This window comes from Clostridium mobile (assembly GCF_018918285.1).
Taxonomy (GTDB): domain Bacteria; phylum Bacillota; class Clostridia; order Clostridiales; family Clostridiaceae; genus Clostridium_AW; species Clostridium_AW mobile.
In genome coordinates this window covers 461370-692055 of the sequence record NZ_JAHLQF010000001.1, presented here as the reverse complement: position 1 = coordinate 692055, position 230686 = coordinate 461370, and the positions used below count along the sequence as shown (strand labels likewise).

The 230686-nt window shown below is 30.5% G+C and carries 218 protein-coding genes, 1 pseudogene and 2 riboswitches (2 of these 221 only partly in view); of the genes and pseudogenes, 179 read left to right on the top strand and 40 right to left on the bottom strand.

What is annotated here, in order from left to right:
* Nucleotides 1–487, bottom strand: the 5' portion of a protein-coding gene (locus KQI86_RS03440) for a CDP-alcohol phosphatidyltransferase family protein (RefSeq protein ID WP_216437751.1). It extends 44 nt beyond the left edge of the window; only the first 487 of its 531 coding nucleotides appear in the window; its start codon is at nt 485–487; its stop codon lies off the left edge, out of view.
* A 440-nt stretch (nt 488–927) separates the two neighbouring features.
* On the opposite strand from KQI86_RS03440, the gene KQI86_RS03435 reads away from it, so the two are divergent.
* The 4 genes from KQI86_RS03435 to KQI86_RS03420 all read left to right on the top strand — a co-directional run bounded on the left by KQI86_RS03435 (nt 928) and on the right by KQI86_RS03420 (nt 4409).
* Nucleotides 928–1371 carry a DUF3888 domain-containing protein gene (locus tag KQI86_RS03435; protein WP_216437750.1) on the top strand — a complete coding sequence of 148 codons (444 nt, stop codon included), beginning with the start codon at nt 928–930 and terminating at the stop codon, nt 1369–1371.
* Between the two features lie 126 nt (nt 1372–1497).
* Nucleotides 1498–2259 (top strand): PliI family lysozyme inhibitor of I-type lysozyme, encoded by a 762-nt coding sequence (locus tag KQI86_RS03430; protein WP_216437749.1) that lies wholly within the window; start codon nt 1498–1500, stop codon nt 2257–2259.
* Between the two features lie 246 nt (nt 2260–2505).
* Complete coding sequence (locus tag KQI86_RS03425) at nt 2506–3393, top strand: DUF4351 domain-containing protein (RefSeq protein ID WP_216437748.1); 888 nt, start codon at nt 2506–2508, stop codon at nt 3391–3393.
* A 299-nt stretch (nt 3394–3692) separates the two neighbouring features.
* Nucleotides 3693–4409 carry a DUF169 domain-containing protein gene (locus KQI86_RS03420; RefSeq protein WP_216437747.1) on the top strand — a complete coding sequence of 239 codons (717 nt, stop codon included), beginning with the start codon at nt 3693–3695 and terminating at the stop codon, nt 4407–4409.
* 268 nt (nt 4410–4677) lie between these two features.
* Here KQI86_RS03420 and KQI86_RS03415 read toward each other — a convergent pair whose 3' ends face one another.
* The 3 genes from KQI86_RS03415 to KQI86_RS03405 form a co-directional block, all read right to left on the bottom strand.
* Entirely contained in the window at nt 4678–5094 is a 417-nt protein-coding gene (locus KQI86_RS03415) for a YjdF family protein (protein WP_216437746.1), read from the bottom strand.
* A gap of 727 nt (nt 5095–5821) precedes the next feature.
* Entirely contained in the window at nt 5822–6403 is a 582-nt protein-coding gene (locus KQI86_RS03410) for a flavodoxin family protein (RefSeq protein ID WP_216437745.1), read from the bottom strand.
* Nucleotides 6404–6532: 129 nt separating this feature from the next.
* Entirely contained in the window at nt 6533–7036 is a 504-nt protein-coding gene (locus KQI86_RS03405; RefSeq protein ID WP_216437744.1) for a nitroreductase family protein, read from the bottom strand.
* A gap of 163 nt (nt 7037–7199) precedes the next feature.
* Between KQI86_RS03405 and KQI86_RS03400 the strand changes: the two genes are divergently transcribed.
* The 3 genes from KQI86_RS03400 (at nt 7200) to KQI86_RS03390 (ending at nt 9921) form a co-directional block, all read left to right on the top strand.
* Complete coding sequence (locus KQI86_RS03400) at nt 7200–8084, top strand: LysR family transcriptional regulator (RefSeq protein ID WP_216437743.1); 885 nt, start codon at nt 7200–7202, stop codon at nt 8082–8084.
* Nucleotides 8085–8989: 905 nt separating this feature from the next.
* Nucleotides 8990–9568, top strand: a complete 579-nt coding sequence (locus KQI86_RS03395) for a YdcF family protein (RefSeq protein ID WP_216437742.1) — start codon at nt 8990–8992, stop codon at nt 9566–9568.
* Nucleotides 9569–9675: 107 nt separating this feature from the next.
* Nucleotides 9676–9921 carry a hypothetical protein gene (locus tag KQI86_RS03390; RefSeq protein WP_216437741.1) on the top strand — a complete coding sequence of 82 codons (246 nt, stop codon included), beginning with the start codon at nt 9676–9678 and terminating at the stop codon, nt 9919–9921.
* 60 nt (nt 9922–9981) lie between these two features.
* On the opposite strand, the gene KQI86_RS03385 is transcribed toward KQI86_RS03390, so the two are convergent.
* A complete protein-coding gene (locus tag KQI86_RS03385; RefSeq protein ID WP_216437740.1) occupies nt 9982–10641 on the bottom strand; it encodes a hypothetical protein in 660 nt (219 codons plus the stop codon).
* 165 nt (nt 10642–10806) lie between these two features.
* On the opposite strand from KQI86_RS03385, the gene hisS reads away from it, so the two are divergent.
* On the top strand, nt 10807–12120 hold the full coding sequence (gene hisS, locus KQI86_RS03380; RefSeq protein ID WP_216437739.1) for a histidine--tRNA ligase: 1314 nt from the start codon (nt 10807–10809) through the stop codon (nt 12118–12120).
* Between the two features lie 81 nt (nt 12121–12201).
* Here the strand turns inward: hisS and pepF are convergent, their stop codons facing one another.
* Nucleotides 12202–14004, bottom strand: coding sequence for an oligoendopeptidase F (gene pepF / locus KQI86_RS03375; protein ID WP_216437738.1), 1803 nt, complete (start codon nt 14002–14004; stop codon nt 12202–12204).
* A gap of 153 nt (nt 14005–14157) precedes the next feature.
* On the opposite strand from pepF, the gene KQI86_RS03370 reads away from it, so the two are divergent.
* From KQI86_RS03370 to helD, 5 genes are all read left to right on the top strand, one after another.
* Nucleotides 14158–16569: a heavy metal translocating P-type ATPase gene (locus tag KQI86_RS03370; protein ID WP_216437737.1), complete on the top strand. Its 2412-nt coding sequence runs from the start codon at nt 14158–14160 to the stop codon at nt 16567–16569.
* A 263-nt stretch (nt 16570–16832) separates the two neighbouring features.
* Nucleotides 16833–17519 (top strand): response regulator transcription factor, encoded by a 687-nt coding sequence (locus KQI86_RS03365; protein WP_216437736.1) that lies wholly within the window; start codon nt 16833–16835, stop codon nt 17517–17519.
* Nucleotides 17504–18919: a sensor histidine kinase gene (locus KQI86_RS03360; protein WP_216437735.1), complete on the top strand. Its 1416-nt coding sequence runs from the start codon at nt 17504–17506 to the stop codon at nt 18917–18919. Before KQI86_RS03365 ends, KQI86_RS03360 begins: the two co-directional genes overlap by 16 nt.
* A gap of 12 nt (nt 18920–18931) precedes the next feature.
* Nucleotides 18932–20485 (top strand): hypothetical protein, encoded by a 1554-nt coding sequence (locus tag KQI86_RS03355; protein WP_216437734.1) that lies wholly within the window; start codon nt 18932–18934, stop codon nt 20483–20485.
* A 95-nt stretch (nt 20486–20580) separates the two neighbouring features.
* On the top strand, nt 20581–22875 hold the full coding sequence (helD, locus tag KQI86_RS03350) for an RNA polymerase recycling motor HelD (RefSeq protein ID WP_216437733.1): 2295 nt from the start codon (nt 20581–20583) through the stop codon (nt 22873–22875).
* Between the two features lie 77 nt (nt 22876–22952).
* On the opposite strand, the gene KQI86_RS03345 is transcribed toward helD, so the two are convergent.
* Nucleotides 22953–24140 carry a coenzyme F420-0:L-glutamate ligase gene (locus KQI86_RS03345; RefSeq protein ID WP_216437732.1) on the bottom strand — a complete coding sequence of 396 codons (1188 nt, stop codon included), beginning with the start codon at nt 24138–24140 and terminating at the stop codon, nt 22953–22955.
* Nucleotides 24141–24299: 159 nt separating this feature from the next.
* Between KQI86_RS03345 and KQI86_RS03340 the strand changes: the two genes are divergently transcribed.
* The gene (locus tag KQI86_RS03340) at nt 24300–24569 is read left to right on the top strand and encodes a hypothetical protein (RefSeq protein ID WP_216437731.1); all 270 of its coding nucleotides are present in this window, start codon (nt 24300–24302) and stop codon (nt 24567–24569) included.
* A 66-nt stretch (nt 24570–24635) separates the two neighbouring features.
* Here KQI86_RS03340 and KQI86_RS03335 read toward each other — a convergent pair whose 3' ends face one another.
* Nucleotides 24636–25532 (bottom strand): MBL fold metallo-hydrolase, encoded by an 897-nt coding sequence (locus KQI86_RS03335; protein ID WP_216437730.1) that lies wholly within the window; start codon nt 25530–25532, stop codon nt 24636–24638.
* Between the two features lie 163 nt (nt 25533–25695).
* Between KQI86_RS03335 and KQI86_RS03330 the strand changes: the two genes are divergently transcribed.
* The 3 genes from KQI86_RS03330 (at nt 25696) to KQI86_RS03320 (ending at nt 28340) form a co-directional block, all read left to right on the top strand.
* On the top strand, nt 25696–25965 hold the full coding sequence (locus KQI86_RS03330; protein ID WP_216437729.1) for an ATP cone domain-containing protein: 270 nt from the start codon (nt 25696–25698) through the stop codon (nt 25963–25965).
* A gap of 56 nt (nt 25966–26021) precedes the next feature.
* The gene (gene pepV / locus KQI86_RS03325) at nt 26022–27413 is read left to right on the top strand and encodes a dipeptidase PepV (protein WP_216437728.1); all 1392 of its coding nucleotides are present in this window, start codon (nt 26022–26024) and stop codon (nt 27411–27413) included.
* A gap of 147 nt (nt 27414–27560) precedes the next feature.
* The gene (locus KQI86_RS03320) at nt 27561–28340 is read left to right on the top strand and encodes a sulfite exporter TauE/SafE family protein (RefSeq protein ID WP_343216131.1); all 780 of its coding nucleotides are present in this window, start codon (nt 27561–27563) and stop codon (nt 28338–28340) included.
* A gap of 124 nt (nt 28341–28464) precedes the next feature.
* Here the strand turns inward: KQI86_RS03320 and KQI86_RS03315 are convergent, their stop codons facing one another.
* Nucleotides 28465–30282, bottom strand: coding sequence for an LTA synthase family protein (locus tag KQI86_RS03315; protein WP_216437727.1), 1818 nt, complete (start codon nt 30280–30282; stop codon nt 28465–28467).
* Between the two features lie 209 nt (nt 30283–30491).
* Here KQI86_RS03315 and KQI86_RS03310 point away from each other — a divergent pair, with 209 nt between their 5' ends.
* The 14 genes from KQI86_RS03310 (at nt 30492) to KQI86_RS03245 (ending at nt 46079) form a co-directional block, all read left to right on the top strand.
* On the top strand, nt 30492–30878 hold the full coding sequence (locus KQI86_RS03310) for a hypothetical protein (protein WP_216437726.1): 387 nt from the start codon (nt 30492–30494) through the stop codon (nt 30876–30878).
* Between the two features lie 27 nt (nt 30879–30905).
* Nucleotides 30906–32258, top strand: coding sequence for a 23S rRNA (uracil(1939)-C(5))-methyltransferase RlmD (rlmD, locus tag KQI86_RS03305; protein ID WP_216437725.1), 1353 nt, complete (start codon nt 30906–30908; stop codon nt 32256–32258).
* A 355-nt stretch (nt 32259–32613) separates the two neighbouring features.
* Nucleotides 32614–32868, top strand: a complete 255-nt coding sequence (locus KQI86_RS03300) for a DUF1413 domain-containing protein (protein WP_216437724.1) — start codon at nt 32614–32616, stop codon at nt 32866–32868.
* A complete protein-coding gene (locus KQI86_RS03295) occupies nt 32868–33959 on the top strand; it encodes an ABC-three component system protein (RefSeq protein ID WP_216437723.1) in 1092 nt (363 codons plus the stop codon). The genes KQI86_RS03300 and KQI86_RS03295 overlap by 1 nt, the downstream gene beginning before the upstream one ends.
* A complete protein-coding gene (locus KQI86_RS03290; protein WP_216437722.1) occupies nt 33952–34431 on the top strand; it encodes an ABC-three component system middle component 2 in 480 nt (159 codons plus the stop codon). The genes KQI86_RS03295 and KQI86_RS03290 overlap by 8 nt, the downstream gene beginning before the upstream one ends.
* 2 nt (nt 34432–34433) lie before the next feature.
* The gene (locus tag KQI86_RS03285) at nt 34434–36290 is read left to right on the top strand and encodes an exonuclease (protein WP_216437721.1); all 1857 of its coding nucleotides are present in this window, start codon (nt 34434–34436) and stop codon (nt 36288–36290) included.
* A gap of 818 nt (nt 36291–37108) precedes the next feature.
* Nucleotides 37109–39034 (top strand): AAA family ATPase, encoded by a 1926-nt coding sequence (locus KQI86_RS03280; protein ID WP_343216145.1) that lies wholly within the window; start codon nt 37109–37111, stop codon nt 39032–39034.
* 29 nt (nt 39035–39063) lie between these two features.
* Complete coding sequence (locus KQI86_RS03275; RefSeq protein WP_216437720.1) at nt 39064–39315, top strand: hypothetical protein; 252 nt, start codon at nt 39064–39066, stop codon at nt 39313–39315.
* A gap of 106 nt (nt 39316–39421) precedes the next feature.
* On the top strand, nt 39422–39862 hold the full coding sequence (locus KQI86_RS03270; RefSeq protein ID WP_216437719.1) for a hypothetical protein: 441 nt from the start codon (nt 39422–39424) through the stop codon (nt 39860–39862).
* A gap of 223 nt (nt 39863–40085) precedes the next feature.
* A complete protein-coding gene (locus KQI86_RS03265) occupies nt 40086–41090 on the top strand; it encodes a DUF4365 domain-containing protein (protein WP_216437718.1) in 1005 nt (334 codons plus the stop codon).
* A 251-nt stretch (nt 41091–41341) separates the two neighbouring features.
* Nucleotides 41342–41485, top strand: coding sequence for a hypothetical protein (locus KQI86_RS03260; protein WP_216437717.1), 144 nt, complete (start codon nt 41342–41344; stop codon nt 41483–41485).
* Between the two features lie 690 nt (nt 41486–42175).
* Nucleotides 42176–42331, top strand: coding sequence for a hypothetical protein (locus KQI86_RS03255; protein ID WP_216437716.1), 156 nt, complete (start codon nt 42176–42178; stop codon nt 42329–42331).
* A 1072-nt stretch (nt 42332–43403) separates the two neighbouring features.
* Entirely contained in the window at nt 43404–44882 is a 1479-nt protein-coding gene (locus KQI86_RS03250) for an Lsa family ABC-F type ribosomal protection protein (protein ID WP_216437715.1), read from the top strand.
* A gap of 162 nt (nt 44883–45044) precedes the next feature.
* Nucleotides 45045–46079, top strand: a complete 1035-nt coding sequence (locus KQI86_RS03245; RefSeq protein WP_216437714.1) for a Cfr family 23S rRNA (adenine(2503)-C(8))-methyltransferase — start codon at nt 45045–45047, stop codon at nt 46077–46079.
* A gap of 243 nt (nt 46080–46322) precedes the next feature.
* Here KQI86_RS03245 and KQI86_RS03240 read toward each other — a convergent pair whose 3' ends face one another.
* The 4 genes from KQI86_RS03240 to KQI86_RS20330 form a co-directional block, all read right to left on the bottom strand.
* Nucleotides 46323–46826, bottom strand: coding sequence for a zf-HC2 domain-containing protein (locus KQI86_RS03240; protein ID WP_216437713.1), 504 nt, complete (start codon nt 46824–46826; stop codon nt 46323–46325).
* Nucleotides 46827–46843: 17 nt separating this feature from the next.
* Nucleotides 46844–47368, bottom strand: a complete 525-nt coding sequence (locus tag KQI86_RS03235; protein WP_216437712.1) for a zf-HC2 domain-containing protein — start codon at nt 47366–47368, stop codon at nt 46844–46846.
* Entirely contained in the window at nt 47361–47846 is a 486-nt protein-coding gene (locus KQI86_RS03230) for an RNA polymerase sigma factor (protein ID WP_216437711.1), read from the bottom strand. Before KQI86_RS03230 ends, KQI86_RS03235 begins: the two co-directional genes overlap by 8 nt.
* A gap of 61 nt (nt 47847–47907) precedes the next feature.
* A complete protein-coding gene (locus KQI86_RS20330; RefSeq protein ID WP_281417162.1) occupies nt 47908–48042 on the bottom strand; it encodes a hypothetical protein in 135 nt (44 codons plus the stop codon).
* Between the two features lie 449 nt (nt 48043–48491).
* Here KQI86_RS20330 and KQI86_RS03225 point away from each other — a divergent pair, with 449 nt between their 5' ends.
* The 31 genes from KQI86_RS03225 to eutM all read left to right on the top strand — a co-directional run bounded on the left by KQI86_RS03225 (nt 48492) and on the right by eutM (nt 75804).
* The gene (locus KQI86_RS03225; protein ID WP_216437710.1) at nt 48492–49682 is read left to right on the top strand and encodes an SAM-dependent methyltransferase; all 1191 of its coding nucleotides are present in this window, start codon (nt 48492–48494) and stop codon (nt 49680–49682) included.
* Between the two features lie 465 nt (nt 49683–50147).
* Nucleotides 50148–51143 (top strand): hypothetical protein, encoded by a 996-nt coding sequence (locus KQI86_RS03220; protein ID WP_216437709.1) that lies wholly within the window; start codon nt 50148–50150, stop codon nt 51141–51143.
* Nucleotides 51140–51961, top strand: a complete 822-nt coding sequence (locus KQI86_RS03215) for a protein-glutamine gamma-glutamyltransferase (RefSeq protein WP_216437708.1) — start codon at nt 51140–51142, stop codon at nt 51959–51961. The genes KQI86_RS03220 and KQI86_RS03215 overlap by 4 nt, the downstream gene beginning before the upstream one ends.
* Before the next feature lie 501 nt (nt 51962–52462).
* Entirely contained in the window at nt 52463–52987 is a 525-nt protein-coding gene (locus tag KQI86_RS03210) for a GNAT family N-acetyltransferase (protein ID WP_216437707.1), read from the top strand.
* A 398-nt stretch (nt 52988–53385) separates the two neighbouring features.
* Nucleotides 53386–53466, top strand: coding sequence for a phage holin family protein (locus tag KQI86_RS20620; RefSeq protein ID WP_246582684.1), 81 nt, complete (start codon nt 53386–53388; stop codon nt 53464–53466).
* Nucleotides 53467–53492: 26 nt separating this feature from the next.
* Nucleotides 53493–54269, top strand: a complete 777-nt coding sequence (locus KQI86_RS20100) for an N-acetylmuramoyl-L-alanine amidase (RefSeq protein ID WP_246582635.1) — start codon at nt 53493–53495, stop codon at nt 54267–54269.
* A gap of 174 nt (nt 54270–54443) precedes the next feature.
* Nucleotides 54444–55319, top strand: a complete 876-nt coding sequence (locus KQI86_RS03195) for a MerR family transcriptional regulator (RefSeq protein ID WP_216437706.1) — start codon at nt 54444–54446, stop codon at nt 55317–55319.
* Nucleotides 55320–55497: 178 nt separating this feature from the next.
* On the top strand, nt 55498–56373 hold the full coding sequence (locus tag KQI86_RS03190; protein WP_216437705.1) for an AraC family transcriptional regulator: 876 nt from the start codon (nt 55498–55500) through the stop codon (nt 56371–56373).
* A complete protein-coding gene (locus KQI86_RS03185; protein WP_246582634.1) occupies nt 56364–56828 on the top strand; it encodes a GyrI-like domain-containing protein in 465 nt (154 codons plus the stop codon). Before KQI86_RS03190 ends, KQI86_RS03185 begins: the two co-directional genes overlap by 10 nt.
* Nucleotide 56829: 1 nt before the next feature.
* Nucleotides 56830–57789 (top strand): ABC transporter ATP-binding protein, encoded by a 960-nt coding sequence (locus tag KQI86_RS03180; RefSeq protein WP_216437704.1) that lies wholly within the window; start codon nt 56830–56832, stop codon nt 57787–57789.
* Nucleotides 57776–58531 carry an ABC transporter permease gene (locus KQI86_RS03175; RefSeq protein ID WP_343216130.1) on the top strand — a complete coding sequence of 252 codons (756 nt, stop codon included), beginning with the start codon at nt 57776–57778 and terminating at the stop codon, nt 58529–58531. The genes KQI86_RS03180 and KQI86_RS03175 overlap by 14 nt, the downstream gene beginning before the upstream one ends.
* 243 nt (nt 58532–58774) lie before the next feature.
* Nucleotides 58775–59923, top strand: coding sequence for a 1-propanol dehydrogenase PduQ (locus tag KQI86_RS03170; RefSeq protein WP_216437703.1), 1149 nt, complete (start codon nt 58775–58777; stop codon nt 59921–59923).
* 308 nt (nt 59924–60231) lie between these two features.
* Nucleotides 60232–61068, top strand: coding sequence for a MerR family transcriptional regulator (locus KQI86_RS03165; RefSeq protein WP_216437702.1), 837 nt, complete (start codon nt 60232–60234; stop codon nt 61066–61068).
* A 461-nt stretch (nt 61069–61529) separates the two neighbouring features.
* Nucleotides 61530–62639, top strand: coding sequence for a hypothetical protein (locus tag KQI86_RS03160; RefSeq protein ID WP_216437701.1), 1110 nt, complete (start codon nt 61530–61532; stop codon nt 62637–62639).
* On the top strand, nt 62626–62892 hold the full coding sequence (locus KQI86_RS03155; RefSeq protein WP_216437700.1) for a hypothetical protein: 267 nt from the start codon (nt 62626–62628) through the stop codon (nt 62890–62892). The genes KQI86_RS03160 and KQI86_RS03155 overlap by 14 nt, the downstream gene beginning before the upstream one ends.
* Before the next feature lie 43 nt (nt 62893–62935).
* Nucleotides 62936–63232, top strand: coding sequence for a BMC domain-containing protein (locus KQI86_RS03150; protein WP_216437699.1), 297 nt, complete (start codon nt 62936–62938; stop codon nt 63230–63232).
* 24 nt (nt 63233–63256) lie between these two features.
* Nucleotides 63257–63562: a BMC domain-containing protein gene (locus tag KQI86_RS03145; protein WP_216437698.1), complete on the top strand. Its 306-nt coding sequence runs from the start codon at nt 63257–63259 to the stop codon at nt 63560–63562.
* 48 nt (nt 63563–63610) lie between these two features.
* Entirely contained in the window at nt 63611–65101 is a 1491-nt protein-coding gene (locus tag KQI86_RS03140) for an aldehyde dehydrogenase family protein (protein WP_216437697.1), read from the top strand.
* A 50-nt stretch (nt 65102–65151) separates the two neighbouring features.
* Entirely contained in the window at nt 65152–67692 is a 2541-nt protein-coding gene (gene cutC / locus KQI86_RS03135; RefSeq protein ID WP_216437696.1) for a choline trimethylamine-lyase, read from the top strand.
* Nucleotides 67693–67751: 59 nt separating this feature from the next.
* Nucleotides 67752–68705, top strand: a complete 954-nt coding sequence (gene cutD, locus KQI86_RS03130) for a choline TMA-lyase-activating enzyme (protein WP_216437695.1) — start codon at nt 67752–67754, stop codon at nt 68703–68705.
* A gap of 38 nt (nt 68706–68743) precedes the next feature.
* On the top strand, nt 68744–69097 hold the full coding sequence (locus tag KQI86_RS03125; RefSeq protein WP_216437694.1) for a BMC domain-containing protein: 354 nt from the start codon (nt 68744–68746) through the stop codon (nt 69095–69097).
* Nucleotides 69094–69534, top strand: a complete 441-nt coding sequence (locus KQI86_RS03120) for a EutP/PduV family microcompartment system protein (protein WP_216437693.1) — start codon at nt 69094–69096, stop codon at nt 69532–69534. Before KQI86_RS03125 ends, KQI86_RS03120 begins: the two co-directional genes overlap by 4 nt.
* Before the next feature lie 13 nt (nt 69535–69547).
* A complete protein-coding gene (locus KQI86_RS03115) occupies nt 69548–70222 on the top strand; it encodes a cobalamin adenosyltransferase (protein WP_216438306.1) in 675 nt (224 codons plus the stop codon).
* Nucleotides 70204–71049, top strand: coding sequence for an ethanolamine utilization protein EutJ (gene eutJ, locus KQI86_RS03110; RefSeq protein WP_216437692.1), 846 nt, complete (start codon nt 70204–70206; stop codon nt 71047–71049). Before KQI86_RS03115 ends, eutJ begins: the two co-directional genes overlap by 19 nt.
* 15 nt (nt 71050–71064) lie before the next feature.
* Entirely contained in the window at nt 71065–71367 is a 303-nt protein-coding gene (locus KQI86_RS03105; RefSeq protein WP_216437691.1) for a BMC domain-containing protein, read from the top strand.
* Nucleotides 71364–71627, top strand: coding sequence for a EutN/CcmL family microcompartment protein (locus KQI86_RS03100; protein WP_216437690.1), 264 nt, complete (start codon nt 71364–71366; stop codon nt 71625–71627). The genes KQI86_RS03105 and KQI86_RS03100 overlap by 4 nt, the downstream gene beginning before the upstream one ends.
* Before the next feature lie 56 nt (nt 71628–71683).
* On the top strand, nt 71684–72343 hold the full coding sequence (locus KQI86_RS03095; protein ID WP_216437689.1) for a cupin domain-containing protein: 660 nt from the start codon (nt 71684–71686) through the stop codon (nt 72341–72343).
* A 22-nt stretch (nt 72344–72365) separates the two neighbouring features.
* Nucleotides 72366–73166, top strand: a complete 801-nt coding sequence (locus tag KQI86_RS03090) for a BMC domain-containing protein (protein WP_216437688.1) — start codon at nt 72366–72368, stop codon at nt 73164–73166.
* A gap of 39 nt (nt 73167–73205) precedes the next feature.
* A complete protein-coding gene (locus KQI86_RS03085; RefSeq protein WP_216437687.1) occupies nt 73206–74786 on the top strand; it encodes an acetaldehyde dehydrogenase (acetylating) in 1581 nt (526 codons plus the stop codon).
* A complete protein-coding gene (locus tag KQI86_RS03080; protein ID WP_216437686.1) occupies nt 74787–75437 on the top strand; it encodes a phosphate propanoyltransferase in 651 nt (216 codons plus the stop codon).
* Nucleotides 75438–75513: 76 nt separating this feature from the next.
* Entirely contained in the window at nt 75514–75804 is a 291-nt protein-coding gene (gene eutM / locus KQI86_RS03075; RefSeq protein ID WP_216437685.1) for an ethanolamine utilization microcompartment protein EutM, read from the top strand.
* Between the two features lie 173 nt (nt 75805–75977).
* Here eutM and KQI86_RS03070 read toward each other — a convergent pair whose 3' ends face one another.
* Entirely contained in the window at nt 75978–76625 is a 648-nt protein-coding gene (locus tag KQI86_RS03070; RefSeq protein WP_216438304.1) for a cupin domain-containing protein, read from the bottom strand.
* Between the two features lie 328 nt (nt 76626–76953).
* On the opposite strand from KQI86_RS03070, the gene KQI86_RS03065 reads away from it, so the two are divergent.
* Genes KQI86_RS03065 through KQI86_RS03055 form a run of 3 tightly spaced genes read left to right on the top strand, consistent with a single transcriptional unit; the run spans nt 76954 to nt 78772 of the window.
* Entirely contained in the window at nt 76954–77445 is a 492-nt protein-coding gene (locus KQI86_RS03065; RefSeq protein WP_216437684.1) for a DUF2975 domain-containing protein, read from the top strand.
* A 17-nt stretch (nt 77446–77462) separates the two neighbouring features.
* Entirely contained in the window at nt 77463–77687 is a 225-nt protein-coding gene (locus KQI86_RS03060; RefSeq protein ID WP_216437683.1) for a helix-turn-helix domain-containing protein, read from the top strand.
* A gap of 14 nt (nt 77688–77701) precedes the next feature.
* Nucleotides 77702–78772, top strand: coding sequence for an FAD-binding protein (locus KQI86_RS03055; protein ID WP_216438302.1), 1071 nt, complete (start codon nt 77702–77704; stop codon nt 78770–78772).
* A gap of 67 nt (nt 78773–78839) precedes the next feature.
* On the opposite strand, the gene KQI86_RS03050 is transcribed toward KQI86_RS03055, so the two are convergent.
* The gene (locus tag KQI86_RS03050) at nt 78840–79334 is read right to left on the bottom strand and encodes a hypothetical protein (RefSeq protein WP_216437682.1); all 495 of its coding nucleotides are present in this window, start codon (nt 79332–79334) and stop codon (nt 78840–78842) included.
* Between the two features lie 366 nt (nt 79335–79700).
* Here KQI86_RS03050 and KQI86_RS03045 point away from each other — a divergent pair, with 366 nt between their 5' ends.
* The 6 genes from KQI86_RS03045 to KQI86_RS03020 all read left to right on the top strand — a co-directional run bounded on the left by KQI86_RS03045 (nt 79701) and on the right by KQI86_RS03020 (nt 86408).
* Nucleotides 79701–81116: an MBOAT family O-acyltransferase gene (locus KQI86_RS03045; RefSeq protein ID WP_216437681.1), complete on the top strand. Its 1416-nt coding sequence runs from the start codon at nt 79701–79703 to the stop codon at nt 81114–81116.
* A 15-nt stretch (nt 81117–81131) separates the two neighbouring features.
* Nucleotides 81132–82529 (top strand): alginate O-acetyltransferase AlgX-related protein, encoded by a 1398-nt coding sequence (locus tag KQI86_RS03040; protein WP_216437680.1) that lies wholly within the window; start codon nt 81132–81134, stop codon nt 82527–82529.
* A 580-nt stretch (nt 82530–83109) separates the two neighbouring features.
* Nucleotides 83110–83994, top strand: a complete 885-nt coding sequence (locus KQI86_RS03035) for a methyltransferase domain-containing protein (RefSeq protein ID WP_216437679.1) — start codon at nt 83110–83112, stop codon at nt 83992–83994.
* A 317-nt stretch (nt 83995–84311) separates the two neighbouring features.
* Nucleotides 84312–85274, top strand: coding sequence for an ABC transporter ATP-binding protein (locus KQI86_RS03030; protein ID WP_216437678.1), 963 nt, complete (start codon nt 84312–84314; stop codon nt 85272–85274).
* Nucleotides 85267–86088, top strand: a complete 822-nt coding sequence (locus KQI86_RS03025; RefSeq protein WP_216437677.1) for an ABC transporter permease — start codon at nt 85267–85269, stop codon at nt 86086–86088. Before KQI86_RS03030 ends, KQI86_RS03025 begins: the two co-directional genes overlap by 8 nt.
* 53 nt (nt 86089–86141) lie before the next feature.
* Nucleotides 86142–86408, top strand: coding sequence for a metal-sensing transcriptional repressor (locus KQI86_RS03020; protein WP_216437676.1), 267 nt, complete (start codon nt 86142–86144; stop codon nt 86406–86408).
* A gap of 117 nt (nt 86409–86525) precedes the next feature.
* Here KQI86_RS03020 and KQI86_RS03015 read toward each other — a convergent pair whose 3' ends face one another.
* A complete protein-coding gene (locus KQI86_RS03015) occupies nt 86526–87944 on the bottom strand; it encodes a spore germination protein (protein WP_216437675.1) in 1419 nt (472 codons plus the stop codon).
* 438 nt (nt 87945–88382) lie between these two features.
* On the opposite strand from KQI86_RS03015, the gene KQI86_RS03010 reads away from it, so the two are divergent.
* From KQI86_RS03010 to KQI86_RS02945, 14 genes are all read left to right on the top strand, one after another.
* The gene (locus KQI86_RS03010; protein WP_216437674.1) at nt 88383–89402 is read left to right on the top strand and encodes a LacI family DNA-binding transcriptional regulator; all 1020 of its coding nucleotides are present in this window, start codon (nt 88383–88385) and stop codon (nt 89400–89402) included.
* A gap of 10 nt (nt 89403–89412) precedes the next feature.
* Complete coding sequence (locus KQI86_RS03005; protein ID WP_216437673.1) at nt 89413–90510, top strand: ABC transporter ATP-binding protein; 1098 nt, start codon at nt 89413–89415, stop codon at nt 90508–90510.
* 23 nt (nt 90511–90533) lie between these two features.
* The gene (locus KQI86_RS03000; RefSeq protein WP_216437672.1) at nt 90534–91892 is read left to right on the top strand and encodes an ABC transporter substrate-binding protein; all 1359 of its coding nucleotides are present in this window, start codon (nt 90534–90536) and stop codon (nt 91890–91892) included.
* Nucleotides 91893–91957: 65 nt separating this feature from the next.
* The gene (locus KQI86_RS02995) at nt 91958–92824 is read left to right on the top strand and encodes a carbohydrate ABC transporter permease (protein WP_216437671.1); all 867 of its coding nucleotides are present in this window, start codon (nt 91958–91960) and stop codon (nt 92822–92824) included.
* Nucleotides 92824–93651 carry a carbohydrate ABC transporter permease gene (locus KQI86_RS02990; RefSeq protein ID WP_216437670.1) on the top strand — a complete coding sequence of 276 codons (828 nt, stop codon included), beginning with the start codon at nt 92824–92826 and terminating at the stop codon, nt 93649–93651. The genes KQI86_RS02995 and KQI86_RS02990 overlap by 1 nt, the downstream gene beginning before the upstream one ends.
* An 85-nt stretch (nt 93652–93736) precedes the next feature.
* On the top strand, nt 93737–95887 hold the full coding sequence (locus KQI86_RS02985) for a TIM-barrel domain-containing protein (protein WP_216437669.1): 2151 nt from the start codon (nt 93737–93739) through the stop codon (nt 95885–95887).
* An 18-nt stretch (nt 95888–95905) separates the two neighbouring features.
* Entirely contained in the window at nt 95906–97384 is a 1479-nt protein-coding gene (gene malQ, locus KQI86_RS02980; protein ID WP_216437668.1) for a 4-alpha-glucanotransferase, read from the top strand.
* A 7-nt stretch (nt 97385–97391) separates the two neighbouring features.
* Nucleotides 97392–99767: a glycogen/starch/alpha-glucan phosphorylase gene (locus KQI86_RS02975; protein ID WP_246582633.1), complete on the top strand. Its 2376-nt coding sequence runs from the start codon at nt 97392–97394 to the stop codon at nt 99765–99767.
* 380 nt (nt 99768–100147) lie between these two features.
* On the top strand, nt 100148–100843 hold the full coding sequence (locus KQI86_RS02970) for a response regulator transcription factor (protein ID WP_216437667.1): 696 nt from the start codon (nt 100148–100150) through the stop codon (nt 100841–100843).
* Nucleotides 100836–102134: a sensor histidine kinase gene (locus tag KQI86_RS02965; RefSeq protein ID WP_216437666.1), complete on the top strand. Its 1299-nt coding sequence runs from the start codon at nt 100836–100838 to the stop codon at nt 102132–102134. The genes KQI86_RS02970 and KQI86_RS02965 overlap by 8 nt, the downstream gene beginning before the upstream one ends.
* A 180-nt stretch (nt 102135–102314) precedes the next feature.
* Nucleotides 102315–103739, top strand: coding sequence for an ABC transporter permease (locus KQI86_RS02960; RefSeq protein ID WP_343216129.1), 1425 nt, complete (start codon nt 102315–102317; stop codon nt 103737–103739).
* 9 nt (nt 103740–103748) lie between these two features.
* The gene (locus KQI86_RS02955) at nt 103749–104438 is read left to right on the top strand and encodes an ABC transporter ATP-binding protein (RefSeq protein ID WP_216438299.1); all 690 of its coding nucleotides are present in this window, start codon (nt 103749–103751) and stop codon (nt 104436–104438) included.
* Nucleotides 104439–104440: 2 nt separating this feature from the next.
* The gene (locus KQI86_RS02950) at nt 104441–104812 is read left to right on the top strand and encodes a hypothetical protein (protein WP_216437664.1); all 372 of its coding nucleotides are present in this window, start codon (nt 104441–104443) and stop codon (nt 104810–104812) included.
* 227 nt (nt 104813–105039) lie between these two features.
* A complete protein-coding gene (locus tag KQI86_RS02945; protein ID WP_216437663.1) occupies nt 105040–105924 on the top strand; it encodes a DegV family protein in 885 nt (294 codons plus the stop codon).
* Between the two features lie 150 nt (nt 105925–106074).
* On the opposite strand, the gene KQI86_RS02940 is transcribed toward KQI86_RS02945, so the two are convergent.
* The 3 genes from KQI86_RS02940 to KQI86_RS02930 all read right to left on the bottom strand — a co-directional run bounded on the left by KQI86_RS02940 (nt 106075) and on the right by KQI86_RS02930 (nt 110501).
* Nucleotides 106075–107046, bottom strand: coding sequence for a carbonic anhydrase/acetyltransferase (locus KQI86_RS02940; protein ID WP_216437662.1), 972 nt, complete (start codon nt 107044–107046; stop codon nt 106075–106077).
* 212 nt (nt 107047–107258) lie between these two features.
* Nucleotides 107259–109334 carry a methyl-accepting chemotaxis protein gene (locus KQI86_RS02935; RefSeq protein WP_216437661.1) on the bottom strand — a complete coding sequence of 692 codons (2076 nt, stop codon included), beginning with the start codon at nt 109332–109334 and terminating at the stop codon, nt 107259–107261.
* A gap of 258 nt (nt 109335–109592) precedes the next feature.
* A complete protein-coding gene (locus KQI86_RS02930; protein ID WP_216438297.1) occupies nt 109593–110501 on the bottom strand; it encodes a DMT family transporter in 909 nt (302 codons plus the stop codon).
* Between the two features lie 158 nt (nt 110502–110659).
* Here KQI86_RS02930 and KQI86_RS02925 point away from each other — a divergent pair, with 158 nt between their 5' ends.
* From KQI86_RS02925 to KQI86_RS02870, 12 genes are all read left to right on the top strand, one after another.
* On the top strand, nt 110660–112009 hold the full coding sequence (locus KQI86_RS02925) for an aminotransferase-like domain-containing protein (RefSeq protein WP_216437660.1): 1350 nt from the start codon (nt 110660–110662) through the stop codon (nt 112007–112009).
* Nucleotides 112010–112022: 13 nt separating this feature from the next.
* Nucleotides 112023–112874, top strand: coding sequence for a cell division protein (locus tag KQI86_RS02920; protein WP_216437659.1), 852 nt, complete (start codon nt 112023–112025; stop codon nt 112872–112874).
* A 123-nt stretch (nt 112875–112997) separates the two neighbouring features.
* Entirely contained in the window at nt 112998–114230 is a 1233-nt protein-coding gene (locus KQI86_RS02915; protein WP_216437658.1) for a type III PLP-dependent enzyme domain-containing protein, read from the top strand.
* 196 nt (nt 114231–114426) lie between these two features.
* The gene (locus KQI86_RS02910) at nt 114427–115377 is read left to right on the top strand and encodes an N-acetylglucosamine kinase (RefSeq protein ID WP_216437657.1); all 951 of its coding nucleotides are present in this window, start codon (nt 114427–114429) and stop codon (nt 115375–115377) included.
* A 15-nt stretch (nt 115378–115392) separates the two neighbouring features.
* Complete coding sequence (locus tag KQI86_RS02905) at nt 115393–116244, top strand: MurR/RpiR family transcriptional regulator (RefSeq protein ID WP_216437656.1); 852 nt, start codon at nt 115393–115395, stop codon at nt 116242–116244.
* Nucleotides 116245–116259: 15 nt separating this feature from the next.
* The gene (gene murQ / locus KQI86_RS02900) at nt 116260–117183 is read left to right on the top strand and encodes an N-acetylmuramic acid 6-phosphate etherase (RefSeq protein ID WP_216437655.1); all 924 of its coding nucleotides are present in this window, start codon (nt 116260–116262) and stop codon (nt 117181–117183) included.
* Nucleotides 117176–117487 carry a PTS sugar transporter subunit IIB gene (locus KQI86_RS02895; protein WP_246582632.1) on the top strand — a complete coding sequence of 104 codons (312 nt, stop codon included), beginning with the start codon at nt 117176–117178 and terminating at the stop codon, nt 117485–117487. Before murQ ends, KQI86_RS02895 begins: the two co-directional genes overlap by 8 nt.
* 14 nt (nt 117488–117501) lie before the next feature.
* Nucleotides 117502–118785 (top strand): PTS sugar transporter subunit IIC, encoded by a 1284-nt coding sequence (locus tag KQI86_RS02890; RefSeq protein WP_216437654.1) that lies wholly within the window; start codon nt 117502–117504, stop codon nt 118783–118785.
* A 68-nt stretch (nt 118786–118853) separates the two neighbouring features.
* Entirely contained in the window at nt 118854–119174 is a 321-nt protein-coding gene (locus tag KQI86_RS02885) for a PTS lactose/cellobiose transporter subunit IIA (RefSeq protein WP_281417148.1), read from the top strand.
* Between the two features lie 11 nt (nt 119175–119185).
* Nucleotides 119186–120517, top strand: a complete 1332-nt coding sequence (locus KQI86_RS02880; protein ID WP_216437652.1) for a 6-phospho-beta-glucosidase — start codon at nt 119186–119188, stop codon at nt 120515–120517.
* A gap of 18 nt (nt 120518–120535) precedes the next feature.
* Nucleotides 120536–121291 (top strand): chitin disaccharide deacetylase, encoded by a 756-nt coding sequence (gene chbG, locus KQI86_RS02875; protein WP_216437651.1) that lies wholly within the window; start codon nt 120536–120538, stop codon nt 121289–121291.
* Nucleotides 121292–122455, top strand: coding sequence for an anhydro-N-acetylmuramic acid kinase (locus tag KQI86_RS02870; RefSeq protein WP_216437650.1), 1164 nt, complete (start codon nt 121292–121294; stop codon nt 122453–122455).
* A 118-nt stretch (nt 122456–122573) separates the two neighbouring features.
* Here the strand turns inward: KQI86_RS02870 and KQI86_RS02865 are convergent, their stop codons facing one another.
* Entirely contained in the window at nt 122574–122945 is a 372-nt protein-coding gene (locus KQI86_RS02865) for a VOC family protein (protein ID WP_216437649.1), read from the bottom strand.
* A gap of 353 nt (nt 122946–123298) precedes the next feature.
* Here KQI86_RS02865 and KQI86_RS02860 point away from each other — a divergent pair, with 353 nt between their 5' ends.
* The 10 genes and pseudogenes from KQI86_RS02860 (at nt 123299) to KQI86_RS02820 (ending at nt 131856) form a co-directional block, all read left to right on the top strand.
* A complete protein-coding gene (locus KQI86_RS02860; RefSeq protein WP_216437648.1) occupies nt 123299–123529 on the top strand; it encodes a glutaredoxin domain-containing protein in 231 nt (76 codons plus the stop codon).
* Between the two features lie 64 nt (nt 123530–123593).
* Nucleotides 123594–124529, top strand: a complete 936-nt coding sequence (gene trxB, locus KQI86_RS02855; RefSeq protein ID WP_216437647.1) for a thioredoxin-disulfide reductase — start codon at nt 123594–123596, stop codon at nt 124527–124529.
* A 113-nt stretch (nt 124530–124642) separates the two neighbouring features.
* Nucleotides 124643–125071, top strand: a complete 429-nt coding sequence (locus KQI86_RS02850; RefSeq protein WP_216437646.1) for a hypothetical protein — start codon at nt 124643–124645, stop codon at nt 125069–125071.
* Nucleotides 125072–125112: 41 nt separating this feature from the next.
* Nucleotides 125113–125191, top strand: a riboswitch (cobalamin riboswitch).
* Between the two features lie 18 nt (nt 125192–125209).
* Nucleotides 125210–125421 (top strand): annotated as a pseudogene (locus KQI86_RS20095) (thioredoxin-disulfide reductase); the annotation flags it as partial.
* Between the two features lie 142 nt (nt 125422–125563).
* Nucleotides 125564–126376, top strand: a complete 813-nt coding sequence (locus KQI86_RS02845) for an alpha/beta fold hydrolase (RefSeq protein ID WP_216437645.1) — start codon at nt 125564–125566, stop codon at nt 126374–126376.
* A 256-nt stretch (nt 126377–126632) separates the two neighbouring features.
* A complete protein-coding gene (locus tag KQI86_RS02840; RefSeq protein ID WP_216437644.1) occupies nt 126633–127256 on the top strand; it encodes a hypothetical protein in 624 nt (207 codons plus the stop codon).
* A 16-nt stretch (nt 127257–127272) separates the two neighbouring features.
* Nucleotides 127273–127941, top strand: coding sequence for a response regulator transcription factor (locus KQI86_RS02835; RefSeq protein ID WP_216437643.1), 669 nt, complete (start codon nt 127273–127275; stop codon nt 127939–127941).
* Nucleotides 127938–128957, top strand: a complete 1020-nt coding sequence (locus tag KQI86_RS02830) for a sensor histidine kinase (RefSeq protein WP_216437642.1) — start codon at nt 127938–127940, stop codon at nt 128955–128957. The genes KQI86_RS02835 and KQI86_RS02830 overlap by 4 nt, the downstream gene beginning before the upstream one ends.
* Nucleotides 128958–129074: 117 nt before the next feature.
* Nucleotides 129075–129842 carry an ABC transporter ATP-binding protein gene (locus KQI86_RS02825; protein ID WP_216437641.1) on the top strand — a complete coding sequence of 256 codons (768 nt, stop codon included), beginning with the start codon at nt 129075–129077 and terminating at the stop codon, nt 129840–129842.
* Complete coding sequence (locus KQI86_RS02820; RefSeq protein WP_216437640.1) at nt 129832–131856, top strand: FtsX-like permease family protein; 2025 nt, start codon at nt 129832–129834, stop codon at nt 131854–131856. Before KQI86_RS02825 ends, KQI86_RS02820 begins: the two co-directional genes overlap by 11 nt.
* A gap of 56 nt (nt 131857–131912) precedes the next feature.
* Here KQI86_RS02820 and KQI86_RS02815 read toward each other — a convergent pair whose 3' ends face one another.
* From KQI86_RS02815 to KQI86_RS02790, 6 genes are all read right to left on the bottom strand, one after another.
* On the bottom strand, nt 131913–132605 hold the full coding sequence (locus KQI86_RS02815) for a hypothetical protein (RefSeq protein ID WP_216437639.1): 693 nt from the start codon (nt 132603–132605) through the stop codon (nt 131913–131915).
* 11 nt (nt 132606–132616) lie between these two features.
* Nucleotides 132617–133486: an ABC transporter ATP-binding protein gene (locus tag KQI86_RS02810; protein WP_216437638.1), complete on the bottom strand. Its 870-nt coding sequence runs from the start codon at nt 133484–133486 to the stop codon at nt 132617–132619.
* 17 nt (nt 133487–133503) lie between these two features.
* Complete coding sequence (locus KQI86_RS02805) at nt 133504–134121, bottom strand: hypothetical protein (protein WP_216437637.1); 618 nt, start codon at nt 134119–134121, stop codon at nt 133504–133506.
* Nucleotides 134114–134491, bottom strand: a complete 378-nt coding sequence (locus tag KQI86_RS02800; RefSeq protein ID WP_216437636.1) for a GntR family transcriptional regulator — start codon at nt 134489–134491, stop codon at nt 134114–134116. Before KQI86_RS02800 ends, KQI86_RS02805 begins: the two co-directional genes overlap by 8 nt.
* A gap of 238 nt (nt 134492–134729) precedes the next feature.
* On the bottom strand, nt 134730–135437 hold the full coding sequence (locus KQI86_RS02795) for a hypothetical protein (protein WP_216437635.1): 708 nt from the start codon (nt 135435–135437) through the stop codon (nt 134730–134732).
* 54 nt (nt 135438–135491) lie between these two features.
* Nucleotides 135492–136319, bottom strand: a complete 828-nt coding sequence (locus KQI86_RS02790) for a TraX family protein (RefSeq protein WP_216437634.1) — start codon at nt 136317–136319, stop codon at nt 135492–135494.
* Between the two features lie 337 nt (nt 136320–136656).
* Between KQI86_RS02790 and KQI86_RS02785 the strand changes: the two genes are divergently transcribed.
* The 3 genes from KQI86_RS02785 to hsp18 all read left to right on the top strand — a co-directional run bounded on the left by KQI86_RS02785 (nt 136657) and on the right by hsp18 (nt 140516).
* Nucleotides 136657–137718, top strand: a complete 1062-nt coding sequence (locus tag KQI86_RS02785; RefSeq protein WP_425514348.1) for an endonuclease/exonuclease/phosphatase family protein — start codon at nt 136657–136659, stop codon at nt 137716–137718.
* A gap of 307 nt (nt 137719–138025) precedes the next feature.
* Nucleotides 138026–139906 carry a molecular chaperone HtpG gene (gene htpG / locus KQI86_RS02780; protein WP_216437633.1) on the top strand — a complete coding sequence of 627 codons (1881 nt, stop codon included), beginning with the start codon at nt 138026–138028 and terminating at the stop codon, nt 139904–139906.
* Nucleotides 139907–140075: 169 nt separating this feature from the next.
* Nucleotides 140076–140516 (top strand): heat shock protein Hsp18, encoded by a 441-nt coding sequence (gene hsp18 / locus KQI86_RS02775; RefSeq protein WP_216437632.1) that lies wholly within the window; start codon nt 140076–140078, stop codon nt 140514–140516.
* Between the two features lie 251 nt (nt 140517–140767).
* On the opposite strand, the gene KQI86_RS02770 is transcribed toward hsp18, so the two are convergent.
* Nucleotides 140768–141400 (bottom strand): class D sortase, encoded by a 633-nt coding sequence (locus KQI86_RS02770; RefSeq protein ID WP_216437631.1) that lies wholly within the window; start codon nt 141398–141400, stop codon nt 140768–140770.
* Nucleotides 141401–141726: 326 nt separating this feature from the next.
* Here KQI86_RS02770 and KQI86_RS02765 point away from each other — a divergent pair, with 326 nt between their 5' ends.
* From KQI86_RS02765 to KQI86_RS02630, 28 genes are all read left to right on the top strand, one after another.
* Entirely contained in the window at nt 141727–144777 is a 3051-nt protein-coding gene (locus tag KQI86_RS02765) for an ATP-binding protein (protein WP_216437630.1), read from the top strand.
* 30 nt (nt 144778–144807) lie between these two features.
* Complete coding sequence (locus KQI86_RS02760) at nt 144808–145929, top strand: response regulator (protein ID WP_216437629.1); 1122 nt, start codon at nt 144808–144810, stop codon at nt 145927–145929.
* A gap of 227 nt (nt 145930–146156) precedes the next feature.
* A complete protein-coding gene (locus tag KQI86_RS02755; RefSeq protein WP_216437628.1) occupies nt 146157–150953 on the top strand; it encodes a SpaA isopeptide-forming pilin-related protein in 4797 nt (1598 codons plus the stop codon).
* A gap of 189 nt (nt 150954–151142) precedes the next feature.
* On the top strand, nt 151143–151595 hold the full coding sequence (locus KQI86_RS02750) for a GNAT family N-acetyltransferase (protein ID WP_216437627.1): 453 nt from the start codon (nt 151143–151145) through the stop codon (nt 151593–151595).
* 263 nt (nt 151596–151858) lie between these two features.
* A complete protein-coding gene (locus KQI86_RS02745) occupies nt 151859–152785 on the top strand; it encodes a carbon-nitrogen hydrolase family protein (RefSeq protein WP_216437626.1) in 927 nt (308 codons plus the stop codon).
* 223 nt (nt 152786–153008) lie between these two features.
* Nucleotides 153009–154259, top strand: coding sequence for a hypothetical protein (locus KQI86_RS02740; RefSeq protein ID WP_216437625.1), 1251 nt, complete (start codon nt 153009–153011; stop codon nt 154257–154259).
* A 32-nt stretch (nt 154260–154291) separates the two neighbouring features.
* Nucleotides 154292–155392 carry a hypothetical protein gene (locus tag KQI86_RS02735; RefSeq protein ID WP_216437624.1) on the top strand — a complete coding sequence of 367 codons (1101 nt, stop codon included), beginning with the start codon at nt 154292–154294 and terminating at the stop codon, nt 155390–155392.
* A gap of 203 nt (nt 155393–155595) precedes the next feature.
* On the top strand, nt 155596–156186 hold the full coding sequence (locus KQI86_RS02730) for a bifunctional transcriptional activator/DNA repair enzyme AdaA (protein WP_216437623.1): 591 nt from the start codon (nt 155596–155598) through the stop codon (nt 156184–156186).
* 49 nt (nt 156187–156235) lie between these two features.
* Nucleotides 156236–156889, top strand: a complete 654-nt coding sequence (locus tag KQI86_RS02725) for a (Fe-S)-binding protein (RefSeq protein WP_216437622.1) — start codon at nt 156236–156238, stop codon at nt 156887–156889.
* 111 nt (nt 156890–157000) lie between these two features.
* Nucleotides 157001–157474 carry a methylated-DNA--[protein]-cysteine S-methyltransferase gene (locus KQI86_RS02720; protein WP_216437621.1) on the top strand — a complete coding sequence of 158 codons (474 nt, stop codon included), beginning with the start codon at nt 157001–157003 and terminating at the stop codon, nt 157472–157474.
* A 105-nt stretch (nt 157475–157579) separates the two neighbouring features.
* Nucleotides 157580–158200 carry a TetR/AcrR family transcriptional regulator gene (locus KQI86_RS02715; RefSeq protein WP_216437620.1) on the top strand — a complete coding sequence of 207 codons (621 nt, stop codon included), beginning with the start codon at nt 157580–157582 and terminating at the stop codon, nt 158198–158200.
* A 17-nt stretch (nt 158201–158217) separates the two neighbouring features.
* On the top strand, nt 158218–159105 hold the full coding sequence (locus tag KQI86_RS02710) for an ABC transporter ATP-binding protein (RefSeq protein ID WP_216437619.1): 888 nt from the start codon (nt 158218–158220) through the stop codon (nt 159103–159105).
* Between the two features lie 5 nt (nt 159106–159110).
* Nucleotides 159111–159908: an ABC transporter permease subunit gene (locus KQI86_RS02705; RefSeq protein ID WP_216437618.1), complete on the top strand. Its 798-nt coding sequence runs from the start codon at nt 159111–159113 to the stop codon at nt 159906–159908.
* Nucleotides 159909–159951: 43 nt separating this feature from the next.
* On the top strand, nt 159952–160749 hold the full coding sequence (locus KQI86_RS02700) for an ABC transporter permease subunit (RefSeq protein WP_216437617.1): 798 nt from the start codon (nt 159952–159954) through the stop codon (nt 160747–160749).
* 356 nt (nt 160750–161105) lie between these two features.
* Nucleotides 161106–161315 (top strand): hypothetical protein, encoded by a 210-nt coding sequence (locus tag KQI86_RS02695; RefSeq protein ID WP_216437616.1) that lies wholly within the window; start codon nt 161106–161108, stop codon nt 161313–161315.
* A 256-nt stretch (nt 161316–161571) separates the two neighbouring features.
* Nucleotides 161572–162732, top strand: a complete 1161-nt coding sequence (locus KQI86_RS02690) for a DUF819 family protein (protein WP_216437615.1) — start codon at nt 161572–161574, stop codon at nt 162730–162732.
* Between the two features lie 30 nt (nt 162733–162762).
* Complete coding sequence (locus KQI86_RS02685) at nt 162763–164172, top strand: SH3 domain-containing protein (protein WP_216437614.1); 1410 nt, start codon at nt 162763–162765, stop codon at nt 164170–164172.
* A gap of 37 nt (nt 164173–164209) precedes the next feature.
* On the top strand, nt 164210–164536 hold the full coding sequence (locus KQI86_RS02680; protein ID WP_216437613.1) for a DUF3870 domain-containing protein: 327 nt from the start codon (nt 164210–164212) through the stop codon (nt 164534–164536).
* 148 nt (nt 164537–164684) lie between these two features.
* The gene (locus KQI86_RS02675) at nt 164685–165776 is read left to right on the top strand and encodes a dipeptide epimerase (RefSeq protein WP_216437612.1); all 1092 of its coding nucleotides are present in this window, start codon (nt 164685–164687) and stop codon (nt 165774–165776) included.
* Between the two features lie 97 nt (nt 165777–165873).
* On the top strand, nt 165874–167169 hold the full coding sequence (locus tag KQI86_RS02670) for a GntT/GntP/DsdX family permease (RefSeq protein WP_216437611.1): 1296 nt from the start codon (nt 165874–165876) through the stop codon (nt 167167–167169).
* Between the two features lie 15 nt (nt 167170–167184).
* The gene (locus KQI86_RS02665; RefSeq protein ID WP_216437610.1) at nt 167185–167976 is read left to right on the top strand and encodes a serine hydrolase; all 792 of its coding nucleotides are present in this window, start codon (nt 167185–167187) and stop codon (nt 167974–167976) included.
* A gap of 561 nt (nt 167977–168537) precedes the next feature.
* Nucleotides 168538–168915 carry a YbaN family protein gene (locus tag KQI86_RS02660; protein WP_216437609.1) on the top strand — a complete coding sequence of 126 codons (378 nt, stop codon included), beginning with the start codon at nt 168538–168540 and terminating at the stop codon, nt 168913–168915.
* 24 nt (nt 168916–168939) lie between these two features.
* Complete coding sequence (locus tag KQI86_RS02655; protein WP_216437608.1) at nt 168940–169233, top strand: nitrous oxide-stimulated promoter family protein; 294 nt, start codon at nt 168940–168942, stop codon at nt 169231–169233.
* Nucleotides 169234–169301: 68 nt separating this feature from the next.
* A complete protein-coding gene (locus KQI86_RS02650) occupies nt 169302–170309 on the top strand; it encodes a helix-turn-helix domain-containing protein (RefSeq protein WP_216437607.1) in 1008 nt (335 codons plus the stop codon).
* A 36-nt stretch (nt 170310–170345) separates the two neighbouring features.
* On the top strand, nt 170346–170573 hold the full coding sequence (locus KQI86_RS02645; RefSeq protein ID WP_216437606.1) for a hypothetical protein: 228 nt from the start codon (nt 170346–170348) through the stop codon (nt 170571–170573).
* Nucleotides 170574–170601: 28 nt separating this feature from the next.
* Complete coding sequence (locus KQI86_RS02640) at nt 170602–171081, top strand: Fur family transcriptional regulator (RefSeq protein ID WP_216437605.1); 480 nt, start codon at nt 170602–170604, stop codon at nt 171079–171081.
* Nucleotides 171071–172891: an ABC transporter ATP-binding protein gene (locus tag KQI86_RS02635; protein ID WP_216438291.1), complete on the top strand. Its 1821-nt coding sequence runs from the start codon at nt 171071–171073 to the stop codon at nt 172889–172891. The genes KQI86_RS02640 and KQI86_RS02635 overlap by 11 nt, the downstream gene beginning before the upstream one ends.
* Entirely contained in the window at nt 172875–174605 is a 1731-nt protein-coding gene (locus tag KQI86_RS02630) for an ABC transporter ATP-binding protein (RefSeq protein WP_216437604.1), read from the top strand. Before KQI86_RS02635 ends, KQI86_RS02630 begins: the two co-directional genes overlap by 17 nt.
* 124 nt (nt 174606–174729) lie before the next feature.
* Here the strand turns inward: KQI86_RS02630 and KQI86_RS02625 are convergent, their stop codons facing one another.
* The gene (locus KQI86_RS02625) at nt 174730–176403 is read right to left on the bottom strand and encodes an FAD-dependent oxidoreductase (RefSeq protein WP_216437603.1); all 1674 of its coding nucleotides are present in this window, start codon (nt 176401–176403) and stop codon (nt 174730–174732) included.
* A 162-nt stretch (nt 176404–176565) separates the two neighbouring features.
* Entirely contained in the window at nt 176566–177147 is a 582-nt protein-coding gene (ahpC, locus tag KQI86_RS02620; protein ID WP_216437602.1) for an alkyl hydroperoxide reductase subunit C, read from the bottom strand.
* A gap of 359 nt (nt 177148–177506) precedes the next feature.
* Between ahpC and KQI86_RS02615 the strand changes: the two genes are divergently transcribed.
* Nucleotides 177507–177935, top strand: coding sequence for a Fur family transcriptional regulator (locus KQI86_RS02615; RefSeq protein WP_216437601.1), 429 nt, complete (start codon nt 177507–177509; stop codon nt 177933–177935).
* A 225-nt stretch (nt 177936–178160) separates the two neighbouring features.
* The gene (locus tag KQI86_RS02610) at nt 178161–178706 is read left to right on the top strand and encodes an NADH peroxidase (RefSeq protein WP_216437600.1); all 546 of its coding nucleotides are present in this window, start codon (nt 178161–178163) and stop codon (nt 178704–178706) included.
* Between the two features lie 56 nt (nt 178707–178762).
* Here KQI86_RS02610 and KQI86_RS02605 read toward each other — a convergent pair whose 3' ends face one another.
* The gene (locus tag KQI86_RS02605; protein ID WP_216437599.1) at nt 178763–179089 is read right to left on the bottom strand and encodes a DUF1540 domain-containing protein; all 327 of its coding nucleotides are present in this window, start codon (nt 179087–179089) and stop codon (nt 178763–178765) included.
* Nucleotides 179090–179205: 116 nt separating this feature from the next.
* Nucleotides 179206–181167, bottom strand: coding sequence for a YgiQ family radical SAM protein (locus KQI86_RS02600; RefSeq protein ID WP_216437598.1), 1962 nt, complete (start codon nt 181165–181167; stop codon nt 179206–179208).
* A 596-nt stretch (nt 181168–181763) separates the two neighbouring features.
* Between KQI86_RS02600 and KQI86_RS02595 the strand changes: the two genes are divergently transcribed.
* The 10 genes from KQI86_RS02595 to KQI86_RS02550 all read left to right on the top strand — a co-directional run bounded on the left by KQI86_RS02595 (nt 181764) and on the right by KQI86_RS02550 (nt 193064).
* Nucleotides 181764–182870 carry a hypothetical protein gene (locus tag KQI86_RS02595; RefSeq protein ID WP_216437597.1) on the top strand — a complete coding sequence of 369 codons (1107 nt, stop codon included), beginning with the start codon at nt 181764–181766 and terminating at the stop codon, nt 182868–182870.
* A 199-nt stretch (nt 182871–183069) separates the two neighbouring features.
* Nucleotides 183070–184164, top strand: coding sequence for an FAD:protein FMN transferase (locus KQI86_RS02590; protein ID WP_216437596.1), 1095 nt, complete (start codon nt 183070–183072; stop codon nt 184162–184164).
* Between the two features lie 263 nt (nt 184165–184427).
* A complete protein-coding gene (locus tag KQI86_RS02585; protein WP_216437595.1) occupies nt 184428–184613 on the top strand; it encodes a hypothetical protein in 186 nt (61 codons plus the stop codon).
* A gap of 35 nt (nt 184614–184648) precedes the next feature.
* Nucleotides 184649–185071, top strand: coding sequence for a DUF3785 family protein (locus KQI86_RS02580; RefSeq protein ID WP_216437594.1), 423 nt, complete (start codon nt 184649–184651; stop codon nt 185069–185071).
* 330 nt (nt 185072–185401) lie between these two features.
* Nucleotides 185402–186049, top strand: a complete 648-nt coding sequence (locus KQI86_RS02575) for a lactate utilization protein (RefSeq protein WP_216437593.1) — start codon at nt 185402–185404, stop codon at nt 186047–186049.
* Between the two features lie 191 nt (nt 186050–186240).
* The gene (locus tag KQI86_RS02570; protein ID WP_216437592.1) at nt 186241–186936 is read left to right on the top strand and encodes a cyclic nucleotide-binding domain-containing protein; all 696 of its coding nucleotides are present in this window, start codon (nt 186241–186243) and stop codon (nt 186934–186936) included.
* A 697-nt stretch (nt 186937–187633) separates the two neighbouring features.
* Nucleotides 187634–187846, top strand: a complete 213-nt coding sequence (locus KQI86_RS02565; protein WP_216437591.1) for a helix-turn-helix domain-containing protein — start codon at nt 187634–187636, stop codon at nt 187844–187846.
* Nucleotides 187847–187983: 137 nt separating this feature from the next.
* The gene (locus KQI86_RS02560) at nt 187984–189690 is read left to right on the top strand and encodes a ribonuclease J (RefSeq protein WP_216437590.1); all 1707 of its coding nucleotides are present in this window, start codon (nt 187984–187986) and stop codon (nt 189688–189690) included.
* Nucleotides 189691–189988: 298 nt separating this feature from the next.
* On the top strand, nt 189989–191530 hold the full coding sequence (locus tag KQI86_RS02555; RefSeq protein ID WP_216437589.1) for a GTP pyrophosphokinase: 1542 nt from the start codon (nt 189989–189991) through the stop codon (nt 191528–191530).
* Nucleotides 191531–191693: 163 nt separating this feature from the next.
* The gene (locus KQI86_RS02550) at nt 191694–193064 is read left to right on the top strand and encodes an MATE family efflux transporter (RefSeq protein ID WP_216437588.1); all 1371 of its coding nucleotides are present in this window, start codon (nt 191694–191696) and stop codon (nt 193062–193064) included.
* 154 nt (nt 193065–193218) lie between these two features.
* Here the strand turns inward: KQI86_RS02550 and KQI86_RS02545 are convergent, their stop codons facing one another.
* On the bottom strand, nt 193219–194496 hold the full coding sequence (locus KQI86_RS02545) for a dicarboxylate/amino acid:cation symporter (RefSeq protein ID WP_246582631.1): 1278 nt from the start codon (nt 194494–194496) through the stop codon (nt 193219–193221).
* 353 nt (nt 194497–194849) lie between these two features.
* Between KQI86_RS02545 and KQI86_RS02540 the strand changes: the two genes are divergently transcribed.
* On the top strand, nt 194850–196574 hold the full coding sequence (locus tag KQI86_RS02540) for a methyl-accepting chemotaxis protein (protein ID WP_216437586.1): 1725 nt from the start codon (nt 194850–194852) through the stop codon (nt 196572–196574).
* 61 nt (nt 196575–196635) lie between these two features.
* Here KQI86_RS02540 and KQI86_RS02535 read toward each other — a convergent pair whose 3' ends face one another.
* The 7 genes from KQI86_RS02535 to KQI86_RS02505 form a co-directional block, all read right to left on the bottom strand.
* Entirely contained in the window at nt 196636–197229 is a 594-nt protein-coding gene (locus KQI86_RS02535; protein ID WP_216437585.1) for a HutD/Ves family protein, read from the bottom strand.
* Nucleotides 197230–197342: 113 nt separating this feature from the next.
* The gene (locus tag KQI86_RS02530) at nt 197343–198365 is read right to left on the bottom strand and encodes an electron transfer flavoprotein subunit alpha/FixB family protein (protein ID WP_216437584.1); all 1023 of its coding nucleotides are present in this window, start codon (nt 198363–198365) and stop codon (nt 197343–197345) included.
* Between the two features lie 13 nt (nt 198366–198378).
* Nucleotides 198379–199176 carry an electron transfer flavoprotein subunit beta/FixA family protein gene (locus KQI86_RS02525; protein ID WP_216437583.1) on the bottom strand — a complete coding sequence of 266 codons (798 nt, stop codon included), beginning with the start codon at nt 199174–199176 and terminating at the stop codon, nt 198379–198381.
* Between the two features lie 24 nt (nt 199177–199200).
* Nucleotides 199201–200337, bottom strand: coding sequence for an acyl-CoA dehydrogenase (locus KQI86_RS02520; protein ID WP_216437582.1), 1137 nt, complete (start codon nt 200335–200337; stop codon nt 199201–199203).
* Nucleotides 200338–200381: 44 nt separating this feature from the next.
* Nucleotides 200382–201935, bottom strand: coding sequence for an acyl CoA:acetate/3-ketoacid CoA transferase (locus tag KQI86_RS02515; RefSeq protein WP_216437581.1), 1554 nt, complete (start codon nt 201933–201935; stop codon nt 200382–200384).
* A 34-nt stretch (nt 201936–201969) separates the two neighbouring features.
* Nucleotides 201970–203265 carry a GntP family permease gene (locus KQI86_RS02510; protein ID WP_216437580.1) on the bottom strand — a complete coding sequence of 432 codons (1296 nt, stop codon included), beginning with the start codon at nt 203263–203265 and terminating at the stop codon, nt 201970–201972.
* A gap of 366 nt (nt 203266–203631) precedes the next feature.
* The gene (locus KQI86_RS02505; RefSeq protein WP_216437579.1) at nt 203632–204414 is read right to left on the bottom strand and encodes an enoyl-CoA hydratase-related protein; all 783 of its coding nucleotides are present in this window, start codon (nt 204412–204414) and stop codon (nt 203632–203634) included.
* Nucleotides 204415–204533: 119 nt separating this feature from the next.
* On the opposite strand from KQI86_RS02505, the gene KQI86_RS02500 reads away from it, so the two are divergent.
* From KQI86_RS02500 to KQI86_RS02490, 3 genes are read left to right on the top strand one after another with little or no spacing between them, the layout of a single operon-like run.
* Nucleotides 204534–205958, top strand: coding sequence for a sigma-54 interaction domain-containing protein (locus KQI86_RS02500; protein ID WP_216437578.1), 1425 nt, complete (start codon nt 204534–204536; stop codon nt 205956–205958).
* Between the two features lie 48 nt (nt 205959–206006).
* Nucleotides 206007–206846 (top strand): metallophosphoesterase, encoded by an 840-nt coding sequence (locus KQI86_RS02495; RefSeq protein ID WP_216437577.1) that lies wholly within the window; start codon nt 206007–206009, stop codon nt 206844–206846.
* Nucleotides 206847–206897: 51 nt separating this feature from the next.
* Complete coding sequence (locus KQI86_RS02490; protein WP_216437576.1) at nt 206898–207449, top strand: DUF2284 domain-containing protein; 552 nt, start codon at nt 206898–206900, stop codon at nt 207447–207449.
* A 531-nt stretch (nt 207450–207980) separates the two neighbouring features.
* Here the strand turns inward: KQI86_RS02490 and KQI86_RS02485 are convergent.
* The gene (locus KQI86_RS02485) at nt 207981–209198 is read right to left on the bottom strand and encodes a hypothetical protein (protein ID WP_216437575.1); all 1218 of its coding nucleotides are present in this window, start codon (nt 209196–209198) and stop codon (nt 207981–207983) included.
* A gap of 130 nt (nt 209199–209328) precedes the next feature.
* Between KQI86_RS02485 and KQI86_RS02480 the strand changes: the two genes are divergently transcribed.
* The 25 genes from KQI86_RS02480 to KQI86_RS02360 form a co-directional block, all read left to right on the top strand.
* Complete coding sequence (locus tag KQI86_RS02480; protein WP_216437574.1) at nt 209329–209631, top strand: hypothetical protein; 303 nt, start codon at nt 209329–209331, stop codon at nt 209629–209631.
* A 450-nt stretch (nt 209632–210081) separates the two neighbouring features.
* A complete protein-coding gene (locus KQI86_RS02475) occupies nt 210082–211215 on the top strand; it encodes a 1-propanol dehydrogenase PduQ (protein ID WP_216437573.1) in 1134 nt (377 codons plus the stop codon).
* A 145-nt stretch (nt 211216–211360) separates the two neighbouring features.
* A complete protein-coding gene (locus KQI86_RS02470) occupies nt 211361–211708 on the top strand; it encodes a BMC domain-containing protein (protein WP_216437572.1) in 348 nt (115 codons plus the stop codon).
* Between the two features lie 13 nt (nt 211709–211721).
* A complete protein-coding gene (locus tag KQI86_RS02465) occupies nt 211722–212150 on the top strand; it encodes a EutP/PduV family microcompartment system protein (RefSeq protein WP_216437571.1) in 429 nt (142 codons plus the stop codon).
* A gap of 25 nt (nt 212151–212175) precedes the next feature.
* A complete protein-coding gene (locus KQI86_RS02460; RefSeq protein WP_216437570.1) occupies nt 212176–212748 on the top strand; it encodes an ANTAR domain-containing response regulator in 573 nt (190 codons plus the stop codon).
* Nucleotides 212741–214180, top strand: coding sequence for a sensor histidine kinase (locus KQI86_RS02455; protein ID WP_216437569.1), 1440 nt, complete (start codon nt 212741–212743; stop codon nt 214178–214180). Before KQI86_RS02460 ends, KQI86_RS02455 begins: the two co-directional genes overlap by 8 nt.
* Before the next feature lie 109 nt (nt 214181–214289).
* Nucleotides 214290–215723 (top strand): ethanolamine ammonia-lyase reactivating factor EutA, encoded by a 1434-nt coding sequence (eutA, locus tag KQI86_RS02450; RefSeq protein WP_216438290.1) that lies wholly within the window; start codon nt 214290–214292, stop codon nt 215721–215723.
* Between the two features lie 17 nt (nt 215724–215740).
* Nucleotides 215741–217105 (top strand): ethanolamine ammonia-lyase subunit EutB, encoded by a 1365-nt coding sequence (locus KQI86_RS02445; RefSeq protein ID WP_216437568.1) that lies wholly within the window; start codon nt 215741–215743, stop codon nt 217103–217105.
* 40 nt (nt 217106–217145) lie between these two features.
* On the top strand, nt 217146–218006 hold the full coding sequence (gene eutC, locus KQI86_RS02440; protein ID WP_216438288.1) for an ethanolamine ammonia-lyase subunit EutC: 861 nt from the start codon (nt 217146–217148) through the stop codon (nt 218004–218006).
* A gap of 17 nt (nt 218007–218023) precedes the next feature.
* Nucleotides 218024–218677 carry an ethanolamine utilization microcompartment protein EutL gene (eutL, locus tag KQI86_RS02435; protein ID WP_216437567.1) on the top strand — a complete coding sequence of 218 codons (654 nt, stop codon included), beginning with the start codon at nt 218024–218026 and terminating at the stop codon, nt 218675–218677.
* Between the two features lie 15 nt (nt 218678–218692).
* The gene (locus KQI86_RS20325; protein ID WP_216437566.1) at nt 218693–219334 is read left to right on the top strand and encodes a BMC domain-containing protein; all 642 of its coding nucleotides are present in this window, start codon (nt 218693–218695) and stop codon (nt 219332–219334) included.
* A complete protein-coding gene (locus tag KQI86_RS02425; protein WP_216437565.1) occupies nt 219334–220809 on the top strand; it encodes an acetaldehyde dehydrogenase (acetylating) in 1476 nt (491 codons plus the stop codon). Before KQI86_RS20325 ends, KQI86_RS02425 begins: the two co-directional genes overlap by 1 nt.
* Nucleotides 220810–220837: 28 nt before the next feature.
* On the top strand, nt 220838–221122 hold the full coding sequence (locus KQI86_RS02420; RefSeq protein WP_216437564.1) for a BMC domain-containing protein: 285 nt from the start codon (nt 220838–220840) through the stop codon (nt 221120–221122).
* Between the two features lie 65 nt (nt 221123–221187).
* Nucleotides 221188–221946, top strand: a complete 759-nt coding sequence (locus KQI86_RS02415; protein ID WP_216437563.1) for a cobalamin adenosyltransferase — start codon at nt 221188–221190, stop codon at nt 221944–221946.
* 15 nt (nt 221947–221961) lie between these two features.
* Nucleotides 221962–222588, top strand: coding sequence for an ethanolamine utilization phosphate acetyltransferase EutD (eutD, locus tag KQI86_RS02410; RefSeq protein WP_216437562.1), 627 nt, complete (start codon nt 221962–221964; stop codon nt 222586–222588).
* A gap of 19 nt (nt 222589–222607) precedes the next feature.
* A complete protein-coding gene (locus KQI86_RS02405) occupies nt 222608–223285 on the top strand; it encodes a TIGR02536 family ethanolamine utilization protein (RefSeq protein WP_216437561.1) in 678 nt (225 codons plus the stop codon).
* Between the two features lie 11 nt (nt 223286–223296).
* A complete protein-coding gene (locus KQI86_RS02400; protein WP_216437560.1) occupies nt 223297–223569 on the top strand; it encodes a EutN/CcmL family microcompartment protein in 273 nt (90 codons plus the stop codon).
* Nucleotides 223562–224107, top strand: coding sequence for a BMC domain-containing protein (locus tag KQI86_RS02395; protein ID WP_216437559.1), 546 nt, complete (start codon nt 223562–223564; stop codon nt 224105–224107). The genes KQI86_RS02400 and KQI86_RS02395 overlap by 8 nt, the downstream gene beginning before the upstream one ends.
* An 18-nt stretch (nt 224108–224125) precedes the next feature.
* Nucleotides 224126–225253 carry an ethanolamine utilization protein EutH gene (gene eutH, locus KQI86_RS02390; RefSeq protein ID WP_216437558.1) on the top strand — a complete coding sequence of 376 codons (1128 nt, stop codon included), beginning with the start codon at nt 224126–224128 and terminating at the stop codon, nt 225251–225253.
* Nucleotides 225225–225689 carry a cupin domain-containing protein gene (locus KQI86_RS02385; RefSeq protein ID WP_216437557.1) on the top strand — a complete coding sequence of 155 codons (465 nt, stop codon included), beginning with the start codon at nt 225225–225227 and terminating at the stop codon, nt 225687–225689. Before eutH ends, KQI86_RS02385 begins: the two co-directional genes overlap by 29 nt.
* 217 nt (nt 225690–225906) lie before the next feature.
* The gene (locus KQI86_RS02380) at nt 225907–228096 is read left to right on the top strand and encodes a bifunctional diguanylate cyclase/phosphodiesterase (RefSeq protein WP_216437556.1); all 2190 of its coding nucleotides are present in this window, start codon (nt 225907–225909) and stop codon (nt 228094–228096) included.
* Between the two features lie 57 nt (nt 228097–228153).
* Nucleotides 228154–228255: riboswitch (SAM riboswitch) on the top strand.
* A gap of 145 nt (nt 228256–228400) precedes the next feature.
* On the top strand, nt 228401–229276 hold the full coding sequence (metF, locus tag KQI86_RS02375) for a methylenetetrahydrofolate reductase [NAD(P)H] (RefSeq protein ID WP_216437555.1): 876 nt from the start codon (nt 228401–228403) through the stop codon (nt 229274–229276).
* Between the two features lie 23 nt (nt 229277–229299).
* A complete protein-coding gene (locus tag KQI86_RS02370) occupies nt 229300–229758 on the top strand; it encodes an S-ribosylhomocysteine lyase (protein ID WP_216437554.1) in 459 nt (152 codons plus the stop codon).
* Nucleotides 229758–230438, top strand: a complete 681-nt coding sequence (locus KQI86_RS02365) for a vitamin B12 dependent-methionine synthase activation domain-containing protein (RefSeq protein WP_216437553.1) — start codon at nt 229758–229760, stop codon at nt 230436–230438. Before KQI86_RS02370 ends, KQI86_RS02365 begins: the two co-directional genes overlap by 1 nt.
* Nucleotides 230428–230686, top strand: partial view of a homocysteine S-methyltransferase family protein gene (locus KQI86_RS02360; RefSeq protein ID WP_216437552.1) — the beginning only. It continues 2108 nt past the right edge of the window; the window shows 259 of its 2367 coding nt (coding positions 1–259); its start codon is at nt 230428–230430; its stop codon lies beyond the right edge, outside the window. Before KQI86_RS02365 ends, KQI86_RS02360 begins: the two co-directional genes overlap by 11 nt.

Here is a 230686-nt window from a genome sequence, read left to right as displayed (position 1 = left end):
ATGTGAGTTGAATAATCAGTTCTTCAATTGCCGATATACTTGCCACAATACAAGTTATATACATTAATATAGTTGTATTAACATAGGGAATCAGTATAGGGAACAGGAACAAAATTATACCAGCAATTTTATTTCCGTAAGTATGAATACTTGCAAAAGTTTTATATTTTTTCATGGCTACAAACATGGATGATAATCTAATCATACCAATTAAAACAATCCAAATAACAACTTTAGTTGTAGGATTTAAAATTGGGTAAATCAAAAGCAACAATACACCTGCCATTATCATGTCAGCTATGGAATCAAGCTTTGCACCAAGAGTGCTTGTTGTGCCTGTCTTCCTGGCAATAAATCCATCTATAATGTCACTAAATCCACAAATAATATATATTACATAAAAGGCTGAGCTCGATGGCTTAGTATAAATTAAAATCAAAGAAAAAATTATTCTACTAAAGGATATAAAATTTGGTAGTGATTTCATCTCATCACCTCGTTTAAAATAAATCTTTATTACACACAAACTTACTATAATATATTAACTGTTTTTTTATTATATAATGAATATCTTTGTTATAATTATTCTATTTATAAAACTCCCTAATGCTGACAAACTCCCTTCGGTCAGACATGTACAGCATATTAATGGTATTTTTCTAAAATAAATTAAGAATTTCTAAATCTTGCTCAAATACATATGGCGCATTACATAGCATTTTTAAGTTTTACACAATAGAATTTAAGAGATAAATATTTGAGAGAAAAATTGGTTGCATCTTATGTTAAGGTTCAACTATATATTGCTATGCAATATAAGAAGATTACTTCTCAACATACAATACAAACTTATATTTTATACCATTATCACATTTACCTTCCACTAATTAATAACTTGTATTAGTATAAACTAATATAGGAATAATTATGGAGGTGATTAGCTTGAAAAAGTTTATATTTGTTATAGTTATTTCAATAATGATAGTTATGAATATATTTTCTTTTAATACTGTATATGCGTCGGATAATAAAAAAATATTGTTTATGGTCAATCCTTACAGACCACCTGAAGGTTCAAGAGAAGAATTGTATCAAGATATCTTTTTTACGCTTCTTGAGCCATATATCAGTAAGGCAATAACGGATTACTATGGTAAATCATATAGTTTTGATAATTGGAGCACTGATATTTTAAGTGTTGAACGACCTAATGGTAACCGTACAGAACTTTTCATCATCAAACTGCAAGTAAATCCATACATTGGTGCGCATAACACTGTAGGTACTGACAATATTACTTTCATAGTAAGTGCAGGAGGTAATGTTAAAATTGAAAAATTTGAACATATTAAAAGTTACATTCCTCAATAGTTGAGATAGTATGAATACTAGCTCAAATTTTTTAGTCCGTCATTTATTACTTTGCCGATATAGCATAAGAAAAGGATGAATTATTAATAAATCATCAAATGTACATACTATGTAGAGGTGATTATCATGTTTTTTAAAATATGTTTCATACTACCGATATTAATAGCAAGTTTTATAAATAGTGTACCTATATCATCAACAAACAAAGCGTTAGACAAAGCTCTTTGGAATGTAAAAGATGGCAAACTAATATCTTCATGGACAGAAGAGAATATTTATTTATATGCTATGGACTGGAAGAGGGCAGAAGAACACGATGGCGTATATAGAGAAATAGTGCTTTCTGTAAGAGATCATGAAAAGTACTTTTCTTGTTGGCAAATAGATACAAACCCAGTGCGGAAACCTACATTTAATCTAAGTGACATAAATAATGATGGAAAAAAAGAGTTAATTGTAATATCAACATCAGGTTATGGTACAGGAATATTACTACAAGATGTCCATGTCTTTAGGTTTGATAAAGAGGGCTTTTTTTATGACATTTATGTAATGGACCCACGTGAAGGCATATACCAAAATATCAAAGGAAAATTGACAAAGAAAGATGGTATTGTAACTGTTACTATAAATATTAAAGGTAATGATCATACTATGACGGCTAAGGAGTCAAGTCTTGCGTATTGGGGTAATGAAGTTGGTTTTGGATCTGTACAGGAATATAAAGTGATTGATAACAAATTGATAGCTGAAATGAATATAGTTGTCGGTAATGATGTAAGTATAGCTGTCATTGTCATGGAGTACGTATTTGAAAATGGAAGGCTCAGAGTTAATAATGTAACGTTAAAAAAACATGATTCAAACTGGCAAAAGTGGAATAACTAATAGTTTTAAGGATGTGATTAATATATCACATCCTTAACGTAGTAACTGTTATTTTATTATATAATGAACATCTTTACTATAATCATTTTGTAGAAATTTATAAATTAGAAAATAATTTTAGTTAGATATTTAGATGTCTAATTTTCTAAAATAAATTTACGAACGTATATTCGTATAAAACTTTTTTTGTTGGAAATAATATGGAATATACCAATGTATAATTACCAGTAGAAAGAGAGGATGAATATGGATTATAATAAGGTAGAGGATGCAGTTTTGAAAAAGGCTATGGAATTCTTTAAAGACAATGCTGTAAAATTTTTTGGAATAGACACTAAAATAATAGCTCCAGCAGAAACTGAAATAAAGAACATAGATATTAAAACTAACTATACTGACTATCTTTTTTACACGGAAGATGGAAGTTATCTACATTTTGAATTTCAGACTACGAATAAAAAGGAAGACATTAAGAGATTTCTATATTATGATGCATCGCTTTTTTATAAGAAAAAGAGAAAAATAAGGACCATAGTAATTTATTCAGCAGACATAGAAGATGTTGAAACTTCTATAGATGCAGGGACTATAAAATATGAAGTAGAAGCTTTTTACATGAAGAATTTAGACGGCGATGAAAAATTAAAGCGTTTAGAGGATAAAATAGAAAGAGGAGACACTTTAAGCGGTAAGGATATAGTAACACTAAGTTTTATACCTTTGATGAATGGTAAGGAAAGTAGAAGCAAAAGAACTTTAGACAGTATAGAGTTAGCGGGTAAAATGCCAGAAGGTAATGAGAAATTGCAATGTTTAAGTTTACTATATGCTTTGTTTGATAAATTTGGAGATGAATTATCGAAAATAAAATTTAAGGAGTTGATATCTATGACCGAAATAGGAAAGATGTTGAGAGAGGATGGCGTAAAAGAAGGACTAAAGGAAGGTATAAAGAAGGGAAAAGAGGAAGGTAAATCAGAAATTCTTATAAAACAGCTTATAAAAAAATTTAAAACTTTTCCTGAGGAATATAAAGAAAAGATAAAATCTTTGGATGAAGAAACTATTGACGTTATAGCTACAGATATATTTGATATTGATAGTTTAGAGCAGTTAAAAAAGTATTTTAAATAAAAACTAATGAATATATACTGTTGAGAAAATATAAAAACTAATTTATTATGATTTGAAAATAAAATGTAGTTATAAAATACAAGAGAGCTAAGTATGTATTGAAAAAGCGACTTTTCATTGGACCGGCTTCAATATGTACTTAGCTCTATGATTTGGAAATTTAATTATATTTGTAGAAATTTATAAATGTGAAACAATTTTGGTTAGATATAAATATTGATAGAGTAATATAATTAAAGGAGGGAATTTAATTTATTTTAATATGCAAATTAATAAATAATTTGGAAGGAAGTGCTAAGATGAATAGCAAGATTGGGCAGGCTATAAAACTTAAAAATCAACCAGTTGCAGTATTTCGAACAGATGTTAAGCATGAGGGCGCTCTACAGTTTCAGGAAGGAAAGTGGGGATGTGTAATCTCAATGTTAAATGCTTCTTCCAAAGGTCGTGTCGCTATGTTTGATGTTAATACAACTACCTGTGTGGGTGGTAAAGCTGGACTGGGTTTCAAACGGTTTGAGTTAAGTTATATTGAATATTTTCTATCAACTGGAGGGGTAGGAAATAAAGAGGGAGAATTTTATAAAAAGAACCCTAAGCTAGCTACAGAATTTGTTACTAAATTACCCGAAGTTAATACGAAAAACTATATGGTTTTTAAGCCCTTAGCAGAATTGACAGAGGAAGAAACACCAGAGATAATTGTCTTCCTAGTTAATGCTGACCAACTTTCCGCTCTAGTTCAGTTTGCTAATTACGATAAGCCGACTCAGAATAATGTCAAGGTTGACTTTGCTTCTGGCTGTGTGCAATCAATACTCTATTCTATGGAACAAACGGAATCGGAGAATCCAAAGTGCATTATCGGGTTAACAGACCCATCAGCTCGTAAATTCATCGATAAAGATATACTTTCCTTTAGTATACCATATAAACGTTTTCTAGAGTTAGAGGAACAAGTTGAAGAAAGCTTTTTGACTAAGAAAACGTGGCTACAAATTGCAGAAAGGATTTAGTCAAAGAAATTAGCACCTATTTTGGAAAATATAAAATAAGGTAGAGTCATTTTGTGGACCTACCTTATTTTCTAAGATTGAGATGTATAATTCTACTATTTCGACTTAACTAATGGTAATTATGTTACATTTATGTTGTAATATATTTAAAAGACCGTATAAAAACACCGCAAAATTTATTTTTGAATAGTGCGATGTTTTATTTTTTCTATATTCACTATTTCTTTATTTGTTTTACAATGTTGTGTGCTCTATACGCATATTATGACTAATGTCCTCTGTGTTTTTCCTTCTTTTTGTGTTGTCGTAATGCATACTGTCTTTCTTTTTCTTGTTCCTTTTCTTCTCTTGAAATTTTTCTTTTTTCAGTTTTGTTTACTTCATACTGTTGTTTCATAGCAAGTTGTGCTTTTGTTCCAACTCCAGTGTTTTTAATTTCTCTTTTAATTTTCCTTTGGAGTCTTTTAGGATTTATTTTGTCTTTTTCAATTTTATCAGTAGATATAGGGCTGCTAAATTTGAGATTTCTATATTCTTTTAATAGAAATTCATAAATCTCATAATCCTTTGGTTCTTCACCAAAAACTACTCTACAAACACATATAGAATCATAGTCGCATTTTTCAAGTACACCCACCCAAAATGGTTCTTCAAAAAATACAGTCAATTTTACACTTGCATACATAATAAAATTACCTCCTGTTTAAAATCTAATAACGGAGAATGGACAACCCCAGGAGGGCAGGTTACTGCTATATATTTAAATTATAGGTTCGGACTACCAACCGAAACTGTGTTTTTATCTCCATAAAATTATTATACTAAATAGTAGACAGTTACACAATTTAAGAAGATTACGTCATATTTTACTGCTAAAGATATGTTATCTATATACCCCAGAATTCAATACTGATATCTTGGTATTCATCTATACTAATAACAAATCCGTATTTTGCATTTTTTTCTTCTTTTAATCGTTCAAGTCTTTGTTTGGTTTCTGAACCCATATCTCTTTCTCCTTGATTTCGCATTTCTTTACCATAACGTATTAACTATTCTTTTATTATATAATTAATATCTTTAAGTCACTAACATAATTTACATATATTTATCAAGCAAAGAGACAAGTTGCCTTTTCCTATACTGTTCTTATTTTTACATAAATAGGCTCGATAATACTATCTAAAAGTAATCTTACATTTCCAATAACATCTTTATCTGGTTTAGTTATTTCCAACCATTTAGATCAATAGAGCTAAGTATGTAGTGAAAAAGCGACTTTTCATGGAGCGGCTTCACTATATGCTTAGCTCTCTGTTTGTGAAACTAAATTATCTTTGTAGAAATCTATATTTGTACAAGAAAACAATCTGTGGTGTTAGTATAATATTATATACACATAAAGCCGAACACTAAAATTTCTCTGCCAGAGCTTTAGCCTGCTCGATGCCCTCGGTTTTTTGAATATCGTTAACGTCCCACACGTTCGGGATTAACACTTCACCAACAGACGTCCCTTTAAGCATTGTAACAGTGCGTTCATAAGAAAAACGAACGCCGTCCATAACGGACATATCATTTTCTTCATAGCAGGATATCAATCCGTACTTCTTACCCCCAATACCTTTTCTTGCGAACCCATGCTTCTTATTCGCAATATCTTTTTCTACGGTCATAAAGGCATACAATTTGTCCATGACAGCCTTGATTTGTGCGCTGAAAGTGTACCAATACACCGGAGAAGTGAATACAATCGCGTCCGCCGCCTCAATTTCCGGGGCTATTGTGTTGAAATCATCATCGAAGCTACATGCTCTACCTGTTTGGAAGCAGGTATCACACGCACGGCATCCGCCTACATTCATAAACGCCGCATCAAAACGTGTTACGGTGTGGCCTTTTGCTTCTGCGGCATTGACAAAAGCGTCCGTCATGGCGAAGCTGTTTCCTTTTTTTCGGGGACTTCCAGTGATAACAAGAATTTTCTTACCCATCGAATATCATCCTTTCTAAATTGAATTTTTGTTGCTGCTCTTTCCCAAATCTTTTGCTTCCACTAAGCTTGAATATCCTCTAATTTCTCCTTTTCAATTTTTCATGCTATTCGCATTTTGGCCCTTCACTTACCATTTCTCATAGTGGATTTTTTCAGCATTATATCGATCTATAAATTGATTTTTCTGATTATCCGGATAACCAACGGCAATCAATGCAAAGGGCTTAATATGAGAAGGCAGTTTATACATCTCCTTCACATAACTTATGGCGGAATCCACAGATGAAATACTTATCCACACAGCTCCAAGCTCCAAATGAACCGCTTCCAATAAGATATTTTGCGCTGCCGCACTCATATCCGACTGCCAATCCGGTTCAAATCTGAACTTGCTGCTGTTTGCTGCAAGAATCAATGTTAGCCCTGAATTCTCAACCGGTTTTGCATCAGGTATAGACTTAGATAGTTTTTGTAAGGACGCTTTATCCTCAACAACAATAAATTCCCATGGCTGTTGATTGAGTGCCGAGGGAGCTTGCATAGCTGCCCGCAGCAATCTATCTGTTTTTTCTTTCTCCACAGGTATATTCTTAAATTTCCGAATACTTCTGCGGTTAAAAATTTCCTTCATACAGATACCTCCAGTTCTTTAATCCCGCAAATATACAACGCCAAAAACAAAGCGTTGTCTTTTGCTTTTGATATGTGGTATTATGATAACATAATTTTTTAAATCGGTGAAATTGATTGTTTCTATTGGATAAATCGAAAAAACAGATGAAAGGATAAAATCTATGGATATCAGATTAATTAACGCATTTATAACTGTAGCTACTTTGCATAATTTTACGCAGGCGGCTGATCAGCTTGGATATGCTCAATCCTCTGTAACGTCACAAATTCAAATGCTGGAAAAGGAGCTGGGGGTACGTTTATTTGACAGATTAGGTAAAAAAGTATGCCTTACACCCGAAGGCGAAGAATTTCTTATATATGCAAGAGAACTTCTTTGTTCATGGGAAAAGGCAAAGGGTTTACTCTCTTCATCAAAATTCCCGCGTGGAATTCTTACAATCGGAGCAGACGAATCCATTTGTGCGGCTAAATTGCCTAAATTGCTGGAAGAATATCATAAGCAGTATCCAGAGGTGGAATTCAGCATAAAGATTGGCTCAACAGACGAATTGGAAATATGGTTGAAAGAAAATCAAATTGATATCGCGGTATTATTAGACAGGGCATGGCATGCCCCCGAATTAAAGGTTGAAATACAAAGAGAAGAATCTTTGGCTCTCTTAGTTTCACCTGACCACCCTTTAGCTTACAAAGAAAGTGTTTTTCCCCATGATGTGTCAAACTATCCTATGCTTTTGGTATCCCACGGCTGCTGCTGTCAAAATTTATTTCAGGCAGTTATGGAGGATGCCCGTGAAACATTCCGGACAATGCTGGAAACAGGAAGCGTACAAACACTTAAACAATTTGCTATGCTGGGTTTTGGAATCACAGTGCTGCCCTTATATGAGGCCCATGATGAAATAGCTGCACATAGGCTTGCCAAACTTAACTGGGCAGGGAAAGACTTAAAATTGTTCATTCAGGTTGTACATCATAGAGATAAATGGATTTCTCCTTCGATAGAGGCGTTTTTAAAAATATGCGAGGATATTGAATGGTGATGCTAAAGGCAAGCCGGGCTTATAAATGCTCCTGCATAATTATTTTAGATCACAATAAAACCCCATAAAATCATAGGATTTTTAAATAATCTAAGAAATCTCCTAAAATAGATTTCCACAACATCTATTATCTAAAGATCTATCATCATTATCTTTATAGAAACTTATAATTGTGAAAACAATTTAGAAGTAAAACAAATAAAAAATGCTATGTAATGCTTATTATGCTGATTTGCTTCAATAAGAACTTCTAAAATTTATTTTATAAAAATCCCTAATGTTGACAAACTCCCTTCGGTCAGACATGTGCAGCATTTTAACGGCATCCTTCTAAATAAATTAAGAATTTCTAAATTTTGCTCAAATGCATAGGCCACATTACATAGCATTTTTAAGTTTTGCACATGAAATCTTAAAAATAAATGCTTGAGAAAACAATCTGTTATAATATAAATTTGAAAATATGTCTGTAAAACATAAAGGAATTGAGGTATATAGCGGGAGGAGCGCCTTTTTGTGACGCGACGTCATTATGTACCTCAGTTCCTATTTCTGATATATATATACTTGTAGAAATTTATAATTGCAAACTAATCTTATATAATTTAATTAGAAAGTATCTCTATAAAACCTAAGAGAGCTAAGCATGTAGTGAAAAAGCGACTTTTTCAGAGCGGCTTCACTACATGCTTAGCTCTCTGTTTGTGAAACTGAATTGTAATTTCCTATTCAATGGAATTTTTCTATATAATTCAATTTACTTGTACAAATAATGATATACTATTATCATATAGTAAATTTTAACTGAACTAATCAAAGAAATTAGATACATTATTGTCCCACTTAAATAGGTGTGGGTATTAGTTACGGTTAGCTATGAGATAACGTACAGAGGAGAGAATGAAATGACTAAAGTTAAAAAGGTGTTTATATGGATAATTGTACTTGGCATATCACTATGTTTAGTTTTAGCTTTAAAAATTTATAATTTTGGGTGGAATTCAAAAGCTGAAAAAAGCCAGAGTATTATCATTCTTGGATGTAGTGTTTATGGGGAGACTCCTAGCCCATTTTTAAAGGCAAGAATAGAAGAAGGTTATAGGCTATATAAAGAAGGATATGCGGATTATATAATCGCTTCAGGGGGACAAGGTCCAGGGGAAAATATAAGCGAAGCGGAAGCTATGAAAAGATATTTAGTTAATAAAGGTGTACCAGAAGATGCAATAATTAAAGAAGATTTATCCACTAGTACCATGGAAAATTTAGAACAGAGTAAGAGAATCATGGAGGAGAGAGGGTTTGATAAAGCTATCGTAGTATCTAACAAATTTCACTTAAAAAGAGCTTCTTTAATGGCTAAAAAAACTGGAATAGATGCTTCTTTCTCAGGGGCTTTTGTTACAGAGCATAAGGAAAAAGAATATTATTATTTTTTAAGAGAGATACTTGCACTATTTAAGTTCTATATAGTGAAGAGATAAAAATACTTAGTAAATATTGAGAAGATAAATATTTACTAAACCAGGAGGAAAAATTCAGAAAATATAGAATATATAAACATGGACAAAAATAATTGGAGGGATAAATCATGGGAAAATTATTTTATTGTACAGAATGCAAAAGAGTTATTAACGGCAGCGAAAAATGTAATTATTGTAATGGGGAAAATATAAAAGACTTAAGCTATGGCACACCAGTTAATATAATAGGAACTAAAACTAAAGGAAGAGTATTAAAAATTAAGGATAATATAGTTAGATTATTAGTAAGAGATGAATATAATAATAAGTTCATAAAAGAGTATGACGCAGAACAATTGAGAAAAGTATTATAAAATATTTATAACTAAAGACTTTTGGATAACTTACCCAAAAGTCTTTTTAAACTTTAAAGTTTAATCATTTTTATCAGGAGCAAAATGTTTAAGCATTCCATATGCTTCTAAATTAAAATATAATTCATTAATTTCATCATTTTCGCTATATTTTAAAACTGTTCTAGCAATATCATCACTTTGATAGACATCTATTATGCTATCTAGTTTTATTTTAAAGGCACCTAAATAAACGAAGAGCTTATCTAAGAAATAAACATATTCATCATCTGCCCAAGTATATAATTCCCTATACTCAGGTAATTTACCTTTGTTATGCTTTTTGTTATAATGCTCTGCTGATTTTTGAAAGGTTTTTAAGTAATTATTAATAAATACCTTGCCTTTATTTTCTAAGAATTCTAATACAGAAGAAACATCTTCTAAATCTTGACTTTGCTTAATGTTGTTTAAAGAATAAAAAAAAGACTTTCTAACTTTAGGTTGCTCATCTAAGCATTTGGCTAAAGCTATTTCTTTATAGTCAAAAAGCTTATGTAAATCAAAATTAATTAATTCATTTTCACATAAAGAATCTAAAGTTTCGTGACCGCCTAAATACCAAAGAAATTTTGTGCCTTGAGGTAAATAGCAATCTTCAAATTCCTCATTGTATTTGTTTATTATTTCGCCTATTTCATTAATAGTACTTGGGTTTACCTTTTTGTTAAAGAATAACATAAAATCAACTCCTGTAAATGCAATAATTGTTTTACAATTTAGACTATTAATCATTTTATCATAAAGGATATGAATAGTGAATAATAAAATTTAAAAATTGGTTAAACTATGTTATAATATGAAACTAAAGGAAAGCAATCATATATGTAAAATGGAGGGATAAAATTGTCAAATGATATAGTTAAGCCATCTATATTACCTGGTTTTATGGAACTATTGCCTGCGGATCAAATAGTTTTTAATAAAGTGATGGATACGATAAGACATAATTATGAAAAGTTTGGATTTATACCACTTGATACACCTGTAATGGAAAAGTCAGAGGTACTTTTAGCAAAAGGTGGAGGAGAAACGGAAAAACAAATATATAGATTCATGAAAGGGGATACGGACATATCCATGAGGTTTGATTTAACAGTACCTTTGGCAAGATATGTATCCCAGCATTTTAATGATCTAAATTTCCCTTTTAGAAGATATCATATTTCAAAGGTGTACAGAGGAGAAAGAAATCAAAAAGGACGTTTTAGAGAATTTTATCAAGCTGATATAGATATTATTGGTAACGGAAAATTAAGTATAATTAACGATGCGGAAATACCTAGCGTAATATATTCTACTTTTAAAGAATTGGGCTTTGAAGATTTCACCATAAGAATCAATAATAGAAAGATATTGAATGGATTTTTTGAGTATTTAAATATAACTAATAAAGGCGATGTTTTAAGGACAATTGATAAGATAGAAAAGATTGGCGAAGAAGCTGTAATTAAAGAGTTAATGGATTTAGGCGTTGAAGAAGGCGCAGTTAAAAAAGTAATGGAGTTTATTAAAATAAAGGGAGAAAACGACCAAGTTTTAAAAGCTTTAGGTGAATTAGGAGTTAATAGTGAAGTATTTAAAGAAGGATATGATGAACTTAGTAAAGTAGTACATTATATAAGATGCTTCAATGTGCCAGAAAAGAACTTTAGAATAGACCTTACTATTGCAAGAGGACTTGATTACTATACTGGTACAGTGTATGAAACTATACTAGATAATTACCCAAGTATTGGAAGTGTTTGTTCAGGTGGAAGGTATGATAATTTAGCAGAATATTATACAAATCAAAAGCTTCCTGGAGTTGGAATTTCCATAGGTCTTACAAGATTATTTTATCAATTAAGAGAAGCTAATATATGGGGAGAGAATGCTTCATCAACTTTATCCCAGGCTTTAGTTATTCCAATGGATGATTGCATAGAAGAATCTATAAAGGTTGCTAATGGATTAAGAAACAAAGGGGTAGTTGCTGAACTTTATCTAGAAGATGGAAAGATAGGTAAGAAATTTGCATATGCAGATAAGCTAAAAATACCTTATGTTATATTAATAGGACCAGATGAAGTTAAAGAAAATAAACTAACAATTAAAAACATGACTTCAGGGGAACAAAATATGATTTCTTTAGAAGAAGCGGTTAATTTAATTAGATAGTTATTTTCATTAAGAATTAGAAATTCAGAATTAATAAAGGGATTTTGCAATGCAAAATCCCTAAAATTTTAAGCTTTTTCATTAAGAAATTGTTTCTTCTAACATATCTAATAATTCATTGAATCTATTTATAGTATCTTCCATAGGTTTTGAAGTAGTCATGTCTACTCCAGCTTTCTTCAATAGATTTATAGGGTAGTCACTGCCACCACTTTTTAAGAAGGATATATAGTTTTCTAAAGCACCTTCTTCTCCTTTTAGTATTCTTTCACTAAAGGAATTTGCTGCAGCAAAGCCTGTTGCATATTGGTATACATAAAAATTGTAGTAGAAGTGAGGTATTCTAGCCCATTCCATGTCTATTTCTTTATCTACTATCATCTCAGGTCCAAAGTATTTTACATTTAAATCATGCCATATGTTGCAAAGTTCTTCGCTAGTCAATGGAGTACCTTTTTCAAGTTCTCCTTGAGTGATCATTTCAAATTCTGCAAACATAACTTGCCTAAATACAGTAGTTCTAATCTGTTCTAATTCGTTGTTAATATAGTATAGTTTTTTCAGTTTATCCTGTTCATTTTTTATTAAGTAGTCAATTAAAATGCATTCATTAGTGATTGAAGCAACTTCCGCACAGAATAGAGTATAGTTTGAGTAAATATAAGGTTGTGTTTTATTAGAGTAATATGAGTGTATAGAGTGACCCATCTCATGAGCTAAAGTTGATACATCATTAATTTTATTGTGGTAATTTAAAAGTATGTAAGGCATTGTATCATAGGAACCTGTAGAATAAGCCCCTCCTCTTTTGCATTTATTTTCATATACATCAACCCAACCTTCTTTTATGCCACCTTTGAATATTTTTAAATAATCTTCTCCTAGAGGATTCAATCCTTTTTCTATTAATTTAACCCCATCTTCATAAGATACTTCTATATCAGGGGTATTTATAATTGGAACGTATAAATCATACATATGAATTTCCTCTAGCCCTAATAACTGTTTCTTAATCTTAACGTATCTATGAAGGGCAGATAGGTTATTGTTTATGGTTTCTATAGTTTTGTAATACACTTCTAGAGGAATGTTATTTGGTTTTAATGAGCTTTCTAAAGAAGAAGAGTATTTCCTCATTTGGGAATTAAAAATGAAAGCTTTCATGGAAGATGTTAATGAAGTAGCAAAGGTATTTTTAAATTTTTCGTAGGTTGAAAATAAAGTTTTAAAGGCATCTTCTCTAACTCTTCTATCTTTTGAAGTTATATAAATTGAATAATTTTTATCAGAAAGCTCAACTTCAATACCTGACTCATCTTTTATTTTAGGAAAAGTCATGTCTGCATTTGAAAGTATATTAAAAATATTAGCGGGAGCTTCTAAAGAATCGCTTACAGCAGCTAAAATTCTCTCCTCTCCTTTACTTAAAGTGTGCGGCTTTAGATTCAATATATCATTAATAGCAAAGGAATATATCTTAAGTTCAGGAATATTTTCAATTTCTTTTAGTAGATGCTTTTCATCCATAGCTAGTATTTCAGGAAGAAAAAAAGATTTTTCAGCATTGATTTGAGGAATAAAGCTCACAATTTTATTCCATAGTGCTTGATATTTAGTATTAGCTGTATCTTCATCAGCTCTACAATGAGCATATATGTGTAATTTTTCTGCTAATCTACTAATTTCTTCATCAAGCTTTAAGAAATTAAACAGTTCCTTTCCATCACTAAGTTTTCCTTCATAGTGAGATAACTTGGGAGTAAGTTCTTTTAACTTTGAAAAATCTTCTTCCCACAAAGATTCATTAGAATAGATTTTATCTATTGCCCATTTGTATTTGGGCTCTATTTCATCTCTAGTTTTAATTTTTTTTGTGTTTTCCATAATAATACCTCCTTAAGAATAAATTACAATTATAATACATAATAAAAAAGAAAAAGTAAATACACATAAATATATATTGACATATATTAATAATAGTACTAGAATGAACATATGAACAGTTATTCATATGTTTTGAGTGGGGGGTAATAATTCATGAAAGGAAATAAATTAGAATTAGTATTAGATGGATTAGATTGCGCTAATTGTTCAGCAAAAATAGAGAGAGCTGTAAATAATTTTGAAGAAGTAGAAAGCGCTTATATGAACTTTGTTACTAAAGTATTAACTATAATGTTAAAAGAAGAAAAAAATAGAGATAATGTATTAGGCAAAACTAAAGAAACAGTGAATAAATATGAACCACATGTGAAAGTAAGGGAAAGAAAGTCCATAGCTGAAATAAAAAAAATACAGAAACATGAAAATAAGATCAGTAAAGTAGAATTAATCTTAGAAGGATTAGATTGTGCTAATTGTTCAGCAAAAATTGAAAGAGCAGTTGGAGAACTATCAGAAGTTAAAGATGCTTCTATGAATTTTGTATCTAAGGTACTGACTATAAATTTAAAAGAAGAAAAAAATAAAGAGAGTATAATAAATAAAACTAAAGAGATAGTTAATAAATACGAACCAGATGTAAAAGTATCTGAAAAAAATGCACCTATGGTAAGAAAGGTAGAGGAAGCAAAAGAAGTAGCGAAAGAAATAGAAGAAGAAAGAGAAGAGAAATTTGAAGGAAAAAGAAAAATATATCAAATTGCAATAGGGGCAGTAATTGCAATAATTGCAGCTCTTTTAAAAGATAAAGGTATGATAGGATTAGTCCTATTTATTATAAGTTACTTGTTAATAGGTGGAGAAATAGTATTAAAGGCCTTTAGAAATATTTCAAGAGGACAGGTTTTTGATGAGAATTTTCTAATGACTGTTGCTACATTAGGGGCTTTTGCTATAAATGATTATGCTGAAGCTGTAGCTGTTATGTTGTTCTATCAAGTAGGTGAAATATTCCAAGACTATGCTGTAGATCGTTCAAGAAAATCTATCTCTGCTCTATTAGACATTAGGCCTGATTATGCAAATTTATTAGTAGATAGTAATATAAGCAAGGTTTCACCTGAAGAAGTGGAAGTTGGAGATGTAGTTATAGTAAAACCGGGAGAAAGAGTTCCTCTTGATGGAGTTGTACTAGAAGGAGAATCTTTTATCGATACTTCAGCTCTAACAGGAGAATCTGTTCAAAGAAGAGTAAAAGAAGGAAGTGAAATACTTTCTGGATTTATTAATAAAACAGCTTTATTAAAGGTTAAAGTAAGTAAAAATTATGGACAATCAACAGTAGCTAAAATATTAGATTTGGTAGAAAATGCAGGAGCTAAAAAAGCGCCAACAGAAAAGTTTATTACTAAATTTGCAAGATATTATACTCCAGCAGTTGTATTTACAGCAGTTGCTTTAGCTATATTGCCACCTTTATTTATTGAAGGTGCAACTTTCTCAGAATGGATATATAGAGCATTAACATTCTTAGTAATATCTTGTCCATGTGCATTGGTAGTTTCAATTCCTTTAACTTTCTTTGGTGGAATTGGTGCTTCATCTAAGAAAGGTATATTAGTAAAGGGTGGAAATTATCTTGAAGCATTAAATAATGTAGATACTGTTGTATTTGATAAAACTGGAACTTTAACAAAGGGAGAGTTTAAAGTAAATAACTTATATTTAGAAGAAGGAATAAATAAAGAGGATTTTGCTTATAAAGCAGCTCTTATTGAAAGTTTCTCAAATCACCCTATAGCTATATCTATAAGAGATTACTATGGAAAAGAAGTAGACAAGAATGTAATTAAAGATTATGAAGAGATATGGGGAATGGGCGTTAAGGCATTAATAGATGGAAAAAAAGTATTGCTTGGAAATGACAAATTAATGAGCAAGGAAAATATAAAGAGTAAAGAGGTTGAAGATTACGGAACAATAACTCACTTAGCTGTAGATGGAGTATATTGGGGATATATGGTTATATCAGATCAAATAAAAGAAGATTCCAAGGATGCTATTAAAAAATTAAAGGAAAAAGGCATAAATAACATTGTTATGCTTACAGGGGATAGCAAAAAGGTAGGAGAGAAAGTAGGAGAAATATTAAATATAGATAAAGTTTACTCAGAATTATTACCAGGAGATAAGGTTGATATTGTAGAAAAACTTTATTCAAATAAAAAAGGAAATTTAATATTCGTTGGAGATGGAATAAACGATGCTCCAGTATTAAGAAGGGCTGATATAGGAGTGGCAATGGGAGCTCTTGGTTCAGATGCTGCTATTGAAGCTTCAGATGTTGTAATAATGACAGATGAACCATCAAAGCTTATTACTGCTATACAAGTAGCTAAAAAAACAAGAAGAATTGTTATGCAAAATATAGTTTTTGCTCTTGGAGTAAAGATTTTTGTACTGATATTAGCAGCACTAGGACTTACAAATATGTGGGCAGCGGTTTTTGCAGACGTTGGAGTGGCTCTAATTGCAGTATTAAATGCTATGAGAATAGTTAGAGTTTAATTAAGAACTTAGTTAAAATTTATAATTGAGAATTGGAAGTTAAGAGTTAAGGCTTTCAATTCTCAATTTTTAATTTTTACCTTTAAATTTCGTGACAATTTTACTAAAGTGATGTTATTATATTTTTAGTCGTTTTAGCATAAATAATACTTATGTTAAAAAATTATAATTGAGAAAATAAATTGAAACAAATTTGTAACCCTTTATTTTATATATGGTTTATTATAAAATTGATATATTAAGTATGTATAAGGGTGATGATTATGGTTAAAATTTTAGTTGTCGAAGATGAGATGAGTATAAGAAGTTTTCTTAAAATAAATTTACAAAGAAATAATTTTAATGTGATAGAGGCAGAAACGGGAGAAGAGGGTATAAGACTAGCAAAGTTAGAGGACCCAGAGATAGCTATTTTGGATGTTATGCTTCCAGGTATTGATGGATTTAAGGTTTGCGAAATATTGAGAAATGAATATCAAAATATTGGTATAATAATGCTTACAGCCAGAACTCAAGATATAGACAAGATAATGGGTTTAGAATTTGGAGCAGATGATTATATGGTAAAACCTTTTAACCCATCTGAGCTAGTTCTAAGGATAAAAGCTATATTAAGAAGAATGGAAAACCATATTGAAGAAGAAAAACAGATATTGACCAGCGGGTCTTTTAAATTAGATGTATACTCTCAAAAGGTATATAAAAACAATGAAGAATTGGATGTAACGCCAAAAGAGTATATGCTGATGAAAATATTTGTTGAAAATGAGGATAAAGCATTTAGTAGAGATGAACTATTAGATTTAGTTTGGGGTTATGATTTTGTTGGAGATTCAAAGATTGTAGATGTAAATATAAGAAGATTAAGAGCAAAAGTAGAGGATAATCCCTCTAATCCAGTATATATTGAAACCGTATGGGGAAGAGGATATAGATGGAAAAAGATTTAAAAAGAAGTATTAAAAAAAGGCTGTTTAGAAGTTTTATGATTATTATAGTCATAACTGTTATGGCTATAGAAACCGTATTAATGAATTTTGTAAAAATGTATTATTATAGTAATGTAGAAGAAGTATTATCAAACCAAATTAAAATTTCTTCGGATTTCTATTCTAGATATTTTTCAAATAGTTCCCTAGAAGAAAATATAATGGAAAATGTGGATGTGTTTTGGAAACAGACCAATGCACAAGTGCAAATAATAAATTTAAAAGGAAATGTACTAATGGATTCAATAGGAACTAGTCCTAAAGAATTAATCGATAGTCCTGATGTAAAAAAGGCTCTAAAAGGAGAACTTGGCAAATGGATTGGAATGGTGGAATATGATAATGCTAAAGTAATGGCAATATCCTATCCTTTAAAATCTCAAGGTAAAATAGTTGGCGTGTTGAGGTATATTAGTACTTTAAGAGATGTGGATAAAGCTATTATGTCAATATCCACTTTATTTTTGTTGATAGGTTTTATTGTTATAATTTTAGTAGGAATAATTAGTATTTTTTTATCCAATAGCATTGTAGATCCTCTAAAAAAACTTACTAAAACTGCTGAAAAAATGGCTAATGGTGACTTGGAAATAAGAAATGAAAAAGAAATGGACGATGAAATAGGGAAATTATCAGATACTTTAAACTACATGGCAGAGGAGTTATTAAAAAAGGAGAAGCTGAAAAATGACTTTATTTCTTCGGTATCTCACGAACTTAGAACCCCTCTAACAGCTATAAAAGGGTGGGCAATTACATTAAATACTGAAGAATTTCCTCCAGAGGATTTAATTAGAGATGGACTTACTATTATTGAAAAAGAAAGTGACAGATTATCATTAATGGTAGAGGAATTATTAGATTTTTCAAAGCTGATTTCGGGTAAAGTAAGCATAAAAAAAGAGAAAACAAATATTGGTGAAATTATTGAGTATATAGAAAAATATATAGGACCGAGAAGCAAAAGAGAGAAGATAGATTTTACTATAAATTATGAAGATGAATTGCCTGTACTTTTTATGGATAAAAATAGAATAAAACAAGTTTTAATAAATTTATTAGATAATGCATTTAAGTTTATGAAAGATGACGTAAATAATAAAAAGATAAGCTTAAGTATTTATAAAGAAAAAGAGTATGCTATCATAAAGGTAGAGGATAATGGGTGTGGTATAGAGAAAGAAGAACTCCCTAAAGTAAAGGAAAAGTTTTATAAAGGTAAAAGCAGTAAATCACAAAATGGTATTGGATTATCAATTTGTGATGAAATAGTTAAAATGCATGGAGGAGAACTAATTATAGAAAGTGAAATTAATGTTGGAACTAGCATTTATGTGAAATTACCTTTATTTGACCATTAAAAGGAGAGTAAAATGAAAAAAAATAACGTTTATATAATAGGTTCAATATTATTATTTATATATTTAAGTTCTTCAATTTTCGCAGGATGTTCTTTAAAGAATATAAATGCAACTGATAAAATATCTTCTCCTAGCAATAGTTTGTCTCCAATCAATGGTGTATGGGAGATAAAAAAATATAAGGTGTTCAACTTTGGAAACAAGACGTATCAACAAAGTAAAATAAAACCTGCAAACTTACTAGGAAGCAAAGCGGCTTTTAATAAAGAATATGCATTTTTAATAGATGAAATATGTAAAGATCCTCAATATAAATTAAAGGAAGTGGATGCTAACAATTATTTTTTTTATACATATAAAGTAAGTAAAGAAGATTTTGATATTAAAGAAGATAAAATAGAAGTAATCTCAGTAATTTATGGTGAAAACCTATTTCATGAGTTTATAAAAATAAATGAAAAAGAATTAATAGTGTATTTAGATGATGCGTTTTATTATCTAGAAAAAATTGATGATGATACTAGTAAAGCTTTAAGTAAGGAAAATATAGAAAAACTACAAAAAAGCAAGGAGGAAAATCCTTTAGGAAAAGATGAATTACGAAGGTCAGGGGTTTTAATAGGTTTAAGATCTAATACTCCTATTGATTATGAAGATACTTTAGGATCAGAGTATAAAAATCAATCCATTTTTTATAGAACACTATGGATAGGAGCTGAAAATGGTAAGCTTCGCCCTATACTAGAAACTCCTAATTTATTTGTACCTAGAATGAGTGGTTTTTGGTGGGTAGGTGTTGATGCATATGAGCTAAATTCAGATCATCCTAGAGATAGATTGTTTTCTTATCCTGTTGGCAAGGAGAGAAAAGATATTAATCTTATAGAAACACAAGAAGAGCAATCTTTGAAACGAATCTTGTTTGTAGGAAATGATTATGTGGCTATAGAAGATAAGAGTACTTCAAATATTAATAATGATGAAGGAAGGAGTAGTCTTCAAATAAGATTGATAGATAATATTGTAGATAATAAAGGAATAAAGATCTCTGATATTAGTGGAGAAGATGGGAAAACTGCAATGCATAATTCAGCCTCTGCATTTTTGGCACTACAGGATAAAGAGACCTCAAAGAGGTTAGAGAAAGAACCAAGGGAAGAAAGTTTTGCATTATACAGAAGAAATGGTCATTGGATAGTAAAGGGACGTTTAAACAGTGTTCACCCTGGGGATTCTTTCTATAAAGACTATGATATTAACATAGTACCCCCAAATAAAATGCTAAACTACGATGAATTCCATATCTCATGGAACGAAGTAAAAGAAAAAGTTCCAGAAGCTGTGGATGCATATACTTCTCCTAATAAGGATTTAGCAATAATTATTTCACACAATAGTTTATATGTTTATAGAATATTAAATGGAGCTTTAGAAAATATGTATTTAAAAAAGATAGCTCTACAGCAAGGAGAAAGCGTAGTAATGGCTGAATGGGCTACCGGTGATTATATGGAAAGATGGGAAAAAACTTTAAAAGGAAACGCTGATATATTGGTTCATGAGTAAATATTAGGCATCTTTAAAAATAATTTGTCGTATCTTTGACTAGTTGTTTTATTTTAGATGCCCTAGTATTTTTAATGCTGTTTTGGAGGGATTTTATGGCTATAAATAAAGAACAATTTGAGATGGAAAAAGAAAGCTTAGACAATACTATGTCTTGGCTAGAAAAAGAAATAGTTTATTTAGAGGATAGCGAAGAAAATATAGATAAAAAGGTTCTTCAATTAAAAAAAGAATCTAAAGGAAAATACAATATTGAGTTACAATCTTTTTTAAAGATACAAGGCAATTTAAAGGATAAAGTAATTAATTATAAAGAATCAAAGGATAAACCATATTTCGCTAAAATAGACTTTAAGGAAAAGTTGAGGGATGAAGAAAGCTTTTATATTGGAAAGATTGGACTTACGGATGAGAGGGAAAAGGAAGAAAGAGTAATTGACTGGAGAGCGCCTATAGCAGATCTCTATTATAGTGGAACAGAGGGAGAAGCTAGTTACCAAGGTCCCTATGGAGAAATATCAGGAGAGCTTTTATTAAAAAGAAAGTTTTTAATAAAGGAAAGCGAATTAATAGATGTTTTTGATGAAGGAAAGGATCAAATAATTTTAAGGAGCTTAAATAGTGGTGAAGAAGGGGAAGAATTAGAGGATGAATTTTTAAGAATTGCACTTGAGGAGAGCAGTAATACTAAGCTAAAAGATATTGTTGCTACCATTCAAAAAGAGCAAAATGACATAATAAGAAGTGAAAAAAATAAAGTTATAATTGTGCAAGGCTCAGCGGGTTCAGGAAAAACTACCATAGCCCTTCATAGATTGGCATATTTGCTTTATAAATATAAAAATAAAATAGAGCCAGAAGAAGTTCTAGTACTTGCACCAAATAAGCTGTTTTTAAATTATATATCAGAGGTGCTTCCAAACTTAGGTGGGGGAGATGTGCCGCAAAGGACTTTTGAAGATTGGGCAATGGAAATTTTGAAAATAAAAATGAAACTTTATAATAAGGATCAAAAACTGAGCTACATAATTGAGAATAGTCAAGAGGATGATATAAAGCATATTGTAAATGGAAGTAAGCTAAAGGGAAGTATTTTATTTAAAACAATTTTAGATAGATACATTAAATATGTAGAGTTTTCAGGTATCAGCTATGAAAATATTAGCGTAGGAGATTATGTAATATTCTCAAGAAAAGAGATTAAAGAATTAATAGTAAAAAATTTAAAATATTTACCGTTGCAAAAAAGAGTAGAAGAACTAAAAAGATATTTTAATGCTCAATTAAAAAATAGGTTAGATAAAATAATTAATGGAATAGAAAAGGAATATGATTATCTTCTGAAAAGTATTAGGAATTCTGATGAAGAAGAGCTAATAAAAAGAGAAAAATTAGTATCACTTTATGATGAGAAAGATGAGAAAATAGATAACATAAAAAAGGACAGTAAAAAAGCATTAAAAAACTTCTTTAGTAACTTAGGAAAGATTGATGTATTAGGACTTTATTATAATTTATTTGAAGATGAAGATTTATATCTTATGATGACTGATGAGTTAATTCCAAAAGCTTTATGGGATTATTTAAGGGATGAGTTAAAAAACAATATTGATAATAAAATTTTAGATAGAGATGATTTAGCATCACTTTTATATTTAAAATTGAAACTACAAGGAAATGATTATCCTCTATATAAATACATGGTAGTAGATGAGGGACAGGATTATAGTAAATTTGAAGTGTTTGTATTAAATTCTTCAGTGGTAAACGATGCATTTACCATAGTTGGAGATGTGGGCCAAAGTATATATTACTATAGAGGAATTAATAGATGGGATGGTTTAATTAAGGATGTTTATAAAGGTGAAGGTGAATATATACCCCTATCACAAAGCTATCGTTCCACTATTGAAATTGTAAACTTTGCTAATAGAGTACTTACGAAACAAGAAAATTTTTTAAAGCCAGCAAAACCAGTTTTAAGACATGGCATGGAGCCAGCTATGATAAAATACAATGAGGATTTAGAATTAGTAAAAATCTTAAATGAAATAAGTAAAGAAGTTAAAGATAATAACAAGAAAACCATAGCATTGATAGGCAAGGATATGAAAGAATGTAAAGAGATACAGGAAAAACTGGTTAAAAATAAAATAAAAGGTTGGAAGTTAATAAAAGAAGATAAAGGACAAATGGAAGAAGAAAAGATAATAATACCTTCCTATATGACGAAAGGATTAGAATTCGATTGTGCAATAGTATATAATTGCAATAAAAATAACTATTCAGATAATGAACTAGATAAGAAATTATTGTATGTAGTTTTAACTAGAGCGCTTCATATGGAATATGTTTTATATAAGGATGAGATTTCAGAGCTATTACTTTAATTAATATTTAAAAAGCAAAAGGCGGCATTCCTGCCGCCTTTTGATAAAATTTATTTTAATAATTATTGATTATTCGATTATTCAGTAGCATAATCATCAAAATAACCTTGTATTAAAACTATAGGAGTTCCTTTGTCACCACTTCCACTAACTAGGTCACATAAGCTTCCTAAAAGATCTGTTAGCTGTCTTGGAGTAGTACCTTGTGTTTCCATGCTTCCAACTAAGTGGTTTGACTTAGTTTTAATTTTTTCTCTTATGGCACTAGCAGCATCTTCTCCTTTTAAATTAGCTAAATCATTGTCTGCAAGATATTTAAGTTTAATTTCATTAGGAGTGCCACTTAAACCAGAAGTATACGCAGGAGATACAATTGGGTCAGCAAGTTCCCATATTTTACAAACAGGATCTTTAAATGCTCCATCACCGTAAACCATAACTTCTATTTTTTTGCCTGTAAGTTCTAGTAGTGATTTTTGAATTTCATCTACTATTGGTTGGCAATCTCTAGGAAATAACTTCAACTTTTCATCTGTTGATTTATTTGATCCAAGAAGACCATATGTAGGATTATAGCCATTGCCTTTTATTGGAGCGGTGCATATGTCATCTAAACCATAAACTATTTCTGCACCAGCTTTTAAAAGTAAGTTTTTAGTTCTTTTTCTTGTATGAATGTCTGCAACTAAAACTTCTTTTGTATGGTTTAATATATATCGAGGATCATTTCCAAGGTAAATACATATATTTTCTTCACCAACTATTTCTTTATAAGCTTTAATATAGTCTATACCAGTAAATTTATGTTTAACTTCTTCGCCAAAAAGTTCTCTATATTTATCTTCTGTTAAAACATCGTTATAAGGGTCTATGCCTAACTCATCCATTTTATCCATGTCCATTAATTGATTGCCAACTTCATCAGAAGGGTAACTTAATAAAAGGTGAATTTTCTTACCGCTTCTTGCAATTCCTTTTAATATTGTGGAGAATCTATTTCTGCTAAGTATAGGGAAAACTATACCGATTTCTCCTTTGAATTTTGAATTTATATCTTCAGAAATTTCATCAACAGTTACATAGTTTCCTTGGGCTCTTGCTACTAAAGATTCTGTTATTCCAATTACATCTCTATCTCTTAGGGAATAATTATCTTCTTTAGCGGAATTTATTACTGTATCTACTACAATTTTAACTAAATCGTCTCCTTCTTTTATGATTGGAGCTCTAAGGCCTTTAGCATTTGTACCTATTGTTCTTGTCATTTATATTCCTCCTAAAAAGAAATTTACGTACTATATCATTCTACAACATTTATACGAACTTTTCATTAGAAATTCAATAAAATTTTCTGTTTTTATTGGTAGACTTAATATATAATAGAGTTAATATTATATATTTTTAAAGGTATGGAGGACTTACATATGAAAAAATTTTGGCTTTTAACTTTAGGGGCAGTAGGAATAGCAGCAATCTGGGGCTATTTTTTAGATTTAAGACAGGGAAATGTAGCGGGATTCATAGCAAAGATATTCCTTGTTTTTGCCTTCATGGTTGGTTTTCAGTTTTCCATGAGAAGAAATCAAAAGAAAATTAATGATAACGTAAGCAATGAAACTAATAATATTAATAAAACTAATAATGTCAATAAATCCAACAAATCTTCTAAGGGGAAAAAGAAAAATAAAAAATAAAAAGTGATATATTAAATATGAAGAAAACCCAATAAATGGTACTTTGCATTTATTGGGTTTTGTCATTTATGTTGTTTTATTATAAAAATACATTTTTCCATCTTCTATGGAGCAATCTATTTTACCTTGGTTATATAGATTGTTAACAAGGGCAGATACAGAGGAATAATTCAAATGATATTGAGTAAATCCCATAGACAAATCATTTAATATGGCCAAATTTTGTAATATATCTTCTTTAGTCATTGGTCCATCTAAAAGATCTAATATTTGTTCTATAAAATAATTTATATTATTTAAATTATGCTGTACTAAATCTTTAATCTGGTCTTTAAGAATCATTTCATTACTATGGGCAAGTATGAAGTAATCGCAATCTATATCATTAATAATGTTTAAAGTATTTATACTTTCTTCAATGTCGTAAAGGTATGGCAATGAGTATTTATCTATGATTTCATCACTAAATAGAGCATCTCCTAAGAAGCATACTTTCTCAGGAGTAATAAATCCTATATGTTCTTGAGAGTGTCCTTTTAAAGCCAATACTTCAAATTTTTCATCATTTATTTTATTTACTCCATAATCTAATATAAAATCTACATCAAATTTTTTAGTAATTCTTTTTAATCCTTTTATAGGTATAGAGTTTGATAAAATGCAAGGGTATAGTTCGGGGTTTTCCATAAATATTTTTTCTTTAGCTGAAGTAAAAATCAAAGAACCTGGATAATTTTCCTTAAAGTAAGAATTTCCACCACAATGATCCACATGGCTGTGAGTATTAATTATATATTTTGGATGAAGGTTATTTTGTATTAATACTTCATCAATTTTTCGTGCTTGAGAGTTATTAATTCCTGTATCTACTAGCAAACAATTTTTATTTTTAAAAATATAAACTCCAATATTTGTGGGGGCATTTATGTAATAAGTATTTCCTTTAATTTTAATTAAGTCCATTCTGTCACATCCTAAAAAATAATTTATTTAATAAGTATAGCATCTTTTTACGTGATTAATAAAGATATTTAAGCATACAATATATAAGAAACTTTTATAAAATATTTATAGTATTTGTGATATAATATTATAAATAACATTCCATTTAAACGGGGGTATGATTATGAAAGTAATAAAAAGAGATAGAAGAACTCAAGATTTTGATGTTGATAAAATAAAAATAACTTTAATAAGAGCTTCAGAAGAAGCTAAAGCACCATTTAATGAATCAGACATTGAATTAATATTAAAAGTAATAAAAAAGACAATTTTAAATGATTTCAATGGTGTAGTAAGATCTAGAGAAATTAGATGCATAGTATTAGAAGAATTAAGAAAATTAGGTTTTGACAATGTAGCTGAACTTTACAACAACTATATTAAACATCATTAAAACACATTATGTTTTAATAGTCAATTCTCCTAAAATAAATTGCTGGAGGTATAGAGATGAAACTAAGCATAAAAATAAATGACTTGCGAGATAATATAATAAAATCTACTCAAGAAATATTAAGAATTAAAAGTATAGAAGATGAGAGTAAAGAAGGGATGCCTTTTGGGGAAGGCGTTTCAAAGGCTTTAGAGTATGCCTTAAACCTATCTAAAGAAATGGGATTTAAAACCAAAAATTTAGATGGATACATAGGGTATGCAGAATATGGAGAAGGTGAAGATTATATTGCTGTTTTAGGTCATTTAGATGTGGTTCCAGAAGGTGACGGTTGGAAATATCCACCTTATGGTGCGGAAATACATGAAGGCAAGATATATGCAAGAGGAGCATTAGATGATAAAGGACCTATTATAGCAGCACTATATGGATTGAAGGCAATTAAGGATATTGGCTTACCTTTATCTAAAAGAGTTAGAATAATATTTGGAACAAACGAAGAAACTGGTTCCGGTGAGATGGCGTATTACTTAAAGCATGAAAAACCTCCAGTAGCAGGCTTTACACCAGATGCTATGTATCCATTGATATTTGCAGAAAAAGGTATACTATCCTTTAATTTATCAAAAGAAGTTAAGGTGTTAGAAACTGAAGATTTTTCTATAAAATATATCAAAGGTGGACAAAGAGTAAATATGGTTCCAGATTACTGTGAAGTTGGAATATGGTCAAGAGAAAAGGATGTAATTATAAAAGCATTGGATAAGTTCAAACAATTTCATGATTATAATTTAACTGCTCATATAAAGAGTGATATGTTAGTCATAAAATGTATTGGGGTATCTGCTCATGGTAGCACCCCTGAACTAGGACTTAATGCTATAATGCAAATGTTTAAGTTCTTAGAGACGCTTCCTATTTCTAAGACAGATATATTTGATTTTATAAAATTTATGAATGATAAAATTGGATATGAAACCAATGGGAAATCTTTAGGAATCGATCTAAAAGACGAGGATTCTGGAGAGTTAAGCTTTAATGTAGGAACTGTAGAATTAAAAGATGAAAAAATAGTGGTGGGGATTAATATAAGATATCCCGTATCATTTAAAATGGAAGATGTTGTAGCACCTATGGAAAAGATCTTAAAAGATAGAGAAATAACAATGGAAGACATAAGTCATCAAAAACCTCTCTATTTCCCAAAAGATCATCCACTTATAAAAACATTACTAAGTGTCTACAGTGAACAAACAGGGGATAATAGAGAACCTATAGCAATAGGAGGAGGAACTTATGCTAAGGAAATGCCAAATATAGTAGCTTTTGGACCTATATTTCCCGGGAAACCTGATTTAGATCATCAAGCCAATGAATATATTGAGATTGAAGATTTAATTATTAATACAAAAATCTACGCTCATGCCATATATGAATTAGCTAAATAAGGACATTATTAAAAAGAATGGGATATTTTTCCTATTCTTTTTAATTTAAATTAAAATTTAATAAAAAAATTCCTTTCTGTATATGAATTAGTTAATTATGGTGATATAATTGAATTGTCAGACAACATATTCAGAGGAGGGGTTCTGGTGCTGGCAGATGTTCATATAGTCTATAAAATAATTTTTTTATGTGCAGCAGGATTTTTGTCTGCTTTTGTTGACTCAATAGCAGGCGGCGGCGGTCTTATAAGTGTACCTGCCTATTTTATGGTTGGTTTCCCAACACATTATACACTAGGAACAAATAAGTTTTCAGCTACTTGCGGTTCTTTAGTAAGTACAGCAAAATTTGCCCAATCTGGTAAAGTGGACAAAGGTATATTAAAAGTATTGCTTCCATTTACTTTACTTGGAGCAGCTACTGGAGTTTATACAGTACTTTTACTTGATTCAAATGTGCTAAAACCTATTGTATTAACTTTGCTTTTGGGTGTAGGGATTTATAGTTTCTTCTCTAAAACTGTAGGTATGGAAGATAACTTTAAAGGAGCTACTAAAAAAACTTTAATAATTGGCAGTATTTTTGCTTTTGCCATGGGATTTTATGATGGATTTTTTGGTCCAGGCGTAGGATCATTTTTAATTTTTGGACTTATAAAAATATATGGTTTTGATTTTGTTAGGGCAAGCGGAAATGCAAAAGCTATGAATTTGATGAGTAATTTTACATCACTAGTGTTATTTGCAGTAAAGGGAAAGATATTTTACCTTATGGGAATACCAATGGCAATATTTATGACTATTGGCGCTCGTGTGGGAACAAAGCTAGCACTAAAAGAGGGAGCAAAATTTATAAAGCCTATTTTCGTAACTATGTCCTTAGGAGTAGCGGGAAAAATGATTTATGAAATGCTGATATTAAAATAATTTTTAAAGAGTTAATATTTAAAAATTAAGAGTTAAAAGTTAAGAGGGTTAAGAATGAAAAAATGAAGAGTTAAGGAAGAAATTTTATATTTATAAAGTCTCTCCATTTACTCTTCATTTCTCACTATTTAAGAAGATTATATCTCAAAATCAAATCAGAATACTCCAGTTCATTTATAACACTTTCTTTAAACGCAGTTAGTTTTTCATTTTCAGGAATTTTATTTCCGGTATTCATATCATAGAAGGAGTTATCTTGAGATAAATAGAAAACTTCGCCATTTGTAAAGGAACCATTCCTAAAAATAACTTTTCCTTCTTTTGAGTTAAATAAGTCTTTTCCCATCATATTTTCAGCTGGTAGATTGAAAATATTAGCTAAAGTAGGATAAAGATCCACTTGTCCGCTATATATTTCATAGACTCCTTTATGCTGATCCTGTGGAAAATGTATCATTAATGGAACTTTGTTTAGCTCCATCCATTGCAGTTCTGTAAAATCATTAACGCCTAAAAATTTAGCCAGTTCAGCTTTGTTTTCTTTTGGTATGGCATAATGATCTCCGTAAAGTACTAAGATTGAGTTATCTAATGTTTCATTCTTTTCTAATTCATCTATAAACATTCCAAGTTGCTTGTCTGTATAATGAATAGATTTTAAATAGTTTCCAAGAAGAGTTCCTTCAAATTCTCCAACTGGAAAATCTCCGTATTTTTCTGTGTCTTCATAAGGAAAATGACTAGTCAATGTAACTAAAAAGGAATAATAAGGCTCCTTTAAGTTATCCATTTTTTTAAGACTCTGTTTAAAGAAGGATTCATCACTTAACCCTAGGCCCATTGTTTCATCAATATTATAGTCTTTTTCTCCATGAAACTCTTGAAAACCGTACTTAGGAAACATTATATTTCTATTCCAGAAATTATCTCTAAAGCCATGAAAAGCACTTGTATTATAACCTTTTTTTGCTAAGGCTTCAGGTAATGCATTAAACTCGTTATTAGTATATAAATAGGTAACAGAACCTGATGGAGTAGGATATAGAGAATTATTTGATATAAACTCTGCATCTGAAGTTCCACCAGAAGCGGTTTGATAGAAGTAATTATTAAAATAAGCACTTCGTTTCATAAGTTTATTTAAGTTAGGGGTTATTTCCTTTCCTAGTATGGTCTTATCTATAGCAAAGCCTTGCAGTGCTTCAACTTGAATCATAATAAGATTTTTGCCATCGCCTATTCCCTTTAAGTTTTCTGAAGACTTTTTAGAGTTGTTAATTAAAAAACTACTCATTGCTTCTTTAGTTTCTTTAGAAATAGGAATTTTTTTACTGATAGAGTTAACTGCTACATTATAACTATCTAAAAGATGATAGTTTACCCCTCCAAGCTTAGTGGCAACATAAACCTTGTTATACATACTGCTTAAAAGTCTAGGTTGTTCTTTAGATAAATCATATATTTTAATTGCATTTCCTGTAACTCCAACTAGCAGTAAAGCAATAGAAATTATCGCTCTAGTTTTAAAATTTATAGCGGGTAATTTATGACCTTTATATAATTTATGAATTATTAAGAATATGAAAATATCTATAAAGTAAAGAAAGTCTGTAGCCTTAAGTAAATTTCCTACACTATTCTTTACAGCACCTAGCTGAAATCCATTTAATATAATAGGTAAAGATATAAGATCTTTGAAATATCTAAAATAATTTAAATCAGCTACTATAAACAGAGTAATAATTATATTAAATATGGTATAAATTTTAAATCTTTTATCTTTATTAAATAAAAATCCAATAGCAGCAAATAATAAAACAGAGGATAGTACTGGAATAAAAATAGATTTATATGTGAAGTAGCCTTTTTCTATTTCCTTACCAAAAAATAATAGCTTTATGGTTACGGTAAATATGAATGAGATTAAATCCAATCCTGGCATCACAAACCTCCTCAAAATAAATTGCACTAAATAATATTATATTTTATAAATGTTACTTATAAGAAAACAAAGTGTAAAATTTTTTATGTGAATAACATTTTATAATTTATTCATAAATTAGTCAACGGTTCAGTATTTACTTTACAATCATACTATTGCATAATAGTATTTGTATCAAAATTACAGAAAAAGAGATTGGAGGATTATATATGACAGAAGAAAATAAGAACTTAGAAAAAGAATTGGAAGAAACAGAAGAAACAACCGTTGTAGATGAAAATAAAGAAAATGCTATAGAGACAGAGGATAAAATAGAGATAGAAGATAAAGTTGAAGAAGTATCAGCGGAGTTAGAAACAACAGAAAGCACAGAAAACACAGAAGTAAAAAATGAAAATAGCATCTTTATGGATAATTTAAAAAACGTTGGAATAATGCTTTCTATTTCTTTAGCAGCATATTTAATTTTAGACATGGTTATTTTAAGAATACTAGGATATAAATTTGCAAAAACCTATATAGGCACAGGAATTTTATTTGTATATTTATTAGTAACAATCGTTTATCCAGTATTTAAAAAAGATAAAAAACACTAAAACTTTAAAGGTGAGGATGAAGCTAAGATGAAGAAAGGTAAGGAGTACGAAATAAATATAACATCTACAGAATTCCCATCCACAGGAATTGGAGAATATGAAGGGTTAAAAGTATATGTAAAGAATGCATTACCAGGTCAGAAAGTGTCAGCTAGAATATCTAAAAAAAGAAAAAATTATGCTGAGGGTAAAATAACAAATATTATAGAAGATGTGCCATATAAAATTAATTCAAAGTGTTCTATCTTTGGAGAATGTGGTGGTTGTGCTCATCAAGATGTTCCCTATGATAAGCAATTGCAACTTAAAGAAGAGCAGGTTTTAAAGCTTTTTGAAGAAGGGGAAATAAAGGGCTTTGATTACTTAGGAATAGAAGGAAGTCCAGAAGAATTTGAGTATAGAAATAAAATGGAATTCTCCTTTGGTGATATGGAAAAAGGCGGGGAGCTAACCCTTGGTATGCATGCAAAGGGAAAAAGCTTTGGAATAATAACTGCAAATGACTGCCGAATTGTAGACGAAGATTTTAGAAATGCTTTAAATACTACTCTAGATTATTTTAGAGAAAAAGCATTACCATACTATAGAATAATGAGTAGGGAAGGTTATTTAAGAAACTTAGTAGTAAGAAAAGCTGCAAATACAGGAGAAGTTTTAATTAATTTAGTAACTACCTCTCAAATGGATTTTAATTTAGAAGAATGGGTAAGCTTAATTAAGGAAATTAACTATAAAGGAAAATTAGTAGGTATAATACATACAATAAATAATTCTTTTTCTGATGTAGTTCAAGGAGATAAAGTAGAAATACTCTATGGTAGAGATTATATAATAGAAGAGCTATTAGGTTTAAAGTTTAAAATAACGCCATTTTCCTTTTTTCAAACTAACTCAAAGGGAGCAGAAAAACTTTATACTATAGTAAGGGAATTCTTAGGAGAATCAAAAGATAAAGTAGTATTTGACTTATATTGTGGAACGGGTACCATAGGTCAAATAGTGGCTCCAGAAGCAAAAAAAGTTATTGGAGTTGAACTTATCGAGGAAGCAGTAGAATCAGCAAATGAAAATGCAAAGCTTAACGGACTTCATAACTGTGAATTTATAGCAGGAGATGTGGCAAAGGTTATTGGAAATGTAACTGAAAAGCCAGATTTAATAATACTAGACCCACCAAGGCCAGGGGTGCATCCAGTAGCATTAGATTATGTAATTAAGTTCGATGCTCCACAAATAGTATATGTATCCTGCAACCCTAAGACTTTAGTAAACGATCTTAAAGTTTTAACTGAAGCAGGATATAAGGTGGAGAAGGTTAAGATTAAGGATATGTTCCCGCATACGCCGCACATTGAAACTGTGGTGAGGCTAAGTAAGTAAAATCAATGGTTTCAAGAATTGAATACCCCTAGAAAGGGTGATTTTCTACAATATTGCCATCGAAAGTTTATTTCGATGGCAATATTATTTTTTGTAAGTTTTTGGGTGGGGCCTGACCCCATAGTGAGGTAAAGCTGAACTTGCTATATTCCTGCCAGAGATAAAAGAACTATTAAGAACAAAATTCTCAGTATTTTCAGGGTTTTATTGTTAGTAGCTTTAGTAAGTATAAGTTGCAGAATATTTGTAAATATTTGGCGAGCAGCATAATTCCATGTTGAGAAATATTGGAAAATATTATAAAATTATAATAACAATGTTATGTATATAGCGATTTTCTTTTGGAGGTATGTATATGTCAAATGTTAAGGAGTTATTGAAAATTGAAAAAGCTAAAATAGATAAGCTGAACCCGGATGAAATCTTCTTAGTAAGAGATTTATTAAAGGGGTATGATTGGAATCGAATTTTGATAAGAGGTAGGATTCTACATAGAAGATTATTTGTGAATTTTATTAGAAATGTAGATAATGGAGTAGCAATAATTGAAAAAACTTCTTCAGTGCAACAAAAATATATGATAAGCAATGCAGAAAAGGAGGATTTTTGATGATAACTACGACTTTTAATCTAGTGAAGGTGGGGAAAATTGAGCCATTAGATGATCAATCGGTTTTTGAAATAGTTATTCCTCCATTACAAAGAGTTAAAGATTTTTCTGATGAAGCATTTGAGGAGTTTATAGCAGAATGGGCTGTGGCTTGTGCTAAAACTAAATATAAAGATGTATATCGAATTGGTGGTTCGGGTGATAAAGGTAGAGATGTAATTGCAGAATATGAAAATGGTGAGTTTGATTACTATCAGTGTAAGAAATATTCCTCACCATTACAACCTAGTCAGTATTGGTTGGAGTTTGGAAAACTTTGTTATTTTATTTATAATAAAGATATTCCAATGCCTAAAAAGTATTATGTAATAGCATCTCATGATTTAAGTAAAAAAATGAGAGCACTATTGGAAGACAAAGAAAACATACGTTCAGGGCTTATAAGAGAGTGGAATGATAAATGTAGTAAAAATCTTATTGAAAAAAAGACTATAAACTTAAATGGTGATCTTTTGAAATTTATACAAAATTTTAATTTCGATATTGTGGATACATATTCTATAAATACTATTATAGAGGAGCATAGACATACACATTACTTTTATTTTCGTTTTGGAGGCAATATTAAACCAAAAAGAAATATTAAAATAGAACCACCGGCAAGCATTAAAGATCTAGAAGGTAAGTATTTAAGCAAAATTTTAGAAGCATATTCAGAAAACAAAAAAGAAAATATTAATACTGATAAACTTAATCAGTTTGCAGATTTGTTAAGAGATTTTCGTAGTAGACGACAAGAATATTACTCTGCAGAATCACTTAAAAGATGTATTCGAGATATTTTTTCGAATGAAAATGAATTTGAAATTTTAAAAAATGAGATGCACTCAGGAATAAAAGATTTTATTCAAACTGATTTTAAGGATGGTTTAGATAAATTAAAGAAAACTATGCACGAATCAACAAAAGTAAACTTATCAATAAGTAGAGTAGATAATGACCTGCATTTTGTTGGGAATGATGATAAAAAAGGAATATGTCATCATTTAGCAAATGACGATTTAGTTGATTGGAGGACTAGAGATGAATGATAGACTTTATAATACAAAAACAGAAATAGGATTACGTTGTTTATTTATTCTTAAAGTATTATATCCTAAATCTTGTAGCATTGACAGATTGGCATATTTGGATTATTTAAGTCTTTATATTGAAGATTTTAAAGAAGATGCTATTAATATACATCCTAAATATCCATTTCAATCTATAGAAGTTCTTGATAAAAGGCAAGTGTTAAAAAAATGTATATTAGAGTTAGCTCTAAAAGGGTTAATTGATGTAGAAAGTAACGAAGGGTTATTTTATAGAGGAAATTGTAATACATTATGGTTAGTAGATAGCATTCAAGATACTTATTCTGATCATTTAATAAAAAATATTAAGTTGGTTGTACAAGGAATAAAATTTAAAACAGATGAAGAATTAAAAGATATAATATTTTCTCATAATATAGATGAGAAAGATGAATTTAATAACTTCTATCCGTATATTGAGGAGGTATAGTTATGCTTGGATTTTATATAAAAAAATTAAAGTTAGTTGGTGATAAAAAAGAAGATGCTGAAGTTATATTTCAAAAAGGTCTTAATGTAATTCATGGTCCTTCTAATACAGGGAAATCTTATATATTTCAATGTATCGACTATGCTCTTGGTGCAACCAAAATTAAAGATATTCCGGAGAGTGAAGGCTATTCAAAGTTGTATATGGAAATTCGTAAATTTGGTAATAATGCTCCAATAACTATTTTGAGATTTTTAAATAGCAAAGATATATTTTATTATAACTGTAGCATTGATGAAATTAATAATGATAATTCCAAAAAGCTAAAGAGTAAACATGATCCTGATAGCCAGGATAATATTTCTAAATTTCTTTTAAAGCAGATAGGAATTAATGAAAATAAATATTTGGTAAAAAATCAAGATGGTAAAAAAGCTACATTGGGTTTCAGGGCTATAGCACATTTATCAGTAATTTCGGAGACTGATATAATATCAGAGGTTAAATCTCCGGTTATGGGAATACAAAAAACGCAACAGACTTACAGTAAATCTGTATTTAGATATTTATTAACAAATCAAGATGATATAGGTTGTGCAGAATTGGAAAAAGCCGAGATTAGAAAGGCTAAAAATGAAGCTAAAATTGATTATATAAGAGAAGAAATTGTTTCTCTTATTCAAAAGAAACAGGAGTTAATTGAGGTTAGAAACAGTTTTAGAAACGGTGAAATATCTAGTTTGGATTACTATAAAGATAAAATAGCTGAAATAGAAAAAGTTATCAAAATCAAAAGGCAAGAACTTCATGATATTAATACAGCTAATAACAGATTGAACTTACAGAAAAACAAAATTCATATGATGCTTGATAAGTTTAATCTGTTAAAAAGACAGTATCTGAGTGATATAAAAAGATTAGAATTTTCGGCTAATGGAGAGAGTGTATTATCACAAATTTCAAGACAACATTGCCCACTTTGCGATAGTGAAGTGCCTATAGATATGGATGATGTTAGCCATGATGATATTATCAACTGTTGCAATAATGAAAAGGCTAAAATACGGATTAATTTAAAAGAATTAGAAGTTTCTATTAATGATTTAGTTGAGGAACTTCGTGAGATAGACGAGAGTTTGTCTTTAGGTGAAGAAAAGGCTAGAAAATATAATAACGAAATATCTCAGATATCGTCTAAAGATTTAAAGCCACTTAAAGCAGTAATTAACTTACTAATAGAGCAAGCAAAAATTGACAGTAAAATAGCTGATGTTGGAAGCACTATTGAGTGTAAAAATGGTGAAATTATTGTTTTAAAAGAAAGTAAAATGGTTAAAGAAGATTCAGTAACTGGCAGTCTGGTAATTGAACAACAAATTTATAAAGATTTATGTACAATAATTAAAGACTCTTTAATTACATGTGGATACTTAGGGGTAAGAGATGTAACATTTAACATTAAAACACAAGATATAGAAATAGATGGAGTTCCACGTTTATCTAACGGTAAAGGATATAGAGCATTTTTCTATGCTATATTTAGTGCTTCATTAATGATTTATTTACAAAACATAAATCACCCTTTTATGCGTGTTTTAGTTCTAGACTCACCACTTACTACATTGAAGGAATCTGAAATTGCAGAGGCAAAAGAAGATGATTTTATTGATAATTCTTTGCAAGATGGTTTGTTTACTTTTTTTGCAGAGGGTTTTAATGATAAGCAAGTAATAATAATTGATAATAAACAGCCGCCAAAGAGCTTGTTAGGGAAATATCATGATATCACTTTTACTAAAGGGCTTGCTAAAGGAAGGTATGGTTTTTTTAACTTGAATGAGAAATTAGCAAAAAATTGAGGTGTACAGATGAATTAAAGTATATCATATACGATTATTCGAGAGGAAAGAGGGCAGACTTTATTACTATGGAAATAGACGATAATATTATGCGAGTTAGTCTATACCATGTAAAGAGTAAAAGAGGAGAAAACTTATAATAATTTTGTTGGTGATATATACGAAGTTGTAGGGCAGGCAATAAAATCTTGCATATGGCTAAAGACAAAAGATACATTAGTTTCTAAGATACAATCACAAAGAAAATCAAAACACTGTATTTTTGGAAAAGGTGAATATAATGATTTTATTAAAGAGTTTAAGCGACAATATTTAAATTTCAAAGGAAAGACTATTATTGTTCAACCGGCAATAAGTAAGGAGTTGGCAATGCCACAAAACTTCCAAGAGGTATTAGCGGCAGCACAATATTACATACGTCACTCTGCACATGTAAAATCTCTAGAAATATGAGGAAGTAAATAAAAACAAGGGAGTATATATGTGTTTTATTTGCGCAAGACTAGGAATGCTCCTAGTCTTATAATAAGCAATGGGAAAATTCAATGAAAATATAAACAAGTTCTAAAATTATAAAAGATACTTATAAGTTTAAATTCGGAAAGTTATGCTATGAATTATATGTTAGTAGTAAACATAAATAGGAAGTTTGTGTAATGACCTCTGAGGTTGTAGAAATTGAAAATTGTTATTTGCTTAATTTTAAAAATATTAATGATATTGTATAAAAGAGGAGGTAATCAAGTGAAATTAAATAGGATACGAATAAGAAATTATAAATCATTTAAAGATTCTAGAGTTATCGATATTAAAGGAATATTTTTGCATTAGTTGGACAAAACAATACTGGGAAATCAGCTATAATGGATGCTATTCAGGTGTTTTTTCCTAATTGTAAAAAGAATGTAACTCCAGAAAATTTTCATAAATCTACTAAGGATGATATAACGATTGAAATATGGTTTTCAGAAGTTACTAATAATTATTTAGAAAACAAGTTATTTATAGATAAGATAGTAAATCAACAAAAACTAATTAGTGAAGCGGAAGGTACAGCGAAGTATGATAAAGTAGTTAAAAAATTAGAAGAAATAAGAGAAAAAGAATTAGAAAAGTGTGTTTCAAAGTATCATATTGAAAATGATGTATTATATGTTAAGAAAACTATTCCTAAACAGGGTAAAGCAGCTTATGTGTTAGAAAATGACGAGAAAATTAGTGAAGCTGATTTAAAGAAGGTTTTACCAGAATTAAAAATTATTCCTGCAATAAGAGATCCTAAAAATGAAAGTACAGCTGGTACAAATTCATATTTGAAAGATTTAATACAAATGTTGGATGAAGAAGTGCAAACAGAAATAATGATGGAAGATAAAAAACTTACATATAAAGAACTGAATGATGTTTTATCAGACGAGACATCAAAAAGAAGCGAAAGGTTATCATCCCAAATAACAAGGTATTATAGTAATCCTATTGGAAGTAGTGATTTTGAAATAAAAGTTAATTCATCAGTAAATATAGCTAAAGGGACAACCTATTACACAGAACTCATAGATAAAACTACAAAAATCAAAGCAGATATTTTAGAGTGTGGTACAGGATATCAAAGTATGGTTATACTAGCATTATTAGAAACTTATGTAGAAATAGCTCATACTAATAATAATTATATTTTGCTCATTGAAGAACCAGAAGTGTATTTGCATCCACGATTACAAAGAAAAATGATAGATACATTGATTAGAGTTGCTAACTATAATCAGGTAATATTTACATCACATTCACCAATAACAATAAGTAAATTAAGTAGTTATGATGTGAAATTAGTAGAAAGAGAGAATGGTGAAGCAATAATTAGTAATGCTGCTGTGAAGCAAATTATTGATGAACTTGGGGTAAGACCTGATGATTTTCTACATAGTAAGGGGATTATTTTTGTTGAAGACAAAGATGATGAGACTGTTATAAAAGAGTTGCTAAAAAAATTAGATAATAAGAGTGTAGATAAAATAAATATCATTCAAGCAGTTGGTTGTAGTAACTTTAAATGGTATGCAAATGCTGAAATTTTAATTAATAAAGGCTTTAATATACCAACATTAATAATAAGAGATTCAGATGTTAAAAGACCTGAAAAGTTAAAAGAAAATTTAGTCGAAGATATAGTAAATTCGTTTATTAATACACCTCAATATTCTCATTACACTTTAGATGAAAAAGATGAAATAAAGAACAACATAAATGATGCGATTAAGGTTTTAGAAGAGCATTCATTAGAATATTATTTTATTAATACCAAACTACTATCACCATTTTATGAAGATGAAGCAAAACTAGAATGTGCTGTAACATGCTATAACTATAAGTATAAGATTAAAATGGAACAAGGACGCAAAGGAAAAAATGTCAGCGTGAAAATTGAAAACTATTATCAGTCGAAGAGATTCATAGAAGGATACCCTGATAAGCCCAACAATATAGCTGAAAACTTAGAGCCTTTACTGATTAAAGAATGGAAGTCTTACAAAGAAACTTGCGCTTGTGAAATTAGCGAAACTTATGGAATTGATAATTTTATAGAAACCAGACAGATTCTAAAGGATAATATTAATGAATTTAATAGAGATAATGATGCTTTTAAGCATATAATAGATACTTATGATATAAGTTATTTGGATAAAAATGGATTAGGGGAAATAATTAGTATTCTTAGAGAATCTTTAATAAAGATTGAAGGTTAATTTTAAGAATATACATGGGGGAATTTAAAATGAGTAGGGATTTTAGAAGTTTAAGAGATGATTTCGGATATAGTGGAGCAAGAGAAAAATTTGAGCATATTTGTACAGAATTAATCCAATCAAAATTTAATAATGCTCATCCTGTTGAAGTAAGCCAAGGGGATGGCGGAATAGATATTTTTGTTGGCGATTTTAATAATGAAATTGAAATATATCAGTGCAAATTCTTTATAGATGAAATAGGAAACTGTCAAAAAAAAACAAATAAGAGAATCGTTTAAAAAAGTAGCAACATCAAATGAATATACATTTAAAAAGTGGTATTTGTGTATAGCAAAAAATCTTAATAAAAGTGAACATAAATGGTGGGCAGAATGGAAGAACAAAATGGAAGAGAAATATTTGAAGGAAATAATTTTATATGATGAAAGTAGGCTTATATTAAAATTAAAGAAATTCGATCTATATAATAGATGTTTTGAAACTATTACAATAAATAGGGATTTCTTTAACGAAGTTTCAATAAAATCTAAGAAAGAAGAAATCGCTAATGATTTAAGACCTTTAATGAGTTATATTAAAAGTAATGATTTCACATACTCAACAATTGATATAATTGATATGATGGATAAATTATATTACAAATATGATGAAGATATCTTTTTCGTAGAAAAAAGATTACATATAATTGACCATATAAGTGAATTGGCTCAAATAATATCGTTCAATACTTATGATGGGAAATTAAGAAAGAATAAGGAAGTAGAAGATACTATATATGAATTAATAAAGATAATATTAAATGAGTATAAAATAATAATTAGTTAGTAAGAAAAAAGTAAGATCGCTTTACGATGTTCCTCGCAAGGACTCTTAGCATGCTCCATTTATTGTATTCCCTCGCAAATCTAGAGTGGTAAACAAATTGTGTTGCTAATAGCTGAAGATGAAGAAAACCCACAAAAAAATGATTTAGTTGAATATAAGGATACAGCAGAATACTAGGGACTAAAATTATATAGGTGTTTTAAGAAATAAAGGAGGCGATTTTTTGCTATTTCCAAAGAGAAATATTAGTAGTTTAAATGGGATGATAGGTGAAACTTTCTTTCAGTATTTTGTAAATGAGGAAATGAACTGCATATATCATAAAGTTGATCAGGAAAATGACTTTGGAATAGATGGTTATATTGAACTTGTTGAGAATGGAAATGTTTCAGGAAAGCTTATTGGTGTCCAAATTAAACATGGTGATTCGTTTTTTCGGTCAAAGACCTTGGGTGGATATAAGTATATTGGAGAAAATAAACATTTAAATTATTATCTAAATAGTCAATCGCCAATATTTATTGTAATTTTGGATCAAGAACTTACAAGAATGAATTGGGTACAGTTTAAAATAGAAAAAACTATGCCTTTACAAGAAAAAAGGTGGTGGATTGAAGTACCAAAGGAAAATAAACTCAAATATAATTTTAAAAATGCAATTTTTGAAACGGCAGGCCCAATAATTGATTTTGAGGAACAAATACAAATGAATTGGGCTATTGCTAATCTTATAAAAAATTCTGATTATATCACACTAGCAGTTACAAAGGATGAAATTGAAAACGAAAGTTTTGATTTTATAAATAATTTCATAGATGGACTGTGTAGAAATAAAGAAATGTTATTAGACTCAAAGTCATCATTGGATATATTTTTCCCAGAGTATGAGGAAGATTCTCGTGAAATATTTCAAATACCAGAAATAATGCAGTGGTTGAAGAAGTCTATAGAAATAGGAATTCCATGGTTCTATTTTCTAAACAATAAATGGAAAAATGCTGGTTTAAGTCTACTTTTTCACGCATATTGCATCTCGGCTAGTACTATGAGAATAGAAAGAGGCTTTTTAGTTAAGTTTAATAATGATGAGTTAGCAAAATTTTTTGAAATTAATTTTTACAACATGAATAATTTCATGGAGCAAAATGGAATAGATGAGGAATTCAATGTAGAAATCACGGAAGGAATTGTGACATTCTTCGAAGAGCATATGATAACTATAGAATAATAGCATTTCAACATAGAGCAGAAGGTATAAGGAATTTGCCTGTAGATTTTTTATAAATTAAACTTTCCACCGGGGCATTACTAGATTAAAACATCACCTTTTTTATATCCTAAGGCATTGTGGGACTTGCTGTATTTTAGAAAAAATCATTAGAAGTTTATTTTGATACTGAATATATTTTCCCATATGTGTACTTGGAAGACGTTCGCGAACAACGTCCATAATATGGCAATTCAAATATTTATATGGTTATGTCAACAAACAAATATCAAATAGTAGATGCGCAATACATTAATCAGCAATTAGTTGTAAGATACAATTGTTTAGAATTAAATATGAGTGACGAAATACCAAATGTTACACTATTTCCTTTTAATGCCGAATGGATGTGTTAGTATTAATATTTGTGATTATGGGATCGTAATTAAAACAGAGATTCCTAATTTGAAATTGAATTTATTAAAAATAATTATATTTATTTCTTTAACCAGTCAGATTTAAATAAAAAAATGAAAATATCAATATATGACTTAATAAACATATCAGAACAAAATTAAGAAACAAGTGAAGCTTACGAGATTTTGTATATTGTACAATCCTCTGATAATGGTGTGGGGAGAAACATCTTTGACAAATTAAGTACTCATGAGAAAATTAAAAAAATATATAGAGATTATAATATAAAATATAGAGATAAGAAATTAGTAGTATTTTTACTTCATCTCAAATACAAATTACATACAATTATAACACCCGATTCACTGAATACAATTTCTTTTGGTAATTCACATTAGTAAATTACTGATGAATTGAGAGATAAAATAACAGATACCACAGTAATTAATGTAATTGAAGCAATGTTAATATATCATTTTAAACTAGAATATAATATTAAATTAAAAACTCTATCTCTAATGTTGATTTAAAAAGATACTTTGAATTACAAAATGCAGGTATTCATCAAATAGACTTAGTATTAAATCTTTATTAGGTATCCTCATTTATTTCATCTCCATTTATTGATAGTTTCTTTAATAACTTTTTAATGACAGCTGGTGCCTCCTATAATATATATCGGTATCTTAGTGATTTCGTTACAAAAATTAGTTATTTTAACATTTATATATAGTAAATATTGGTATGATTTATATATCAGTTCAAAATATGAGTCTTATGCAAAAGGCTATAGTGTTGGACTTTCTGAAGTTGATGGATATTTTGGATATAGAACATTCTTTTAGAAAAAGAAATTTATAGCTTAGAGGGCTTAAATAAAAAAGAAATAATTATGCGTACAATATTTCATTATAGTATATGAAAAAATTAACCTAATGGAGATTTACTATATTATTTAAATAAACTTAGAGAAGATAATATTTCTATATTCAAAGAGATTATTGAGCTGTTAAAATACAATAGAGATAATATTGATTTTATTGAAAAAGATATGGATTGCGGTTCAATCAACGTTACATGTAGAGTGTATTGTGAAGATAGAGAAGAAATAGATTTTCTTGATTCACTCTTTATTGACTTTTTCAATGTATAATGGTATAATAACAAAAAAATGAAATTTGAGGTGAAAAAATGATTAATTTTTCTTGCTAATTTTTAAAGTACATTTAATACAAAGATAAACAGGTGTGTTCTGTTTGTTTTGTTGTACTTATGCAAGAAAGTTATTCTTTTTTCTCTTAATATATACACTTGTTTTATGCTATAATGATTAGCTTAACTACGTATATCTATGAGCTGTAAGAATAATTAATTCTTGCGGCTCTTATTTTTTTATCAAGTGATTCTTAGCTTCAGATGGAGTTTACTTAAAAGGAATACTTACTCCAACTGAAGCTTAGAAGAACTTATCCAGGGACGTAGCATCCGTTATGCACAGCATAAGAACTCTAAATCGCTGAAGCTCAAGAGTTCTAATATCTCCCACTTGTAGAAAAGCAGAGAACCAAAATCTTTGATTTTACGTGAGTCGCTTTCACAGAGTGCAAGCAGAGAACCAAAATCTTTGATTTTACGTGAGTCGCTTTCACAGAGTGCAAGCAGAGAACCAAAATCTTTGATTTTATGTGAATCGCTTTCACAGAGTGCGATGGTAGCATTACGGATGGTAGTCATCGGATAAATAATTCGAATAAGGAGGATAAATAATATTATGATAAATAAAGATACTTTGATAACACATGATAATCTCCATATAGAGTCGGATGCTGCAGGCGACACTTATATGGAGTAATAACAAGGTCGCCTATTGTTCCGACTTTGTTATTTATACTATTAAATACAGAGGAGGACAAAAATATGTCTTTAATAAATGTTACAAACCTAACCTTTGCTTATGAAGGTAGCTATGATAATATTTTTGAAAATGTAAGTTTTCAAATTGATACCGATTGGAAATTAGGCTTTACTGGAAGAAACGGAAGAGGAAAGACTACTTTTCTAAATCTTTTACTTGGGAAATACGAATATAATGGAAACATTTCAGCTGATGTGACTTTTGAATATTTTCCTTATGAGGTACAGGAGCAAAGCAATTTCACCATAGATGTCATAAGGGAGATTAGTCCAAATTCAATGGATTGGGAAATAGTAAAAGAATTATCTTTGTTAGATATGGACTACGATGCTTTATATAGACAGTTTTATACACTATCTAAAGGAGAGCAGACCAAAGCATTGTTGGCTGCTATGTTTTTGAAGGAGAACACCTTCTTACTTATTGATGAGCCTACCAATCATTTGGATGCTGAAGCTAGGCAAAAACTACGTAATTACTTGAAAGAAAAGAAAGGATTTATTCTGATTTCACATGATAGGTCTTTTTTAGATAATTGTGTTGACCATATTTTGTCTATTAATAAAACTAATATTGAAATACAAAAAGGAAATTTTTCTTCATGGTGGAGAAACAAAGAATTACAAGATGGTTTTGAGCTAGCAGAAAACGAAAAATTGAAAAAGGATATTAACAGACTTTCCAGCTCGGCAAAACGTACATCTACGTGGTCAGATAGTGTTGAAAGCAGCAAGTATGGAACTACTAATTCTGGGAGCAAATTAGATAAAGGATATGTTGGACATAAAGCTGCAAAAATGATGAAGCGTGCTAAAAATATAGAAGCTAGACAACAAAACATGATTGAGGAAAAATCAAAGCTTCTTAAAAATATTGAATCTAATGAAAGTTTAAAAATAGTACCGCTTACTTTCCATGATAAAAAGCTTGTAGAACTTACGGATGTTACAATTGAATATGATGATAGAATTGTCTGTGAAGGAGTAAACTTCACTATAGAGCAAGGTGAAAGAATTGCTATTCAAGGAAAAAATGGCAGCGGAAAATCAAGTATATTGAAATTAATTTATGGAGAAGACATCTCCCATAGTGGAATTGTAAGAAAGAATAATAAGTTAATCATTTCGTATGTTTCACAAGATACTTCAGATTTATATGGTAACTTATCTGAGTATGCAGATAAACACTGTATTGACGAGAGTTTATTTAAATCCATGCTTAGAAAACTTGATTTTTCAAGAGAACAGTTTGAAAAGAATATCGAGGATTTTAGTGGAGGACAGAAGAAAAAGGTATTGCTTGCCGGAAGTTTGTGTGAACGGGCACATTTGTATATTTGGGATGAACCATTGAATTTTATTGATGTCATTTCTCGTATGCAGATTGAAAAATTGTTAATTGAACATGAACCTACAATTTTGTTTGTTGAGCATGATAGTGCATTTTGTGAAAATGTTGCAACAAAAATAATAAAATTGTAAAGGTAGAAATGGCAATTAATATGTTTAATGAGAATATAAAAGTAACACACAATAGGCTCCATGCAAAGCCAGATGTTTTGGGCGACGCTTGCATGGAGTAGTATAAGTCGCTAATTATACTGGCTTTGCTTCCTAACTATTAATAGTGAGGAGGAAGCCTACATGAAACAGACAAAAACGAAATATGAAAAAATAAAACAAATAGTATCGAATCTAAAGTTACCTGATTATAGATATGAGCAGCTTACAAAAGCTATTTTTCATCAAAGAATAGATAATTTTGATGATATGCATATACTACCAAAAGCGTTAAGGATAGCTTTAGTAAATGAGTTTGGAAATAATGTATCTAGTGTAATACCTGTTTTTTCACAAGATTCTAAACAAGCTCAAAAATTGTTATTCGAATTAACTGATGGAGAAAGAATAGAAGCTATTGGACTAAAGTATAAACAGGGGTGGGAATCGTTTTGTATTTCTTCCCAATGTGGTTGTGGTTTTGGATGTGGTTTTTGTGCAACGGGAAGTGCTGGATTTAAACGCAATCTTACTGCTGATGAGATAACTGACCAATTACTTTATTTCTATTTTAATGACCATAGATTGAATAGTATTTCATTTATGGGAATGGGTGAGGCTTTTGCAAATTCGGAGTTATTTGATGCAGTAAAAATTTTAACTGATCAAAATTTATTTGGGTTAAGTCAACGAAGAATTACTATTTCAACAATTGGCATTATACCAGGAATCCAAAGATTGACCAAAGAATTTCCACAAGTGAATCTGGCTTTTTCACTTCATTCACCATTTGAAAGTCAACGAAGCGATTTAATGCCTATAAATAAAAGATTTCCATTGAATGAGGTAATGAAGACATTAGATGAGCATATTATTCATACAGGAAGACGAGTGTTTATTGCTTATATTATGCTTGAAGGAATTAATGATTCGAAAGAACATGCAGAGGCAGTTATAGGTTTATTGAAAAATCGTGGTTCATGGGAGCATTTATATCACATTGATTTGATACCTTATAATTCTACGGACAAAACAACTTTTAAATTTCAATCTTCAAGTGCTATCAAGCAATTTTGCAGTGCACTAAAGAAAGCTGGTATTAGTGTAACTGTTAGAACACAGTTTGGTTCTGAAATCAGTGCCGCTTGCGGACAGTTGTGTTATGAAAATGAATTATGATGTTAGTTTAAAAACATCCATTTGAGTAAAGAAATAGTCTCATCTTAAAGATCTTAAAGATTTTTAATTAAATATTGAAGAGTGTTGTATGTCCCTCAGATTTTAGATTTGAGGGACTTTTTGGTATTAAATATGTCAATAAAAGGGATGTTTTCTACTATTCTTTCACCGAAAAATTTACTTCGGTGGAAGTTTTATTATACAATTCTAGTTGTTTAGGCAAATGGAATAACTAGCAGCTGTTCAAGGCCCGTAAATAAGTGCGTTTTTTACTACAGAAAGTATTGAATTTAAAAACAAGAAAATACATATAAAAGAAATAACCAGAACCCATTTTTTATTTGTTTTTTTATACCACCAAAAACCTGCTATTGCGAAAAACAAAGGAAATCCGTATTTTATAAGTATAGCCACAAAAACAAAAAAGAACAAAAATAGTGTGAATAAAGCTTCATCAGTATTTTTTTCCATATAAAATACGCAAATTAAAAGCGTAATAGCGCTAAGAGCAATGCAGGATAGTAAAATATTTCTACACTTCTTATGTATTCCTTTTAGATAATCTACTTTTCTTTCTTCAACAGGATCTACTTCAATTAATGTATTCATATTTTCCCACTCTTTTTTACAATAAATACATTCATTAAGATGATCACTGACCAATTTTTCACTTTCATTACTAAGTATGCCTTCAATATAATTTGGTAATAAATCTTGAATAATTTCACAGGATATATTTTTTTTCATAACTGTAACCTCCTTATCTAAAGAAAAACTCTTATTATCAAGAAAAAACGCCATAATAAGAATAATATTTCAAATGTAATCCATATTACCAAAAATGAAATAATAACATTGGGCCAAAAGGCATTTTCTTTTTTAGGAATAGTTTTTTTCCATAGGATAGCCACGAAGGTTCCTAATAAAGGTAAAAAGTATATGCCTGCATATATAGGTAATACTGATATTGCTTCCAATATTGAATAACTACGCACTGATTTGTAAGAAGATGAAAACATAGCTATACCTGTTAAAAGGATTCCAAGTACAATAACTGTAATGAACCAAGTAATTAATTTCTTTTTTAATATTTTTATAGAATCAGCTTCACTTTCAATCCTTTGTTCGTTTTTTTCTTCAATTTCATAAAGTTTTTTATACTCACTTTGGCAGGAATTACATTGGCTTAAATGTTTTTTTACATATATATTAGTTTCTTCACTTGCGATTCCATCAAAATATATAGGTAATAAATCCTTTACTGTGTTACATGGTAAATCACTATTCATTTTGCATCCTCCTTATAAGTTTTGATTTTCCCCTAAAAAAAGTAACTCTAGCCCAATTTTCTGTTTTATTAAGTATTTCTCCAATTTCTTTAAAGCTTAAGTCTCCTGTAAATCTAAGATACATAACTTCTCTAGTAGTATCATCTAGAGATTGTATCATTTTATAAATTTCTTTCTTATTTTCTGATGAAATAACTAATTCTTCTGTAGAATATGTACTAAATTCCATATTCTCATCAAGTGTCGTTGTCTTATTTCTATTTTTCTTCTCAAACTCTTGATACAAAACATGTTTTGCAATCTGACAAAGCCAAACTGAAATTTTACATTTTCCATTGTACCTATGAAGAGATTTCATTGCCCTTACAAAAGTTTCTTGTGTTAGCTCTTCTGATAAATCTGCATCATGTATATAACTATACAAGAAACGATATACCGTTTGTGCCTGCTCTCTATAAATTTCCTCTATATTTTGCACTATTTAATCTGGTTTTTAAAATCATAATAAATAATAATATGTACTGTTTCTATATGATTTTTTACTTTATTTTTAAATAAAGCGGCAGTTTAACTAGCCATAAACCAGGATTCTCACCTACCTTTCTTTTATTATCTATAATGCTTATATCAATATCAGCTTCATTTATAATTACTATTTTTATAGGTATCCTCATTTATTTCATCTCCATTTATTGATAGTTTCTTTAATAACTTTTTAACAACAGCTGGTACCTCCTATAATATATATCGGTATTTTAGTAATTTCGTTACAAAAAATTAGTTATTTTAACATTTATATAGGGTAAATATCAGTATAACTTATATATTAGTTCAAAATATAAGCCTTATGCAAAAGAAACTTATATAAAAAGGTAAGAAACAAAGATGTAGCTTTGTTCAAGCTTATATCGACCTATAGGGAGTAGAAAAAACTAGTCCAAGAGCAAGTTATAAGGTATCTTAAGAATATTTATAAAAGTAAGTGTGAATATGTGGAATATATTGGGTAATAATAAAAGTATTAACATCGTATTTACTGAACTAAAACTGATGGAGATTTATGCATTGTACTAAAAAATAGGTTAATTCAAATTGAAATTATTAGGATTAAGTGGGTGAAAATATGGATAAAAAACTTATACACGAATTTTTTCAAAAAGTTAAAGAATATTCTTTTTCAATTGATTATTGGGATGGAACAAGTAATAATTACGGTGAATGTCAACCTACCTTTAAAATTATATTTAATAATAAAATTCCAGTAACAAAATTATTAAAAGATCCATCACTAGCTTTAGGAGAAGCTTATATGGATGGAGTTATTGACTTTGAAGGAGATTTGCAGGAAATTGTTGAAATCGCCTATAAAATTAATATACCTTTTTTTGAAAAGAAAGGTTTCCGTAGATTACAAAAATTTTTTTCAAATGACAGTATAGCAACTTCTCTAAGAAAACAGCAAAATGACATTAAGCATAATTATGATTTAGGCAATGATTTTTATGAGTTATGGCTGGATGAAACTATGAGCTACTCATGTGCTTACTTTTGTTCCCCAGAGGATTCTCTTTTACAAGCTCAGTTACAGAAGATTGATTACATATTGAAAAAATTACAGCTTCGTCCAGAAGAAACCTTATTAGATATAGGAAGCGGATGGGGTTGGCTAATTATTCGTGCGGCTCAACAATATGGAGTAAAGGCTTTAGGTATAACCTTAAGTGAAGAACAATATATGAAAACAAAAGAGAGAATAGAAGAACTTGGATTAGAAGGACAGGTAGATATAAAATTAATGGATTATAGAACTCTTGCAGAAAGTCATAGTGGAAAATTTGATAAAGTAGTTAGTGTTGGAATGATAGAACATGTAGGAAGAGCAAATTTACCTAAATATATGGAAGCAGTAAATAAACTTCTTGTTCCAGGTGGTTTATCTGTTTTACATTGCATCACTGGACCAGTTGAAATAACTTGTAATCGATGGATTACTAAATATATATTTCCAGGAGGGTATATTCCTTCGGTTCGTGAGTTGGTATGGCTTTTACCTGAAAATGGATTTCATCTATTAGATGCAGAAAGTCTAAGATTACATTATGCAAAAACGCTAGAACATTGGTCGAAAAATTTCGAAAGAAATTTAGATGTTGTTAGAAGAAAGTATGATGAACGTTTCATTAAAATGTGGAGACTTTACCTAAATTCTTGTGCTGCTTCTTTTCGTGCGAGTGGTTTAAATATTCATCAAATTATTTTTTCTAAAGGAATCAATAATAATCTTCAAATGACTAGAAACTATCTATATAAATGATAATTTTAAATTATTAGAGTATCATTAAACACTACATATAGATACAGTTGTTAAGCTATTTAAGTAAAGCAAAGGTTAAGGAAAATTTTAATAATAAAAAATAGGTAATTACTACGGATTTACTACCAATGAAAAGGAATTCGCAGTAATTATTTTTTTGATATTAAATTTTGGAATATAACTTAATAAGTTTACCTATAAAATGCTTTAAAACTGCAAAGAAAGATATTAAGAAAAAAGTAAAAAATACAGTGGACTATTCCACCTAATTTAGTAAAATTTGTTGAAAATAAATAAAAGAGTGATTTTTTTTAAAATGGTGGCATATATATTTATGTATGTAATAAAAATGGAGCACATAAGATGCCTAAAACTGGATATTCAAACTATAGTACAACCTTTAGAGCCGTAGCAAGTGTAAATAATGATATGGTTTAACGCTATAAAAATGAAGGAGGAGAATATGTGTATATCTATGATTTAAACATCATAAATCTCTTAGATAAAAGAATGGATGATAGTGGGATAGATAGTATTAGGCCCTTTTTTCATCAACTAACAAAAGCTAATGAGAAAGAAGCTCTAAATTTAATTAATGATGAAAACTTGCATTTTGCTTCACTTTTTCTGCTTAAACCTGAAATTGAGGAACTAAAGCTTTTTCAGAAGTTAAATATAAGAAATAGAATTGCCTTAAGAATCACAAGTGAAATATTGTTAAGTAAAGAAAACATTTCAGCTGTTGAAGATCTTTCCTGTGACTATATACAAGCAGTTCATTCTACTCTAAAGTGGATGCTAGAAACAGGATGCATTAATGATGGATTGAATGATCAATATGATGAAGTTTTAGATATAACTGCAATATACCTAACAAAAGTATATAGAGATAAAACGGTATTGCCTATAATAGCAGAAATGATTTTTAGGAGATATAAACAAGGATTACTAATACATCATTTAGCGTGGGCTTTTTTTGAATCACGTGATCCCATAAGTTTAAGCATTATTTCAGAAAGATTACTATCTAAAGAGTTGAAAGATATTGAATTAGCACAGAAGCTTTTAAGTTTTGTGCCAGACATAGGTATACGAGATAAAGCAGATATCAAAGAACAATACCTATCTTTTCTTGATTGGTTCGGAAAAAATAATCTGTTTCTGCGCTTCACAGAGGAATGCTTTCAACAAACCAACAATCCTGTAATTTATAGGGTAGTTTTAGAAGGAAAGTATTTATGTGAACCAATATCAATTGATACAGGAAAAATATTAAGGACTTTAAGCTCAAAAGAGTGTAAATTGATAGATGAATTTAAAAGGTTAGATAAGAATACTCAAATATTACTTTCAGAGTTTTCCGTTATGTTACATCATAATAACATATATAAGTGGCAGCATTGGCTAAAATGTCCAATAGAGGAACAAATAAAATTTGCTAGAATAGGAGGAATACGATGATTATAATTTCAGGTAATATAGTTACCAGAGATAAAATTGTTGCTGAGTATCCACCAAATAGCCTGGAAAGAAAGATTGCCGATCAGTTAGCATCAAGTAAAGATGTCTATAGATATGACTCACTAAATCAATTAAATTTTGACATAAAACTACGAGTAAATATTGTTGGAGCAGCTAGGGAATTAAATAGAAGTAATATGAGTTTTACAACCTTTCGTAAATCAAAGTGTAATACAGATTACTGGGAGCGTACTGATGAAGGTGGTTTTTTATTAAAAAAACATATAAAGCCATCTGATGCCATAAAGGATATCTTTATTAATGGTTCAAAATATGGTACTGAATGTGCCACTGCGATAGTTATTATTTATTATAAGGCACTTATTAACATACTTCCCGAAAAACTTTTTAATGAAATGTATCCCAGTATATATTTATTAGACTGGCAATATATAAGTAGAAACCTTTATATGGAAAATTATAGAGATGTAACAGAGTTCTTTCCTGGAGATTGTCAATATTTTAGAAATCCTGATGTAAATCCGGCAACGCCTGAATGGCAGGGAGAAAATGTTATTAATTTAGGCGATGGAACTTATTATGGTCATGGTATAGGTATAACAACCGCTGATGGAATAATAAGAGCATTAAATAAGAACAGGAAAAGAGGAGCTACAAGATCGGCTTTTTTACTAGACTTTGCAGTGCGTTTAAATGCTAAGCAAATAGCTAATAGATATTATAATTTTATTTCTACAATGCAAATGCAGAGATATAGAGAGATTTATAGACGCTATGGAAACTATCTACAATATTAAAAAGAAACAAAACGGCCAGATGCCTAGCTTAAGCATCTGGCTTAATTGTCTTAGAAAATCCCTAGTTTGCACTTAAATATAGAAGAAAGGTTTTTTATGAAGATAAGAGGTTAGAAGTTGGAGCTATTTGGAGCTATATTGAGAGAGTTATGTTGCAGATGGTATTTATTTTTGTAAAGGAATTACGAAATATGATAATATTTGGTATGATATATATATCAATTGTTTTGCAATTGTATACTATTATCCAATATTATTCCACTTTATAAATTATATGATAAAACCAATAGGTAAAAGGAAAAAATATATAAAAAGTAAAAATTATCTACAATAAGAATAAAATAAGGAATAAGATGATTCACCTAATAATCACTACGTTCCATACATTATTCGAAGATAGGACATAATTATCGCAAGTGCAAGGTACTTTGAGATTATAACTTGTGGTGACGAGGGCAGAAAATAACCTGATTACAGCCTGCATAAAAAAGGGGAGATACAATGAGTATAAGTCTAGAGTTAGTATCAGAATATAATGCAAATGATATTTATAATTTTGAGATAGAAAATAGAACATATTTTGAAGAAACATTGCCTTCGAGAGGTGATGAATATTATAAAATGGAAGTATTCAAAGAAATTATAAAGGAAATAATCATAGAACAAAATCATGGTGAATGTTATATGTATATTATCAGAAACAAATTAGGAAAAATGGTTGGAAGAGTTAATTTCTTTTCAATAAGAAATAATGAAGTTAAAACTGTAGAACTAGGATATAGAATTGGAAAGAATGAAAATGGAAATGGTTATGCAACAGAAGCTGTTCGAATTGCTTTAGAGAAAGGTTTTAGAGATTATAAATTTGAAAAAGTTGAAGCGGGAACATCTCTAGACAATATTGGCTCGCAAAGAGTATTAGAGAAAAATGGATTTGTTATAACTAGAAAAATTGAAAATCACATACAGATAAATGGTAAATGGATAGATAGTTTAATATTTGTAAAAATGAATACAGATTATTGAATAGTAAAGGCTAACATGAAAAATTAAGTTTTTTATTAATTATAGATTTAAAGGAAAGTTATATAAAAGCAATTGGAAAAGGATTATCTCTTTTTGTTTGCCATGTATTCCTTACTAAATAAATCTTTATTAAAGTGACACTATGTCATTTTAATTAATGAAAATAAGTTCTTTGAGAAATAAGTATATAATAGAATAGTTAAAAAAACAGTAAAAGAACTTGAGAGTCAAGTTCTTTTACTATTTTAAATAACATGAGGTAAAGAAAATGAATATAATGTAGTGTATCTTAGAACAGGGATTAATTTTAATACCTGCTCTTTATACCTTAGGTTTAATGTTAAAGTAGTCTAATATATGAGATATTATTCTTTGGAACAATAGGAGTTATAGCCTTAATGGGATTTAATATAAATGCAGTTATACAAGGCATATTGGTTACAGGGGTAACCGTATATGCTAATCAGCGGATTAAGTAGAGAACAGAAAGGAGAGGGTTAAAATAATGAAAATAAATAAATCTAATCTAAGTTTTAAAAATTTATCCTATAGTAACAATCCACAGTCTATAGTTCTTCATCATGCAGAAGCTTCAAAGTGCAGTATAGAAGATATTCATAAATGGCATTTAGATAATGGGTGGGCTGGCTGTGGATACCATTATCTAGTTAGAAAAGATGGAAGCATATGGAGAGGACGACCAGAAAATGCAGTAGGATCCCATGTGAGTGGATTTAATCAAAACAGTTTAGGAATATGCGCAGAAGGAAGCTATATGAAAGAAACAATGCCAGAGGTACAAAAGAAGACTATAATAGATTTATGTAAATATTTATGTAACAAATATGGGATTAATAAAATATATGGCCATAGAGAAGTAGGAGCTTCCAATTGCCCTGGAGTTAATTATCCCTTAGAGGAGATTAGAAAAGCTGTATTATCTGATAAGGAAACAAAATCTTATATAAAATTAGACGGAGGGGGCTATGTAAATTACAACGGAGCTCCTGGTATAAACTTAATAATTCGAGATTATTCTGCTGATATTACAAGAGTTTTCGCTTGGGTGGACAGTGATAAGGGATCCAGTTGGGCTTTTGACATTAATCCGCCTAATGGTAATTATACAAAGCTATTAAAAAATACTAGCAAAATTATAAATATAAGAAATGGAAGAGATACTTTTTCCAAAGGAACCTACTATAAAATTAAGGTTAAAGGATATAACAAGGATGGAAAAATTGTAGCAGAGAATGAAATAATGTTAAGGATACCAAATTAAATTTAAAGCCATGGGTTAGGTTAACTCCTAGTCCATGGCTCTTTGACAAAAGCTTGAAATTATGATATGTAAAAGAGAAGTAGCTCTTGTAGATGAGTTAATTTATATTTTCCTTGCAAAACCACTTGACTATCACCCTGGGTGCTAGCTTATGATTGTTTCGAGGTGACAATTATGTTTATTAAAGAAGTGTGTACAACAACAAAACTAACTAAAAAAGCAATTGAATATTACATAGAACAAGGCCTGATTTTCCCTGATATTTTAGAAAATGGGTACAGAGATTTTTCCACTGATGATATTGAAAAACTGAAAAAAATAGCAGTTTTGCGTAAATTAGGGCTTGGAACGGATGATATTAAAATTGCACTATCAGATGAAAATGGAGAGACTTTACAAAAGCTTTCCATTCAAAAAGAGTTAAGACTTAAACAAGAAAGAGCAAAACAATCGCTACTTGATAAACTAAGCACGGGCAAAAGTTTTGATGAAGTAAGTGTGGAGCTTAAATCCATTGAAAAAAACGAAACAATAACAGAAAAGCTATTAGATGCTTTTCCTGGTTATTATGGTCGATTTATCACCCTTCATTTTTCACGCTTTCTAAATGAGCCAATTTCAACAAAAGAACAACAAGTAGCTTATGAAGAAATAGTTAGTTTTCTTGATAACGTTCCCGCATTGAACTTTCCAAAAGATTTACAGGAATTTCTAATTGAATGCACAAAGAATTTCAGTACACAAAGTATTATTGAGATGAACGAAAAAATTAAGCAGTCTATTGAAAATCCAGAAAATTTCTTATCTGAAAACAAGGAAATGCTGGATTGGTATCTTAAATATAAGCAGTCAGAGGAGTATAAAAATTCCCCCACCTACAAAATTCAAGAAATGCTTAAGGAGTTTAACAGCACTAGTGGTTATTACGATATTTTTATTCCAGCAATGAAAAAACTAAGTACATCATACTCGGATTATTACAAACAGCTTGAGATTGCAAACGAGAAGTTGTTATCGCAATATCCTGAAATTCAAAATTTGAGTAATTAAACCTAAAATATAATTTAATAAATCTGCTGTTAGGCAAAACTTATGAGTCTATGCTTTTCGTTACTGAAAAACATGGACTCTTTTTATATTTTCTAATTTTAAACTTTACAAAATTGAACAGTAAAAGAGAAGAATTAAAATTTTTATTATGATATTCTTTCTTTAGGAGGTGACAAATATGGAATGGCTCAGGCAAATAAGTAAAGCTATTGATTATATAGAAAACAATTTAACTGGTGAAATTTCCTACGATGAAGCTGCAAAAATTGCTTGTTGCTCAACCTATTATTTTCAGCGGATGTTTTCATATATATCTGATGTAACTTTATCTGATTATATTCGCCGTAGGAGAATGACACAGGCAGCCTTTGATATACAATCAAGCAAAACAAAAATAATTGATATTGGCACTAAATATGGCTATGCTTCACCAACCTCATTTAATCGTGCGTTTCAAAGTGTTCATGGTATCTCGCCAACAGCAGCACGTGCTGAGGGAACTTTGTTGCAGTCTTATCCGCCAATCAGTTTTAAGATTGCTGTTACAGGAGGTGAAAGTATGAGATATAGAATTGAAAAAAAAGAAGCTTTTAGAGTAGTTGGTGCAAGGACTACATTACAAGAAGATATGGGAGAAAACCAGAAAACTGTGCCGAAATTCTGGAATAAGATGCTGGGAAGTACAATGCTTTCTGAAATTTGCAAACTAGCAAATCCATCTAAAAATAATATTTTTGGTATTACTGCCTATACAAATCCAGAAAACATTTATTACTACATTGCAACGGAAACAGATATACCTATACCCCATGGAATGTATGAACTTGAAATACCGCAAGCTACTTGGGTAATATTTGAGTGTAACGGATACTTTAAGGAATCTGTTCAGACTATTTTCAAGCGATTTATTATGGAATGGATTCCTTTCTCAGGGTATACGTATGCTGAACTACCAGATATAGAGGTTTACCCAATTGATGATCAGCAATCTAAAAGTGGTTATGCAGAAGTTTGGATTGCGGTAAAAAAAGAAAAAGAGGAGGAATGGGAGTGAATTATCAAATTGAAATTAGAGATATTGAGCCTATAAGGGTGGCATTTATGCGATATAAAGGCATTGTCACCGAGGCAAATAAAGTATTTCCAAATGTATTTAAATCCATTGGAGGTAAAGCAAATGGTGCACCTTTTTTCAACTACTATGCTATAGACCCTAAAACCAAGATTGGTGAACTCGAACTCTGTGTTCCAACTGCTGAAATACCGACAGCAAGTGGTGTTGAAGTAAAGGAATTTCCCCGTATCAAAGTAGTTTGCGCTACTCATATAGGTTCTTATGAAACCATGCATAACGCATATGTAGAAATTGATAAATATGCAGAAGAGCATAATTTGACATTACAACCTCCATTCAGAGAAGTGTTTATCAAAGGACCAGGAATGTTTTTAAAGGGCAATCCCAACAAGTATATTACAGAAATTTTGTTTCCAATAAAAGAGGGGGAATAAAATGCTGGCAATAGAAGTTAATAAATTGGTTAAAGAATATAAGAATGGCGTTAAAGCTTTGGATGAACTAAGTTTAAAAGTAAACCGTGGTGAAATTTTCTCTTTACTTGGTCCCAATGGTGCAGGTAAATCTTCACTTATCAACATTCTTACAACATTTTATAAACCTGCTTCTGGAAATGTAATCATTTTAGGAAAAGATTTATGTAAAGATCCTGCATGGGTTCGTACACATATTGCTTGTGTTGCACAACAGATTTCTATCGATGAACATCTGTCGCTAATGGAAAATATGATATTTCAAAGTCGGTTATACAAAGTTGATAATACTACTGCAAAAAATAGAATCAGTGATTTAATTGATAGTTTTGGATTGTCACAGTATTTAAAATATCCCGTTGCCTCATATTCTGGAGGAGTGAAACGCCGCTTGGATATTGCGATGAATATGGTTTCTTATCCTCAAATACTATTTTTAGACGAGCCAACAGTTGGTATGGATATTGGTTCCCGAAAAGCTATGTGGGAAATTATTAGGAAAATTCGAGATGATTTTAACACAACTATTTTTTTGACCACCCATTATCTTGAAGAAGCTGATCAACTTAGTGACACAATTTGCATTATGAAGGAAGGTCGTGAAATCATACAGGGAAAGCCTAGTGATTTACGTCAATATACACATCAAAACATTTTACGAATTGGTTTTTCTGATATAGATAAAACAAGAAATTGTGCCGAATTACTTACAAAAACAAATATGTTTTCCTCCATAAACATTCGTGAAAATTCAATTTTTATTGATGTGGATGATGATAGAAAGATTTTTGAAAATACTAATAAATGGCTTTTGGAAAATAATATTTCTTTTAAGGGGATTGAGATTGTACAGCCAAGTATTGAAAATGTATTTTTGAAGTTAACAGAGACGGAAAGGAGAGAAATAGGTGGAAACGATTAATATTTTATGGCGTAATATGAAGTGGAGATTTGAAAATCCTATTTCTATTATTCTTACGATAATACAGCCTCTCATATGGCTTTTATTATATGGGGCCATGGCAGAACAGTCTATGCAGAATTTGTCTGGAGGTAATTATACTGCCTTTATTCTTCCTGGTATTATGATGCTTGTTACACTTGCTTGCTGTAGTAGTGGTGGCTATCTTAACTTTATTATGAAATCAAAAGGAAGTTTCTACAGGATGCTAATAGCACCAGTTAGCAGAAGTTCTATTGTGCTGGGGCAAATGCTAGAAGCTGTTTTACTTTCACTAGTTGAGATGAGCATTCTTCTTGTAGTGTCTATGTTTCTGTCAGTCCGTATAGGTACAGGATTTACAGGAGTTCTTCTAATTATATTTCTTATCTTCATATCGGCATTTTTTATGTCTGGGCTATCCTATGCTATTAGTTTGTGCTTGCCTAATGAAGTTATTTATGAAACCATTATGAATCTTATCGTACTTTCTATTTTCTTTACTAGTACGGCATTATTTTCAATGAATAACATATCAGGCGGTTTAAAAATAGCAATAATTATAAATCCTTTTACTCATGTTATAAATTGTATACGAAGTTTAATTTTAGGAAGTACAATTGAGTGGCAGTACTTATTATTTGTAATAGGTGCATTCTTATTACTTTGCTGTGGCAGTTTTATCTTGGCAGTTAGAAGACTTAAAAAAGAAATGATACAATAATTTTTATATTATGCATGTAAGCTAAATATAAAAATCAACGACCTGTGGTAAATAAAAAAACCGCAGTTCAGAAAAGTCAGAAGTATTTGCTATTGTTATTTCCTTGTGGTATAGTTTAATAAATAAAGATTTATTATGGAATTGTTATAATTGTGTTATGTTGTATGTTAATTATTTTATTGTGAATTAAAGAATAACTAAATCATTCATATTTTATAAATTTAAAAATTAGGAGAAAAATATATGAAGGAATTTAGTATTAGTACAAATGTTTATTTTGGAGAAGGTTCTTTAAGTCGACTAAGTGAAATAAAAAATAAAAGGGTAATGATTGTATGTGATAAATTCATAGAATCTTCAGGCATGGCTGCAAAAATACAGGAAAAATTAGTTGATTGTCAGGTAACAGTATTTAGTGATGTAGTACCAGATCCTACAGTAGAAATTATTGCTGCTGGTATCCAAACATTACAATCTTGTAATGCAAATATTATGATAGCTCTTGGTGGTGGCTCATCAATTGATGCTGCTAAGGCCATAAGGGAGTATTCAAAACAATCTTTGGGGTCACATGTTGAAATAGAAGAGTGTTTTGCTATACCTACTACAAGTGGTACAGGCTCTGAAGTTACTCAATATGCAGTAATAACTAATAAACAAGAAGGATTAAAATATGCTTTAGCGGATAAATCACTACTTCCTATGGTAGCAATACTTGATCCTGAACTTGTAGTTTCTGTACCTCAAGCTATTACAGCAGATACGGGAATGGATGTAATTACACATTCTATAGAGGCTTATGTTTCAAAAGATGCTAATGATTTTTCAGATGCTTTAGCAGAAAAAGCAATTACTTTAGCATTTAGATTTTTACCAGAGGCTTTTGCTGATGGAAGTAACTTGGTGGCAAGAGAAAAGATTCATAATGCATCCTGTTTGGCAGGTATGGCATTTAACTCAGCAGGACTTGGTATTACACATAGTTTAGCACATGCAGTAGGTGGCAAACTGCATATATCACATGGAAGAAGTAATGCGATAATACTTCCTCATGTAATAGAATATAACGCTAAATTAGATAGAAATGTTTATAATAAAGACTATGAAATAGCTGCTAAAAAATATCAGAGACTGGCAAAACTATTGAATTTACACGCTTCTACGGTAACTATTGGAGTTAACAATTTAATTAAATGCATTATTGAGTTGCAAAAGAAATTGATGATTCCTACTACGCTAAAGGAACAAGGCGCTGACTTGAGCTTACTAGATGAAGTAAAAGAAGAGATAGTAAATGCTGCTATGAAGGATATTTGCACAGCTACAAATCCTAGGGAAGCAACAAATGAAGATTTATTAAATATTTTAGATAGGGTTATAGGAACTAAGTAGTTTGATTAAAGCCACTCGAAATGAGTGGTTTTTTGTTATATTTATCTTTTAGTTAAAATAAATATAACAAAAAATTTTATCAATTTAAGGCAGTTTAAAATATACATATATAGGTTTCGATAGGGTTGATACATCTAGAATGCTGTCATTTGCTACGGGAATGCCCTGCATTTACATACTTTCATTAATGGAAAGTATATAAGGTGTATATTGAAAATAACCTTAATATTAAGTAAAATTATATAAATGAATGATATGCAACGGCATTTCATTAAAGTTGATTTTGGGAAAATGAGGGAGGTTGTTTTATGGGGAAAAATCAACTATATGGTATAGGAAAAGTTGAGGAGATATGTAATTTATCAAAAAAAGCCATTAGATTTTATGATAAAATGGGAATACTATCTCCTGATAAGGTATCAGATAAAAATGGTTATAGATATTATAGCAAAAAAACTTTATTATCTGTACCAATGATAAAATACTACAAACAAAGTGGTTTTAAACTTGAGGAAATGAAGGCTTTACTTGAAGGAACAACCTATTCAATTTTTGAAAAAAGCTTTAGAAACAAAATAGATGAGCTTAAAGAGTTAGAAAATGAGATAAGTTTAAAGATTAAATCTATAAAAGATTGGTACGATCTTATAGTTGAAGCACAGACGGTTATAGAAAATGATATTAAAGAAGTGTCAGTAAAATATGTGGAAAACTGTAAAATGATATACTTAGATCAAGATTTCAATTATGATTATATGGACTCTATAATAAATATAGAATTTACTAATTATATAGAAAGCATAAATAATGCAATAACTGGTCCTGTAATGATACATTTTCCATCCTTTGAAGATAAAATGAACGGAAAATGTAATAAAATGAAAATAATGCAGCAAACAATATTAAAATGTAAAGAGAGTGAGACAGTTAAATTTGGAGGATTTATGGTAGCCTCTTGCTATCATGTTGGGTCACACGAGACAATTAGTGAAACATATAAAAAAATAAAAGATTGGGCAAAGAAAAATGGATATAAATATGAAGATAAGTCATATGAAAGATATGTTACTGATTATTGGACAACCAAAAACATTGATGAGTTTGTAACAGAAGTAATGGTTAAGATTAATAAGGGAAAAAAATGAGTATTTAAATGAAAACGTTCCCCTAAGGGGAATGTATAGATTACAAATAAAAGCATTTTAAGAGATAAATTGTGAAAAATTTATTAATTAAAATGTTTTTTTATGTCCAAATTTAAGGTTTGGTATTATTTACTATAATTTCAAAGTATAATCAATACTGTTTCAAGCATTGATACACCAAGCTTAATCATAATTAAGTAAAGTATTAATCGAGAAGGAAAATATTAGTAAAAAATTACACATATAAAATTTAAAAAATTCAGAAAAATAATATTGACTCTCCCCTATAGGGAAAAGGTTATAATATTGACTAATAAAAAGTTATTCGTTAATTTCAAGACAAATAAAAACATCCATATACAAAATTATAACAATCTTAAAGTTTAAAGGGGTTATTATAAATCTTTATTTAATGATTATATAACGGAATATGATAAGGACTAAGTGGGAGGGTTTTATTTATGAATGAAATGTCAGGAGCAGTCAATGCGTCTGCAATTGCTGCTAAAAAAAAGCTATCATCTGATTTCCGTAAAAAAGGTATTTCAATCGCATTATTCTCAGGTCTTATGTATGGATTTTATTCTGCATTTATGACACTTGGCATGACCAAGGGGGTTTGGGCCGATTGGTATGGCGATAATACCGCGGGTTTATCAGTGATTGTAATTACATATTTGTTGGGGGCCTTAGGGAGTGCAGTAAATGATACATGCAGTGCTATTTGGGCACTAGCTTATGCAGGGGTAAAAGGAAAACTTGGTGATTTTTTCAGATGCCTTAAGACAACTCCAGGAAAAGTAATGATTCTAGCAGCTCTTATAGGAGGGCCAATTTCAAGTACAGCTTATGTTGTTGGTCTTCAAATGGCAGGATCTATTGTTATTCCTATTACTGCTCTTTGTCCAGCTATTGGAGCTATATTAGGAAGAGTGCTATTTAAACAAGAATTAAACAAACGCATGATGACTGGTATTGGAATTTGTGTTGCTGCAAGTTTTCTAATTGGTAGTACAAGCCTTGCAGGAGATGCTCCAGAAGGAATGCTTCTAGGACTAGGCATTGCTTTTATAGCTGCTCTTGGATGGGGATTTGAAGGATGCGTTGCTGGATATGGTACATCAATGATTGACTCAGAAATTGGGATAACAATACGTCAAGCAACATCAGGATTAGCAAATTTGATAATTCTAGTTCCTATTTTCGGTATGGTAGTTGGTGATGGTATTGGGTTCTCAACTAGTCTAACTATTAGTGCATTTACAAGCGGTCCTGCTATGATTTGGTTTGTGTTAAGTGGTCTTTGCGCATTCGTTTCATACATGTGCTGGTATAACGGTAATAGTATGTGTGGTGCAGCTCTTGGTATGGCATGTAATGGTACTTTTTCATTCTGGGGTCCATTCTGCTGCTGGATTGTTCTTGGAGTATTTGCAGGTATGAGCGGATGGGCTTTACCTCCTATAGTTTGGGCGGCAGCTGTATTAATGATTTTTGGTATTTTAGTTATTGCTATGAATCCAATGGATCTATTTAGAAAGAAGGGGGTAGACCATTATGAAACCGCTTAATTATGCTATATTAAAACATTTCACTATTGTAAAAGAAGCTTGTGCTGATGATGTGATTGAAGCATTAAAAGGTGAATATGGTAAATTCAAAGCTCTTAATAAGAAAGCTGTAATTACAGCCTTAATGACAGCTGAAGCAAATGGACTTCTTGAAGAAACAAGATTTGATATGAATAAAAGTGGTGAACTAAGAGTTTATTATCACGCACCAGCAGAAGGAGCAGCTACAATAAATAAATATATTAAAGATTAATGCATCTTCATTTTAGATTTAGAAAGGGGAGGAGGGATTTTAAATGAGATATTACGGTGATGAAGCATTAGGTCTTGTGGAAACAATAGGGTTAGTTCCAGCACTTGAGGCAGCTGATAAAATGTTAAAGGCTGCAAACGTTGAATTGATATCCTATGAAAACGTTGGATCAACACTAGTTACAATTATGGTTAAGGGTGATGTAGCAGCAGTTAGAGCTGCTGTAGAGGCAGGTGCTGAAGCAGCTGCTGCCATAGGTACATTAACAGCAAAAAATGTTATGCCACGTCCTATTAGAGAAGTTGGAGATATTGTTTCCGTGCATGACATAGATTCATAATTTAGGGGAAGGAAAGATGTTTAAATGCCAAGGTATGAAGCTTTAGGATTAATTGAAACTTTTGGTTTAGTATTTGTTTTAGAGGCAGCAGATGCTATGTGCAAAGCCGCTGATGTTGAACTTATAGGTTACGAAAACGTTGCATCAGGATACATATCAGTACTTGTTCGTGGCGATGTAGGAGCTTGTAAAACGGCAGTTGAAGCTGGAGTAAAAGCAGTTAAGGACATGGAAGGTGGAAATCTTTATAGTTCAGTTGTTATTGCAAGACCCCATCAAGATCTTGAAAAGATTATTGAACGTTATAAGATTACTAATTTAATGCCTTAAAAGTAAAAGAGTATATTACAGTTATTTTCAAAGGAAAGGAGAGAAAAAATGAGAATAATAGATAACGACTTACTCTCCATACAAGAGTCACGAATTCTTGTTGAAAATGCCCGTGAAGCTCAAAGAAAATTGGCAACTTTTTCACAAGAAAAGCTTGATGAAATTGTTGAAAGAATGACTGAAGAGATAAAAAAGCATGTTTGTGAGCTTGCAAAGATGTCTAATGATGAAACAGACTATGGAAAATGGGAAGATAAGTATGTAAAAAATAGCTTTGTTTGTAAGTATTTAAGTAGTAGACTGAAAGGCATGAATTGTGTTGGAATAATTAGTAAGGATGAAGAGAATAAAACTATGGACGTAGGTGTACCTATGGGGGTAATAATTGCCCTTTGTCCATCAACAAGTCCAGTTTCTACCACAATATATAAGGCTTTAATTGCAATAAAATCAGGAAATGCAATTATATTCTCACCTCATCCAAGAGCTAAGAATACTATTTCAAGAACTTTAGATATTTTAATTCGTGCGGCTGAAGGATATGGTCTACCAGAAGGAGCACTTGCATATCTTCATAATGTTACAACTAATGGGACATTAGAGTTAATGAACCATGAGGATGCTTCATTAATAATAAATACTGGAGTACCAAGATTACTAAAAGCAGCCTATAGATCTGGAAAACCAGTAATATATGGGGGAACTGGTAATGGACCAGCCTTCATAGAGCGTACAGCAGATATAACACAAGCTGTTAAAGATATAATTGCAAGTAAAACCTTTGATAATGGACTTGTTTCAGCAGCTGAACAGTCGGTTGTTGTGGATAGTTGCATTGAATCTGAAGTGAAAAGAGAGCTAGAAAAAAACGGTGCCTATTTTATGAGTGAAGAAGAATCTAGTAAGCTTGCGTTACTTTTTTTCCGTAACGATGGAAGTCCTGAACCAGATATTGTTGGTAAATCAGCGCAAGAATTGGCAAAAAAAGCAGGCTTTAGCGTAGCTAGTGATATAAGAGTTCTTATTTCAAAACAAAAGTATGTTTCACAAAATAATCCTTACTCTAGGGAAAAACTTTGTCCGGTACTGGCATATTACATTGAAGATGACTGGATGCATGCTTGTGAGAAATGTATTGAATTATTACTAAGTGAAAGACATGGACATACTCTAGTTATACATTCAAGAGATGAGGAAGTTATCCGTCAATTTGCACTAAAGAAACCAGTAGGTAGAGTATTAGTAAATACACCTGGAGCTTTAGGAAGTATGGGAGCAACCACTAATTTATTTCCTTCAATGACATTAGGTAGTGGTTCTGCAGGTCACGGTATGACAGCTGACAATGTTTCACCAAGGAATTTAATATATATCCGAAAAGTTGGATATGGAGTGCGTACAATAGATGAAATCGTCAACGGTAAAGTAGAAGTAAATACACCTTTACTTAAGGACATGGAAGCAAAAGAGAGCTGCGATTTGGATAATGTAGAATTTTTAGAAAAGGTGTTAAAAAAATTAATGGAAAATTTAAAATAAAAAATTAAATCATCAATATGAAAAATATGTAAAGAATGAGGGGGATGGATTTGGATATTCGTGAATTTTCAAATAAATTTATGGAAGCTACTCAAAATATGTCTTCTGAAGAGCGTGAGTGTTTAATGAAGATATTTGAGGGCATGTCAAAAGAAATTGCAAAGGAAGAACCTGCAAAAAGAACATTAGCAAGTACTGAAGGTGATAAAATTCCAGATGGAATAACAGAGCGTTTAGTAAAATTAAAGGAAAATTATTTAAAACATGTTCCAACAATAACAACACATCGTGCAAGAGCTATTACCAAAATAGCTAAAGAAAATCCTGGTATGCCTAAGATTTTACTACGTGCTAAGTGTTTTAAATATTGTTGCGAAACTGCACCTTTAGTAATTCAGGATAATGAATTGATCGTAGGAGCTCCTTGTGGTGCACCTCGTGCAGGAGCTTTTTCTCCTGATATTGCATGGAGGTGGATGGTTGATGAAATTGACACTATCGGTAATCGTTCTCAAGATCCATTCTATATTTCTGAAGAAGATAAGAGAATTATGCGTGAAGAGCTATTCCCATACTGGGCAGGTAAATCTGTTGATGAATACTGCGAAGATCAGTATCGTGAAGCAGGTGTTTGGGAGCTTTCAGGTGAATCATTTGTTTCAGACTGTTCCTATCATGCTATTAATGGAGGAGGAGATTCAAACCCAGGATATGATGTAATTTTAATGAAAAAGGGTATGCTAGATATTCAACAAGAAGCAAAGGATAATCTTGCAAAGCTTAATTATGAAAATCCAGAAGATATAGAAAAAATATATTTCTATAAGGCTGTAATTGATACTACAGAAGGTGTAATGATTTACGCTAAACGTTTATCAGAGTATGCTGCACAGTTAGCTGCTAAAGAGACAAACCCTAAGCGTAAGGCAGAGCTACAAAAAATTTCTGAAGTTAATGCAAGAGTACCAGCTCATAAACCAAGTACATTCTGGGAAGCAATTCAGGCTGTTTGGACTATAGAGTCTTTATTAGTAGTTGAAGAAAATCAGACAGGTATGTCCATAGGACGTGTGGATCAATACATGTATCCATTATATAAGGCTGATATTGAATCAGGTAGAATGAATGATTTTGAAGCATTTGAATTAGCTGGTTGTATGCTTATTAAAATGTCTGAAATGATGTGGATTACAAGTGAAGGTGGTTCTAAGTTCTTTGCTGGATATCAACCATTTGTAAACATGTGTGTTGGTGGTGTTACAAGAGATGGACGCGATGCTACTAATGATTTAACTTACTTACTTATGGATGCAGTTCGTCATGTTAAAATTTATCAACCATCCTTAGCATGCCGTATCCATAAGAAATCACCTCATAAATATCTTAAAAAGATAGTTGATGTGGTTCGTGCAGGAATGGGATTCCCTGCTTGTCATTTTGATGATGTTCATATAAAAATGATGTTAGCCAAAGGAGTTTCTATTGAAGATGCAAGAGATTACTGCTTAATGGGATGCGTTGAGCCACAAAAATCAGGTAGATTATATCAATGGACATCTACTGGATACACTCAATGGCCAATATGTATTGAACTTGTACTTAATAATGGTGTACCTCTTTGGTATGAAAAACAAGTTTGTCCAGACATGGGCAATATAGATAATTTTAGAACTTATGAAGAATTTGAAAATGCAGTTAAGGAACAAATTAAATATATAACTAAGTGGACTAGTGTTGCTACTGTAATTTCTCAACGTGTTCATAAGGATCTTGCTCCAAAACCTTTAATGTCTATCATGTATGAAGGTTGTATGGAAAAGGGTAGAGGTGTTGAAGCTGGTGGAGCCATGTATAACTTTGGACCAGGAGTAATCTGGAGTGGACTAGCAACTTATGCTGATTCTATGGCTGCTATTAAAAAGTTAGTATTTGAAGAAAAGAAATACACATTAAGAGAATTAAATGAAGCCCTAAAGACAGATTTTGTTGGATATGAAAAGATTAGAAAAGATTGCTTAGAAGCACCTAAGTATGGAAATGATGATGATTATGCAGATTACATTGCTGCTGATTTAATTAACTTTACTGAAATGGAACATCGTAAATATAAGACATTGTATTCAGTACTTAGCCATGGTACTCTATCAATCTCAAATAATACTCCATTCGGTCAGTTAACTGGTGCAACAGCAAATGGACGTAGAGCATGGATGCCATTGTCTGATGGTATAAGTCCATCACAGGGTTCAGACTTTAAGGGACCGACAGCAATAATTAAATCTGTATCAAAAATGGCTTGTGACAATATGAATATTGGTATGGTTCATAACTTTAAGCTTATAGCCGGACTTCTTGATACAAGAGAAGGTGAAGAAGGTATTATAACTTTATTACGTAGTGCTTGTACCCTTGGAATTGGTGAGGTTCAATTTAACTACTTAGATAATAACACTCTAATTGAAGCACAAAAACATCCAGAGCAATACCGTGATTTAATTGTTCGTGTTGCAGGATATAGTGCATTCTTCGTTGAGTTATGTAAAGATGTTCAAGATGAGATAATTAGTAGAACAATGCTAACACATTTCTAAAATATAAGAAACTATTTTAGAAATTACTAAGGAATAAAAGAGACTGGAGATTGAATAGTATGGGTAATAAAAACTTAGGTATAATCGAACGAAAAGCAACAATTTTCAATGTGCAAAAATATAATATGTATGATGGACCAGGAGTAAGAACTCTAATATTTTTTCAAGGTTGTCCACTTCGCTGTAAATGGTGTGCTAATCCTGAAGGACTGCTAAAGAAATATAGAGTTATGTTTAAGAGCAATTCGTGTGTCAATTGTGGTGCTTGCGTTTCTGTTTGCCCGGTTGGAATACATACTATTTCCAACGAAAGCCTAAAACATGAGGTAAATCGTAATATTGATTGCACTGGATGTAAAAAATGTGTTGATGCTTGTCTAAAATCAGCATTATCTATAGCAGGAGAGGTTAAAACTATTTCTGAGCTTGTTGAAATTGTTGAAGAAGATATAACCTTTTATGAGGTTTCTGGTGGAGGTGTTACCTTAGGTGGTGGTGAAGCTTTAATGCAACCAGAAGCTGCTTGTAATTTACTTATGGCATGCAAACAAGAAGGCATAAACACTGCAATTGAAACCTGTGGATATGCAAAAATGGAAACAGTATTGAAGGCGGCGGAATTTACAGATTTATTCTTATTTGATCTAAAGCATATTGATTCAGATAAACACTCTCAGTTAACTGGAGTGAGAAATGAACAGATATTAGAGAACTTAAAGGAACTTCTTCGCCGCAAATACAATGTTAAAATCAGAATGCCTTTACTAAAAGGTGTAAATGATTGTAAAGATGACATTGAAAATGCTATGGAATTTTTAATGCCTTTCAAAGATTATAAGAATTTTAAAGGAATTGATTTACTACCATATCATAAGATGGGGGTAAATAAATATAAGCAGCTAGGAATTGAATATCCAATCGAAGGAGATCCAAGCTTAAATAATGAAGATTTAGATAGAATTGAGAGCTGGATTAAAAAATACGATTTACCTGTTAAAGTGATTCGTCACTAAACAATTTCAAATAAATAATATAATGGAAGGTAAGGTTTATGGGAGAGTTTCTTGATAGAAGTATACAACGTGTTATACAAGAGTCAGTACCAGGTAAGCAAATAACAATCGCTCATGTTATTGCCTCACCCATGCCAGATATCTACGAACGATTAGGAATTGATGAAAAGGGAGCCATAGGGATTCTAACTTTGAGTCCCTATGAAACTGCTATTATAGCAGCAGACATTGCAACAAAGGTTGCAGATATTGAAATTGGATTTTTAGATCGTTTTACGGGATCTGTAGTTATAAATGGGGATGTAGAAAGCGTTGAAACGGCACTAAATGCTGTAAATGATACATTGAAGAATTTACTTGGATTTACGACCGCTCCTATTACACGAACATGAGAAAGAAACGCATAATGGTAATAGGTCCTTCAAGATCTGGTAAAACTACATTAGTAAATGAATTAAACAATTATCATGGTGAATTAAGAAGAACACAGGATATGATTTATGGTGAAAATACTATTGATGTACCAGGATCATATATAGAGAATCCTTGGATGTACAAGCATATAATTGCAGCAGCCCAAGATGCATCTCATGTATTAATCTTAGTTGACCAATCTAGATGTACAGATGTGTATCCCCATGGATTTGCAAGGACCTTTACATGCCCTGTAATAGGAGTGGTAACTAAATGTGACTTAATGCCAGAAAACGAAGAAAATTGTATAAGGCAGCTAAAAATGATAGGAGTTCCAGAGCCATATTTTCATATTAGCTTTTCTAAGGGAATAGGCATTGATGCTTTAAAAAAATATTTATTTGGAGAAGGGTAAAGCAAAGGGGGCAATGATGAAATTTATCACTGAAGAGTATTTAAGAGATTTGTATAAGAAAGAACCTTTTAATACCTATCAATTAAACCAGGGAGAGCGCCTTACACCCGGAGCACGCCAATATCTGTCTGATAGAGGTATAAAAATGTTAAATGAGGTTTCATGCAATAATAAAAAAATTCCTGAAGCTAAGCAATCAAAAACATTGGCAGTAGAAAACAACAACAATAAGAAGAAGCTCTGTTATAAATTAAAATCTGTGGAGGCGCTATTCCTTGTAACAAGTAGTGATATTTTAAATGAAGATATTATCTTAGCACAAAATATTATTGCTTTAGGTAAGAAAGTTACAAATATTAGAAAATTTATAGAAGGAAAAAGCCAATTAGAGAGTCTTAGTTGTCAAGAATGCGCTGGAATGAATTCAACTAATTTTTATAATGACATTGATGACTGCTTTGAAATTACAGAGTTTTATGTGCAACTTGAAAAAAGCAAGGAAATTCTAAAATTGCATACACTTCGTTGTGCCCTTCATGAACTAGATCCATATGTGATTGAAGTATATGAAGAGGATGACAATAATTTAGGGAAGGACGTTATTAAAAATATAAATTCAATTATTAACTTACTATCCCAAATGATTTGTTCAATTGTTGGAGGAAAAAGATGTCAGAGAAAGAATTAAGTTTTGAATATTGTGATAAGCTCATTCATGATTTTGAAGAGGTTATAAATAAAACAATTGTAAAGGAGTCATCGACTTATTATACAGGAGTTGATTTAGGTACTGCATGCGTGGTACTGGCTGTCTTAGATGAAAACTACAGACCAGTTGCAGGAGCTTATAGATATGCAGATGTAGTTCGTGATGGTATGGTAGTTGACTATATTGGAGCAGTTAAGATCGTAAGAGAATTAAAGCAGGAGCTTGAGGAAAAGTTAGGTACAGAGCTGCTTTATGCAGCATCAGCTATTCCACCAGGAACGAATACTTTAGATTCAGGAGCTATTAAAAATGTAGTAGAAGCAGCTGGATTTGAATTAACAAGCATATTAGACGAGCCTACTGCTGCAAATGGAGTGCTTAAAATTGAAAATGGAGCAGTTATAGATATAGGTGGTGGAACAACAGGTATTTCTATATTAAAAAATGGAAAAGTTGTGTATGTAGCTGATGAACCAACTGGTGGAACTCATTTCTCATTAGTTATTTCAGGTGCATATGGTATGTCTTTTGAAGAAGCAGATAAATTTAAAAGAGATAATAGAAGACATAAAGAATTACTTCCGGTGTTAAAGCCTGTAGTTGAAAAGGTATCATCTATTATCAATCATCATATAAAAGGACATGATGTTAAAGAAATTTCTTTAGTAGGTGGAACTTGTTGTTTAACTGGAATAGAGGAGGTCATTGAAAAACAAACAGGAATATATACACACAAACCTCAAAATCCAATGTTTGTTACACCTTTAGGGATAGCTCTTAGCTGCACAAAAGAAATTATTGAATAAGGAGAGTAAATAGATATGGAGTTTAGAATTATAAAATCACCTTCTGAAGGGACTAAAGATATTCTAAGACGACGTATGGGAGCAAATTGTAAAACAGATTTAAATAATGTTGATGCAGTTGGCCTTGTTCAAGGAAGAATGATAGAGATGATTTATGCGGCGGATATTGCAGAAAAAGCTGTTGGAGTTACAGTTGAGGATATTAGAGGAAGTTGCCCGCAGAATATGATTTTAATTGCGATTTTCGGAGATACAGCTTCCGTAGAATCAGCAGTTAAGGAAATTAAAATTAAGATGGAAGAAGGAAAAGCATTATGATAGCAGCAAGATTGATTGATAATATATGGGCAACTAGAAAAGCTGAATCACTTAGTGGATTAAAATTTATGCTAGCTGAGGAGATTGGTGGCATTAATGAAGGAAGAAGACTAATAGTAGTAGATATTATTAGTGCAGGCATAGGCGATAGAGTAATCGTATGTACTGGTTCCTCAGCTCGCAGAATGTTAGGTGATGATGATATGCCAGTGGATGCAGTTGTTGTAGGAATCATTGATGAAGATTGTGATTTTAAATAAATTCAAAAGATATAACCATATATATAATTTATTTTATAATGAAAGGATGTGAGTGAGTGAAGAGGTTGATTGCTGCAAAAGATGTTGAAGACTTAATAGAACAGGGTGGAACAAAATTTTATATTGATAACAATGTAATTATTACACCATCAGCTAGAGATTTAGCAAAGGCTAATAATATAGAATTCACTATAGAAGCTCCTAAATGTGAAATAAAATCAGTTGAATCACCAAAACTTTCTGTAGATGGAATGGATGGTGAAATGCTTTTAACATTCTTTAAGACTATGATGGATAAAGGTCTTTTGCAAGAAATGATTAATTGTTTAAACAAATCTAATACACCTTATGTTTCTGAAAGTGATAAAGGAGGCTTAAAGGTTGTTAGAGGTAATACGGTTAAAATGGACGTATTTGATACAGGTAATCCAAATGCAAAAGCTTACTATCAAGAATTAGTTAGCAAGAAAGAATCTAAGATGAGTGCTGGATTTTTAACAATAGAAAATTCACGCTTTGATTGGGAATTGACCTATGAAGAAATTGATTACGTTATTGAAGGAACTTTAACAATAGAAATCAATGGAAAGACTTATACTGCATATCCTGGTGATGTAGTATTTGTACCATCAGGCTCTAAGGTGGTCTGGGGTTCACCTGATAAAGCAAGGATATTTTATACTACTTATCCTGCAAACTGGGCGGATCTTTTATAGTAAACTTTAGGAGGATTAAGCTATGAAGGCACTTGGATTAATAGAAACAAGAGGATTGCTAGCAGCAATTGAAAGTGCAGATACAATGCTTAAATCAGCAGATGTTAGCATTTTTGATAAAACTTATGTTGGTGGTGGGCTTGTTTCAGTAGCAGTAACTGGAGATGTAGGTGCAGTAAAAGTAGCTGTAGAAGCTGGTGTTGTAGCTGTTAAAAGACTTGATAGTTCATTGCTGGTTTCAGAACATGTAATACCACGTCCACATGAAGAATTAGACAGTATTATTGGAATTAAAAATACAACAGAAAATATCCAAGAAATCTCTAATCATACTGGTGAATCAAATGTAATAATGGACAATCCAATTGATAAGAGTTCAAAAGATGAAAATAACACTGATTCTTCAGAAAATGTAATACCACATTCACATGAAGAATTAGACAGTATGGTTGAAGTTAAAGATACAACAATAGGTATAGATAACTTGAATAATAATGACAATGATACTGAAAATATCCAAGAGATTTCTAATCATACTGGTGAGTCAAATGTAATAATGGATAACCCAGTTGATGAGAATTCAAAAGGCGGAAATAAAACTGATTCTTCAGAAATGGACTTAAAAAATTTACAGAAGGAAACTGTAGATAAACTAGTAAAAGATAATGGAATAGAAAAAGCTATTGAAGTGCTAAATAAGCTTAAGTTAATAAAACTTAGAAATTTAGCTCGCCAATATAATGACTTAAAGATTACAGATGAAGTAATCTCAAAAGCAAGTAAGAAGTTGCTAATTACTAAAATAAGAGCATACTACAAATAACTTTAATACACAAATATTGTAAGAAGAAGGAATGATAAAATGGAAAATTTCGATAGAGATTTGCGCTCTATACAAGAAGCAAGAAATCTTGCGCGCTTAGGAAAAATTGCGACAGAAAAAATTGCTGATTATAGTGAAGAACAAATTGATAAAATTTTACGCAATATGGTTAAAGTTGCCGAAGAAAATGCAGCATGTTTAGCGCAAATGGCTGTAGAAGAAACTGGTTTTGGTAAAGTTGAGGATAAAACTTATAAAAACCATTTAGCATCTACAATTTTGTACGATGCAATAAAAGATATGAAGACTATTGGTGTAATTAAAGAAGATGAGGCAAATAAGCTCATTGAAATTGCAGAACCAGTTGGACTAGTAATGGGAATAGTACCATCTACAAATCCAACATCAACTACTATTTTTAAGTCTATGATTGCAATTAAATCTAGAAATGCTATAGTATTCTCACCACATCCATCTGCTGCAGAATGTACAATTAAAGCAGCTAAATTGATGAATGAGGCAGCTATTGAAGCAGGAGCACCTGAAAATATTATTGGATGCATTTCTATGCCAAGCATTGGAGCAACAAATGAATTGATGAAGAGTAAGGAAGTTGCTATCATTATAGCAACTGGTGGTCCAGGCATGGTGAAAGCTGCTTATAGTGCTGGTAAGCCTGCACTTGGAGTAGGCGCAGGTAATTCTCCGGCATATATAGAGAGAAGTGCTAATGTTCAGCAGGCTGTTAGAAATATAATTGCAAGTAAGACATTTGATAATGGTACAATCTGTGCATCAGAGCAATCAATCATATGCGAAGAGTGTAATCATGATCTGGTTGTTGAAGAATTTAAAAAACAAGGTGGATATTTTATGACAGCAGAGGAAACTGATAAAGTTTGTGATTTGTTGTTTAAGAATGGACACAATATGAATGCTAAATTTGTTGGTAGATCTCCTCAGGTTATTGCAAAAGCTGCAGGAATTTCTATTCCAGAAGGAACTAAGGTACTTATTGGTAAACAGAAGGGCGTAGGGGAAGGATATCCATTATCCTTTGAAAAGCTTACTACAGTACTTGGCTTCTATACAGCAAAGAACTGGGAAGAAGCATGTGAGTTAAGTATTCAATTACTTCAAAATGGAATCGGACATACAATGAGCATTCATACTGAAGATAGAGATATAGTAATGAAATTTGCTAAAAAACCAGCTGCACGTATTTTAGTGAATACTGGAGGCAGTCAAGGTGGAACAGGTGCAAGCACAGGTCTTATACCATCATTTACACTTGGCTGTGGTACTTGGGGGGGCAGTTCAGTATCTGAAAATGTTACTCCAATGCATTTAGTTAATATAAAGAGAGTTGCTTATGGCTTGAAGGATTGTGCAACATTAGCTTCTGCTGATCCAACTTTTAATAGAATAAAGACTGCTGATAACTGTCGTTCTACACAAAATCAATGTGGAACCTTAAGTCCTGCTGAATATGTAGCTGCATCAAAGTGCAATAACACTGATAGTAATACTAATAATAGCAATAATAGCGCAGTTACTAACAATGAAGAGCTTATGAAATTAGTTAATCAGATAGTAAAGGCTATGAAGGGGGAAATCTAAATGGATAGATGTGAAACTATATTGAAGCTTTTACTGGAAGCTGTACAAGCTAACGAAGCTAATACAGATGTAAAAAATGATTCAGATGAAGTTCCAGTAGGTGTTTCAAATAGACATATACATCTTTCACAGAAAGATTTAAACATTCTATTTGGCGAAAATTATCAGATGACAAAGATGAAAGATTTATCACAGCCTGGACAGTATGCATGCAAAGAGACTTTAACAGTTTGTGGACCAAAGGGTGCAATTGAAAAAGTTAGAATTCTTGGACCTATAAGAAGTAAAACTCAGGTTGAAGTGTTAGCTGGAGATTGCTTTAAGCTTGGTGCCGTTCCACATCCAAGATTATCTGGTGATTTATGTAATACACCTGGAATTACATTAATTGGACCAAAGGGTTCAGTTCAGATTGAAGAAGGCTTAATAGTTGCTCAAAGACATATACACATGACACCAGAAGATGCTAAAAACTTTGGTGTTTCTGATGGTCAGATAGTTTCTATCAAGTTTGATGACCTAAGAGGTGGCATTTACAGCAATGTAGTTATTAGAGCAAATGATGCTTCTAAACTTGAATGCCATATTGATACTGAAGAAGCAAATGCCATGAACATTGCTTGTGGTTCAAAAGTAAAAATTATAACATAAAAATTAAAGATTATAATATAAAAATTATAATATAAAATTATTAAATAAAAATGAAAGAAAATAGGAGGATTTTAAAATGAAATATGATGCATTAGGAATGATCGAAACAAAAGGATTAGTTGGTTCAATTGAGGCTGCAGATGCTATGGTTAAGGCTGCAAATGTTTATTTAATCGGTAAAGAATATGTTGGTGGTGGTCTTGTAACAGTTATGGTAAGAGGCGATGTAGGTGCTGTAAAAGCAGCTACTGATGCTGGGGCTGCAGCAGCACAACGTGTTGGTGAATTAGTTTCAGTTCATGTAATTCCTCGTCCACACTCTGAAGTAGAAGTAATTCTTCCATCAGCTAAAGAAGCTGCAAAATAATTAACAAACTTAAATAATATAAAATAAAAAAAAGATGCTGTATAGAAACAAATTTTTATACAGCATCTTTTTATTATGTCTTTCTTTTTGTCATAAAAAGCAGCCTCCTATGATAATTTGATTTTACCCTAGAAAGCTGTTTTTACGGGACTTTTTCACAGTCACTTTTGGTATTAGTGGTCTTCAGCAGCTTGTGCAATTGCTTTTGTTTTATGAACTGTACCATGTGGATGCTCAGGTGGCGCATAGATAGCGTACAATTTAAGTGGTTTATTACCTGTGTTGATTACATTATGCCATTTACCAGCAGGTATCATGATTGCAAAGTCATCATATACTTTTCTTTGATAATTCAGCCTATCTTTTCTATCACCCATTTGAACAAGTCCTTGGCCTTCTTCAATACGTATAAATTGATCAAGTGTGGGATGAACTTCTAAACCTATGTCATCCCCAACATTGATGCTCATCAAAGTAACTTGCAAATGGTCCCCTGTCCACAAAGCGGTACGATAATTATTGTTTTGCTTAGTAGCTTCCTCAATATTAACTACAAAAGGTTCTGGTCCATAATCCTTCAATTCAATTAAACTATTATCCATTACTGATTGTGAAAAATCAAATCTTGAATCATACTCCATCTCATCAGTAAAAGGAATATATTGATTAGTAAAGTGATTTGAAAAGTCTGAGTTATACATTGATGTATTAACGCAGTAAGGACATGGATGCGTCCTATAAGCATTATACATAATGTTCGGGTTATACATTGATGTGTTTACGAAATAAGGGCATGGATATGTTTTATAAGCATTATACATATTGCTCATTCCTTTCATAAGCTTATAACATTATCATATGATCCATTTTTAGGAAATGTGATTGCATTCACAGGGATATTATGTAACTAAATGTATTCAGATTGGTGAGGTTGTCCATCATCTTTCGCGTTAGAGTGGATAAAGGATGACATTAATCGTAAAAATAGGTAAGTGCTATAAATTACCTCTACACTAAGTAAAAGAGTCATTGACTAAAACGATAAAAACATAAAGAATAACGATAAATAATTATTGTAATTATTGAAATGTTGATATATAATAAGGGTGTAAATAATGAACAAAAACTATTTTAAAGAGAGGTACTTTTATGAAAGAGAGAACAACTTCAAAAATATTAAATGGATTAGTTATTATAGGAATCATTTTAACAATTCTTACACTTATAGGCACTCCACTTGTGCTGACAGCACTTATAAAAATTTCAGGTATGAAACCATCAGTTCCAAATATGAAGTGGATATTGACAGCATGTATCTATGCCTGTTCAGCTCCTTATGTAATAGCCTTATTTAAGTTGAAAAAAATCTGTAAATTGCTTACGGGCCAAAATTCCTTTTCACCAATTATATCAAATGAATTTAAAGTGATTGCCATTTGTGCATTTGCAGAAGTGGTTGTTTACATTCTGAGCAACATATTTTTATACGTAGTATTTGATTTCTATCTATATGCAATAACTGTGATACCTTTGATAATCGTAACTTTTGTTGCCATAACAGTGGGATTCTTGTGTTTGTTAATGTCTAATATATTTAAAAGAGCTGCTGAAATCAAAGAAGAAAATGATTTGACATTCTAAAAAGGAGGAAATCAAATATGATTATAGTTAACTTAGACGTTATGATGGCAAAACGTAAAATGTCTTTAACAGAGTTGTCAGAACAATTAGGAATGACAATGGCAAATGTATCAAACTTTAAAAATCAGAGGGCAAAAGCTTTTCGTTTTACTACTCTTGATGCTTTATGCAGAATACTCCAATGCCAACCGGGAGATATTTTAGAGTATAGGGAAGAAAATAATTTAGAGAATGGTAAATAAAGATGAAAAAAGTAATGATTATGACATATGACGTTGCAATTATAGGGTTGGGGCCTTCTGGATCTACACTGGCGCGGCTGCTTTCTAAAAAATATAAAATTATTGCCATAGATAAAAAAGAATCTATCGAAAACGGATTTCAGAAACCTTGCGGTGGATTGCTCTCTTCCGACGCACAGAAAGCATTGGCAAAGTTAGATATGACCATTCCAAAGGATGTAATGGTAGATCCACAGATTTTTGCTGTTAAAACTATAGATTTAAAAAATAATCTCATTCGCCATTATCAACGATTTTATATTAATCTTGATCGTCATAAATTTGATTTATGGATGAAATCACTTATTCCGAATCATGTGGAGGTTCACAACAATTCTCGTTGTTCTGCCGTTGAAAAAATACCGGAAGGTTACCAGGTAACTTTTCATGAAAATGGTATGGAACATGTCATCATCGCCAAATATCTGGTGGGGGCAGACGGCGCTAATTCCTTGGTGCGCCGAATTCTTTATCCCAAAAAGAAAATACGTACTTATATGTCAATCCAGCAATGGTTTCCAGAAACACATGCCAATCCGTTTTATTCCTGTATTTTTGATTCGGAAAATACCGACTGCTGTTCTTGGTCCATATCTAAGGACAATCAGTTTATTTTTGGTGGCGCATTTCCCATGGATAATTCCCGGAAACGATTTGAAGATCAGAAAAAAAATCTAGAGAAAATTGGATTCCGATTTGGAGAGCCTATGAAAACCGAGGCCTGTATGGTGCTTCGACCGTCTAAATTCAATGATTTTTGCTGCGGTAAGGACAATGCTTTCTTGATTGGGGAAGCTGCGGGATTTATCAGCCCCAGTTCACTGGAGGGAATAAGTTCAGCTATCAACAGCGCACGGATTTTGAGTGAAGTGTTAAATGCTCATAGTAAAAATGTCAATAAAAAATATAGATTAAAAACTTTTAATATTCGTTTGAAGATCTTTTTAAAACTACTGAAATGTCCCTTTATGTATAATTCTTTTTTACGTAAGCTGGTATTAAAGAGTAGATTTCAAAGTATTGATATTGTCTCCATGGAACAGTAAAGGATTTAATTAATAAATGCGCGAAATCATTGAAGGTTTCGCGCAAAGATAAACTTCTTTTTTTAAACTATCGGCACATAACAATAATTTTATATGGTGTGGTTTGGGCTGGTATACTCCTTGTTGTAGGGCCATAGACAACAATTAGGTTTCGATTTGCAGGGTTTCTAGTAAAGAGTTGGTCGTTTTCTAATACTATCTCAGTATATGGACCAATATTTAATTTTAATTGGTTATCGCTACTTACCAACTGACTATTAAAATAATCTACTTTCACATTTTGGTATTGTGAATCTCTTGCCATAACAATGGCTTGAAATTGTGGTGGGTAAATTAGAGGAACAGGTGCATTTGCATCATAAAACCCAGTTACATTATCTCCTGCTGCCACCATTACATGATCTACAAAATAAGTATATGGTGTCACTACGAAATTTACTAAATTTCCATCTTCATTTTCTACAGACATTAATTTATAACATCCTAATCCTTCGCCAGTTGCATTTGTCCAAAAATCAGAAATCATAGTAATAGTGCCATGAAAGGATTTGAAACTTTTCATTTTTAATTTTACACTCCTATTTTAACTTCTATATATATACATATTATGAATTATAAAGAATTGTGTTATTATTTATAACTCAAAACTTTATTAATATTCTTTCTTTAAAATAAATTATTCAGGTAAATACGCATGTCTGAGCACCGAGTACCAAAAAATATTATGGATTTATTTCAATGGGATTAGTATGAGAAGAAATTGATTATAAAATAAATATATAAAAAAATATAATTATATTAAAAAAAATTATAAACTTTATGTTAAACATCTGTTCATAAACCAAAAAAGCTCCTCAAAGTTGTATATAATAAAGAGTTGTAGGCTATAATTAATAAACTGTATTGTTTTAGCGTGAGGAGGGAAAGTATGGTATTTAGTTCTCAGATATTTATTTTTATATTTTTGCCAGTAACTTTGTTGATTTATTATACTTTAGGTAATCTTTTTTCAGGTAATAGCTTTAAAAATTATATATCTCTTTTTGCAAGTTTATTATTTTATGCATGGGGAGGAATAGAAAATTTACCATTATTAGGTGGTTGTATTTTAATAAACTATATATTTGGATTACTTATTGACAAGTTAAAAGAAAAAGAAAAATTAAAAAAGATTATTTTATTAATTGGTATAATACTAAATTTAAGTTTACTTTTTTATTATAAATATTATGGATTTACAATAGGAAATATTAATAAAATTTTTAATATTGGTTTTCAATATAAGGAAATTATATTACCTATAGGTATTTCATTTTTTACATTCCAGGGGATGTCATACATAATTGATATATATAGAAATGATGCAAAGGTTAATAAAAATATTTTTTCTGTTGCATTATATATATCATTTTTCCCTCAATTAATAGCAGGTCCTATTGTAAAATATAAAGATATAGATAATCAAATAAGACAGAGAAAAGAAACTATTGAATATTTTAGTTATGGTATTGAAAGATTTGTTATAGGACTATCAAAAAAAGTAATCATTGCAGATGTGTTAGCTGGGATAACTGATACAATATTCTCACTTTCAAATACAGGAATTGATCAGCCTACAGCATGGTTAGGAGCTGTTTGCTATACTTTTCAAATATACTTTGATTTTTCAGGATATTCCGATATGGCTATTGGGTTAGGTTATTTATTTGGATTTAAATTTATGGAAAACTTTAATTATCCATACATATCAAAATCTATAACTGAATTTTGGAGAAGATGGCATATATCTTTATCTACGTGGTTTAAAGAATATCTTTACATACCATTAGGTGGAAATAGAACAGGTAATACATATTTAAATCTTTTTATTGTTTTTTTAGTTACAGGTTTATGGCATGGAGCTTCATGGAACTTTGTTGCATGGGGAATATGGCATGGTGTATTTATAATTATTGAAAAGCTTATAAATAAAAAAACATGGTATGTAAAAATTCCTTCTTTTATAAAAATAACAATCACTATGTTTATTGTTATATTAGGATGGGTGTTATTTAGAGCTAATGGTTTAAGGGATGCAATAAATTATTTATCAATAATGTTTGGGATAAATAAAGCTACAACAGTTACATTTCAATTTAGCTATTTTGTTAATAAAAAATTGGCTTTTTGGATACTTATATCCATTATAGGCTCAACTCCTATAATTAGTAATGCATTAAAGTTAAACCAGAACAAAGAGATATCTGAAGTAGTAAAAACAATATTTATTGGAATGTTATTAATTATTACAATAATATTTATAGTTAATTCTACATATAGCCCATTTATTTACTTTCAGTTTTAAAGGAGGTGTTAGTGTATGAAAAAAATACATCTTTTTAGAATAGTTTTATTTCTTTTTATTATTGCATTACCTATAATTAACATGAATTTAAAACCTAATCAAGTTTCAAGTATAGATAATAGGGAACTTATTGATTTTTCAGAGATATTTTTACAAGGTAGTGTTACTGAAAATACAGAAAATTACATAGAAGATCGTATAGGATTTAGAACTGAAATGGTTAATGTATATACTAAAGGGATGGATTTGTTATTTGATGAAATGATACATCCAAGTTATCAGTACGGAAAAGATGGATATATTTTTCAGAAATTACAAGAAAATAAACTAGACAAAAAATTTCAAGAAATTTATTCTGATTTTATATTAAATTTTCAAAATTACTGTACAGATAGAGATATAAAATTTTTATATGCTGTTGAACCTAGTAAAGCAACTGTATACTCTGAATTTTTACCAGAGGGGTATAATTATGACAATAAAAATCTTAGCTATTTTTTAAGTCTTCTTAAAAACAAAAACATTAATTATTTATATACTAGAGAAGCTTTGATGGATGCTAAAGATTCTAAGCAAGTTTTTGATAAAAAATATGATGCTGGTCATTGGAATGAAACTGGAGCTATTATTGGAATTTCATCTATATTAGATAGATTACATGATTTAGATTCAGGAGTAGATAAATTTGATATCAATAAATATGAAGCTGTAGAGTACACTAATACAACTCTTCCAGCCTCATATTTCCCTATAGATGAAAAAACTACACATTATAATTTAAAAAAGAATAATTCTGTGTATGTTACTGATTTTAATAATGAGATTAAGATATCTGAAAAGTTTAGAAGTTTTGCTCATTATAAAAATCCTAATAATAAAGATGCACCTAAGATACTTATTTTTGGTGGAAGTTACTTTCAAGGGAGAGAGAAGTTTCTTACGGAAAGTTTTTCAGAGTTAGTTATGATACATAATTACCATAATGTAATTGATTATGATTATTATATAAATATTTTTAATCCAGATATAGTTTTATTTGAGTCTACAGAATACACTCATTCAAATTACTATTTTCCTGTAGATGAAATGAAAAATTCCACTTATAACAAAAGTTTAAAGGATTATTCTAATCTTTCAGAGAGTAAGTTTGCATATGTAAAAGATAATACTTTTAAAAAATCAAATACTAATTTGACTAATTTCTCAATTCCTATAGAAGGGGAAAAAGCATCTTATGCCTATGCTGATATTTCAAATATAATACTAGATTGCAGAATAACGGAAGTTAATGGAAAGCAAAACATTGAATTTTCTATACCAGCTTCAGAAATAGAAAATTTAAACGAATTTAGTTTATACTTAATTTCTGAAGATGAAAGTGAATTTACAAAAATTTCTTTAAAATTAAACTAATTACCTATTTTTTAGTTTAAAAGTTTTGTAAGATTAATCAATTTTACAAAGCTTTTTTGTTTTTATAATAAAAATTATATATAGAAGTTTATTAATATTATCCAATGATGATCTAATATAAGACAAGCATTAGCTGAGATTTAAGAATATCAAAGCGTATCTTTTGATGATGAAACGGTAATACTCTATACCTATTGATAATCAGTCAATCTCATGATATAATTAGTCAAAATTAAAAAGGATGAGGTGTTAAAAGTGGGATACTTCTTTATAAGATTCCGTTATTTAGTTTAATTTAAATAACTAAATAAAGATAAGGTGAAAAAAGACCTAATACTTTAGGTTTATTTATTGTACATTATTTTAGGATTCTGATAAAGAGCATCATACTGATCTTAAATAAATATTCCATTGCAAACATTAAGAAGGTTATTTTCTTAATCTATATTTGATGTGTGTAATTAATGAAATATATAAGGGCTGCAGGTGAATTATGTTCATTTGCAGCTTTTTTATATTAGTCTATGATGTTTATTTTCGAGAATTCATATCAGATTATCAAATGAGGTGAATTCAAAATATGTATATTAATAAAGTTAAAAAAAAGCATAGAGCATCAGAATTAATAAGAAAAAATCAAGAAAAATTTAAGTGCCCTGTATGCAGTGAACCTATGTATTTAAACAATTTCTATAGTTTGACTTGTAGTTCAAATCACTGCTTTGATATATCAAGAAAGGGCTATTTGAATCTGTTAACTTCCGCATATAGCATTGTATATTCCAAGGAATTATTTGAAGCTAGGCATAAAGTTTGCGATAAGAAATTCTATGACCCATTGATTGATGAAATAAGCAAGATAATTCATAAATATAAAAGATCCACAGGTGGCGAAAAAGAATTAGATATTTTAGATGCAGGATGTGGAGAAGGGTCTCACCTTTATAGTCTCTCTCAGAGAATTAGTGGGGACTTAAAATGTAATATGTTTGGTGCTGATATATCCAAGGAAGGAATTAATATTGCATCAAATAATAGTAGTGATATTATTTGGACTGTGGCTGATTTAACGAGACTGCCTTTTGAAAATAGAAGTTTTGATGTGATATTAAATATACTTTCTCCTGCTAATTATCTAGAATTTGAAAGGATATTAGCAGATGAGGGAATTATTATAAAGGTAGTCCCAGGGCAGCTATATCTTAAAGAATTAAGAGAAGCAATTTATAAAAATAAAAATTATTCTAATGATAAGGTAGTAGACTATTTTACAAGTAAATTAGAAGTTGTATACGTTCAAAATATAAATTATACATTTAGTATTGATGAGGAACTTTTGCCTTTTCTAATAAAAATGACTCCATTAACATGGGGGGAGAACATTAAGGGAATAAACAGCTCACATGAAATAGATATCTCATCTATAACATTAGATTTAACTATACTTGTGGGAAAAAGAAAATAACAATATTAAATGGATGAAAGTCCCGATTATCTAAAAAGGTAATTGGGGCTTTTTGTATCTTAATTTAAATTAATTTCTTCAATAAAACCTCTTGACCATTACGTGAGGTAATGCCGTATATTGATATTGCAAAGGAGATGATATATGGCAGGTTAGTAAAACAGATTATAAAAAAATAAAAAATAATAGTTGACATATGAGAAAAGAAGTATTATTATAAAAGTACACCACCCCCCACCGGGGGAGGGTAACATAAAATAAAAGCATTATCAAAAATTAATTTATAGAATGTATTTAAATAAGAAAGGAGTAAGGTAATGTCAAATAATATTTTAGAAGTAAAAAATTTAAAGAAAGAATTCACATTAGGCAAAGATCGAAAAATCCAAGCGGTTAAAGGCATAAGTTTTGATGTGAGACGAGGTGAGGTATTTGGATTCCTAGGGCCAAATGGTGCAGGAAAAAGTACTACTATAAGTATGATTACAACACAGAAAGAAGCTACCTCTGGTGATATTCTAATTGACGGAGAATCACTAGTGAAAAATCCAGCTTTGGCTCGTAGAAAGATTGGTGTGGTAGCTCAGCACAATAACTTAGATAGAGGATTAACTGCGAGAGAAAATCTTATCTATCATGCAAAATATTTTGGAATGGATAATAATACTGCAAATAAAAGAGCGGATGAATATCTTGAGAGATTTGGCTTGACAGATCGTCAGCACGATTATGTGAGAAGCTACTCTGGTGGAATGGCACAACGATTAAAGATTGCAAGGGCGATCATGCATAATCCTGATATTTTATTTCTAGATGAACCAACAACTGGTCTGGATCCAAGCTATAGAACTATTTTATGGGAACAAATGCTTGAATTAAATAAGTCAGGTACTACTATATTCCTAACAACTCACTATATGGAGGAACCTGAACAATTGTGTGATAGAATTGCAATAGTTGACCAAGGGGAACTAAAAGCAATCGGTACTTCTGATGAGTTAAAAGCTTTAATTCCTACTAATAATATAGTATCTATAAAATTAGCAGAACTAAAAAATGGCTTTGTTAAGAAGGCTAGAGCTTTGAAAGATGTTGAAAATGCTGTTATTCAAAACGGATTACTACTTTTATATATGAAAAACGAACATCCTGATTTTAATAATATTCTTGATTGGGTAAAAACATTAAATGCTCCATTAGAAAATATAAGTTTGAGTACAAGTACACTTGATGATGTATTCATTCATTTAACTGGAAAGGGGGACATTAATAATGGCTAAAACAAATAATGAGAATACTAATACAAATACAAATGTGACATGGATGGCTTTTAAAACAATGGTTAAGAGAGATTTGGTGATACAAGCTCGAGACAAATGGGAATTTGTTTTCCGTGTAGCTATGTTACCATTCATACTGATATTGGCATATGGATATATACTACCAAAGATAGGCTTAGTACCAGCCACATTTCCAACTCAGATGTTTTCAGGTATGGTTGGAATGAGTATGATTGTTACAGGAATACATGGTACTGGAGTTCCTCTTACAATGGATTTCAATAATTCTAGAGAAATAGAAGACCGATTGATGGCTCCTGTTAATATAAAAACAGTTGCAGTAGCAAAAATGTTTGTAGGTATCATAGAATCTTGGATTGGTGGACTAATTGTATTACCTTTTTCATTGCTTCTAATGGGAGATTCTTTAGAACTTGTATTAAATTTTCAAAGTATACTAATTCTAATTCCTATTTTGTTACTTACATCTATTGCATCAGCAACATTAGGACTACTAGTAGGAACCATTATAAAGCCAATGCAAATTGCAGCTATGTTTCCTGGTTTCTTAATGCCAATGGTATTCTTGGGAGCTATATTCTTCTCATGGAGTGATTTAGCTGCAACACCAATTATTCAAAAATTAGTATTGATCAATCCTTTAGTATATGTAAATGAGGCTTTAAGAGCAGTGTTGACTCCACAAATTACTCATATGGCATTACAATTTAGTATCTTAGGTATCATCGTAAGTATATTAGTTATGGGATATTTTGGAGCAAAGAGATTCATGAGGATGGCAAAAGGAGCTTAAATAACTGCATCATACTATACCATCTATTATGAAATAGCTCAGGGAGTGATAATATGAATATTGAACAAAAAGAGGCTCTACAGTCACTAAAAATAGCAAAAGGTCAAATAGAAGCAGCAATAAAAATGATAGAAGATGAGAGATATTGTGTAGATGTTTCAAATCAAATATTAGCAATTCAATCACTTTTGAAGAAAGCTGATTTGTTGATAATAAGACAACACATGAATCATTGTGTTAGACAGGCATTTGAACAAGATAAAGGAAGCGAAAAAATAGATGAGATTATTGATCTTTTAGCAAAAGTGGTTGGGAAATAGACGATAATGGGGACATAAAATAGAAGTCATTCAGAGTGTTAAAGTAAGATTTGGTATTTGATAGCACCTTGTATTAAAAATACAAGGTGCTATTTTTATTGGTGAAAAAACTTTTATTTATTTTTTATTTCTAATTTCAGGTATTGGTCTTCTTAAAAACATATTAAAAAATGCTTTTCTGTCAAAAGGTATTAATGGCCATAGGTAGGATTGATCTCCAAAAGCTTTTGTTGTGCAAATTATTACTAAAACAATTATTAACCCTGCAAAAAATCCTATTGTTTTAAATAAGCCTGTTAATATTATTAAAAATAATCTAAATATACGGATTGCCATACCAAACTCAATGCTTGGTGATGAAAATGTACCTATAGCAGCAATAGCCATGTATAATATGGATTCGGGAGCAAACCAGCCAACTTTTACAGCTAATTCGCTCAATACTAAACCTCCTATAATACCAAGGGATGTTGACAATGTATCAGGAGTATGAATAGATGCAGTTCTTAAAAAATCTAAACCAAACTCTAAGAGAATAAATTGAATGAAAAGAGGTATATTTCCAACCTCTTTAGGACCTATAAATGCAAGCCAAGAAGGCAAAAATTCCTGATTATAGACTAACAATAACCACAAAGGTGAAATTATGAATGCTAAAAACATAGCAAAGAATCTTATCCATCTTAAATACGTACCTACTAAAGGATTTTGATAGTAGTCCTCTGCATGTTGTGTAAAATGAAATATTGTTACTGGTAAAAGCATTACACTTGGAGAAGTATCCACTATTATTACAATATGTCCTTCAAGGAGGTGGGCAGCTACAACGTCAGGTCTTTCAGTGAATCTCACCTGAGGAAGTGGATTATACCATTTCTTTTTAATCAGAAGTTCTTCCAGATTTTTTTCTGCCATTACAAGTGCATTTACATCTATTTCATCTAGTTTGTTTTTAAGTTCACCTAGTAGTTTATGGTCAACCACATTATCAATATAACCAACGGCTACATCAGTTTTTGATTGACTTCCTACGCTCTTTAGTTCAAATATTAACCGAGGATCTCTGAGTCTTCTTCGTATTAATGCTGTATTAAAAATAATAGTTTCTACAAGACCATCCCTAGAGCCTCTTGTAACTTTTTCTAGGTCAGGTTCTTGAGGATTTCTTATAGGATACTCTCTTACATCTAGTAAAATTCCTTCATTTTGACCATCTAAAAATAAAGCGGCACCACCAGATAGTACTGAGGTTTTCATTGGTTCGAAGGTGTTAAAGGTATCTACTTCTATGTATGCAATTTCAGTTTGAAGAAGTTTGGTTATAGCATCAACAGAAATATCTTCTTTTTTCAAACTTTGAAGTCTTTCTAGTATGAAAAGCAAAATTTGATCTTTTGCAAAGCCATCAATAAAAACTAAATAAGCATTTACATCTCCAACTGTAATATCTCTACCTATTACATCAAAGCTTTTATCTACCGCTAGTTGTTGTTTTACTAATTGAATGTTTTCATTTAAATTTAAAGATAAACCCATTGACTCAGCCTCCTTTCTAAAGTATTTTGTCCTAAAATTATTTTTTTTACTTATGAATAAATAAATTACAGTTATTTTCATTAATTAAAAGAGTGCTCGCAAGCATAATTTTTCTATTATAACTAATATTTGTAGTACCTCTAAAGATAAATTTATGCATAAGTTAGAATGTTTTAGAAAGTAATATATGACACTGAACCAGGATTTAACTTGTAAAAATAAACATTTATTATAAAAAATAATAAAAATGGTTCATTAATTTTAGAAATGTGTTATAATGGAATTAATTCCTGGTAACGTTACCAATAACGTTACCAAAATGGAATTTTATATTTAAAGTGTTTTAAATGAGTAAATAACATAGGGCTAATATAATTTTATAATCTGCATGATAAGGTTTACTAAAATGTTTGTCATGCTTTGGAGGTAGGGTTTACTATGGATAATCTAACGATTAAGGATATATCTAGAATCGCAGGAGTAGGGGTAAGTACAGTATCTAGAGTATTAAATAATCATCCTGATGTGAAGGGTGAAATTAGAGCAAAAGTTTTAAAGGTAATTGAAGAACTTAACTATATACCTAATAATAGTGCAAGAAATTTAAAGAGAAATACTTCAAATAATATTGGAGTTTTGGTTAAAGGTATTCACAATCCATTCTTTTCAAAGATGATAAAATCCATAGAAGAGAAAATAGATGAAAATGGATACGCTATGATTCTTCATTATAACGAAAGTAATCCTAACGATTTTGATGCAGCTATTGAACTTATAAAGGAAAAAAAACTAAAAGGATTAATTTGTCTTGGAGGTTACTTTGATAATTTAGATGAAAAAAAGTTATTAGATTTAAAAACTCCACTAGTTTTAACATCTACAAGCATTATAGAAAATTTAAATAAAAAATATTTTTCTAGTGTAATTATAGAAAATGATAAGGCGGCGTTTAAGGCAGTAGATTACATATGCAAACTAGGACATAAAAATATTGGAATTATAACTACAGGAGAAGAAGATAAAGGTGTGGGGAAACTAAGGTTTCAAGGTTATAAGGAAGCACTTTTGAAGAACAATGTAGCTTATGATTCAAGGATGGTAGAAATAGGAGAATATACTTTTCAAACAGGATTTGACTCCATGAATAGATTAATAGATAAAAATTTAAATATAACAGCTGTATTTGTTACCGCTGATATTATGGCTATAGGAGCCTCAAAAGCAATATTAAGTAGAGGACTTAGAATACCAGAAGATATTTCTGTAGTGGGATTTGATGGAATAGATTATTCGCAATATTTTCATCCTTCATTAACTACTATAGAACAACCTGTAGAAGAAATGGGGAAAAAGAGCATAGAAATTTTATTTGATTTAATAAATAAAAAAGAAAAATATAATCATGTGGTATTTGAGACAAAATTATTGGAAAGAGAGTCTTGCAAAAAAATATTATAGGAGGTAAACCATGGCTAAGGTTATTTTAGAAAAAGTTGAAAAAGTTTATCCTAATGGATTTAAGGCTGTACATGGAATTAACTTAGAAGTAAATGATGGAGAGTTTATGGTATTTGTAGGGCCATCAGGATGTGCAAAATCCACTACTTTAAGAATGATAGCTGGTCTTGAAGAAATATCAGGAGGGAAAATTTATATTGGTGATAATTTAGTAAACGATATACCAGCAAAGGATAGGGGAATTGCAATGGTTTTTCAGAACTATGCATTATATCCACATATGACTGTTTATGATAATATGGCATTTTCTTTAAAGATAAAGAAAACTCCCAAAGATGTTATAGATGAAAAAGTTAAAGAAGCTGCAAGAATTTTAGACTTAGAAGAAGTTTTAAAAAGAAAACCCAAAGAATTGTCAGGTGGACAAAGACAGAGGGTTGCCGTAGGAAGGGCAATAGTAAGAGATCCAGATGTGTTTCTATTTGATGAACCTTTATCTAACTTAGATGCAAAACTAAGAGTTCACATGAGGGTTCAACTTTCAAAACTTCATAACAAGCTAAAAACTACAATGATATATGTTACTCATGACCAAGTAGAAGCAATGACTATGGGGGATAGAATATGTGTAATGAACTTAGGTAGAGTCATGCAGGTTGATACACCACTTAATTTGTACAAGTATCCTGCAAATAAATTTGTAGCTGGGTTTATTGGTTCTCCTGCTATGAACATTATAGAAGGAGAGTTAATTAATAATGGATTTATAGCTATAAAAATAGGAGGTGTAGAGTTACAGTTACCACAGAGCAAGGCTGATAAATTTAAAAATCATGTAGGCAAAAAAGTTTACTTTGGCATAAGGCCTGAACATATTAATTTAGAAGAAGGAGAATCTACTGTAAAGATTAAGGGGAGAGTTGCTGTAATTGAAAATATGGGAAATGAAGCATTTGTATATTTTGATTTCTTTGGAACTCAATTTATTGGGAAAGTAGACTCTTTAAAAGCTAATTTAATAAATATTGGACAAGAAGAAACTTTTGTGCTTCACATGGATAACTGTCATATTTTTGATTTTGACAGTGAAGAAAATATAGGTATTTAGAATAATTTGGGAGGGGAATATTTATGAAAAAAATTAAGAAAATTGTTGCATTAGCTCTTTCTTCAACATTGGTTATTTCGAGCTTATTGTTAGGAGGATGCTCATCAAAACAGGTGGACAATTCTGCGCAAAAACTAGCAGCAGATGGCAAAAAAGAAGTAGCATTAAATATATTCCAATTTAAAGTAGAAATTGCTAAAGAACTTGAAGAAGCTGCAAAAGCTTATTCTGCAGAACATCCAGGGGTTACAATAAACATTCAAACTGTAGGCGGTGGAGATGATTACGGTGCTGCACTTAGAGCTAAAATGCAATCAGGTGAAGAGCCAGCAATATTTAATATAGGTGGGCCACAAGACGTTAAAGACTGGCAGCCAAGACTGGCGGATTTATCTAAAGAACCTTGGGTAAGTAAAGCTGTTGAGGGAGTATTACCAGGAGTAACTGTAGATAACAAAGTTTATGGAATGCCATTTGCACTTGAAGGATATGGTTTCATATATAATAAAGGCATATTTGAAGCTGCTGGAATTGATACAAAGGCTATTAAGGATTATGCAAGTTTAGAAGCAGCAGTTAAAAAGCTTGATAATAAGATAAAAGCTAATGAATTAAAAGATAAATATCCTAAATTAGAAGCAGTATTCGAAATGCCTGCTAAGGAAACTTGGATAACTGGACTTCATACATCAAATGCAGTTTTATCTCAAGAATTCAATAGCGCTCTTGATGCTTTCGCAGCTAAAAAAGTAGATTTTAAACATGGTGATGCGTTAAAAGCGTTATACGACTTACAAGCTAATTATTCACCAAATGCTAAATCTAAAGGAAAATTAAATGCAATAGACTATGCAACTCAAGTTGGCCAAGGTTTAGCTATAGAACGTGTTGCTATTATACAACAAGGTAACTGGGTTTATAACGATGTTCAAAAGATAGATGCAAAGGTTGCAGAACAATTAGACATTTTACCAATACCAATTAAAGGAGTAAAAGAAGATTCAATACCAGTAGGAGTTCCTATGTACTGGGCAGTTAATAACAAAGTTTCACCAGAACAACAAGCTGCAGCTAAAGACTTTTTGAATTGGTTATATACTTCTGAAAAAGGAAAAGATTATGTTGTTAACAAATTCTTCTTCATACCTCCATTTAAAGGTTATGAAAACTTCCAACCTAAGGATTCTTTAGGTGCCGCTGTAAATAGATACGCTCAAGAAGGAAAATCATTACCATGGGTGTTCATGGGATATCCAACTGGTTGGGGAATGGATGTTCTTGGACAAGAGGTTCAAAAATATTTAGCTGGAGAAGTTGAGTGGGATGAGGCTATAAAGACAGCTCAAGCTAAGTGGGAGAAAGCGAGAAAGGAAAAAAAATAAATTAATTAGGGGAAGGGATTATTTCCTTCCTCAAATTATATAGAAATCGACATAAGGAGGTCACTATGAAAAAATCAAAATTATGGTTTAGTTTCTTTGTTGGACCCATACTAATTGCATTTTTACTGGTTGTAGTCATACCGGCTATAACAGGAGTATATTATTCTTTTACAGATTGGAATGGCATAGAGAATAAGGCCACTTTTGTTGGAGTTTCAAATTATATAGAGATATTTAAAGAAGGAAATGGATTTATACAAGCCTTTGTATTTACAGCAACTTTTTCTTTGGTATCTGTTATTACAATTAATTTAATTGGCTTTGGATTAGCACTATTAGTTACTAGAGGAATGAAAACAAGTAACATTTTAAGAAGCATATTTTTTATGCCTAATATGGTGGGGGGACTTATATTAGGATTTATATGGCAGTTTATATTTACAAAGGCTTTTGATTCTATCGGTGCTAAACTTGGATGGGAATTTTTAAGAGGATGGCTTTCTACTACAGCAACTGGTTTTTGGGGACTTGTTATATTGATGTCTTGGCAAATGTCAGGATACATGATGGTAGTTTATATAGCAGCTCTAGAAGGTATTCCTGAGAGCTTAAAAGAAGCAGCAGAAATAGATGGAGCTAATGGATTTCAAAAACTTATTAATATAACCATACCTTTAGTTGCACCAGCTTTTACTGTTGGACTTTTTTTAACATTATCCAATTCTTTTAAATTGTTTGATCAAAACTTATCACTTACAGCGGGAGGGCCATATAATTCTACACAAATGTTAGCTCTTAATATCTATAATTCAGCCTTTGTATATAACGAGTTTGGTATAGCGCAAGCTAAGGCAGTAATATTCTTGATTACTGTAGCAGCCATAACTTTAACTCAATTAAATTTCAGTAAGAAAAAGGAGGTAGAAATGTAATGAGAGAAGCTACTTCAAAAAAAGTAGGGTGGAGTATATTAGCAATATTTACAGCTCTTACATTTTTAGCACCACTATATATTGCCTTTATAAACTCTTTTAAAACTCAAAAAGGTATTTATAGTAATGTTATAGGTTTACCTGGAAAAGATACCTTTACTTTAAATAATTACTTTCAGGCATTTAAAGATTTAAACTTTCTTCACTCCTTTATGAATTCTTTACTAATTACAGTAGTGAGTACTGTGATTATAGTTATATTTGCTTCAATGGCAGCTTGGATGTTAGTAAGATCAAAAACAAAAATAAGCAAATTTTTATTCTTTTTATTTGCAGGAGCTATGCTAATACCTTTTCAATCAGTAATGTTACCTCTTATTAACTTGATGGGGAAATTGAACTTATTAAATCCAGCAGGGCTAGTATTTATGTATTTAGGATTTGGATCAAGTTTATCTATAATAATGTATCATGGATTTATAAAAAATATACCAGTGGAGTTAGAAGAGGCGGCTACCATAGATGGATGTAACAAGTTTCAAATATTTTGGTTAATTGTTTTTCCATTATTAAAACCAATAACTGTTACAGTAAGTATTTTAAATGCAATGTGGATATGGAACGACTTTTTATTACCTCAATTAGTTATAAACAGGCCTAAATGGCATACGCTTCCCTTAAAGATGTTTTACTTTTTTGGGCAATATTCAAAGCAGTGGAATTTAGCATTAGCAGGGCTTGTGCTAGGTATGATTCCTATAATTATATTCTATTTATTTGCTCAAAAACACATTGTAAAAGGTGTTACACAAGGGTCTATTAAATAAAATTTAATTTAATATATCTTTGTTAAGCAATGCGGTGATATTGATGATCATATTTAATTAATTAAACAATAGGTGGGGTGAAGAAATGAAAGTATTTAAAATAACTGAGAGTGTAACTAAGTATACCTTTGGAAAACCTATAAATACAGAAGCTGTAGTTTTAACTGGAGAAGAGTGCTTTAGGGATTCTTTAGAATTTTTAAAAGTAAAGTATAATCAAGAGCTAGAACTTGATTATGATATGAATACACAAGATGTTATATGGGGTCTTGGAGAAAATCAAAGGGGAATGAATAAAAAGGGGGGTATATATGAATCTTTCTGCAGTGATGATCCAAGGCATACCCCTGATAAGAAATCTTTATATGGGGCTCACAATTTTATAGTAATAGATGGAGATAATAAATTCGGTGTTTTTGTAGACTATCCAGGAAAGGTAACATTTGATATAGGGTTTTCAAAGAAAAATAAGTTAAAGATTATTGTAGAAGAAAGTAACGTAGATGTTTATATAATTAAGGGAAAATCTCCTAAAAATATTGTAAGAGAATTTCTAGGTATTATAGGAGAAAGTTATGTTCCTCCTAAATGGGCTTTTGGATATCAACAATCAAGATGGGGTTATAAAGATTCAAAAGATATTAAAGAAATTGCAGAGAAATTTATTGAGAATAAAATTCCTTGTGATGCAATTTGCCTTGATATAGATTATATGGAGAGATTCAAAGATTTTACTATAGATAAGGATGCTTTTCCAAATTTTAAAGGTTTCGTAAAGGAAATAAAAGAAAAGGGTTTTAGACTTATACCTATAATTGATGCAGGGGTTAAGATAGAAAAGGGTTATGAAGTTTATGAAGAAGGTATAGAAAATAAATATTTTTGTGCTGATGACAAGGGAGAACCATTTATAGCAGCAGTTTGGCCAGGAGTATGCCATTTTCCAGATTTTTTAAATAGTAAAGCTAGAGAGTGGTTTGGACTAAAATATAAATTCCTAACGGATTTAGGAATTGAAGGCTTTTGGAATGACATGAATGAACCAGCTATATTTTATACTCCTAGAGGTTTAAAGGAAGCTGTTGAAACTGCAAAGGCTTCTGAAAAAGAGAACTTAGATATACACTCTTTCTTTGCATTACAAGATGTATTTTCAAAGATGGCTAACAATATAGCGGATTACAAAGGTTTTTATCACAATATGAATGGAAATATTGTTAATCATTATAAGGTTCATAATCTTTATGGTTACAACATGACAAGAAGTGCTGGGGAAGCTTTTAGAAAAATTAATTCTAATAAAAGATTTTTACTATTTTCACGAGCTTCATATATAGGAATGCATAGGTATGGTGGCATATGGACAGGGGATAACCACTCTTGGTGGGAACACATTTTGTTAAATATAAAAATGATGCCTTCTTTAAATATGTGTGGTTTTTTCTATATTGGAGCAGATACAGGTGGTTTTGGTAGTGATGCTAATGAGCAATTAGTTATAAGGTGGAATCAATTTAGTATATTTACACCTTTATTTAGAAATCATTCAGCCATGGGAACTAGGAGCCAAGAACCATACTCATTTGGTGAGAATACTAAAGAAATTATTACAAAAGCAATAGAATTTAGATATGCATTGATCCCTTATATTTATTCAGAATATATGAAGGCAATTAATAATAGAAACATGTATTTTATGCCAATTTCCTTTGAATATAATGATGAAATGTCAAGAAGAATAGAGAATCAACTTTTATTAGGTGAAAGTTTAATGATTGCTCCTGTTTATGAAGAAAATGCGGTGGGAAGATATGTTTATCTTCCAGAGGACATGCTTTTATGGAAAGTAAGGGATTACAGGAATAGAAAATATGAAGTGGTTAAAAAAGGACATAATTATTTGAATGTTGATTTTGATGAGATTCCATTATTTATTAGAAAAAATAAAATTTTAGTTTTAGGCAAATCTTCTCACAATGTAGAGAGCTTAGATAGCGCAGAATTAAATGTAATAGCCTTTGTAGAAAATGAGGCAAATTATATATATTATGATGATGATGGAAATAGCTACGATTTTAAAAAAGGTAAGTATTCAGAAATAATTATATGCATTAGAAAAAATAATGAGGATTACGAAATAGAAGTTAAAAATAAAGGGAATAAATTAGTGAAAAAAATAAGCTTTGACATAGTAGATGTAGATGGAAATATTATTAAGAAAATAATCTATTTATAAGGAAAAAGGAGAAAGTTGATGATTACAAGAAGCAGTGGTATTTTAATGCATATTACATCGCTACCAAGTCCCTATGGTATTGGGACCTTTGGAAAAGAAGCATATGATTTTGTAGATTTTTTAGAGAAATCAGGGCAAAAATATTGGCAAATACTACCTATTGGACCCACAGGCTACGGTGATTCACCTTATCAATCCTATTCAGCTTTTGCAGGCAATCCATATCTTATAGATTTGCCATTGCTTACAGAAATGGGATTATTAAAAGATGAGGATTATGAAAATATAGATTTTGGTGAAGATTGTACCAAGGTAGATTATAATAAAATATTTAAAAACAAGATGCCTATTTTAAAAAAAGCTTTCAAAAATAGTAAAGGTAAATATGAAAATGAGATAAAAAGGTTTAGAGAAGAAAATAAATTATGGATAGAAGACTATGTTTTATATATGAGTATAAAAGAAAAATTTAGCTTAAAGCCTTGGCAGGAATGGGATGAAGAAATTAAGTTAAGAGATGAAGAAGTTTTAAAAAAATACAAAGAAGAATTAAAAGAAGAAATAGATTATTGGATGTTTTTACAATATATATTTTTCAAACAATGGATGGAATTAAAAAACTATGCAAACCATAAAGGAATAAAGATCATAGGAGATATACCAATTTACGTAGCAACAGATAGTGCTGATACTTGGGCAAATAGTGAAGTGTTTGTTTTAGATGAAAATAAAAATCCTACTGTTGTCTCTGGATGTCCGCCGGATGCTTTTTCACCGACAGGACAATTGTGGGGAAATCCTATATATAGATGGGACTACCTGGATAAGACAGGATATGCTTGGTGGATAGAGAGAATTAAAGCAAGTAGTAAAATATATGATATCACAAGAATAGATCATTTCAGAGGATTTGAATCTTATTGGGAAGTACCAGCAAAAGAAGATACTGCAATAAATGGAAAATGGGTTAAGGGACCGGGAATGAAACTATTTAATAAAATAAAAGAAGAATTAGGAGAAATTGAAATAATAGCAGAAGATTTAGGATTTCTAACTAAAGAAGTTATTGATTTTAGAATTGCTTCTGGATATCCTGGAATGAAAATCTTAGAATTTGCTTTTGATACTAGAGAAGAAAGTGATTATTTGCCACATAATTATGATAAAAATTGTGTGGTATACACTGGAACTCATGATAATGATACTGTCAATGGATGGCTTGAAAATACAAATGAAAAAGATGTGGAGTTTGCTATAAAATATCTGAAATTAACAAAAGAGGAAGGCTACAATTGGGGATTCATAAGAGGAGCCTTAAGTTCAGTTGCAAATCTTGCTGTAATACAGATGCAGGATTATTTAGGACTATCAACTGAAGCTAGAATGAATGTTCCATCAACTATAGGTGGGAATTGGCAGTGGAGGGTTAAGACGGAGGATTTAACAGAGGGATTAGTTAAAAATATTTATGATATTACAAAACTATATGGAAGGTAGGAGTAATATGATTAATACTAAGGAACTTAAGATAGCTATAGAAAGAATTATTAAAATAGACTATGGCAAATCTTTAGCTAAAGCAAAAAATTATGAAAAGTATAATGCACTTTCAAAAGCTATTATGGAAACTATAATTGTTAACTGGGAAGAAACTGAAAGTGCTTATGATAAAGGAAAACAAGCCTACTATTTATCAGCAGAGTTTTTGATGGGAAGAGCTTTAGGAAATAATTTAATGAATTTAGGAATTTATGATGAAGTAGAAGAAGTTTTGAAAGAATTAGGTATAGATATTAACGAAATAGAAGAGGCGGAAGAAGATGCAGGCCTTGGGAATGGAGGACTTGGAAGACTAGCGGCTTGTTTTATGGAGTCAGCAGCTACAAAAAACTTACCGTTAACGGGCTATGGAATTAGGTATAGTTATGGATTATTTAAACAAAGTTTTATAGATGGTTTTCAAGTAGAGGAAGAAGATGACTGGTTGAAATATGGCGACCCATGGTCTATTAGGCGAGAAGAAGATACTGTTATTGTAGAGTTTGCTGATGGCAAAGTTAAAGCTGTGCCGTATGATACACCCATTATAGGTTATAGTACAAAAAACATAAATAAGCTTAGACTTTTTAAAGCAGAACCTTTGGTAGATTTCGATTTTAAATTATTTAATTCTCAAAAATATGATGAGGCAGTAAAAGAAAAGAATAGGGCTGAAGATATTTCTAGGGTATTATACCCAAATGATTCTACTGAAGAAGGTAAAATTCTTAGATTGAAGCAACAATATTTTTTTGTTTCTGCAGGATTGAATGATATACTTAAAAAGTTTAAAAAAGTACATGGAAATAATTTTAAAGAATTTGCTAAATATAATGCAATACAGCTTAATGATACCCATCCAGTTGTAGCCATACCAGAGCTTATGAGAATATTAACAGATGAGGAAGGTTTACTATGGGAAGATGCTTGGAATGTTGTAGTCAACACTTTTTCCTATACAAATCACACTATATTAAAAGAGGCTCTTGAGGAGTGGAATGTGGAGCTTTATGAAAGGTTACTTCCTCGAATTTATGAGATAATTAAGGATATAGATAAAATATTTAATGAAGAACTTATGGAAAAGAAGTATTCAAAAGAAAAAATCCATTCTATGAGGATAATAAATGAGGACAAGATTAGAATGGCTTATCTTGCAATTCATGGAACTCATGTTACAAATGGTGTGGCTAAGCTTCATACGGATATATTAAAGTATCAAGAGTTAAAAGATTGGCATGAGCTTTACCCAAATAGATTCCAAAACAAGACTAATGGTATCACTCCTAGAAGATGGCTACTTTTAACAAATAGGGAGCTATCAAAATTAATAACAGAGCTCCTAGGAAACAGTAATTGGATTACTAACCTTCATGAATTAAAAAAGCTGGAGCAGTATATAGAAGATCCATCAGTACTAGATAAATTATTAGAAATAAAAAAGGCTAATAAAGAGCGATTAGCAAAATATATTAAAGAACAAGAAGGGATTAGTATAAATCCAGACTCATTATTTGATATACAAATTAAAAGGTTACACGAATACAAAAGACAACTTCTTAACGCTTTTGGTATATTAGATCTATATTTTAAACTAAAAGAAAATCCTAATATGGACATTGTCCCAAGGACTTTTATATTTGGAGCAAAGGCTGCACCGGGATATGTTAGAGCAAAGGCTATAATAAAATTTATTAATGAAATTGCAAAACTTGTAAATAATGATTCTGAAATAAAGGATAAAATAAAAGTTGTATTCGTGGAGAATTATAGAGTTTCTTATGCTGAAAAATTGTTTCCAGCAGCGGATATTTCTGAACAAATATCTACAGCAGGAAAGGAAGCTTCAGGAACTGGCAATATGAAATTTATGCTAAATGGAACTCCAACCATCGGAACTTACGATGGTGCTAATGTGGAGATAGTCCAAGAAGCAGGAGAAGAAAATAACTTTATTTTTGGAGCTAGAGTGGAGGAAATTGAAAAAATTAAGGATACTTATAATCCTAAGGAATATTATGAAACTGTTCCAGGATTAAAGAGAGTTGTAGATACCTTAATTGATGGTACTTTTGACGATGGAGGAAATGGTAGCTTTAAAGAATTGCACACATCTTTACTTGAAGGTGCAAGCTGGCATAAGGCAGATAATTATTTTATACTTAGAGACTTTAAAGATTATATAGAAGCTCAATATAGAGTAGATAAAGCGTACAGAGATAGGCGCGGATGGGCTAAAAAAGCTCTAATGAATATTTCAAATGCAGGAAAGTTTAGCAGTGATAGAACCATAGAGGAATATGCAAAAGAAATTTGGAATATAGCTCCTAAAAAAATATGATAAAAGAAGAAAAGTTAAAATTAGAATTTAATTTTAACTTTTCTTCTTTTGCGCCGTTTTAACTATTGTAAAAATATTTGTCTTAGAATAGAAGAACCACATTTGAAAAATTTATATGTGTACATTGTGAAAGTGCGCTTAGATGAAATATGTGGAATTACATTAAACACAATTGAATGCTTTTTAAAATAGTGATATAATTTTGTATCAAAAAATAAAAAAATTTAGTATTTGAAAAATTTTATATGATATAGCTATACAAAAGAATTTTTATTTAAGATTTATTTCATTTAAGATTCATTAAAGGTATGGCATTTATAATGGAGTGATAGTATAGACGTTTGAAAAAACTATAATAAAAAGGAGGAATAGGTAAGTGTATGAGAGTTTTAATGGTTGAAGATGAAAAATACATGGCAGAAGCCATAGAGCAAGTCCTAAAAAAAAATAATTACAGTGTCGATTTGGCTTTTGATGGTGAGTATGGCTTAGACTGTGGACTTTCTGGTATTTATGACATTATTATTCTCGACATTATGCTTCCTAAGATAGACGGTATAAGTGTACTGAAAGAATTGCGTAGAAATTATATTGAAACCCCAGTGATATTACTTACGGCAAAAGGCGAAACGGAAGATAAGGTAAAAGGTCTTGACAGCGGGGCTGATGACTATTTACCAAAGCCCTTTCACACAGATGAATTAATGGCTCGATTGCGTGCATTGGGGCGTAGAAAAAATGAATTGATAAACGATAACATTTTACAGTACGGAGATATTGAACTCAATCAGCTCACTTTAAATCTCAACTGTAGGAACAAAGAGTTTAAACTGACTTTAAAGGAATGCCAACTGTTAGAGATTTTAATCAAGCGAAAAGGTATGATTATTTCGAAAAATTTCATTATCGAAAAGCTTTGGGGCTACGAAACCGATGCAGAAGATAATCATGTTGAGGTATATATATCCTTTCTTCGCAAAAAATTAAACAGCATAAAATCTACAGTTAGCATTCAAACGGTGAGAGGTGCAGGCTATGTATTAAAAATGCCAAAGGATGGAGAATTCTATGTTTAAAAAATTACGCAACCGATTTCTCATACTGAATATGTCAATTATTTCTGTGGTGATGATTACCGCCTTTGCCGTTATTTATATTACAACATATAACAATGTACAAACAAAAAACCAAGATAAACTGGAATTGTTATCTTCAAAACCAAACTTAGGCCCCTTTGGCTTATCGAATAACACAAAAAAGGAGGAGATAGTCATTGGAATGGTTCCTTCGGACTCTTCACTTTCTTTCAATGTGTTTGTAAATTCAGATGGTAAGATTCTTAAAGTAATCTCCCATGTTGATATGCCAGAGGAAACATATTTTAAAGCCACGGAGCTTGCTCTAAATAGGAAAAAGAAAAATAGCGTCATATCACTTGAAGATAAGCGATGGCAATACAAAATTTTACCTGTCAATGGCACTATTGTTATTCGTGGAAGGCCAGAATCCAACATAATAAATTCCAGTGGAAACAATTATCAGATTACATTTTTAGATGTTACGGATTCCAACAAAACATTGAGGGAGCTTTTTACTACATTATTTTTTGTAGGGATTATTATGCTTTGCGTAATATTTGCAATTAGTCTTTTCTTTGCTAGTCGATCTATTGAGCCTATTGCGGAGGCTTGGGAGAAGCAAAAACAATTCATTGCTGATGCTTCCCATGAGCTAAAAACACCCCTTGCCATTATAAATGCCAATTCTGACGCCCTTCTTACAAATCAGGAAGAAACCATCAAAAGTCAGAAAAAATGGCTTGATTATATAAAAACCCAAACGGACAGAATGGGAAAGCTTGTGAACGATCTTCTATATTTGGCTAAGACAGAGGATACAAATAGTAAAATACTTCATGCACCTTTTGATATCAGCCAGGTGGTGAGTGACGTTGTATTATCAATGGAGGCTGTGATATTTGAAAAGGACATTACGCTTTTACAAGAGGTAGAAGCTAATATCATTATAAAAAGCGACAGTGAAAAAATTAAACAGGTGGTTACTATATTGCTGGACAATGCGATAAAGTATACGGATGAAAAAGGTTATATAGATATTACATTGAAAAAAACAAGGCATCAGCTTGTCTTTTCAATAAAAAACAGCGGCGAAAGCATACCAAAAGAAAATTTGCCAAAACTGTTTGATCGTTTTTACAGGGCTGATCCTGCAAGAACACAGGAGAACGGTGGCTATGGCTTGGGATTACCTATAGCTAAAGCTATTATAGATAGACTTCACGGGAAAATTTACGCCCACAGCCAGAAGAATGATGGTACAACATTTACTTTCACACTTGCATTATAATACAGATAATATAATTTGTTAGAATTGATAAAAACCCTTCGATAGTTATTTCACTATCGAAGGGTTTTTTATGTATTAAAATCACACTTCTCTTTAAGGTTCATTAAAGGTTGAGTAATTATAATTATAAATGTAGATCGGTTATTTGCAAATACAAGGAGTTAAAGGAGGAAAATCAGTATGTACATTTTTCAAAACGCACTAAAAAACATAGTGCGAAACCGTGGCAGAAATATTTTGATGGGTATTATTATTTTTGCCATCATCGTTACAACAGTGGTTGCATTGATTATTAACAATACTGCCAGTGGAATTATTGACGATTATAAGGCGCGTTTTGGTTCGGAGGTTACCATTACTCCTAATATGGAAAAGATGAGGGAGCAGGCGCAAACCCAGATGGAAGACGGCAAAACCGCTATTCAAATGAAGCGTCCACCTATATCACCAGAGCAATATCTTGACTTTGGAGATTCAGAATATATTTTAAACAGTACTTATACGGCGGCTGCCGGTGTTAAAAGCGAAAATATTACCCCTATAGATGAAGAGGCTGGGGCAAGCGGGACTACTATGATGAAACAGGGAGGAGTAGGTGACTTTCAACCGGAAATGCGCCTTTATGGAAACTTTTGGGATGATTTTAATAATGGAAATCGTGAAATTGCAGAGGGGAGGATGGTAGAAGATAAAGAGGAATGTATTATAAGCACCGACCTTGCCGAGCTTAATGATATTTCTGTGGGAGATAAAATTACTTTAGAGGGGATGCTTAGCGATGAAGAGGGGAATACCCAGGATACTACATATGAATTGACTGTTGTAGGTACTTTTTATGATACAACAGAAGAATATTCTAACTCAATGTTCAAAAATCCTTATATGAACAGACGTAATGAAATCTTAGCTGATTTTGATACGGTTTTAGCTCCAATGGAGTCAGGACAAAGAGGTATTGAGATTACCGCTACCTATTCTTTGAAAAACCCTGATATGCTTGCAGATTTTAGAGAGGAAGTATACGCAAAGGGGTTAAACGAAGTATATGATGTTACAACAGATGAAGCAAGCTACAATAAAATTGTGGGTCCTGTTGAAGGTTTAAAGAGCATTTCTCTTACCTTTATGATTATTGTTTTGGTTCTTGGTGGTATCATTCTTGCACTTCTTTCTTCAATTTCCATTCGTGAAAGGAAATATGAGATTGGAGTTCTAAGAGCTATGGGTATGAAAAAAGGAAAAGTAGCTTTGGGACTTTGGGCGGAAATGCTTATTATCACCTGTCTTTGCTTAGTAGTAGGAATAGGCTCAGGCACACTTGTAGCACAACCTGTAGCCAATGTCCTTCTTAATGATCAAATTGTGGCGGCAGAGGAAGCAGAAGCCAATGCAAACACAGGAGGACCTAAAATGGTCATAGTAGGTGGAAAACCGGCAGGAACTACAAATGTGAAGCCACTTGATAATATAGAGGTTTCTCTTGGAATTGATACAATAGGGCAAATTATCACCATTTCATTACTTCTTGCTTCCGTATCAGGTATTGTTTCCATCGGTAAAATTACAAAATACGAACCTATCAAAATACTCATGGAAAGGAATTAGGTGAAAAATATGAGCGTATTGACATTGAAAAATGTAACCTATAAATATGAAGGTGCAAAAAAGACGGTCTTAAAGGGTTTAAGCGCTGAATTTGAAGCAGGAAAAGTTTATACTATTGTAGGAAGATCTGGATCAGGTAAATCCACTATGTTATCTCTTATATCAGGACTTGACGTCTGCACTGACGGCGAGATACTGCATGGTCAAAATGATCTCAAAACCCTTGATCGCGACAAATACAGGGCAAAGGATATCGGTGTAGTGTTCCAAAGTTTCAACCTTTTAACAAATGCAACTGCCGTAGAGAATATTGTCTTATCCATGAATATCAGTGGAAGTACGGAAAAGGATAAAGAGACCTTTGCCTATGAGCTTTTAGAAAAGGTGGGAATTGACAGGGATACTGCAGACCGAAAAATATTGCAACTTTCAGGAGGAGAACAGCAGCGTGTGGGGATAGCAAGAGCTTTGTCTCATAACCCTGATATTATTATTGCTGACGAACCCACTGGTAACTTGGATAAGGATACCGAAATAGAAATCCTTAAAATTTTTACATCCCTTGCTCATAAGACAAATAAATGTGTTATCATCGTTACCCACTCCAAAAAGGTCACTTCCGTCGCCGATGTGGTTTTGGGTATCAGCGAGGGTAAGTTGATACAGGTTAAGAGTAATATAGAAAGGCAGGGAAATTAAGGTTGAAGAAAAAAATTCATATTTTCAGTATTATTTTATATACACTTGCGGGTTTGCTTGCGGTGTATTCCATTTGGGCAATCATAAATTGCTATGAATATATTTCTCAAATGATGGCAGCACAGCAGCTGACATTTGCCGGAAATGAATATGATGTTGTAAATTTCTATATGTCCAATTGCTCTCAGTATGTATTGTTTGCCATTATACTATTTACATTAGGGTGGATAATACAAAAAAATCTATTCTATTTTGAAAGAGAGCAGCAGACGGATAATCAAATACCTTCATCTGTTCATATGTTGGAAGAGGGGGCAAATGAGGAAAGTTTTGAGGAAGGTTTTGAAGAGTGGTTTAAGAATAATCACCAATAATAAAAATAATTATCAAGAGCGGCTTTGTTTTTAAAAGCCGCCTTTTTAAATAAAAGCCTCGGATTGTCCGAGGGTCTCAATTAAAGGCTAACTTAGGTCTTAATCCTTTTTAGCTATTTATTGGATTTCAAGTGTGCGTAATTTCTAAATAATTGGCAATAATCATATTATATAATAGAATTTTGAGTAATATAAATAAATTAACAGAGTGTAAGGGAGGATTGAATATGCTTAATTATGTTCTAACTTGTTGTTCAACAGCAGATATGCCCTATGACTATTTTAGTAAAAAGGATATTCCATTTGTTTCCTTCCATTATATTTTAGATGGAAAAGAATATCCAGATGACCTGGGGCAAACCATGTCTTTTGAAGAATTTTATAGTAGAATTGCAGCAGGAGCAATGCCTACAACTTCGCAGGTGAATGTGGGACAGTATATAGATTTTTTTGAACCATTTTTAAAAGAGAAAAAAGATATTCTCCATATTTCTTTTTCTTCTGGTTTATCAGGATCTTATAATTCTGCCACTATTGCAAGAGAGGAACTTTTATCAAAGTACCCAGATAGAAAAATCTTCATAGTAGATTCCTTAGGAGCATCTTTAGGCTATGGATTACTTGTAGATATGGCAGCGGATATGCGAGATAACGGAGCTAACATCGAAGAGGTATATACTTTCATAGAGGAGAAGAAACTTAATATACATCATTGGTTTTTCTCTACGGATCTTACCCACTATAAACGAGGTGGACGTATTTCAGCTACATCTGCCACTGTGGGAAGTCTCCTTAATATTTGTCCGTTATTAAATGTTAATCATGAGGGAAAGCTTACTCCATGTAAAAAGATTCGCGGTAAAAAACGTGTAATGGAGGAGATTGTACATATGATGGAGTCTCATGGGGAGGCTGGTGTAAATTATTCTGGGAAATGCTTTATATCTAATTCAGCATGTTATGAGGATGCGCGTAAGGTAGCGGATTTAATCGAGAAAAAATTTACTTTACTAAATGGACCTGTGATGATAAATAGTATTGGTACTGTAATTGGCTCCCATACGGGACCTGGAACGGTAGCACTTTTCTTTTTGGGGGATAAGAGAGAATAAAATATAAAATAGGATTGTAACTTATCTAGCTACAATCCCCAATATAAATGCATAGTTTTACACAAAATTATTTACATGTTCATATTACTGCTTTAAAATAAACTATATAGTGCAGAAATATTATGTACCAATGATAAAATGCTGTATATATTATAATGCCCAGGCAGGTTTTTTTTGTATTTCTGTATTTTCGCCCACAATCTTAGCAGGGAAGCCTTCTACGATTTGGTTATCCTCAAAAACACTTCTTTGTTTAACTAAGCTGCCGGATTTAACCAAAGTATTTTTGCCTAATTTGCTGTAATCGCAAACTATTGAACCGGATTCTATTATGGTGTTTGAGCCAATATTTGTGCCATGAATTATACAGCCAGGACCGATAATTACATTGTCATCAATAACAAGTTCATTGTCAGGCAATAAATGTAACACGGAGTTTTCTAGTATTTGAACGTTGTTACCGATTTTTACAGGACCGTGTGAATTTCCTACTATTCTTACACCTGAACCGATTACTGAATTGTTTCCTACTGTAACATCACCTGTAATTTCAGCTGAATCGTATATAAAAGCAGATTCAGCAACCACAGGATATTTAACACCATACTCATATAAATTTCCCATTTTTTCACCTTCCTTTGCTTCATTATCGATTATATTTTCTACATATGAGCTCAATGAAATATCGTTGCCTCTCATTCTTGATATCATATTTTTATCTTCTGTGGTCAGCTTTCTTATTATTCTGCCAGGTCTCCCCACAACCACAGATCCATCAGGAATAACGCGCCCTTCAGGAATTATTGTTCCTTCCCCGAATATGCACATATTGCCTATTTTTGAGCTTGGAAGAAAAATAACACCATTTCCTATTTCGCATAAATCACCTATTTCTGCTCCAATGGCAATACATTTGTGACCAAAAATAGTTTTACTACCAACTTTTAATGAGTGTTCAGGCGTTCCAATAAGGACAGAATTTTCAAGAACCCAAGATGAATTTCCAATAGTTATGGAGTCATCAATTGAACGAAGAACTGAACCTTGTGCAATATAAACATTGTTTCCAAGTCTTAATTTGCCTATTAACCTTACGGAATTATCAATTCTTAAATTTGACATAACACACCTCCATATCTTAATTTATTACAATCATTTTTTATTAATGAATGTTAAACCAATTGTACATGCTTTTACTAAATATTGTTTTTTATATTATTATAATATTAGGAGGAAACTTATAAAATAAGGAGATTTACACAAATTTATTTACAGACTCTAATTTTAATATGGTGCTAGTATTATTATATATACTAGCACCATATATTGCATTATTATTTAACTTTAAACTTTTCTATGGCTTCATTCATATTTTCTGCAAGGGATTTTATATTTTCAACATTATTTATAAGCTCTTCCATGGATGCATTTTGCTGTTGAGTTGCAGAAGATACTTCTTCAGCACTAGCAGCTGTTTCTTCAGCTCCAGCAGAGATATTGGTAATTATATTTAATACATCATTCTTTTTTAAATTAATATCATCATTGTATTTCCTTATTTCTGATACACTGTCCGCTAATTGTTTAACTGACTTAGATATGTTTTCAAAAGCTTCTCTAGTATCACTTACATAAACATTATTTTCATATGTGATCTTTTTAGACTTATCTACACCTTCAACTGCACTTTCTAATTGGTTTTGAATTTTCTCGATAAGATCCTTTATAGATTTACTATACTCAGAAGATTGTTCTGCAAGCTTTCTTACTTCGTCAGCTACTACAGCAAATCCCTTACCATGTTCACCAGCTCTTGCTGCTTCTATGGCTGCATTTAAAGCAAGTAAGTTAGTTTGCTCTGCTATTTGCTCAATGGTAGCAGTTATTGTACCTATCTCTCTAGACATATCTCCCATATCATCAATTACATTATTAACATTTTCAACGGAATGTTGAACCTCATTTGATTTATCTATTAATAAAGATACTATATTTAATCCTTTATTACTTAATTCATCTGTTTTAATTGTAAGTTCATTCATGGTTGAATTTTTTTCGTTAACAATATCTAAATTATTAGTTAATTCATTAAGTTTTACTGTACCTATTTCTAAATCTTTTGCTTCATTATTAGCACCATATGCCACTTGCTCAATGGAAAGAGCTATATCGTTAGTAGCGGATTTAGTTTGTTCAGAGGCTAAAACTAAATCTCCATAGGAACTATTTAATATTTTTACCGAGTTTCTTATATTGCCTATTAGAGAATTTAAAGTATTTTGCATTAAATCTATTGAAATAGCGAGATTTTTAAATTCGTCATTTCTATTTAAAAGTTCTTTTGGAATTTCTTTTGTAAAATCTCCTTCTTTAATATTATTTAAACACTGCTCAATTATTTTTATAGGTTTTGAAACTGTTTTTGAAAAGCCGAAAGAAAATATCACTGTGCAAACAGCAAATATTCCTAATAAAATCAATAGCACGGTTTCTAATTCTTTTATGCTATTTAAAAATTCGCTTTTATGTATAATAGATATATATTTCCATCCTAAATTTGGAGATGTATAAATATTTACAAGATGTTGTCCACCATCTATTGTAGTCTCAAAGCTTCCATCGGTAGTAGCCATCTTATCTGTTAAACTAGGAATATCTAAAGTAGATACATTTTTAAAGTCTACGTCATCTCTCTTTGGATGGGCTAGTATATTACCATCTTTATCTGTGAGAATTACATATCCTTCGTTTCCTATTTTTATATTTTTAACCATTTCCGTTAATTCTTTTATACTCACATCAAGTCCCTGTACACCAATAACTTCGCCATTTGCTCCTCTGATTGCTGTACTTGTACTAACAACAACAGATTTATCTACAGGAACATAGTAAGGATCGGTTCTTGCTGTGGTCCAATTATTTTCTTTAACTAATTCATAGAAAGGTCTTTGGCGTGGGTCATACTTTGCTGGAATTTTCCCTTCCGGCCATTGAACTAATCCACCTTCTTTTGTTGCCATATAAACATAAGCTGATTTTTTGTGGGATTTAGAAAACTCTAAATATTCTTCATATATTTTCTGTTCTATTCCTCCATTTTTTGAAGGAGTCATTTGCATATCTTGATTTATATTTAAATAAGAAGTTATGCTTTTATCACTTTTTTTTACATATTCATTATTTGCCAGCATCTCACAATTTTCTTTTACAGTATCAAAAAATATGTTCATTGCATTATCAATCTGTGTAACTTCTCTAGTACTAGATTCAATGAAATTGTTTTTAAACTCTTTTTCAACAACAGCTTTAGCATAAATACCCAAACAAATTATTGGTATTAAAGTGATGGCTAAAATTGAAATTATTAATTTATTGCTAAAGCTTGTTAATGATAATTTCTTTTTTTTCATTTGTAATCACTCCAATATCTTTAGTTATCCATACTATTATCGTACATATTTAGTAAAGTTTATATCTTAAGATAGACTTATTTTAATATTATAAAGATTTAGTATAATAAAATATTGCTTGACTCTACTATGTGCTTGGACATATTTTGAATGTAGCTGTTCTATCATTGCGACCAATGGTACTGATGTGTATCTTAAGTTTTCTGCTTGCAGTTCATAGCTTAAAAAAGGAGAGTGAGTAAAAAGAATTTTATAAGTCTAAGATATCTTATCCAAAAAATTTGTCCCAATTACTCCAAGAATAATCATCACTGCTCCAATAATATGAAAGTATTGAAGCTTTTCTCCTAGGAATATTATTCCTGCAATCATAGTTATCAAGGTGGAAAGATTATTAAATACACTCATCTTAGAAGCCTCCATTTTAGATAAGGCATAGTTCACTAGGAATGATGTGATAAGTGAAGATAATATTCCTAAATAAACTATTGAAACTACAAATAATGGATTGGTAAAAGGCTTAAAGTAAAGATTAAGAGTTCCCTTTAAGCTATGGTTAATAATAGACATAATATTAAAAAATACAAAGCCTATAGCAGTTACGGTATAAGTTAGGCATATAGGTTTATATTGTCCTGACATTTTTCTTGCTAGTACGTTATTGCCAGCAGAGGAAAGTGAGGATAAAAGAATAAGCACTATACCTATAAAAATGTTGCTTTTTAAATTTATAGCCTTCATAAAAAATATATACACTACCCCTGCTACAGATAACAGTATTGATATTTTCTGTAATATGCTAGGACGCTCCTTTAAGAAGATTGTTGAAAATATCATTGTAAAAATAGGAATAGTTGCTTGAATGATTCCTGCTTCAGAAGAGGAAATATAAACTAGTCCAAATATCTGAAACCCAAAGGACATGATTGGGTAAAATAGTGAAAGAGGCAGAATACGAAGGATATCTTTTTTAGTTATATCTAATTTTATCCATCCTAATAAAACAGGTATGAAAGCGAATATGAAAGATACTGTGAAACGGTGAGCTAGTGTGTCAAGAGGGTTTGCTAAGTTTAGAGTTAATTTGGAAAATAAAAATGAGAAGCCTGTTATAAGAGCGTATAGGATAGCGGCAACATAGGCCTTTTTTTTATGTGAAAATTTCATTTTATACATTTTATAAATTCCTCCTAAAGTTATAGGTGCCTATAAGTTTTAAATTTGCCTTAAGGTATACTTTATATGTTAGTAGATTAATAACTATGGTACAATATGAATAAAAGCTATCTATACCGGTACAGATTTTAATGTAGAGGTGGAAATGTATGTATAAATATTTAGAAATATTAAGCCACATGGAGAGCTTAATTGAAGATGGAGAGTATAAAGAGGGAGATAAATTACCTTCTATTCGTGATTTTACTGAGAGATATGGTTGTAATAAAAGCACTATCATAAGAGCTTTAGAGGAGTTAGAGAGACAGCATAGGGTCTATTCCATACCTAAAAGTGGATATTATATTGTGAAGAGAAAAAATACTGTTAATAGTAATAAAGGCTTATTATTGGATTTTGCATCTTCTGCTGCAGATCCACAGGTTTTTCCCTATTTAGATTTTCAGCATTGCATTAATCAAGCCATTGATATATATAAAAATGAGTTATTTATATATGGAACTTCTAAAGGATTAACTTCTTTAATTAATATAATGCAAAAGCATTTAGCCAATTATCAGGTTTTTGCTAATAAAGATAATATTTTTATTACTTCTGGAGTTCAACAAGCCTTGGCCATATTAACTACATTAACTTTTCCAAATAGAAAAGAGACTATTTTAATAGAGCAGCCTAGCTATCATTTATTTATAGATTATTTAGAAACTCACAATATTCCTGTACTAGGCATTAAAAGAACCAGTAAAGGCATTGATTTAAATGAACTTGAGAGACTATTTAAAACAGAAAATATTAAATTTTTCTATACCATGCCTAGATTTCATAATCCTTTAGGTACTTCTTATTCTCAAAGGGAAAAGATGGCTATTGTAAAGCTAGCACAAAAATATGATGTATTTATTGTGGAAGATGACTATTTAGCTGACTTAGAAGAGGATTCAAAGGCTGATCCCTTATATGCCTATGGTGACTTTTCTCATGTTATTTATTTAAAGAGCTATTCAAAAATTATATTTCCTGGCTTGCGCATAGGAGTTGCGGTTATTCCTAATGCAATTCTAGAGAATTTTGGTAAATATAAAAGACTCATAGATGTAGATAGTTCTATGCTTTCTCAAGCAGCATTAGAAATTTATATTAAAAGTGGTATGTTTGAACGTCATAAACAAAAAATTAAAGCTTCTTATTCTTCAAGAAGTAAATGCTTAACTTCAGTCTTAGAAAAACAATATGAAGTTTATAGTGATGTTTTTAAATATGAACCTATTAAAAATTCATGTATTCACACATATATAACCTTTGATGAGAAAATAAATAGAGAAAAGCTTATACATAGATTGAAAAAGAAATCTATTAGAGTAGCTACAGAAGAAGGAAATTATTTAAGCACATTTCCAAGTGAAAGGATACTTAAATTAAATGCCACAAATGTAAGAGAGGACTATATTGAGAAGGGGATTCTTGATATAATTCAGGAGCTCAAAAATATGGAGATTTAAGAAGGAGTTAAAAATGTCAAAAATATTATTATCAAAATTTGCACCTATGATTATTGCATTTCCATCAGTTATAATTGGAGCCATAGCAATGTTTATTAATAAAGTCCCAATTGCTATTTGGGGACAAAATATTATTTGTTCAATGATAGCAGGACTAATTTCATATATTGTTTTATCAAAAAAATCTAAATGTAAAAAAATAAGAACCAATGGTATTATTATTCTAATATCGGTGATGTCTTTATTACTAACTTTTATTGACTTAGGATTATTAGGAGTTCATAGATGGATATCTATTGGCCCAGTTAAGTTTTACGTTGCAAGTATAATTATGCCTATTATAATTATAGAGTTATGGAGTTTATTGCAATTTAAAAAATGGTGGATATCAGCATTTATAACTATATTCATATCAATATTACTTACTTTACAACCAGATGCTTCACAATTAACTGCATTTATTATTTCGATGGTTATACTCTTATGGAGCAAGGCTAATAATAAGATTTTACGTTTTAGTATTATAGGGGTACTTTTAATATTTATTTCTATCTCTTGGATTTATTTAGATAGTTTACCGCCTGTGCCATACGTTGAAGAAATAATTAGCTTGGTGGCGAGCATGGGGATAATATGGTTTATATTAGGAGTAATTTCTCTTATGATACTAGTAATCCCATTTATATTTTTTCCACCAAGAAATTTTAGATTATTATCCATATGTATTGGAATATATTTTATAGTTATTTTAATTTCTACACTATTTGGTAATTTTCCAGTTCCATTGATGGGATACGGAATTTCCCCTATAATTGGTTATTTTATATCTATAACTTGGTTAGTGAAGATCAGAAATAATTCCTAAATTAAATGCACAATAAAAAACGGTGTCTGCCTAGAATTTAATTTCATGGTATAATATGGATAAACTAAAAATGCATGGTGATTTATGCAACAGGTAATATTAAAACATAGGGGGAATTGTTTTATGGAGAGTAATTTAAGTGTTATTGAAAAATTAATGAGGGAATATGACAGACCTTTTTATGTATACGAGGAAAGTATTATTTCCAATAAAGTTGAAATTCTTTTAGAAAAATTTCCACAGTTTGAGTTTTTATATTCGATAAAGACTAACCCATACAACCCTATAGTAAATTTCATTCTATCAAAGGGATTTGGTGCGGATGCAGCTTCTGCAGAGGAAGTAACTATAGCGGAGAAAGCTGGTTTATCCCATGAAAAAATATTATACTCATCTCCAGGAAAAACACGAAAAGATATTGAAAGAACTTTGGATAAGTCAATTATAATAGCAGATAGTTATAACGAATTAATTTTAATTAATCAGGTTGCAAAAGAGAAAAAATTACATGTTAAGGTAGGAGTAAGAATAAATCCTGACTATACTATGGATGGTGGAAATGGAGTAAGCAGTAAGTTTGGTATTGATGAAGAAACGCTTATTGAGCAGAAAGATCTTTTCGATAGTTTAACTAATATACAAATTATTGGTATTCACGTACATCTGCGCTCTCAGGTTCTTGATTACAATATACTTTATAGATATTATGATAAAATCTTTGAATTATCTTTATTTTGCCAAGAAACTATGGGTTGGGAACTAGAATTTATTAATTTTGGGGGAGGTCTAGGTATAGTATATTCATCATTAGAGGACAGTCCTCTTGATATTGAGTTACTTAGTGATGAATGTAAAAAATTATTTGAAAAATTTAAGCATAAAATTAATGCAAGACTTATTATAGAAACGGGTAGGTTTGTAGTGTGTGAAGCAGGTAAATATGTTACTCATATTGTAGATATAAAAGAATCTAGAGGAAAAAAGTACTTAGTAGTGGAAAATGGACTTAATGGTTTTCTAAGGCCTTCTATTGTAGAACTTTTAACTGCTTATACACCTGAAGGAAGTAAACTACAGGGGTGTGAACCATTATTTACAGCTAAAGATGCCTTTGAATTTACTATTGCTAAAAGAGAAAAATCCTTTCTTGAAAAGGTAAGTATTGTGGGGAATCTGTGTACATCGGCAGATATAATGGTGAAAGATATAATGCTGCCAAAGGCTGATATTGGAGATATATTAGTAATATCAAAAGCTGGAAGCTACTCTTATTCACTGACACCGGTATTATTTGCAAGCCATCCTTTGCCATTGCAGTTTTATGTAAAGTCAAATGAGGAAATATGTACAGAATAATAAATTAATCAACTGAGCCGCGCCAATTCGTGCGGCTTTTTTTAGTTTTAAGACTAAATAGATTTGTTTTTGTAGTTTTTTGAATCATGAAAAAAATTTACAAATATTCCAAAATAATTGAAAAAAATTTTAATTATGATATACTTAAATTAATTAGAAAATTATACCAAATAATATTGAATTAGGAGCGTTAGCTATGGGATTTGTTATTGGTATAGATGGTGGCGGTACTAAAAGCATTGGCTATATTGCTGATGACAATGGAAAAATATTAGGAAAATCTAAAAGCGGATCATTAAATTTTCATTCCCAAGGAGAAAAAAGTGTTAAAGAGCATCTTCATGAACTTATAAGCAGCTTAACATACATGGTTGGATGCAGCATGAAAGATGTAGAGTTAATTTCTATGGGCATAGCTGGAATAGGAAGAAACAAGGATCGAAATACATTTTTATCTATCATATCTTCATTAAATATTGAATCTAATTTATTTTTAACCACAGATATACACATTGCACTGGTAGGTGCTCATGGTAAAGAGAAAGGAATATTTACTTTAAGTGGAACAGGGTCCATATCTTTTGCTATTGATAGCTATGGAAGACAATATCGCGTAGGCGGATGGGGACATATTATTGGAGATGAAGGCAGCGGATATGACATTGCTAGAAGAGGGTTAGCCTTAGTAGCTAAAACTGCTGATGGAATAGGTAAAAATCTTTCACTAATGGACAGGGTTTTTCAGCATTATGGTGTTAAAGATACTGATGATTTTATAAGATATATTTACAATCCATTAAGGACTAAAGCAGATATAGCAAAGATTTCAGAGGATGTATATCATTGTGCTCTCAAGGGAGATAATGAATGCCTAGAAATTTTAGAGAAGGCTTCGAAAGATTTGGTAGATTTAACTATAGGGCTTATAAGTAAGATTCCTTTAGAGAATGAGTATATAGTAAGTGTAGGTGGAGGGGTTTTTGACAATATGGATCTAGTATATAAATATTTTACCAATGCTTTAAATAAGTACAAGTATAATATTACTGTTAAAAGTCCAATGTATTCTCCCGTTATTGGAGCTTTAATATTAGCATTTAATAATTTAAATAAAAAAATTGATAATGAAATTTGGGAAAATTATTAGAAAAAGGGTGAAAAGATGAGAGGAACATTAGTTAAAATTAAGCAAGGTTTTGATACTTTTAAACCTTCAGAAAAAAAAATTGCACAGTATATATTAGAACATCCAGAGGAACTAAAAAATTTATCCATAACGGAATTATCAGATAAAAGCAATACGAGTGAAGCTAGTATTGTAAGATTTTGCAAGAGTTTGGGATTAAAGGGATATCAAGAGCTGAAAATAGATGTTTCATTAGAGATATCTCAAAGGAGAACACCTCCAAAAGTTTTCTTTGAACAAATTGATACTGATGATAGTGCCAATGACATTATTATGAAAGTAGCATCAGGAAATATCCAAGCATTAAAGGATACTACAAAGATACTATCGCCTGATGAACTTGAAAGAGCCATTGAAGCTATTTATAAAGCTAAAAGTATAAATGTCTTTGGAGTAGGTGCATCCTCTATTGTTGCATTAGATCTACAATATAAATTTATGAGGATTAATATTCCCACATATATGTTTTTTGATACTCATATGCAATTAACCTCAGCAGTAAATCTTTCTAAGGAAGATGTAGCTATAGGAATTTCTTATTCTGGTAGCACAAAAGAGGTGGTAGATGCACTGAGAATAGCTAAGGAGAAAGGAGCTACAACTATATGCATAACTAAATATGGAGATTCTCCAATTGTTAGTACATCAGACATAAAGCTATTCATTGCTGCTGTAGAAAATAATTTTAGAAGTGCAGCTATGGCATCTAGAATTGCTCAGTTAAATATAGTTGATAGTTTATTTGTTGGTGTAGCATGCAAACTATATGATGAAGTAATTGATTATCTATATAAAACTAGAGAAGTTGTAAAAGATAAGAAGTACTAAGAGAGGGAGTGCATAATGAATAGTGAGTTAGAAAGTTTAACCACAGAAAAGGTCAACTGCAATACTGTAGATATTGATGAAAAGTCTACTTATGATATTTTGAAAATTATAAATGAAGAAGATAAAAAGGTAGCCTTAGCAGTAGAAGAGGAATTACCTAATATTGCCAAAGCAGTAGAAAAAATTGTTGAAGCCTTTAATAATAATGGCAGACTAATTTATTTAGGGGCTGGTACTAGCGGACGATTGGGAATATTAGATGCAACTGAATGTCCACCTACTTTTGGAACATCGAGAGAAATGGTAGTTGGACTTATTGCAGGAGGAGAAAGAGCTTTATTAGAAGCTGTTGAGGGTGCAGAAGATTGTGAAAAAGAAGGAATTAAGGATTTAAAAAATATTAATCTAAATTCTAAAGATGTAGTGGTTGGCATTGCAGCTAGTGGAAGAACTCCTTATGTTATAAGTGGATTAAAATATGCAAAGTCAATAGGAGCCACTACAGTATCAATTTGTTGTAACGAAGAAGCACCTATTATAAAAATTGTAGATGTTGCTATAACCCCCATAGTTGGAGCAGAAGTAATTGCAGGGTCTACAAGATTAAAATCAGGTACGGCACAAAAGCTTGTAGTTAATATGTTGACTACTGCCTCCATGATTGGAATTGGTAAGGTATATAAAAATCTAATGGTGGATGTACAGACAACTAACAAAAAATTAGTTCATCGTGCTAATAAAATTGTTATGATGGCAACTGGTGAAGATGAAAGGATTGTAGCGAAGGTTTTGAAAGAAGCTGATTTTCAACCTAAAGTAGCAATTGTAATGATAAAAACTCATTGCAATAAAGAAGAAGCCATAAAGAGATTAAAAGAAGCCAAGGGCTTTATAAAAAAAGCTTTAGAATATTATGAAGGGAATGATCATCATGATTAATGTGCTTTTAGTTTGTTCTGGTGGAATGTCTAGCTCTATAGTTGTTAAATCTATTAAAAATGAGGCTGACAAGCAAGGCATACCAATGAATGTAAAAGCAGTGGGAACGGGAGAATTTGAAGATGAATTAAAGGGAGGAGAGTGGACCATTGCCTTAGTAGCTCCGCAGGTAAGGCATAGATATGCGGGATTTGAAGCAGTTGCTAAAGAAGTTAATATACCAATAGCTTTAATCACTCCTCAAGGATATGGCCCATTAGGAGGTCCTAAGGTAATTCAACAAATTAAAGAATTAATAAAGTAATAGGAGGAATTTTAGTGAGCAAGTTTTTCGAAATTATTGAAAAATTTCTAATGCCACCAATGACAAAATTGGCAGAGCAAAGGCATCTAAAAGCTATTAGAGATGGTATTATTTCTACGATTCCGTTAATTATTGTAGGAAGCTTTTTCTTAATATTTGCATCTCCACCATCAGCGAAATTGGCAGAATTAGTGAAACCCTATGCTGGCAATATTTTAATTCCTTTTAGATTAACTGTTGGACTTATGTCTTTATATGCTTGTTATGGTATAGGTTATAGCTTAGCTAAATCCTATAAACTGGATGGAATATCTGGAGGGGTACTTTCATTAGCGGCTTTTTTGATAACTATGGTTCCACAAAACATTGAAGGACATGGCTGGATGCTTCCAATGGGCAATGCTGGTGGAGCAGGCATGTTCGTTGCAATAATTATGTCTATATTTGCAGTTGAAGTAATGAGATTTTTACACAGAATAAACTTTGTTATTAAAATGCCAGAAAGCGTACCGGAAGCAGTATCAAGATCCTTTGAAGCTTTAGTTCCTGGAGCAATTATTCTTATTGTTATTTGGGCAATAAGACATATGATAGGATTTGATATTCAAGGATTTATTATGGATTTATTTAAGCCACTTGTAACAGCGGGAAATACTTTACCAGGAATACTAATTCCAATTCTTTTAATTACTCTTTTATGGTCTGCTGGTATTCACGGTGTATCTGTAGTAGGCTCAGTGGCAAGACCAATTTGGTTAGTATTATTAGATGAAAATACCGCAGCTGCAGCAGCAAATCAAGCTATTCCTAACATTGCTCCAGAGCCTTTCTTTCAATGGTTTATTTGGATAGGTGGATCAGGTGCTACTTTAGGATTATTAATTTGGATGGTATTCTCTAAATCTAAATATTTAAGAAGCGTTGGAAGAGCTTCATTAATTCCAGGTATTTGTAATATTAACGAACCTATAATTTTTGGTGCACCAATTATGTTAAACCCAATTTTAGGCATTCCCTTTATCATTGGGCCATTAATTACAGGAACTATTAGCTACTATGCTATGGCGTTAAATTTGGTTAATAAACCATATATTCAACCGCCATGGACATTACCAGCTCCAATAGGTGCGTACCTTTCCACAGGTGGGGACTGGAGAGCAGCTGTGCTAGTAGTTATAAATATAATTATCATGGCGGCAATCTATTATCCATTCTTTAAGGCATATGAAAAGAAGATGATTCGTGAAGAAACAATAGATGGAATAGCAAGTGAACAAGCTAATTTAAGTTTAGACTAATAAAAACACCAATAAGAAGCACCAGTAACACTGGTGCTTCATTGATAGTATGATGAGGGGGTATGGAAATGACAATCGAAGAGTTAATATTTGAAATAATTTTACATGGAGGAAATGCAAGAGGGGAAGCATATGACGCTTTAAAGGCTGCACAAAACGGTGATTTTGAAAAATCAAAAGAACATTTAGGGGCGGCAGAGGAGGAAATAAAAATTGCTCATAAAACACAGACAGCCATGATACAAAGCGAAATTAACGGTGAAAAAGTGGAAATGTCTTTGCTTATGGTTCACGCCCAAGACCATTTGATGACAGCGTTAGCAGAAAAGAGCTTAATAGAGAATATGATAGGTTTATATAAGCGTATTAATGAGTTGGAAAACAAATAAGGAGGGTGGAAATGAAAAAATTAAAAATAGCTATTATTGGCGGTGGAAGTAGTTATACTCCTGAAATTATTGAAGGATTCATTAAACGGTATCAAGAACTTCCTGTAAGAGAGATTCATTTAGTAGATATTCCTGAAGGTATGTGGAAGTTAGAAATTGTGGGAGCGCTAGCTCAAAGAATGGTAAAGAAAGCCGGAGTGGATATGAAAGTTATCCTCACTACAGATAGAAGAGCAGCTATAAAAGATGCAGACTTTGTTACCACTCAATTCAGATTAGGAGGTCTTCAAGCTAGAGCCAGAGATGAGAGAATTCCTTTAAAATATAATGTACTAGGACAAGAAACTACAGGTCCTGGTGGTTTTGCAAAGGCTATGAGAACAATTCCTGTTATATTAGATATATGTAAAGATATTGAGGAATTAGCACCAAATGCATGGCTAATAAACTTTACCAATCCTGCAGGGTTAATTACAGAAGTAGTTGAAAAATTTACCCCTGTAAAAGTTATTGGTTTATGCAATGTACCTATTGGAATGGTTAAAATGGTTTCTAATATTTTGGAAGTAGATAGCAGTCGTGTAAAAATTGATTTTGTTGGATTAAACCATTTAGTATGGGGGCAAAGAGTATATTTAGATGAAGAAGATATTACCCGAGAAATACTTAATAAGCTCAGTGATGGTGCAGCTCTTACCATGAAAAATATTCCTGATTTAAAATGGGATAAAGAATTTTTAAATTCTTTGGATATGTTGCCTTGCCCATACCATAGATATTATTACATGACAGATCAAATAGTAGAAGAGGAGAAAAAGTCTATAGAAAAAGATGGGAAAGGAACAAGGGCGGAGCAGGTACAAAAAGTTGAAAGGGAGTTATTTGAGTTATATAAAGATGTGAATCTTCAAGAAAAACCAAAAGAGCTTGAAAAACGTGGAGGAGCCTATTATTCAGAAGCAGCTGTATCTTTAATTAGTGCTATATATAATGATAAAAAGGAGCTGCATGTGGTAAATGTAAAAAACAATGGAACAATAGAAGGTTTGCCAAAAAATACAGTAATAGAAGTTGTTTGTGTGGTAGATAAAATAGGGGCTCATCCAATTCAAGTTGGAAAATTGTCCCCTAAAATTTATGGTTTAATTAATGCTGTAAAAGCTTATGAGGAATTGGCAGCTGAAGCTGGAGTAAAAGGAGATTATAACTTAGCATTGCAAGCTTTAGCAGTACATCCTCTTGTACCTTCAGTTACAGTGGCTAAAAAATTATTAAATGATATACTTATTGATAATAGTGAATATCTACCACAATTTAAAAGTAAAATTGAAGAATTAGTATAGGTATAACGGAGGAATATAATGAAGAAAATAATTTTTAATGCAGACGATTTTGGATTAACTAGTGGATGCAATAAAGGAATTATTGAAGCTATTAAAAATGGAGTTGTCACCAGTACAACTTTAATGATCAACATGCCAAAAGCAGAAGAAGCTGTTAAATTAGCAAAAGAAAATGGTATTACTTCTTTAGGAATCCACTTAACATTAACTTGCGGAAAGCCAATTTTAAGTGAGAAAGAAGTACCATCCTTAATAGATGAGAGAGGAGTTTTTTATAAAAGAACTAAAAAATTATGTCCAGCTATGAATTTAGATGAGGCCGAACGTGAGCTTAGAGCTCAAATAAATAGATTTCTTCAAATGGGAATGGATTTAAGCCATATGGATGGCCATCATCATATTCATATGTACGATGGAGTACGTGAAATTGTGGCTAATTTAGCAAAGGAGTATAATGTACCCTTAAGAAGCTCTAATATGGAGTGTGAAAAATTATACGATGAAATGGACATTAAAACCACAGACTATTTTACTTTGGATTTTTATGGTGAAAAAGCCACTCTTGATAATCTTAAATCTATAATAAAAGATTTAAATCATGGTACTATTGAAATTATGTGTCACCCTGCTTTTTGTGATGAAGAATTAGAACAAATCAGCTCCTATAATAAAAATAGAGCAGAAGAATTAAAAATTTTAACAAGTGAAGAATTAAAACAATGGTTGAGAGAGGAAAATATAGAGCTAATTACATTTAAAGATTTAGGTGATTAGGTGGAAAAGCTTATTAAATTATATAATAAAGATAAAAAACTAGTAGTAGGGTTAATGTCAGGCACATCATTAGATGGTATAGATTGTGCGTTAGTTAAGATAGAGGGTAATGGAATTAATACTAAAATAAAGCCCATATATTTTCATAACTTACCAATGCCAGATGAGATTAGAAGGGAAATACTCCAATGCTGTTCTATCGAAAGTTCAAATGTAGAGAAAATTTGCAGATTAAATTTTAAATTAGGTGAACTATTTGCCCATACAGTTATTTCTCTTTGTAATAAAAATAAAATTGAATTAAGCCATATTGATCTCATAGGATCTCATGGACAAACAATCTATCATATTCCTCAAAATAGTACATTACAAATAGGAGAGTTGTGTGTTATTGCTGAAAGGACAAATATTCCAGTTGTTGGGGATTTTCGTGTGAGAGATGTAGCAGCAGGAGGTCATGGTGCACCCTTAGTTCCATATACGGAATATTTACTTTATAGAAGTGAAAATAAAACTAGAATATTGCAAAATATTGGAGGCATAGGCAATGCAACAATACTTCCTAAAAACTCTACCTTAGACCAAGTTATAGCTTTTGATACGGGGCCTGGAAATATGATTATAGATAGAGTGGTTTTGGAATTAACTAATGGAGAGAAAAGTTTTGATAAAGATGGAACTATTGCTGGAAAAGGGAAAGTTCATAAGAAGCTTTTAGATGAGATGATGAATCATCCTTATATGAAAACCCTACCTCCTAAGACTACAGGAAGAGAAGTATTTGGTGTAGATTATGCTAAAAGTTTACTTGATAAATGCTCTAGTATGAACTTATGTAAAGAGGATATTGTTGCCACGGTAACAGCCTTCACTGTAGAATCTATAGCATATCATTACGAAAAATATGTGTTTAATAAATACCATGTAGATGAAGTAATTATAGGTGGTGGAGGAAGTTATAATAATACATTAATTTCTATGCTAGAGCAAAGACTGCCAATGATTTCAATAAAAATACAAGAAGCTTTTGGCTACTCCAGCGATGCTAAAGAAGCAATAGCTTTTGCTGTTTTAGCTAATGAAACTATTCATGGGAACTATAACAATGTTCCTTCAGTAACAGGAGCAAAGCATCCAGTGGTTATGGGTAAAATCATAGTTTAACTCTATCATAAAGCATAACTTCCAGTTTTGTTATGGCCATAAGGATCCTAACAGAACTGGAAGTTATTATTTCCTACTTTTTTATTAAAGTTAACATTTACTTTTGATTGATTATAATCTAACGGTTTGCAGGGATGATTTCAATCCAATAGCCATCAGGATCTGATATAAAGTAAATGCCCATGGCTTTATTTTCATAGCAAATACATTGATTATTTTTATGTAGAGAATATGCTTCTTCAAAATCATCTACATGGAAAGCAAGATGAAACTCATTATCTCCTAAGTTATAAGGAGTTGACCAATCTCTTAACCAAGTCAATTCTAAACTATGACCAGTAATGCCATCTCCTAGAAACACTAAGATAAAGCTACCATCTTCTGCATGGATACGTTTCATTTCTACTAATCCTAAATTTTTTTTGTAAAAATCTATACTTTTTTCCAGGTCAAGAACATTAATGTTATTGTGATTAAAAGTAAACTTCATAGTTAAGACCTCCTAATTAAAAATTATAATTATAGGTTATATGATTATAGAATCAATAGCAAGTTTTTTTATATTTATAACGCTAAGTATATTCTATATAATAAATGCAAATAGGTTGTAGAGTATAAAGTTCAATGTTTAGCGATTTTATAAAAATCTTATGAAAATAAAGAACCTATCATGACATAAAGACTATAATATATATATATGCAAGAAATAAAATGCATTTAAGAAGTATTTCTCATTAAATTATCTACGTATAAATATGAAATGGGCATAAACATGGGTTTTTAGTAAAACATAATTGATGTGGAATAAAAAATATAAAATATTGAATATAGGAGGATAAAAATATGAATGTAATAGTTTATACAACACCTACCTGCCCATGGTGCAAAGTGGTAAAGGATTATTTAAAATCAAATGATGTAGATTATGTAGAATATGATGTCAGCAAGGATGATAAAGCTGCCGCTGAAATGATTAGTAAATCAGGACAGATGGGTGTGCCTGTAATTGATTTGGATGGAAACATAATTGTTGGCTTTGACCAAGAAAGCATTGACAGAATATTAGGATTATAATGCAGTATATAAAGGGAGGCAGTAATTTTGTCCTCCCAAAAGTTTTATTAGGGAGAGTATGGATATGAATAAAGAAGTAAAAGATTTAGATTTGTTAATAATAGGTGGAGGACCAGCTGGCCTAACTGCTAGTATATATTCTGCAAGAGCAAAAATGAATATGATTTTACTTGAAAATCAATTAATAGGAGGCCAAGTTCGAAACAGCTACACTATAGAAAACTATCCTGGATTTAAAGTTATATCAGGTAATGATTTAGCAGATTTAATGACAGAACAAGCTAATGAACTAGGAGTTAAAATTGAGAGATTTAGTAAAATTCTTAATGTCAGCTTAAAGGACGATGAAAAATTAATTGAAACAAAAAAATTCATATATAGACCTAAGGCAGTTATAATTTCTACAGGAGCTACACCAAAGAAGCTTCCAATTCCAAATGAACAAAGATTTTTAAGTAAGGGAATTCACTATTGTGCCGTATGTGATGGAGCAATATATGAGAACAATGTAGTGGGAGTTGTGGGTGGAGGAAATTCAGCTTTAGAGGAAGCTTTATTTCTTACTAAATTTGCTTCAAAGGTTATAATGATTAGAAGATATGATTATTTTAGAGGTGAAAAATCAACTCTAGATGAGGTTTCAAATAATTCTAAAATTGAAGTTATGTACAATTGGGACCTAATTAATGTTGAAGGTAAAGATTTTGTAAATAAAGCGATCGTAAAAAATACGAAAACTGGTGAAGAGAAAGAGATTGAACTTAATGGGGTTTTTGCATATATTGGTACTGAACCAAAGACAGATTTATTTAAAGAGTATTTAAATCTTACGCCTAATGGATATATTATTACAGATGAAAATATGCAGACCAACATACAAGGAGTATATGCAGCAGGGGATGTAAGAGATAAAAAATTTAGGCAGATAACAACAGCGGTTTCAGATGGAACCATAGCAGCATTGGCGGCAGAAAAATATATTGCAGAAAAAGAAAGATAATATAAATTACAACATTGATAAAAGAAGGCATCTATAAATGGGTGCCTTCTTTTATGTAATGAATTTTTTTCATTATTTCAGTTAAAACTATTTTAAGGAAGGAGTGTTAAAACATGAATGGAAATGCGGAGCTTTTAAATTTTATATACCAAAATTCCCAAATGGGTGTGAATACAATTCAGCAGTTGATTAAAATTGTTGAAGATAAAAAATTCAAAGATCATTTGCATGAACAGTTAAAGGGTTATGAAGAAATCCACCAGTCAGCTAAAGAAATACTTAATAAAAATGGGTATGATGAAAAGGGTATAGGTGCTTTTAATAAGATAAAAACTTATCTTATGATTAATCTTCAAACGTTAAACGATAAAACCTCCTCTCATGTTTCTGAAATGATGATTTTAGGAAGTAATATGGGGATTATAGACGCAATAAAAAATGTAAGGAAATATAAAGAAGCAGAAGATGATATTGTTTCTTTAATGAAAGGGCTGCAAAAGTTCGAGGAAGAAAATGTTGAGAAATTAAAAGTATTTTTATAGTAATATACCTTTTAATATAGATTAACACAAATCAAGAATTAGTTGTAAATTTAAGGAGTTTTTTTAGAAATGCCACTGGTAATTCGGGAAGGCTAAAAAAAATATGATACTTGAGTCAGAATAGCTGCCTAAATAGTAGTCCGAAATAGCTATACTATAGAAAACTACCCTGGGTTTAAAGTTGTATCAGGTAATGACTTAGCAAAATCCTTAATGTTAGTTTAAAGGATAATGAAAAATTAATTGGAACAAAAAAGTTTATATATAGACCTAAGGCAATTATAATTTCTACGGGGGCAACACCAAAGAAGCTTCCAATTCCAAATGAAGAAAGATTTTTAAGTAAGGGATAAGAGATTTAGGCAGATAACAACAGCGGTTTCAGATGGAACTATAGCAGCGTTGGCGGCTGAAAAATATATTCTTCATTCATAAACCTGTAGTTAAGTGAATAACATGTGAATATAGCCATTTAATATTGGAGGTATTTTCATGGGATACTATGTTAAAGTAGAGCCCAATGTAAAAATTTATGTAGAGGATCTTAACCCACAAGGGGATAAAACAATTGTGTTTTTGCATGGTTGGCCTGGAAGCCATAAATTATTTGAATATCAGTTTGATGAGCTTCCTAAAAGAGGATACAGATGTATTGGAATAGATCAAAGAGGATTTGGTGAATCGGATAAGCCATGGGAAGGATATGATTACAATAGATTAGCTGATGATGTCAGATGTGTAGTTGAGGCACTCAAATTACAAAACTTTATACTGGCAGGTCATTCAACAGGTGGGGCAATTGCTATTAGATATATGGCTAGGCATAAAGGATATGGTGTGTGCAAACTTGCTCTTTTTGCAGCAGCAGCTCCTAGACTTACCAAAGGTCCTAACTTTCCTTATGGTTTAGATAAGGAAGTTGTAATCAAAATTATTAAAGGAACATACAGTGATCGCCCTAAAATGTTGAGTGATTTCGGTGATATATTTTTCTTTCAGAATATAACTGAGCCATTTTCCGATTGGTTCTTACAATTGGGATTACAAGCAGCAGGGTGGTCAACTGCTGCCATTGCAAATACTTGGTTACGTGAAGAACTATTTCATGATTTAGAAACAATAAAGGTTCCAACATTAATTATTCATGGCATTCATGACAAAGTTGTCCCATTCGAACTAGGTGAAATACAAAAACGATGCATTAAAAAATCAAAGCTTATACCATTTAAATATAGCGGTCACGCATCCTTCTATGACCAGAAAGACAAATTTAATGAAGAATTGATGAAGTTTATTGAGGAATAAAGTCTTTACAACATAGAACTTGCCAATAAAATGTTAGAATCAATAATGTATTTTAATACCGTATTATTCAAAAGTGAATTTTACGGTATTTTTACATCGTAATTCAATAGAAGTAATTAAACAGAAACTATTTGGTTAAAGATAGAAGAAAAGGCCAAAGAGTTTTTTATTGATTTTGACACTGGAATAATATGCTATAATTAATTCATAATAGTATATACTTCACATTACAAAATTATGCGCGGAGGGTACGGGTATGGCGGTGAACATATCAAAAATTAAATTAATTGAAATAGATGAAGAACAACTCAATTCCTTTGAGGGACAAGATTTGATTAATAAGAAAGTTAGAAGAACTTCTAAGAAGGACAATCATATAAAAGTAAATATAGAAAATTGTCTTTTAAGTACAATTGCTTATGAAGCTTTTCCAATAGATATTGAAGAAATTGAAGAATGTGAACCAAATTTTATTTTATCTGCCGCATTATTTGGAACAAATAAAATAGAGAGTCAATTTTCTTACTGGGAAATTGAGATGAAAATGAATAATGTAAGTGATGAACAAATCTATGAACATATTAGAAAAACATATGGAGATAGTGATAGTTTTACAAAAGAAGATTTTGAAGAAATTAAAAATTGCTCTAGCTTTAATGATAACTATATATTACGCTATGTACCATTGAATAAAATAAACATGTTAATACAACAATTGGACAAAACTGATATTGAAGATGAGTGTAGAAAGCTAGCTGAGCATATGAATATTGTATTTGATTTTGGATTAAAGGATAAAAATCTCTTTGAAAATATAATACAGTTTTACAATAATGCATTACAACATAACAAGTCTGTATTATGTATATTGTATTTCTAGATGTGAGGATAATTTTATGAGGAAAATATTTATTATTGAAGATGATAAAAAAATACGTGAAGAACTTTCTACATTTCTTTCGAAAAATGGTTATGTATGTGAAGCGACAGAAGAATTTGAAAGCATAATAGAAGATGCACTCTCTAAGAAGCCTAATCTTATTCTTCTAGATATTAATCTTCCTGCTTTTGATGGTTACTATATATGTCGTGAAATAAGGAAGAAGTCTGAAATACCTATAATAGTAGTTACAAGCCGAGATACGGAAATTGATGAACTCATGGCTATGAATCTTGGTGCCGATGATTTTATAACAAAACCTTACAACACTCAGATACTTCTTGCACATATATCCTCTGTGCTGAAAAGAGCTTCAAGGGAAATTGTGAAAGACTATATTCAGTGTGGGGATTTTCTTATAAACCTTTCTAAAAGCACTGTTGAACATAATGGGGTTGAATATGAGCTTACTAAAAATGAGCTAAAAATACTTACATTGCTGTATGAAAACAGGGGTACTATAGTGAGTCGTGATGATCTTATGATTCAGCTCTGGAACAGTGACATGTTTATAGATGACAATACTCTTACAGTTAATGTTAATAGACTTCGTAAAAAGCTTCAAGAAGTAGGCATTGATAATGTTATAGAAACAAAAAGAGGACGGGGGTACATGGTAAAGTGAAGCTATATGATTTTTTGAAGGAGAAAATAGTATATATCATATCAATGTCCGTGGTAACGCTTTTAACCTTCTTAATCATATGGGCTTTAAATCCCGTTGGAGGGCCTACTTTGGCATTGCTTATAGTAGTTTTAGAGATAATAGGTACAGTTCTTCCATTGACTTTTGAATATATTAATAAGAAAGGATTTTATCAAAATCTTATACTTATTTTTAACTCTCTTGATAGAAAAAATCTCATTGCAGAGATGATTATTCCTCCTACATTTAAAGAGGGAATAATTTTGTATGATATAATCAAGGGCTCAAACAAAGCAATGCTGGAGGAAATAAACAAGTATAAGTTTATTCAGGAGGAATATAGGGAATATATGGAGCTTTGGGTACACGAGATAAAAACTCCTATTGCCTCTTCAAAGCTGATAGCTCAGAACAATAAGAGTAAAGCAATGGATAGCGTTTGTGAAGATCTTGAAAAAATAGAGGCTTTTGTGGAGCAAGTTTTGTTTTACTCTAGGAGCAATACTGTGGAAAAAGATTATTTAATAAAAGAAGTGAATTTAGAAAAATTATGTTTTAATGTTTTAAAGAAAAGCTCCAAAATTTTTATTCATAATAAAGTGGGAGTAGAAGTAGAGAATTTAGATATGACTGTTTTTACAGATGCTAAATGGTTTAGTTTCATACTAAATCAAATACTTATAAACTCCGTAAAATATTCAAATAAGTCTAATGCTAGGATCAAAGTTAGTGCAGAAAAAATGGAAAATAGTATTATGCTTTCTATTGAGGACAATGGCATAGGAATTGAAAAAAGTCAGCTTTCAAGAATATTTGATAAGGGATTTACGGGCACTAACGGTAGAAAAAATGAAAGGTCTACTGGTATGGGACTTTATATCTGTAAAAAACTTTGTGGCAAGCTTGGTCTTTCAATTAAGGCATATTCAGAATACGGTGAAGGTACAACAATAAGCATAATATTTCCTAAAAGTGCTATGATGGATATAAGATAAGGGAATATGAGCTTTTTTCATTTGTTACAAGAATGTAAGCTTTCTGTAAGTAAAAATTATGGTAGCTAAGAAAGCATTATATTAAAATAAAACCATCATGAAGATGGAGGTATTTATATGACAGATATATTAAGGGTCTCTAATGTTGAAAAATATTATGGAAACAAGGCTAATATCACTAAGGCTATTGATAATGTAAGTTTCTCTGTAAATGAGGGAGAATTTATAGGCATAATGGGTGCATCCGGTAGCGGAAAAACCACTTTGCTTAACTGCATATCTACCATTGATTCAGTTACAAGCGGTCATATTTATATAAGGGGTAAGGATATAACCGAAATGAAAAGTCGCTCTCTTGCACGTTTTAGACGTGAGGAATTGGGATTTATATTTCAAGACTTTAATCTTTTAGATACCCTTACGGGCTTTGAAAACATTATACTTCCATTGTCCATATCGGGAGTTAATCATAGAGAAGGGGAAAAAAGAGTGTTAGAAGTGGCAGATAAGCTTGAAATAGCAGATGTACTTTCAAAGTACCCCTATGAAATGTCTGGAGGTCAAAGGCAGAGAATAGCGGCAGCAAGAGCCATAATATCAAAACCAGCAATAATACTTGCAGATGAACCTACAGGGGCCCTGGATTCTAAATCAGCTCGCATGCTCCTTGAAAGTCTGGATAGTTTAAATAAAGACTTAAATGCAACTATACTTATGGTTACTCATGATGCTTTTACTGCAAGCTATTGTAGCAGGATATTATTTATAAAGGATGGCAGACTCTTTAATGAACTCATAAAAGGAAAGAGTATCAGAAAGGAGTTTTTTAATAAAATAATTGATGTGGTAACTCTTCTTGGAGGTGACACAGGAAATGTACTTTAAGCTATCTTTTAAAAATGTGAAAAAAAGTTATGAGGATTATGCCTTGTATTTTTTTACTCTTACATTTGGTGTTTGCATATTTTATATTTTCAACTCTATTGAAGCACAAAAGGCGATGATGGATATATCGGAATCAACATCAGAGATGATGAAACTGCTAACTCAGCTAATGAGTATAATTTCAGTATTTATATCCATTATACTTGGATTTTTAATTGTATACGCAAACAACTTTCTCATAAGAAGGAGAAAGAAAGAGATTGGAATATATATGACTCTTGGTATGGAAAAGGGAAAGGTAGCAAGAATACTCGTTGTAGAAATATTTATAATAGGCATATTGTCCCTTGGAGTAGGGCTTCTGGTAGGAGTGTTTTTATCCCAGGGCCTTTCAGTAGTAACAGCAAGGCTTTTACAAGTTGATATGACCGGGTATCGTTTCATATTTTCTCCAAAAGCTTTTGGTGAGAGCATTATTTATTTTAGTATAATATTTCTGGTTGCTATGGCTATGAGTGGTATATCAATATCTAAATATAAGCTCATTGATTTAATAAACGCTGAAAAGCAGAATGAGAAACAAAAGTTTAAGAATCCTGTGCTTACAGCTACACTATTTATGTTATCTATTATATTAATTGGCATCGCCTATAAAATGGTTTTGAAAAACGGAATTATATCTTTTGATAAAATGCTTCTGTTTGAAATCATACTTGGTGCTGCTGGCACATTCCTGTTCTTTGCGTCATTATCGGGATTTTTTCTTAAACTCGTACAATCAAATAAGAAACTGTATTTTAAAAATCTTAACATGTTTATTCTACGTCAGATAAACTCAAGAATAAACACGGCACACATATCCATGTCCTTCATATGTCTTATGCTTTTTTGTACCATAGCTATACTTTCAACAGGACTCGGCATAAATAATGCATTGAGTAAGGCTTTTAGATACTGTGCACCCTACGATGCATCCTTTGAGACAAAGGGAGGGACGAGCATTGAGGGAAAGCTTAAGGAGTTTGACTTCAACCTTTATGACTATACTGATAAGTTTGTGGAGTTTTCACTGTATCAGTATACAAAAGAGGAATTTACCAGGGAAATAATACTTGAAAAAGTACAAGAATATAAACCTGAAAGTGTTAATGGTATTAATATGAAATCTCCTCTTTATCTTCTGAAGGTTACGGATTATAACGAGCTTATGAAACTTCAGGGAAAGAGAGGGATAAGCCTTTCTAAAAATCAGGTTGCCATATATTCCGATTATGCGGAATTTGCCCCAGATTTAAAAGAGGGGCTCTCAAAATATGCAAAAATGAAAAATACTATTAAAATATCGGGAAAGGACTATGAAGTATATCCAGAAGCTCTGACAGATGGTATTGCAACAGGTCTGGCAACTGATATATTACTTTTAATTGTAGTACCTGATAAAATGGTTCAGGGAAGCAAAGTGTATAAAACTATGTTGTCTTTTAACTGTAAAGGAGATAGTAGAATCATGCAGCGAAAGCTTGAAACTGACCTTAATGCACTTGGTAATAGTCACAAGGATAAAAAAGATGAAGTTAAAATATCAGCCCTTACCAGTGATGCAGTTAAATCTATAGCATCAGGCTCACGGGCTATAATATCTTTTTTAGGGATATATATTGGAATAATATTTCTTATAACAAGCACTGCAATACTTGCATTACAGCAGCTTTCAGAAGCAGCAGATAACAGGCATAGATATGATATACTACGAAAAGTGGGTGCTGATGACAGCCTTATAAACTCAGCTCTATTTAAACAGATAGCTATATATTTTATGTTACCTCTTGCTTTAGCATGTATACATTCAATAGTAGGAATAAAAGTGGCAAATGATGTGATAAGGGATGCAGGGAATATTAATGCTATAGGTAATATAATTATAACGGCAATTCTAATTACCATTGTTTATGGTTCTTATTTTCTTGCCACTTATTTTAGTAGCAAAAGAATTATTTTAAGAAGAAGAGCATAGTTTGACATTTGATATAGAATAGATAAATAGGGAGTGTTCATATGACACTCCTTTAACTAAACATCCAAACTCATAATAAATTTATAGTAAACATAATATGCTATAAGAATAAATAATATAGAACATATCAAAGTAATATTGGGTACTGGTATATTTATGTAAATATCATTTAACCCACGCCAAAATAGTAAGAATACTATAGACCATACAACATTAAATATAAAATTCCCTACTCTATTAGGTATAACTTTAATAAATAAAACTTTTACTATAAGAATAAAGGTATAAAATAAATTATAAATAATAATATTTATGAAGCTTATTTTAAAAAAAGAAATAAAATTTTTTCCCATAACAAATCCTAAATACCCGAATACATTATAACGTCCTGTAGAAGTAAGCAGCATAAATATTAAAATTGTAGAAAATAGGACGGAAGTACTTATAGCTAAGTTAATTAATATTGTCTTATTCTTAAAATATTCTTTTCTACTATAGTTTAAACTTATAAAATAACTTAATTCTTTTTTAAAATTTTCTGTATCATAGGATCTAGGAAGAGAAAAATATAGAAATATTAAAAAAACATTAATCTTAATACCTTTATATGGCTCGCTAATATCATAAGATAAGAACCAAAATCCAATTATTTCAAATAAAATACTAAATAAAAAAAACAGTATTAAAGGACCTTCTAAAAAATATTTATTAAATTGAAAATTAAATCTTTTTTTATTTATTAATTTCATCTATACCCCACCTAATTCTTTATAGTTAAACTTACAAAAAATTTCTGAAGAGGCATAGTTTCTATTTGCAAACCCATTTCTTCTAGATTTTCTTTATCCTTATCAGATAAGTATTGAAATATTTCAAGGGTTCCTATTTCTCCATGAAATTCCTTGTTTAAAATATTGAATTTTTCTGATATCTCTTCTAACCTTTCTTTTTTTCCTCTTATATAAAAAGATTTTTCCTTCAAACTATCCACATCATCACATAAAAGTAATTTACCTTTATGGATAATAATTATACTTTCAAAAAGCCTACTTACTTCCTCTAAATAGTGGGTAGAGAATATTATACATCTAGGGTATCTATCATAATCCTCTAAAAGCGCCCTATAAAATATCTCTCTTCCTACAGGGTCGAGTCCTGAATATGGTTCATCAAATATTGTTAAAGGTGCACGACTAGCAAGTCCTACTATTATGCTCACCATGGACTTCATTCCCTTAGAAAGATCTCCGTAGCTCTTACTCACATCTAAATTAAATTTTTCTATTAGTTCTTCTTTAAAATCATCATCCCAATTAGGATAAAATATTTTTGCTATATCAAAAATCTCCTTAGAGTTTATATTAGGCATAAAATTATTTCCATCACTTACAAAACAAATTTTAGAAAGAATTTTTTCATTTTCAAAAGGATCTTCTCCAAAAACTTCTACAGTTCCTGAATTCTTTATATAATGACAAGCTATTATCTTTAGTAAGGTTGTCTTGCCAGCTCCATTTCTTCCTGCTAATCCATAAATTTTATTATCTTCTATATCCAAAGATAAATTATTTAAAACCTTTTTATTATTAAATACTTTATGTAACTCTTTTATGCTTACTGCTAAATCCATAACATATCCTCCAACAATTATATTTCTGTAGTTTTTAAAGCAACAGTGGACATAAACATATTAAAACAAATTAAAGCTAGGCTTCCAGAAAAATATGGAATAAAGTTCATTAAAATCCACTCTGTATCCCCAAAAAAAATAGGACCAAATATAATAAACCTAACATATAATGGGAAACTAAAAAATAACACACCAAATTTCACTGCTGCATATTGGCTTATAGATAAAACTTCAATAAATATTTCCACACTACTAAGTAAAATATAAAAAATGAAATAGAACGAAAATATTATAATAATATATTTAATAATATGAATTTCTTCTCCAAAGAAATTCAATATAGTACATACTATTGAAAGAAATAAAGAATTAATGAGGGAGCTTTTTATCTTATTTATATAATATTTTTTTCTTGTACAACTAAGGAAAATGAACATTTTAAAATCCTTGCTTCCAAAGCTACCAAGCACTTTTAAAGTAGATATAAACATAATTAATTTAGCACTATAATTATTCGGCAGAACTAATTTAGTACTATACTCATTTAGCATTGATAAAATAACTGATATAATCACTAAGTACAAGAGAAAAAATCTATCTCTCCTCAAATACATTTTGGAAATGTTTTTATTCACTGTCATTCCCCCCATAGTTTTTAATCATATCTATAATTTCCTCTTTGTTTATATCAACTTTTTCTCCTTCTTTAATAGTTTTTAAAACAAATTCTTTAAAAAAACTCTTCCTTCTCTTTTCCTTTATGTATTCCTTAGCCCCCGATTTAACAAACATACCTATTCCTCTTTTTTTATACAGTATATCTTCCTCAGCTAAAATATTTATTCCTTTTCTTGAGGTAGCAGGATTAATACCATAAACCTCTGAAAACTGGTTAGTAGACATAACCTGTTCCTCTTCTTTTAAAAGCCCATTTAATATATCATCTTCAATACCTTGAGCTATTTGTAGATATATAGGCTTAGAGTCATCCAATATTAATTTCAAATTTTTTTCACCTCTTTGTATATCCTTAGATTGATATCTTAAATTATATTTAATTAACTAAATTCTACATATTAGGGAGTAATTAATTTTACAATCATCTAATAACACTTTTACTATATTATATAATAACAAACTATTGATATAAATAACTTAATAGATATACATTTAATGGGACGAACAATGAGAATTCATAATAAAAATTACAAATTCTCATTATCCATCCCATAGTTTTAATCAATTAATATTTTAGTATTGCCTTTTCTGTTTCTTCTCCTTTTTTACAAATAGTCATAGCAAATATATATGAATACATATATATACTTGTTATTATAAAACTTATTAATACATAGCCTATGGTGCTATCTGCTAAATTTATGCCTACTACTGAGATTGTACCTACTATAATGCTCAATGCAATACTTAATAATATTATTTCTCCAGAATACTTTTTACCCAATGATATTCCTTTTTTCAAAGCTTCCGTTGGACTTGCGTCATTGTATACCAAGTATGCATTGCATGGAGTAAATAACACACTAAGATATATTACGAAGATAACTGCAAGTGGCATGATTATATCCCAAAATCCTAAAAACATTACCCCTAAGAAGATAGTAGAAATAATGATAGTCAATGCTAAATATCTTGTATAAATACCTAAGCTTTCTTTAAAAATTTCCCTAAAACTTATATCCTTTTCATTTACTAATGATTTTACAACTACCATTAAAAATGAGTAGAATAATGAACCTACGAATAAACTAAATAGAGTTTGTACCCAATTACTCGTTACTGTTTGTTTGAAGGTTGAGAAATTTCCTACAAAGAAATCATATTGGCTAAAGCCTAAATTAGCGTTGATACTTTCAAAGAGTACCTTTACTAAAATAAATGGCAGTAAGAATTTGAATCCTTTTATATAATTGCTCCAAATTTCTCTATGCATAAAACTTTCCTCCTAAAAAATATTTGATTAAACCCTTTAGGAAACTAATAAACATTAAGCTCCTATTGTTGCCAAGTATACCCTTATAAAATATAAAATCAGTAAGTGTGCTGGATAAAAAACGTAAAAAAAGTACTTTATCTTTAATCCTCTTTGGCCATTATAAAAATAAATTGCAAGCAGTGAAAGATATACAATACCAAAACTTCCCATTGCCAGATATGAGAACACAATAATTCCTGACAATATTTGTAATAGCCTATTTTCTCTAAATATATAAAAAAGGGATATGCAGAGTATACCGTAATAATTAAAATCACATTTTATAAACTTGGCTATTGCTCCAAATACTACTATAGTTGCTATAATAGCGATTGCAGCAATTACTTTGTTTATTTTTTTGTTGTTAATAAATTTAATATTTATTTCTTTGCTATTAATAAATTCAATTATATACATTACACATACTCCTAAGAGCAATGTAAAAAATACATTATTTAATCGAGAAGCTGGTATAAATATTTTGTTACCAAAAGCCAAATTAAAAGGTATTTCAGAAATTAATGCAAAGATAAAAAGTCTCAATGCGTATTTCTTTTTATTGCTAGTATGAACATATCCTTCAACGAGTAAAAAACAAAATATTGGGAAAGATATACGGCCTACTGCCCTCATTAACTGATAGATAGTTTTTAAATTGGAGCTATAATACATTGCTGTATTTTCAGCATAGGGTATAAATTTATAATATATGCCCACTAAAATTAATACTGCTGCAATGTGATCAACCAGCATAGAAATAACTGCTATAATTTTCAATGTACTGCCTGGTAGCCCTCTTTTTCTTGATAATTCTCTTTTTTCAGTTATAGATGTATTCACTATTATCACTCCTTATTTTTCATTTTTGATTAAAATAATGTAATCATCAAGATTTAAATCTCTCATTTTTAATCTTTGTACTGAATTTGTAAAATCACATAGCTACTTAATTGGTTAGTTACTTATGCAACTAACTATATCAACGTTGCATATATTTGTCAATAATGTACAGGATTACATTATTGACAAATAACTACATTTCTTATTAGGTAATTAATCCACAGACGTGAAGCTAAAAATTATAGAAATCTCTGGATATAATATCTTTTATTGAGAGTTATAAGGAATTTATGGTAAAATATATACAATGAGAACAATGTATATGGGGGACAAAGAAGTGAAGATATTTTTAAAAATATTGGGATTAGTTATTGGAGTACTTGTTTGTGTATTTTTACTATATTTATTGGCTATGACCATTACTGATTACAGACCAGAAGATACAATAACTTTAGAGGTGGAAAATCAACAAGAAAAAACTATATCTAAAGATGAGGCTTTTACAATTACCACATATAATATAGGGTACTGTGGAATGGACAAAGATCAAAACTTTTTTATGGATGGAGGAACAGGTTCTCGCTCTTCAAGTAAAGAAAAGACCATGGAAAATTTAAAAGGTATAACAAATTTTTTAGCTGATAATGATTCTACATTTATATTTATTCAAGAAGTTGATACAAATGCAACAAGGAGTTTTAATATAAATCAGTATGAATATTTAAAAGAAAATTTAAAAGATTATTCATCAAGCTTTGCAATCAACTATAAAACTCTGTGGGTACCAGTTCCCATACTTAAACCTCATGGGAAGGTGAATGTAGCTGGTTTAGTTACATTGTCTAAATACAATGTAGATAGCGCAACTAGATACCAACTTCCTGGAAAAGAGAGCTGGCCTCGTCAATTAGCTGAATTAGATAGATGTTTTTTAGAAAGCAGGATTTCATTAGATAACGGGAAAGAGTTAGTTTTGATAAATGCTCATCTTTCTGCCTATGATAAGGGTGGAAATATAAGAAAGCAGCAACTTGGATTTTTAAAAGAGTATATAAGCAAGGAATATGATAAGGGAAATTATATAGTAGTAGGTGGAGATTGGAATCACTTAATCCCAACTACTGATCCTACTATATTTAAAACCACAGAGGCTTGGCCTGATTGGCTTCAAAAAATACCTGATGATTTTAAACCTAAAGGTTTTAACTGGGTAGCAGAAGGGTCGGTACCAACTTCTAGAACTGTTGCTACATCTTATGTAAAAGGTGTGAATTTTACTGCAGTTATAGATGGATATTTGGTTTCTGATAATATTAAAGTTTCAAAGGTTAAGGGACATCCCTTAGATTTTCAATACTCTGATCATAATCCTGTGACTATAGAAATTAAATTAGAATAGCATGAAAAAAAATTAACGTTTTAAATTATAAAAATGTTTCAGTTAAGAAGGCTGGGGGTTTAATCACCAGTCTTTTGTTATAAATAAAAGCAAAAATGATATAAAACCATATAAACAAGTCAATTTTATATTAAGCCAGTGAAGAGGATAAAAGAGAAGGATATATTGACACGAAAAGTAAAATGTGGTATATAAAAGTTATGGGTTAGCACTCAATGACATAGAGTGCTAACAATCCAAAATAAAAACAAAAAATTAAAATTAAATTTAACTACATAGTTTTTTATATGTGAAGGGAGAGATACATTTGGAAAAGAAAGAATTTAAAGCGGAATCCAAGAGGCTTTTAGACTTAATGGTTAACTCAATTTATACACACAAGGAAATATTTTTGAGAGAACTCATATCTAATGCCAGCGATGCTATTGATAAAATATATTATAAAGCATTGACTGACGAAAATTTAAAATTTGATAGGGACAATTATTATATTAATATAGTTCCAGATAAAAAGAATCGAGAATTAAGAATTATTGATACTGGTATAGGTATGTCAAAAGAAGAACTAGAAGAGAACTTAGGAACTATAGCAAAGAGTGGATCTTTAGCATTTAAAAATGAAAATGAATTAAAAGACGGGTATGATATAATCGGTCAGTTTGGAGTAGGTTTTTATTCTGCTTTCATGGTAGCTGATAGTGTTACTGTTATTACTAAAGCACTTGGAAGCGATGAAGCTTATAAATGGGAATCACAAGGCGCTGATGGTTATACAATAGATGTATATGAGAAAGATGCTGTTGGAACAGAGATTATATTAAAGTTAAAAGAAAATACTGAAGATGAAAATTATGATGAGTATTTAGAAGAATATAGATTAGAAAATTTAATAAAAAAATATTCTGATTTCATAAGATACCCAATAAAAATGAATGTTACAGAAAGAAAGCTCAAAGAAGGCAGTGAAAATGAGTATGAAGACCATATAGAAGAGAAAATTATTAATAGCATGGTACCAATCTGGAGGAAAAATAAAAATGAATTAACTAAAGAAGACTATGATAATTTTTACTCTGAGAAGCATTATGGATTTGATAAGCCTGTAAAACACATTCACATAAGCACAGATGGTGCTGTAATGTATAATGCAATATTATTTATACCAGAGAGAATACCTTTTGATTATTATACAAAGGAATATGAAAAAGGTTTAGAATTATATTCCAATGGTGTACTTATTATGAATAAATGCTCTGACCTACTTCCAGATTATTTTAGCTTTGTAAAAGGATTAGTTGATTCAGAGGATTTATCTTTAAATATTTCAAGAGAAATGCTACAACATGATAGACAACTTAAGTTAATTGCAAAAAATATCAAGAATAAGATAAAAAATGAGTTGTTATCATTATTAAAGAACGAAAGAGATAAGTATGAGGAGTTCTATGAGTCTTTTGGTAGACAGCTAAAATATGGAGTATATAGTGAGTTTGGAAGCAATAAAGATATATTACAAGACTTATTAATGTTCTATTCCTCAAAAGAGAAAAAACTTGTTACATTAGATGAATATATTTCAAGAATGACTGAAGAACAAAAATATATTTACTATGCTACAGGTGATTCTGTTGAAAGAATAGCAAAGTTACCACAAACAGAAATGGTAGCAGAAAAAGGATATGAAATTCTTTATTTAACTGAAGACATCGATGAATTTGCCATTAAGATGATAATGTCATATAAAGAAAAAGAATTTAAATCTGTATCTAGCGGTGATTTAGGAATTGAAGATAAAGAAAATGAAAACAATACTGAAAATGAAGATACAGCTAATAAAGAACTATTTGAAAAAATGAAAACCATATTATCAAGCAAAGTTAAGGATGTAAAAACTTCAAAGAGATTAAAATCTCACCCAGTATGCTTAACTAATGATGGAGAGATTTCAATCGAAATGGAGAAAGTTCTTAGCTCAATGCCAAATAATGAAGGCATTAAGGCAGATAAAGTCTTAGAGATAAATGTAAATCATGATATATTTAAAGCTTTAAAAGAAGCTTATGAAAAAGACCAAGAAAAACTAGCATTATACACCAATTTGCTTTATAATCAAGCCCTTCTAATTGAAGGATTACCAATTAATGATCCAGTAGATTTTACTAATGATATTTGTAAATTAATGATTTAAAAAAACATCCACTTTCAGAAATGTATTCCTAGAAAGTAGCTATATAATTTTATAGTAAAATTATATAGAGCATTCTAATTACTACTATATGCTAGTATATTTTGAAAAACTCCTGCTAAAACTAATTTATATAGAATGTATATTATAAGTTTTCAGGAGGTGATTTAATATGCTAAACATGGTACCATTTAGAAGAAACAATTTAAATAAAGCAGAGGATTATTTTGCACCTTTTTACGGAAGGATTATAGATGATAATTTTCTTTCATCTATGAATTATATGCATGAAAGTTTTAAGGTGGATTTAAAAGAAACAGATGAAAATTATTTAGTGGAAGCGGATCTACCAGGAACTAAGAGAGAAGATATAGATATAGATTTTAACAACAATTCTCTAGTAATTAGTGCAAAACGAGATGAATCTTCAGAAGAGAGAAAAGAAGATTATGTTAGACGTGAAAGACATTATGGAGAGTTCAGGCGAAGCTTTCATATAGATAATGTAGATGAAGATAAGATAAATGCCTCCTTTAGTGATGGTATTTTAAAGATTACTCTTCCAAAGTTAACTAAGGGTAAAAGTAACAGAAGAAAAATTGAAATTAATTAGCATTATAGGTGTAATTTTATAGGGTTCAACTTTTGTTTAAAAGTTGAACCCTATATATTTTTAATTTGTCTTTATATACTCATTTCTTATTCTCTCCGATGACTACCATCCGTAATACTCCCATCTTCTACGTTCCTGGATAAGTTCTTCTAAGCTTCAGTCGGAGTAAGTATTCCTTTTAAGCAAACTCCATCTGAAGCTAAGAATCACTTGATATCTAAAGTAATATATAGAAGTTTTATAAAATAAATCTAATCTTCTAACTTTGCGTTGATTATAAGTCTATGTGTGGCTACTCTGATAGGTGTACATGTGACAAGTGTTATAGTTGCATTTTCAGTTGGATTCAATACTTCAATTTGATCTGGAAGAACAACTTTAACAGCAGATACTATATATTTATAACTTCCATCAATGGTTTCTAAGATTATTTCATCGCCTTTTTCTAATTCATCTAATCTATTAAAATACTCTCCGTAAGTATAGCTCCTGTGTCCTGCAATACATAGATTTCCTTTCTCACCAGGCATAGCTGTTCCTTCAAAATGTCCTACTGCATATTTAAGCGTCTCCATATCTGTACCTTTACTTACCGTAACTTTTAAATCTATTTTAGGAATAATAAGAATTCCTATTGCATCTGAATCTTCAGAGGAAGGCTGTTCATTAGAATTATTCTCATCTCTTAAATCTTCAGTTAAACTTTTATCTAAATTTTTAAATGTGGATTCAGCCATTTGTCTATGTTTTTTAATTTTTTCTTCATAATTTTTAGTCATATTATTTTGTTTCTGCGTTGCCCAATACTTAGTTCCAAAAGTATATGAGATTATTATAATACCTATAAAAATAAGGACTATACCCATAATTTTAATATTTTTCAATGAGGCACCCTCCTTGTATAGTGATACTTAATGCAATTATTCTACTATGCATGTTTATTTTAGTGACTAATACTGGATTAGTCAAGTTGTTTATTTTCCATATAATAGCATTTATATATGGAAAATATTTTTAATATTGTATAGTTATAATTTATATAATATAGTAAACTATGGATATAACAAGAAATATAAGTAAACTTTATGAGACATTTGTGAGGAGTTTGTGAGAAATTTGTGAGAAAATAATTATGATACAAGATTCGAATAAAGCTATATAAATTTAAAAGTAAATATATATTAAAGATTATGGGGGATTATAAGATTTAATGAAAAATATATTAAGATCAATTATAGTTTTAGGAATGTTATTAGTTTCACTTTTTATATCTTTTTATGATTTAACACCCAATAAAAATCCTCTACCTGCGGAAAAAGGAAAAATGGATCTTTCACAATGGGATTTTTATAAAAATAGAGCTGTAAAGTTAGATGGAGAGTGGGAACTTTATGATAATCAATTACTTACTCCAGAGGATTTTCATGAAAATGGTCCCAATGAACCTAAATTAACAGGCTACGCTAAACTAACATCAACTAGAATAGATGATAAAAATGATAATATTATAGAACCTAAAGGGGTTAGAAGCTATAGATTAGTTATGAAAATAAATCCTTCAAATGAGGTATTTGGGCTAAAAGTAGAAAACGTTAAAATGAGTAATAAAATATATGTTAATGGTAGTTTAAAAGGTTCAAGTGGTAATCCAGATGAGAAAAATAAGGAGTATTATCCTAAAAATATACCTTATGACACATATTTTAATATTCAAGGGGATAAAGTTGAAATAATTCTGCAGACGGCAAACTTTGATTATCCATTTAAAGGAACTTTATATAAAATATATTTTGGGCTTCAAAAGGATATTAGTTTTATGACTATGACAAATTTCTCTATTGAGCTGGCAGGGGCTATATTGGCATTTCTATTTGGAATTTATTGTTTGAATATTTATTCTATAAGCAATGGAGAGAAAATCTATCTATATTCAGGAGTAAATCTTTTAGCAACTATGATATCCTTAGCTTTAAATGGACAAAAATCATTATTGCAATTATTTCCATATATACCCTTTGAGCTATTTTGTAAAGTTCAAGAAATCGCAGTTATTCTAATGGTAATATCTTTATTAAGAATCATAAGAGAAGTAGATAAAAGAATATTGTCCAAACCTATAATCAAAATAACTAATATAGTGAGCAGTATATACATATTAATAGTTTTGATAATTAAATATTCAGTACATGCGTATTTAAATTTAATTATGTATATCTTTATTCCGGTATTATTAATAATAGTAATTTCAAGATTAATAATCATGATTTTAAAAAACTCCTATGGAACTTTAGAAAGAAAAGAAAATGTTATTTTTCTGCAAGCTACAGTTTGTATATTTATTTGTCTAACTAATAATTTTTTATATGTATTTAACTTAGTTCATACAAAAATAATAGGCTCAGTTGCTCTTTGTGGATTTATGATATTGATGGCTATTATAATGTCTTATAAATTCTCACTAGCTTATAAAGATATGGAGAAGATGTCAAATGAGCTTATAAAAATGGATAGAGTTAAGGATGAATTTATCACTAAAACCTCCTACGAATTAAAAGCTCCATTGTATGGAATAATTAACATAGCCGAAACCATAATCAAAGAAAATAGCGAATCCTTAAAAGATAAAAATATTAAAGATATAATAATCACTAAAAATATAGCTTTAAGATTATGTAATATTATAAATGACACATTAGATGTAACTTTGTTAAAGAATAATCAATTAAAGATTAATATATCCACAGTAGACATTAAAATTTGCACTAACTTAGTGATAGAAAGCTATAAATATATAATACAAAACAAAAATATAAATATTATTAACAATATAAAGGAATCATTGATGGTTAAGGGGGATAAAGATAGAGTAAGGCAGATTTTATTTAATCTTATTAATAATGCTGTGAAAAATATGGAAAAAGGTACAATAAAAATAAGCGGTAATAAAATCAATGATATGGTTTATGTATCTGTAGAAGATACAGGTATTGGAATTCCAATAGATAAACAAGAAAAAATTTTCAAACCTTATGAATCTTTGAATTTAGAAGGAATTGGCTTAGGGCTGTATATAACTCGTCAATTAGTTGAATTAATGAAAGGAAAAATATATTTAGAGTGGTCAGAAGTAAATAAGGGAAGTTGCTTTGTATTTTCACTGCCTTATTCAGAAGAAGCAAGTAATTTATGTGAGGTATCAAATAGGGAAGATATAAAATATTTTCAGAAATTATCCTCCATAGATTATCCTAAAACAAAGGATAGAGAAAAAGCTGAAGACACAATTTTAATAGTAGATTATGAACTACTAAATGTTCAGACGGCTTTAAATATATTCCATAGAGAGGGCTATAATATCTTAACTGCTTTCTCAGGAGAAGAGGCTTTAAATAAAATAAGAAATAATAAAATTGATTTAATACTCCTAGATGTAATGATGCCAGGAATCTCAGGAATAGATATATGTAAAAAAATTAGAGAAAAATACTCTATTATTGAATTACCAATATTGATATCAACTCTAAGAAATACCAATTACGATTTGTTTTTAGGATTCGAAGCGGGAGCCAATGATTTTATAACTAAGCCTTTTGAGGAAAAAGAAATAATTGGCAGAGCAAGAACGCTAATTGCATTGAAGAAATCCATGGAGCATGCTCTAAAAAGTGAGTTAGCTTTTTTGCAAGCTCAAATAAAACCACATTTTTTATATAACGCACTAAGTACTATTATTTCTTTTTGTTATACTGATAGCGAAAAAGCTGCTAATCTTCTTATAAATTTTAGTAAGTATTTAAGGTTAGCTTTTGATATAGATAATAAGCTAATGATTGTACTATTAAGGCGAGAGCTAGAGATGGTGGATGCTTATGTAGAAATAGAAAAGGCTCGATTTGGAGAAAAAATTAAAATTGAATATGATATTGATCAAGAACTTATGAATGAAGAAATTCCATCTCTATCTATACAACCCTTGGTGGAAAATGCAATAAAACACGGACTTTATAAAAAAAGTGAAGGGGGAACTGTATATGTTTCAGCTAAAAAGAGAAGAGGTACAATCTATATTACAGTTAGAGATACCGGAGTTGGAATGCCCATGGAAAAAATTGAAGAGTTAAAAAATATTGATATTAAAGATGAGGGAGTAGGGTTTTCAAACATAAGCAAAAGAATTAGAAAATTAAATAAAGCAGAGATAAATATTTGTAGTATTGAAGGGGAAGGAACAACTGTAACTATATCTATTGAACATTTATAGTTTAATACGTTGTTGGGGAGGGATAAGTCAATGAGAACTATAATTGTAGAAGATGAAAAACCAATTTTGGAACTAATGAAAATGCTTATTAATAAGAATAAGCATTTAAAAATAATAGGAGAATTTAGTAATCCTAAAGAAGCTTTAGAAAACATATTAAAACTCTTACCAGAGGTTATTTTTATAGATGTAGAGATGCCATATATGAGTGGAATAGAATTTGCTAAAAAAGTTATGAGCTTTGATGAGAATATACAGATAGTTTTCGTAACTGCTCATGAGAAATATGCCTTAGAAGCGTTTAAAGTTAACGCAGTAAATTATATTTTAAAGCCAATTACAGAAGAAGATTTAAATGTGACCGTAAGTAGGCTATTGAAAAACAGAAACATACAGGAAATTAACTTAGAAGAAGACAAGGAAAATAAAATATTTTGTTTAGGAGGCTTTAGAGTTTATGGAAGCTTAGGTAATGAAATTATTAAATGGTCTACTGCAAAGGTCCAGGAATTGTTTGCATATTTTGTTTATAAAAACGGAGAAGAAATAGACAAATGGGAGCTTTGTGATATACTTTGGCCAGATTCACCTCCTAAAAAAGCAGAGCATAACTTGCACAGTACAATATATAGACTAAAATCTGTTTTTAAAAATACAGCAATAGATAATATAGTGCATTATCGAAGTGGAAAATATAGAATAGATTTAGAAGATTTTCGTTGCGATGTATGGGACTTTCAAGCTTTTATTGAAAATAATCCTGTAGTAAACGAGAAGAACATAATGAATTATGAGAAAATTATTGATTCCTATAAAGGGATACTATTTGGAAATGAGGATTATATTTGGACTATAGAATTAAATGAAAAAATAAGCAGATATTATTTAACTAGTGCAAAAAATATAGCCAAATATTATACGGAAAAAAATTTTTATTATAAAGCGGAAGAATATTTGGACAAAGTTATTAAAAAAAATCCCTTTGATGAAGAAGCTCATGAATTAATGATGAAGGTGTATTTTAATATAGGAAATAGAGTAGAATTAGTTAGCCATTATAAGAGGCTAAATAAATTATTTAAAGATGAACTTCGTATACCTCCAAAAGAATCAACTAAAAAACTTTATGAAAACTTATTGGTGAAATTGTGAGCGAGGAATTAAATCTCTCTCAGAAAAATAAATATTAAATACAAAGCCCTATGTTTTTTCAAACATAGGGCTTTGTATTTGATATGAAATAATTTATATTTCTCTCAATTTGTGAGAAGTATGTGAGAAGTTTGTTAGAGCCTTGTTAGGACAGTAGATTAGTATAAAATTGATAAAATAAAATTTATCGCAAAATTAAATATAGTATTTTGAAAGGGAGGGGAAAAATGAGAAGAAAAAGATTTTTAGCAATCACCACGGCAATTATGTTTCTGCTGGAGGTTTTCTCGGTAATTATACCTTTTACTAGTGTAAAAGCAAATGAGTCTACAAATATCACAGATAAATTTCAGTTTATCACAGATGTTAAACTAACAGATGGAGATGGAAACCCATTAGGAGATAATGTGGATAAGAAATCAGAGATTCGTGTTAGTTATGACTGGTCTATTCCAAATGATGAAACTGTAAAAGAAGGGGACTTTTACACAATGCAGCTACCGAGTCAAATCCATATCACACAAGATATCAATGAAGAAATTACTGATGGTGGAAATAAAATAGCAGATGTGCATATAGGTACAGATGGGAATGTAAAAATTACATTTTCAGAATATGAAAGTCAAGAATCTGATGTAACAGGCTCTTTTTATGCTAATTGTAATTTTAGGGAAAGTGACATAGAAAATGAAAATTCTGTATCGCTTACCTTTAATCTTCAAGGAAGCGAAAAGCCTGTTATTATTAATGTGAATTTTGGAGAACCTGCACCTGTAGATAATTCTGTTGAAGAACCTGAAAATCAAGATCCATCTACAAATGAATCTATAAATGAACCTGTAGATATTACAGATAAATTTCAGTTTATCACAGGCGTTAAACTAACAGACGGAGATGGAAATCCATTAGAAGGTAATGTGGATAAGAAATCAGAGATTCGTGTTAGTTATGACTGGTCTATTCCAAATGATGAAACTGTAAAAGAAGGGGACTTTTATAGAATGCAGCTACCACCTCAGATCCATATCGTACAAGATATTAACCAGCCAATTAATGACGATGATGGAAATAAAATAGCAGATATGCATATAGGCACAGATGGAAGCGTAAAAATTACATTTACAAAATATGCAAGTGAACATTCAAATGTAAAAGGTTATATTTATGCCAGTTGTCATTTCAAGGAAGAGGAAATAGGAAATGAGAATCCTGTAAAGATTACCTTCAATCTTCAAGGAGATGCAAAACCTGTTACTATTGAAGTGGATTTTGAACAACCTGCACCTGTAGATACTTCTATTATAAAATACGGCGAATATAATTCGTCTACAAATGAAATTACATGGAAAGTAGAAGTAAATAGAGAAAAAGTGAAAGTTAAGGATGCTGTGATTAAAGATGATATCCCTATAGGTCAACAATATGTAGAAGGCTCCACAGAGTTTGATGGTAATCCAACCTCAGATGGATTTACCTATATAAAGGCTGCATATGGAGATTCGAGTAAAACAGGAACGTTGACTTATAAGTTTAATGATGTAATTGATAAAACAACACACACCATAACTTTCAAGACTAAAGTAACAGATCCAAAGGCTTTTGAGTCACATGGAAAAGTAACTCGTCAGTACAATAAAGCAATTTTAATTCATGATGGCACAAGTACAGAGTCAAATGATGCATATGTTGAAGTAAATATAAATTATATTAATAAAAGTGGATGGTACAGCGGGGAAAGAAAGCAAATTGACTGGACGATTAATATAAACAACAATGCACAGTCAATCACAAATGCAAAGGTTACAGATAATATACCAGAAGGGCTGACTCTAGATGAAAGTAGTGTAAAAGTAGATGGAAAATCTGTGTCAGACTACACCTATAACAATAATATATTTGAATATACTTTTAAAGGAACTATAAATGAGCCACATACTATTACTTTTTCAACAGATGTAACGGACCCAGATGCCTATAATTCAAATAATGCGAAGTATTATGAAAATGAAGCTATCTTAACAGGTGAGGGTGTGCCTGGAGATGCTAAGGGTACTGGAACTGTTGGTGTTCCAACTAGTATTATTCAGAAACAAGGGATAAACTATGATGCTTCTACTAGTATTATTACTTGGAGAATTACTGTAAACACTAATAAAATACTTATTGGTAAGGGTGCTGTGGTTACAGATCATATTCCTATAGGTCAACAATATGTGGAGGGATCAACAGAATTTGATGGGAAGCCAATCACTGATGGATTTACTTATACAAAGGCTTTAGATGGAGATAAAGAAAAAACAGGAACGCTAATCTATAGGTTTAATGGTCCAATTGATAAAACCACACATACTATAATCTTTAAAACAAAGATAACAGATCCTAATGTGTATGCTGCCAATACAAGTAAAGACTATCATAATACGGCTACACTTACCCAACCGGATATACCTACATCTAAATCTACGGGATGGCAGAGGGTAAGCAGCCAGGTAATTCAAAAGAGCGGTAAAGATTATGATTATGTAACAAAAGAAATTACCTGGGAAATTAAAGTGAATAAAAATAGAATGCCTATAACTAATGCTGTTGTTGAGGATGCTATTCCAGAAGGTCAGGAATTTGCAGAAGGCTCTGTGATGATTGGAGGAAAAGAAGCGGATTCAAAGAATTACAGTTTTGATTTTAAAGAAAGAATTTTTAGGTATAGGTTCCCAGAGAAAATCAACACAGAACAGACAATTACCTTCAAAACAAGAATTATAGATTTATCAATTTTTAATACCAATGGCAATAAAGTCGTGAGTAATACCGCCTCTTTAATTGGAGATGAAATACCACCCAATGTGAAGAGCACTGGAACTCAGACTATTAAGAATTCAGTGGTGAGCAAGGTAGCTAATTATACAAGCGGAAATTCTTATATTGATTGGGAGGTAATTATTAATAGTGCTAGTATTCCAATAAAGGATGCCACTATAACTGATCAGCTTCAAGAGGGACTAGTGCTAGATACAGATACAGTAAAATTATACAAAATGACTGTAGATACTAAAGGTATTCTTACACAAGGGGAGGAAGTACTACTTAACAAAGAGAATGTTAAATATGATATTGAAACTAGAGAGTTTACATTTAATTTTCCAGGCTCAATAGATGGAGCTTTTAAACTAACCTTTAGAACGGATGCAACTAAAACAGCTACCTTCACAAATTCAGTATCTTTTAGTGGAACTGGGATTATTGAGAATTCTACTTCAAAACCAGTGGGAGTTTGGTATTCTACTGGTGGCGGTGGAGGAACAGGACAAACTGGAAAGATTAATATTGTAAAGGTTGATAGTAATGACTCTACGAAAAAACTTAAGGGAGCAGTATTTCAACTTTTAGATCGATACGAGAATGTTATAAAAGTTTCTCAATCTACAGGAGATGACGGCTCTGTTCTGTTTGATAAACTAAAATTCGATATAGATTATTCTATTAAAGAATTAGTAGCACCAGAGGGCTATAATTTAAGCGATGAAGTTTATACTTTTCAATTAAAAGGTAGAAATGATGAAAAGAGTATCACATATGAGTATGTGAATGATAAAATTACTGGAATAATAGAATTTAAGAAAACAGAAGAAAATGCAGAGGAATCTGGACTTCAAGGAGCAGAATTTACACTCTATAAGAGTGATGATACTAATTATCAAGACCCTATAAATACTGCGATTAGCGATGAGAATGGGATTGTACAATTTAAAAATGTGGAATATGGAAGCTACAGTATAAAGGAGACTAAAGCACCTGATGGATATAATCCATCTTCACAAGTTTTAAATGCAACTATTAGTGAAAACGGAGCTACTGTAAAGGTAGATCCATATACAGTTCCTAACACAAAAATAAGAGGAAATATAGAATTTATCAAGGTGGGACAAAATGAAAATCCTCTTAAAGGTGCAGAATTTAAGCTTTATAAGAGTGATGATACAGCTTATAAAAATCCTATAGATACTGCAATCAGTGATGAAAATGGAATTGTACAGTTCAAAGACGTAGAGTATGGAAACTACAATATAAAGGAGACAAAAGCTATTAGTGGATATTATCTTTCCTACAAGACCTTGACTGCAAGTATTAATGAACATGGAGTTACTGTACATGCAAATCCATATAAATTTGTTAATACAAAGATTACCAGTGGGGGAGGAGGTTCTGGAGGATCTGGAGGTAGCATTAAAGGAACAGTGAATGTTAAAAAAGTTGATGAAAATGATAAACCTCTTAAAGGTGTAGAATTTGCACTAATTGATGCAAATGAAAATTTAATTCAGCTTGCTTTAACAGATGATAAGGGAGTTGCACAATTTAAAGATGTGTCATATGGTAAATATACTGTTAAAGAAACAAAGCCACTTGAAGGATATGCTATTTCCAATGAGACAATTTTTGTTGAAGTAAATCAAAATGGAAAGACCTATGATATTGGAACTATTAAAAATACCAAAATTAGAGGGGCCATTGAGATTAATAAAGTGGATAAAAATAAAAAACCTCTTAGTGGAGCAGAATTTACACTATACCATGAAGATGGAAGAATAGTTAAAACTGCTATATCAAGATCAGATGGAATAGTTCTATTTGAAGGCTTGGGCTATGGAAATTACACAGCTAAAGAGACAAAAGCACCTAAAGGATATGTCCTAAGTAATGAGGTTATAATTGTTTCTATAGGTTCCTCAGAAACACAAAAATTCACGGTTCAAAATGAAGTGGAAAAAGCATCTGTTGAAGATAAAAAGCCAGGAAAAGACACTAGCAAAGACAATAAGCCAGGAAAAAGTTCCATTGCACAGAATGAAATTGCTGAAAATGAAAAAAATCCAAATGAAAATAGTTCTAATAAAAACAATAAAATTCTTCCTAAAACCGGAAGTATCATAGATACTACAGTTTTAATGGTAATAGGAATACTATTAATTCTTGTAGGAGCTGGATTAATATTTAAAGAAGAAAAAATGAAAAAGAGTAATTAAAAACAATCAATACTAAATAAGAGAGTGCCCTTAAAATAAAGGGCATTCTTTTTTATATTTACTATATGTAAAATAAGGACTATATTCCTATAATTGTATTGACCGTAAATGTTACAATAAATATAATTAGATTAATTAAGATTATTAATATAACAAGTGAGATTATTATATAATAGGAAGTGAGATCATATGAATTTAAACTTACGAGCAAGAATAATGAAAACATCTGACCTTAAAAAATGTTCAGAGTTAATGCTAAAAGTTTTTAATGGTGAACCTTGGTTTGATAAATGGGAATCCGTAAATCAAGTGCAAAAGTATCTTAAAGAATTTGTAGATAATCCTGTATTTATTGGCTTTGTTATTGAAGAAAATAATAAAATCCTTGGTGCATGTTTTGGACATACAAGAAGTTGGTATGAAGGTGAGGAATACTATATTGATGAATATTTTATAGACTCTGATTTGCAATGTAGTGGTATTGGTTCTAGACTAATGAATTATATCAAAGAATATTTAATTTCTAAAAATATTTACTGCATTGCACTGCTTACAGAAAAGGATTTCCCTGCTGAACAATTCTATAAAAAGCATGGATTTAAAGTAAGAAATAATACCATTTTTATGTATAATAATTTTTAGAGTAAGTATATCACAGAGTTAGAAAGTTTTTTAATAAATAGGAAAAAGTACGATTCTAATTATTTATTTCAAGCAGATTTGATATTTAAATTTTATTGTAATATACTTTAGTTATAAAAGTAGAACTATTTAGAAAATTTTTAAAAATTATTAGTATGGTACTATTATCAGATATGAAAAAATATAGACAAAACATAACAAAGTCTTCGTTGAAGAGTTTTACAAAGGTTTAATTCAAATTATTTATACAAGGAGGGTGACCATTGAAGGAAAATGCAAAAACAGTAAAGGTTGCAGTAGTCCAAGCATCCCCTATAATTATGGATAAAGATGCAACTTTAAAGAAAACTATATCATTAATTAAAGAAGCAGCTGATAAGGGGGCAAAAATAGTTGTATTTCCAGAAGCTTTTATACCTGCTTATCCAAGAGGACTTAGTTTTGGATTTGTCGTAGGAAGTCGCACAATGGAAGGAAGAAAAGATTGGCAAAGATATTATGAAAATTCTGTTGCTGTTCCAAGTGATGTCACAGAAGCTTTAGGCGAGGCAGCTCACGAATATGGAGTTTATTTATCAATAGGAATTACTGAAAGAGATGCAGATGAAATTAATACTACACTATATTGTACAGTTCTTTTCTTTGGACCCAATGGAGAGTATTTAGGAAAGCATAGAAAATTAAAACCAACAGGCTCTGAAAGATTAATTTGGGGAGAAGGAGATGGAAGTACTCTCACTGCAGTAGATACACCATATGGAAAGATGGGTTCTTTAATTTGTTGGGAAAACTACATGCCACTAGCTCGTGCAGCAATGTATGCTAAAGGCGTAAAAATATATATAGCACCTACTGCCGATTCAAGAGAAATATATCAGAATACTATAAAACATATTGCTTTAGAAGGTAGATGTTTCGTTATTTCTTGTAATCAATATGTAGAAAAAAGCATGTATCCAAAGGATTTAAATTATTATCATGAATTGGAAAAACAACCTGAAATAATGTGTCCAGGAGGCAGTTGTATAATAGATCCTTTAGGAAGATATGTGGTAGAACCAGTTTATAATAAAGAAGAAATATTAATAGGTGAATTGGATTTAGACTTAATAGTTCAAAGTAGACTAGATTTTGATGTAACAGGTCACTATTCAAGACCGGATGTATTTGAATTAATAGTGCATGAGTAAATAACAAAAGGAAAATTGATGAATTTCTTCAATTTTCCTTTTTAATAGATTTAAGCTTTGCTTATAAAGCAGTAATACAAGTGTGCATTAAAATTTTACATAGATCAGGATTATTTAAAATTCTTTATTACACTAGAGGTATTAGACTTTCCATGTGTTGTAAAGATTTTTATAGTATAAACGATAAATAATCAATATTATAAAAATGTAGGTACTGAAATTTATGAAGAGTGTTTTAAGTGAATTAGATAAAATAAAGGTTTTAGATAAAGATGATATTGTAAATATTAAGAGTTATATACAGAAAAAATACCCTGAAAATGTTGCAAAAGAAAATTCAATAATACTTTCACATGCTATTAATAAAATCATATATAAGGAATTAGAAGGATTACCAGAGCACTTAAAGTCCTCTGTTAAAAACAATATAATAAAAAATACCTTAGGTAAGGATAAAATGTCCATTACCTTCTGTGATATTTTTGAAGCTTATACAACAGAGGAAGACATAGTGAAAAACTATGCAGAAGAATTAATAGACTGGATTAATTTAAATGCAAAAATTGAAATTTCAACGGAGGATGTACATAAGTATTTAGGATCAATAGGATTTAAAGATATAGATTTAAGTACTTCCACAAATGAAGAATTGCATTTTAAAGATGAGAGTAATATTGATGACGGTATTGAAGAATTTAAAGATGAGAGCAATATGGATGGCAGTATTGAAGAAATTAAAGATGAGAGCGATATCGATGATAGTATTGAAGAGTTTAAAGCTGAAAGCAATGCCGATGACAGTATTGAAAAATTGGAAAATCCTCAAAATAGGGAATGGAAAAAGACTTTATCTAATAATTTGTCTCATTCAAAAAACTTAAAAAAAGTTGCATGTATAGCCATTACGGCTATTTTTATTATACCTTTGTACAATGTAATCAGAGGTTCTTATTTTAATAGAAGCGTGGAGCAAGAGAAAATAGAAAATTATGTTGTTAAATCAGATAAAAAGGAAGAGATTTCAACGGAGTATCCCAATTTGCATCTTCCTAAATATATGAGATATGAAGAAATAAACAAAGAAAAATTAATAGATTTTTTAAATAAACGGAATTCTCTTTTAGCTGAAGAACCATATTTCTCTACTATATTTTATGTAGCAAAAGAGTTCAATTTAAATCCTATTGTGCTTTTTTCCATAACAGGACAAGAACAAAGTTTTGTACCTAAAAGCCATAAGGATGCTTATAAAATAGCCAATAATCCATTTAATGTATATTATAGTTGGATAGAATACAATACAGATATAAATGATGCCACTAGGATAGCTTCTAGAACTGTAATTAATTTATCTGAAAATAGACCAGAGGATAAAGACCCTTTTTTATGGATAGGCAGAAAATATGCTGAAGATAAGAATTGGGGTAAGGGAGTAAGGTTGATCTTTGAAGAGTTAATGAAATATGTAGAATAGGGCAAACTTTATTAATAAGTAGGTGTTTTTACGTGAACTTAGTTGATTTAAGAGAATTTGAGTTTGAAATGAATAAAATAATTTCATTTGAGAATAGTGAATTTATTTTTGGAAATAAAGAATTTGAAGAAGGTATCTATAAAAATTATATATATACTAATTCATACGAAGTACAAGAAGACTGTACTAAAACATCTATATATGCAGTTAGTCTTATAGATGAGTCAATAGATAAACTTTATTCCATAAAAAAGGAGGCAAGTACTATTTTTTTAAGTGAAAGATATGTACTTTTTATGGGAAATGATTTTGAAATTGATGAGGAACATTCTGATGTACAAAAAGATATCCATGGAGAGTATGATTATGCTATTTTATGTAATTTAAAAGATAAAAAAGAATATGAAGTAAAGGATAAAAGAGTTGTTCTAGGAATCAGAGATTATTTTATTCCCTATGACATTGATGACAGTAGACATATTGCTTTTGAAGAAGCATATATGGAAGATTGGGAACTAGAAGAAATGTTTTGGGAAGGAATTAAAAAAGAGAACTTTTATAGAAATGGCTATAGAGAAAGTATTAATATTATTTCTTTACAGAGATTTATCCAATTTGTAAAAAGTGGATGTAAACTAATTCCTTTTAATCAGATTCATAATACAGAACTTACTGCATGGATAAGATATTTTGGCATGGATGATGAAAGTATTTATTATAGAGTAAAGGATTTTGAGAGCAAAATACAACATATATATTCAGTTAATAAAAAAACATTAGAGAAAAAGTTATTAAAATCCATACAAATGAATGACAGTAAGTTTTCATATTCAACAAATTTTATTTGGTATGATATAGAGAATAGAAGAATATATGAAATAAGAATTATAGAGAATAAGATAAAACAGATAAAAGAAATTTTTGATGAAGATTTTACTTTTGAATATGGTGAATTAAAAGAAGATTTTGAAGGAATAATTGAGGACTATTTTATAACGAGTTTTTGGACAGAAGATGATAATGGAGATAATTACAAGAATTTTGTTAAGATAAGAGATATTAAAAATGGAAACATAAATAGTTATGAAGGGACATGTGTAATATTAAAAGATAACATTATACTATTTAAATAACCCTTGTATTATAAAAACAAAGATAACTGCAAAACAAGTTGCAGTTACCTTTGTTTTTTTATTATTTAAGCTTATATAGTATAATGATTATATGACAAACTTTAAAAATATAGCATAAAAAAGGTTAGCAAAATACAGGAAGAAGTTTTAAAATTATAAGTGTATTATAGTTATTAAGATATTATTCCATGGAGGCTTAAAGCATGAAAAAAAATAATGAAATCGTTAATGAAGAGAAATGGAATGCTATTATAAATTGTAACAGGCAGTATGATGGTTTATTTTATTATGCTGTGAAAACAACAGGTATTTTCTGCAGACCATCCTGTAGAGCTAAGCCACCACTAAAAAAGAATATCTTGTTTTTTAATAGTTCGGGGGATGCAATTGATGCAGGTTTTAGACCATGTAAAATGTGTAGGCCTGATATCAATGACCATATTTATGAACCTAATAAGATGCTAATTCAAAAGGTAAAAGAAATTTTGGATCATGATTATAAAAGAGAAATTAGCTTTAAAGACATCTCACAAGAAGTGGGTATGAGTGACAGTCATTTAACCAGATTATTTAGGCATTATTATGGTTTAACGCCAAGTGAATATATAATGCAGGCACGAGTAAAAAGATCCAAGGAATTATTAGTACAAACTAATTTAGACATTGTTGCAGTTGCCTATGAAGTTGGATTTAAAAGTTTATCTAATTTCTATAAATGTTTTAAAGAACAGGTCGGTTATACACCAAAAGAATATAGAAGAGGCAATAGTGTAAATAGGGTAGATATGAAATAATTTATTTATTTTTGTAATAATTTAATTAATAAATAAGGGGGATATTATAATGAAAAAAGTATTTGCACCAGGGTGCGCACTAATGATCTATAAGCCGGAGCTTGGAAGAAAGATTCTTGAATTTTTGAATAAGGATTTGGGAAATATAGATGAGCATTTAACTTGCTGTAGACATGAACCTAATTTAGAGGGTGAAGCACAAGTAATTAACACATGTCCCGGTTGCGACAGACGTTATAGGGAGTTGTATGATTCAGTTTCTACTATTTCACTTTGGGAGGTATTAGCTAATAGTAATACATTTCCTTTCCCGGATTATAAGGGAAAAGAGATGACTATTAATGATGCTTGTCCTACTCGTAATGAAGAAAGAGTACATAATGCAATAAGAGACTTATTAAAAAAAATGAACATAAATTTAGTAGAGCCTAAAAACACAAGGACAAAAGGTAAATGTTGTGGAGATAACTACTATGGAGTTTTACCTGTGGAGCAAGTTAAGGAACAGATGAAAAAACGTGCTTCTGAAATGCCCGTTGAAGATGTAGTTGTTTATTGTGTATCTTGTTCTAAGTCAATGTATATAGGAGGAAAAAAACCACGATATATAGTTGATCTCTTATTTGGAGAGGATACTGTTCCTGGTACACTTGAACCAGATCAGTGGCATGCCCAAGTTGATAAATTCATAAGCGAGCACTAAAAGCAATTTTGTAGAAAAATAAAAATACGCTAAAAAAGATTAGTAAAAAGAGATTAATAATATGGTGGTATTATGAAATATAGAATTTAAATTATATTTGGGAGTGATTACATGATTAAAAAGTATTATGGATACTATCATTCACCCATAGGTATATTAGAAATAATTTGTTCTGAAGATAAATTACTCTCAGTTATGGTTATAGATAAAGAAAAACCAAGGAGTGAAAGTAATTTAATTCTAGAAAATACTATTATCCAATTAGATGAATATTTTAATGGAAATAGAAAAGAATTTGACCTTAAAATCTCACTAGAAGGAACTGATTTTCAAAAGCAGATATGGAGTGAACTGATGAAAATTCCCTATGGAAGAACTTTATCTTATAAAGAATTAGCTATAAAAATAGGGAATGAAAAAGCTGTAAGAGCAGTAGGAAATGCTAATGGTAGAAATATAATATGGGTTATAGTACCTTGCCATAGAGTGATTGGAACTAATGGAAGCTTAACAGGATACGCTGGTGGATTAGGGGTAAAACAATGGCTTTTAGAGCATGAAAAAAGTTTTGTAAATTTAAAATAGAGATATAAAATATATTGACCACTATAGTCAAAAGGTGTTAAAATAAAATTGACTATAGTGGTCAATTTTATTACGTTATTAATTACTAGAAAGAGGGATAAGAATATGTTTTCAAAATTTTTAAATCTAAGTAAAGAGAAGCAAGAGCGTATTTTAAATGCGGCAATGAAGGAGTTTGCACAGAAGGGTTTTGAAAATGCATCTACCAATGAGATTGTTAAAGAAGCGGATATATCAAAGGGAATATTATTTCATTACTTTAAAAATAAGAAACAGCTATTTCTATTTTTATATGATTATTGTGTTGAACTTAATATAAACGAATTTTATGGAAAAATTAATTTAGATGAAAGGGATTTATTCGTTAGGTTACGCCAAATTTTATCTATTAAATTTGAATTGATGAATAGGCATCCTGAAATGTTTAAATTTCTTGAAGTAGCATACATGGAAGATTCACTTAATGTTAAAAATGAATTAGAAAGTACAAATATTAAATTTACTAAGAGTGCACGTAATAAGATATTTGAAGGAATTGATATTTCTAAGTTCAAAGACGATATTGATGTAAAAAAGGCTATAAATATTATAATTTGGTCCTTACAGAAGTTTAGTGAACAGGTAATGGAGAGAGCAAAATTAACTTCAAAGGAAATTGACTACGATAAAGCTTTTGCTGAAGCAGATGAGTATATAGAGATATTTAAAAATAATTTTTATAAATAATATGGGGAGGCCATGAAATGAATGTTATTGAGATTAAAAATTTAACTAAAAACTACGGAAAATCAAGAGGGATTGAAAATGTAAGTTTTAATGTTGAAGAGGGGGAGATTTTTGGATTCATTGGCCCTAATGGTGCAGGAAAGTCAACAACAATTAGAACATTATTATCACTAATATATCCAACTAGCGGAAGCGCTAAAATTTTTGGAAAAGATTCTATAAAGTTTGCTCCAGAGATTAAAAAAGAGATAGGTTATTTACCATCAGAAGTATTTTATTATGACAATATGAGGGTAATTGATCTTCTAAAATATTCAGCTAGCTTTTATAAAAAGGATTGCAGCAAAAGAATAAAAGAGTTAGCTGAAATAATGGATCTTGATCTTAATAAAAAAATTGATGACCTGTCCTTCGGTAATAAAAAGAAGGTAGGAATAGTTCAAGGATTACTTCATGAACCAAAGTTAATTATACTTGATGAACCTACCAGTGGATTAGACCCTCTCATGCAGCAAAAATTCTTTGATTTATTAAAAGAAGAGAACAAAAAAGGTGCTACAATCCTATTTTCTTCTCATATTTTAAGTGAAGTCCAGAAATTATGCGATAAAGTTGCCATTATTAAAGAGGGAAAAATAATTAAAGTTGAAAAGATTTCTACATTAAAAGAAGATAATTATAAGAAATTTAAGATTGAAACTAAAGATGTTGTTAAAAAAGATTATTTTGATGTTAAAGGTGTGAATAATTTAGAAATAGAAGATAATATTGTGAGTTTCTTATTTAGAGGAGATATAAATTTAATTATGAAAAAAATATCATCAATAGAAATATCTAATCTTTGGATAGAAGAACCAAATCTTGAAGAGATTTTTATGCATTATTATGAAAATAAGGAGGACTAAAGTTTATGAATGTATTTTTGTATGAGTTAAAAGCTTATAGAAAGTCAACAATCATTTGGTCATGTTCTTTAGTCGCATTGATTATTGTATTTTTATCAGTGTTTCCAGCTTTTACGAAGGATATTACAGAATTTAAAAACATACTTGAAGGATTTCCAGAAGTGGTGAGAAAAGCTATTGGGATTTCTCTGGATAACATTTCTACCTTTTTAGGATTTTATTCTTATGTGTTTTTGTATATATTACTCTGTGGTTCAATTCAAGCTATGAACTTAGGAACTTCAATTTTATCAAAAGAAGTCCGTGAAAAAACAGCAGATTTTCTTTTGACAAAGCCTGTAACCCGTGCACAGATCGTTACCTCTAAACTTTTAGCGGCATTAACCTCTTTGATAATAACTAATATAGTTTATTTAGTTGCAGCAAGTTTAATGGCATCAGCCGTGAAAAACCAAGAATTTGATTATAAAATATTTTTTATGATTTCAATTACAATGTTTTTTGTTCAACTTATCTTTCTGTTATTAGGCATTCTTGTTTCTGTATTAGCTACTAAAATTAAATCTGTACTTCCAATTTCACTAGGAACGGTATTTGGTTTTTTTATAATAAATATGTTTAGCTCTATTATTGATGATGAAGTATTACGATATATAGCTCCATTTAAATATTATGATACATCATATATCATTAAAAATTCTTCCTATGAAACTTCCTTTATTATTATAGAAATAATTTTCATTGTTGTTTCAATTTTTGCCAGTTACCTAATATATTCAAAAAAAGACATTCATGGAGTGTAAGAATTGTAAAATTTAAAATTTCGATGTAAAAGGAGATTTATTTATGAATATTTTTATGAGAGAAATGAAGGCTTATAGAAAATCACTTATAATATGGTGTATTGGTGTAATATTAATGGTGGTAGCTGGAATGAGTAAATATTCTGCATTGGGAGCATCAGGTCAATCTATAAATGATATAGTATTAAAAATGCCTAAATCCTTGCAGGCTGTAATTGGTGTAGGAACCTTAGATCTATCAAAAGCTAGTGGATATTATGGAGTACTTTTTCTATATTTAGCTATAATGGCAACTATTCACGCTGCCATGTTAGGGGCAAATATTATTTCAAAAGAAGAGGGAGATAAGACAGCAGAGTTTTTGATGGTAAAACCCATATCAAGAAATAGAATTATTACATCAAAATTATTAGCAGCACTTTCTAATATAGCTATTTTTAATATTATCACTTTAGTTACATCCATTTCCACTGTAGGACATTATGGAAGAGGAGAGGCTATAAATCAGGATATTATAATATTAATGATTGCTATGTTTATTTTACAGTTGATATTTTTGGTTATAGGTACGGCTATAGCAGCTATAAGTAAGAATCCAAAGACTGCTACTTCTATATCCACAGGAATACTTTTATCTACATTTATATTATCTATATTAAGTGACATAAATAGCAAATTTGAAAACTTAAAATATATAACTCCATTTAAATATTATGAGGCTAAAAAACTAATGTATGGTGGCGGATTTGAATATGTTTTTGTAGTTTTATCAATAGTTATTATTGGAATCCTATTAAGTGCAACCTATATATTTTATAAAAATAGAGATTTGAATGTATAGTATAGATTTTCTATAAATTTTTAAAAGAGAGTGTATTTTAAGTAAGGAGTCTTATTTTTCGAAGTTTTAAATAATAAATGTATACCAGTAAATAAGCAAATAAATATAATAAAAATGTATGAAAGATAGTCCAACCATTATAATAAGCAACTTTATCTACAAGTACACCTAAACCTTCGATTAAAGTAGTTAAAATAGAAAAGATCAATATCAATGCGTAAGGATTTATATTGAGTTTTTTAATTAAATAAACAAGTATAGTAGCCATAATAGGATAAAATCCTAGATTAAAAGGAATTGATGCACCAGCAAGATTAAAAGGATATAAAAAACAATAGTTCTTCTGGAAACTCCATATGTTAATTGTATATGCTATTGAGCTAGTAAGTGGAGCTATGGTAAGCAGTAATTTTTTTTCTTTAAAATATAGTATAATCCCTGATATCCAAGGGATAAGAAAGCCAATAATAAAATTAAATAACAATATATCAACCCCTAAAGTTATTTTTCATATTTTATGTAAAGTTATTAAATATAATACAGAAGAAAAAAACAATTTCTATTGAATTTAATTACCATATATTATATAATGGTAATATATAGAAAATTAAGAATATTCAATGTTACTGTTCTGTTTATTTAGGTGCCTAAAGCATTTTAGCGTAAACAAAGCCCAGTAGGTGATAATAATCATTTATTGGGCTTTTTATTTTGAGGCTTAAGTTGATTAGCTAAATAATCATTGTCATTAGCATTTATGCTACTTCTTTATTCATGTTTAATAAGGGAGGGCTATAAAATAAATATAAAGGGGGAAATTTCATGATCACAACGGGTTTTACCTATGTTGCATTTCTAATCTTCTTTGCTAGTATGTTGGTACTGGCAGAGAAAAAATCCAAAACAAAAATATTCACCTATATTCCTGCAATTGTTCTTTTATATTTTGGCGCTATGTTACTTTCTACCTTTGGAGTTTGGCAAAATAACAAAGAGATAACAGCAGTTTATAAAGGATTAAAAGATAATTTGCTACCTGCTATGATATTTTTAATGCTTTTAAGATGTGATATTAGAAAAATTGTAAAATTGGGGCCTAAAATGTTAATAGGATTCTTCTCAGCAACTATAAGTATTATGATTGGATTTGTAATTACTTATGTTTTATTTAAAGGATTTTATGAACCAGATACCTGGAAGGCCTTTGCCGCTTTGTGTGGAAGCTGGATAGGTGGTACTGGAAATATGGTAGCGGTACAGGGGGCTTTAAATGTACCTGATTCAAAACTTGGATATACACTTCTTATGGATTCTATTAACTATTCAATTTGGGTAATGTTATTATTATGGTTGGTATCCTTTGCTCCTAAGTTTAATAAATGGACAAAGTCTAATACGAAATTAATAGATGAAATAGGAGAAAAATTAAATGAAGATAAGGCATCTATGAGAAAAGAAATAGAATTTGCAGATTTAATAATACTATTAGGTTTAAGCTTGTTTGTTTCTGCTATATCTATATACTTTGGAGGGTTAATGCCAAAATCTGAATTCTTCCAGGGAACAACATGGACAGTCCTTATAGCTACTGGTTTAGGAATACTATTTGCTATGACACCAGTGGCAAAGATTCCAGGTTCTTCTCAACTTTCAAACTTAATGTTATATACTATAGTTGCCCTTATTGCATCTAGAGCAAACTTTGCAGAATTAACCAAAGCACCTATATACATTATCTCAGGCTTTGTAATACTTGGCATACATGCGCTGATTATGATTCTATCTGCAAAGGTATTTAAGTTGGATTTATTTACCTGCGGAGTTGCTAGTTTAGCAAACATAGGGGGTGTAGCCTCTGCACCTATACTTGCAGGTGCTTACAGTGAAGCTTTAGTTCCTATTGGAGTTTTAATGGCTCTTATGGGATATATAGTCGGTACAGGTGGAGGAATGTTAGTAGGAAAAATACTTTCGATATTATAAATTTATAAATTCATAGGGGGATTGAAGTATATGAAAAAATTTAAATTAAAAAGTATTTTAGCTATTTTTTTTACTACTATTATTTCTACAAGCGTTTATGCAGCAGGTGAAAATCACACTCAGTTTAAAAGCAATGTACCTAAAGTAACTGAAGACATGATGAAGGCAGACTTTTGGATAAAGAATGCTAAAGATAAAGATAAAATCATTATGGATAAAGCTTCTATAGAAAAATATAATAAAGAATTAGAAAAAAAGACACCTGAGGTTGTAGATCTTAAAAATTATAAAGAAGTATTTAATAAAGAAGAGTTAACAAAGCTTATAAAGGATTTAAGTTCACCTTCCTCTAGCCCTAGATATGATAAAGATGGTAAATTAATAACGGAATTTTACTATAATAAGTTGAATGAAAATTTAAATTTAGAGAGTTTAAAAGAAGAGAATCAAGTTAAATATGGGATTACTGTTAGAAGAACATTGATGAAGACCTATCCTACTCATGAATTACTATTTAAAGAAGGAGATGATTATGAGTTTGATAGATTGATGGAAACAGCTGTATATCCCCTAGAACCTATTGTAATTTTAAACACAAGCAAAGATAAAAAATGGTATTTTGCTCAAATGTATAACTATTTGGCTTGGATACCTGCAGAGGATGTTGCTATAACTTCAAAGGATGAGCTATTTAAATATATAGATACTAAGGATTTTCTAGTGGCTACAGGCAAAAGAGCATTTACAGTTTATAATCCACTGGATAGCAACCTTTCTGAAATTAAATTTGATATGGGAGTAAGAATACCTCTTGCTAGCCAAAAAGAAATTGGCGATGAAGTTTATGGACAAAATACTACAGGAAATTATGTAGTTAAGCTTCCCATAAGAGATGATAGTGGAAAAATGGTATTAAAATATGCTCTAATACCTAGATCAGAGGATGTAAATATTGGCTACCTTCCTTATACAAAGGAAACTATATTAAATCAAGCCTTTAAATTTTTAGGAGAAAGATATGGTTGGGGTGGAATGTTTAATGGAAGAGATTGTTCCTCATTTATAATGGATATATATAGAAGTGTTGGAATAAACCTGCCTAGAAATACAGGGGAGCAAGGAAGAAAAGATCCAGGAAAATCCTACGATATGCCAAAAGAGATGACTCTTGAACAAAGACAAAAACTATTTGATGATATGAATCCTGGAGCAGCGATGTACATGCCAGGACACGCTATGCTATACCTTGGCAAATATAATGGAGAACATTATATGATACATGATTTTTCAGGATTTTATAACAAAGAAAAGGATGGAAGTTATAAATACTATAAATCTCGTCAAGTTATGGTCACTCCTGTAACTATAGGTTCAGAGGATAATGGTAAGACATATTTAGAAGATTTATATTTAGGTAAAGAATTCATATTAGACAAATAAATTACATTACCATATAATATTTCTTGAGGTGGTGTTAATGTACGAGGAAAATACGGTATATGTAGTAGGTAATTCTAAAACTAATACAGATAATGCGATTACAAATAGATTCAATTCGTTCTTTATAGGTTTTGTAGTGGAATTGGACAATGATACTATAGTAGATTTAAGTTGTTCCGCCACTATAAGAACAACTGATGAATTTGTTAGAAGTCTATTTGTTGGAAAAAAACTTATTGAATTTGACTCAAATTGCGAAGAGAGAGTTAAAAGAAGGTACCACGGCTCCTCTCAAAGGGCGATCATTGCAGCATATAAAGATGCAGTAAAGAAATATAATGAAATAAAATTAAGATATTTTTAGATTTACTGTTTTATTTAATGGGATATAAAATTAGGATGAAAATTTATATCGGAGTAAATAAAAGCCAGTAAAAGCAAGTAATAGTATGCTTTTACTGGCTTTTTTGTTTTATAATATGAGAAAATTTAATTAAACGGAGGGTGTAAATATGAAAATTACAGATATTAGGATAGGTGAAATCTCAGTTCCACTTAAAACTCCTTTCAAAACTGCTTTAAGAACGGTAAACAGTGTGGAAGATATAATTGTTGAAGTTCATACGGATACAGGAAATATTGGGTATGGAGAAGCTCCACCTACTGGGGTTATTACTGGAGATACTAAAGGATCTATAATAGGTGCTATTGAAGGACATATAAAGAAGAATATAATTGGTATGGATATAGAAAATTTTGAGGAAATAATGATGAAGCTAGATAAATCTCTATTAAAGAATTTCAGTGCAAAAGCTGCAGTAGATATAGCACTGTATGACTTATATGGACAACTATATAATGCTCCTCTTTATAAATTATTAGGAGGATATAGAAAAGAAATAATTACAGATATAACTATAAGCGTAAATGATCCTGAAGAGATGGCCAAGGATAGTTTAAATGCTATAAAGATGGGATATACAACCCTAAAAATAAAGGTTGGCAAGGATTCTTTAATGGATATAGAAAGAATGAAAGCCATAAGAAAAGCAGTGGGATATGATGTAAAACTTAGGATAGATGCCAATCAAGGTTGGAAACCTAAAGAGGCTGTTAAAGTTCTAAGAAAAATGGAGGATGAAGGACTTCAAGTAGAATTTGTTGAACAACCTGTAGCAGCACAGGATATAGAAGGATTAAAATTTGTTACAGATAATGTATCCATACCTGTACTTGCAGATGAAAGTGTATTTTCGCCGGAAGATGCTCTAACTATTCTTCAACAAAGGGCAGCGGATCTTATTAATATCAAACTAATGAAAACAGGAGGATTGCACAATGCTCTAAAAATATGTTCTATAGCAGAAATATATGGAGTGGAATGTATGATTGGATGTATGCTGGAGGCAAAGGTGAGTGTTAATGCAGCCGTACATTTAGCAGCAGCTAAAAGCATAATTACAAAGATAGATTTAGATGGTCCAGTTCTTTGTAGTGAAGATCCTGTAAAAGGAGGGGCAACTTTTGATGAGTATAGAATTACTCTAAATGATGATCCAGGGCTTGGGGTTAGAAAAATCAATGGAATAAAATATTTAGATTAAAAATATAGTATATTAGTCTTACTTTTTTAAAAGCTTCATAAGAAATACCTTTATATATCCAATGTGACAAGCAATATTATATGAGGGGGATTTTTAAATGTTATTTGGTATTTCACCATTATTTGCCTTATTGCCATTAATACTATATATAATTCTTGCTTTTAAAGATATTAATCCAATTCTAAATGTACTTTTGTGTGTTATTATTACAGCTATTTTAACCAATAAACCTCTATTAGGTATGGGTTCAGTTATAGCAGAATCATTAGGATCCTTTTTATCATTAGTGGGATTTATTATAATGCTTGGTTCAGCGTTAGGAGCAGTCCTTAAAAAAACTGGAGTTGCGGAAAATATAGTTAGAACAGTTATGAAGAAAATAGGAATTAATACGGAGAAAAAAGCTGTTTTATCTTCAATGATTACTTCAATGGTTTTAACAGCATTACTTGGGACTCTGGCTGGAGCAAACGCTATTATAGCCCCCATAATAATTCCATTAGTAGCAGCCATAGGAATTACTCCATCTGCACTAGCGGCAGTGTTTATGGGAGCAGGTCTTACTGGGTTATTTATAGGACCTTTTTCACCACAAGTAGTAACAATTATGGGATTAACAGGATTAAGCTATGGGCAATATTTAATATCTGCTGGATTACCGGTAACAGCTGTTTGTTTAATAGTAACTTATATTATGGCTAATAGAATTCAAAAGAATACAAAGGGTATTTATGTCTATGAGCATGTTGAAAATATTGATGTTAATGAAGTAGCAAGTGTTGAAGCGAAAAGAGCTACTTATGCATTCTTAATTACTTTAGTACTTTTAATTATTTATGGCATTTATGTAAAGAGCGGAGCTTCTTATGCTGTAGTTGTTATGTTTACAGCAGCCATCGTTACAGGAGTTGCAGCTAAATTAAGTTTGAATGATTTATTTGATACATTAGTTCAAGGTGCGTCACGTATGATGTGGTTGTTTATAATGTTTATTTTATTTAATCCATTTATAACATTTATTGAAGAGTCAGGAGCGTTTGAAGCTTTAGTTGATGTATTAAAACCCTTATTAGCCTCAGGAAATAAAGTAGTATTTTCCTTAGTATCCACATTAACAGGAATATTTGGAATAGGTGGAGCAGCTGTAGCCCAATCTATAGTAATGGATAAAATGTTTAAAGGATTTGTAGAAGGTCTAGGAATATCTACAGGACTTTGGGCTATGATTTTACTAATAGGTTCTCAAATAACTTCCTTTGCCTATCCAGAGGCAGATATGTTAGGACAAATGGGTCTAGCTAGATCTAAGGATTTGAAAAATATGGTTAAGCTTGGTGTAACTGTAGTTGTATTTAATGTTTTACTTATATTTATAAGATCATTCTTTGGTTAAAGGGGAGGATAGCTTATGAATCTTAAAGAAAAAATCAATAATATGCTTAAAGAATATAAAGGAAATATAGCTGTAGTTATTAAAAATTTAAATACAGACTCTAATATTATGATAAATGAAGAAGAGATTTTTCCTTCAGCCAGTACAATTAAACTACTTATCATATCTGCATTAATGAAGGACATTAGTAGAGGCTTAATGAGCATGGAGGATAAAATAACTTTATTGGATGAATATAAATGTGGTGGAGATGGTATATTAAAAGAATTAAATGAGGGCAATAGTTTTACCATAAGAGAAATTGCAACTCTTATGATCATACTAAGTGATAATACTGCTACCAATATATTAATAGATTTACTAGGCATGGATAAAACAAATGCTATGGCCAAGGAATTGAATTTAAAAAATACTCAATTAAGAAGAAAGATGATGGATTCTGAAGCTGTAAAAATGGGGAAAGAAAATACAACAACTGCAAAGGATATGTGTCATATTCTAGAGCTAATTTATAGTGGGAAAGTTGTAGATGAAGAATGTAGTGAAATGATATTGGATATATTAAAGAAGCAACAGGTAGGAGGAAGAATCAACTTATACTTACCAGAGGATATTGTTATAGCTCACAAAACAGGAGATTTAGATAAATTAGAGCATGATGTAGGCATAATATATCATCCATTTAGTGACTATATAATCTGTGTGTTGACAAAGAATGTAGAAACAAATAAAGAAGGAAGAGAAATAATAGGCAAAGTTTCATTAGAAGTTTATAATAATATTGAACAGATATCAAGTGATTCTTAGCTTCAGATGGAGTTTGCTTAAAAGGAATACTTACTCCAACTGAAGGTTATTAAGAGAGTTCTTAGAAGCTTTCCTTCTTAGAAATCCTTATCCTTTAGGGGAAGAACTTATCCAGGGACGTATCATCCGTTATCGGGAGTATTACGGATGATAGTCATCGGATAAATTAATGTAGTGTAAAAAGGACAGGTAAATCTTTGATTTATTTGTCCTTTTCCTATGAGGATTAAGATCACAGTAATATTTAATGTAAAAATAATAAATTTAAGAATTATTGGATTTTAAATAACATTGGTTATTTTAATTAATAGAGAGAATGTTAATGGCTTAAGTGATATTGATAGTCAGTATCACTTAAGCTATACTATAATAGTAATCACTATAACTCTTCAACAACTAATTTAAGTAATTTGAAATATAAATACTGGTTATTTGGATATAATGACAGAAAAGAAGTTATGGATTAAACTAGAAGAGTGTGAAAAATTTACTTTATATTTATGAAAGAAACATATAGACTAGAAAGTAAAGTTTATTACTTAAATTAGAAGAGGGGAAGTTATGAATAGAATAAAAAAAATATTTTATATTATTATAGGAATACTTTCCTTTGCTCTTGGAGCAATAGGTGCATTTATACCACTATTACCTACCACTCCTTTTCTTTTACTGGCATCTTTTTGTTTTGTGAAAGGTTCTGAGAAATTTGATAGATGGTTTAAAGAAACTAAGATATATAAAAGACATTTAGAAAACTATGTGGATTCTAGATCTATGACTATGAAGCAGAAGGTATCAATACTACTATTTGCGGATACTATGATAGCATTTCCACTTATAATGTTGGAAAATATCTACGTAAAGATTTTTTTACTTATATTAGTTATATTTAAATATTATTATTTTATGTTTAAAATAAAAACCATTAATGAAGAGTAAATAAATCTTTTGAAAGGTGAACATATGAGGAAAATAGAAAAAGAGAAAAAAGTAGTTAAATTAATGATTACACTGTATTGTGAGAAAAAACATAAATATAAAGAGAAGCTTTGCAATGAATGTGAGGAATTGTTAGATTATACTCATAAAAAACTAACATATTGCAAGTTCGGAGAAGAAAAAAATTCATGTAAGAGATGCTCAATACATTGTTATAAAGAGGATATGAGAGAAAAAATAAGAAGAGTAATGAGGTTTTCAGCACCAAGGATAATCATTCATAAACCACAGGAATTTATGAGGCATATGTTAAAATAATAAATTAGAGTAATATGAGTTGAAATGTATATTAAGAGAATATATGCAAACAAAGAGGGGGGATAAACATGATCAATAAAGAAATGAAGCAATATGAGATAAAAAATTTAATTGATCAAAGATGTCCTGTTTGCGAAGAGTTTAGCAAAATTTATAATTTAGAAACTATGGAACATGAATTTGAAGTTCCTAGAGAAATTGGTAATGGGCATTTGAGACAGATTGTTTCTAGTGAAGATATACAAATTATAAATTTTAACACTACTTTTCATAGACATATGGAAATTGAAGGAATGTCCAAAGCTCCACATATTGATATGTTTTTCTGTACTGGGGAGGGACTAGAGTGGGAATTTCAAGGAAAGAGAAATAAATTTGAGCTTCTAAGTGGAGAGAGTTTTTTATCTAAGACTAAAAGTAGAGAGAATATAAAAAGATGGGTTTATCCACCAAAACATCAGTTCAATTTTATAGAAATTAAAATTCATCCTAAAAAATTTGAACAAATTAAGGAAAATATTGAAGAAGAATGGAATATTTTTTGTAAGGGTAAATATGATGAGATATTTTATAAAAATAGGATTACACCACCTATAAATCTTGTGTTACAACAAATAATTAACTGTCCATTTAAGAAAGGGCTGAAAAATATTTATATGGAAGGTAAAATACTGGAACTTCTTTCAGTATATCTTAATGATGCGGTTTATCAACGAGAAAGACATAATACAGTGAAACTTTCTAATGAAGATATAACAAGTATTTATAAAGCTAGAGAAATTTTAGACAACGATATAGTAAACACACCAACTTTAGCTTCTTTATCTAAGATGATATGTCTTAATGAATTTAAATTAAAAAACGGATTTAAAGAGATTTTTGGCGACACAGTGTATTCCTATGTTATTGATAAGAGATTAGAAAGGGCTCGATTGCTTTTTGACGAGAAAAATATGCAAGTTAGTGAGGTGGCAAGCCATGTAGGTTACGCCAATTCAAGCCATTTTGCTTTAGCTTTTCGTAAAAAATTTGGTGTTAATCCAAAAGAATATTTAAAAAATGTGGCTGAACAATAGATAACAAAATATTTAAAAATTGCTGTATCAATAAAAATGATGACAGCAATTTTTTTATTTGTTAATAATCCTTTTTTCATCTTTTTAAATCCTTATATGAGTAGAGAAAGCATAGTGTTTTCTCTTATAATAATTGATATAGATAATCATTATCAATTAATCTTTGCTTCAAATTCACTATATGATGGGCTGTATACAGCTGTATTTTTTAATGGGATTGATTTTGAGGCTAAAGGAGTTTCTACTACAGAGATATTAAAATGATATCTAAAGATAAAAGGAGAATAGGTATATGAAAAACATATCATCAAAGGAAGTGAAATATATAAAAAACAAGTTTACAGAAGAAGGTTACAAGCTGACTAAGCAAAGAGAGATAATACTTAATAATATTATAAAAAATAAATTTAAACATTTATCTGTAAAGGATGTCTATGAAGCTGTTAAAGTTGCCATGCCTAGAATAGGTATTTCAACAGTTTATAGAACTATGATTTTGTTAAAAGAACTGAATTTTTTATGTGAAATTGATTTTGGTGATGGTTGTACTAAATATGAAATTGTTTCTCTAGATTCAAAAGGATATCATCCCCATTTAATATGTTCCAGTTGTAAAAGAATAATAGAAATTAAAAGTGATTTCTTAGATGAATTAGAGTATGCAATAGAGCAGGGAAATAAATTTAAAATAAAAACCTATAACATTATATTTTATGGATTATGTAGTAAATGTAATGTTTTTAAAAATAAAGGAGGTAATAATATTGAATAATAAAAAAGGGATTCCACGATTATTAAAGATTGCTGGAGAAAAGCGTGGTCTACTGCTACTTTCAGGAATATTTTCATCCATTAGCGCTATTTCTATGCTTGTGCCTTATGTATCAGTATATTTTATACTTGCAGAATTACTAAAAAATGCTTCCAACCCATCCTTGGTTAATAGAAATTTCATGATACATTGGGGTATTACTGCATTGATAGGATTAATAGTTGGGATTATAACTATGTATTTATCTGGTTTACTGGCACATACAGCAGCTTATCGAATACTCTATGGCTTAAGAATAAAGCTTTCAAAACATATAGGCAATTTACCACTTGGGTATTTCACTAAAACATCTACTGGAGTAGTAAAAAAGATTATGGAGCAGAATGTAGAAAAAATTGAAAATTTCATTGCTCATCAATTGCCTGATTTAATCAATGTTTCAGCCACAGTAATAGTTATGGTAGTGGCAATGGTTTATTTAAATCCATTTTTAGCAGCAGCATGCATCATACCTATTATACTAGGTTTTTATGTGCAAGCTTCTATAAGGATGGGGGAAAAAGCCAAGGAAAATTTAAAACTCTACCATGATTCTTTAGAAAGAATAAATGCATCAACAGTACAGTATGTAAGAGGAATACCTATTATAAAAGTTTTTGGACAAACAGTACACTCCTTTAGAAAGTTTTATGATGACATGATAAATTACAGAGATTATTGTATTAAATATACAAATCAATTTCAAAATGTTTATATTTTTTTCAAAGTAATGTTAGGCTCACTTTTGGCATTTATTTTGCCAGTAGGGGTGTATCTTTTAAGCGGAGAACCTGAGAATATGGCATTTGCATTAACTTTAATTTTCTTTTTAATTATGGCACCAGGCATATCTGCTCCTATGTTTAAGTTTACAAACTTTGCTTCTACTATAGGAGATATATCTGAAGGAGTTGAGCGTATAGACAATATTCTAAGTGAAAGACCAATACCAGAGATAAAAACTCCAAGAATGCCACAAAATTTTGATGTTAAATTTGAGAATGTATATTTTTCTTATGATTCAGCAGATGCAGCCACCCGTAAGGATGCTCTTTCTAATATAAGCTTTAATGCAAAGCAAAGGAAGGTAACTGCCCTTGTTGGCCCTTCAGGTTCTGGAAAGTCAACAATAGCTAGTCTTATTCCTAGATTTTGGGATGTATTGAATGGTTCAATTTCTATAGGAGGAGTAGATATAAGAGATATAAAAATAGAGGATTTGATGAATATAGTATCCTTTGTTTTTCAAGATTCATTCTTATTTTATGATACTATTTATGAAAACATTTTGGTAGGAAGACCAGATGCAACTAAGGAAGAAGTATACGCCGCGGCAAAGGCTGCTCAATGTAAAGAATTCATTGAAAAACTTCCAAATGGATATGAAACCCTTATAGGAGAGGGAGGAATATATCTTTCTGGTGGTGAGGCGCAAAGATTGGCGGTGGCTAGAGCTATACTTAAAAACTCTCCTATATTAGTTTTAGATGAAGCAACGGCTTTTGCAGATCCAGAAAATGAATATCATATGCAATTAGCCCTTAAAGAACTGATTAAAAACAAAACAGTAATAGTCATTGCCCATAGACTTTCATCTATACAGGATGCAGATCAAATTATTGTATTAAAAGAAGGTAAGATTATGGAGAAGGGTACCCATGATAAATTAATATCCATTGATGGTATTTATAAGAATATGTGGGGTGTCTATACTAATTCAGGAAAATGGAAAATGGGAAAAGGGGTGAAGGATAATGAAATTGCTCTATAATATAACTGCTGGTAATCCAAAAAAATTATCAAAACCAATATTTTTTGCTGTAGTATCAAATCTTGTAAATATTTTACCCTTTGCTTTAGCTATAAAAGTGGTGCAGATAATTTTTGATGCCTTTTCCCGGGGAATACCTGTGAATATAAAGGAGCTGTGGATTACTAGTGGAGTATTATTCTTATCTATGATAATAATGTTTTTAGCAGAAATACCTGCATATAGATTTAGCTATAAAGGAGCTTATATGCTAGCAGCAGAGGGGAGAGCTAATCTTGCTGAACATATAAGAAAGTTACCTCTAGGATATTTGACTACTAGAGATCCAGGAGATCTTGGAAATATGATGATGGGAGACTTTACATTAATAGAGCATTGTATATCTCATCTTATGCCACAGCTGGTTGGAGGATTAGTGATGCCAATGATTGCTTTTATTGGGCTATTATTTATTGATTGGCGTATGGCTATTGCAATGTTTATAGCTTTACCCATAGCAATTTTAATTATAAAGCTCACTTTAAAGCTTCAAAGAAAAGTAGGTAAGGGTCATATGGAGGCTAAAACATATGCAGCCAATAGATTGCAAGAATATTTAAATGGAATAGGAACCATAAAGGCATATAATTTGACAGGGGAAAGATTTATTCGTCTAGAAAAAGCTTTCAGAAGATTCATGGTTGAAAGCATAAAAATCGAAGGACTTTTACAGCCTATAGTATTGACAGCCATAGGATTTATTAGAGCTGGACTTACAATAATGGTATTGATAGGAACTCATTTGCTTTTGGGCGGTGATTTAAATGTTACAACTTTTATTACCTTTTTAATTGTAGGTACAAGAGTATTTGACCCTTTGACCACAGCCCTTGGGAATTTTTCAGAAATTAGCTATGATGAGCAGGCAGGAGAAAGAATTGTAGAATTATTAAATGAGCCTATTTTGCCAGGAGAAAAAACTCCTCCTAAAAGACACAATATTCAATTTAAAGATGTTACTTTTGCTTATGGAGAGAAGGAGGTCATTAAGGATGTTTCTATAGATATGAAAGAAGGGGCATTAACTGCTCTTGTAGGACCTTCTGGAAGTGGGAAGAGTACTATTTTAAAATTAATAGCCCGCTTTTATGATCCACAAAAAGGAAAAGTGTTAATAGGAAATGAAGATATGAAGGAGATTGAACCAGAAGCTCTTCTTCAAAAGGTTTCTATGGTTTTTCAAGATGTATATCTTTTTCAAGATACTATTGGTAACAATATAAGATTTGGAAGAGAAGGAGCAACTCAAAAAGAAGTAGAAGAAGCAGCAAAGAGAGCTTGTTGCCATGACTTTATTAAGAAGCTTCCACAAGGATATGATACTCCAGTAGGAGAAGGAGGGTGTACACTTTCAGGTGGAGAAAAACAACGTATTTCTATTGCTAGAGCTATATTAAAAGATGCACCTGTGGTACTCTTAGATGAAGCTACTGCATCACTAGACCCGGAGAATGAAGTGGATATACAAAGTGCAATAAATGAACTTATTCAAGGTAGAACTGTAATAGTTATTGCTCATAGACTTAAAACTATTTGTAACGCTGATAACATTATAGTATTAGACAAAGGAAGGGTTGTAGAACAAGGTGACCATCAGCAGTTGATTTCAAAAAAAGGACTTTATTATAATCTTTGGACAATACAGAATGAAAGTAGTGGATGGAGCATGTCATAATAGGATAGCTCTATTAGAAGTGATTATCTATAGGATAAATAAAGAAGTAATTATTATTTAAACTTATAAAAGTACCGAGCGACTCTTAATATATAAGTTTGCTCGGCACTTTTTATGAATTAAGTTAGGAGTTAATGATATCTATTAATTCTTCAATATTTTTGGAACCAAAGTGGACAGTTTTGTTATTTATAATAATTGCTGGGACGCTCATAAGTTTATATGCAGTTTTTAATTCTTGAAAGTTTGATAAATCAATCATTTCCGCTTCTACATTAGGATTTTCAATAGCAATTCTTTGAGCACCTACAACCACATCTGGGCAGAGATGGCATGAAAGTGAAACTGCTACTTTTATGTTTGTTTTCTTGTCAATGGATTTGATTTTCTCAAGTATTTGTGAAGACAGAGGCTGACCTTTGCTACCAAGATTATATATAGCTAGGACAAAAGAATTTAACTCATGACCACCAGGTACTCCATGGAATTTTACACCGCTATAATTACCTTCGTGATCTAAAAATGACACCACTGGAAATTTGTCAGCATTAATCTTTTCTTCCATTTTAGGATTTGCATGTTTTTCATAAATTTCTACATTGATTTTTTCACTAAGCTGGCCAATTTCCAATAATACATTTTTTAGTTCTATGGACTTTGGATTATCTAAATCCACTATAGAAACCAATGTCACATCTTTTTCTAAACGAGAGAATATATCCTTTAATTGATTTCTAATATCTTTACTTAAAAACTCATTATTATGAGATTCAGTTAAATTAGAATCATGAGTGGATTCAGCAGTAACATCTGGAATATTTGTAACATTATGATGTGACAAATCTTTAATACCTAGTCTTTCTTTTAACTCTGTGATGTATCTTTCAGCACTAGTAGCTGCAATGGCGCCATCGGAAACAGCTGTTACGATTTGTCTAAGGTCTTTAGGACGCAGATCACCAGCGGCGTATATTCCTGAGACATTTGTACTCATGTGTTCATCTGTTAATATATACCCAAATTTATCTAAGGAAACATGCTCTTTAAATAATTCAGTTTTAGGTTGATTGCCTACAAAAACAAATATACCAAATATACCGTCTTTAGGGGAGGCATGATATTCAAAAGTTTCTTTGGTTATATTATTTATAAACTTAGCGTAGTTGAGAACACCCTCTCCACCAGCTTCTAAAATCTCTGTATTAAATTTAACTTCAATTTTTTCATGGGAAAGTACTTTATCGGCAATGGTTTTGGCACAAGTAAATTCAGGTTCTCTAGCTATAACAGTAACTTTTTTAGCAAATCTAGTGAGAAATATTGCTTCTTCAGCAGCAGCAAAACCAGCACCAATAACAAATACATCTAAGTCTTGGAAAAACTCTCCGTCACAAGTAGAGCAGTATGCAACTCCTTTTCCGGTAAACTCTTCTTCACCAGGGAAACCTAACCTTCTTGGTGAAGCACCAGTAGCAATAATAACAGCTCTTCCTTTATATTCGCCTGTATTGGTTTTAATTATTTTAACATCATTAGTAAAGTTTACATCAGTTACTTCCGTTTTAGCAAATTGCACACCAAAGTTTTTAGCTTGTAGTTGCATTTCTTCCATAAGTTTTGGACCAGTGACATTAGGTAGTCCAGGATAGTTAGCTATGTCAGAAGTAGTTTTCACCTGTCCGCCTACATTGTTTTTTTCAAGAATGAGTACATCTAATTTAGCTCTACCAGCATAAATACCGGCGGAAAGTCCAGCAGGACCTGCACCAATTATTATTAAATCATATATTTTATCCATATTATCCTCCTTATTCAATAAAATTTCCAAGTCATCTCAATAGAGTTAATCTATTATTTAAATTTTTAATAAGTGTGTGATTTAAATGATTAAAAATCTTAATAATAGATTAAAAATAATTGATAGTACAAATATAGAGACACAAAAGTGTCTCTATATGTATTAAATTTTGCCTACTAAATCTAAGCTTGGTGAAAGAGTTTCAGCACCAGGTTGCCATTTAGCTGGGCAAACTTGATCACCATGAGCAGCAATAAATTGAGCAGCTTGCACTTTTCTTAATAACTCATCAGCATTTCTTCCGATTCCTAAATCATGTACTTCATAAGCCTTAATTTCACCTTCAGGATTTACTATAAAAGTTCCTCTTAAAGCTAGGCCTTCATTTTCAATTAAAACTCCAAATTGTCTTGTAAGTGCACCAGTTGGATCTCCAAGCATTGGGTATTTAATTTTCTTAATAGTTTCAGACGCATCAGCCCATGCTTTGTGTACAAAATGAGTATCTGCTGATACAGAGTAGATTTCGCAATCTATTTCTTTAAACTTATCATAGTTATCTGCTAGGTCTCCTAGTTCAGTTGGGCAAACAAATGTAAAATCTGCTGGATAGAAGAAGAATACTGACCATTTACCTTTGATTGACTCCTCTGTTACTTCTTTAAACTCACCATTGTGATAAGCCTGTACTTTAAAAGGTTCTACTTTTTCTCCTATTAAAGAAGTTATTAATCTTTTTTCCATAATAAACACTCCCCTATTTTTTATTGTCGGTTAATTGATACCTCTTATTAACTAATAATAACTATTAATTATCGAAAAGTCAATGGTTATTTGGTAAAATTTTATTTTTATTATGTATTTTTGGAATATTGCATTATTTCCTTATGAAATAAATAAATATGGGAATATTAGAACTAATTAGCTACAAGATAAAACTATGACTAAAAGATTATCTATAAGTGGATATGTTTAGAAGAAAAGTGGTAAAATAATTGACAAAAACTTGAATTGCACTTAATATTAATATAAATAAATTATTATTTAATAATTATTATCTTATGTAGAATATATATTTAAAAATTCATAAAGGTGGTATTAAAATGGATGTTTCAAATAAAGATATAAAAGAGTTTCTATTAAAAAATAATATTAAAGCTACAGAAAATAGAATTAAGATAATGAAGTATTTGATGACTTTAAATGAACATCCTACTGCAGAAGAAATTTATAATGGGTTAATAGATAAGCTTCCCACATTGTCAAGAACAACTGTATATAATACTTTAAATATTTTTAAAGCTGCTAAATTAATAAAAACTGTAAGTGTAGGAGAAAGAGAAGTACGATATGATATTAATAAAATAAATCATGGACATTTTAAATGTGAAAAGTGCGGTGAAATTATTAATTTCCCAATAGAATTTGAGAAAATATCCATCGATATGTTAAAAGGATGTAAAATTAATGATCAATATATTTCTTTTAAAGGCATATGTACTAAGTGCTTAAATAATATCGATGAATCTTAAAAAATATTATCCTCATATTAAAAAATTAATATGAGGATAATATTTTTGTTTATATGCAAATTTAAATATTAATATTAATATTAATAAGTTTATAGAAATATTATGCAATAATAGCAAAAACCACATTAATCAAAATAAAATATATAAATAAGAAAATATTGTAATAAAAAAATGATAAAAGAGAAAAATATAATAGTGAAAATATATTATAGAGGAGAATTGCATATGAAAAAATTTGTTTGTACAGTATGTGGTTATATTCATGAAGGGGAGACGCCGCCAGAAAAGTGTCCTATTTGTAAAGCAGATGCTAGTAAATTTAAAGAAGCTACAGATAAGTTAGTTTGGGCAGATGAACATAGAATTGGCATTGCTAAAGATGTTGATAGCGAAATTATAGAAGGCTTAAGAGCAAATTTTATAGGGGAATGTACTGAAGTTGGTATGTATCTTGCTATGGCAAGGCAAGCAGATAGGGAAGGATTCCCTGAAGTTGCAGAAGCATATACTAGAATAGCTTATGAAGAAGCAGACCACGCTGCTAGGTTTGCAGAAATATTAGGTGAAGTAGTAAAACCTAATACCAAAGAAAATTTAAAAGCAAGAGTTGAAGCAGAATATGGAGCCTGTGAAGGAAAGAAAGAACTCGCTACTCTTGCTAAGGAGAAAAATCTTGATGCTATTCACGATACAGTACATGAAATGTGTAAAGATGAGGCAAGACATGGAAAAGCCTTTAAAGGACTTTTAGAAAGATATTTCCATATGTAAAACACAAGCGTTCCTTTATGATATCATAAAGGAACGCTTGTGTTTTATAATGTATTTTAGTTATTTTTATTTTTAAAAGTTAAACAATCCGTTTCTGTATATATATCAGCGTTTTCACCACTTACGTGTATGGAGTCAGCTGAACATACCTTGTTGGAATTATATGTGCAACTAATTACGTTACATGTAATTGCTGAGCATGGCCTTCCGGGGTCATTAACATTGTTGGTGAGAGTACCGTAATGCACTGAGTCTAAAAAAGAGCCACAGCAAGTATCAGAATCCTTTTCTGCATTAAGACCACCTACATTAATGACATTAGCATAACATATATTTTCTTTATTATGAGAACAGTTTGAAACCTCACAAGCAATTCTTGCCATAATATCTCCTCCCTTAGTGTTTATACTAATAAGTTTAACCAAGAAGAGAATTAAATATTAAAAAAATTACTTATAATTAGTTGAAAAATATAAAAATAATATGATGCTTGTATAATCTATCTTTTATTTTTGGATTTTCCTCTACTTTTTTTAATGCTGAGATTTAATTTGCTATTAGGCTTACCATTAGGTCTAGCACTAGACTTACCATTAGATTTACTAGATCTACCATTAGAGTTACCTTTAAGCTGTTTATTTTTAATGCTATACTCTGATTTGTTTCCTTTTGGTTTTATTAGACACTTTGGTCCGAATCCTATTAAATCCATTCTATTAGCTTCCATTAAGGCTTCATGCACTAAATTATAATGCTTAGGGTTTCTAAATTGGAGTAAAGCTCTTTGCATGGCTTTTTCCTTCTTAGTTTTTGGAATATAAACCTCTTCCATAGTTAGTGGGTCTAATCCAGTATAAAACATAGCTGTTGATAATGTTCCGGGAGTTGGATAAAAATCTTGAACTTGCTCTGGTTGATAATTAATATCCCTTAAATATTCAGCCAACTCTATGGCTGACTCCAGTGTGCCTCCTGGATGACTAGACATTAAATAAGGTATAATGTATTGCTCTTTTCCCAATCTTTCATTTATTTTAAAGAATTTTTCTCTAAATCTATCATAGGTTTTTCCAGCAGGTTTTCTCATGTATTTTAAAACTTTAGCTGATACATGTTCAGGAGCAACTTTTAGTTGACCACTTACATGATGTTCTATAAGCTCTCTTAAAAATCTATCATTTTTATCAGCCATTATATAATCATATCTTAATCCTGAACGTACAAATACTTTTTTAATATTAGGTAGACTTCTTAATTTTCTAAGCAAATTTAAATATTCCGTATGATTTACATCCATATTTTTGCAAGGGCTTGGATGTAGACATTGCCTGTCTTTACAAGCACCTAATTTTAATTGTTTTTTACAAGCTGGATATCTAAAGTTTGCAGTGGGGCCACCAACATCATGGATGTATCCCTTAAAATCTTGAAGCTTTGTAATCTCTTCCGCTTCTTTTAATATAGAATCTTCACTTCTGCTTTGTACGATTCTACCTTGGTGAAAGGTTATTGCGCAAAAAGAACAGTTTCCAAAGCAACCCCTTGAGCTAACTATACTAAATTTAACTTCTTCTATGGCAGGTATTCCGCCTAAAGCTTCATAAATAGGATGGTAGTTCTTTTGGTAAGGAAGATTATAAACTACATCCAATTCTTCTCTTGATAGGGGCATTTCTGGTTTGTTTTGTACAATATATTTATCTCCATGTCTTTGCACTATATTTTTTCCTCTGATAGGGTCCTGCTCTTCATACTGAATTTTGAAAGCTTCAGCATACTTTTTTTCATTTGAACATACTTCTTTATAAGAAGGTATCTGGATATAATCATATACATTCTCTAAATCATCCACTGCATAGCATGTTCCTGGTATATGCCTAATGTATTTAGCTTCGAATCCATCATTTAAATTATTTGCAACTTCTACAATTTGTTTTTCACTCATTCCGTATATTAAAAGGTCTGCTCCGCTGTCTATTAAAATAGATTTCCTAACCTTATCGCTCCAATAATCATAATGAGCAAATCTTCTAAGGCTTGCTTCTATTCCACCAATTATTATAGTAGTGTTTTTATATGCTTCTCTAATTTTATTACAGTAAACAATTGTTGCTCTATCTGGTCTTAATCCCATTTTTCCACCAGGAGAATAGAAATCTTTTCCTCTTAACTTTTTACTTACAGTATAGTGGTTAACCATGGAATCCATATTTCCTGCATTAACTAAAAATCCTAGTCTTGGCCTGCCTAGTTTTTTAAAATCCTCAGTATTGTTCCAATCTGGTTGGGCTATTATTCCCACTTTATATCCTGCATTTTCTAGAACTCTGGATATAATTGCAGTTCCAAAACTATGATGGTCTATATAGGCATCTCCTGTAACTAAAACGAAGTCTAATTCTTGCCATCCTCTATCTATCATGTCCTCTTTACTAATGGGTAAAAATTTATTATTTTTCATATTATCACCTATTTATATCTTATTAAAAGTTATTTATTCTTAAAGTGTACGATTAGTATATAATATAACTTTTATATTATACAATTGATTTTTAATAATCACAACTAAGAGCAAAACTAAAGTATGTAAATTACTTAATTTGTTATGTTAGCTCAATAAAAATAATATGTATAACTTTGTTTAGGTAAAATATGTAAAGTTGTTAAAGTATCTATTAACATATTTTACATATATTTTTTAAAAATGATATTTTTATATGTAATTACATTTAAATACAAATGATATTTTAAGTTCATTGATATTAATAAAATGGATAAGATGGTAATTGGTAAATGGTGTTAGTTAAGAATTTTATCAAGTATATAAGTGATTGCAATACTCTTATTAAATTTATTATAAAACAATACGTAAGAATATAGACTTTGATATTTTAAAGCGCAAAAAATTATGAAATATATTACATCCAATAGAGTTCATTTGTGGAATTGGTAAAAAAATTACCCAATTGGTATTGTTTCTTTATTAACAATATGTTAAAATCTAAATGTGATAATAAATTTAAAAAATTTATTTATTTGAAGGGATGGAGGGTAAACATGAAAAAATCACTTTCAATTTTTTTATCAACAATTTTAGCTGTTGGTATGCTAGCAGGGTGTTCTCCAAAGGAAGCACCAAAGGATAATGCTGGAAAGGAAGCACCAGCAGGGGAGGCAACCATAGCAAAGATAGGTCTTGGACATGTTACATCAATTGGAAAATCTAAAGAACTTGGAACTGACAAAAATGGTAAAGAAGTTCTTCCGGTTGGACAAGTTGATGAAACTATAGTTGCAGCAGCTTTTGATAAAGATGGTAAAGTTGTATCAGTAACTATAGATACTGCTCAAACTAAGGTTGATTTTGAAAAAGACCTTAAATTAAAGTCAGATATTACTGCACCAATAAAAACTAAGGTTGAACTTGGTGAAGAATATGGCATGAAGAAAGTTTCAAAAATTGAAAAAGAATGGAACGAACAGATTGTTGCACTTGAAGAGTGGATGAAAGGTAAAACAGTAGACGAAATTAAAGGTATGAAAGTTACTAAGAGAGATGAATCTCACGTAGCTGTACCTGATGTTGAAGAATTAAAATCATCAGTTACTATTACTGTTGAAGGTTATTTAGCAGCTCTTGAAAAAGCATATGCAAATGCTGTTGACGTTAAAGAAGGAGCTGTAAAGTTAGGTTTAGGAACAGAAGTATCAATTGGTAAATCAAAGGGTCTTGGAACAGATAAGAACGGTAAAGAAGTTCTTCCAGCTGCACATGTAAATACAACTATGTCAGCAACTGCATTTGATAAAGATGGTAAAGTTGTAGATACTGTAATAGATACAGCACAGACTGAAGTTAAATTTAGCAAAGAAGGAAAATTAACTACAGATAAAAACGGTGAGTTCAAAACTAAGACTGAACTTGGCGAAGAATATGGCATGAAGAAAGTTTCAAAAATCGGAAAAGAATGGTTTGAACAAATAGATGAACTTGAAAAATGGATGTCTGGTAAGACAATAGATGAAATTAAGGGCATGAAAGTTACTAAGAGAGACGATGCTCACCCAGCTGTACCAGATGTTGAAGAGTTAAAATCAACAGTTACTATGACTGTTCAAGATTACATTGCTGTTGTTGAAGAAGCTCATTCAAAAGCAAAATAACATAAATTAAAATTTAAATATTTCTAAAACTCCCTCACATCAAGTGAGGGAGTTTTGTGTAAATTTAGTTCTTATTTAATAAGGCGACTTTTGTTTTTATGATAGAACTTCTGGACTAGGGAAAAACTCTATTTCAGCTTTTATAAATAGCCTTTAAAAAATAAAAATTTATTAAGTATATTATATGAGGAGGTAACAAATGAAAAAAGTAACCAGAAGACTGTGGGTAATATTTTTAATTATGTTCATTTCTGTAGGTTGCCAAAGAGCACCTAAAAATGAGTATAGTAAATATAGCCAAAGTTTTTTTGATACCTTTGATACTATGACAATGGTTGTAGGTTATACTAAAAGTGAAGAGGAGTTTAATTCCTATATGGAGAAGATTCATGCAAGATTTCAAGAACTTCATAAGCTTTATGATATATATAACGATTATGAGGGTATCAACAATATAAAGACAATAAATGATAATGCTGGTATAAAGCCAGTAAAGGTTGATAAAGATATAATAGATCTGATTATGTTTTCAAAAGATTGGTATAATCGTACAGGAGGAAGAACCAATATTGCCATGGGTCCAGTGCTAAGTATATGGCATGACTATCGTGAGGAAGGAAGAGATGACCCTGAAAATGCAAAATTACCCCCAATGAATGAGCTATTAGATGCTAATAAATATACGGATATAAACAAGGTAATAGTGGATACTGAAAATAGTACGGTATATCTTGCAGATAAAAGGATGAGCCTAGATATAGGTTCAGTAGCAAAGGGCTATGCAACTGAGCTTGTAGCAAAAGAGATTATGGCTGAAGGTTTTACATCAGGAATTATAAGTTCAGGAGGTAATGTAAGAGTGCTAGAAAAACCTCTTGATGGTGTTCGTGAGCGTTGGGGTATAGGAATACAGGATCCTAGCAAATCTATAGTTTCTGATGAGGGCAGTGATATTGATACAATTTTTCTTAATAATGCATCTGTAGTTAGTAGTGGAGATTATCAAAGATATTATATTGTAGATGGCAAACCTATTCACCACCTTATAGATCCACAAACACTTATGCCAGGAGAATATTATCGTGCTATCACTGTAGTAGCTGAAGATTCAGGTGTTGCTGATTTCTTGTCAACTACTGCATATTTAATGCCCTATAATGAAAGTAGGGCACTTGTAGAAAGTCTAGAAGGCGTTGAGGCTATGTGGGTTATGCCTGATGGAAAGATAGAAGTCACAGAAGGAATGAAAAAAATAATGAAAAGCAATGGTGCGTCCGGTGCAAAACCAAATTAATAAATAATTTAATATTTTACGTATATCCTAGCCTTTTATTCACTTTGTTGCCACCGTAAAAATTATTTCGGTGGCAATATTATTTTAAATACTAAACAATACTTTAATAGATATTCAATGAATGGATAATAGCCGCGCAAGCAATAAAATAAATGAAGAGATTAGTAATGAGATTCTAAAATATTATTATGATTATAATTATATTAAGAGGTATAATAAAATAGAGGTGAAGAGTACATAAATTAAATTCAAGGAGAGATATCATGGAAGTACAAGTTTTTATAAAAGGTCAAAAAGAGCCTGTAATTTATAAAGGAGATAGAATAGATGTGCTAGATTTCGAAATGAATGGGACTAAATTTAAACAAATTAGATATTTTAGAGGAGGTTTTTCTAAATCTGAGTTAATAGAACTTGATTTAATTAATAGAGTTGTTGAAAAAAATTAGAAGAACAATATAGATTTATAAAGAGGAGATGCATTATGGATAGCTACAAATTTATTTATAAAGATAAAGCCTATGAACTTTCTAAAGACAATTGCGATTACATATTCTTAAGTGACGAAGAAAATGAAATTACAGGTATAGAGCTTTCGGATATTTTAGAGCTTTTAAATGGCTGTATGAAAGTTAGTTTTGATTCAGCATATTACAGCCAGCCTTGTGAAAAATGCTTGTATGGAAAAGAGGAGAAGTTAAAGTATTTTAATTTTTTAGAATATCACTTTTACATATTTACCAAAGATAATAAATATGTAATTAGCAGCATATCTAAAGAATACGAAGACACATCATTTTCTCAACTATTAAAACTAGGAAAAATTGATAATAGTTTCATTGTAATGATAATGGTATGTGAAAATTGCGGAGCTTATGCTATAGAAATTGAACAATGTGATATTTAATTATACTAAACAAAGAGTAGTGATGTTAAATCATATGACACATGTCATATTGTTTAACATCATTTTTATATATAATAAGATTAAAAATCAATCAACTAAAATATTTAATAATAAGAGAGATATTAGAACTCTTGAGCTTCAGCAATTTAGAGTTCTTATGCTGTGCATAACGGATGCTACGTCCCTGGATAAGTTCTTCCCCTAAAGGATAAGGATTTCTAAGAAGCGAAGCTTCTAAGAACTCTCTTAATAACCTTCAGTTGGAGTAAGTATTTCTTTTAAGCAAACTCCATCTGAAGCTAAGAATCACTTGATGAAAAGGAGAAAAAAATGGATAAAAATGTACAATGGCATCAAGATTTAAAAATTAATAGACTTTTGAAAAATTTAGAGAAGAATAATATGAAAGGCTTCTATATAAAAACTAAGGAAGAATTGATAGAAAAAATAAAAGAATTAATTCCACACAGTTCTCTTGTAGGAGTTGGAGATTCTATGACGCTGTTTGAGACAGGAATTATTAACTTATTAAGAAATGGTGATTATGTTTTTTTAGATAAATATGAAGAAGGATTAAGTATGGAGGATAAAAATAAATTATACACACAATGTTTTAGTGCGGATACTTTCTTATGTAGTGTCAATGCAATAACAGAAAAAGGAGAACTATATAATGTGGATGGATATGGGGCTAGAGTAGCTCCGATGATTTTTGGACCAAAGCAAGTAATAATTGTTGCAGGAAAGAACAAGATAGTTAAGGATTTAGAAGAAGCAGAGAATAGAATTAAGAATATAGCAGCCCCTATAGATGCTAAACGTCTGAATAAAGACACTCCATGTGTTAAGCTTGGATATTGCGTAGATTGTCAATCTCAGGATAGAATATGTAATACTCATGTTGTCATTAAAAGACAATTCGATTTTTTAAAGGATAGAATAAAGGTCATTATTATAGATGAAAGTTTAGGATATTAAAAAACTTATTATCTATAAACTAGAAAGAATAATTTAAATATGATGTAAAAGGACAGGCCAATATTCCATCTAAGGTTAAAAAGAGATTTATATTAGCTGCAAAATAGTGATATTATAAAGATATCATAGGATAATATTATATGTTATATTTGTGCTGATATTTTTATATAACAAAGATGGAGGATTAACCGATGAAAATATTAGAGGATAAAAACCAACTAGAACATTATATAAAAAAATATGAAATGGATAATCTTTTTCAAATAGATATAAAGGAACATATGCAATTAATCTCTTTTGATGAAGGAGAAAATATCTTAAGAAAGGGAGAACGAATAGAGTACTTTTATTTTCTAGTAGAGGGAAAAATTAAAGTATATACTATTGTTGAAAATGGAAGGGTATTGTTATTTCACTTTTATGAGCCATTAAATATAATAGGAGATGCAGAATTTTTTGAAGACGATATTACAAGATGCAATATCCAAGCTATTACTGAAACAATTTGTATTGCAATTCCATTAAGTATAATTAAAGATAAAACCTATAATGATATTAATTTTATAAGATTTTTGTGCAAGAAGTTGAGTGAGAAATTTCTTAATTACACAATTTTTAGTTCTGTTAACATACTGTATCCTTTAGAAAATAGGTTGGCTAGTTATATTTTAGCTATGTCTTTAGAAATAAAAGATAGTTATGAGACAATAATTTATATTGATAAATTAACAGAAATAGCTGACTTGCTAGGAGCTAGTTATAGACACTTATTAAGAACAATAAAAAAGCTGGTAGATAAAAATATTATCAAAAAAGAAGAAGACTCAATAATAATTTTAGATAAAAAAAGACTTCAAGAATTAGCTAAAGAACCTTACAAATCATAAATCTTATAGGTAGAATTTAGCTCAGATGAGGATTTTAGCTCAGTAGTGATTCATTGAATATCAAATAAAAATAAAACACCATATCAATAATTGATATAGTTAATTATATTTCAATAGTATTTTATCTGATTTAATAAGTTTATCGCAATAATAAATATATTTATCGAAACATGCAGACATATCATATATTTCTATTAAATTTAAATATGCTCTCTTCAGACTCTTCTATTTCGTACATACCTATATGAGCTTCGCCTTGAGTTCTTTACCAGCTTTTATTAGAGTCTTTACTTCATCTTCTAAATTGTTTTTTACAGCTAACTTTTCCATAATGCGACTCCTTTCAATAAACTATACTTATTACCATTATTAACTATGAAATAACATAATATTTTTTTATTGATTACTTCTTTATAAAAGATATATTCTGTTTTACGATAGGAAGCAGAATATTAGTAAAATGATTATAAGGATAACTTGCATTTAATATAATTGATGTAGCATAAGAATACCTATTTTAAATACAACGTAGTATAATATAATCGATTATAATTATTTATAAAATAATTATATTAAATAAAACTGAATATAATTGAGTGATATAGTGCATAATGTAAGCTAATAGATTATAATAGGTTATATATAATTAATAAGTAGCTTATTAATTAGGGGTTTAATTTTAGAAAAGGAGAAAAAAATGATAGATGAAAGTCACAAGACAGATGAAATTATGACAATTACTGAAGTAGCAGAGTATTTAAAGATTAGTGAAGTCACTACTTACAAATTAGTTCAAGAAGGAAAAATACCTGCTTTCAAAATTGGACGACATTGGAGAATAAAGAAAAGCGATCTTACGGAATTTATAGAAACATTGAAACGCAGTGAAAAAATATCAAGTGAATCTTAGTTTCATAATTTTACCTAAAAGGGGATGGGTGTATTAGGACTAGTTAGCTATGAGATAAAAGTTTACTTGATTGTTAATAAGGTTATAGTTATAAAAGGTTATAGTTATAAAAAATTTAAAAATAGAAAGGGAATAAAATGATAAATAAGAATTCAAACAAAAGTTCAAATAAAAATTCAAATAAAAATCTAAATAAGTTAAAAATTATACCATTAGGTGGATTAGGGGAAGTAGGAAAAAATATTACAGCTATAGAATACGATGATGAAATAATTGTTATAGACTGCGGTATAGCTTTCCCTGAAATGGAGATGTATGGTGTTGATTTAGTAATACCCGATATATCATACTTAATAGATAATAGTGAGAAGGTAAAAGGATTTGTACTAACTCATGGACATGAAGATCATATTGGTGCGTTACCATATGTATTAAAACAGTTAAATGTACCAGTATATGGAACGAAATTAACTTTAGGATTACTAGAAAATAAATTAAAAGAACATAATATACTTTCTGATTGTACTCTTTTTGTAGTTAAACATGGAGAAAAAATTAATACTAAAAACTTTAAAGTTGAGTTTATAAGAACTAGTCATAGTATTGCAGACTCGTGTGCTCTTGCCATATATACACCACAAGGAATTATAGTTCACACTGGAGATTTTAAAATAGATTATACTCCTATTGACGGTAATGTTATAGACCTTGAACGTTTTGCTAAACTAGGAAAAGAAAGAGTGCTTCTTCTTATGGCGGACAGTACTAATGCAGAGCGCAAAGGATATACTATTTCTGAGAAAATTATTGGAGAAAATTTGAATAATGTTTTTAGCAAGGCAAAAGGTAGAGTTATAGTTGCTTCTTTTGCTTCTAATATTCATAGAATACAGCAAATTATCAATTCTTCTTTAATGTTTGGAAGAAAAGTTGCCTTTAGTGGAAGGAGTATGGAGAATATATCTAGCGTTGCTATGGAACTGGGATATATGGATTTGCCAAAAGATCAAATAATTAGTGTAGATGAGATTGATAAATATCCTGATGAAAGAGTAACAATAATAACAACAGGAAGCCAGGGAGAACCAATGTCGGCATTAGCTAGGATTTCATCTGGAACCCATAAAAAGATAGGAATTAAACATGGTGATTTAGTAATTATTTCTGCATCTCCAATTCCAGGAAATGAAAAATTTGTATCAAGATTAATAGATGATTTATTTAAAAAAGGTGCTGATGTAGTATACCATACTCTAGAGGAGATTCATGCATCTGGTCATGCTTGTCAAGAAGAACTTAAATTAATACATACTTTAGTTAAACCTAAGTTTTTTATGCCAGTTCACGGAGAGTATAGACATCTAAGACAGCACGCTATTATAGCTGAAAAATTAGGTATGAATCCTTCTAATATTTTTATATTAGAAACTGGACAAATACTAGAACTAACTAGAAAAAGCGCAAGAGCTTCAGGTAAAGTACGATCAGGTGCTATTATGGTAGATGGTTTAGGAGTAGGGGATGTAGGTAATATAGTATTAAGAGATAGAAGATATTTAGCACAGGATGGAATTTTAACGGTAGTAGTAACTATAGAAAAGGAGTCTTTTTCTATTATTGCAGGACCGGACATAATTACTAGAGGTTTTATTTATGTAAAAGAATCGGAAGAGTTGATAAATGAAGCAAAAAAAGTAGTAATGCAAGAGTTGGATAACTGTATGGAAAATAAAATCACTGAATGGTTTGTCATAAAATCTAATATTAAAGATACTTTAAGTGCTTTTTTATATAGTAAGACTAGAAGAAGACCTATTATTCTTCCAATAATTATGGAGATCTAAAGCCTATAATTGCACATATAAGGATTCTAATGTAAACTAGTAAATAAAGTTTTAGTTTTTAAATAGAGATTGCAGCTAAGTTCGTTTTATACAATTTAGCTGCAGTTTTTTAGTGTGCTATTTAATTTATAAATTTACTATGGATTTCATTTATATAGTCAATAAAATCTTTATTCAATTTTTTTACTTTTAAATATATTTATAGTAAATAGAATTTAAAAATAATATGAATAAAAAAAGGCTGAAATTAGCATTTTATAGTATAATCAAGGTATATAAGTTTTTAAGGAGTGTTTTTATGGAATTAGAAATGTTTAACTATATAAATGAAGTTATAAGAAATTTTGATAAATTATATGATGAATTGGAAATTGGATCTAAAGAAATTGAGCTATATTTTGAAAAAATATTAGAAGAGAATAATGAAGGATTCTTAAATATAACTACAAGGGTAAAGTCCTCTTCAAGCTTAAGAGAAAAGATTATCAGAAACCAATACTATAAAAAATACTCTTCAGCAGAAGAATTATTGTTAAATCTTTCAGATTTAATAGGAGTTAGAATTGAATGCAGATTTGTTGAGGATGAAAATAATATATATAAAGTTTTAAAGGAATATTTTAATGTAAAATCTGAAGATGGATATTTTTACAATGATAAAAATAAGAATATAAAGTTAGATTTAAATGGCAAACAACCTCAAGAACAACGAAATGGTTTTGAAATTTATAGAGTCGATGGAGTTTTTATTTTAAGAGATAAATGTATAAATTTTGAGCTGCAAATAAAATCTCTTGTAAATATATTTTGGGGAGAAATTGAACATAAAGTAATATACAAAAACAACAATTATATATTACGAGATAAATTTTTAAAGGAGATGATGTGGTCTGTTAAGAAAAATTTATCTATGATTGATAATCAACTTCTCATCATCTACGATCAATTTAATAAAATTAGCTCCACAGATTCAGAAACTAGAAAAAAGAATCTGGAGGGTGTATTATCAAAAATAATTTATGATATTTTTTCAGCTAGGATGAGAGAGAGTATTGGTTTTGTAGTTGATTTTAAAAACTCCTGCGATGCAATAATGCAATATATTTTTAGAACAAACAATGCAGAAAATATACAAGAGTACAATAATACATTAATAAATACATTTTCTAGATTAAACGATATAGATAAGGACCAGATTAGCTTCCACAACAAAATACAATTAGAAAGAGAAGTAATATTTGATGACCAGTTTTCAGAAATAGTGGGTGGAAAAATTTTATCTTCATTAAATAAAGATTTTCAATGGAATTTATTTTTTAAAATACTCTTTGAGATAGAGCTTGGGAACAATGCAGAGGATTTTGAAAGTTTCATAAAATACTTTAAAAATGTATTCTATAACAATAAAAGTTTTAAGAAAATATATTTATTTTTTGAGAAAGAAGAAGGGGAAGAGATAGTAAACTCAATAATGAAAGAGTTAGCAGCATGCTTTGTAAAAGTTGACAATATCAGTTTTATTTACGATGGTAATATGAAAAATATCAACAATATAATAGATAATACAGTAAAGATTATTCTTGCAAACGTAAATACCTATGAAGAGTGGAAAAATGGGGAAGATATTTTCTTAAGTTTATTTAGTTTAAAGGTGTTATCAATTTTTGATTATAAAATCGAAACTTCTAAGGTAAAAGAGCTAATAGAAAAAATAAAAAATTCATCTACAAGAATACAAATAAGTGAAGGGATATTAAAATATATCGATAAACTAGAGATCTTATCTGAAATAACAGCTAAGGATGCTTTACAACTTATAAGGACAAATAATATAAAATAATCAACTTTTACATATGCTAATTACAATTGGAATAAAGTTTAATAAAGTTTAATATTGAAAATATAATTTTATAATAAAATTGTAGAATATAAAGGGGCTAATTATTTAATGATATAATGAAATATGCTATGAAATTAAAATTTATTATGACAGGGTGGAGCCGATGGAAGTTAAGGAAAGAAAGAATCTAATGCTTAATGGAGATATGTACAAATTAATTATTACATTATCTTTGCCAATTATGATTAACAATTTAATTCAAACACTTTATAATCTAGCAGATGGAGTTTGGGTTAGCAAATTAGGCTCTGTTCAATTTGGGGCTATTTCTTTTGTATGGCCAGTAAACTTTTTATTTATATCTCTAGGGATAGGGCTTTCTATCGCTGGTACGTCGCTATTATCTCAATTGATCGGTGCATCAAAATATAAAGAAGCGAATAAATATGCAAGCCAGCTTATAGTGATGTCTCTAATATGTTCTATCTGCTTTGCAATAATAGGGTATATTGTCAGTCCTTTTGTTATTAAATTGATGGGAGGAACAGGTGCATTAGGGGAGTATAGTAATATATATTTAAAAATTACTTTCTTAGATATGCCGTTTACTTTTCTGTTTTTTAACTTTAACTCAATTATGAATGCCCAAGGGAATACAGTAACCCCAACTATATTAAGCGCTATAAGTGCCGTAATTAATGTTGTACTAGATCCTATTTTTATATTTACATTTAATATGGGAATAGCAGGAGCTGCTATAGCCACATTACTATCCAAAGCTATACTTGCTATTGCCGGGTTATATGTACTGATGAATTCTTCTACTAGAATTAAGCCAAATTTTAAAAATTTTAAGTTTAATAAAGATATAATAAAAAGTATAGTAGATGTAGCATTGCCCTCTTCAATTGGACAATCTGGGTCAGCTTTAGGATTTATAGTTTTAAATAGCTTTATAGTATCTTATGGAAATGCAACAATTGCTGCTTTTGGAATGGTTAATAGGATCACATCCCTTATAATGCAACCAGCTATGGGAGTCGGATCAGCATTAACTTCCATTGTTGGCCAAAACTTAGGCTGTAACCAAATAGACAGAGTAAAGGAAGCTTTTATAAAATCCCTAAAGCTTACTGTTTCATTTTCAATAGTTGGATGTGTGTTTTTGATTTGGAAAGATAAAGAGATAATTAATTTTTTTATACAATCTAGAGATAGTCAAGAAGTTATATCACAAGGTATTACTTATCTTCAATATATTTCTTTTTCAATGCCTCTTATGGGAATATTTAGTGTGCTTCAGGGGATTTTCCAAGGTTCAGGTCACACTAAATACTCTATGGCCATGGAGATTGGACGTCTTTGGTTTGTTAGATTGCCTATGATACTAATGTTTAAATATTTTACCACAATAGGACCTTCAGGCATATGGTTTTCTATGAGCTTTAGTAATTTAATAGTATGTTTATACGGATTTGCTATTTATAGAAAAAATAGTTGGCAAGCAAAGGTTATAGCAAGTGGCATAAATTAAATTTATAAATGGCAAATAAAAATATCATTATTAAAATATAAAACTATAGCACAAGGTATTATTAAATAATATTTTTATAAGCAATAAAAAAGTATGTAATGCTAAAAGTAAGCATCACATACTTTTTTATTTATATTAATTATATATATTAATTTTATGCACTTAGTTCTAATTTATCATCTTCATCAAGATTAAACTCTTCTCTGTTAAACTCGCTCTCTGAAGTGGCGACTAATAATGCTACTACAGAAGAACCGGTAACATTAGTTGCAGTTCTAGCCATATCTAAAATTGTGTCTATACCAATAACCATTGCAATCCCTTCAATAGGAAGTCCCATACTTGCTAGAACTACTGTAGCCATAATTGATGCTGTTCCAGGTACCCCTGCGGTACCAATGGAAGCGATTGTAGTCACTAAAACTAATACTATATAGCTATAAAAATTCATTGGAATATTAAACATTTCTGCCACAAACATAGCTACAATAACTGGATATATGCCGCCACAACCGTTCATACCCATAGTAGCACCCATAGGAGCAACAAAGCTTGCAATCTTATCAGAAACTTTCACTCTATCAGTCAAGCATTTTATGGTCACTGGTAATGTGCCATAACTACTTCTTGTAGTAAAAGCTACAACTTGAGCAGGATATATTTTTTTGAAAAATTTAATGGGATTTACCTTAGCTACAAAGGCTAAAAGTCCTCCATGAACTAATACTACTTGTAAAATACAAGCTAAATAAACTGCAATAACCAATTTGCCAAGGGATAAAATAGTGCTTAATCCATATTTAGAAGAAACAGAAGCCATAAGTCCTAGGACTCCATAAGGAGTAAGCTTAAGAACTATTTTTGTGATTCTAAACATAATCTGTGAAAAACCGTTAAAGAAATCTTTTACTGGTTTTACTACAGAAGCATTCTTTGCTCCTTCAATAGTTATAGCTACTCCAACCAGTAGTGAGAATATGATAACTGGTATTATTTTACCATTAGCCATTTCTGCAACAGGATTAGATGGAACCATATCAAGAATTACACTAGCTATGCCAGGAATTTCTCTAGCTTCAAAACTAGGGTCTTTTACAAAGCTCATTCCAGCAGCTGGATTTATTATTAGAGATACTATTATTCCAACTACACATGCCGCCGCTGTAGTAATTAATAACCAGGATATGGTTTTTGTGCCTACCTTTTTAAGCCTATTAGGATCTTCTAAAGAGGTAACACTAGATATTACAGTAGATACAACAAGAGGTATAACTAACATTTTAATTAAATTCACATATGCTTTTCCTAAAATCTCAATAGACTGTACGTTGCCTTTAAAAATTACTCCAGCTATAGTTCCTAGAACCATGGCGATGAGAACTCTATTGCCAAAGCTAACCTTTTTCTTCTTTAAAAAATACAAAAATAACAATAGGGTTATAAAGAATATATAATTCATATAATCACCTTTCTTTCTCAAAAAATCTTAAAAATTGTTCGATAAAAGTTTAAATATATAATACCTATATGTTTAGTATGTGTTATTTTATAAGTATATCATGCTATCAAAAAAAATCAATAGAGTATTCTAAAATTTTTTATATTAAGTATATCCTCATTGACAATTCATGTTAAATAATATATATTTTTATGTAATAGCAAAATAAACCATTTTTTTGTTCCATTATGAAAATATTTGTAGAATCGATTAAAAATATACTTAATAAAAATATGAAATATAAGGATTATATAAAGATAACTTTATAACGCGAAGGGGGGATCTATATGATTAATAATTTAAAAGTTAGAAATAAACTACGACTTCTAGCTATAAATATGCTTATTTTTTTATGCATTATGGGAGTAGTAGGATTATATTTCAATAAAAATACAAATAATTACCTTGAAGAACTTTATGAAAAAAACCTAATTAGTGTAGAGATTATAAATGATTCTAGAGCTCAAGCTAGGGCCATAGAAGGAGATATAATGAAGCTTATACTATCAGCTGGAAATTCTTCTGAACAAGAAAAGATAATGAACGACTTAAAAATAAGAGTAGGAAGATTTGATAAGGACATAGAGAGATTTAAAGAAGTAGGAATGGATAGTGAAGAAGAAAATAAAATAGTAGAGAATATGGAGAAAGACTTAAGTGAATACAGGACAAAAAGGGAAGAGGTTATATCATTAGCTTTAGAGGGAAAATCTGAAGAAGCTATAAAAAAGTTTAATTCCCTAAGTGAAATAATTGAAACTTATCAAAATGCTTTAGTAGATTTATCAAATTATAATGTTCGAGAAGCTAGTGATTTTAAAAATTTTAGCCAAGATAAATATGAGTCATCTGTAAAGATTATTACCACAGTTCTAATTGTTATATTTATTATAGGAATGTTTTTAACAAAAATTATATCAGATTCATTGGTAAAACCATTAAGGGATACCATTGTTTACTTAAATAAATTATCTACAGGAGATTTTAGTGGAAGTGTCTCAGAAAAACTAATAGGAAGAAAAGACGAGATAGGTGATGTGACTAAGGCTGTAGAAAAAATGAATATTTCTATAAAAGAAATTATAAAAAATGTATTAGAACAATCAGAGTATACAGGGAAATCAGTTGAAAACATAAGTTTAAACATGGATACACTTAATTATAAGGTACATAACACATCAGCAGCCGCGGAAGAACTATCCGCTAGTATGGAAGAGACAGGAGCTTCTGCTGAGGAGATGAGTGCTACATCTCAAGAAATTGAAAAGGCAATTGAGAAAATAGCATTAAAAGCTGAAGAAGGAGCTATAAGTTCCATTAATATATTAGATAAAGCTAGTAAGTTAAAGGAAGAGGTAATGAAATCTCAGCAACTAGCTCATGAATTAAAAGAAAACATCAATAATAAAATGGAAAAGTCCATAAGAGACTCTAAATCTATTGAACAAATAAAACTTTTAACGGATGCAATTTTACAGATTACTTCTCAGACAAACTTGCTTGCATTAAATGCTGCTATAGAAGCAGCAAGAGCAGGAGAATCAGGAAGGGGATTTGCTGTAGTTGCAGAAGAAATAAGAGAGCTTGCAGAGGAATCAAAAAAGAGGGCAAAAGAAATACAAGATACAACAGGAATTGTATTGAATGCTGTTGAAAACCTTAAAATTAATTCTCAAGAAGTTCTTCAGTTCATGGATAAGGATATGGATGAGGTATACAATAATACTACTAAAGTATGTGATGAATATAGCAAAGATGCTTCATATTATAATCAAATATCAGAAGATTTTAGTGCCACCTCTGAAGAATTGCTATCTTCAGTAAAAAGCGTTGTAGAAGTAATTAATAATGTAGCTTCAGCAGCGGATGAAGGGGCAAATAGTACTTCCAATATTGCACAGAATACTGAGGAAATTGCTGCAGCTACAGAGAGCATATTAAAGGAAGTGTCTTCCTTAAATCAAGGAAAAGATAACTTGATAAATACAGCTAGACAGTTTAAAATATCTTAATTTAAAAAGGGATAATTTCTTTTTAGGAATTATCCCTTTTTATAGTTTCTTACTCAGTTTATTAGTAATTTATGCATACTCTAATTACTATAGAATCTTCATTTTTACTATTCAATTCTATTTCAAGATCTTCTTTTTCTTTATTTATAAGCAGAAGGTCTCCTGCATTTAATGCTATTTTGTCATCTTTATTTGTAATTATCTCTATAGGTCCTTGGACACAATATAATGCTTCAGTAGTAGATGAGTCTGAATTAATTGTAAAGCTGAGATTTTTATTTAACATTATAGGATATATATCTCCAGAGCAATCTTTATTGAGCATTAGATTAAAGTCTGTAACTTTACCATAGCTTTTAGTAGTCCAATCTCCGCTAAAACTATCTTTTTCAAAGGGGTTAAGACTTATGTTATGATGTCCTTCGTGATTTAGTTTTAATTTTCCTTCTATTACCATTATATGTCGCCAAATACCTGGCAAATTTGTAAAGGTAGATTCTTCAACCTCAACTTTTGCAGAGCTTAGTCTCCATTTAAAATTAAGCTTTCCATATTCAGAAGAAGGAGGATATATTGCTAGTTGAGTTGTAGTTCCTCCAGACCAGCAACTTGTTTTTTGATCCTCTTTTTTTATCAATTCTATAGTATATGCCATAATTATCCCTCCAAGTTAAATATTTATAATTTAATTCTACAATATATATTGAAAATAATAAATATATTACAAATTTTTTATATTTAAAAAATTATATATTATAGAATTATCTCTTAAATATCCAGAGAGTTTATTATTTCAGGTATAATATCATATACATCACCAACGATGCTATAATTAGCAATTTTAAATATTGGCGCGTCAGGATTTTTGTTTATGGCAACTATACATTCTGATTCACTCATGCCAGCTAAGTGCTGAATAGCTCCAGAAATACCGCAAGCAATATATAATTTAGGTCTTACTGTAGTACCTGTTTGACCTACTTGATGAGATGGATGTATCCATTCATTATCCACAGCAGCTCTAGATGATCCTACAACGCCTCCTAGTTTATTTGCTAATTTTTCTATCAATTCAAAGCCTTCTTTATTTCCAAGACCTCTACCACCAGATATTATTATTTCTGCATCAGTTAAGCTAACCCTTTTTTTTGCTTCTTTAATTATTTCAATAACTTTAGCTTTTATGTCTTCTTCCCTTAAGTTAGGAGTTAATGTTTCTACCCATCCTTTTCTTTTTGAATCATAAGGTAATTTTTTCATAACACCTGGTCTTATGGTAGACATTTGTGGTCTATTGTTTTTGCATACTATTGTTGCCATTAAATTTCCTCCGAAAGCAGGGCGAGTTTGAAGTATTTTACCATCGGTTTTATCTATATCTAACTTTGTACAATCAGCAGTAAGACCAGTTCCAACTCTTGCAGCCAATCTTGGCGCCAAATCTCTCCCTATAGTAGTGGCACCAATCAACACTGCTTCAGGCCTTCTTTCAAATATTAAATCAGCTATAACTTTAGTATATAAATCAGTAGTATAAGTGTGAAGTAACTTATGCTTGTTTAACATAACTCTATTGGCACCATATTTAATTAGTTCATTAGCAGTCACATCTAAATTATCTCCCAAAAGTATTGCTGTAAGCTCCACATTTAGTTTATCAGCTAATTCTCTACCAATTCCTAAAAGTTCTAATGAAACAGGGTGAATTTCACCTTCTCTTTGTTCAGCAATAATCCAAATGTCTTTGTAATCATTTATATCAATTCCAGTATTTACTTTTGCCTTTGTCATATGATCTGCCTCCTTATAATATTTGAATGGTTTTTAATTTTGAGATTAAATTATCTGCTATTTCTTTATTTGTAGAGCCAGTAATCCTCTCTCCCTCAAATTTACGTACAGGTACAAAGGTTTTGAATACATTTGTAGGAGAACCCTTTAATCCAATTTGTGTAGTGTCTATAACTAAATCATCTAAAGACCACTTTTTTATAGGGGCATTAGGAATGCCTTGGAATATGCCCCAAGTAGACATGTATCTAGGCTCATTTAATCCCTTAATTGCTGTTAATAAAATTGGCATATTAGATTTTATAGTATAGTAGCCATCTTCTACAGCTCTATGGACTACAACTTCATTTTCATCTTTATTAATTTCTAGTTTATTTACATAAGTAATTTGAGGTAGGTCTAAAAATTCAGCCAGCTCTGGACCGACCTGCGCTGTATCTCCATCAATTGCTTGCCTACCGCAGAATATTATGTCATAGTCTGCTATTTTATTAATAGCAGCACTTAAAATAGTTGCCGTTGCCCAAGTGTCGGAACCAGCGAAGGCTCTATCAGTTAATAGAATGGCTTCATCTGCACCCATTGCAATAGCTTCCTTTAAAGCTAGTTCAGCCTGAGGTGGTCCCATGGTTAATACAGTAACATGTACCTTATCAAAATTGTCTTTTATACGTAAAGCTTCTTCTAAAGCGTATTTATCGTCGGGATTTATTATACTAGGCACTCCATCTCTAATTAAGGTTCCAGTTTCATGATTGATTTTCACTTCATTAGTGTCTGGAACTTGCTTTATACAAACTATTATTTTCATTGATTTGTCCTCCTTAACAAATTTTTATTTAATGATTTGACTGGCAATAACAATTTTCATTACTTCGGAAGTTCCCTCGTATATTTCCGTTATTTTAGCATCTCTCATCATTCTTTCTAATGGATAATCTGTCATAAATCCATATCCTCCATGGAGTTGAACTGCTTTATGGGTTACAAACATAGCGGTCTCTGAAGCAAATAGTTTTGCCACAGCAGCTTCTTTAGTAAATGGTTTACCGGAGTCTTTTAAGTAGGATACCTTATAAACAAGAAGCCTTGAGGCATCTATTTTTGCCTCCATCTCTGCTAAATACCATTGCAAACCTTGAAATTTAATTAATGGCTTACCAAATTGAGCTCGTTCTTTAAGATATTTTATTGTTTCTTCCATAGCTCCTTCAGCAATACCTAAAGACTGAGCGGAAATTCCTATTCTTCCGCCATCTAGTCCCACCATTGCAATTTTAAAACCCTCTCCAATTTTTCCAAGTAGGTTTTCTTTAGGTATTTTAACATTTTCAAGAATTAATTCTGCAGTAGAGGAAGCTCGAATACCCATTTTATCTTCTATTTTTCCTATGGTAAATCCAGGAGTATCTTTTTCTACTAGGAAAGCTGACATTCCTCTGGTTCCTTTACTTTTATCAGTCATAGCAAGAATCACGTAAACATCTGCTTCTCCACCATTTGTAATAAAGCATTTTGTTCCATTTAATATATACTCATCTTCATATAATACAGCAGTAGTTTGTACATTAGAGGCATCGGACCCAGCGTTAGGCTCAGTTAAAGCAAAGGCTCCTAACCATTGACCGCGTACCATTTTAGGTAAATATTTTTTCCTTTGAGCTTCTGTACCAAATTTAAATATTAAATTAACAGGAAGATAATGAACTGATAATATAGCAGAAATAGAGCCGCTTTTTTTAGCGATTTCTTCTAGTACTATAGTTTTAGATATTTCATCTCCCTCAGCACCATCATATTCTTTAGGGAAACCTATAGCGCAAAAACCGAATTTACCTAGTTTTTCAAAGATTTCTCGTGGAAACCTTTGAGTTTTATCAATATCTGCACTTATAGGGGATATTTCATTATCAACAAACTCTTTAATTGCTTGTCTAACCATGAGATGTTCTCTGGTAAAATCAAATTTCATTTATAGGACCTCCTTAAATTTAATAATAATTTCAAGTAGTAACTTTAAATAATAATTTTCATTATTTCTTCTTTGAAAATTCTTTCATCCATCTCTTTTAAGTCTTCTGATATTAATGGCTTAAATTCCATATTAGCCAATATGTCTTTTTCTAAATCTATTCCTGGAGCGATTTCTATTAACATAAGTCCTTCGTTGGTTAGTTTGAATACAGCTCTTTCTGTAACATATAAAACATTTTGGCCAGATTCGTTTGCATATTCAGCACTAAAGGTAATTTGCTCTACCTGATTTTTAAACTTCTTGCTTTTACCTTCTTGTAATATTTCTAATTTACCATCTTTAATATTGGTTTCTAATCCTTTAGCTGTAAAGGTTCCACAGAAGATAACTTTTTTTGTGCTTTGAGATATATTCACAAATCCTCCTGGGCCCACCACTCTACCGCCGAATTTGCTAACATTTACATTACCTTTTTTATCAATTTCAGCTGCGCCTAAGCAAGCTACGTCTATTCCTCCACCATCGTATAAATCAAATATAAATCCTTGTTCATGAATAGCTTCAGGATTATATGTGGCACCTATGCCAAGACCAGAAGCAGGAACACCACCCATTACTCCAGATTCAATGGTTAATGTAAATTTATTTGCAATTCCTTCTTCTCCAGCAACAGCGGCAATGGCTTCAGGTACTCCAATTCCTAAGTTTACTAACATGTTTTTCTTTATTTCTAAAATACTTCGTCTACCACAAACCTTTCGTTCATTTAAATCCATTGCTTCGAGGCTATCTAAAGGTCTTTTTATTTGTCCTGTCCATTCAGGAACAAAGTTTTGGTATAAGAAAGATTGAGGACAATTTTCTGGTTTGCCTACTACTACATAATCTACTAGGTGACTATGGACTCTAACTCTATGAGGATCTAGAGTTCCGTATTCTGTAACTCTTTCTACTTGGGCTATAACAATTCCACCGGAATTTTTAGTGGCTTCAGCCATAGAAAGCTGGTCTGCAAATACTGCTTCATTTTCGAAAGTTAAGCTTCCATGGGTGTCCGCTGTAGTTGCTTTAATAAAGCATACATCAATAGGAAATGACTTATATAAGAGATAATCTTTTCCTCTAATTGATATAAGATCTACTATAGAATCTTTTTTCGCTAATTCATTTGCACAGCAACCTTCTATCCTTGGGTCCGCAAAGGTTTTTAAACCAATATGAGTTAATACTCCAGGTTTTTTACCTGCAATGGCACGTAATAGATGAACTGTAACTCCTTGAGGAACTGTATACGCTGGAAATTGGTTTTTGGAAACTAGAGCTCCTAATTTAGGTGCTAGTCCAATATGACCGCAATAAAGCTTCCCAATTAAACCTTCATAAGCAAGATGATTTAATCCTCTTTCTTTGCCATCCCCTATACCTGCACAATAGAAAATTGATAGATTATTTGGCTTTTTCTCGCTTAAATATTTTGCTTTAAGTGCAACTAAAAGCTCTTCAGGAATGGTAAAGCCAACAAATCCTCCAATAGCCAAGGTTTGACTATCTTTAATTAAATCAATAGCAGCTTTAGATGAAATTATTTTACACATACAAATCCTCCTTATATTTATAAATATTTATGTTTTACGGTAAGTTTGGAAATAATGTAAATAATAAGATTGCAAATCCCGTTGCTATAATTGGTAGAACAACTGTAAGCCAAAACACTGGCCCGTATCCATCTTTATGAGATTCTCCACAAATACCGTTTAGTGTAGTTACTACATAACCATTGTGGGGTAGGGAATCTAATCCTCCAGCGGCTATAGCTAAAATTCTATGAAGAGCATCAGGAGCAACTCCCTTGGCTAAGAAAATAGGTGATAACAATGGTACAGCAATTCCCATGCCACCAGAAGCAGAACCTGTTATACCTGCTATTAAACAAACTCCAATAGCAGCTCCAACCAGTGGAGGGCCAGGTATTTTTACTATAGCATCAACTAAAATTGTGAAAGCTGGAACAGCTTTTACTACTGAACCAAAGCCAACAACAGCACAAGTATTAGCTATGGCATTTACAGCGGAAACAGAAGCTTTACCAAAATCATCACAAAGTTTTTTCCATTCTACATATTTATTTAAAATAATAATTCCTATAATATTACCGCATAGAACCGCTACTTCTACCTTGAAATTGAATGCGTTTAAAAGTATTATTGAGCTAATCAAAGGTAACAATGCTAGGAGTCCAGGAGGTAGTCCCTTATCTTCATTAGATTTTATATTATCTGTGTCTCTGGAGACGAAGTGTTCTCCATTGTTAACAGCCGTTTTAATCATTTTTTCCAACCAAATTTGTCCAATCACTAGCATGATAACAGCAGTTATAAATCCTACAGTAGTTCCTGCCATGGGCGTTGTGTTTAAAAATTTAACAGGAATAATATTATGAATTTGAGGAGTACCAGGACAAGTCATAGCAAAAGTTATAGACCCGAAGATAATTGTACCTGGTATGAATCTACGCGGGAGATTAGCCTCTTTAAAAAGCATTAGGGCTATAGGGTAAACGGTAAAACCAACAACGAACACACTAACTCCACCGTAAGCTAAAATACCACAAGCTAAAGTTACAGCAAGGACAGCCTTATCTTTTCCAAGTTTTGAAACTATTAAATGAGCTATGGATGCAGCGGCACCTGTTTCCTCCATGAATTTACCAAATATAGTACCAACCAAAAATAAAGGAAAATAAGATTTGAAGAAAGATACAAATCCTGCCATATATGTATCAGTTATGGCATTATAAAGATTTAATTGTCCTGTAATAGCAACTATAGCTGAACATAAAATGGCTATTATGATAATGTGGTAGCCCCTCATAATAAGAAAAGCTAATAGCCCTAATCCTAGAAATAACCCTAAAATACTTAACATTTAATACCCTCCTTGTTTTATATAATTTCTTTCAAGAGGTGCTTTGAACCTATACCTCTTGACATGGATCGTTAAATATATAACAATTTGTGATATGAAGTTCTATGATTCTATATAGCATTATCCATGCCATAACCTTATTGACTTATAAAAAGTATTAATAAATAGGGGGGAAATGGTAATTGCAGGATGGGTATAGTAATAAAATCCTTAAATTAGCTGTATAGATATTTATAATGTGTAGAAATTTTTCTACAATGATTGTTAAAGCTTTATTGCACTTAGGTTTATTAAAAAATTTAGATGGAAAATCAATAGAAGATTAAAAAGCTGTAGAAAAGTTTCTACAGCTTTTTAATCTAATGTTTATTTATTTTTAAAAGAAGGAGTTCTTTTTTCTACGAAGGCTTTCATACCTTCTTCTTTGTCTTCAGAAGCAAAGCATAGTGCAGCTAAGTCTTTTTCTAGCTCAAGTCCATTAAGCAAATCCATTTCCTTACCTCTATCAATAGCAATTTTTGAATACTTTATGGCTAGGGGAGCTTTGCATATAATATTTTCCATCATAGTTAAAGCATCTTGTAGCAGTTCTTCAGGGGATACTATTTTGTTTACTAATCCTATAGCTTTAGCTTCATCCGCCTTAACAAATCGTCCAGTAAAAATTAGTTCTTTAGCCATACCTACACCAACTAATCTAGTTAGTCGTTGAGTGCCTCCAAAGCAAGGTATTACACCTAGATTTACCTCAGGTTGTCCAAATGAGGCGTTAGTAGAAGCAATTCTTATATCACAACTAAGGGCAAGTTCACATCCACCACCTAAAGCGTACCCATTAACTGCAGCAATTACAGGTTTTTCTAAATTTTCTATATCATTAAATACTTTTTGAGCAAAAGAGGCGTAATCTCTGCCTTCTTCAGATTTATAAGGGAGCATTTGAAGAATGTCAGCCCCTGCGACAAAAGCTTTTCCATTACCACCAGTTAGTATTACTCCTTTAATTTCTGGTTTTTCTTTTGCATATTGAATTACTTTTTCTAATTCCAACAATGTTTCATTATTTAAAGCATTAAGAGATTTGGGTCTATTAAAAGTTAAGGTTAATATTGAATTTTTTTCTTCTAGTAATATGTTTTTTAAATCCATTTATATTTACCTCCTGAATTTTAGTTTTGTATATATTAGAGCAATTATTGTACCAATAAAGCTTTAAATATATGGTATAATATTACTTAAATAGTAATTAAAGGAGAGAAACTGATGGTATGAATAAGTTTAATAATATAATTAACGATGCAGAGAATTATAAACTTATTTTTGAAGAAATTTTAGATATGACAGAGGATGGGTTCGTAGTTACCTCAACCAATGGAACTATATTAGAAATAAATAATGCCTATTGTTCATTTTTAGAAACCACAAAGGAAAGGGCTATAGGGCATCATATAAGTGAATTTATACCAAATACTAAAATGCCTCAAATTGCTGAGAAAGGTATAAAAGAGGTAGATATGATTCATGACCTCATTGGAGAAAGAACCTATAAAGGAGATAAATTCTTATTCGTAACAAGAGCACCAGTTAAAAAGAATGGAGAAGTTATTGCGGCAGTAGCCCAAGTTAAATTTAGGCTTCATACAATGAAGTTAGCTCAAAAATTGATTAAACAAGATAAAGAAATTAAATATTATAAAGATGAGTTGCAAAGATTGGGAGAGAGTAAATTTGCTTTTAATAAAATATTAGGTAATAGTGAATGTTTTTTGGAGACTTTAAAATTAGCTAAAAAAGCATCCAGCAGTACTTTATCAGTATTAATAAATGGTGAAACTGGAACGGGAAAAGAGGTTTTTGCTAATGCTATACATTATGCATCGTCTAGAAAGGATAAGCCGTTAATCACCATAAATTGTGCTGCTATACCACATGAACTCTTAGAATCTGAGCTCTTTGGTTATGAAGAAGGATCTTTTACAGGAGCAAAAAGAGGTGGAAAAAAGGGAAAATTTCAACTAGCTAATAAAGGTACAATTTTTTTAGATGAGATTGGAGACATGCCTTTACATATGCAAGCTAAACTTTTAAGGGTTTTGCAAGAAAATGAAATTGAAAGAGTTGGAGGGGATAAGCCTATACCAATTGATGTAAGGGTCATCGCAGCTACACATCAGGACTTAAGAAAGTTAATAAAAGAAAAGAAATTCAGAGAAGATTTATACTATAGATTAAATGTAATAAATATAAAAATACCCCCATTAAGACAAAGAAAAGAAGATATAGATTTGTTTATTAATAGCTTTCTAAAAAAGTTAAATAAAAAATATAAAACTAATACCATTATTTCTCAAAGGGCTAGAGAGTTATTATTAAGTCATAGATGGCCTGGCAATATTAGAGAGCTAAAAAATGTTATTGAAAGTGCTTATGTTATAGCAGATAAAGATGTAATAGGGATAAAGCATCTTCCTTCCAATTTGCTGACAGTAGATAGTAGCATGGTCATTGATTCTAATAAAAATAATTTAGATTTAATATTAAAAGAATTTGAAAAAGATATAATTATTGAGGCCTTAATGGAAAATGATTATAAGATATCTAAAGTAGCGAAGGAATTAGGAATTCATAGGACAACCTTGTATAAGAAATTAGAAAAACTAGATATTAAAATACTAAAACAAATAGAGGATTAGGATTGAGGTATTAAATATTATATAATAAGAAGATGGAGGAAAGTTTATATGGAGAAAATAATTCTGACATTATTAATAATTATATTAATGAGTTTAACACTATATCTTCAAAATAATAGTATAGTTATAACAAAACATAAGATAAAGAGTAGAAAAATTCCAAAAGAATTTAATAATATTAAGATATTACATCTATCTGATTTACACAGTAAAGTTTTTGGTAAGAATAATAAACAAATTATAAACAAAATAAATAAAGAACAACCAGATATTATAGTCATAACTGGGGATTTCATAGATAGAAGGAATTACAATGAAGAAAAAGCAATGTTATTGATCCATGAAATTAAAGATATAGCTCCAATATACTATGTGACAGGGAATCATGAAGGATGGTCTAATAAATTTTCATCCTTGGAAGTAAAGTTAAAGGAAAAGGGAGTAATTGTATTGAGAAATGAATCCATATCCATAAGGAGAAGGGAACAAGAAATATTTATTTTAGGTGTGGATGATCCATCATTTAATACAATTGGATATAGAGAAAAATATAAAGATTATAATATTGTCAAAGAGGAGATAGAGAAAATAAAAAAAGAAGATGTTTTTAATGTATTGCTTTGTCATAGACCAGAGTTATTCAATCTTTATGTGGAAAAGGACATAGATTTAGTATTTGCAGGACATGCCCATGGAGGACAAATAAATATTCCATTTTTAGGTGGAATAATAGCTCCCAACCAAGGTTTTTTTCCTAAGTATCATAAAGGTATACATAATGCGAAAAATACTAATATGGTAGTAAGTAGAGGATTAGGCAATAGCCTTTTTCCCCAAAGACTTTTTAATAGACCTGAAATTGTATGTGTAGAATTAGTAAAAAAGTAAAAATTGCTATATAATTAATTTAGACTGTATTTTTAAGGAGATGAGCATTAAATGGATAAAATAAATTTAGAAGTAGTTATTGAAGATATTCTAAATTTTGGTGCAAAATATGCAAAGACTTTCAACACCAAGGAACTAGAATTCTCAGATAAATTTAGAGAATACTGTGAAGAAAATCGTTGTGGCAATTACGGGACGAACTGGATGTGTCCTCCAGGTGTTGGAGATATAGAAAAGTTAAAATTAGAGGTTATGAATTTTGATAAGGGCATTGTTTATCAAACAATTTATCCTGTAAAAAATATAAAAGATAGAAATGAAACGGATAAAATCAGAGATATGCACAATGATTTTACTAGAAGATTAACTGAGCATTTAAAGGACAAACATAAAATATCTAATATATTACCTATGGGAGCTGGGCCATGTAAAATATGTCCAAGCTGTGCGTATCTAAAGGAAGAAAAGTGTTATTATCCACAAAAGGCCATATCTTCTGCAGAAGCTTATGGAATAAACTTAGGAACATTGTTAACTTCCTGTGGACTTAAATTTAATTATTCTGAGGATAGTCTAGCATATGTTGGGGTATTTCTTTTATAGATTTGTGGTTTAATAAATAGAAATTGAGACAAAACTTTTAAGTCTCATAAAATTTTATGACTACAATAAATCCAAAATGCTATGCAATGTTTCTGTAGCCTTCGCTGCAATAGAAACTTCTAAAATTTATTTTACAAAAGTCCCTAATGCTGACAAACTCCTTTCAGTTAAACATGTACAGCATTTTAACGATACTTTCCTAAAATAAATTAAGAATTTCTAAATCTCGCTCAAATGCATAGAGCATATTACATAGCATTCTTCAAGCTTTTCACAATGAAATTATAAAGACAAATATTTGAGACACTAATTTGTCATAGTATAAATTTCAAAATATATTTGTAAAATATAAAAGAGCTAAGTATGTAGTGAAATAGCGACTTCACTACGTACTTAGCTCTTTATTTTAGATACTTAATTATTGCCGTAAAAATTTATAATTGAAAACTAATTTGTCATAACCTAAATTTGAAAAAATATATATAATTAATTATTTTAAATTATAATTTTCAATGCGTCACAATTTTCTTTTTATCTACATAACGTAAGTTTTAATAAATTTCTTACTTCACTTATGCTCTTTTGTTCATTGTAATAATTGATAAACCTTAACAGTATTGAAGTATCTATTGAAATTGTGTTAATTGATAATAATTCTAATAACTTATATTTAAGTATATTTATATCTAAATTATTGTCAGGATTTGAATAGATATCAAATAAATTATCTAAAGAGTTATTAATTATTATATTATTTCTATAGAACATTCCTCTATCTATAGCATTATTAAAATATTTTACAGCAAGCTCATATGTTCCTATGCAGATATAAGCTACTCCAAGTCCATGATAAATTTCAGGAGAATATTTATCAATATATTCATAAGTATTTAAAGGTTTATAATTATCTATTATATATGAATATTTGTCTAAACATTTTTCTATATTTTCAGTGTCTTTAATTGCTGAATAGAGTTCTAATAAATTAATTATAGATGTTAATTTAATTTCTTTCTCAGAGTTAGGTAAAATTGATAGTAAATATGAATTTAGCTTTATAGCTTCATTATGATTCCCTTTTTCTTTAAGGCAATTTGATTTTAGTACTATTAAATCAGCCGTATCTATTAAATTTTCTGGTGGCAAATTTTTTTCTATATATTCAATTTCTTTTAATGATTGATCAAATAAATTAAGTTTTTTATAAGCTAACGCATTGTTAAATAATACATTAAAACATAACTTTTTAGAAATTCTACCATTATTAATATAAGAATAAAGTATATTTCCAAAATGTATACTTTCTTTATATTTATTTAACATAATACAACAATAGGATATCTTAGCTAATATTTTTAAAAACCCAGCTTCATTAAAGGAGTTATAATAATTTTCAAAGGTTTTTATATAATAAGTATAAGCTAAATAATAATCTTTCCTTGCCCTAAACATATCACCTATTTTGTCATATAGAATTATCTTCTTGTCTAACATATCATAATCTACGTTTATTAAAAAACCCTCTATATTTTCTGCTACATCCACAAAATTTGTATGTAAATTTTCCTTATAATTTGTTAATAAATTTATAAGGTTATCAAAAATATCATTTATATGAGAGAGATCTTTTTTAAGCACAGAATCTTCTATTATATAAAAATTATAATTTTCATTAGCAAATATGCTATTGATATTATTAATTGTAGTTTTGAGTGTAAATTCGTATTGAGTTATATCTGTAAGTTCCATTTTGACCCCTCCTAAATTCTGAATATTATATATATTATAATACATAAATCCACAAAGTAAATTAATTTATTTACTATTTAAGGAATTTATAGTATATTATATATAATAAAACAAATTTAGGGGGGATAAAATGGTTAAAAGAAAAAAAGTCGTGGCTTTGATTTTAACTATAAGTTTAATATCCATAGGCACAGTTAGTATTAACAATGTAATAGCGAAACAATTAGGGTCAAACAAAAATAATTCTTCAATAATGTGTTATGATCCACATCCAAAAATTTATAAAGATTCATCAATAATATGTTACGACCCACATCCAAAACTTTATGACGATTCTCTAATGATGTCTTATGATCCGCATCCAAAACTTTATGATGATTCTTCAATGATGTGTTATGATCCACATCCAAAAATTTATAAGGATATTTTGTAAAACATACATAAAATGAGAAGAGTATAGCTAAGTAGCTATACTCTTCTTAGTGAATTTTGATTGTTTGTAGCAGTTATAAGTTGCTTTAGGAAATGAAATAGTATGAGTATAATAAATTTATTTAATGTATCTGTAATTAGAGTAGAAATTTTAATATTGGTTATATTATCATTATTAACTTTTATATTATCTCAAATTTCCAGGGAGCATTCTTAGGTGCTATTTATAGTATACTTCAATGTCAGCTAGGAGATATTATATATCTATCATCAAAAGGTCAGGCAGATTAGTAATAATTGTTGACAATGAAATTTCACAATAGTATATTATAATTAAGCACAATGAAGTGTAATATGAGCATAGGAGCTCCATGGGTAATTTACCTGTGGAGCTTTTTGTTATAATTTTTACCTTTAGCTAATATAAGTATTTTAAGAGAGGAGAGATAACGTGAATAGTTTCGAAATTAAAACCAAAATTTATTTTGGGGAAAATTCCTTAAATATGCTTTCTGAAATAAAGAATAAAAAAGTTCTTATAATTACAGACCCTTTTATGGTTAAATCAGGAGCTATAAATTTTATTACAGAAAGACTCAAAGATGCTCAATATGAAATATTTTCAGATATAGTTCCTGATCCACCCATTGAAACCGTTGTACAAGGAATTGAATATATGGGGAAAATAAATCCAGATGTACTTATAGCACTAGGTGGAGGATCTGCTATAGATGCTGCTAAGGCGATAATGGATTTTTCAAAGAAAATAGTAAGTAGTAAGGATATGGAATTTATAGCTATACCTACTACTAGTGGAACAGGTTCAGAAGTTACATCTTTTTCTGTAATCACAGATAAGAGTAAAGGAACAAAATATCCTTTAGTTTCTCAAGATCTTTTGCCTGATATTGCTATACTTGATCCCAATATGGTTAAAAGTGTGCCAAATTTTATTACTGCAGACACAGGAATGGACGTATTGACCCATGCTTTGGAAGCATATGTATCTACAAATGCTTCTGATTTTTCTGATGCTCTTGCTGAAAAAGCAGCTTCTTTGGTATTCAAATATTTAATAAGAGCATATGAAAATGGAGAGGATACTGAAGCTAGAGAAAAGATGCATAATGCTTCATGTCTTGCAGGATTAGCCTTTAATGCAGCAGGATTAGGACTAAACCATGGTATTGCCCATGCAATAGGAGGTAAATTACATATTCCACATGGTAGAACAAATTCTATCCTTCTTCCCCATATAATAGAATATAATGCTGAAATTAATGGTTTTGGAAGCAATGAATATAGTAGAGCTGCTCTTAAATATGCTAAGTTATCTAAAATATTAGGTTTTCCATCTTCTACCACAAGATCAGCGGTTAGAAGTTTGATAAATGAAATAAAAAAAATGCAAAAGCATATGAAAATGCCTATTACCTTAAGAGAGTGTAATATAGAGTTATCCAAAATAGAAGAGTTTAAAGAAGGAATAGGAGAAGCAGCATTAAAAGATGGCTGTACTGAAGCAAATCCTAAAGCTCCTAGTAAAAAAGACATTATTCAAATAATTGATAAAATTAAAATATAAATATATTGACAATGTTTTAAGAAGACTATATACTGAAAATAGATACAATGGTGTGTCTATTGTTAGTAAGCAAAGAAGCTTCTTAAAAATAAAACTTTATTTTTAAGGAGCTTTTATTATTTTAAATGTGAAGTAGGTTGATTATATGAATGAAGAAAAGCAGAGGATGATTCAAGAATATGTTCCAGGTAAACAAGTAACTCTCGCTCATATAATTGCTAATCCTAATGAGGATATATATAAAAAATTAGGATTGGTGACAGATAGAAGGGATGCTATTGGAATACTCACTATAACTCCAAGTGAAGCATCTATAATTGCAGCTGATGTAGCAACTAAATCAGCGGGCATTGCACTTGGTTTTGTAGATAGATTTAGTGGATCAGTAGTATTAACAGGTGATGTATCTTCTGTGGAATCAGCTTTAAAAGAAGTGGTTAATGTGCTTCAAAATCTTCTGAATTTTTCATCAGCGAAAATAACTAGGACTTAACAAAGGTGAAAATATGAAAAAGGTAATTTTTATTGGAAAAACTGGAAGCGGAAAAACCACATTATCTCAGATGATGAATAAAACAGATTTAGAATATAAAAAGACCCAAGCGGTTGAATTTTATGATAATATTATAGACACACCTGGAGAATATATAGAAAATAGAGTTTATTATAGAGCACTGATTATAACTGCAGCAGAAGCTGATGTTATAGCATTAGTATATGACTGTACTCAGGAGGAAGGGTATATACCTCCAAACTTTGCATCAATATTTTCTAAAGAAGTTATAGGAATAATTACAAAAATAGATTTAGCCAAAGATAAGGAACAGGTTAAAAGAGCAAGGGAACAACTAGAAGCAGCAGGTGCTACAAAAATATTTGAAGTTTCTTCAGTAAAAAATATTGGTATAGAAGATATGCTCAATTATTTAAGATAAAATAGCTGAGGTGAAAATTAATATTATGAATAAGAAGATTGTAATAGTCGATGATGAACCTATTACTAGAATGGATATTAAAGATATCCTTCAAGCAGAAGGCTACAGTGTGGTAGGAGAAGCTGCAGATGGATTTGACGCAATTGAAGCTTGTAAAAAACATCGTCCAGATATAGTGCTAATGGACATTCAAATGCCTGTACTAGATGGATTAAAAGCAAGCAAGAAGATAATGAGTGAAAATTTAGCGGGAGGAATTCTCCTTTTAACGGCATTTAGTGATGCAGAATATATAGAAAAGGCCAAAAGCGTAGGGGCCTTTGGGTATTTAGTAAAACCCTTAGATGAAAAATCATTAATTTCAACCTTAGAAATGTGTTTAGCTAGAGTAGAGGACTTTAGGAATCTAAAAGATGATTTAGAAAAATTAAATAAAAAATTTGATGAGAGAAAAGCAGTAGAGAAAGCAAAGGGCATGCTTATGCTAGAATTAAAAATTTCAGAAGATGAAGCTTATAAAAGGATAAGAAAACTGAGCATGGACAAAAGATGTTCTATGGCTGACATTGCTCAGACAATACTTATAAACTATGAATAATAGTGCAACTATTTATGCTCTTTGCAAAAAGTACACAGATCTAACAGATTTAGATATAAAGAAGGTAATGGAGGTTTCTAAATCTTTAGAGATTATGGCTGAATTTTATGAAAGCGATGTTTTTATAGACGTTATGTCTAGAGACAATGATATAGCCATAGTAGTATGCGAAGCGAAACCTTCTAGTGGAAAATCTGTATATAACTCTTCAGTAGTAGGAGAAAAAGCTTTAAGAAAAAATGAACCAGGAGCTTTGAGAACTTTAAAAACTGGAGTCCCCTCTAGGGACATTAGGGCCATGACTCAAGAAGATAGGTTTGTTAAGCAGAAGGTTTTTCCTATAACTAATGAGAAAAAAGTAGTAGGAGTTATAATAGTTGAGAAGGATATAAGTGATGAAATAAAAGAAGAATTTAGTATAGGTAATTTATCTCCATTAAAACAAAAAAATATTTCTCATCAATTTATGACTGCGATAAATTCAAATCAAATAATAAACAATAATTTAGGGGATGCCATTTTAATTTTTGATAAAGAAGGATTCTTAAGAATTAAAAATGTAAAGGCAGACACTTACTATAGCAATATTGGGTATATGGATGATATACAAGGTATTCACTATGATAATTTATCATTGGATAATACTACTTTTGATCAAGTGGTATATAGTTATGATGGAAATATTGTGGAACAATCTGAGAAAAACGAAGTAAAAGTAGGAAAATATTATTTTGTTATAAAAAAAATAATTATGAAGGAAAGAGACTTGAAATTAGCTATGATAATAAGTGACATAACTGAAATAAAAAATAAGGAAGCAGAAATTATTTCAAAATCCGTAGCTATAAGAGAGATTCACCATAGAGTTAAAAATAATCTTCAAACAGTGGCTTCCCTCTTAAGAATACAGAGTAGAAGATGCACTTCAGAAGAGGCGAAGATTAACCTTCAAGAAAGTGTTAGTAGAATATTGGCTATTGCGGCTACCCATGAAATTTTATCAAAGCAGATATCTGATCTTATAAGTATCACTAATGTAATTAATTCTATCATGTTAAACATAAAAAGATGTTTTAATAATGCGTCTAAGCAAATTGAGATAAATCTTGTTGGAGAGGATTTCTATATTGATAGTGATAGAGCTACAGCAATAGCGTTAATAATAAATGAACTTATCCAAAATTGCTATGACCATGCCTTTGAAGATATGACAGAAGGTGAAATAGAAATTCTTATTGAGGGTGATGAGGATTATAAAATAATAGCTGTAATTGATAATGGGAAAGGCTTCAATGTTGAGGAAGAAAATATTGATAGTCTTGGGTTGTCCATAGTTAAAAGTTATGTTAAGGATAAACTTATAGGGAATATCAATATATACTCAGATGGAAAAGGTACAAAGGTTATACTTGATTTCCCTTTATTTAAATGAATATATAGCTACAATGAGGTAGTTTTATTTAAGCAAAGAGGCTTAAAGTTGTTATAAAGATTTTTCTAATCTTTATATAGCTTTAAGCTTTTTTTTGGAGGTGATTCTCATAAGAGAGGAATTATTAAGTATTGGAATTGATATAGGTACTAGTACCACTCAACTGATATTTTCAAAGCTTATAGTAGAAAACATGGCCTCAAACTTTACGGTGCCTAGGATCACCATAGTAGATAAGCAAATAGTTTATAAAAGTGAAGTTTATTTTACGCCTCTAATATCAAAGGATGAAATAGATGCAGAAGAAATAAAAAATATAGTACATAAAGAATATGAAAAAGCAAATATAAAAAAAGAAGATATAAAAACTGGTGCAGTAATTATAACAGGAGAAACTGCAAGAAAAAATAATGCTAATGAAGTTTTACATTCCTTAAGCGGATTTGCAGGAGATTTTGTTGTAGCTACAGCAGGGCCAGACTTAGAGAGTATAATAGCTGGCAAGGGAGCGGGAGCTCATATTTATTCAAAAGAGCACTCTGTTTCCGTAGTAAATATAGATATTGGAGGAGGAACTAGCAATCTAGCTCTTTTCTCAAGAGGAGATGTAAAAGAAACTGGTTGCCTTGACATCGGAGGAAGACTTATAAAAATTAATAAAAATACAAAAGAAATAGAATATATTGCACCAAAAATTCAAACTATAATTGTAGAAAAGAATTTTGATATAAAAATTGGAGATAAGGTAACTATTGAAAAACTTTCCCCAATTATAGATGAAATGGTAAGTTTACTAGAACAAAGTGTAGGAGTCAAAGAAAAGACTTCATTATTTGATCTTATAGTGACAAATAAATCCATAAGTTTAAATGAGAAGATAGAATGTATTTCCTTCTCTGGGGGAGTAGCAGATTATATATATCATCAAGGAGAAGTAGATGATTATTTTCAATATGGCGATATAGGTATACTACTAGGAGAAGCAATTGCAAAGTCAGATATGTGCAAGAAGCTTAAAGTTGTAAAACCACTAGAGACTATTAGAGCTACAGTGGTGGGAGCTGGCTCTCATACAACTGAAATTAGTGGAAGCACAATCACATATACAACAGATCATTTTCCTATAAAAAATCTTCCTATATTAAAACTTTCCGAGGAAGATGAAAAAGGGGGAAGTGATGCATTAAAAAAATCTATAAAAGAAAAGCTTAATTGGTTCAAGGTAGAAAATGACCTTCAAAGGGTTGCCATAGCAATAAATGGCAAGAAAAATCCATCCTTTAATGAAATACAGGCATATGCTAAAGGTTTTGTTGAAGGCATGGAAGAGTTAATAAAAAGAGAACTTCCAATAATAATAATAGTAGAAAATGATATGGCAAAGGTTCTCGGTCATGCATTATACTCTGCTTTTCAGCTTAAAAAGGATGTTATTTGTATCGATGGTATCAAAGTGGAAAATGGAGATTATATCGATATAGGTAAGCCTATAGCTGAAGGTAAAGTATTACCAGTAGTAATAAAAACATTAGTATTTAACTAAATGGAGGGAGGATTAACGTGATTTTAAAAACGAAATTATTTGGACGCGTTTATCAATTTAATACCATCAATGAAGTATTAGGTAAGGCAAATGAGGAGAAATCCGGTGATAAGCTAGCAGGGCTTGCAGCTGAATCTGCAGAGGAGAGGGTAGCAGCAAAAGTTGTTTTATCAAATCTTACATTAGCAGATTTAAGAAATAATCCAGCAGTGCCTTATGAAAAGGATGAAGTAACAAGAATAATTCAAGATTCAGTTAATGAAAAAATCTACAATGAAATTAGGAATTGGACTGTATCAGAACTTAGGGAGTGGATTTTAAACGAAAATACAACAGGTGCTGATATAAAGAGAATATCAAGAGGTTTAACCTCAGAAATGGTAGCTGCCGTTGCAAAATTAATGTCAAATCTGGACCTTATTTACGGGGCAAGAAAAATAAGAATTACAGCTCATTGTAACACAACTATAGGAAAAGAAGGGACTTTATCAGCAAGACTCCAACCAAACCATCCAACAGATGATCCAGATGGAATTACAGCATCATTAATGGAAGGTTTAACTTATGGAGTAGGAGACGCTGTAATAGGATTAAATCCAGTTGATGATTCTGTTGAAAGTGTGTCAAGAGTTCTAAAAAGATTTGATGAATTTAAGAGAAAGTGGGAAATACCAACTCAAATTTGTGTGCTTGCTCACGTAACCACACAGATGGAAGCTATCAGAAAGGGAGCTCCTACAGATCTTATATTCCAATCCATAGCTGGTTCACAAAAGGCAAATGAAGCTTTTGGAATTTCAGCAAGTATGCTTGATGAAGCTAGAGATTTAGCACTAAAAGAAGGTACAGGAGAAGGTCCAAACGTAATGTATTTTGAAACAGGTCAAGGTTCCGAACTTTCATCTGAATCTCATCATAATGTTGATCAGGTTACAATGGAAGCAAGATGTTATGGATTTGGTAAGAGATATGAACCTTTTATAGTTAATACAGTGGTAGGATTCATAGGACCAGAATTTCTCTATGATTCCAAACAGGTTATAAGAGCAGGATTAGAGGATCACTTTATGGGTAAACTAACAGGAATATCTATGGGTTGTGATGCTTGTTATACAAATCATATGAAAGCTGACCAAAATGATATTGAAAACTTATCAGTATTACTTTCAGCAGCTGGATGCAACTATTTTATGGGAATTCCACATGGTGATGACGTAATGCTTAACTATCAATGCACAGGATATCATGAAACTGCTGCATTAAGAGATTTATTAAAATTAAAGCCAATAGAGGAATTTGAATTATGGTTAGAAAAAATGGGATTCTATCATAATGGAAAGCTTACTAAAAAAGCAGGAGACGCATCAGTATTCTTGAAATAGGGAGGGATATAGAGTGGTTAATGAAAAAGAATTAAAATCAATGGTTGAAAAATTGTTGACGGAAATGATAAATAAAGGCAATGAAGATGCTGTTGAAAAAACTATTAAAAGATCCGTAGAAATATTGAATGTAGAAGATGGAATTTTAGATGACATAACAGAAATTGAAATAAAAAAACAACTTTTAGTTCCAGAGCCAGAGGATAGAGAAGGCTATTTAAAAATGAAAGAAAAAACACCAGCAAGAATTGGAATATGGAGAGCAGGTCCAAGATATAAAACTGAAACCTCTCTTAGATTTAGAGCTGACCATGCTGCTGCTCAGGATGCGGTGTTCTCATATGTAAATGAAGAATATATAAAAGAAAACAATTTAGTACCTATTGCTACATTGTGCAAAGACAAAGATGAGTATATAACTCGTCCAGATTTAGGAAGAAAATTTACAGAAGATACAGTTAAGTTCTTAAAAGATAATTTTAGAAAAAATGCAAAAGTTCAGATAGTGGTAGGAGATGGATTAAGCTCTTCTGCTATTGAAGCAAACCTTGGAGATATATTACCAGCTTTAAAGCAAGGTTTAAAGGTTTATGGAATAGATACACCTGAAGTTATCTTTGTAAAACATTGCAGAGTTCCAGCAATGGACGTTATAGGCGAAGCTACTGGAGCAGAGGTAATATGTTTACTTGTGGGAGAAAGACCAGGATTGGTTACAGCTGAATCTATGAGTGCTTACATTGCATATAAGCCAACAGTAAATATGCCAGAAGCAAAGAGAACGGTTGTTTCCAATATACATAAAGGTGGTACACCGCCTGTTGAAGCTGGCGCTCATATAGCTGAACTTATAAAGTTTATGCTTGATAAAAAAGCATCTGGTATAGATTTGAGATTATAGTATAGGAGGAACTTAAAGTGAAGAATGAAGCAATTCGTGCTACAGTGTTAAGTGTTAAGGTTATTTCAAACGTAAGCCCAGACTTAGCTGAAAAATTTGAATTAAAATCACGCCATAAAAGCTTAGGACTAATTACTGCTGATATAGATGACGTAACTTATACTGCGCTTGATGAAGCTACTAAAGCAGCTGATGTAGATGTTGTTTATGCAAGATCAATGTATGCTGGTTCAGCTAATGCTTCAACAAAACTTGCAGGAGAAGTTATAGGAATACTTGCAGGACCTAACCCAGAAGAAGTAAGAAGCGGATTAAATGCTGCCGTTGATTTCATAGAAAATGGAGCACATTTTACAAGTGCTAATGATGACAATACAATACCATATTTTGCTCACACTGTATCAAGAACAGGTTCATATTTATCCGAGCTAGCTGGAATAAAAGAGGGAGAGCCGTTAGCTTATTTAATAGCTCCACCCCTTGAAGCTATGTACGCATTAGATGCAGCATTAAAAGCGGCAGATGTTAAGATGGTAGCCTTTTTCGGACCACCATCAGAAACTAACTTTGGTGGGGGATTATTAACAGGAAGTCAATCAGCTGCTAAAGCTGCTTGTGACGCATTTGCAGCAGCAGTGCAATTTGTAGCGGAAAACCCAATTAACTATTAATTTTAAGGAATAAATATGTATAAATCACTAGGATTAATAGAGGTTAAAGGTTTGCTTGGAGCTATAGAGGCTGCTGACTCTGCACTTAAAGCTGCTAATGTAAATCTCATGGGTTTGGAAAAGGTTAAGGGAGGAATAGTTACAGTGAAGCTTACTGGAGATGTAGATGCGGTTAAAGCTGCTGTAGATGCCGGAGTGGCATCTGTAGAAGCACTAGGAGTATTCCTAACTTCTCACGTTATTCCAAGGTTACATGAGGAGACTTTAAAGATACTTCCTAAGATGAATGAAAAGAAGGATGAAAATCATTCTAATAAAAATAAAGATTTAAAAAGTAAAAATCAAGAATCAGTTAAGGAAGAAAAAAAACAAATAGATAAAGAAGAAATTCAAGTCATAGAAAATAAAGAAGAAGTAGATATAGAAGAAATAAATGTAAATAGAATGAATACAAATAAAATAGATGATTTAAAAGAATCCGAAAAGTCAAAGAATGAATATAAAGAAGATGAACTTTTAGAAATGAAGGTTGAAGATTTAAGAAAATTAGCTAGGGAATTAAAATTACCTACTATGACAAATAAACAGATTAAGTTTGGAAAAAAGGATGAACTAATAAAACAAATATTAAATTTTTACAGAAAGGGTGATAATTAATGGAGCTTCTAGATAAAGATTTGGTTTCAGTACAAGAGGTTAGAAATTTAATAAAAAAAGCTAAAGAAGCCCAAAGAGTGCTAGCGCAGATGAGTCAATCACAGATTGACAAAATAGTAAAGGCTATTGCTGATGCAGGATTTGAGAATGCAGAAAAATTAGCTAGAATGGCCAACGAAGAAACCGGATTTGGAAAATGGCAAGATAAAATAGTGAAAAATACTTTTGCTTCTAAAATAGTTTACAATGCTATCAAAGATATGAAGACAGTAGGTATATTAGAAGATGATGAAGTGAATAAAATTATAGAAGTGGCAGTTCCAGTTGGAGTGGTTGCAGGACTAATACCTTCAACAAATCCAACATCTACAGCTATATATAAAGCTATGATATCTATAAAATCAGCAAATGCTATAGTTTTTTCACCTCATCCAAATGCTAAGAATTGTATACTTGAAACTGTAAAAATTATTTCCGAAGCTGCTAAAGCGGCAGGATGCCCAGATGGTGCTATAGCTTGCATGACAGTTCCAACGATGGAAGGTACAGATGTGCTAATGAAACATAATGATATAGCATTAATCCTTGCTACCGGCGGTTCAGCTATGGTTAAAGCTGCATACTCATCTGGTACTCCAGCCATTGGAGTAGGTCCTGGAAATGGTCCAGCATTTATTGAAAGAAGCGCTAATATTCCTTTAGCAGTTAAGAGAATACTAGATTCTAAAACTTTCGATAATGGAACAATATGTGCTTCTGAGCAATCTGTAGTAGTTGAAGAATGCATCAAAGAAGAAGTAATTAAAGAGCTTAAAAAACAAGGAGCTTACTTTTTAACTGATGAAGAAGCTAAAAAGCTTGAAAAATTTATAATGAGAGCTAATGGAACCATGAATCCACAGATAGTTGGAAAGAGTGTAGAGGCTATAGCTAATCTTGCAAGCTTAAGTATTCCAGAAGGAACAAGGGCTCTAGTTGCCGCAGAAACAAGGGTTGGCAATACTGTTCCATACTCAAGAGAAAAGCTTGCTCCAATACTTGCATTCTATACAGAGAAGGATTGGGAAAGCGCTTGTGAAAAGTGCATAGAAATATTAAATAATGAAGGTGCTGGTCACACTCTTATAATTCACTCAGAAAATGAGAAAATAATAAGAGAGTTTGCATTAAGAAAACCAGTGTCAAGAATGCTTATAAACACTCCAGGTGCTCTAGGAGGTATTGGAGCAACTACTAACTTAATGCCTGCTTTAACTTTAGGTTGTGGTGCTATTGGAGGAAGTTCTACTTCAGATAACATTGGACCATTTAATCTTTTGAATATAAGAAGAGTGGCTTATGGAGTTAGGGAGGTTGAAGAATTAACAGGCAATGAAAAACCAGTATCATCTATAGAAACTTTTGGTTCTAAAACTGATAAAGAAGAGCTTATAGATGAATTGGTAAAAAGAATACTTCAACAACTAAAAAATTAAGTAAATGAAATTTAAGGAGGATTTTATTATGGCAAATACAAATGCATTAGGAATGATTGAAACTAAAGGGTTAGTAGGAGCAATTGAAGCAGCAGATGCTATGGTTAAGGCTGCAAATGTTACTCTAGTAGGAAAAGAACATGTAGGTGGCGGACTTGTTACTGTTATGGTAAGAGGAGACGTTGGAGCTGTTAAAGCAGCTACAGATGCAGGAGCAGCTGCTGCTGAAAGAGTAGGAGAATTAGTATCAGTACACGTAATACCAAGACCACACTTTGAAGTAGATGCTATTCTTCCAAAAACACAGGAATAATAAAGTTATAGAGAGATGTGTCAAAATAAGACACATCTCCTACATCTAATAAGGGATGTGAGTACATGAGTGTTATTACGGAAAGTGAAATTAGAAGACGCTTAAAAGGAAAAGATGTTAAGGAAATCAAAGAATTAAAAGTGTTAAAGGGAGAAATAGTAACACCTTCAGCTAAGTCATTTTTAAGTGATAACAACATACAGCTTAAATATGTTGATGGTGAAGAAGAACTTAAAGAAGTAGAGGAAGAAAAGGTAATTATTAAAGAGAATAATTACAAATTTAAAACAATATATGGTGGTTATTTAGAAGATAAGCCAGAGCATATGACGCATCTTTATGGAAATGTTCTTGTTTTTAAGGACCATAAGAGAATTATACTTAGAGGAAAAATAGACTCCCTTGAATCTAAGATATTAGAAACACAAATTATTTGTTCAAAGCTTGGTATGACTAAAATTGTAAATGATTTGCAAGAGATATTAGACTTTGTAAGAAATATTATAAGATGTGAAGTGCTAAATGAAAAATTAGAAGGATTTCTCTTACAGGGTATGACAGCAGAAGAGCTTAGAGAAAGATCTCATAATCCTCAAAAATATTTTGGAATTGGACATTTTCTTCCAGACCATGATATGGGAGAGGTTGTTGTTGCTTTGAACAGTTGTAGAAGTTTAACCAGGGAAACGGAGTTAACAGCTTTTTCAGCTTTCAAAAATGAATACGGTGATGTAGAAAGAGAAGATTTAATAAGAGGATTAAATAGATTATCCTCATTATTTTGGATTATGATGTTTAAAGTTAGGACAGGAAAATATAAATAAAGAGGGAGGAGCTCTATGGACAATCTATTACTAGAAGAATTGATAGACGAAGTAATTAAAAGAGTAAGAAAAGAAGCCTTTATAGAAGTAGAAGCATCAGGAAGACATGTCCATGTAAATAAAGAAACTTTAGAGGCTCTCTTTGGAGAAGGATATAATCTTACCAAAACAAAGGATTTGTCACAACCAGGACAGTTTGCTTGTAAAGAGAGAGTAACAATTGTTGGACCTAAAGGGTCTATTTCTAATGTAGTGATTTTGGGACCAGAAAGAAAGCATACTCAAGTTGAAATATCTCAAACAGATGCCCTAATTTTAGGCATTAAAGCACCAGTCAGAGAAAGTGGAAATATCGAAGAAACTCCACCTATAATAATAATTTCTGAAAATAGTGCAGTAAAAATAAAACAAGGAGTTATTGTAGCTAAAAGACATGTGCACATCACTCCAGAGGATGCAGAAAAGTTTGGGGTAAGAGATAAAGAAAAAGTAAAAGTCCAAATATTTGGGGATAGACCCTTGATATTTGATGATGTAGTAATAAGAGTAAGTCCAAACTTCCAAACTTATATGCATATAGATTATGACGAAGCTAATGCTTGTGGTTTTAGTAAGGGAACTTTGGGCAAAATAATAAAGTAACCTTTTAGGAGGTGAATTCATGGATTTTGAAAGACTTGTAAATTTAATTGTCGAAGAAGTATATAAGAAATTAGAAAACAGAACTGAAGAAATATTTAATGAAAAGAAAAAACTTGTAGTTTTGTGGGAAGATTCTCTAGAGAAATATAAAGAAGAGCTAGTTAAAGAGTATGACATATATAGCTATGAAGATGGAATAAAGGACTGTGATACCGTAGTAGTTTCAAAGCTTTGCTTAAGGGGATTAGCAAATTTGGCTAATGGAATGAATGTTTCTAATGAAGAACGTTTTATTTTAAAAATGATTATGAAGGGTAAAAAAGTTTTTGTGATTAATAGTGGTGTTGAATACAAAAGATATTCAAAGACTGCACCAAAGATTCTTTATAATAAATATGTAGAATTTGAAGAAAAACTCAAGGATTATGGAGTAGAATTTATAGATTCTCTTAAGGAAATAAAACAATTCAAGGATATAGGGAAGAATAATATTGTAAAAGAAGAAATATCAGAAAAGTATGAAAGTTGTTCTGAAAAGAGTCTTGAATTAAGAAATAAAAAACTCATTGTAGAATCGGATTTAAGAAAGCTTTACAAAAAGGATATGAAGGAAGTTATTATTGATAAAAAGAGCATAATAACACCTTTGGCTAATGATTTTATAAGAATTCAAAAGTTAAATATAAAACGAGTTTAGTGAGGGATAACATGATAATAGGAAGAGTGGTTGGTAACCTTTGGGCTACTAAAAAAGATGAAAAATTAAATGGGCAGAAATTCCTAATAGTTAAACTCTTAATAAATAAACATAAAGAAAAAGATGAACTTTTTGTAGCAGTAGATAATGTAGGAGCAGGGACTGGAGATTTAGTTCTCATTACTAGAGGCGGATCTGCAAGAGTTTCATTAGAATCAAAGGATGTACCAGTAGATTCTGTTATTATTGGTATTGTAGATTCTATAGAGGTGGAAGATGAATAAAAGTATAGGAGCCATAGAGTTTAGAAGTATTAGCAAAGGTATAGAGGTATCGGATCTCATGGTTAAGAGAGCTACAGTAGATGTAGCTTTCTTTAGAACCATTTGTGTAGGTAAGTTTTTAGTAGTACTTAGTGGAAATGAAGGAGAAATTGAAGAAGCAGTAACTTGTGGAGTTGATGCTGCTGGAGAGTATATAGTAGATAATTTCATTATAAATGCAGTGCACCCAAGTATTATTGAAGGCTTGAAGAGCAAATACATAAAAGAAAAATTTAATGCAATAGGTATAGTTGAGACTGTAAATGTTTGTAGTGGTATGAAAGCCTTAAACAAGATATTGAAGTCTTCAAATGTCCAGTTAGCCAAATTACAGATTGCAAATACCTTAGGTGGAAAATTAGTTTTCATAATTTCTGGAGCAGTTAGCGATGTAGAAGATTCCATTAGAAAAGCTAGAGGAGAAATAGAAGAAAAGAAAATAATACAAACTTCTGTAATTCCTTCACCAGACGAACTTATATTATCTAATTTGTTTTAATTGAAAGGAGATTGAAGAATGGGTATTAATGAAATTATCATTTACGCAATGGTTGTTTTTATGGTTTTAGGTGCTATAGATAAATGCCTTGATAATAAATTTGGTTTAGGAGCCGCCTTTGAAGAAGGTTTTATGGCAATGGGATCATTAACATTAGCTATGGTAGGAGTTATTTGTTTAGCACCAGTACTAGCAAATATTCTAAAGCCAATTGTAGTTCCAATATATAGTGCCTTAGGTGCTGACCCAGCTATGTTTGCTACAACGCTTCTTGCTTGCGATATGGGAGGATTTTCATTGGCAGTTCAACTTGCTCAAACTCCAGAAGCAGGTTTATTTGCAGGAGCAATCTTAGGAGCTATGATGGGACCTACAATAGTATTTACTATTCCAGTAGCTCTTGGAATAATTGAAAAAGAAGATCATAGATTTTTAGCAACAGGAGTATTAGCAGGAATAATTACAATTCCTATTGGAGCATTAGTGGGAGGATTAGTTGCTGGTTTTCCAATAATGATGATATTAAAAAATTTAGTGCCAATTATACTATTTGCAGTACTAATAGCCCTAGGATTATGGAAAATACCTGAAAAGATGATAAAAGGATTTACTTATTTTGGAAGATTTATAATTATAGTAATCACAATAGGTTTAGCAGCTGCTGTAGTTGAAAAGCTTACTGGAATAGTTATAATACCAGGAATGGCACCAATTTCAGAAGGGATTGCAGTAGTTGGAGATATAGCTGTAGTACTGGCAGGAGCTTTCCCAATGGTTTACATAATAACTAAAGTATTCAATAAGCCGCTTTTAGCTTTAGGTAAAGTTTTAGGAATGAATGATATTTCAGCAGCTGGTTTAGTAGCTAGTTTAGCAAACAATATTCCAATGTTTGGAATGATGAAAAATATGGATGACAGAGGGAAAATTATTAACGTTGCTTTTGCTGTATCTGGAGCATTCGTATTTGGAGATCACTTAGGTTTTGTTGCAGGGGTTGCAAAAAATATGATTTTTCCTATGATAGTTGGTAAGCTTGTTGGTGGTGTTGCTGCTGTATTTGTAGCTATGATTATAGCAAATAAGGTTTTAGATAAAACGAAGGGAGGAGAAGCAAATGGAAAACATGAATCCACAAATGCTTGAAGAATTAATTAGAAAGATAATTGAAGAAAAACTAGGTAGTAAAGATGAAGTAGATTTTCAAAGGCATAAAGACATTAGTGGAATTACCTCAATAAAACTTCCTACAGTAAAGGTTACTGAAGAAAATAGATTAGACACAGGTAACCCTAAGGATGTAGTTTATACAAAGGACTTATTTACATTAGAAGAAAGTCCAAGATTAGGTTGTGGCATGATGGAGATGAGAGAAACTACCTTTGATTGGACTCTCAACTATGATGAAATAGATTATATTATTGAAGGGCATTTGGATATAATAATAGATGGAAGAAAGATATCTGCTGATGCAGGAGAGATTATATTAATTCCTAAAGGAAGTAAAATACAATTCTCAGTTCCAAACTATGCCAGATTTATATATGTAACATATCCAGCAGATTGGGCATCACAGAAATAGAAAATAGAAGCACTTTAATTCATTTAAGTGAATTAAAGTGCTTTTTATATTTCGGTAAAAAATCGATAAATGTAATTATTGCAAAAATATTGTATAGAAATGTTAATTTGTATATAATTAAGATGATTAGCTATATATGAATATTTTTTGTATTATTTGGTAATGTAAGATAATCATAATTTCTCTTAATTTTATTTTTAAGGAGATATTAAATATCATGAAGATAGAAGAAGGGTTTGAGAGATTTAGAAACATAATAATATTTCAGCTACTCATATTCTTGATTTTTATATGTTTTTTTCAATTTAAATATTATAACCATAGAATGGAGAAATATAAAGAAAATTTAAGCTTAATTGCAAAAGATCTGTCCCATAAACTTGAAGATGCTATAAATGTTAATATATCTATTTTAATGGCTTCAGATTATAACACGGACTTAGATGGCAATATTAGCAAAGAAAAATTTGATACACTATCAAAGTACTATTTAGATAATTTTCCAGATATTCTATATATCCAACATAAAAATGAAGAGACAATAACGGATATGGTGTATCCCTTAGAAGGTAATGAAGGTACTTTAGGAAGGTCTCTAAAGGATAGAAAAGATGTTGAGAAGTATGTAAAGGATGCCATAAATGAAAAGAAAGTAATTATAAATGATCCATATGAATTAAAATATTTAGATTATAAGACTAAAGGAATGGTAATAAGATATCCCATTTTTAATGAAAACGTATTTAATGGATTTTTTGTTTTAGTAGTGGATTTAAATAAGTTTCTTATGAAACATATACCGGAGAATATATTGAATAAATATAGTATTAGATTATTTGATGCAAAGGGTGCGGAATTTTTTACTATAGGTAATAATTATGATGATTACCATCATAATGAAAAAATTCAAATTAAAAATATGCAATGGACACTTAATATAAGTAGAAATAACAGCTATAAAAAGTACTTAATTAAAAAAGTTATAACAAATACGTTTATGAGTTTATTTTTTGCAATAATTTTATTGATAATAGAAATAAAAATATTTAATAAAAATCAAAATATAGAAGAATTAAAAAAATTACAGGAAGAGATAAGAGAAAAGGAAGAAGATATAACTCGTATGGCATACTATGATTTCTTAACAGATTTGCCTAATAAGTATTTACTTATAAAAGAATTTAATGAAAAATTTATTGATGATAACTTAAAGAATAAAAAAATTGCTATTATATTTTTAGATTTAGATGATTTTAAAAAGATAAACGATACATTAGGACATAATTATGGAGATGAATTTTTAATAGATGTAGCTAATCGATTTAAAAATTTGGCTAATGATAATATTAGTATTTCTAGAACTGCTGGGGATGAATTTTTGATAATTTTATATGATATAAGTGATACAAATCAGGTTGTTGAATTTTGTGAGGAAATAAAAAATATATTTAAAACTCCTTTTAATATAGAGGAGAGAGTTTTATATAGTTCTGCTAGCATGGGTATATCTATTTATCCTGATAATGGCAAGGAATTATATTACTTGATAAGGGCTGCTGATACTGCAATGTACAAAGGAAAAGTGATGGGTAAGAATAAATATATTTTTTTTCATCCTACCATGGAGGATGAAATAGTTAGAAAATCAGAAATAGAAAAAATGCTAAAAGAAGGGCTTAATGAAGAGGAACTCAGTATTTATTATCAGCCTCAATTAGATTTAAAATTAAACAAAATTATAGGATTGGAAGCTTTAATTAGATGGAAGAGCAAGAAGTATGGATGGATATCACCTGGAGAATTTATACCAATTGCCGAAGAAACAGATACTATTATAGAATTGGGAGATTGGGTACTAGAAAGTATATTTTATCAAGTAAAGGAATGGGCGTTAAGAGGCTATAATTTTCATAAAGTCGCTATTAATATTTCTGCTAAACAATTAGAAGAAATAGATTTTATTGAAAAAATGAAGAGTTTGGTAGATAAGACAAAAGTTTCACCTAAGAATATACAATTAGAGATAACGGAACGCATACTTATGAGCAATGTAGATCATTGTGTGAAAATATTAAATGAGTTAAAGGACTTAGGATTTACTATAGCTTTAGATGATTTTGGTACGGGATATTCTTCTTTAAGCTATTTAGCTATGTTGCCTGTTAACATATTAAAAATTGATAAATCTTTTGTAGATATAATACCTAGTAATGAAGATGGGAAAGCTGTAATAAGAGGTATAATAAAGTTAGCTCATGCAATGAATATGAAAGTTGTAGCAGAAGGAGTGGAAAGGGAGGAACAGGTATCTGTTCTAAAGGCATTAAATTGTAACTTAGTCCAGGGGTATTATTTTAGCAAGCCTGTAACAAAGGATCAGATTGAAATAATGATTAGTAATAATTAACTAAATAATTTATTTACATTTCTAAAAATTTATAATATAATTAGAATAATTTAATAGAACTTATCAAGAGTGGTGGAGGGACTGGCCCTATGAAACCCGGCAACCGTATGGAAATCATACAAGGTGCTAAATCCTGCAGCGTAAGCTGGAAGATAAGGGTGTTCGAAATTTATAGCCTAAAGGAATACCTTTAGGCTATTTTATTTATTTCTAATTATTAATGAACTACAAAATATCAAAGGATGCTTATGGTCCATGCCAAAAGTTATGCAATACATTAGGTGATTAAAGGAGGTCAATGTTAATGAAGATTATAGATAGTTTTAATAATAAGAAAGTGATTTTTTCATTTGAAATTTTTCCGCCAAAGGGGGATACCCCAATAGAAAAAATATATGATACACTAGAAGAAATAAGTAGTTTAGGTGGGGATTACATAAGTGTCACTTATGGTGCAGGAGGAAGTGTTAGGGATAATAAAACTGTTGAGGTTTCTTCACTAATAAAAAATAAATATGGTGTTGAATCTCTTTCACATCTTACTTGTATAAATTCAACCAAAGATAATTTAGATGAAATAATTAATAAGCTAAATGAAAATAATGTAAGAAACATACTAGCTTTAAGGGGAGATATTCCTGAAAGCGGAGAAACGAAAGGAGACTTTAAATACGCTTATGAGTTAATAGGTTATCTTAAAGAAAAAGTAGATTTTGGTATAGCAGCAGCTTGTTATCCAGAAGGACATTTTCAATGTGAAAATCTACATGATGATATAATAAGATTAAAAGAAAAAGTAGATTGTGGAGTAGATTATTTAATAACGCAGTTGTTTTTAGATAACAATATTTTTTATAATTATTTAGACAGAATTACTAAAGCAAGAATTAATGTGCCGATTGAAGCGGGAATTATGCCTGTAATAAATAAAAGACAAATTCAAACTATTAGTAAATTGTGTGGAGCTACTATACCAGAAAAGTTTATAAAAATAATTAGTAAATATGAACATAGTAAAGAAGCTTTAAGAGATGCTGGTATAGCTTATGCAGTAGAGCAAATAGTAGATTTACTCTCTAGTGGAGTTAGAGGAATACATCTTTATACCATGAATAATCCATATGTGGCAAAGAAAATTTTAGAAAATGTAAATTCTATAATAAAATCTATAAATGAATAAAGCAAAACTTAGGAGGAAATATTATGAAAAAAGTTGAAAGTTTCCAATTAGATCATAGAAAAGTTGTAGCACCTTATGTAAGGAAATGCACTGTATTAAATGGAGAAAAAGGTGACTCTGTAACAAAATTTGACCTAAGATTCACTCAACCAAACAAAGAAGATATGCCAACAGGAGCCATCCATGCATTAGAACATTTACTTGCTGGATATTTAAGAGAAGATTTAGAAGGGATAATAGACTTATCACCAATGGGCTGTAGAACAGGGTTTTATTTAACTTTGTGGGGAGATAGGGAAGCTTTAGAAATAAAAAAAGCTTTAGAAGAATCTTTGAAGAAGATTATAGTGGCAGAAGAAGTTCCAGCGGCTAATGATTTACAGTGTGGAAACTATAGGGATTTATCCTTATTTGGAGCTAAAGAATACGCAAAGTATGTATTAAAAAAAGGATTTAACTTAAATATATATGGTGATAATTAATGATTGACTATGATTTTATAGGTGATGAAAAAGAAATATTAAGGTATTTAGGAGCTGGAAATAATAGTGGAGAAGATATTAAGAAGGAATTATATAAGATAAGAGAAGAATTAAAAGACATAGTAAGATTTAGATTTATATACGATATATTTGATATAGAAATTAAAGAAGATGGAGTATTATTAAAGGACTGCGGAACTATATTAAAGGGAGAAGATATAAAATCCCATTTAAAGGAATCAAATAAGTGCGTAATAATGGGGGCTACTTTAGGGGTAGAGGTAGATAAAAAAATAAATTATTATCAAAAAGTTGATATGTTTAAGGCTTTGATAATGAATGCAGTGGCTACTGCTTTTATTGAAGAAGGATGCGGCTTTATAGAAAAGCTGATAAAAAAAGAATATTGCTCCCAAAGTGGGGACATTACTTGGAGGTATAGTCCAGGATATGGGGATTTAGGGCTGGATATACAAAAAGACTTATTAAATCTAATAGATGCATTTAAAAACATTGGTATTTCCTCTTCTGAGGGTAATATGTTAACACCGAAAAAGTCTGTAACAGCCATAATAGGAATAATACAAAAGGGGACAAAAATTAAAAAAAGAGATTGTCAAAGCTGTTCTAGCTATGGCAATTGTCCTTATAGAAGGATTGGTGAGAGTTGTGAAGGTTAAAGAAATGCTAGGGAAAAAGCTTTTAATATTTGATGGAGCTATGGGGACTATGCTCCAAAAAAGTGATCTTAAGAGGGGAGAAATTCCTGAAATTTTAAATATTGAAAAAAAAGATACCATTATAGATATACACAAGAAATATATTTATGCAGGGGCAGATATTATAACTACTAACACCTTTGGATGTAATGAGAAAAAACTTAAAGATGCTAAATATTCTATTGAAGAGATAATAAAAGCTGCTGTAG

Bases quoted from the DNA above. Each gene is read 5' to 3' on its own strand.
- KQI86_RS02975 (WP_246582633.1), top strand. From the start codon at position 97,392: ATGATTAATACTAAGGAACTTAAGATAGCTATAGAAAGAATTATTAAA.
- KQI86_RS02515 (WP_216437581.1), bottom strand. From the start codon at position 201,935: ATGTGTAAAATAATTTCATCTAAAGCTGCTATTGATTTAATTAAAGAT.
- KQI86_RS02765 (WP_216437630.1), top strand. From the start codon at position 141,727: ATGAAAAATATATTAAGATCAATTATAGTTTTAGGAATGTTATTAGTT.
- KQI86_RS02485 (WP_216437575.1), bottom strand. From the start codon at position 209,198: ATGGAACTTACAGATATAACTCAATACGAATTTACACTCAAAACTACA.
- KQI86_RS02905 (WP_216437656.1), top strand. From the start codon at position 115,393: ATGAGAGGAACATTAGTTAAAATTAAGCAAGGTTTTGATACTTTTAAA.
- KQI86_RS02555 (WP_216437589.1), top strand. From the start codon at position 189,989: ATGGAATTAGAAATGTTTAACTATATAAATGAAGTTATAAGAAATTTT.
- KQI86_RS02495 (WP_216437577.1), top strand. From the start codon at position 206,007: ATGGAGAAAATAATTCTGACATTATTAATAATTATATTAATGAGTTTA.
- KQI86_RS03420 (WP_216437747.1), top strand. From the start codon at position 3,693: ATGAATAGCAAGATTGGGCAGGCTATAAAACTTAAAAATCAACCAGTT.
- KQI86_RS03165 (WP_216437702.1), top strand. From the start codon at position 60,232: ATGGGGAAAAATCAACTATATGGTATAGGAAAAGTTGAGGAGATATGT.
- KQI86_RS02755 (WP_216437628.1), top strand. From the start codon at position 146,157: ATGAGAAGAAAAAGATTTTTAGCAATCACCACGGCAATTATGTTTCTG.
- malQ (WP_216437668.1), top strand. From the start codon at position 95,906: ATGATTACAAGAAGCAGTGGTATTTTAATGCATATTACATCGCTACCA.
- KQI86_RS02690 (WP_216437615.1), top strand. From the start codon at position 161,572: ATGATCACAACGGGTTTTACCTATGTTGCATTTCTAATCTTCTTTGCT.
- KQI86_RS02510 (WP_216437580.1), bottom strand. From the start codon at position 203,265: ATGTTAAGTATTTTAGGGTTATTTCTAGGATTAGGGCTATTAGCTTTT.
- KQI86_RS03355 (WP_216437734.1), top strand. From the start codon at position 18,932: ATGAAAAAAAATAACGTTTATATAATAGGTTCAATATTATTATTTATA.
- KQI86_RS02925 (WP_216437660.1), top strand. From the start codon at position 110,660: ATGTATAAATATTTAGAAATATTAAGCCACATGGAGAGCTTAATTGAA.
- KQI86_RS02665 (WP_216437610.1), top strand. From the start codon at position 167,185: ATGAATCTTAAAGAAAAAATCAATAATATGCTTAAAGAATATAAAGGA.
- KQI86_RS02720 (WP_216437621.1), top strand. From the start codon at position 157,001: ATGATTAAAAAGTATTATGGATACTATCATTCACCCATAGGTATATTA.
- KQI86_RS03295 (WP_216437723.1), top strand. From the start codon at position 32,868: ATGATAACTACGACTTTTAATCTAGTGAAGGTGGGGAAAATTGAGCCA.
- KQI86_RS02820 (WP_216437640.1), top strand. From the start codon at position 129,832: ATGTACTTTAAGCTATCTTTTAAAAATGTGAAAAAAAGTTATGAGGAT.
- KQI86_RS02840 (WP_216437644.1), top strand. From the start codon at position 126,633: ATGGCGGTGAACATATCAAAAATTAAATTAATTGAAATAGATGAAGAA.
- KQI86_RS03180 (WP_216437704.1), top strand. From the start codon at position 56,830: ATGCTGGCAATAGAAGTTAATAAATTGGTTAAAGAATATAAGAATGGC.
- KQI86_RS02920 (WP_216437659.1), top strand. From the start codon at position 112,023: ATGTCAAAAATATTATTATCAAAATTTGCACCTATGATTATTGCATTT.
- KQI86_RS02995 (WP_216437671.1), top strand. From the start codon at position 91,958: ATGAAAAAATCAAAATTATGGTTTAGTTTCTTTGTTGGACCCATACTA.
- KQI86_RS03275 (WP_216437720.1), top strand. From the start codon at position 39,064: ATGAGTAGGGATTTTAGAAGTTTAAGAGATGATTTCGGATATAGTGGA.
- KQI86_RS03005 (WP_216437673.1), top strand. From the start codon at position 89,413: ATGGCTAAGGTTATTTTAGAAAAAGTTGAAAAAGTTTATCCTAATGGA.
- KQI86_RS02365 (WP_216437553.1), top strand. From the start codon at position 229,758: ATGATTGACTATGATTTTATAGGTGATGAAAAAGAAATATTAAGGTAT.
- KQI86_RS02710 (WP_216437619.1), top strand. From the start codon at position 158,218: ATGAATGTTATTGAGATTAAAAATTTAACTAAAAACTACGGAAAATCA.
- KQI86_RS03340 (WP_216437731.1), top strand. From the start codon at position 24,300: ATGAAAAAATTTTGGCTTTTAACTTTAGGGGCAGTAGGAATAGCAGCA.
- KQI86_RS02695 (WP_216437616.1), top strand. From the start codon at position 161,106: ATGTTAATTGTATATGCTATTGAGCTAGTAAGTGGAGCTATGGTAAGC.
- KQI86_RS03105 (WP_216437691.1), top strand. From the start codon at position 71,065: ATGGAGTTTAGAATTATAAAATCACCTTCTGAAGGGACTAAAGATATT.
- KQI86_RS02860 (WP_216437648.1), top strand. From the start codon at position 123,299: ATGAATGTAATAGTTTATACAACACCTACCTGCCCATGGTGCAAAGTG.
- KQI86_RS02985 (WP_216437669.1), top strand. From the start codon at position 93,737: ATGAAAGTATTTAAAATAACTGAGAGTGTAACTAAGTATACCTTTGGA.
- KQI86_RS02535 (WP_216437585.1), bottom strand. From the start codon at position 197,229: ATGGCATATACTATAGAATTGATAAAAAAAGAGGATCAAAAAACAAGT.
- KQI86_RS02480 (WP_216437574.1), top strand. From the start codon at position 209,329: ATGGTTAAAAGAAAAAAAGTCGTGGCTTTGATTTTAACTATAAGTTTA.
- KQI86_RS02425 (WP_216437565.1), top strand. From the start codon at position 219,334: ATGGAGCTTCTAGATAAAGATTTGGTTTCAGTACAAGAGGTTAGAAAT.
- KQI86_RS02655 (WP_216437608.1), top strand. From the start codon at position 168,940: ATGAGGAAAATAGAAAAAGAGAAAAAAGTAGTTAAATTAATGATTACA.
- KQI86_RS03000 (WP_216437672.1), top strand. From the start codon at position 90,534: ATGAAAAAAATTAAGAAAATTGTTGCATTAGCTCTTTCTTCAACATTG.
- KQI86_RS02580 (WP_216437594.1), top strand. From the start codon at position 184,649: ATGGATAGCTACAAATTTATTTATAAAGATAAAGCCTATGAACTTTCT.
- KQI86_RS03145 (WP_216437698.1), top strand. From the start codon at position 63,257: ATGCCAAGGTATGAAGCTTTAGGATTAATTGAAACTTTTGGTTTAGTA.
- KQI86_RS03100 (WP_216437690.1), top strand. From the start codon at position 71,364: ATGATAGCAGCAAGATTGATTGATAATATATGGGCAACTAGAAAAGCT.
- KQI86_RS02595 (WP_216437597.1), top strand. From the start codon at position 181,764: ATGAAAAAATCACTTTCAATTTTTTTATCAACAATTTTAGCTGTTGGT.
- KQI86_RS20100 (WP_246582635.1), top strand. From the start codon at position 53,493: ATGAAAATAAATAAATCTAATCTAAGTTTTAAAAATTTATCCTATAGT.
- KQI86_RS03400 (WP_216437743.1), top strand. From the start codon at position 7,200: ATGGATATCAGATTAATTAACGCATTTATAACTGTAGCTACTTTGCAT.
- hsp18 (WP_216437632.1), top strand. From the start codon at position 140,076: ATGCTAAACATGGTACCATTTAGAAGAAACAATTTAAATAAAGCAGAG.
- KQI86_RS03405 (WP_216437744.1), bottom strand. From the start codon at position 7,036: ATGAAGGAAATTTTTAACCGCAGAAGTATTCGGAAATTTAAGAATATA.
- KQI86_RS02470 (WP_216437572.1), top strand. From the start codon at position 211,361: ATGAATGAAGAAAAGCAGAGGATGATTCAAGAATATGTTCCAGGTAAA.
- KQI86_RS02395 (WP_216437559.1), top strand. From the start codon at position 223,562: ATGAATAAAAGTATAGGAGCCATAGAGTTTAGAAGTATTAGCAAAGGT.
- KQI86_RS02560 (WP_216437590.1), top strand. From the start codon at position 187,984: ATGATAAATAAGAATTCAAACAAAAGTTCAAATAAAAATTCAAATAAA.
- KQI86_RS03270 (WP_216437719.1), top strand. From the start codon at position 39,422: ATGGAAGAGAAATATTTGAAGGAAATAATTTTATATGATGAAAGTAGG.
- KQI86_RS02645 (WP_216437606.1), top strand. From the start codon at position 170,346: ATGATGACAGCAATTTTTTTATTTGTTAATAATCCTTTTTTCATCTTT.
- KQI86_RS02625 (WP_216437603.1), bottom strand. From the start codon at position 176,403: ATGGATAAAATATATGATTTAATAATAATTGGTGCAGGTCCTGCTGGA.
- KQI86_RS03040 (WP_216437680.1), top strand. From the start codon at position 81,132: ATGAAAAAAATACATCTTTTTAGAATAGTTTTATTTCTTTTTATTATT.
- KQI86_RS03260 (WP_216437717.1), top strand. From the start codon at position 41,342: ATGTCAACAAACAAATATCAAATAGTAGATGCGCAATACATTAATCAG.
- KQI86_RS02675 (WP_216437612.1), top strand. From the start codon at position 164,685: ATGAAAATTACAGATATTAGGATAGGTGAAATCTCAGTTCCACTTAAA.
- KQI86_RS03415 (WP_216437746.1), bottom strand. From the start codon at position 5,094: ATGTATGCAAGTGTAAAATTGACTGTATTTTTTGAAGAACCATTTTGG.
- KQI86_RS02810 (WP_216437638.1), bottom strand. From the start codon at position 133,486: ATGGATTTAGCAGTAAGCATAAAAGAGTTACATAAAGTATTTAATAAT.
- eutD (WP_216437562.1), top strand. From the start codon at position 221,962: ATGGACAATCTATTACTAGAAGAATTGATAGACGAAGTAATTAAAAGA.
- cutD (WP_216437695.1), top strand. From the start codon at position 67,752: ATGGGTAATAAAAACTTAGGTATAATCGAACGAAAAGCAACAATTTTC.
- KQI86_RS03310 (WP_216437726.1), top strand. From the start codon at position 30,492: ATGACAGAAGAAAATAAGAACTTAGAAAAAGAATTGGAAGAAACAGAA.
- KQI86_RS02680 (WP_216437613.1), top strand. From the start codon at position 164,210: ATGTACGAGGAAAATACGGTATATGTAGTAGGTAATTCTAAAACTAAT.
- KQI86_RS03050 (WP_216437682.1), bottom strand. From the start codon at position 79,334: ATGAAAAGTTTCAAATCCTTTCATGGCACTATTACTATGATTTCTGAT.
- KQI86_RS03185 (WP_246582634.1), top strand. From the start codon at position 56,364: ATGGGAGTGAATTATCAAATTGAAATTAGAGATATTGAGCCTATAAGG.
- KQI86_RS02660 (WP_216437609.1), top strand. From the start codon at position 168,538: ATGAATAGAATAAAAAAAATATTTTATATTATTATAGGAATACTTTCC.
- KQI86_RS03070 (WP_216438304.1), bottom strand. From the start codon at position 76,625: ATGTATAATGCTTATAAAACATATCCATGCCCTTATTTCGTAAACACA.
- rlmD (WP_216437725.1), top strand. From the start codon at position 30,906: ATGAAGAAAGGTAAGGAGTACGAAATAAATATAACATCTACAGAATTC.
- eutJ (WP_216437692.1), top strand. From the start codon at position 70,204: ATGTCAGAGAAAGAATTAAGTTTTGAATATTGTGATAAGCTCATTCAT.
- KQI86_RS03025 (WP_216437677.1), top strand. From the start codon at position 85,267: ATGGCTAAAACAAATAATGAGAATACTAATACAAATACAAATGTGACA.
- ahpC (WP_216437602.1), bottom strand. From the start codon at position 177,147: ATGGAAAAAAGATTAATAACTTCTTTAATAGGAGAAAAAGTAGAACCT.
- KQI86_RS02575 (WP_216437593.1), top strand. From the start codon at position 185,402: ATGGATAAAAATGTACAATGGCATCAAGATTTAAAAATTAATAGACTT.
- KQI86_RS02605 (WP_216437599.1), bottom strand. From the start codon at position 179,089: ATGGCAAGAATTGCTTGTGAGGTTTCAAACTGTTCTCATAATAAAGAA.
- KQI86_RS03395 (WP_216437742.1), top strand. From the start codon at position 8,990: ATGACTAAAGTTAAAAAGGTGTTTATATGGATAATTGTACTTGGCATA.
- KQI86_RS03360 (WP_216437735.1), top strand. From the start codon at position 17,504: ATGGAAAAAGATTTAAAAAGAAGTATTAAAAAAAGGCTGTTTAGAAGT.
- KQI86_RS03330 (WP_216437729.1), top strand. From the start codon at position 25,696: ATGAAAGTAATAAAAAGAGATAGAAGAACTCAAGATTTTGATGTTGAT.
- KQI86_RS03210 (WP_216437707.1), top strand. From the start codon at position 52,463: ATGAGTATAAGTCTAGAGTTAGTATCAGAATATAATGCAAATGATATT.
- KQI86_RS03035 (WP_216437679.1), top strand. From the start codon at position 83,110: ATGTATATTAATAAAGTTAAAAAAAAGCATAGAGCATCAGAATTAATA.
- KQI86_RS02370 (WP_216437554.1), top strand. From the start codon at position 229,300: ATGAAAAAAGTTGAAAGTTTCCAATTAGATCATAGAAAAGTTGTAGCA.
- KQI86_RS02760 (WP_216437629.1), top strand. From the start codon at position 144,808: ATGAGAACTATAATTGTAGAAGATGAAAAACCAATTTTGGAACTAATG.
- KQI86_RS02405 (WP_216437561.1), top strand. From the start codon at position 222,608: ATGGATTTTGAAAGACTTGTAAATTTAATTGTCGAAGAAGTATATAAG.
- KQI86_RS02615 (WP_216437601.1), top strand. From the start codon at position 177,507: ATGGATGTTTCAAATAAAGATATAAAAGAGTTTCTATTAAAAAATAAT.
- pepV (WP_216437728.1), top strand. From the start codon at position 26,022: ATGAAACTAAGCATAAAAATAAATGACTTGCGAGATAATATAATAAAA.
- KQI86_RS03435 (WP_216437750.1), top strand. From the start codon at position 928: ATGGAGGTGATTAGCTTGAAAAAGTTTATATTTGTTATAGTTATTTCA.
- KQI86_RS03215 (WP_216437708.1), top strand. From the start codon at position 51,140: ATGATTATAATTTCAGGTAATATAGTTACCAGAGATAAAATTGTTGCT.
- KQI86_RS03250 (WP_216437715.1), top strand. From the start codon at position 43,404: ATGTCTTTAATAAATGTTACAAACCTAACCTTTGCTTATGAAGGTAGC.
- KQI86_RS03160 (WP_216437701.1), top strand. From the start codon at position 61,530: ATGAATGAAATGTCAGGAGCAGTCAATGCGTCTGCAATTGCTGCTAAA.
- KQI86_RS02815 (WP_216437639.1), bottom strand. From the start codon at position 132,605: ATGAAATTAATAAATAAAAAAAGATTTAATTTTCAATTTAATAAATAT.
- KQI86_RS02835 (WP_216437643.1), top strand. From the start codon at position 127,273: ATGAGGAAAATATTTATTATTGAAGATGATAAAAAAATACGTGAAGAA.
- KQI86_RS02705 (WP_216437618.1), top strand. From the start codon at position 159,111: ATGAATGTATTTTTGTATGAGTTAAAAGCTTATAGAAAGTCAACAATC.
- KQI86_RS03150 (WP_216437699.1), top strand. From the start codon at position 62,936: ATGAGATATTACGGTGATGAAGCATTAGGTCTTGTGGAAACAATAGGG.
- KQI86_RS03190 (WP_216437705.1), top strand. From the start codon at position 55,498: ATGGAATGGCTCAGGCAAATAAGTAAAGCTATTGATTATATAGAAAAC.
- KQI86_RS02530 (WP_216437584.1), bottom strand. From the start codon at position 198,365: ATGACAAAGGCAAAAGTAAATACTGGAATTGATATAAATGATTACAAA.
- pepF (WP_216437738.1), bottom strand. From the start codon at position 14,004: ATGGAAAACACAAAAAAAATTAAAACTAGAGATGAAATAGAGCCCAAA.
- KQI86_RS03060 (WP_216437683.1), top strand. From the start codon at position 77,463: ATGATTATAGTTAACTTAGACGTTATGATGGCAAAACGTAAAATGTCT.
- KQI86_RS02455 (WP_216437569.1), top strand. From the start codon at position 212,741: ATGAATAATAGTGCAACTATTTATGCTCTTTGCAAAAAGTACACAGAT.
- KQI86_RS02415 (WP_216437563.1), top strand. From the start codon at position 221,188: ATGAGTGTTATTACGGAAAGTGAAATTAGAAGACGCTTAAAAGGAAAA.
- KQI86_RS02640 (WP_216437605.1), top strand. From the start codon at position 170,602: ATGAAAAACATATCATCAAAGGAAGTGAAATATATAAAAAACAAGTTT.
- KQI86_RS02630 (WP_216437604.1), top strand. From the start codon at position 172,875: ATGAAATTGCTCTATAATATAACTGCTGGTAATCCAAAAAAATTATCA.
- eutH (WP_216437558.1), top strand. From the start codon at position 224,126: ATGGGTATTAATGAAATTATCATTTACGCAATGGTTGTTTTTATGGTT.
- KQI86_RS03390 (WP_216437741.1), top strand. From the start codon at position 9,676: ATGGGAAAATTATTTTATTGTACAGAATGCAAAAGAGTTATTAACGGC.
- KQI86_RS02670 (WP_216437611.1), top strand. From the start codon at position 165,874: ATGTTATTTGGTATTTCACCATTATTTGCCTTATTGCCATTAATACTA.
- KQI86_RS02570 (WP_216437592.1), top strand. From the start codon at position 186,241: ATGAAAATATTAGAGGATAAAAACCAACTAGAACATTATATAAAAAAA.
- KQI86_RS02795 (WP_216437635.1), bottom strand. From the start codon at position 135,437: ATGCATAGAGAAATTTGGAGCAATTATATAAAAGGATTCAAATTCTTA.
- KQI86_RS02750 (WP_216437627.1), top strand. From the start codon at position 151,143: ATGAATTTAAACTTACGAGCAAGAATAATGAAAACATCTGACCTTAAA.
- KQI86_RS03015 (WP_216437675.1), bottom strand. From the start codon at position 87,944: ATGGGTTTATCTTTAAATTTAAATGAAAACATTCAATTAGTAAAACAA.
- KQI86_RS02505 (WP_216437579.1), bottom strand. From the start codon at position 204,414: ATGGATTTAAAAAACATATTACTAGAAGAAAAAAATTCAATATTAACC.
- KQI86_RS03045 (WP_216437681.1), top strand. From the start codon at position 79,701: ATGGTATTTAGTTCTCAGATATTTATTTTTATATTTTTGCCAGTAACT.
- murQ (WP_216437655.1), top strand. From the start codon at position 116,260: ATGAATAGTGAGTTAGAAAGTTTAACCACAGAAAAGGTCAACTGCAAT.
- KQI86_RS02970 (WP_216437667.1), top strand. From the start codon at position 100,148: ATGAGAGTTTTAATGGTTGAAGATGAAAAATACATGGCAGAAGCCATA.
- KQI86_RS03010 (WP_216437674.1), top strand. From the start codon at position 88,383: ATGGATAATCTAACGATTAAGGATATATCTAGAATCGCAGGAGTAGGG.
- KQI86_RS02990 (WP_216437670.1), top strand. From the start codon at position 92,824: ATGAGAGAAGCTACTTCAAAAAAAGTAGGGTGGAGTATATTAGCAATA.
- KQI86_RS03345 (WP_216437732.1), bottom strand. From the start codon at position 24,140: ATGACAAGAACAATAGGTACAAATGCTAAAGGCCTTAGAGCTCCAATC.
- KQI86_RS03020 (WP_216437676.1), top strand. From the start codon at position 86,142: ATGAATATTGAACAAAAAGAGGCTCTACAGTCACTAAAAATAGCAAAA.
- KQI86_RS03090 (WP_216437688.1), top strand. From the start codon at position 72,366: ATGAAGGCACTTGGATTAATAGAAACAAGAGGATTGCTAGCAGCAATT.
- KQI86_RS02895 (WP_246582632.1), top strand. From the start codon at position 117,176: ATGATTAATGTGCTTTTAGTTTGTTCTGGTGGAATGTCTAGCTCTATA.
- KQI86_RS02845 (WP_216437645.1), top strand. From the start codon at position 125,564: ATGGGATACTATGTTAAAGTAGAGCCCAATGTAAAAATTTATGTAGAG.
- KQI86_RS02380 (WP_216437556.1), top strand. From the start codon at position 225,907: ATGAAGATAGAAGAAGGGTTTGAGAGATTTAGAAACATAATAATATTT.
- KQI86_RS02460 (WP_216437570.1), top strand. From the start codon at position 212,176: ATGAATAAGAAGATTGTAATAGTCGATGATGAACCTATTACTAGAATG.
- KQI86_RS03285 (WP_216437721.1), top strand. From the start codon at position 34,434: ATGCTTGGATTTTATATAAAAAAATTAAAGTTAGTTGGTGATAAAAAA.
- KQI86_RS03055 (WP_216438302.1), top strand. From the start codon at position 77,702: ATGATTATGACATATGACGTTGCAATTATAGGGTTGGGGCCTTCTGGA.
- KQI86_RS02520 (WP_216437582.1), bottom strand. From the start codon at position 200,337: ATGAAATTTGATTTTACCAGAGAACATCTCATGGTTAGACAAGCAATT.
- KQI86_RS02730 (WP_216437623.1), top strand. From the start codon at position 155,596: ATGAAAAAAAATAATGAAATCGTTAATGAAGAGAAATGGAATGCTATT.
- KQI86_RS02885 (WP_281417148.1), top strand. From the start codon at position 118,854: ATGACAATCGAAGAGTTAATATTTGAAATAATTTTACATGGAGGAAAT.
- KQI86_RS02465 (WP_216437571.1), top strand. From the start codon at position 211,722: ATGAAAAAGGTAATTTTTATTGGAAAAACTGGAAGCGGAAAAACCACA.
- KQI86_RS02610 (WP_216437600.1), top strand. From the start codon at position 178,161: ATGAAAAAATTTGTTTGTACAGTATGTGGTTATATTCATGAAGGGGAG.
- helD (WP_216437733.1), top strand. From the start codon at position 20,581: ATGGCTATAAATAAAGAACAATTTGAGATGGAAAAAGAAAGCTTAGAC.
- KQI86_RS02715 (WP_216437620.1), top strand. From the start codon at position 157,580: ATGTTTTCAAAATTTTTAAATCTAAGTAAAGAGAAGCAAGAGCGTATT.
- KQI86_RS02600 (WP_216437598.1), bottom strand. From the start codon at position 181,167: ATGAAAAATAATAAATTTTTACCCATTAGTAAAGAGGACATGATAGAT.
- KQI86_RS03365 (WP_216437736.1), top strand. From the start codon at position 16,833: ATGGTTAAAATTTTAGTTGTCGAAGATGAGATGAGTATAAGAAGTTTT.
- KQI86_RS02490 (WP_216437576.1), top strand. From the start codon at position 206,898: ATGGATAAAATAAATTTAGAAGTAGTTATTGAAGATATTCTAAATTTT.
- KQI86_RS03140 (WP_216437697.1), top strand. From the start codon at position 63,611: ATGAGAATAATAGATAACGACTTACTCTCCATACAAGAGTCACGAATT.
- KQI86_RS03155 (WP_216437700.1), top strand. From the start codon at position 62,626: ATGAAACCGCTTAATTATGCTATATTAAAACATTTCACTATTGTAAAA.
- KQI86_RS02940 (WP_216437662.1), bottom strand. From the start codon at position 107,046: ATGTCAAATTTAAGAATTGATAATTCCGTAAGGTTAATAGGCAAATTA.
- KQI86_RS02590 (WP_216437596.1), top strand. From the start codon at position 183,070: ATGAAAAAAGTAACCAGAAGACTGTGGGTAATATTTTTAATTATGTTC.
- KQI86_RS02585 (WP_216437595.1), top strand. From the start codon at position 184,428: ATGGAAGTACAAGTTTTTATAAAAGGTCAAAAAGAGCCTGTAATTTAT.
- KQI86_RS03430 (WP_216437749.1), top strand. From the start codon at position 1,498: ATGTTTTTTAAAATATGTTTCATACTACCGATATTAATAGCAAGTTTT.
- KQI86_RS02500 (WP_216437578.1), top strand. From the start codon at position 204,534: ATGAATAAGTTTAATAATATAATTAACGATGCAGAGAATTATAAACTT.
- eutC (WP_216438288.1), top strand. From the start codon at position 217,146: ATGGTTGAAAAATTGTTGACGGAAATGATAAATAAAGGCAATGAAGAT.
- KQI86_RS02420 (WP_216437564.1), top strand. From the start codon at position 220,838: ATGGCAAATACAAATGCATTAGGAATGATTGAAACTAAAGGGTTAGTA.
- KQI86_RS03085 (WP_216437687.1), top strand. From the start codon at position 73,206: ATGGAAAATTTCGATAGAGATTTGCGCTCTATACAAGAAGCAAGAAAT.
- KQI86_RS20620 (WP_246582684.1), top strand. From the start codon at position 53,386: ATGGGATTTAATATAAATGCAGTTATACAAGGCATATTGGTTACAGGG.
- KQI86_RS20325 (WP_216437566.1), top strand. From the start codon at position 218,693: ATGTATAAATCACTAGGATTAATAGAGGTTAAAGGTTTGCTTGGAGCT.
- KQI86_RS03115 (WP_216438306.1), top strand. From the start codon at position 69,548: ATGATGAAATTTATCACTGAAGAGTATTTAAGAGATTTGTATAAGAAA.
- KQI86_RS03410 (WP_216437745.1), bottom strand. From the start codon at position 6,403: ATGGGTAAGAAAATTCTTGTTATCACTGGAAGTCCCCGAAAAAAAGGA.
- metF (WP_216437555.1), top strand. From the start codon at position 228,401: ATGAAGATTATAGATAGTTTTAATAATAAGAAAGTGATTTTTTCATTT.
- KQI86_RS03065 (WP_216437684.1), top strand. From the start codon at position 76,954: ATGAAAGAGAGAACAACTTCAAAAATATTAAATGGATTAGTTATTATA.
- KQI86_RS03195 (WP_216437706.1), top strand. From the start codon at position 54,444: ATGTTTATTAAAGAAGTGTGTACAACAACAAAACTAACTAAAAAAGCA.
- KQI86_RS02865 (WP_216437649.1), bottom strand. From the start codon at position 122,945: ATGAAGTTTACTTTTAATCACAATAACATTAATGTTCTTGACCTGGAA.
- KQI86_RS03240 (WP_216437713.1), bottom strand. From the start codon at position 46,826: ATGAAAAAAAATATATCCTGTGAAATTATTCAAGATTTATTACCAAAT.
- KQI86_RS03300 (WP_216437724.1), top strand. From the start codon at position 32,614: ATGTCAAATGTTAAGGAGTTATTGAAAATTGAAAAAGCTAAAATAGAT.
- KQI86_RS02935 (WP_216437661.1), bottom strand. From the start codon at position 109,334: ATGAAAAAAAAGAAATTATCATTAACAAGCTTTAGCAATAAATTAATA.
- KQI86_RS02700 (WP_216437617.1), top strand. From the start codon at position 159,952: ATGAATATTTTTATGAGAGAAATGAAGGCTTATAGAAAATCACTTATA.
- KQI86_RS02525 (WP_216437583.1), bottom strand. From the start codon at position 199,176: ATGAAAATAATAGTTTGTATAAAGCAAGTTCCAGACACTAATGAAGTG.
- KQI86_RS03225 (WP_216437710.1), top strand. From the start codon at position 48,492: ATGGATAAAAAACTTATACACGAATTTTTTCAAAAAGTTAAAGAATAT.
- KQI86_RS03385 (WP_216437740.1), bottom strand. From the start codon at position 10,641: ATGTTATTCTTTAACAAAAAGGTAAACCCAAGTACTATTAATGAAATA.
- KQI86_RS02945 (WP_216437663.1), top strand. From the start codon at position 105,040: ATGCTTAATTATGTTCTAACTTGTTGTTCAACAGCAGATATGCCCTAT.
- KQI86_RS02955 (WP_216438299.1), top strand. From the start codon at position 103,749: ATGAGCGTATTGACATTGAAAAATGTAACCTATAAATATGAAGGTGCA.
- KQI86_RS03235 (WP_216437712.1), bottom strand. From the start codon at position 47,368: ATGAATAGTGATTTACCATGTAACACAGTAAAGGATTTATTACCTATA.
- trxB (WP_216437647.1), top strand. From the start codon at position 123,594: ATGAATAAAGAAGTAAAAGATTTAGATTTGTTAATAATAGGTGGAGGA.
- KQI86_RS03120 (WP_216437693.1), top strand. From the start codon at position 69,094: ATGAGAAAGAAACGCATAATGGTAATAGGTCCTTCAAGATCTGGTAAA.
- KQI86_RS02400 (WP_216437560.1), top strand. From the start codon at position 223,297: ATGATAATAGGAAGAGTGGTTGGTAACCTTTGGGCTACTAAAAAAGAT.
- KQI86_RS03290 (WP_216437722.1), top strand. From the start codon at position 33,952: ATGAATGATAGACTTTATAATACAAAAACAGAAATAGGATTACGTTGT.
- KQI86_RS02915 (WP_216437658.1), top strand. From the start codon at position 112,998: ATGGAGAGTAATTTAAGTGTTATTGAAAAATTAATGAGGGAATATGAC.
- KQI86_RS02740 (WP_216437625.1), top strand. From the start codon at position 153,009: ATGAAGAGTGTTTTAAGTGAATTAGATAAAATAAAGGTTTTAGATAAA.
- KQI86_RS02550 (WP_216437588.1), top strand. From the start codon at position 191,694: ATGGAAGTTAAGGAAAGAAAGAATCTAATGCTTAATGGAGATATGTAC.
- KQI86_RS02965 (WP_216437666.1), top strand. From the start codon at position 100,836: ATGTTTAAAAAATTACGCAACCGATTTCTCATACTGAATATGTCAATT.
- KQI86_RS03315 (WP_216437727.1), bottom strand. From the start codon at position 30,282: ATGCCAGGATTGGATTTAATCTCATTCATATTTACCGTAACCATAAAG.
- KQI86_RS03335 (WP_216437730.1), bottom strand. From the start codon at position 25,532: ATGGACTTAATTAAAATTAAAGGAAATACTTATTACATAAATGCCCCC.
- KQI86_RS03125 (WP_216437694.1), top strand. From the start codon at position 68,744: ATGGGAGAGTTTCTTGATAGAAGTATACAACGTGTTATACAAGAGTCA.
- KQI86_RS03030 (WP_216437678.1), top strand. From the start codon at position 84,312: ATGTCAAATAATATTTTAGAAGTAAAAAATTTAAAGAAAGAATTCACA.
- KQI86_RS02930 (WP_216438297.1), bottom strand. From the start codon at position 110,501: ATGAAATTTTCACATAAAAAAAAGGCCTATGTTGCCGCTATCCTATAC.
- KQI86_RS02385 (WP_216437557.1), top strand. From the start codon at position 225,225: ATGGAAAACATGAATCCACAAATGCTTGAAGAATTAATTAGAAAGATA.
- KQI86_RS02910 (WP_216437657.1), top strand. From the start codon at position 114,427: ATGGGATTTGTTATTGGTATAGATGGTGGCGGTACTAAAAGCATTGGC.
- KQI86_RS02540 (WP_216437586.1), top strand. From the start codon at position 194,850: ATGATTAATAATTTAAAAGTTAGAAATAAACTACGACTTCTAGCTATA.
- KQI86_RS03245 (WP_216437714.1), top strand. From the start codon at position 45,045: ATGAAACAGACAAAAACGAAATATGAAAAAATAAAACAAATAGTATCG.
- KQI86_RS03370 (WP_216437737.1), top strand. From the start codon at position 14,158: ATGAAAGGAAATAAATTAGAATTAGTATTAGATGGATTAGATTGCGCT.
- KQI86_RS03080 (WP_216437686.1), top strand. From the start codon at position 74,787: ATGGATAGATGTGAAACTATATTGAAGCTTTTACTGGAAGCTGTACAA.
- KQI86_RS02850 (WP_216437646.1), top strand. From the start codon at position 124,643: ATGAATGGAAATGCGGAGCTTTTAAATTTTATATACCAAAATTCCCAA.
- KQI86_RS20330 (WP_281417162.1), bottom strand. From the start codon at position 48,042: ATGAGGATACCTATAAAAATAGTAATTATAAATGAAGCTGATATTGAT.
- chbG (WP_216437651.1), top strand. From the start codon at position 120,536: ATGAAGAAAATAATTTTTAATGCAGACGATTTTGGATTAACTAGTGGA.
- KQI86_RS02880 (WP_216437652.1), top strand. From the start codon at position 119,186: ATGAAAAAATTAAAAATAGCTATTATTGGCGGTGGAAGTAGTTATACT.
- KQI86_RS02650 (WP_216437607.1), top strand. From the start codon at position 169,302: ATGATCAATAAAGAAATGAAGCAATATGAGATAAAAAATTTAATTGAT.
- KQI86_RS03170 (WP_216437703.1), top strand. From the start codon at position 58,775: ATGAAGGAATTTAGTATTAGTACAAATGTTTATTTTGGAGAAGGTTCT.
- eutM (WP_216437685.1), top strand. From the start codon at position 75,514: ATGAAATATGATGCATTAGGAATGATCGAAACAAAAGGATTAGTTGGT.
- KQI86_RS02565 (WP_216437591.1), top strand. From the start codon at position 187,634: ATGATAGATGAAAGTCACAAGACAGATGAAATTATGACAATTACTGAA.
- KQI86_RS02825 (WP_216437641.1), top strand. From the start codon at position 129,075: ATGACAGATATATTAAGGGTCTCTAATGTTGAAAAATATTATGGAAAC.
- KQI86_RS02725 (WP_216437622.1), top strand. From the start codon at position 156,236: ATGAAAAAAGTATTTGCACCAGGGTGCGCACTAATGATCTATAAGCCG.
- KQI86_RS02685 (WP_216437614.1), top strand. From the start codon at position 162,763: ATGAAAAAATTTAAATTAAAAAGTATTTTAGCTATTTTTTTTACTACT.
- KQI86_RS02960 (WP_343216129.1), top strand. From the start codon at position 102,315: ATGTACATTTTTCAAAACGCACTAAAAAACATAGTGCGAAACCGTGGC.
- KQI86_RS03425 (WP_216437748.1), top strand. From the start codon at position 2,506: ATGGATTATAATAAGGTAGAGGATGCAGTTTTGAAAAAGGCTATGGAA.